A 222,921-nucleotide genomic window follows, 5' to 3' on the forward strand; every position below is an offset into this window, starting at 1 on the left:
TCTTCCACGGCAGCAGCGCGGGCTTCTGGAACACGACACCCACGTCGGAGCGCGGGCCCGTGACTGTCTCACCGCCCACCGAGAGCGCCCCGCCCGAGGGCTTGAGCAGGCCCGCCGCGACCCGCAGCAGGGTGGACTTGCCGCAGCCGGACGGGCCGAGGATCGAGACGAATTCGCCATCGCCCACGTTGAGCGAGAGGCCCTTCACGGCCTCGATGCGGCCCTTCTTGGTCTGAAATGTCACATCGAGATCTCTGGACACCACCAGCGGCGTCCCCAGAGGGTCCTGACGCCCGGAAACCTCCGCTACCGAGTCGATACGCGCCCTGTTCAGCTGTGCCACGGCAGTACTCCTGTCAGCTTTTGGCAATCGATCCAGACACCTAACCCGTCGATCAGCTCTGGCGACCAGAAAGTGACCGGCAGCGACGCCTGAGTGGATCGCCTATTGATTTGTCTAAATTCGTATGTTGACATTTTAGACCGGTCAACATGATGCTCCTAGAAAACCGACTTAAATCGAACAAGGGATGTAAAACGATGGATTCTGTGGCCAAGGCCCCCGTCCGCACCGCTGAAGACGTGGCCGCGCTGCGCAATCTGGGCGCCCTGCTCGCCCCGGCCGGACAGGATCCCTGCCTGATCGAGGTCGATCCCGATTCGACCGGCCCGGCGACCGAGATCACCCGCGCCCGCCTTGGCGCGGCAGTCAATGCCGTCGCCGCGCAGCTGCAGGCACGGGGCCTCGCCCCCGGCGCACGGGTCGGGCTGATCTCCGGCAACCGCTGGGAGTACATCGCCGCCTACCTCGGCATCATGGCCGCGGGCTTCGTCGCCGTGCCGGTGAACTTCAAGCTGCCGCGCGACACGGTCACCTGGCTCTGCGGCGATGCGGAGATGCAGCTCGTCTTCACCGATGACGCGCGCCGCGACCTCTGCCCGGTCGGGCTGGCACAGATCAACTTCGACCACGACTGGGCGGCGCTGGAAGCCGCGGGCGGCAGCACCGCCGCCACCCTGCCCGCCCCCGGGGCCGATGCGATGATCCTCTACACCTCGGGCTCCACCAGCCTGCCGAAGGGCGTGCCGCTGTCCCATGACGGGCAGCTCTGGGCCCTGCGCAACCGGCTGCACAACAGCCCCGCCTACGGCAGCAACCGGGTGATCGCGGCGGCGCCGCTCTACCACATGAACGCGCTCTTCACGGCCAAGGTCGCCCTCGCCTCCGGCGCGCGGCTGGTGCTGATGCGCCGCTTCGATGCGGCGGGCTTCGTGACCGCGATCTCGGACCATGACGTGACCATGGTCACCTCCGTCCCCACGATGATCGCCCTCGCCCTGCGCGAAGCGGAGGCCCTGGCCGCGGCGGACCTGTCGGGCGTGCGCTTCGTCGGCATGGGCTCCGCCCCGGTGACGGAGCAACTGGTGAAGGCGACCAAGGCGGCCTTCCCGAACGCGATCGTCTCGCTCGGCTACGGCACGACGGAAAGCGGCCCCTGTGCCTTCGGCGCCCACCCCGAGGGCCTGCCGAAACCGGCCCTGTCGCTGGGCTATCCCCTGCCGGACGTGGACCTGCAGCTGCGCGGCGGCGAGACCCGGGGCGAACTGCTGATCCGCACCCCCGCCGTCATGCGCGGCTACCTGAACAACCCCGAGAAGACCGCCAGCGTGCTGGATGCCGAAGGCTGGTACGCCACCGGCGACCTGATGCGTCGCGATGCGGAGGGCTTCTTCTACTTCGTGGGCCGCGCCGACAACATGTTCACCTGCGGCGGCGAGAACATCTATCCCGAGAACGTCGAGGACATGCTGAACCGCCATCCCGGCGTGGCGCAGGCCTGTGTCGTGCCGGTCCCGGACGAGGTGAAGGGCCAGAAGCCGGTTGCCTTCGTCGTTCCGCAGGGCACCCCGACCGAGGCCGAGATCCGCAGCTTCGCGCTGGAGAACGGCCCCTCCTACCAGCACCCGCGGCGGGTGATCTTCCTCGAAGAGATGCCGCTGGCCGGCACCAACAAGGTCGACCGTGCCGCCCTGACCCGGCGCGCCGCCGACGAGGCCGCCGCCTGCCCCCCTATTGCCATCGCGCCCCCTGCGGCGCCCCTGACATGACATGACGAAGGACGACCCGAACATGAGAGCAGCTGTAATCCACGAACATGGCGCCCCCGAGGTCCTGAAACTGGAAGAGGACTTCCCCAAGCCAACCGCCGGCCCCGGCGAGGTGATCCTGCGCGTCGGCGCCTCCTCGCTGAACTACCACGATGTCTTCACCCGCCGCGGCATGCCCGGCATCAAGGTGCCGATGCCCATGATCATGGGCATCGACGTGGCCGGCACCGTGGCCGAACTGGGCGAAGGCGTGGAAGGCTGGAAGATCGGCGACCGCGTGCTGGTCGATCCCGTCGACCGCGAAGGCAAGCGCGGCCTGATGGGTGAGATGGTCCACGGCGGTCTGGCCGAATACTGCCGCGCCGAGGCCCATTCGCTGGTGCCCGTGCCCGACGAGGTGACGCTGGAACAGGCGGCGGCGCTGCCCGTGGCCTATGGCACCGCCTACCGGATGATGATGGTGCAGGGCCACATCAAGAAGGGCGAACGCGTCCTGATCCTCGGCGCCTCGGGCGGCGTGGGCACCTGCTGCGTGCAGCTGGCGAAATCCGTGGGCGCCGAAGTCGTCGCCTGCGCGTCCTCGCAAGAGAAGATGGACCGCCTCAAGGACCTCGGTGCGGACGATTGCATCAACTACGTCGAGGAAGACATCGCCAAGGCCGTCTACAGCCGCTACGGCAAGCCGCACCGCCACAAGCCCGGCAACGGCGTGGACGTGGTGATCAACTTCACCGGTGGCGAGACCTGGGCCCGCTGCATGCGCACCCTGCGTCCCGGCGGCCGCATCCTGACCTGCGGCGCGACGGCGGGCTACGATCCCAAGACCGACCTGCGCTTCATCTGGACCTACGAGCTGACGATCCAGGGCTCGAATGGCTGGAAGCGTGAAGACCTGCACAAGCTGCTGGAGATGGTCGCCGCCGGCGAACTGACCCCGATGATCGACACGGTCTTCCCGCTGGAAGCCTCCAACGAGGCGCTCGCGCTGATCGAAGACCGCAAGGTCTTTGGCAAGGTCGTGGTGACGCCGTGAGCGACGCACCCGAGAAACTCGACGTTCCCGCGATCCAGGCGATCTTTGATCGCTCGGCCATGATCTCCTTCATGGGGCTCAAGGCCGAGACGGTGGACTACGACGCCATGGTCTTCACCGCGCGGATGCCGCTGCGCGACGAGCTGGCGCGCGGGGTCGGCACCGGCCAGTTCCACGGCGGTGCCATCGCGGCCTTCATCGACACGGTGGGCGATTTCGCCGTGGGGATGATGGTTGGCGGCGGCGTGCCCACCACCAACATGCGCGTGGATTACATGCGTCCGGCCATCAACACCGACCTGATCGGCATCGCCACCGTGCGGCGCATGGGGCGGTCGATCGCGGTGGTCGATATCGACGTGACCAACGAGGACGGCAAGCTGCTGGCCATCGGTCGCGCCAACTACGTGCCCAAGACCGGCTAACCGGCAGGCACCCCTCCGGCCGGCGCAATCCTGCGGCGGCCGCATCCCCCCAGTCCGACAACGGAGCTACCCATGACCACTGCACAGACCAAGCTACGTGGCGCGATCAGCGCGCTCGCCCTCAGCCTCTCGCTCGGCGCAGCCCTGCCCGCCGCGGCACAGGACCTGACCCCTGTCACCTTCGGCAACCCGACCTCGATCAGCATCTCGCTGGCGCCGCTGATCTTTGCCCGCGACGCAGGCTATTTCGAGGACGAGGGCCTCGACGTCGAAGTGCTCGAGTTCAAGGGCACCGGCGTGCTGCTGCCCCAGATCGTCGCCAAGCGCGTCGACATCGGCTACCCTAACCCGGATGCGCTGATCATCTCGCGCCAGCCGGGCAAGGAACACCTGCCGCTGAAGTTCTTCTATGACGTCACCCGGGTCTCGGGCTGGGAATTCGTCGTGCCCGCCGACAGTGACATCCAGACCATCGCCGACCTGAAGGGCAAGACCCTCGGCGTGGGCGCCATGACCTGGGGCAACATCCCGATCACCACCGCCCTGCTGAGCGAAAATGGCGTCGGCGAGGATATCAAGATGGTGCCCGTGGGCGTCGGCGGCCCGGCCTTCCTCGCGCTGGAAAACGGCACCGTGGATGCGCTGAACCTCTTCGACACCCAGCACGCCACCATGGAAGCCGCCGGCACCGAGATCCGCCGCCTCGACATGGGCGCCAAGTACACCGGCCTCTTCTCCAACAGCTTCATCGCCCACGAGGACACGCTGGCCGAGAAGCCCGAGGTGCTGGCCGCCTTCGGCCGCGCCTTCGCCAAGGCAACCGTGGTCTGCGACGAGAACCCCGAGGTCTGCGTGAAGACCTTCTGGGAGGCCTACCCGAACCAGAAGCCCTCGGAGGGCACCGAGGAAGAGAAACTGGCCTCCAACGTGACGGTCATGACCTCGCGCACCGCCAAGTTCTCGGACTTCCAGGGCGGCGAGGAGCTGTACGGCGCCTTCCCGCGTGAAGGCTGGGAGAACTTCATCGAGGTGCTGCACACCGGCGGCCAGCTGGACAGCACCGAGATCGACGTCGACAGCCTCTACACCAACGACCTCGTCGAGCAGATCAACGACTTCGACAAGGCCGCGCTGCGCAGCGAAGCCGACGCGATGTGATCCCGTCTCCGGGCGGCCCTGAGCGGGCCGCCCGGGGCATCGCCGCAACGTTGCGGCACAGTGAAATGTCAGTTTCTTGCCCGGGGCGCAGCGCTGCGCTAGGCTTTCGGGGCATCTCCCGGGGGACCCGCCTTACATGACCGATCTCGCCACGGACCCGCAGCGCGCCGAGAAGGTCAGCGACCGGGCCTTCGACCTGCTCCATGACGCGATCGTCACCTGCGACCTGCTGCCCGGCGAAGTGCTCTCCGAACCCCAGTTGCAACAGCGCTTCGGCCTCGCCCGGGGGTCGTTGCGGCTGGCCCTCGACCGGCTGATCCAGCTGCGCCTCGTGGCGCCGATCCACCGCCGCGGCTACGAGGTGGCCCCGATCACCGTGGCCGATGTGCATCAGGTCTTCGGCCTGCGCCGCCTGATCGAACCGCCCGCGACCGGGATGGCCGTGGGCCGCGTGGACATCGCCTACCTCGAGGACCTGCGCGACACCGCCCCGCCCCTGACGGGCATCGGGGAGAAGGAACTGACGCGCCGCATTCTCGACCACAACCGCTGCTTCCACATGCATATCGTCGAGGCCGCCGGGAACCCCCGGATCAGCGCCATCGCCAAGCAGGTGATCGACGATATCGACCGGCTCTATTTCGTCGGCCTCGTGAAGAACCCGAATTTTCAGGCCATGCGCCGGGATCACGCCAGCATCGTCGAGGCGCTGAAGGCGGGCGATGCGGCCCGCGCCGAGGCGGTGGCCCGCGCCCACGTGGACAAGGGCCTGGAGATGGCGATGGATTCGATCCTCGAAACCGCCAGCCTCAGCCGGCTCAGCCTCGCCCGGCTGTGAGCCCGACTTGCGTCAGGCCGCGAGAGGCGTCTCGTCCGACAGGCGGCCCGAGATCAGCGCCGCAAGCGCCAGCATCACCGTTGCGGTCCCCAGCACGAGAGGCAGGCCGCCCAACTGGTAAGTCAGCCCCGAAAGCAGCGTGCCCAGAAGCCGCCCGCCCGCATTGGCCATGTAGTAGAAGCCCACGTCCATCGTGACCCGCTCGCTCCGGCTGAAGGCGAGGATCAGGTAGGAATGGAGCGAGGAGTTGATCGCGAAGATCGCCCCGAAGACCAGCAGCCCGACCACCAGCGTCACGGTCAGCCAGGGCGCCGGCCCGGGCGCCGCCAGCACCGCCACCGTCAGCACCGCAGGCACCGCGCAGAGCAGCGCGGCCCAGCCCCGCGCGGCACGGATCAGCGCGCCCTCCGGCCGGCTTGCCGCGCGCAGGACCTTGGGCGCACTGGCCTGCACCGCGCCGTAGAGGATGATCCAGAGCGCCATGAAGGTGCCGATCATGAAGAAGGCCGCGCGGTTGCCCGCCTCGGTCCCGTCCGAAAGGACAGCGTAGAAGTAGATCGGGATGCCCACCACGAACCAGACGTCCCGCGCCCCGAAAAGGAAGACCCGCGCGGCGGAGAGCCAGTTCACGTTGGCGGATTTCGAGAAGACCTCGGAGAATTTCGCGCCCTTGCGGCCGCGCGGCAGGCCCGCGGGCATGAAGAGCATGACCGCCACGAGGATGAACGCCAGCACGACGGCCATGCCCAGCACCGCCCAGACGAAGCCGAATGAGGCCAGCAGCACCGCGCCCAGCAGGAAGCCCACGCCCTTCACCGCGTTCTTGGAGCCGGTCAGCACCGCCACCCAGCGAAAGAGACCGCCCCCCTCGGAGGGCGCTAGCAGCTTGACCGCCGACTTGGAGGACATCTTGGCCAGGTCCTTGGCCACGCCGCTCGCCCCCTGCACGCACATGACGAAGGCCACGGAGGCCGCCACGCTCCACGCCGGGTCGAGCTGCGTCAGCGCCAGCAGGGCTGCGACCTGCAACGCAAGCCCGGCATAGAGCGTCGAGGTCAGCCCGAACCGGGCAGCGATCCACCCGGCGGCGAGGTTCGTCACCATCCCCGCCACTTCGTAGAGCACGAAGAGATAGGCCAGCTGCACCGGCGAGAAGCCCAGCGTGTGGAAGTGCAGCAGCACCAGCATCCGCAGCGCCCCGTCGGTGAGCATGAAGGCCCAGTAGGCCGCCGTGACAGCGACATAGGCCGAAAGGCCCTCCTGGGGTTTGGTCTGGGCGGTCATGGCAAGGTCTCGCGCGGGGTTGGAGAGGGGGAGTGCGGACGGCGGGCGCTCAGAGCGCGGCGCCGACCATCAACGCCACGTCGACCAGCCGGTTGGCATAGCCGAACTCGTTGTCGTACCAGGCGTAGATCTTCACCTGCGTGCCGTTGATCACCATGGTCGAGGGCGCGTCGATTATGCTGGAGCGGGCGTCGTTGGTGTAATCCGTCGAGACGAGGGGCCGCGTCTCGTAGCCGAGAATGCCCTTGAGCTCGCCCTCGGCGGCGGCGGCGAAGGCAGCGTTCACCTCCTCGGCGGTGGTCTCGCGCGCGACCTCGAAAACGCAGTCCGTGAGCGAGGCATTGAGCAGCGGCACCCGCACGGCATGGCCGTTCAGCCGTCCCTTGAGCTCCGGGTAGATCAGCGTGATCGCCGTGGCCGAGCCGGTCGTGGTCGGGATCAGCGAGTTCAGCGCCGAGCGCGCCCGGCGCAGGTCCTTGGCGGGGCGGTCCACGATGGTCTGCGTGTTGGTGACGTCATGGATCGTGGTGATCGAGCCGTGCCGGATCCCGAAGGTCTCGTGGATCACCTTCACCACCGGGGCGAGGCAGTTCGTCGTGCAGGAGGCCGCGGTAACGATCTGGTGCAGGGCCGGATCGTAGGTCGCCTCGTTCACGCCGTAGACGATGTTCGCCGTCGCCCCGTCCTTCACCGGGGCGGACACCACGACCTTCTTCACGCCGGCGGCGAAGTAGGGCGCCAGCTTGGCCTCGGTCTTGAAGACGCCGGTGCAGTCGATGACCACGTCCACGCCCTCCAGCGGCAGCGCGGAGAGGTCCCCGGTCCCGATGAAGGGCAGCCGGGTGCCATCGATCGTGACGCTCTCCGCGTCGTGATCGAAACGCGCATCCCAGCGGCCATGCACCGTGTCGAATTCCAGCAGGTGCGCGTGCATCTCGGGGTCGCCGACCGCGTCGTTGATCCACGCGATCTTGGCGCCGCGCTCCAGCAGCGGTTTCAGGGCGAGCTTGCCGATCCGGCCAAGGCCGTTCAGGGCGTAGGTGGTCATGCTTGATCCTCGGGTTTGGTCCGGCCGATGTCATCGACGGCGTTCTGCAGGGCGATCCGGTCGAGGCTCTCGAAGGGCAGCGCCGCAAAGGCCTCGATCCGGCTCTTGAGCGCGCCATAGGCCTGCTGGAAGGCCAGCGCCTTCTCGGCCTCGGTGCCCTCGGCCTTCACCGGGTCGGGCATGCCCCAGTGGCCGCTGATCGGCTGGCCTTCCCAGGCCGGGCATTCCTCGTTCGCGGCCAGATCGCAGACCGTGAAGACGAAATCGAGGTCCGGTGCGCCCGGGCCCGAGAATTCCGAGACGTTCTTCGCCCGCAGGACCGAGATGTCGTGCCCCTTGTCCTGCAGCACCTGCAGCGCGAAGGGGTTCAGCTCCGAGTAGGGGCGCGTGCCGGCGGAGTAGACGGTGAACCTGTCGCCCGCGGTCGCCCGCAGGATCGACTCGGCAAAGATCGAGCGGGCGGAATTGCCCACGCAGATGAAGAGTACGTTGAACGTCCTGTCGGCCATCGGGGTCGCTCCGGTTGGGAAGGGGCTGCAGAGATCGGGGCGACCCCGGCAGCAATCGGTGAAGAGATGGGTAAAGAGTGCCTGTAACGCTGACATGTCGACCGTGTAGCGCAGCGAGGTACCCACCCGGGTCTGCTGGACCAGCCCGGCCCGCTGCAGCGCCGCGAGATAGGCGGAGAGCGTGCTGGCCTTGAGGTCGAGAACCGTGGCCAGTTCCCCCGCCGGCACCCGGTCGGGATACCGGCGCATGAGCAGTCGGAACACCGCGAGGCGCTGCGGGTGGCCGAGGGTGGCGAGTTGATCGGGAATCTCTTTTTCCATATTTCGCGAAATACCAAAATAAAGAGATCACGCAAGAGGTTTCCCGACCCGCGCCGCGATTTCCTGCCCGATGGAGCGTGACACACTCCTGACAAGGGACGCCACGTGGCGCGCGGCGCCCCGCCCCACCGGTCGGGTGCGCCATGCCTCCCCGGGCGGCACCCCCGTGGTTCCCTCGGGACAGAGGATCGCAGCATTGCCATTCGGCTTGGACCTGCCCGCGTGGGGCTGTAACCCTGTCCCGGACCAACCCGAAGAGGGAGCCGCCCCGCCATGGCCACCGAAATCGAACGCAAGTTCCTTGTCGCCCGCATGCCCGATCTGGCCCCCCCTGCGCGCCGTGGCGATCCGGCAGGGCTACATCACCCGTCCCGACGACAGTTGCGAAGTCCGGCTGCGCCAGAAGGACGGGGCCTATCTCATCACCATCAAGGGAGAGGCCGGGTTGGTGCGGGAGGAGCACGAGGCCCCGATCCCGAAAGCCACCTTCGACGTCCTCTGGCAGGGCGTCGCCGGCAGTGTCGAGAAGACCCGCCATATCGGCGCGCTGGAGAACGGCCTGATCTTCGAACTCGATGTTTTCGAGGGCCCGCTCGCGCCCCTGACCATGGTCGAGGTCGAGTTCGACAGCGAGGAAGCCGCCCATGCCTTCGTCCCGCCGGAGTGGTTCGGGCAGGAAGTCACGGCGCAGCGGGCCTACAGCAACCGGGTGATGGCCTTCCGCACCCGGGGCGTGACCTGAGCCTCCGGCCCCTCGCGCCCTGCGAGCGGTGGCGCGCCGATGTCAGGTCATCGACGGCAAGGGACCGGCGCGTGGCAGGCCCGCCTGTGATACAGAGGGCGAAACCCTGTCAACGCCGCCCCTCGCAGCCCTGCCCCCTCAGCTTCGCCCCCTAGAGCTTTGCCTGTCACAGCCATGCACCGCCGCAGCCTCCTGATCGCTCCCTTGCTCACCCCGTTCCTGTCCCTGCCCGGCCACGCCGGACCGTCCCCCGCCTGGACCCTGTGGCGCGACCGCTTCGTGGCGGCTGATGGACGGGTGCAGGACGACCTGCAGGGCATCAGCCACTCCGAGGGCCAGGGCTATGGCCTCCTGCTGGCCCAGGCCTACGGCGACCGGGACGCCTTTGACCGGATCGAGGACTGGGCGCAGCGCCACCTGGCGATCCGGCAGGACCGGCTGATGGGCTGGAAATGGGAGCCGGGACAGGGCGTGACCGACTGGCACAATGCCACCGACGGCGACCTGTTCCGGGCCTGGGCGCATCTGCGGGCGGCGCGCGATTCCGGCTGGGCGGGCTCGGAGGGCCGGGGAGATGCGATCGCGCGGGACATTGCCGCGCTCTGCCTCGCGGCCGATCCGCGCGCGCCGGACGAACGGCTGCTCTCTCCCGGGGCCGAGTTGCAGGATACCCCCGGACGGGTGCTGGTGAATCCGTCCTACATCCTGCCGCGCGCCCTGCGGGAGTTGGGCGAGGCGGCCGCCATCGATGCGTTGATCCGCACGGCGGACCACGGCACGACGCTGCTGGCAGAGTTGGCGCAGGCCGGCCCGATGCCCGACTGGGTTCGCGTCACCGAGGCGGGCTTCGAGGCACCAGAAGCCTATCCGACGGGCAGCAGCTATGACGCGATCCGCGTGCCGCTCTACCTGTGCTGGTCGGGCCTGCCCGCGCATCCGGCGGTGCAACAGGCCCTGCGCAGCCTCACGGCGGACACCGCCCCGGGCGAGATCGCCATCGACCGGGCGCGCGACGGAAGCCTGCGCGGGACCAGTACGGACCCCGGCTATCGCGCCATCGCCGAGCTGGCCGCGGGTCGCAGGATCAACGCGGATGCACAGGCCATCGCCGCGCAACCCTACTACCCCGCAACCCTGCTTCTGCTGGCGCAGGTGGCGCAGGCGGAAGCGGGCGCCTGACGCGCCGTTGCGGCCCGGACATCGGTGCTTGAAAGCGTGGCCGGACGGCGTGACCGGTACACAGCAGGAAACAGCCAATAGCGCACCGCAAAACAGTGTTTCCCTCGACAGAAGACCGCGCGCGACTAGACTGTTGCAGCAGGAAGACCGGGACGAAAATCATGAAAATATTCCGCATTATTATCGGCTTGGCCGCGATCGTATTCGCCCTCTGGGTGATCGTCGGGGAACAGATGTCCGGCGCGAGCGCGGACGCTGTGGTGAACGCCCCCGTGGTGACGATCCGCGCCGGCACCGCCGGTGACCTGACCCTGCCCGACCGCGAATTCGGCGCCCGCGTGGAGGCCGGCGAAACCATCGCGCAGGTGATCGACCCGCGCGTGGACCGCATCCGCCTCGACGACCTCGCCATGGAGCTGGACTTCACCCGGGCCGAGACCACCCGGACCGAGGCCGACCTCGCCGCGACCCGCGCCCTGCGCGAGGCGCTGCTGGACCGGACCGAGACCTTCCGCAGCGCCCGCATCGAGGAGTTGGAGACCCGGCTCGACCACGCGCGCAGCCGGCTCGACCTGCTGGAGAACGGCGCAGGCACCGATGCAACGCGCCAGCGGCTGCGCGACGCGGTCGATGACACCCCGGACCGCCTGCCCGCGGAGCCGATCCTCGACGCGCTCGCGCTGGATCACGCGCGCGAACGGGTCGCCGTACTGGAGATCGCCCTGCGCGCCGCGCAGGATGGCGTCTTCCTCGGGGATGGCTACAACGACAGCCCCAACGCGGAACAGCGCGCCACCGAGCTGGACTCCCAGATCGCGCAGCTGGAAAACAGCCTGACCGAGGCACAGGCCCGCCAGACCGCCTATGCCAGCCGGCTGTCCCGGGCGCAGGTGCAGGTGAACCAGCAGGGCGGCGGCGACATCACCGCCCCGGTCAACGGGCGCTACTGGGAGGTCCTGCAAGCCGATGGCGTCAACGTGCAGCGCGGCGACCCGATCCTGCGGCTGCTGGACTGCGACCATGTCATCGTCACGCTTTCGGTCACGGAGCGGATCTACAACACGCTCACCGTCGGCGACACGGCCGAGTTCCGCCTCGCCGGCAGCGCGCAGGTCTTCGACGCGACGGTGGCCCGGCTGGCCGGCAGCGGGGCGGCGACGATCTATGAACACCTCGCCGTGGCCCCCAGCCAGCGCCACCTCGAACGCTACGACGTGACGCTGTTGGTGCCCGGCCTCGCCACGGACCCGGATCTCGCCTGTGCCATCGGACGCACCGGCCGCGCCTTCTTCGACCGCCGCCCGCTGGACTGGCTGCGCGGCTGATGCTGCCCTTCCCGCACCTCGGAGAGCTGGGCTCCAGCGTCACGCAGGTCTCGCTGGTGGCCGGTCTCGCCCTGTTGCTGCCCTACGTGATCAACCGCGAGAGCAACCTGCACCGCAGCCTGCTCTTCGGCCTCGCCTACCTGCTGATCCTGCGCTACGCGTGGTGGCGCGGGACCGAGACGCTGGCCCCGCTGGAGCTGAGCATCGACGCCATCGCCAGCCGCCTGCTCTTCGGGCTCGAACTCTTCTCGCTGATCGGGTCGCTCTCGGCCTTCGTGATCCTGTCCCGGGTCACGCAGCGCAGCAAGGAAGCCGATGAACACGCCCATTGGTGGGGCGAGCAGGAGCCGCGCGTCGCGATCCTGATCGCCACCTACAACGAGGACCGCGACGTGCTGGAGCGGACCATCGTCGGGGCGAAATCCCTGCGCCACCAGAACAAGGAGGTCATCGTCTGCGACGACAGCCGCCGCGACTGGCTGCGCGACTTCTGCGCCGAGCAGCAGGTGCGCTACATGCGCCGGCCCGACAACAAGGGCCAGAAGGCGGGCAACATCAACCACGCCCTCGACCGGCTGGCCGAGGATCCGGTGGTGCCCGACTACGTCGCGGTGCTGGACGCGGACTTCGTGCCGCACCGGGGCTTCCTGTCGCGCACGCTAGCCCTGTTCCACGACCCCGAGGTGGGCCTCGTGCAGACGCCGCAGCACTTCTTCAACCCGGACCCGATCCAGCACAACCTCGGCCTGACCCGCTCCTACCCGGACGAGCAGCGCTTCTTCTTCGACCACATGCAGCCCTCGCGCGATGGCTGGGGGATCGCCTTCTGCTGCGGCACCTCCTCGATCTGCCGGTGGGAGGCGCTGCGCGACGTGGGCGGCTTCAACACCGAAAGCGTCACCGAGGACTTCATGCTGACGCTGGTGCTGCAGAACGGCGGCTGGAAGACGGTCTACCTGTCCGAACCCCTGACCGAGGGCCTCGCCCCCGAAGGGCTGAAGGAATACGTCACCCAGCGGGCCCGCTGGTGCCTCGGCCTGATGCAGATCGCCCGGTCCAGCCTCGGCCCGCTGGCCAAGCACAACCTGCGCCTGCGCGACCGGTGGAGCGTGATCGACTCGATCTTCTACTGGACGACGCCCTTTCCGTTCCGCATCGCGGCCATCGTCTTTCCCCTGCTCTACTGGTACTTCAACATCACCGTGGTGGATGCGCGCCTGCCCGACGTGATCAGCTATTTCGGCTGCTACTACATCTGGATCATCGCCGTGCTGAACATCCTCAGCCGCGGCATGGTCGTCCCGATCCTCAACGACGTGAGCCAGCTGCTCGGCGCGATCCCGATCTCACGCGCGGCCTTCACCGGGCTCTTCAAGCCCTACGGCCACCCCTTCTCGGTCACGGCGAAGGGGGGCGACCGATCCAAGGTGCAGGTGCAATGGCGCCTGATGGCCCCCTTCGCGATCGGCTTCGTCCTGACCCTCGTCGGCCTGTGCCTCGGCATCGTGTCGGACAGCTTTGCCTTCTACGACGCGGGCGACGGCAAATGGGTGATCCTGTTCTGGACGCTCTACAACCTGCTGGTGCTGGCGGTGACCACCATGGCGTGCATCGAACTGCCCCGGCAGGAGATCCACGTCAGCGACAAGCCCGAGCGCGTGACCTTCGAGGCCGAGGGCGTGTCTTGGTTCCTGTGGATTTCCTCGCTGACTTCGGACACCGTCAAGTTGCGCGGCGTCTCGCTGCCGATCGAGACACGGGGCACGCTGCAGATCGCGGATGTGCCCGGGGACCTCGCCGCCTATGTCATCGGCACGACGCAGGACGGCGTGCGCCTGCAACTGCTGCCCGACGCAGCGCAGCGCGAGGCCCTCTTCGTGCGGTTCTACGCCGAGGGCGAGGCCCCCGGCGTGATCAGCGTCCGCGGCTCGGCCCTGATCCGTGACGTCGTCCAGCGGCTGTCGCGGGCACAGCGCTCCGACTGAAGCGGACCGGAGCCGCCGGAGGCCCGCCGAACGGGCTCAGGCGTCCGGAGACTTCGGCCGCCCGGATTGCAGCCGCGCAAGCGCCCAGGCGATCCGGGCCGCCTCGCGGGTGACACCCCCTTCGGGCAGATAGGGATCGCGGCCCTCTGCCAGCCCGCGGGCCGCGGTGGCCAGCACCCGGAACGGTTGCAGCACGATCAGTGAGAAGAGCACGGTCATCACGGCAAAGATCACCACCACCACGGCGGCGGCTATCAGCACGGTCGAGCGCAGGCTGGACAGGCCGGGCCGGAAGCTGTCGCTCTCGATCCGCCCGGCCAGGCGCCAGCCGAAGGAGGGCAGATCGCCATAGGTGACACTGGGCACGAGGGAGGTGAAGTAATCCTGCCCGTCCGGCCATGTCGCCCGCGTGGCGCTGCTGCTCCCGATCCGCGCCGCGCGCAGCAGCGAGAGCTCCTCGGCCCCGGGCGCGGTGCCTTCGGGTGCGACGATGACATCGCCGGCCGCGTTGATCAGGAAGAGGTCGATCGCCATGACGCGGCCCGTCTCGCGCACCGTCTCGACCAGCCAGTTCACGTTGATATGCATCGCCACCACGCCGACGACGGTGCCGTCGGCATCGCGCACCGGCTGTGCGAGGTCGATGAAGCGCAGGGGCTCCTCGCCCTCCTTCTGCAACGCGTTGGCCAGCAGCACCGCCTCGTGCACGTCTCCGGCAAAGCCGTTCTGCAGCCCGTTGCGGAACCACGGCCGCTGGCTCACGTCCGCGCCCACCAGAAGCCCGTCGGAGGCCGCGCGCACGATCCCGTCCGTTCCGGCGTAGCCGACCCAGGACAGACGGGCGCCCTCGCCCTGCAGCCCCTCGATGATCCCGGTGATCCGCTCCTCGTCCGCCGTCGCCAGCATGTTCGACAGGAACACGAGGTCATGCCAATCGTCCTGGATCGCGCGGGCCACGACCTCGCCGGCGGCGGAGGTGCGCAGGGTCACCGCACGGTCCAGCGCCTGATCGACGAGGTCATCGCTGCGGTTGCCGAAGATCAGCGTGATCGCGAGACCGGCCAGCAGCACGGTCACCAGCACGAAAAGCGCCGCCGCCCGCCGGAGCGAGAGGCGTGGCAGGGCGGAGGTGTGGGAGGTGTCGGTCATCGCTCTGTTCCGTTGGTCTGTGGCCAGTGTCCCGACCGGCTCTCTGCGCCCGGGAACGGGTCCCTAAGGCAGCTCAGAAGGTGTTGATCGAGACGCCGATGAAGGCTTCTTCCGCCAGCAGCTTGTAGCCGGCGCGCAGGGTCACCGGCCCCTCGCCGATCCGGCGGGTCAGGGCCACCGTGCGCGCGTCATAGGCGTCACTGCCCCCGGCCGAGACCTCGATGCCCCAGCCCGAGGGCACGCCAGCCTGGGCGCCGACGTACCAGTCGTTGTCGATCGTGTTGTATTCCCCCAGCAGGTAGACATAGCCGAAGCCCGTGGTCTGGTAGCGGTCCACCGCCAGCTTCGCCCCCAGCCGCCAGTCCTCGTCAGCCCCGTCGCCATAGGCGCGCCCCAGGCTGGGACCGACCCGCAAGGTCGCGACATCCCCCAGCGGGAGCGCATAGGTCGCCGTCAGGCTCACCGAGTGGCCGCCCACGTAATCGGAGTAGTTGACGCCGAAGGTCAGCGGACCGCGGGCCATGACGCCGACGGTGTCAACGCTGTTCTCCGAGACGTCGGTCTTGAAGAACAGCCCGTCCGCCCGCAGGGTCCCTGCGGGCAGCAGGGCCAGCCCCGCGCCCAGACATACCGCCATGGCGGCGCGATCCCATGCCGCTACAGCGGCCCGATCCATTGTCTTGCGGCCTGTCATGTCACGTCCTCGCCTCACCTGGCCCCTTCAGGGCTCTGCGGGGCCGGGTGTCGGCCCGTCGCCTTCGAATACCTGCATCCCCAACACGTTAACAGATACCGGGCCGGGGCACCCGGCGAAAACCCTCCTGATCGGGCAAAGGCAGCCTTGCCTATACCGAGGCATGCGGACCACCGCACGCCTTGCCCAGGCCCCATGTCAGCGGCGCACTGCCCGATCAACCCAACGCGCGATTAAAACAACCAAGGGTTGATCTAGCCCGACCTAGCAGGGCGGACAAGAGTCACCGCCCCGAGAGGGTCCCGCCAGCGGAGCCCCGCCTGTCCTCCAGCCGGACGCGCGCCACGTCGCCCGTCCCGTGCCTCAGCCCTGCGCCAGCACCTCTGCCAACACGCGGGCCGCGGCATCCAGTTCCTCCGGCTCGAAGGCCGCGTAGCCCAGCATCAGGCCCTGCGGCGCCTCCGGCAGCAGCGCGTGGGAGCTCAGCGCCCGGGGCCCGATCCCCCGCGCTTCCGCCGCGGCGGCGATGGCGGCATCGCTCTTCCCGTCGCACAGGGACAGCACCAGGTGCATCCCGGAGGGGTCCGGCTTCAACGCCAGTGCCGCGCCCGCACCTGCCGCCTCCAGCGCGGCCAGCAGATGACCCTGCCGCCGGGCATAGACCCGCCGCATCCGGCGCAGGTGAGTGGCGAAGTCTCCGCTTGCCATGAACTCCGCCAGGGCGGGCTGTGGCAGCAGCGACGCCCGCACCCCGGTCACGGCAAGGTCCTCCCGCACCGCCCCCACCAGCGTTTCGGGCAGGACGAGGTAGCCGATCCGCAGCGCCGGGCTCAGCAGCTTGGAAAAGCTGCCCATGTAGATCGTGCGACGCAGACCATCGAGACCCGCGAGCGAGGGCAGCGGCTGGCCCTGGTAGCGGAACTCGCTGTCGTAGTCGTCCTCCACCACCAGCGCGCCTTCGGCCTCGGCCCAGTGCAGCACCTGCAGCCGCCGGGACAACGGCATCGCCCGCCCGGTCGGATAGTGGCGCGAGGGCGTGACCACGGCCGCCGCCGTCCCCGCCGGACAGGCCGCCGGATCGAAACCGCTCTCGTCGATGCGCACCGGATGCGGCGTCACCCCGCGCCGCGTCAGCAGCCGGTGCAGCGTGGGCCAGCCCGGGTCCTCCACCGCGATCGCGCCTCCGCGCAGGGTGACCTGCTGACTGATCAGGTCGAAGGCATCCCATGCGCCGCCGGTGATGACGATCTGGTCCGGCGCCGCCTCCAGCCCGCGCCACGCGGCGAGGTGCTCGCTGATCGCCACCCGCAGCGGGCCCCAGCCGAAGGGATCGGCGCGTGCCAGCAGCGCGGGCGGCGGACGCCGCCAGGCCCGTTCGAGGTGCCGCGCCCAGAGGCGATGGGGAAAGAGCCGCTGGTCCGGCACGCCCGGCTGGAACGGCAGGTAGGGCGCCGGCGCGGCCAGTGGCGGGGCCCGGCGCGGGGTCGGCGGCGCCAGATGCGGCAGGTCCGCCGCGACGTAGGTCCCGGCCCCGCGCCGCGCCACCAGGTATCCCTCGGCGGTGAGCTGATCGTAGGCCGTGGTCACCGTCATCCGCGAGACCGACAGCTCCGCCGCCAGCGTCCGGCTCGCCGGCAGCCGCGCGCCCGCGTGGCGCCCGGTGCGGATCAGCCCGCGCAACTCTTCCGCCAGCTGCTGTTGCAGCGGTTGCGCCCCCTGCCGGTCCAGCGTCAGGCGGAACAGGGCGGCGTCCAGATTGGACTGGTGAGAAATCGCAGATGTGGACATGTCGAACACGCCAATACCTCGATATCCCCCATCGGGCAATCGAAGAGAAAGGAACATCCCATGGCCGACAGCCTTCCCGTCACGGACCGGAGCCGCCTGCGCCGTTCGCACCAGCGGGGGCATTTCGACCGCGAGACCATCGACGCGATCCTCGACGCGCAGCCGCTGTGCAGCGTCGGATACGTCATGGACGGCAAGCCCTATGTCACGCCGACCCTGCAATGGCGCGAGGGCGATCACGTCTACTGGCACGGCTCTTCGGCCAGCCGCGCGCTGCGCACGGGCAAGGACGCCGAGGTCTGCCTCTCGGTCTCGATCCTCGACGGCTTCGTCATGGCGCGGTCGGGCTTCCACCATTCGGTCAACTCGCGCTCGGTCACGCTCTTCGGGACCGCCTTCAAGGTGGAGGACCCGGTGGAGAAACTGGCCAAGCTGACGCGCTTCGTGAACGGCCTCTTCCCGGGCCGCTACGAAGGGCTGCGCCCGGATCACGAACAGGACCTGAAGGGCACGATGGTGCTGGGCCTGAAGATCGAGGAGGGCGCCGCCAAGGTCCGCACCGGCCAGCCGTCGGACGAGGACGAGGACTACGCCCTGCCGATCTGGGCCGGGGTGATTCCCGTGCAGACCGTCGTGGGCGAGCCGATTCCCGATCCGCGCAATCTGGACGGCGTCGAGATGCCCGCGCATATCCGCGACTTCCGCATGGGCTGAGGCCCCGGGGCGCCTCCGGGCGCCCCGTTTCCCCGCGCCGTCTCAGGAGTGAGAAGAACGGGGTCACCGCGCCCGGCCAGAGCCAAAATGCCCGAAAACCCGGCAGCCTCCCTCGGACGTCCAGAATTCGAGGCAGGCCCACAGGCGGCGCGCAGCCCTGACAACACGGGCATATTCTCTGATTCTGCCCGCGCCCGCCGTTGGGTCCCCCCGTTGCAGACCGGCTCGACACATGATTGGATCATTTTCGAGACGCGGCAGAACGAGCCGCAAGGCGGATCGAACGGCGGAAACAAGGTGACCCAGTCCAGCAAGGTGAACTTCCTCGAAGTCGGGGCGCGGTTGCGCGCCCACCGGCTGGGCCGCGGCCTCTCCCCCGAGGACCTGGCGCAGAGGCTGGGAATTTCCCGCGCCGCGCTCTACCGCGCCGAGAAGGGCGAGATCGCCAAGATCGAGATGCTGACCGCCATCGCGGACGAGCTTCACGTCTCGCTGCCCACCTTGCTGGGCGTCGGTATCGAATATGTCGCCAATGCCGTCGGCTTCTTCGAACGCATGCGCCAGATCGAGGACGACAGCGAGCAGATCATCGGCCTCTTCAGCCCGATCTCCTACCTCGTCACCACGGAAAACTACGACCGGGTTCTGGCCGATGTACTGCGTGAGTCCGTGGGCGGGGGTGCCGCGCCGGACGTGGATACGATCCTGTCGATCCTGTCACAGAGAAAGCAGCGTTTTCAACAACGTCGTCCGCTTCTGGCCTCGATCATCTCGGACCAGGACCTTGAGAAATTCCTGCGTGACGGGCTGGAAGGCCGCTTCGATCTCGCCCCGGAGGAACGACAGGCCCGCCGCCGCATGGCCCTGGCCGAGGTGGAGCATATCGTGCGGATGCTGCGCGAGCCCGATATCGGCATCCAGATCGGTGTCGCACGCGAACCGATCCCCTCGACCTCGTTCCAGATCGCCCGCAAGGGCGGCGCCTCGACCCTGACGATCAGCCCCTTCCGGCTGGGCCACAATCCCAACATCCGGGTGGGCGTCGGCCTGATCACCCAGGCCCCCGAGGCGCTGGAGTTGCACGAGGAGATTGCGCAGCGGCTCTGGGCCACCTCGCTCAAGGGAATGGAAGCCGCGGCGCACGTCGAATCGCTGATCGCGAAGCACGGGATCACCTGAGCCGAAGCGCCCAAATTCACGGCAGGTGACCCAACGTGCACGTCAGGGCTTGCGCTGCCGTCTCATTTTTGAGATTTTCCCCATTGACGAAGGACACGCTAGAGTGAACGCTCAGGCATCCATCGCAACAAGGGACCCTTGGGGAGCGTATAATGAAAACCACCTCCATCCTCTTCGCCGCCGTCGCGGCAACTGGCCTCGGCTTCGCCGCACCTGCCATGGCGCAGGACTACGTCGCGAAGATCGGCCATCTCGAATCCACCCAGCAGAGCCGCCACATCCACCTCGAGAAGGTCGCGGAACTGGTGAAGGAGCGCACCGAAGGCGCCGTCGAATTCCAGATCTTCCCGCAGGGCCAGCTGGGCAACCAGCGCCAGATGAACGAAGGCGTGCAGCTCGGCACGATGGAGGCCACCGTCGCCCCAGCCGCCTTCCTCGGCGGCTTCAACCCGCTGGTGTCGATCCTCGACGTGCCCTACCTGATCCCCGAGGACGCCGAGGCCGCCGCCGCCCTGCGCGACGGTCCCTTCGGTCAGGCGCTGCTCGACAGCTTCTCGGACAAGGGCCTCGTCGCGATCGAGCTCTGGCCGAACGGCAAGAAGCAGTTCACCTCGAACAAGCCGCTCGACTCGATCTCCGATTTCTCGGGCCAGAAGTTCCGCGTCATGGACAGCTCGATCCTGATCGAACAGTTCAACGCGCTTGGCGCCTCCGCCATCGCCCTGCCCTTCGGCGAGCTCTACACCTCGCTTCAGACCGGCGTCGTGGACGGCGAGGAAAACCCGCTCGACACCATCCGCGCGATGAAGTTCTACGAAGTGCAGAAATACCTCGTCGTCTCCGATCACGGCGCGATGGAGGATGTCGTCCTCTTCAACCCGATGTTCTGGGAAAGCCTGCCGGACGACTACAAGACCATCATCACCGATGCCTTCGCCGAAGTGATCCCCGAGATGACCGCCCACAAGGCCGCGGCCGTCGAAGCCTCGCTGGACGCCATCAAGGACGCCGGCACCAACGTCCGCGTCGCGGATGAGGCAGAGCGCGCCGCCTTCCGCGAACAGATGTTCGGCCCGGCCTCCGAGGCCTATGTCGCCAAGACCGGCGAAGCCGGCCAGAAGCTGCTCGACATCTACATGGAAGAAACCGCCAAGTAAGCGGCCCCCGAAAATCTCCCCGTCCCGCCTTCGGGCGGGCCGACTTGCCCGGGCCGGCATTGCCCCGCGCCCGGGTCCTTTGTTTCAGAGGAGTTCTCATGCAAGCCCTCCGCCTTCTCCGGGTGATCGAACGCAGCGTGCTGGTCACGCTCTTCCTCACCATGGTGCTGCTCTACACCGGTTCCGTGATCACGCGGGAAATCGGCGGCACCTTCGCAAGCCGCTTCGCCTGGATCGAAGAGGCCGTACGCTTGATGAACCTCTTCCTCGTCTTCCTTGCCCTCGGCCTCGCGCTGGAGCGCGGCAAGCACGTCGGCATCACCAACCTGCGCGAGAAGCTGCCCGACCACCTGCACAAGCTGGTGCAGCGCAGCATCGACGTGGTTGGGGTCGTCTTCAGCCTCTACGTCGCATGGCTGGGCTGGGGCCTCGTGCAGTTCGTGCTGAAAACCGGCCAGAGCTCGCCCACGCTGGGCGTGCCCATGGGCTACATCTACATCGCGCCGGTGGTGGGCTTCGTCCTGCTGGCGCTGCGTTACGGCCTCAGCCTCTTCGGCGTGATCGACCGCTTTGCGCCGCAGGAGTCCGACGCATGATCCTCACCCTGATTATCCTCCTCGCGGTGGTCCTGCTGGCCTCCGGTTTCGAGATGCTGCTGGTGCTGGGTGTGCCTGCGCTCGCCTACAAGGAAGCCTTCTACGGCAAGCTGCCCGATGCGGCGGTGGTGCAGAAGATCGTGGGCGGCATCGACCATTCCACCCTGCTGGCGATCCCCTTCTTCATCTTCGCCGCGAACCTCATGGGCTCGGGTCAGATCGCACGCCAGCTGGTCGGCGTGGTGAAGGCCCTACTGGGCCACACCCGCGGCGGCATCGGTCACGTGGTCGTCGGCGGCTCGATGGCCTTCGGCTCGGTCTCGGGCTCGGCACCTGCCACCGTCGCCGCCATGGGCCGCATGGTCTATCCCGAGATGCGCGCGGCAGGCTATTCCGACAAGTTCTCCCTCGGCCTGCTGGTCGCCAGCGCCGAGACCGCCCTGCTGATCCCGCCCTCGATCACGCTGATCGTCTATGGCTGGATCACCGGCACCTCGATCTCGCAACTCTTCGCGGGCGGCCTCGCCGTGGGCGTCGTCCTCGGCATCGCCTTCTCGGTCTTCGTGCACCTGCAGGCCATCAAGGACGGCGTGGAGCCGGGCCCGAAACTGCCGTGGTCCGCGCGCTTCCGCGCCATGTGGGATGCGAAATGGGCGCTCGGCATGCCGGTGATCATCCTCGGCGGCATCTACTCGGGCGTCATCACGCCCACCGAGGCGGCCGCCGTCAGCGTGGTCTACGCGATCCTCGTGGAAATGATCGTCTTCCGCAGCCTCGACCTGAAGGGCCTCTTCAAGATCACCGAGGACAGCGCGATCAACACCGCGATCATCTTCGTGCTGCTGGCCATGGGCGGGCTGATCTCCTTCTTCGTCACGCTGGCGCAGGTGCCCAACTCGATCATCTCCTTCCTCGACGCGGCGGACGCCGGGCGGATCACCTTCCTGATCGCGGTCAACGTCTGCTTCTTCATCGCGGGGATGTTCGTCGATCCGAACTCCACCATGCTGGTGCTGGTGCCGCCGCTCTACCCGGTCGCGCTCAGCTTCGGGATCGACCCGGTGCACTTCGGCATGATCGTCACCCTGAACGTCTGCCTCGGCATGATCACACCGCCCTTCGGGCTCGACATCTTCGTCGCTTCCTCGACGCTAGGGCGCCCGGTGGCGCAGATCATCGCCGGTGTCTGGCCCTTCGTTCTGGTGAACCTGATCGTCCTGCTGCTGATCACCTACATCCCGCAAATCTCGCTCTTCGTGCCGCGCCTCTTCTTCGGCTGAGAAAGGTCCAAAATGTCCCTGTCTCCCACGATCCTCTCGGTGCCTGCGCCCGAGGGCCTGAGCGCCCGTTGCCTCGAGGCAAGCGCCGTCGTCGTCTCCAACACCCCTGTGAACGGCGAATATCGCCTGCTGGTGCTGGACGCGCCGCGCGAGGCGCTGAATTGCCAGCCGGGCCAGTTCTTCCAGCTGCTCTGCCCCGCGCCGGAGGGGGAGCATCCCTTCCTGCGCCGCCCGATGAGCATCTATGGCTATGACGCCGAGGCGGGCCGGCTCCAGTTCCTCTACAAGGTCGCAGGCGCCGGCACCCGGGGCCTTGCCACCCTGCGCGCGGGCGACAGCCTGAACGTGCTGGGGCCGCTGGGTCAGGGCTTCTCGATGCCCGAGGACTGGCAGAACCTGATGCTGGTGGCGCGCGGCGTGGGCCTTGCCACGCTGGCCCCGCTGGCGCGCGAGGCACAGGCCAGGGGACGCCGCCTCACCGCCATCTGCTCCGCCCGTCGGCCCGAACTGGCCATGTCGGTCGAGCTGTTCCGCGACTACGGCGCCGAGGTGATCGTGGTCCATGACGAGGATGGCTCCTCCACCCCCGAGGCACTGCGCCCGCTGATCGAGGCCCGGATCGCGGCAGGTCAGGTCGATGCCTTCTACACCTGCGGCTCCTCGCGCCTGTTACGTCTGTTGCAGGACCTTGGCCGCACCCACGGCATCCCCGGCGAGATCGCCATGGAACAGCAGATGGCCTGCGGTCTCGGCATGTGTCAGGCCTGCGTGCGCCCCTTCCGGGTGGGCGAGCGCGTGATCCAGCGCCGGGTCTGCCGCGAAGGCCCGGTCTTCCCCATTGCGGAGGCGATGTGATGAAGGACCTGATGACCCCCGACCTCTCGGCGCAGGTGGGCGCGCTGCGCCTTGCCAACCCGATCATGCCGGCCTCGGGCACCTTTTCCGAGGACCTCTCGGATGTCTTCGACCTCGATATCCTCGGCGCGCATGTCCTGAAAACGATCATGCACGGCAAGCGTGACGGCAATCCGACGCCCCGGGTCTGCGACCTTCAGGGCGGGATGCTGAACGCCATCGGCATTCCCTCCAAGGGGATCGAGGATTTCCGCGAGCGGATGCTGCCCTACTGGGCGCGCTACGGCGCACCGCTGGTGGTCTCGATCTCGGCCCATTCGATGGATGAATTCGCCCAACTCTGCGCCGAGGTCTCGCTGCCCGGCGTGGCGGCGATCGAGGCGAATATCTCCCGCCCCAACATCGAGGCCAACGGTCAGGCCTTCGCCATGCGCCCCGAGACGACCCAGGATGTCGTCACCCGGCTGCGCGCGGAAACCGACCTGCCCCTCTGGGCCAAGCTGACCCCCAACACCGGCGAGCCGGTCGAGGTCGCACTGGCCGCCGAGGCCGCGGGGGCCAATGCCCTCGTGGTGGCGAACACGGCGCTTGGCATGTCCATCGACATCAACACCCGACGGCCCAAGCTGGGCAATGTCATGGGCGGCATGTCCGGCCCGGCGATCAAACCCATCGCCCTGCGGATGACCTACCAGACCGCGCAGGCCTGCCGGATTCCCGTGATCGGCTGCGGCGGCATCGCCACGCTCGACGATGTGCTGGAGTTCCTAATCGCAGGGGCGGCCGCCGTTCAGGTGGGCACCGCGACCTTCCAGTCGCCCACCGTCATGGCGCGTCTCGTGGCAGAGCTTTCGGACTGGATGCAGGCACAGGGCGTCACCTCGCTGCCGCAGATCATCGGCACGGTCGAGGCCCCGGCAGAGGGGCTGCACGAATGAAGGACCTACAGGCCGATACCGCCCTCGCCTCGCTGGCGGAAGAGATCTTCGACGGCATCCGCGCGCTCTCGCCCGACGCCGCGGGCGTCAGCCGCCCGGCCTTTTCGGAGGTGGAGACAGCGACGCTCGACTGGCTGGCAGACTTCGCCCGCCGCAACGGGCTGGCGGTGGAGGAGGACGCGGGCCGCAACCTGCTCTTTTCCCTGCCCGAGGATGCAGAGGCCGAAAGCTGGGTGCTCATCGGCTCCCACGTGGACAGCGTGCCCATGGGCGGCAACTTCGACGGGCTCGCCGGGGTCGCGGCCGGGCTAATCGTGCTGATCCGCGCCGCCCGCACTGGCAGCCGCTTCCGCCGTCCGGTCAAATGCCTCGCCATGCGCGGCGAGGAAAGCGCGTGGTTCGGGGCCTGTTACCTCGGCTCCAAGATGCTGACCGGGTCGCTGCCTGCCGATGAACTCGCCGCCACCCACAAGGCCGACGCGCGCCCCCTGCGGGCGCATCTCGACGCGCTTGGCATCGACACCGCGCCGATCGCGGCCAACCAGCCGATCTGCGACCTGTCGAAGATCGAGGCCTATCTTGAGCTGCACATCGAACAGGGTCCATTGCTGGTCGAACGCAACATTCCCGCCGCGGTCGTCTCGGGCATCCGGGGCAACTTCCGCCACCGGCAGATCCGCTGCATCGGTCAGGCCGGTCACTCCGGCGCCGTGCCCCGCGCCTACCGGCACGACCCGGTGCTGGCCTTTGCCGAACTCATGCACCGGCTCGACGACACCTGGCGGCACCTGTCGCAGACCGGCCGCGACCTCGTGCTGACCTCGGGCATCGTGGGCACCGATCCCGCGCGCCACGCGATCTCGCGCATTCCCGATGAGCTGGCCTTCTCGCTCGACATCCGCTCGCAGGAGGTCGAGGTGCTGGACCAGATGCGCGCCTACCTGCGCGAGCAGATGGACGACATCGCCCGGTCGCGCGGCGTCAGCTTCGACACCGGCGCAGAGGTCGCCGTCGCCCCGGCGCTGATGAACCCGCAGATCATCGCAGGGCTGGAGGCGGCGATGACCCGCGCCACGGGCGATCATTTCACCATGGCCTCGGGCGGCGGACACGACGCGGCGATCTTTGCGCAGGCCGGGATTCCCGCGGGCATGGTCTTCGTGCGCAACCGCAACGGCAGCCACAACCCCGACGAGGCGATGGAGATCAGCGATTTCATGGTGGGCACGGCGGTGCTTTCCGCCTATCTGGAGGGCGAAGAATGACCGGACCCCTGCCCATGCCCCTCGCCCCCGAAACCCGACAGGATTTCGCCCGCCGCACCGCCCGCGCGCTGCTGGAGATCGGCGCCGTGGAACTGGCCGGCGAGCGGCCCTTTATCCTGTCCTCCGGCGTGGCGAGCCCGGTCTACATCAACGTGCGCAAGGTGATCTCGCACCCCGCGATCCGCGAGATGCTGATGCGCTTTGCCGTGGAGGTGCTGGACGCCGACATCGGCCGCGACCAGATCGACAGCATCGCGGGCGCGGAAACCGCCGGCATTCCCTTTGCCGCATGGATCGCCGCGATGACCGGCAAACCCATGCTCTACGTCCGCAAGCGCGCGCAGGGCTTCGGCCCCTCCGCGATGATCGAAGGCGAGGCCCGGCCCGGACAGCGCGTGCTGCTGGTGGAGGACCTGACCACGGACGGCGCCTCCAAGATCCGCTTCTGCGAGGCACTGCGGCAGGCCGACGTGCGGGTGCGCGACGTGATCATGCTGTTCCAGTATGACATCTTCCCCGAAACCCGCGCCGCCCTTGCCGACCACGGGCTGCGGCTGCATGCCCTTGCCACCTGGCGTGACATCCTTGCCGTCGCCAAGGAAGGCACATGGTTCACCCCCGAGGAACTGGACCGTATCGCCAGCTTCCTCGACGCGCCGCTGGACTGGTCCGCGGCCCACGGCGGCTCCCGCCGCTTGATCTTCTGACCAAAGGAATAGACAATGTTCACCTTCATTCTCGACACGCTCAAGGAGCAGGGCCGCAGCATTCTCGCCTACGAGGCGGTGGCCAAGAAGTCCTTCACCAAGGCCGTGGCCGAACCCCAGCACGCCGCTGCCTTCTACCTGATCGCCACCAGCGCCGAGAACTTTGCCGACCTGCACGAGCGGATGCCGATGTCGAAGCAGGATCTGGAACAGAGCTTCGAGGCCTTCCAGAAGGACATCGAGGCGCTGCAGGCGGCCTATGAGGCGGGTGAGCCCGAGACAATCCTCGCCGCGCTGAACCGCGTCGCCGCAGCCCGCGCCAGCACCCGCGTCTGATCCTGCTCGCCAGCCCCTTGCGGGCCCGACTGCCAGCCTGAGCCCGGCACCCCGGTCGCAGGCGAGAGGCAGGCGATCGGGCGGCCGCCCCCGACGGTGGCCCGGCCTCGGGGGCCCACTTCAGGCGCGCCCCTTGTGCCTGCGCCCCGCACAACTCTGCCGATGGATCGGCGGAGGGCATCCCCTGTCCTCCGCCGCCGTGCCACGCGGGACCGGCTGGAACGTCCTGTCCCGGGCACATCTCTTGCGGCGCCCTGCCCCTCGGGGCGGCGCCGAAGTCACGCAAGCCCGCACGGCACCACCGGTCCGGTTCGCGGCCCCCTCGCGCCCCTCCCCGTCCGGGCGGCGTCCGGGCGGCGTCCGGGCGACCTCACTCGTAGAGCGCGCCCGCCGCTTCCAGCCGGCGCTCCAGTCCGGCAAGTGCCACGTCGGGATCGACACCGGTCTGGTTCGCCACGTTCCTGCGCCAGCCCGCCATCAGCGGCGCAGTCGCCGCCTTCCACGCGTCGATCTCCTTCGGCGAGGGCCTGTAGGTCACGTGGCCCGGGCGTCCCTCCAGCACGGCGCGACCCTTGTGCTCTTCCGCCACCCAGCCTGCGGCCATGCGCTCCGACGCCTCCGGCGTGCAATGCCGGTCGATGACGGCGCGGTCCTCGGGGGCGAGCGCCTCGATCCGCGCGGCGTTCATCAGGATCGCAAAGGTCGAGCTGTAGAACGGCATATCCAGGTGATGGGTCAGCGTCCGGTCCAGCCCGAAGGTGACGAGACTGTCCCACGGTGCCGCGATCACCTCGACTGCGCCCTGCTCCAGCATCGCCTTCATCTCGGGCGCGGGAGCGAGGACAGCCTCGCCGCCGAGGTCGCGGATCAGTTCCACCATCGTGCCGTTGGCCGGACGCACGCTGCGACCCTTCAGGTCCTCCGGCGCACTCAGCGGGCCGGACATCGCGTGCAGCGTGCCGGGATCATGCTGGAAGACGAGGCAGGGATAGACGCCCGCCATCTCCTGCGGCGCGTAATCCGCGTACCATTGCTGGATGGCTTTCGAACCCGTCACCGCGTCCGAGACCAGCATCGGCATCTCGGTCAGGGACAGCAGCGGGAAGCGGCCCGGCGAATAGCCCTGGTTGATGAAGACGATGTCGGCACTGCCCTCGCGGGCCATGTCGTAATGCTCCGCCGCGCGGCCCAGTTGCTGCGCGGGATAGAGCGCCACCTCCAGGCGCCCGCCGCTCGCGCGTTCGATCGCCCGGGCCCAGGGGGTGAACCCATGGGTGACGAGCGGGTGGTCGGCGGGCAGCCAGTGCGACAGCGCCAGTTCGACGCGCGGCTTGGCGATATTGATCGGCTGTGGCAGCCCCTGCGCCCCGGCCCGGTCCGGGGCTGCGGCGGTTGCGGTAACGGCGAAAGCGAGGGCGGCAAGGCCCCCGGCCAGATCGCGGATCATCCGACGTCTCCTCCCTGTCGTGCGGGGCGCCCGCTCCACCGGGCTGCCCTGCGCCTGCTTCGGGCCCGTGGCCCCGGCGCCTCGCCCCGGGCCTCCCCGCCCGCGTCGTTTTGCCGTCTTCTCCTCCGGGGAAATACCCGTCTCCGCCCCCAGCCTAGACCGAAGCGCAGGGGAGCGGAACGGGTATTTTCGCAAGCCCTGCGCTGACGGACCTCTCCGCAGCCCGCCACGCGGCAGGCGCGTCGCTCGCGGGACAGATCGCGGGAACAGCGGTACGCTGGCCGGGCAGGTCCGGCCGGTGCCGCGCCGGTCTCTTTGTGATCGCAAACGCCGGTCTCTGGCCAATTTTTGTGATCACAAGCATCGAGAATTGTGTGCATCAGTACACAGTCATCCCGCACAGAGGGCCAACTTTGCCCTTGTGTGAGGGTAAATCCGTCAGCCATTCTGAAGGAAATCCTTCAGAATGACGCATTTTCTTCAGCATTTTGAGATGTCTTCACGATGCACGGGCGGCGACTCAGCCGTTATTCGCTGAAATCATAGCGGAAATGCACCTCTCCCCCCCGCCTTGCGCGTCATCTTGTCGCCGACTACGCGACAGATAGTCACTGCGCATCTCCGCGCAGACGCTCCCACCCAGATCGGCAGGACTACATTATGACCGACATTCCCGGACTCCCCAGCCGCCGGAGCTTCCTCAAAGCTTCCGCCGCCGGCATGGCACTGAGCGGGCTCGCACTGCCCGCCTCGGCGCAGAATGCGCCCTCTCCCGTGCCGCTTGACCAATACCAGCCCGAATATCTGACCGCAGATGAATGGGCCTTCGTGATGGCCGCGACCGCGCGGCTGATCCCCTCCGAGGGCGATGGCCCCGGCGCCCTCGAAGCCCGCGTTCCGGTCTTCATCGACCTCCAGCTGGCCGGTGACTACGGCACCGCCGACGACTGGTACATGGAAGGCCCCCACGACGCGAGCGCCGAACCGGCCCGCGGCTGGCAGACCCCGCTGAACCCGGCCGAGGTCTATCGTCAGGCGATCCCCGCCTTCAACGCTTGGTGCGAAGAGACCTATCAGGCCGAGTTCGCCGCGCTGGAACCCGCGCAGCAGGATGAAGCCCTGACCGCGCTCCAGAAGGGCGAGGTCGGCCTGCCCGCAGAGGTGCGTGATTTCTTCACCATCCTGCTCGCCAACACCAAGGAAGGCTACTTCGCGGACCCGCAATACGGCGGGAACTTCGAAATGCAGTCCTGGGTCTACATCGGCTTCCCGGGCGCGCGCGCCGCGTTCCGCGAATGGCCGACCCGGCACAACGTGAAATACCCGCTTGGTCCCGTCTCGATCAGCGGTGAAAGGGCATAAGAATGGCACGTCAGGAAAAGAAAAAGGACGTGGTCATCGTCGGCCTCGGCTGGACCGGCTCGATCGCAGGGATCGAACTGTGCCGCGAGGGCCTCGAAATCGTCGCGCTGGAGCGCGGCCATGACCAGAGCACCGTCCCCAACTTCGAGTACCCGCAACAGATCGACGAGCTGAAGTACGGCGTCCGTCTGAAGATGATGCAGAAGCCGTCGCAGCAGACGGTGACCGTGCGCCGCAACGACGGCGAAACGGCCCTGCCCTACCGCTCGCTCGGCTCCTTCCTGCCCGGCAACGGCGTCGGCGGCGCCGGCACGCACTGGAATGGCCTGAACTGGCGCCCCCAGCCCGAGGAACTGCGCCTGCGGTCCTACGTGGCCGAGAACTGGGGCGAAGAGATCATCCCCGAGGGCATGAACCTCGGCGATTATCCCGTCAGCTATGACGAGATGGAGCCCTTCTTCACCCACTTCGAGAAGGTGGCAGGGATTTCCGGCAAGGCCGGCAACCTGAACGGCGAGATCCAGGAGGGCGGCAACCCGTTCGAGGGCTGGCGGTCGGAAGACTACCCGATGCCCCCCACGGCGACGACCTACGACAGCTCGAAGTTCCAGGAGGCCTGCCTGGCCGCGGGCTACCATCCGTTCCCCGCCCCTGCCGGTATCGCCTCCACGGCCTATACCAACCCCTACGGGATGCAGATGGGCCCCTGCAACTTCTGCGGCTTCTGCGAGCGCTACGGCTGCTACCAGTACTCCAAGTCCTCGCCCCAGACGGCGATCCTGGACGCGCTGAAGATGCAGCCCAACTTCTCCTACCGGACCGAGTCCGAGGTGCTGCGCGTGGAACTGGCCGAAGACGGCAAGACCGCGACCGGCGTCACCTACTGGGACCACAAGGCCGGCGAAGAGGTCTTCCAGCCCGCCGACATCGTGATCCTGTCCAGCTACCAGCTGAACAACGTGCACCTGATGCTGCTCTCGGGTCTGGGCGAAGCCTACAACCCGCTGACCGGCATGGGCACGCTCGGCAAGAACTACGCCTACCAGATGAACGGTGGCGTCTCGATGTTCTTCAAGGACGAGAACTTCAACCCCTTCGTCGGCCACGGCGCGAACGGGATGTGCATCGACGACTTCTCGATCAACCAGAACGACTTCGGTGCGCTCGGCTTCATCGGGGGCTCCTACTGGCGTTCGGGCACCTTCAACGGTCAGCCGATCCGCAACATGCCGCTGCCCAAGGGCACGCCGTCGTGGGGCGCAGGCTGGAAGGAAGGCATCGGCGAGTGGTACGGCCACGCCATGTCGATCGGGTCGCACGGCTCGCACATGTCCTATGCCAACAACCACCTCGACCTCGATCCGACCTACAAGGACAAGCATGGCCGTCCGCTGATGCGGATGACGTTCAACTGGCAGGACAATGACCTGAAGATGAACCAGTACATGAAGTCCCAGATGGAGCCGCTCGCGGCCTCCCTGAACCCGGACGTCATGCAGTCGGGCTTCAAGGGCATCGGCGCGCAATATGACGTGCGCCCGTACCAGACCACGCACAACACCGGCGGCCACATCATGTCGGCGAACCCGACCGAAGGCGCGGTGAACAAGTTCAGCCAGACCTGGAAGGCGCACAACGTCTTCGCCATGGGCGCCGGCAACTTCGTGCAGAACACCCAGTACAACCCCACCGGCCTCGTCGGCGGCTTGGCCTACCACACGGTCAACGCCATCCGGACGCAGTACCTGTCCAACCCGCGTCCGCTGGTCTGAGGAGAGCGTAGATGAAAACTTTTCTCCGTATCATTGCCGGGCTGGTGGTTCTGGGCGTCGTCGCCCTGCTGGCCTTCATCTTCGTGCCGGTGCAGCGTAGCGCACCGGCGACCGATCTGGCCGCCGACTGGCAGCCGGAACCCGGTCAGGGCGAATACGTGATGCATGCCTCGGACTGCGTGGCCTGCCACACCTCCGGCGAGGGCGAGAGCATGGCCGGTGGCCGCGCCATCGCCAGCCCCATGGGCACGATCTGGTCGACCAACATCACCCCCGACAAGGACACCGGCATCGGCAACTGGTCCTATGCCGATTTCCGTGGCGCGATGGTGGACGGCGTGACCCCGAACGGCACGCACCTCTACCCCGCGATGCCCTACGAGAACTATCGCCTGATGAAGGAAGAGGACCTGCGCGCCCTCTACGACTACATCATGACCGAGGTTCCCGCGGTGTCGAACAAGGTGGAAGAGACCAAGCTCTCCTTCCCGTTCAACCTGCGCTTCGGCATCCGGGCGTGGAACTGGCTGGCGCTCACCCATGAGCCGGGCTTCACCCCCACCAGTTCGACCGAAGCCGAGACCCGTGGCCAGTACCTCGTCGAAGGGCCGGGCCACTGCGCGGCCTGCCACAGCCCGCGCACGGCCTTCATGTCACAGGACGGCATCACCGCTTCGGACGAGAGCTTCCTCACCGGCGGCGTGATCGACGGCTGGAACGCGCCCGCCCTGCGCGGTGCCGAGTCCGCGCCCCAGCAGTGGAGCACGGAAGAGCTGGCGCTCTACCTCGCCACCGGCCGCAACGCGCATTCCGCCGCCAACGGCGAAATGGGTCTCGTGGTCGAGCATTCGCTCCAGTACCTGACGGACGAGGACAACATCGCCATGGCGGCGTTCCTCAAGGGGATCGACGGCGCTGACGTGGACCTGCCGGACACCATCGCAGCGGCCGACCACCGCTCTATGGAGCCGGCCCCGGCAGATGCCGCAGGCGAGGCAACGGCCACGATGCTGACCGAAGCCAACCCCGACATCTCGCTCGGTGCGCGTCTCTACCTCGACAACTGCTCGGCCTGCCACTTCGTGACCGGCAAGGGCGCGCCCGAGATCTTCCCGGAACTGGCGCACAACGCGCTTGTCACCGGGTCGGAGACCAAGCCGCTGATCTCGGTCATCCTGAACGGCGCCGAAGTGCCCGGCACCGCCAAGCGCCCGATGACGCTGCGGATGCAGGGTTACGCCGACCGCCTGTCCGATGACGAGGTCGCGGAACTGGCCAGCTTCGTCCGCTCCGCATGGGGCAACGATGCCGGGGCCGTCACCGCAGCCGACGTGGCCGCCGTGCGCGCCGCAGGCGCCGGCCACTGAGCCAGCACCCCAGACCCTGAAACACGAAAAGGGGCCGCAAGAGCGGCCCCTTTTTCATATCCTCGTCCGTCTCTTCGACAGGCTCCGCCGCGACCCGCGCGGCTTCCGCCCTCAGCGGACGAAGCCCGTCCGCCCCGACGCCCGACACCCGCCTCAGGCTGGGGCACCGCCCGCACGCGCCCGCGCATCGAGCCAGGCCATCTGGCCCTCCGTCTCGATCGAATCCGGGAACTGCTCGCGCAGGGCAAGGATCGCCTCTCCCAGCGACAGGCCCCGGTCAATCAGCAGGCTGGCCGCGATCGTCCCGGACCGCCCCGCACCGTAGTGGCACGACAGCCCCAGGGTCCGCCCTTCGGCCAGCAGCGCCTCCACCTGCGGTGCAACCACCTGCCACTGCTCGGCGAACTCCTGCCCCGGGACGCCGTAGTCCCGGATCGGCAGATGGGCGAGAGGCAGGTCCCGCGCCGCCGCCGCCATGCGCAGCCCGTCAAAGGCGCCCTCAGGCAGTTCCGCCTCTTCCACCAGCACCACCAGCAGCCCGCAGTCAGCAAGTGCCGGGTGATCCAGCGTCGCCGCCAGCCGCTCCGGGTCCGCACCGGGGTGCCCCCCCGCCCCGATGGTCAGGCCGGGAAAGCCCATGGTCACGACACAGCCCCCGCCCGGCACCTCGATGCAGGTGCGGAGACTGGTGCTGGCGCGACGCTCGGCCGCTCGCTGGCTGTCGGTGAAGCGTTTCATCTGGGGACTTTCGCTGCAGGACTGGTAAACGGACACGGTGCCCCCGGGAGAGTTCGGGATGCGGAAAGATGCTGTATACAAGCATTTTCACCAATTCACAGGCATGATTTCGGCACGCCCGCCTATGCCGGCAGGCTTTTGCCGAATCTCCATGTTTTACTGGCTTGGGTGAGCGAAATCCTCGGAACGGCAACGAGACGTGCAAGAATGCCTCGGACACGGCCCCCGATCAGGGCGGCTGCGCCCGGTGAAAACGGACACAGCCGGCACCTCGCGATCACTTTCGCGGGTTCAGCCCCGCTTCAGCAGCGCCTTCCTGAGCCGCCCATGCACGCCCTTCTCCTGGTTGACGGACTGGGTCACCGCGAAATCCGCCGCGAGGGAACAGAGCTGGTAGGCTTCCGTCTCGGTGATATCGACATGCTCGCGGATCATGGCGATCATCTGGCGCAGGGCGATCTGGAGCGCGGTGTCTAGGCTCGCGTGGAAGCCCATCGAGATGATCTCCTCCGCCGTTTCCGCACGGGGGAAGTCGATCGGCGTCTCGCCCTTCTTCAGCACGTCGAAGGTGAAAGTCCCGGTCAGCGCCGTCTCAAGCGCGGTGATGCAGACCTCGCCATCGCCTTGGCAGCCGTGACCATCCCCGCAGGAGAAGAGACCGCCCTCGACATGGACCGGCAGGTAGAGCACCGAGCCCTCGGTCAGCAGCTTCAGGTCCATGTTGCCGCCATGCAGCCGCGGCTGGGTCGAGGCCAGCTCCCCCCACTCGGGCGGCGGGGCCACACCCATGACGCCGAAGAAGGGCTCCAGCGGCAGGGTCGCGCCCCAGGGCAGCTTGCCGGTCTTCGCCGCCCGGTCGATCGGGATCACCGTGGTCGCCTTGCCCGAGACGGGGAATTCTCCCGGCAGGGTGCCCGCGGTCGGCCGCACGATGTTGAAGCCCCAATCGGCGCCGAGGTCGATCTTCTCGATGGTGATCTTCAGCACGTCACCGGGCATTGCGCCCTTGATGGCCACAGGTCCCGTCAGCAGATGCGCGACCCGTGGCAGGTCGGCGGCGAGGATCGCCCGGTGGGTGTCGGTCACGGTCAGGCCGCTCTCCGGGGAGGGCAGGACCTCCTCCTTGCCGGACAGCGTCTCGATCACGATCCGGTCGCCCGCGTCGATCTCCTTCACCGGCGGCAGGTCGGACCAGAAGCGGCCCCAGTGGACAGTGTCGGGCGTGGCGGAAAGGCTGTGGTCGGTCATCGGGGGTCCTCTCGTTTGGTCGGGCAGAGCCTCCCCCCCAGCCCGGCGAAGGTAAAGCCCTAACCGTGGCCCGCGCCTGCGCCCTCACGCACTGCCTCAAATCCACGCGCCGCACCGCGACAGTTCGGGTTTCCATGGGCAAGACATTGAGAAATCGTTAGCATTACGGGAAGGTTATCGCAGGAATTGAACGGAGTGATCCCAATGGCTGCAGGTCAGCGCCGCATCGTCTCGTCCCAGCACCTCTCCGAGGGGCCCGCTGGCGAGGCCTCGGAATTCGAATTCGGGCTCACCATCGCCTACAACAGCTTTTCGCGCTGGATGCAGCGGTGCATGGCGGCGGCCGGCGGGGGCGAAATGTCACCGCTGGAGATCCTCGTGCTGCACAACACGAACCACCGCAACCGCGACAAGCGCCTCAACGACATCTGTTTCCTGCTGAACATCGAGGACAGCCACACCGTCACCTATGCCCTGCGCAAGCTGGTGAAGCTGGAGTTCCTGGAGGCGGAAAAGCGCGGCAAGGAGGTCTTCTACCGCACCTCCGAGAAGGGCCGCGCGCTGTGCGAAAGCTACCGCGCCGTGCGCGAGGACTGCCTGCTCGAACCGCTGCTGGACGGCAATATGGCGGGGGAAAAGCTCAGCGAGCTGGCTGCCGCGCTCCGGGTCCTGTCCGGCTACTACGATCAGGCCAGCCGCGCGGCCTCGTCGCTCTGAGGGCGACAGGTCTTGCCCCCTGGCCCGTCGGGGGATGCGACGCCCCCGGACTTTTCAAAAATTCCGGACCGGAAAATTCGAATTTTCCGGGGGGGGGGCGCGGGCCCTCTCCGCAGAGCCTCTCCCTCACCGCGGCCAAGAATTTTCCTTAAAATTCTTGGCCGCGGGCGGCGCGCTCAGTTCCCCATGGCCGAGGGCAGGAAGGTGACGATCCCGGGCACCAGCGTGATCAGCAGCACCGCAAGCAACAGCAGCCCGAAGAACGGCAGCGCCGCCTTGGCGATCTTCATGATGTTGGAGCCGGTCAGCCCCTGGATCACGAAGAGGTTGAACCCCACAGGCGGGGTGATCTGGCTCATCTCCACCACGAGAACGAGGTAGACGCCGAACCACAGCGGGTCGATCCCAGCGGCCTCGACCATGGGCAGGATGATCGACGTGGTCAGCACCACGACCGAGATCCCGTCGAGGAAGCAGCCCAGCACGATGAAGAACACCGTCAGCACCGCCAGCAGCGCATAGGAGGACAGGCCGAAGGTCCCGATCCAGGCGGCGAGGTTGCGCGGAATGCCGGTGAAGCCCATGGCAACCGAGAGCACCGCCGCACCCAGCAGGATGAAGGCGATCATCGCGCTTGTCCGCATGGCCGACATCAGCGCCTCGACGAAGTCGCTGCGGCTGAAGCTGCCGGTGCAGACCGCGAGGATCAGCGAGAAGAGCACGCCGACCGCCGCCGCATCCGTGGGCGAGGCCACGCCCGTGTAGATCGTCCCGATCACCCCGCCGATGAGCAGCACCACGGGCACGAGGCTGCGCGACGCGCGCAGTTTCTCCCGCAGGGAATACTGCGCCTCCTCCACCGGGATCAGACCCGGCGACATCCACGCGCGCAGCGCCACGTAGCCGCCGAAGAGCGCGACCAGCATGATCCCCGGCAGGATGCCCGCGATGAAGAGCCGGGCGATGGATTGCTCGGTCGCCACGCCGTAGACGATCAGGATCACCGATGGCGGGATCAGGAAGCCCAGCGTGGCCGAGCCCGCCAGCGTGCCGAGGATCAGGCTTTCGGGATAGCCGCGGCGGGTCAGTTCCGGCACGGACATCCGCCCGATGGTGGCCGCCGTGGCGGCGGAAGAGCCCGAGACGGCGGCGAAGATCGCGCAGCCCAGCACGTTGACATGCAGCAGCCGCCCCGGCGCGCGGGTCAGCCAGGGCGCCAGCCCGCTGAACATGTCCTTCGACAGGGACGATCGCAGCAGGATCTCCCCCATCAGGATGAAGAGCGGCAGCGCGGCCAGCGGCCAGCTGTGGCTGTGCCCCCAGAGCGTGGTGGCCAGCACCAGCCCCGTGGGCGCGTTGGTGAAGAAGGTCAGCCCCGCCAGCGCCACGACCAGCAGCGAGACGGCGACCCAGACACCGCTGGCCAGCAGCACCAGCAGAAGGCCGAGGAGGATCGAAAAGACAACGGGATCGGACATGTCAGGCGCGCCTCATTCGGTCGTGTCGTCGATCAGGACGGGACGGCGGGCCAGAAGGCTCTCCACCAGCCGGTCGAAGATCGAGAGGGTCAGAAGGATCAGCCCGACCACCATGACGATCTGGGGAATCCAGATCGGGATGGCGATCATCCCGGTGGACTTGTCGCCGTAGTGGTGGCTCTCCAGCAGCAGGGCGAGCGCGTACCACGCCGCGTAGGCCATGGCGCAGCCGGCAACCGCAAGCGCGAAGAGCTCCAGCATCCAGCGCCCGCCCGCCCCCATCCGCGACAGGAAGAGGTTCACCCGGATGTGCCCGCCGTGGCGGAAGGTCGGCGCGAGGGCGAGAAAGCTGGCCGCGGCCAGCATGTAGCCCGCGAAATCGGCATAGGAAGGGATCGTGTAGGACAGCGACGGCCCGCCGAGACGAGCCAGGATATTGAGCCCGACCTGCGCACTGACAAGCAGGCAGATCGCGAGGATCGACAGCGCGGCAAGCGCACCGGAGATCAGGTAGAGCGTATCGAGCAGGCGGCGCATGGCGGGGCCTCCCTGATGGGCTGGGGGAAAGGGGATACCGCCGCATCGGCCCGCATCACGCGGACGCTCTGACGCGCGGCGGCAGGGGACCTGTCGGAAGAGCCCTAGACCCGAGGCTCAGGGCCATCGGCGCAGGGTGACCCGACAGGGACGCACGAAGCAACGGCCCGGACCCTGCGGCGCAGATGGCCCGCGTATGGCCCGGCGATGGAGAACGGCCCGCCCCCGGAGGGACGGGCCGGACCCGGATCACTGTGCTTCGTAGGCCTCGAGGATCGCCAGCGCCTCGGGGCTGGCCTTCTCTTTCCACGATGCCAGCATCTGCGCACCGATCGCCTGAAGCCCCTCGGTCAATGCGGCGCTCGGGGCGGCGATGGTCATGCCGTTCTCCTGCATCTCGGCGGTCTTGGCCTCTGCCTCGGCCTTGGACATCTCCCAGCCGCGGGTCTCGGCCTCGGCGGCGGCGGCCAGCACGGCCTCCTGCACGTCGGCGCCCAGGCGGTCGAAGGCCCGCTGGTTCACCACGACGATGTTCTTGGGCACCCAGGCGTCGATCGGGGTGTAGGTGTCGACGAAGTCCCAGGCCTTGGAGTTGGCGCCGGTGGAGGGCGAGGTGATCATCGCCTCGACCTGGCCGGTGGTGAAGGCCTGCGGGATATCCGCGGCCTCGACCTGCACGGGCGCGGCCTTGGCGAGCGAGGCGAATTGCTCCAGCGCCGGGTTGTAGGCCCGGAACCGCAGACCGGCGAGATCATCGACGGTGGCGATTTCGCCGTTGGTGTAAAGCCCCTGCGCCGGCCACGCGACGGAGAAGAGCGGCTTGAGGCCCTGCTTGGCCAGCAGCTCCTCGATCACCGGCTTCTGGGCGGCCCAGAGGGTCTCGGCCTCGGCGTAGCTGGTGGCGAGGAAGGGCTGGCTGTCCATCCCGAAGGCGAGGTCCTCGTTCGCCAGCGTGGAGAGGAAGAACTCGCCCACCGGGACCTGGCCCGAGCGGACGGCGTTCTTGATCTCGCCGTGGGGGAAGAGCGAGCCCGCGGAATGCACCTCGATGGTGAGGCCGCCGTCTGTCGCCTCCGAGACGTCCTCGGCGAATTCGCGGATGTTCTGGGTGTGGAAGGTTGCATCGCCATAGGGGGTCGGCATGTCCCAGGTCTGGGCCTGGGCCGCAGTGGCGATCCCCATCGCGGCGGCGACGGTGAGCACGAACTTGTTCATCTTCATTCTCCTGTCGAAAGGGTGAAGTTGTCTTCACCTCGCTGTCATAACGTTGACAATTTGTCGGCATTTTGCATCATGTGTCAACGAAAACTTGGAAACCCGCGCCCAAGGCCCCTTCCACGATCAATCCGGAAGCCAATAAGAACAGGGCCGGGACCGACCGACAGGGTACAACAGATCATGTTCGACGACGTCTCCGCCATGACGGGCCGTGCAGAGCAGCAACCGGCCGAGATCCTGCCCCTCGGGCGGGATGGCTGGCTGGTGCGATTCGCGCTGACCGCCGCCCCCTGGGCGACCGCCGCGGCGCAGGTCCTCAACGACCGCGCACAGGCCGATCCGCCCGAAGGCGTGCTGCGGGTCATGCCCAGCCTGACCTCCGTCCTCTTTCGCTATGACCCCGAAACCACCGACCGGATCGCGCTGCGCGCCCGGATCGAGCGGTTGCTGGAGGGACGCGACTGGCGCGAGGCCACGCCCGAGCCGGCGGCCCGGGTCTGGCACATTCCCGTGGCCTTCGGTGGGGACCATGGCCCCGACCTCGACGCGGTCTCCGAGCTGTCGGGCCTCGCGGCGGAGGAGGTGATCCGCACCATCGTCGAGACGCCCCTGCGGGTCCTGGCCATCGGTTTTGCCCCCGGCCAGCCCTACCTCGGCCTGCTGCCCGAGGCGCTGGACCTGCCCCGCATGTCCAGCATCAACCCGCAGGTGCCCCGCGGGGCCATCGCCCTTGCCGTGCGTCAGCTCGTGCTTTTCCCCAATGCCTCGCCCACCGGCTGGCGGCAGGTCGGGCGCTGCGCCTTCCGCGCCTTCCGGCCCGAGGCAGAGGCCCCCGTGCCGCTGCGTGCCGGTGACGAGCTGCGGCTTGCCACCGTATCGGGCGGCGAGATGGACGGCCTTCTTGCGGCGGATGATCCGGAGGGCGGCGCCCGCTGCGAGATCCGCCGATGACCGCCACGCTCCTCATCCGCTCTGCCGGTCCGGGGGTCAGCGTTCAGGACACCGGGCGCCCGAACATGGCGCATATCGGCCTCTCGCGCGGTGGCGCGGCCGATCCCCTCGCCCTCCACGAGGCGGCGGCCCTGCTGGGCCTGCGCGCGCCCGCGGCGGCCATCGAGATGGCGGGCATGGGCGGCACCTTCGAGGTCGACGTGCCCATGCGCATCGCCCTGACCGGCGCCCCGATGAGGGCCCGCATCGATCAGCGCGACATACGCTGGAACGCCAGCCACCTGCTGGAACCCGGCCAGCGCCTGACCGTCGGCGCGGCAGAGGTCGGCACCTATGGCTATCTCACCCCCGCGGGCGGCATCGCGACCACGCCGCTTCTCGGCAGCCGCAGCACGCATCTGACCGCGGGCCTCGGCGCGCTGCTCAAAGACGGCGACCGCCTGCCCCTCGGAGCCGATCCCGCGCCCGAAACGCCCGCCATGGGCCTCATCCCCGAGGCACGGTTCACCGGCGGCACGGTGCGCTTCATCGAGGGGCCGCAGACCGGCCTCTTCGCCCCCGAGACGCTGGCGCGTTTCGAGGAAACGACCTTCACCCGCTCCGCCACCGCCAACCGGCAGGGCGTGCGGCTGGAGACCGAGGCCAAGCCCTTCGCGGCCGAGGTCACCTCGGGCCTGTCGTCGGATTTCATCCTAGAAGGCGATCTCCAGATGACCGGCGACGGGCAGCCCTACGTGCTGCTGGCGGAATGCCAGACCATCGGCGGCTACCCCCGCATCGGCACCGTCATCGGCCCCGACCTCGCCCGCGTGGCGCAGGCGCCGCTTGGCGCTCAGCTCCGCTTCCAGCGTATCGGGATCGACGAGGCGGACCGCCTCGCCGCCACCCATGCCGCGCGGCTCAAGACCCTGCGCCGATCGGCCAAGCCATTGGTGCGCGACCCGGCCAGCATTCCCGACCTGCTGGCCTATACATTGATCAGCGGCGTCACGGCCGGAAGAGAGCTGGAGGAGTGAACATGCTCAAGGTGGACCTGAATTCCGACATCGGCGAAGGCTTCGGCGACTGGACCAAGGGCGACGATGCCGCGCTGATGGAGGTGATTTCCTCGGCCAATATCGCCTGCGGCTTCCATGCCGGCGACCCGGACGTGATGGCCCGCACGATGCGGCTGGCGCTGGAGAACGGCGTGGGCATCGGGGCGCATCCCGGGTTCAACGACCTCAAGGGCTTCGGCCGGCGGCGCATCCCCATGAGCCACGCGGAACTGGCCAACATGGTGACCTACCAGCTGGGCGCGGCGCAGGCGATGGCCCGCGCCGCCGGGGGCGAGGTGCGCCACCTAAAGCTGCACGGGGCGCTGTCCAACATGTGCTCGGAAGACGCGGACATGGCCCGGGCCTGCTACGAGGCCGCGCTGAAGGTGCAGCCCGACGTCGTGATCATGGTGCTGGCCGCCACGGCGATGGAAGACGTGGTGCGCGACCTAGGCTGCAACTGGGCGGGCGAGATCTTTGCCGACCGCGCCTACAACGACGATAGCACGCTGGTGGCGCGCGGCCAGCCCGGCGCGGTGCTGCACGATCCGGAGGCGATCACGGCCCGCATCCTCGAGATGCTGAAGGCCGGCGCGATCATCACCGAAAGCGGCAAGCACATCCCGTGCCGGATCGACACGATCTGCCTGCATGGCGACACGCAGGGTGCTGTCGACATGGCCCGCGCCCTGCGCCGCGGGCTGGAGGCCGAGGGTGTCGAGATCGCCGGGCTCTGAGCCCCGCTGCACCGCCAGACAGGCCGTGCCGGGCCCGTGATCGGGTCCGGCACGCTGCGTTCCGGTCCCTGCGACATGCGCCGGAATTGATCCCTCCCGCCCCCGCCCCTATCACGGGAAGCAGGCGCCGCCCCCGCGCGGCAAGGGAGGACGAGACACATGCAACTTGAAGACAGGGTGATCCTGATCACCGGCGGGGCTTCGGGCCTCGGGGCCGCCGTGGCACAGATGGCAGTGGACGCCGGCGCGCGCGTGGTGCTGGCGGACATGAACGCCGAGGCGGGCGCCGCGCAACAGGCCGCGCTTGGCCCGCAGGCGCATTTCCAGCGCTGCGATGTCACCAGCGAGGCCGACGGTCAGGCCGCGGTCGCCGCCGCCCTCGACCGCTTCGGCCAACTCGACGCGCTGGTGAATTGCGCGGGCGTCGCCCCGGGCGAGAAGATCGTGGGCCGCGAGGGGCCGCACCGGCTGGAGAGCTTTGCCCGCGCGGTGCAGATCAACCTCGTCGGCACGTTCAACATGCTGCGGCTGGCCGCCGATGCCATGGCGAAGAACGCGCCCGGTGCCGATGGCGAACGGGGCGTGATCGTCAACACCGCCTCGATCGCGGCGCAGGACGGGCAGATCGGACAGGCAGCCTACGCGGCCTCCAAGGGGGGCGTCGCGGCGCTGACCCTGCCCGCCGCCCGCGAACTGGCACGCCATGGCATCCGCGTGGTGACCATCGCGCCGGGCATCTTCGGCACGCCGATGATGGCCGGTCTGCCGCAGGAGGTGCAGGACTCCCTCGGCGCCAGCGTGCCCTTCCCGGCCCGTCTCGGCGATCCGGCGGAATACGCGGCGCTGGCAAAACATATCCTCGAGAACCGGATGCTCAACGGCGAGGTGATCCGCCTCGACGGCGCCCTGCGCATGGCGCCGAAGTAACGCACCGGGAGGACGACCAACACGGCAGGCGCCCCGCCGGGCGCCGCGCGCGCCTCAGTGATGCGGCATCTCCGCCGAGGAGGGTTTCAGCGGCAGGTCCTCGTGCAGCGGCACGGCCTGCCGTTCGATCATCCGGTGGACCTGCGGACGCTCGGGCCCGCGGTGCAGCGCCTGCAACGCCTCGTAGCCTTCGAGGTCGGACTTGGTCCGCCGCGCGTTGTGGCGCAGGTAGTCGTTCCACGTCGCGACGTGGAAACGCTCGCGCCAGAGGTCCGGGTTCTCGAGGTCCCGCAGAAGCGACCAGTTCCGCGCCCCGTCCCGGATCCGCACCCGGCGACGGCGGTGGATCGCGGCGAGGAAATCATCCACGTCCTTCTCGTCGATGATATAGTCGATCATGATCACGATCGGGCCGGACCGCGCCCGCAGATCAAGCCGCAACTCCGGCTCGTGGAAGGTGTTGAGCGGATCGAGATCGACACCGCCGAACTCCCCCAGCCCGATCCAGCGCCCCACCAGCGCACCCAGCAGCAAAAGCGCACTGGCCAGCAGCAGGGCGACTGTGACGGAATGCGCCTCGGCGAAGAGGCCCCAGGTCCAGGCCCCCAGCGCCATGCCGCCGAAGGTGGCGGTCTGGTAGAAGGACAGCGCCCGCCCCACGACCCACCGCGGGGTCGAGAGCTGCACCGTCACGTTGAAGAGCGACAGCGCCAGCACCCAGCAGGCGCCCGAGATCAGCAGCCCTACCGCGGAGATCGCGATATGCGTCCCGGCAGAGAGGATCGCCATGCCCGCGGAGAACCCGAGGAAGGCCGCCACCACGATCTGCTCGTTGCGGTAGCGCGACCGGACCCGTCCGTTGATCATCACGCCGCCGATGGCCCCCAGCCCGAAGAAGCCGAGCAGCAGGCCATAGGTCAGCGCGGTGCCCTGCAGCATGTCCCGCGCCACCAGCGGCAGCAGCGCCATGGCCGAGGAGGCCGCGAAGCCGAAAAGGCAGCTGCGCGCCATCACCTTGACCAAGTGCGGCGACATCGACATGTAGCGCAGCCCGGCGCCAAGGGCCTGCGGCAGGGGTTCCCGCGGCAGGCGCTCGGCCTTCTTCTCGGGCTTCCAGAGCCAGAGCGCGAGGATGTTCGGCAGGTAGGTGACCGCGTTGAAGGCAAAGGCTGCCGCCGCCCCCGCCAGCGCCACCAGCAGGCCGCCGAGCGCGGGCCCGACCGACCGCATCAGGTTGAACCCCATCGAGTTGAGCGAGACCGCGGCCGAGAGGTTCTCGCGCCGGACGATGTCGCCCATGCTGGCCTGCCACGACGGGTTGTAGAGCGCCATGCCGCAGCCGATCGCGAAGGTGAAGGCCAGCAGGCCCCATGGCCCCAGCAGGTCCATGTAGGAACAGACCGCCAGCGCGATCGAGACCGCCAGCATGAAGAGCTGCGCGCTCATCAGGATGGTGCGGCGGTCGAAACTGTCGGCCAGAGCCCCCGACACCAGCGAGAAGACCATGATCGGCAGCGTGTTGGAGGCCTGTACCAGCGCCACCATGTCGGAGGTTCCGGCCAGCGAGGTCATCAGCCAGCCTGCGCCCACCATCTGCACCAGCCCGCCAAGGTTGGAGACCTGCGAGGCGAGCCAGAGCGACCGGAAGGTCGGATTCGCGAAGGGCGCGAAGGTGTTGCTCCTGGGTTCCATCGCGGGGCTCCGCTCGGCTGGCGCCCTGTGGGCGGCGTCGGAGGCATGGCATTGGCCCGGCGCAGGCCTGCCTCCCCCTCCCGCGCGAACAGATGCATAACGCACGTTTCTCGCGGACAACGCAATGGGGATGCAGGGTTTTTGCCGTGCGCTGCGCAGGGCATCGCGCAGGCAGGCGGAGGAGCGCCCTCCCTCGTATCGGCGGGGTGGCGTGAGATGGCGCCCGCGACACGGGCGGCCGCCCGGACAGAGCGGGCGCGGTCCGCCAACGTACGCAAGGGACCGGCGCGGGCCGACACAGGTCACCGGCACCGGGCACCCTGCGTGTCAGGCGAGCCGCACGCCCCGGTGGCCTCATCTCGGGACGTCGCCCCGCCCCTCGGGCCCATTGCCGCGACAGGGCCGATATCCGATAAGGCGCCATGCACCTGCCCATCGACGCCGCCCTGCCCGACCTGATCGCCGCGCTCCGCGCCCGCGGCCGTGCCGTGCTGCAGGCCCCGCCCGGCGCCGGCAAGACGACGCGCGTTCCGCTGGCGATCCTCGATGCCGGCCTCACCCCGGGCCGCATCCTGATGCTGGAGCCGCGCCGTCTCGCGGCCCGCGCCGCCGCCGAACGCATGGCCGAAACGCTGGGGGAAAGCGCCGGACAGACCGTCGGGTACCGGGTGCGGGGCGAGGCCAAGTCCTCGAAGGCCACGCGGATCGAGGTGGTGACCGAGGGCATCCTCACCCGGATGATCCAGTCCGATCCGGAGCTTTCGGGCGTGGGCGCCGTGCTCTTCGACGAATTCCACGAACGCAGCCTGAACGCCGACCTCGGCCTCGCGCTCTGCCTCGAGATCGCGGGCGCCCTGCGCGAGGACCTGATCCTCGTTGCCATGTCGGCCACGCTGGACGCGGGCCCGGTCGCCGCCCTGATGGAGGACCCGCCGCTGGTCACCTCCGAGGGCCGCGCCTTCCCGGTCGGGACCTGCTGGCTCGACCGGCCGCTGCCGCCCCGCACGCGGCTGCCCGAGGCCACCGCCGACCTCGTGGCGCAGGCCGTCTCCGAGACCGAGGGCGGCGTGCTGGTCTTCCTGCCCGGCGAGGGCGAGATCCGGCGCACCGAGGCGCTGCTCTCCTCCCGCCTGCCCGGGGACTGCCAGCTGCGCCAGCTCTTCGGTGCCATGGACTTCGCCGCCCAGCGCGCGGCCATCGCGCCGGTGCAACAGGGCCGCAAGGTGGTGCTGGCGACCTCCATCGCCGAAACCTCTCTCACCATCGAGGATATCCGCGTCGTGGTGGATGCAGGCCGGGCCCGCCGGTCGCGCTTCGATCCCGGCTCGGGCATGGCGCGGCTGGTGACAGAGCGCGTGACCCGCGCCGAGGCGACCCAGCGGGCCGGCCGCGCGGGCCGGGTGGCGGAAGGCACCTGCTATCGCCTCTGGACCCGGGGCGAGGAGGGCGCGCTGGCCCCCTACCCCCCAGCCGAGATCGAGGCCGCGGACCTCGCGGGCCTCGCGCTGGAACTGGCGCTCTGGGGTGCCGCGCCGGGCGATCTGCCCTTCCTCACGCCCCCGCCGGAGGGCGCCTTTGCCGAGGCACAGGCCCTGCTGCGGATGCTCGGCGCGCTCGATGCCCAGAACCTGATCACCGCCCATGGCCGCGAGGTGGCCGCGCTGCCGCTGCATCCGCGCCTCGCCCATATGCTGATCCGCGCGGGCCGCGATGCCGCCCGCATGGCCGCCCTCATCGCGGACCGCGACCCGCTGCCGCGTGGCGCCTCCGTCGACCTGACCCTGCGGGCCGAGGCCCTCGCCGATCCGCGTCGTTTCTCGCGGGAGCGCGGGATAGACCCCAACGCAGGCGCCCTGCACCGCATCCGGGACGAGGGCAAACGTCTGGCCCGGGCCGCGCCCGCCCCCAAGGGCCTCTCCCTCGCGGAACAGGTGGCCCTGGCCTACCCCGACCGGATCGGGCTGCGCCGTCCGGGCGATGCGCCCCGCTGGCAGCTCTCGGGCGGCAAGGGCGTGAAGCTGGAGCCCGGCGATGCGCTCGCCGGGGCCCGGCTGATCGTCGTCACCGACACCGACGGCGACCCGCGCGAGGCGGCAATCCGGCAGGCGGCCCAGATCGGCGAGAGCGAGGTGCGCGGGCTTTTCGCGGAGCAGATCGCATGGGTCGACCACGTGGTCTGGTCCAGACGTCACCGGAGGGTCGAAGCCCGCCAGCGCGAGATGTTCGGCGCCATCGCCCTGCAGGACCGGCTCTGGCGCGATGCGCCCGAGGCGGCCGTGGCCCGCGCCATGCTGGAGGGCGTGCGCGACCTCGGCCTGTCATGGTCGGAACCGGCCCGGCTCTTTGCCGGGCGGGTGACGCTGGCACGTGCCGAGGACCCGGACCTGCCGGAGATGACCGATGCCGCCCTGCTGGAGAGCGCCGAAGACTGGCTGCTGCCCTATCTCTCCGGCCTCCGGGACGCGGAAGGCTGGAAACGGTTTGACATGCTCGACGCGCTGCGCGCCCGGCTGACGTGGGAGCAGATGCAGGCCATCGACCGGGCGGTGCCGGCGAAGTTCACCACGCCGCTCGGACGCCAGATCGCCATCGATTATTCCGGTGAGGCCCCGGGCATCACCCTGCGCCTGCAGGAGATGTTCGGCCAGACCACCCACCCGAAGGTCGCGGGCACGCCTCTGCGGGTCACGCTGCTCTCCCCGGCCGGACGTCCAGTTCAGGTGACGATGGACATTCCCGGCTTCTGGGCCTCGTCCTATGCCGACGTGCGCAAGGACATGCGCGGGCGCTACCCCCGGCACCCCTGGCCCGAAGACCCGACCCAGGCCGACCCGACGCTGCGCGCCAAGCCCCGCGGCTGAGACGGTGGCGAGACGGAGCCGGGAGTGAAACGGACCTGAGACGGGCGCGGACGGCGCGGACACCGGGCTGAGACGCTGCGCCGCGGCACGCCCCGCCCGGGCGGGGCTGGCGGCGGGTGACATCACCCTGCCCGCGCCTTATAAGGCAGCCCCAACAGACATCTCCAACCGACGGATCTTTGCATGACGATCAAGGTTTTTGGCCACAAGTCCCCCGACACCGATTCCACCGGCTCGCCGCTGATCTGGGCGTGGTACCTCTCCGAGGTGAAAGGCACCCCCGCGGAGGCCAAGCTGCTGGGTGAACCCAACACCGAGGCCGCCTTCGTCCTCGAGAAGTGGAACTGCGACAAGCCCGAGATCATCTCGGAGATCAGCGCGGACGACAAGGTCGTCATCGTCGACACCAACAACCCGGCCGAACTGCCCGACGCGATCAACGAGGCCGAGATCATCCAGATCATCGACCACCACAAGCTCTCCGGCGGGATCGAGACCAAGGCACCGATCGACATCACGATCAAGCCGCTCGCCTGCACCGCGACCATCATGTACAACCTGATGGGCGAAAACCGCGCCAAGATGACCGATCAGGTCAAGGGCCTGATGCTCTCCTGCATCCTGTCCGACACGCTGGAATTCCGCTCCCCCACCACGACCGACCAGGACAAGGACCTGGCCGTGAAACTGGCGGCCGAGCTGAACCTCGACCTCTCGGCCTATGCCTCCGAGATGTTCGAAGCCAAGTCCGACGTCTCCGCCTTCTCCGATGCGGAACTGCTGCGGATGGACAGCAAGGAATATGCCGTCGACGGCACCAAGTTCCGCGTTTCCGTTCTGGAAACCACCGCGCCCAAGATCGTGCTGGACCGCAAGGACAGCCTGATGGAAACCATGCTGACCGTCGCCTCCGAGGATGGCGTCGATCAGGTGCTGCTCTTCGTCGTGGACATCCTGAACGAGGAAGCGACCCTGATGGTCCCCAATGACCTCGTGAAGACCGTGGCCGAGAAGAGCTTCGGCGCCACCGTCGAGGGCGACACCGTGGTGCTGCCCGGTATCATGAGCCGCAAGAAGCAGATCATCCCGTCGCTGAAAGTCTGAGCGGCGCGGGAACCGGGGATGTGAAGCCAAGCGGCAGAGGCCTCCCCCGCACCAAGTGGTGGGGGGCCATGTGATGGAGACAGCGCTGCCTTGGCTTTACCCACCCGTGGCGATCACAGCCCGGCCACTTTCAGATCAGACAAGAGGGCATCCCACGGGGTGCCCTCTTCGCATTCAGAACGCGTGCGCTCCCCGCCCAGACGAGCGGTCAACGCCCAAACTCGCGAGCGAGCGAACCGGATGCCCCTTGGTCGCGCAAGAACCGGTATCAGGGACCAGCTTCTGAGCTGACCATGCAGCGAGGCAGCGGCCTTGACGCGCTCCCCTGACGACACGCCATCCCGGCAGCCCGACAGGCAGGGCGCGGAGGGATCCCAGCCAGCGCCCTCGCACGAAGACCTCGGCCAGGATCGCCCCTGGCCGCTCAATGCGCCCTGTAGGCCGCCCGGGTTTCGCGCAGGTGGCCAAGGGGAACCCAGCCGCTCGTGCCATCCTCTTTCTCGCACCATGCCCAGCCGTGGCCCTCGCGCAGCGCCCGCACGCGCTCGCCCGCGCGGCAGGAGAGCTCCCGCGCTGTATAGTCGACCGCGGCCACGTAGCCTCCGGCGCGCGGCATCGGCAGCGCCTCGGGCACCCAGCCCGCGCCGCCCGTCCGTGACCGGACGCGCAGCCAGCGATGCCCGTCCCGTTCATCCGCAGGGCCCTCCAGTTCGATGGGGTCCCCCGCGCGCAGGCGCAGCGGATCGGCCTCGGTCGCAGTCCAGGTCTGTGTCACTTCGTACTGCATCCTTTTCTCCTGCTCAGGTCGTTTTGCAGGAACAACCGGTCCGACGAGGCATCGGTTCCCTGCCGTTCTGTCGCACCCCCGGGGTGACGTCCGCCCGCCACAGGCTCGCGGTCGGGCAGACGTCCGCACCGGCGTCACGAGAATCCGCGGGCGCGTCGAGCGACATGACAGTCCGGTGACAATTCCCTTCACCGCTTCACCGCAGGCAGCCGGCTCTGGCCCCTGCCGCATGGATACGCCATACCAAGGCCGAACCCTTTCGATATCGCCCCCTTCAACCCCGCGAGGACCCCATGACCCGCATCGTCTCCTCCTTTGCCGAGATCTCCACGAACTATGACGCCGCCTTCGTCGACCTCTGGGGCTGCGTCCACGACGGCGTGAAGGCCTTGCCCGAGGCGGTCGCCGCATTGCAGGCCTACCGCGCCGCCGGCGGCACGGTCGTGCTCGTCACCAACTCGCCCCGCCCGCGCGCCAGCGTGGAGGTCCAGCTCGACCAGTTCGGTGTCGCCAGCGACGCCTGGGACACGATCACCACCTCCGGCGACAGTGCCCGTGCGGCGATGTTCGAAGGCGCCGTGGGCTCCAAGGTGTTCCACATCGGCGTGCCGGAAGAGACCGCCTTCTTCGAGCCCCTGCACATCATCGAGAACCCGGTCGAGGTCACCAAGGTCGCGCTGGACGACGCCGAGGGCATCGTCTGCACCGGCCCCTTCGACCCCCACGCCGATCCCTCCGAACTGCGCCCGCAGCTTCTGCTGGCCAAGCAGAAGGGGCTCAAACTGCTCTGCGCCAACCCCGACATCGTGGTCGACCGCGGCGAGACCCGGGAATGGTGTGCCGGCGCCATTGCCGAACTCTACACCGAAATGGGTGGAGAAAGCCTTTACTTCGGCAAACCCCATCCGCCGATCTATGACCTCGCCCGCCGCCGCCTCGCGGCCACCGGCAAGGACATCCCGGACAGCAGCATCATCGCGATCGGCGACGGCATCCGCACCGACATTCTCGGGGCCATGGGCGAAGGGATCGATTCCCTCTTCATCACCGGCGGCCTTGCGGCAAAAGAGACCAGGACCGAGGTCCAGCCCGACGAAACCGCGCTAAATGACTACCTGGACAAGGAAAAATCCACCCCGACCTTCGCGATCGGGAAGTTGCGCTGATCACATCTCCCCTTGACTTTCTGCGGCTGCGAGGTAATTAAATTGCCGAAACAACGATTTGCTACAGCACAAAATTACCCGACCAACCCAACGGAGGGTCCCATGTTCGATCAAGCCCCGCGCGGAACGATCTACCTCGAAGACCTCGAAGTCGGCATGACGCGCCACCTCGAGAAGCAGGTGACCGACCGCGACATCGAGATGTTTGCCGAGGTCTCAAGCGACCACAACCCGGTGCACCTCGACGACGAATATGCGAAGCAGTCGATCTTCCACGGCCGCATCGCCCACGGCATGCTGACGGCGGGGCTGATCTCCGCCGTCATCGGCGAACAGCTGCCCGGTCATGGCACGATCTACATGAACCAGTCGCTCACCTTCCTCGCCCCGGTGCGCCCGGGCGACATCGTCCGCGCCGAGGTCGAGGTGCTCGAGATCAACCATGCCAAGCGCCGAGTGAAACTCGACTGCCGCTGCCTCGTGGACGGCAAGAAGGTTCTGATCGGCGAGGGCATGGTGCTGGCCCCCTCCCGCGCCGCCTGACCTTCATCTTTCCCGAAATACTCATCTGCAGAACGGGGCCTCCACTGGGCCCCGTTTTCGCATCTGCGCCCCGGGGCCCTCAAACCCGGAATTTTCAAGAATTCCGGACCGGAAAAATCGAATTTTCCGGGTCCAGCCGCACCCCAGCCACGCCACCCGCGGGCCGCCCGAGCGGAACGATCCATGTGAGGCCCTGCACGCAAAATTCTCCGAAGAATTTTGCCAAGAATTTTCGAAAATTCTTGGGCGCCCCCCGCCGGGGATCGAGAGACAGCCCGGTTCTGCACCACCGCCCCCTGCCCTGTGGCCCCGCGCACAGTCCGCCGCCGGCCGGAAGGCGCTTGTCCCCTTGCGCCCCCTGCACGCCGGGGCTAACCCTCGGCCCATGAGGATCGTGCGTGATTACCACTTCGTGGCCCCGGAAAACCGCGGCGCCTGTGTCGCCATCGGCAATTTCGATGGCGTGCATCTCGGCCACCAGTCGGTGATCGACCTTGCCCGCACGGCCGCGACCGAGATCGGCGCCCCCCTCGGCGTGCTGACCTTCGAACCGCACCCGCGCGAATTCTTCGCCCCCGATGCCCCCGCCTTCCGCCTGACCAGTGCCGCCGCCCGGGCGCACCGCCTGCAGAAGCTGGGCGTCGACGTGCTCTATGAACTCAATTTCAACACCGGCCTTGCCGCCCTCAGCCCGCGCGAGTTTGCCGAGAAGGTGATCCTGGGCCTCGGCCTGCGCCACGTCGTGGTGGGGGGCGATTTCCACTTCGGCAAGGGCCGCGCCGGCTCCGTCGCTGACCTTCAGGCCTTCGGCGCCGAGATGGGCTTCGGCGTCACCGTGGCGCCGCTGCTGCGCGGCGAGGCGGGCAATGTCTCCTCCACCGCGATCCGCGAGGCCCTGACCGAAGGCCGCCCGCGCGACGCCGCCGCGATGCTGGGCCACTGGCACCGGATCGAGGGCACCGTGGTGACCGGCGACCAGCGCGGTCGCGACCTCGGCTTCCCCACGGCGAACATGTGGATCCGCGGCCTGCAACAACCCAGGTTCGGCGTCTACGCCGTGCTGGTCGATGTGCTCGATGGTCCCCACAAGGGCCAGTACAAGGGCGCGGCCTCCCTCGGGATGCGACCCATGTTCAACGGGCAGGAGCCGAACCTCGAAACCTACTTCTTCGACTTTCACGGCGATCTCTACGGCGCAACGCTCTCCGTCGCGCTGATCGACTACCTGCGCCCCGAACTCAAGTTCGATGGCCTCGATGCGCTGATCGCCCAGATGGACCGTGACTGCGACCAGGCCCGCGCCATTCTGGATGCCCTATGACCGACCCGATCGAGCGCAAGAAGGGCCTGCGCGCCAAGTTCTGGGAGAAATACAGCCTCAAGCAGCTGACCCGGAAGGAATGGGAAGCGCTCTGCGATGGCTGCGGCAAGTGCTGCCTGAACAAGCTGGAGGACGAGGAGACCGGCGAGGTCGCCCTGACCCGCGTCGCCTGCCGCCTGCTGGACGACGACACCTGCCTGTGCAGCCAATACGAGATCCGGCACCAGTTCGTGCCGGAATGCATCACGCTCCGCCCCTCGAACATCGAGAAGAACCTCTACTGGATGCCCCAGACCTGCGCCTACCGGCTGCTGCACCTGGGCCTGCCGCTCCATGACTGGCACCCGCTGATCTCGGGCGATCCCGCCACGGTGCATCGCGCGGGCGTCTCGGTGCAGGGCATGACCGTGTCCGAGTTCGAGATCGATGAGGACGAGTGGGAGGACTACATCATAGAGGAACCTCTCTGACATGTTCTTTGCCTCCGACAACGCCGGCACCGTGCACCCCGCGATCCTCGACGGGCTGGCCAAGGCGAACACCGGCTATGTCGCCAGCTACGGCGCCGACGACCTGACCGCAGCCGCGCAGGCGCGCGTGCGCGAGGTCTTCGAGGCGCCCGAGGCGATGGTCCACTTCGTTGCCACCGGGACCGCCGCGAACTCGCTGGCGCTCGCCACGCTGACCCAGCCGTGGGAGACCGCCTTCTGCTCGCCCGTGGCCCATATCCACGAGGACGAGTGTAACGCGCCCGAGTTCTACATGGGCGCGGCCAAGCTGACCCTCGTGCCCGGTTCCGACAAGATCGCCCCGGAGGCACTGCGCACCGCCATCGCGGCGGAGGAAAGCCGCGGCGTGCACGGGCCGCAGCGCGGGCCGGTCTCGATCACCAACCTGACCGAGAAGGGCCGCGCCTATTCGCTGGACGAGACCCGCGCGCTCTGCGACGTCGCACGGGACTTCGGCCTCAAGGTGCATCTCGACGGCTCGCGGTTTGCCAATGCGATGATTGCGCTCGGCTGTACCCCGGCCGAGATGACGTGGAAGGCGGGCGTGGACGCCGTGTCCTTCGGCGGTACCAAGAACGGCTGCATGGGCGTCGAGGCGGTGGTGATCTTCGATCCCGCGAAATCCTGGGAATTCGAGCTGCGCCGCAAGCGCGGGGCGCATCTCTTCTCCAAGCACCGCTACCTCTCGGCCCAGATGATGGCCTACCTCGAGGACGACCTCTGGCTCGACCTCGCGCGCCGGTCGAACGCCGCCATGGCCCGGCTGGCGACGGGCCTTCGCGACATCCCCGGCGCCCGCTTCCTGCATGAGCCCGAAGCCAACATGCTCTTTGCCTGGCTGCCGCGTGGCCTGCACCGCAAGCTTCAGGCCGAAGGCGCGCGCTATGCCTTCTATGACGGCGACCTCGACAGCGGCCCGGACGAGGAGCCGCTGATGGCGCGCTACGTCGCCGACTGGGCACTGACGGACGCGGATATCGACCGCTACCTCGACCTCGCCCGGCAGGGCTGAGACACGGAAACGCGACAGGCCGGCCCCGCGGGACCGGCCTTTTTCATGCGCGCACCGTCAGAGGAAATCGCGGATCGCCTCTGCCACCTGCGTGGGATGGGTGATCGGCACCATGTGCCGCGCGCCGGGTACGGTCATCACCCGCGCATCCGGCAACCGCCGCGCCAGGGCCCGGTTGATCGCGTTCATGTAGATCGGGCTGTCGCCGCCGTCGATCAGCAGCACCGGCACCGAGACATCCGCCAGCGTATTGCGCGAGATCATGCCCGCGGGATCGCCGTAGTTGGTGGCGCGGAAGGCCTCGACCATGGGGATCTGCGCGACGAACTGTTTGCGCATCTCCTCCGGCAGCAGCTCCCAGCTGACGCCACCGCCCCAGACCGACATGAAGGCCTTGGCCGCGGCCTCGTCATCGCCCGACGCGATGGCATCGGCATAGGGGGTCTGTTCCCGGTCGTGACGTGTCTTGAGCGCCGGGTCATCCGCGAAGGCGGGGGTGAAGAACACCGGCTCTGCCAGAACGAGGCTGCGCACGAGGTCAGGCCGGTCCACAGCGAGGCGCAGGGCAGTGGTCGCGCCGAAGGAATGCCCGATCAGGTCGATGGGGGCGCCCTGCCCCATCTCCTCGGCCATGGGGATGGCGATGTCGCGGGCGGCCTCCTGATAGGTCCCGGTGCCGTCCCAGGGATCGGTACCGCCATGGCCCGGCAGGTCGAAGCCCCGCATCCAGAGCCTGTCGGTCAGCATCTCTGCCACCGGGCCCCATGCGCCGGAATGGGCGAGCGCGCAGTGGATCATCAGCGCGGGACGGTCGCCGGGCGTGCCCCATTCGCGCCAGCCGACAGTGCGGCCGGCGATCATGTCCTTGGGCATCAGAGCTTGCCTGCGAGGAAGAGATCGAGGTCCTCCAGCCGGTCCTGCCCCCAGAAGCATTCGCTGCCGTCCACCACGTAGAAGGGCGAGCCGAAGACCCCGGCCTGCACCGCTTCCTCGGTGTTGCGGGCGAAGGTCTCGGCCCCCATGAGCAACCCGCTGTCGGCAAGCGCCGGATCGAAGCCCGCGGCGGTAAGGCCCGCACGGATCACGTCGTCTTCGGCGATGTTCTTCTCCTCGGCCCAGCAGGCGCGCAGGTAGCCGTGCACCAGCCCGGCAAGGTCGCCGCCGGCGCCCTTCTCGTTCGCCGCCTGCGCCGCGATGATCGCATAGCAGGAGGGCGCGGGATTGGTCGGGAAATGCGCAGGCTGCAGGGTCAGCGGCAGGCCGGTCTTGGCCCCGCCCCGACGCAGTTCCTGCATCCGGTAATTGCGCCGTGCGACGGGCCGTTCGGCCAGCGGCAGCCCTCCGGTCTGCGAGAAGACCTTGGGCAGGTCGACGGGCTTGTAGGTGATCGTGGCCCCATGTTTCGCGGCGATGTCCTCGAGCCGGAGCCCGGCGAGGTAGGTCCACGGCGAAATCGTCGTAAAGTAATAGTCGATATGTGCCATCTGCTCCTCCTAGGGCCCTGTCGCGGTTTGGCAAGACCGTATCCGGGTGGTAAGCGGTGTCAACGTCACGAATCTGTCACCCGTTCCTCCCGGAGTCGAAGATGCCCATGCTGAACGAACCTAAACTCATTGCTGGCAACGCCAACAAACCCCTGGCCAATGCCATCTGCCGTCGCATGTCGATGCATCGCGGAATGAACGTCGGCCTCGTCGATGCGCGGGTCGAGCGGTTCAACGATCAGGAGATCTTCGTCGAGGTCTACGAGAACGTCCGCGGCGAGGACATGTTCATCATCCAGTCGACGTCGAACCCGGCGAACGACAACCTGATGGAACTGCTGATCATGACCGACGCGCTGCGGCGCTCCTCGGCCAGCCGGATCACCGCCGTGGTGCCCTACTTCGGCTATGCCCGTCAGGACCGCCGCACCAAGGCCCGCACGCCGATCAGCGCCAAGCTGGTCGCCAACATGATGGTCGAGGCCGGGATCGAGCGCGTCCTGACCATGGACCTGCACGCGGCGCAGATTCAGGGCTTCTTCGACATCCCCGTCGACAACCTCTATGCCTCGCCGATCTTCGCGCTGGATATCCGCGACAAGTTCGCCGGCCAGATGGAAGACATCATGGTCGTCTCGCCCGACGTGGGCGGCGTGGCGCGCGCCCGGGAACTGGCGAAGCGGATCAACGCGCCGCTCTCGATCGTGGACAAGCGCCGCGAGAAGCCGGGCGAAATCGCCGAGATGACCGTCATCGGGAACGTGCAGGACAAGGTCTGCATCATCGTCGATGACATGTGCGACACCGCCGGCACGCTCTGCAAGGCGGCGCAGCTGCTGGTCGATCACGGCGCGAAGGAAGTGCACGCCTACATCTCGCACGGCGTTCTGTCCGGCCCCGCGGTGGAGCGCGTGACCAATTCGGTCATGAAGAGCCTCGTGATCACCGACTCGATCGCGGCCCCCCAGCCGGTGCTGGATGCGCCGAACATCCGCATCGTGCCGACGGCCCCGATGTTCGCCCAGGCGATCCTGAACATCTGGAACGGCACCTCCGTGTCCTCGCTCTTCGAGGCGAACACGCTGGAGCCGATCTACGAAGGCTTCTTCAAGTAAGAACGTTTCGGGTGGGGCGACTCAGACGTCCCACTCGTCCTCGTCCGACAGCTCGCCGATGGCCATCCAGCGGGCCCGCGCCCGGGCGATCTTGGTATCGCCCCAGGTCCGGAACACGAGGTCAAAGCCGGTCGGCGTGATCTCCTCGGCCGTCACATCGGCCCTCAGGTTGGCCCCCTGCCCGACATCCCAGAGTGACAGCGCGCAATGCACCACCGGCGGCGTGCGGAAGTTTTCCGAGAAGGTGATCGCGAGGCGGCGTTCGCGCGGACCGTCACCGGTCCACATGTCGCCGCCCTCTTCGAAGTCCGAGAAGATCAGGTCTTCGCCCTGATCCACGCCGATCATGCTCTTGCGAAGGCGCTTCATGCCGACGCGCCGCCGCAGGTTGGGGTGCGCGTCGCGCGATACGGGTCAAGGGGCGTGGTCAAGTCGTCGTCTTCTGTCTGGATCAGCGCAGCTACAATGCGCAAAATTTTGCCGACTGGTCAATAATCGTCTGCGCCGTCGGGATCGGTCTCCAGCAGTTCGATGCGGTTCCCGAAGGGGTCATCCACGTAGACCCGGCGCAGGCCCGGCAGGTCGATGTCCATGCGCCACTTCACGTCGCGATCATCCAGCCGTTCGACCATGGCGGGCAGCGATGCGACGCGGAACGCGGGATGGGCCTTGCGGGCCGGCTTGAAGGGGGTTTCGACACCAAGGTGCAGACGCAGGGCGCCCTGTTCGAACCAGACGCCCCCGCGGGCCCGGAGGGGGTCGGGCTTCACCACCTCGGCCAGGCCGAGGACATCTCCGTAGAACGCACGCGCCGCCGGTTCCTGCCCCTGCGGCATGGCGAGCTGAACATGGTGCATGTCGAGGATCATAGCGTCTTCCCACTACTGTATACTGCCGTATACCGTAGATAGGTCGGCCGTTTCCACTGCCAAGATCCTAGAACGGAAAAAGGCCCCGCAAAGGGGGCCTTTACCGAAATTTCACAAAGCGTCAGATCCGCGTGGATCAGATGCTGGGCTGGTTGGGGTCCAGACCGATGTGGGTGCCAAGGGCAACCATGTCCGCCAGCAGCTTGGTGGCTGCTTCGGTCAGGTGCTCCGGTGCGTCCTGCTTGGCAGCATGCGCCTGAGCGACCCAGTCATCGATGTGACCCTGGGTGACTTCCCCCTTGGGCAGCGCCGTCTCTGCCAGCACCGAGATGCTGTCGCCAGAGATCTCGGCGAAGCCGCCGGTGACCACGTATTCCTGCTCCCCGTCCGGGCCGCTGACTTTCAGCACGCCGGGACGCAGGGTGGTGATCAGCGGCGAATGGCCCTGCATCGCCGTGAGATCGCCCGCAGCCGCGGGGATCTCGACGGCGGTGACCGGACCCGACACGAGCTTGCGCTCGGGCGAGACCAGGTCGAACTGCGTCGTATTCGCCATCAGGATACCCCTCAGGCCGCTTCAGCGGCGAGTTTCTCGGCCTTGGCTTTCACCTCTTCGATGCCGCCGACCATGTAGAAGGCTGCTTCGGGCAGGTGATCGTATTCGCCGGCGACAACCGCCTTGAAGGACGAGATGGTGTCTTCCAGCGGAACCTGAACACCGTCGGAGCCGGTGAAGACCTTTGCCACGTCGAACGGCTGCGAGAGGAAACGCTGGATTTTCCGGGCGCGGGCCACGGTCAGCTTGTCCTCTTCCGACAGTTCGTCCATGCCGAGGATCGCGATGATGTCCTGCAGCGACTTGTAGCGCTGGAGGATACCCTGAACCTCACGGGCGACGTTGTAGTGCTCTTCGCCAACGATCTGCGGGTCGAGGATCCGCGAGTTGGAGTCGAGCGGGTCAACCGCCGGGTAGATGCCGAGTTCCGAGATGGCACGGTTGAGAACCGTCGTCGCGTCGAGGTGCGCGAAGGTCGTGGCCGGTGCGGGGTCGGTAAGGTCATCCGCGGGAACGTAGACGGCCTGGATCGAGGTGATCGAGCCGGCTTTCGTCGAGGTGATCCGTTCCTGCATGGCGCCCATGTCGGTGGCCAGCGTCGGCTGGTAGCCCACTGCGGAGGGGATACGGCCCAGAAGTGCGGACACCTCGGAACCTGCCTGCGTGAAGCGGAAGATGTTGTCGACGAAGAACAGAACGTCGGTCCCGGACTGGTCGCGGAACTGCTCGGCCAGGGTCAGACCGGTCAGTGCAACGCGGGCACGGGCCCCCGGAGGCTCGTTCATCTGACCGTAAACCAGGGCCACCTGCGATTCCGACAGGTTGTCGGGCTTGATGACGTTGGATTCGATCATCTCGTGGTAGAGGTCGTTCCCTTCACGGGTCCGCTCGCCAACACCGGCGAACACGGAGTAGCCCGAGTGCACCTTTGCGATGTTGTTGATCAGTTCCATGATCAGAACGGTCTTGCCCACACCGGCGCCGCCGAAGAGGCCGATCTTACCACCCTTGGAGTAGGGTGCGAGAAGGTCGATCACCTTGATGCCGGTCACGAGGATCTCGGTCTCGGTCGCCTGCTCGGAGAACTCCGGAGCAGGCTGGTGGATCGCGCGGGTCTCTTCCGCAACAACGGGGCCCTGTTCGTCGACCGGTTCGCCGACGACGTTCAGGATGCGGCCCAGGGTGGCGTTGCCGACGGGGATCGAGATCGGGCCGTCGGTGTCGACGACTTCCTGACCGCGAACCAGACCTTCGGTTGCGTCCATTGCGATGGTGCGAACGGTGTTTTCGCCGAGGTGCTGAGCAACTTCCAGAACCAGCTTCTTACCGTTGTTTTCGGTGGTCAGAGCGTTCAGGATCTCCGGCAGGTGATCCGAGAACTGCACGTCCACAACGGCGCCAATGACCTGAGTCACCTTGCCTTTTGCGTTTGCCATGTCGTTTCTCCGGTTCCTTAGAGCGCCTCGGCGCCCGAAATGATTTCAATCAGCTCGTTGGTGATCACGGCTTGACGCGAGCGGTTGTACTCGATGGTCAGCTTGTCGATCATTTCGCCAGCGTTGCGGGTCGCGTTGTCCATGGCGGACATCCGCGCCCCCTGTTCCGAGGCTGCGTTTTCGAGCAGCGCCGCAAAGATCTGCGTCGCCACGCCACGGGGCAGCAGGTCGGCAAGGACCTCCTCCTCCGAGGGCTCGTATTCATAAAGGGCCGAGGCCGCGCCCGTCTCTTCGGGGGCGTCGAACTTGGCCGGGATGACCTGCAGGGCGGTCGGGGTCTGCGTCACGACGTTGACGAACTTCGAGTAGAAGATCGTCGCCACGTCGAACTCGCCCGCGTCGAACTTGCCCAGAACGTCCTTGGCGATATCGGTGGCGGTGCCGTAACCGATACGCTTGACGTCGGACAGGTCGACGTGGCCGATGAACAGCTCACCCAGGTCGCGCTTCATTGCTTCGCGACCCTTCTTGCCGACGGTGATGATCTTCACCGTCTTGCCCTTCTGGGTCAGGTCACGGGCGTGCTGACGGGCCAGCTTGGCGATGTTCGCGTTGAACCCGCCGCACAGACCGCGCTCCGACGTCATGACGACGAGCAGGTGCACGTCGTCCTTGCCGGTGCCTTTCAGCAGCAGCGGCGCCGTATCCGACCCGCCGACCGAGGCCGCCAGCTGACCCATCACCGCGTTGAAACGCTCGGCGTAGGGGCGTGCGGCTTCGGCAGCGTCCTGCGCGCGGCGAAGTTTCGCCGCGGCAACCATCTGCATGGCCTTGGTGATCTTGCGGGTCGATTTGACCGACGAGATCCTGTTTTTTAGGTCCTTGAGAGAAGGCATTAAGTCTCTCCCTTACGCGAAGTCTGCCGCGAACTCGTCCAGCACAGCCTTCAGTTTGTCAGCGGGCTCGCCCTTGATCTTGGGATCTTCGTTGGTGATCCAGTCAAGAACGTCCTTCTTCTTGGTGCGCATGAACTTGAGCAGCTCTGCCTCGTAGCGGCCGACGTCCTTGACGTCGATCTTGTCGAGATAGCCGTTGGTGCCGGCGAAGATCACGGTGACGATCTCTGCGTTGGTCAGCGGCTGGTACTGCGGCTGCTTCATCAGCTCGGTCAGGCGGGCACCACGGTTCAGCAGGCGCTGCGTGGAGGCGTCGAGGTCCGAACCGAACTGGGCGAAGGCGGCCATCTCGCGGTACTGGGCGAGCGACAGTTTCACCGGGCCAGCCACCGAGGACATCGCCTTGGTCTGGGCCGAGGAGCCCACGCGGGAGACCGACAGACCGGTGTTCACGGCCGGGCGGATACCTTGGTAGAACAGTTCGGTTTCCAGGAAGATCTGACCGTCGGTGATCGAGATCACGTTGGTCGGAATGAACGCCGACACGTCGCCGCCCTGGGTTTCGATGATCGGCAGTGCGGTCAGCGAGCCGTTGCCAGCTGCGTCACCCATCTTTGCCGAACGTTCCAGCAGCCGGGAGTGGAGGTAGAACACGTCGCCCGGGTAGGCTTCACGCCCCGGCGGACGGCGGAGCAGCAGGGACATCTGGCGGTAGGCCACGGCCTGCTTGGACAGGTCATCGTAGATGATCAGCGCGTGACGGCCGTTGTCGCGGAAGAATTCCGCCATCGCGGTCGCGGTGTAGGGCGCGAGGTACTGCATCGGCGCGGGGTCCGAGGCGGTTGCGGCCACGACGATCGAGTATTCGATCGCGCCGGTCTCTTCGAGACGCTTCACCAGCTGCGCAACGGTCGAGCGCTTCTGGCCGATGGCGACGTAGACGCAGTAGAGCTTCTTGCTCTCGTCGTCGCCGGCGGCTTCGTTGTAGGACTTCTGGTTCAGGATCGCGTCGAGAGCAACGGCGGTCTTGCCGGTCTGACGGTCGCCGATGATCAGCTCACGCTGGCCACGGCCGATCGGGATCATTGCGTCGACCGATTTCAGGCCGGTCGCCATCGGCTCGTGCACCGATTTACGGGGAATGATGCCCGGCGCCTTCACGTCGGCCACACGACGCTCGGAAGCCTCGATCGGGCCCTTGCCGTCCAGCGGGTTGCCGAGGCCGTCGACAACGCGACCCAGCAGGGCGTCGCCTGCCGGAACGTCCACGATCGAGTTCGTCCGCTTGACGGTGTCGCCTTCCTTGATGTCACGGTCCGAACCGAAGATCACGACACCGACGTTGTCGCTCTCAAGGTTCAGGGCCATGCCCATGATGCCGCCGGGGAATTCGACCATCTCACCGGCCTGGACGTTGTCCAGACCGTAGACGCGGGCAATCCCGTCGCCGACGGAGAGCACGCGGCCAACTTCGGCCACTTCTGCTTCCTGGCCAAAGTTTGCGATCTGCTCCTTGAGGATCGCAGAGATTTCGGCTGCTTGGATACCCATCTTATCCGACCTCTTTCATTGCATTCTGGAGGGAGTTGAGCTTCGAGCTGATCGAGGTGTCGATCATCTTCGAGCCCACCTTAACAACGAGGCCACCGATGAGCGCTTCATCGACGGCCGCCACAATCTTCACATCCTTGCCCACGGAAGCCGACAGCACTTTGGCCAGCTTCTCGGACTGGGTCTTGGTCAGCGCCTTGGCGCTGGTGACCTCTGCGGTCACTTCACCCTTGTGCTCCGCCAGCAGGGCGCGCAGCGCCTCGACGAGCTGGGGAAGGGCGAACAGACGGCGCTTCTGCGCCATCAGTTGCAGGGCATTGCCAAGCACATCGGCCAGACCCATCTTTTTTGCCACGGCGGCAATCGCCTTGGCCTGTTCCTCGCGCGTGTAGACCGGCGACGAGATCAGCGCCTTGAGGTCGTCACTTTCCGCCAGAGCCGCGGACAGATCCTCAACGCCGGTCTCAAGCTGAGACAGGCTGTTGTTGTCACGGGCAATCTCGAAGATGGCGGTGGCATAGCGGTGCGCAATGCCGGAGGAGATCGAAGCTGGTTCGGACACGTCCACCCTTCCGATGTCAGGCCCCGATCCGCCGTGAGGGTGCGGGCCCGGGGGGTTGGCAGCAAGACAGCGCAGCCGAAGCCGCGCCGAAGCATCAAAATCGCCGTGGGTCTAGCAGAGCCCACCCCGCCTATCAACCTGCTTGCAATGATTAGGGGAGCATTCGGACGGCCTTGTTTTTCAGGCGGTTCTCTGCCGCACGTCAGTCTCTCACGACTGATACGGGGGCGCATCCGGGTGGAAACACTCACGATTCCTTTACCTTTTGCGAATCCGTCAGGCGCTAACATAGACCCATGCGCCTGTTGCAAGGGCACCGGATATCGCTAACGCCTGACAATATTTTTTTTACCTGCGGCATTTCGCGCCCCCTGCAAGGCACCGAACGCTGCCCGCGGGCCAGCATGACGCGATGGCAGGATTCGCGAAAGCCCGCGTTTCCCCCTCAGAAACGCCCCTCTCCGCGGGAAAGCGCACCCTCCGGCTTCGCGGCCCCGAGCCCCTCGAGCACCCGCAGGCCGGAGGGCTTGCGGATCCGCTCGCCCGGGCCGGCGGGCGCCTGCACCCGCTTCGTCGCCTCGACCATCAGCACCCCGCCCGAGATCACCATCGAGAGCGAGGCACCGACCTTTTCCCAGAACCCCGCCGTCTTGCGCCAGAACCGGCGACTGGAGGGCGGCTGGTAGAGTGTGTGGATCGCCGTCTCGGGCAGGAAGGAGTGCCGCTTGAGCTGGGCCTCAAGCTGGCCCTGGCTGTAGGGCCGCCCGTAGCCGAAGGGTGTGCGATCCGACCGGGACCAGAGCCCGGCCCGGTGCGGCACGACGAAGAGCGCCTTGCCCCCGGGTCCAAGGACGCGGAAACATTCCTCAAGCAGGTCGGTCGGGTTCTCCGAGGTTTCGAGCCCGTGCATCAGCACCAGCTTGTCCACCTGGCCCGTGTCCAACGGCCAGTTCGTCTCCTCGCAGAGGACCGAGACGTTGGGCATCCCGGCCGGCCACGGCATCACGCCCTGCGGCGCCGGCATCAGCCCGATCACCCGGCGCGCCTCTGGCAGGTAGGGGCGCAGCAGCGGCACGGCGAAACCGAAGCCCGCGACGGTCTGCCCCTGCGCCTCGGGCCAGAGCTTGAGCATCTGCGTGCGCACCTGGTGCTGCGCCGCCCGACCAAGGGTGGAGCGGTAGTAGAAGTTCCGCAGATCCTGAACATCGAGATGCATTTGCCTTCGGCCCGCTTAGCTGCAAGTCTGAGAGGACAATAGCAACCGACCGGTGAAAATCCATGCCCCTCGACCTCGTGACCGTGCCCTGCCTTTCGGACAACTATGCCTACCTGCTTCACGACCCCGAAAGCGGCGAGACGGCCCTGATCGACATCCCCGAGGCCGCGCCCATCCTCGAAGAGCTCGCGACCCGCGGCTGGACGCTGGACCAGATTTGGATCACGCACCACCACGACGACCATGTGCAGGGGCTGGCCGAGGTTCTCATGGCCCATCCCGCCAAGGTCTACGGCGGACGCGGCGACGCCTACCGCCTGCCCGATCTCGACGTCGACCTTGCCGAGGGCGACAAGCTGGTGCTGGGGGGCGAGAGCGGCGAGGTTCTGGACGTGTCAGGGCATACCGTGGGCCACCTCGCCTTCTACTTCCCCGACAGCGGCATCGCCTTCACCGCCGACAGCCTCATGGCGCTCGGCTGCGGGCGGATGTTTGAAGGCAACCCCGAGATGTTCCATGCCAGCCTCCAGAAGCTGGCCGCCCTGCCCGGCGAGACGGTGATCTGCTCCGGTCACGAATATACGACGTCGAATGGCAAGTTCGCCCTGACCATTGAACCCGGCAACGCAGCGCTTATATCGCGTATCGAACAGGTCGCCGCTGCCCGCGCCGACAATCTCCCAACCGTGCCGAGCCTCCTCAGCGAGGAGCTGGCCACCAACCCCTTCCTCCGAGTCGATCAACCCGAGGTCCAGGCCGCCGTGGGTCTGCCCGGCGGAGATCCCGTCGCCGTCTTCGCCGCCGTGCGCAAGGCCAAGGACAATTTCTGACCCTTATCCCGCTGCCGCAAACTCACGCGGCGTTGCAGCAAAATCTTAAATGTGAACGGGAGATCACAGAAAACCCTTGAAGCGTGGCGAAACTCGACCAAACTTTAACACTATGAGGCCATGGTGGGACCGGGGCCCGCACCCCGCTCCAGAACGCAGTTGAAAGGAGCATCAGAGTGCCTTCATTCTCGACGACGCTTGAACAGGCAATTCACGCGGCATTGGCGCTTGCCAATGCACGCCGACACGAATTCGCAACGCTCGAACATCTGCTTCTGGCGCTGATCGATGAACCCGACGCCGTAAAGGTGATGAAAGCCTGCTCGGTCGACACAGAGGATCTCCGCAAGACGCTTGTGGAGTTCATCGAGGATGATCTCTCGAACCTCGTGACCGATGTTGACGGCTCGGAAGCGGTTCCCACCGCAGCCTTCCAGCGCGTGATCCAGCGCGCGGCCATCCACGTGCAAAGCTCCGGCCGGACCGAAGTGACGGGGGCCAACGTGCTCGTCGCGATCTTCGCCGAACGGGAATCCAACGCCGCCTACTTCCTGCAGGAGCAGGACATGACGCGCTATGACGCGGTGAACTTCATCGCCCATGGTGTGGCCAAGGATCCGGCCTACGGCGAAAGCCGCCCGGTCACCGGCTCGACCGACGAGGACAGCGAGAGCACTAGTTCCTCCAGCTCCTCCACCGCCGAGCAATCTGACGGGAAGGAGAGCGCCCTGTCGAAGTATTGCGTGGACCTGAACGCCAAGGCCCGGATCGGCGATGTCGACCCGCTCATCGGACGCGAGTCCGAGGTGGAACGCTGCATCCAGGTCCTCTGCCGCCGGCGCAAGAACAACCCGCTCCTCGTGGGCGATCCCGGTGTCGGCAAGACCGCCATTGCCGAGGGCCTCGCACGCAAGATCGTGGCCGGCGAAACCCCGGACGTGCTGGAAAACACCACCATCTTCTCGCTCGACATGGGCGCGCTGCTGGCCGGCACCCGCTACCGCGGCGACTTCGAGGAACGGCTGAAGGCCGTGGTGACCGAGCTTGAGGAACACCCCGATGCGGTGCTCTTCATCGACGAGATCCACACGGTCATCGGCGCCGGCGCCACCTCCGGCGGGGCCATGGATGCCTCGAACCTGCTGAAGCCCGCACTTCAGGGCGGCAAACTGCGCTGCATGGGCTCCACCACCTACAAGGAGTTCCGCCAGCACTTCGAGAAGGACCGCGCCCTGTCGCGCCGGTTCCAGAAGATCGACGTGAGCGAACCCTCGGTCGAGGACACGGTGAAGATCCTTCAGGGCCTCAAGCCATACTTCGAGGATCACCACCACATCCGCTACACCGCCGAGGCGATCAAGACGGCTGTGGAACTGTCCGCGCGCTACATCAATGACCGCAAGCTGCCCGACAAGGCCATCGACGTGATCGACGAGGCCGGCGCGGCGCAGCATCTGGTCACCGAGAGCAAGCGGCGCAAGACCATCGGCCCCAAGGAGATCGAGGCCGTCGTGGCCAAGATCGCCCGCATCCCGCCGAAGAACGTCTCCAAGGACGATGCAGAGGTGCTGAAGGATCTGGAGGGCACGCTGAAGCGCGTGGTCTTCGGTCAGGACAACGCGATCGAGGCCCTCTCCTCGGCGATCAAGCTGGCCCGTGCCGGCCTGCGCGAACCCGAGAAGCCCATCGGCAACTACCTCTTCGCCGGCCCGACCGGTGTCGGCAAGACCGAGGTGGCGAAGCAGCTGGCGGATACGCTGGGTGTGGAACTGCTGCGCTTCGACATGTCCGAGTACATGGAGAAACACGCGGTCTCGCGCCTGATCGGTGCGCCTCCAGGCTACGTGGGCTTCGACCAGGGCGGTCTGCTGACCGACGGCGTCGACCAGCACCCGCATTGCGTGCTCCTGCTCGACGAGATCGAGAAGGCGCACCCGGATGTCTACAACATCCTGCTGCAGGTGATGGACCACGGCCGCCTGACCGACCACAACGGTCGCACGGTGGACTTCCGCAACGTGATCCTGATCATGACCTCGAACGCGGGTGCCGCGGAACAGGCCAAATCGGCCATCGGCTTCGGCCGCGACCGTCGCGAGGGTGAAGACACCGCCGCGATCGAGCGAACCTTCACGCCGGAATTCCGCAACCGTCTGGACGCGGTCATCAGCTTCGCGCCGCTGCCGAAGGAAACCATCCTGCAGGTGGTCGAGAAGTTCGTGCTGCAACTGGAAGCCCAGCTTCTGGACCGCGGCGTGACCATCGAACTGACCCGCCCGGCGGCCGAATGGCTGGCCGACAAGGGGTACGACGACAAGATGGGCGCCCGCCCGCTGGGTCGCGTCATCCAGGAGTACATCAAGAAGCCGCTGGCCGAGGAACTGCTCTTCGGCAAGCTGGCCAAGGGTGGCCTGGTCCGTGTCGCTGTGAAGAATGGCGAGATCGACCTGCAGATCCAGGGGCCGGGCAATCCGCGCCTCTCGGGCAACAAGCCGCCGCTCCTGACGGCCGAATGAGACCAGTCGGGGCCCTCGCGGCCCTGACCCTCGCAGGCGTTTCCCTCGCAGGCGTTTCCCTCGCAAGCCTTTCCGCCGCCGGTCCCTCGGCGGCGGAACCGTCTCTGACCCTCTTTGCCGACTGCACCCTGGGCGAGACCTGTTATTTCCAGCAATATGTCGATCACGACGCCGGGCCGGGCGCGCAGGATTTCACCTGCGGCGCCCTCAGTTATGACGGCCACAAGGGCACCGACCTCGCCCTGCCCTCGATCGCCGCGATGCTCGCGGGCGTCGACGTCATCGCCGCGGCGCCGGGCCGCGTGATCGGCACCCGCGACGGGGTCGAGGACCGGATCATGCCGGCCGGCGGCGACGACCGCCCCGCCTGCGGCAATGGCGTGGCCATCGACCACGGCGACGGCTGGGTGACCCAGTACTGCCACATGCGCCGGGGCTCGATCCGGGTGAAGACCGGCGACCGGATGGCGCGCGGCGACGTGCTGGGCCAGGTCGGACTCTCCGGGCGCACGCAGTTTCCCCATGTCCACATGTCCGTGCGCCAGGGCGACACGGTCGTCGACCCCTTCGCGGCCGGCGGCGGATGCGGCGCGCCGGGGCGCTCCCTCTGGGCCGAGACGCCGGCCTACCAGCCCACCGGCCTCATCGCGCTCGGCTTTTCCGACGGCTTGCCGGACTACGACACCATCAAGTCAGGCATCGCGTCGGAGGTCCGCCCGGGGCGCGATGCGGCAGCGCTGGTGCTGTGGGCCTATGGCTACGGTGCGCAGCCGGGCGACAGCCTTCAGTTCCGGATCGACGGGCCCGACGGGCCCCTGCTGGACAGCGCCGTCGACCTGAAGAAGCAGCAGATCCTCTACTATCAGGCCGCGGGCAAACGCCTGCACGCGCCGCTGAAGGCCGGGGCATACCGGGGCGAGGTCACGCTCACGCGCGACGGGCTGGCCCCGGTGACGCGCGAGATGACCCTGACGATCCCGGACTGAGCGCAGGCGCGGATACATCCCCGGACGGCACGGCTGGGCCGCTCCGCGCGGGCGCGCCGCCCCCTGCCCCTTACTTCTCGGTAAACTTCAGCTCGATCCGGCGGTTCAGCGCGCGGGCTTCCTCGCTGTCGCCCGCGGCGATCGGCTGGTACTCCCCGAAGCCGTTCGCCGAGAGCCGCCCGGGCGGGAAGCCGAGGTTCTGCGACATGAAGCGCACCACCGACAGGGCGCGCGCCTGGCTGAGCTCCCAGTTGTCGCGGAACTGGCCAAAGCCCGAGAGCGGCACGTTGTCAGTGTGGCCGTCGACCTGCAGCACCCAGTCGATGCCCGCAGGGATGTCGCCGGAAATATCGCTCAGCACCCGGGTGATCCGGGCGATCTGCTCCTCGCCATCGGGCGACAGCGTCGCCTCGCCGGGGGCAAAGAGCACCTCGGAGGAGAAGACGAACCGATCCCCCACGATGCGCACGCCGTCGAGGCCGGACAGCACCTCGCGCATCCGCCCGAAGAACTCGGACCGGTAGTTCTCAAGCTGCTGCTTCTCGGCCTCAAGGCGCTTGCGTTCGGCCTCCTCGAGGGCGAGGCGCTTCTTGGTTTCGGCCGCGGCCCGCGCCAGCGCCGCGTTCAACTCGTTGCCGAGCGAGGTCATCTCGACCTGCGCGGCCTCGTCGCGGTCCTTGGCATCGTCCAGCAGCGCCTGCAGGCTCGACAGCTGCGAGCGCAGCGCGTTGACCTGCTGGTTCAGCAGCGCCGCCCGCCGCGCGGATTCGGCAGAACGGGCCTCTTCCTGCGACAGCGCCGCGTTGGCCTGTTGCAGCAGGACGTCACGCTGTTCGGCGGCGCTCAGCTGCTCCTGCGCCGCCTGCTCGGCCTTCAGCTTGGCGGCAAGGGCCGCGGCAAGCTGCTGCTCCACCTGCTCCATGTCCACCGCATCGGCCTGCGCGGCGTTGCGTGCGGCGATCATGGCGGCGAGCTGCTGTTCGAGGTCGGCCTGTTTCGCCGCGCTGTCCGATTGCGCCTGCTCGGCATCGGAGAGCTGCACCTGAAGCGCGGCGACCCGGGCCTCCAGCGCCGAAACGCGGCCCTGCCCGTCTTCGAGCGCGCCGCGCGCGGTGGCCAGTTCCTGCTCCAGCGCCTGCTTGTCGGCCTCCAGCGCGGCGTTGGCATCCTGCGTGTCGAGCGCGGCAGTGAGGCGCTCCTGCAGGCCGTCGCGCTCCTCGCGCGCGCCCGAGAGCGAGGCTTCGAGCGCGGCCACCCGGGCCTCCAGCTCGGCCAGCGAGGCCTCGGCCTGACTGCGGGCGTCCCGTGCGGTGGCCAACTCCGTCTCGCGGGCCGCAAGGTCGGCGCGCAGTTGCGGCAGGCTGTCCTGATCCACCAGCGCGGCGGCCAGCTTGACGGCGAGATCCTCGCGCGCCTCGCGGGCGGCGGCCAGAAGGGTCAGCGTGTCCTCGGCCTTCTTGCGCTGTTCTTCCAGCGCCAGCGTCATCGCCGTCAGCTCATCCTCCGAGTTCGCCAGTCGCGCGCGCAGGGCCTGCGCGGCGGCGGCCTCGGCCAGCTTGGCCTTTTCCTCGTCGCTGAGCTGCTGTTGCAGGCTGTCGACCTGCGTCGAGAGCGCGGCCTGCTGCTCCTCGCCTTCGGCCTTCTGACGGCGCAGGTCGGCCACAAGCGCGTCGAGCGCATCGCTGCGGGCAGCGGCGAGGCGCGCGGCCTCGGCCTGCGCATCGGTCTCGCTGCGGGCCTGTGCGAGGGCGAGGTTCAGCGCCTCCTGCTCCGAAAGCAGCTGATCGCGGGCCGTCTCCAGGTCTTCCTGCGTGGCGCGCAGGTCGGCGATGGTGGTCTCGTTGCGGCTCTGCTGGTTCAGGAGCGCGGCAACCTGCGCCTCGAAGGCGGTGATCTGCGTCTGCGCCGCATCCAGTGCCGTGGCCTGCGCATCGCGTTCCTGTGTCAGCGAGGCGATCAGCGCCTGCTGCGAGGCGACCTGATCCTGCGCGGTGGACAGCGTTGCGTTCAGCTGCCCCAGCTCCCCCTGAAGCCGGTCGCTGCGATCGCGCTCCAGCCCGAGGGCACGGGAGAGTTCGGCCACCTGCGACGACAGCTCATCGAGTTCGCTTTCCTGCCCCGAGATCGTCTCGCGCAGGGTGAACTGCACCACCATGAAGATGGTCAGCACGAACATCAGCACCAGCAGCAGCCCGGTCATGGCGTCGACGAAGCCGGGCCAGATCGAGGACTGGAAGCGGTTGCCGGTGCGGCGCGACAGCGCCATGGGTCAGCCCTCCTGCCCGCTGGGTTTCTTCACCTGCCCGCCAAGGCGGCGCGCGCCCGGCTGGCCGCTGGCGCTCTGCGCCACGACGCGGGACAGGGCGGCGATATCGGTGCGCAGCTCGGACATGGTTTCCTGACGCCCGGCGGAGATCTCTTCGAGGATGCGCAGCATCTGCACGTCGATCGAGCGCAGGCGCATCCGGCTTTCGGCATCGATGCCCTCGCCGGCCTCGCTGCGGTTGAAGCGGTCGATCAGTTTCTCCTGCCCCTCGGCCACACGCAGCAGGGCGGCCTGTGTCGGGTTCTGATCGCCGAGACGATAGGCCAGCCGCTCCACCGCATCCGCGAGGTTGGCCAGTTTCTCGTCCAGCATGGCGCGGTTCGCGTCCGTGGCGGCATTCATCTCCACCAGCGTCTGCATGTTCTCGACCATCTGGTCCATGGCGGTGGCGAGGATGGACTGATCGCTCTGCCCGTCACTTTCGCCCCCGGCAAAGCCGACGCGGGTGATCGAGGACAGCCATTCCTCCAGCTCGCGGTAGAAACGGTTCTGGCCGTGCCCGGCGAAAAGCTCCAGCAGGCCCACGACCAGCGAGAAAGCCAGACCCAGCAGCGAGGAGGAGAAGGCCGTGCCCATGCCGCCCAGCTGGGCTTCGAGCCCGGTCATGAGGCGGTTGAACACCTCGACCCCGCTGTCGCCTTCCTGCGGCGCGAGGCTGCGGATGGTGTCGACCACGGCGGGGACGGTGGTGGCAAGGCCATAGAACGTCCCCAGCAGGCCGAGGAAGATCAGCACGTTCACCACGTAGCGGGTGATCTCGCGCTGTTCCTCGATCCGGGTCACGACGGATTCGAGGATCGACGTCGAGGAGGAGGAGGAGATCTGCATCCGCTTGCTGCGCGAGCGCAGCAGTGTGGCCAGCGGCGCCAGCAGGCGTGGCGCCTGCACGCCCTCGGCCTCCAGCCGGTCCGAGGCGAAGGCCTCGATCCAGCGGACGGAGGAGACGAGCTGTGCCACCTGCCAGAAGCAGGACACGACGCCCACCACGAAGACGAAGCCGATCAGCCCGTTCAGGTAGGGGTTCGACAGGAACACCGGCAGGACCCGCGGCGCGATGAAGAAGGCGACGACACCCGTCAGCCCCAGAACGATCAGCATCAGCAGGATCTGGCGGACGGGTTGGGAAAACTGCGGCTCTGCCTCGCGGGCGGGCTGGTCCATGCGGACAGCTCCTGACTTTGATTTCGCGCCTGATTCTAGAGATTTCGCCGGATCAAGCCAAGGAGTTATCCCGTAAACTCCGGACACGTCTCGCAAGATAGGTCAGGTCTGTGTCCTCAATGCCCAGTTCGGCCAGATGATCGGCCGTATTGGTGAGGTACTCGTGGTTCGGGCCGCGTCCGCCATGGGCAGAGGCGATGATCTCGGCCTGCTCCTCCAGCGCAAGCGCGCAGTATTGCACATGGGCCGGATCGATCACGTAGGTCACCGCCTGCACGGTGCGGCCATCGGCCAGACGCACCTGCTGCCATGTCTCCAGATAGGCGGAGGAGACCAGCTCCCGCTCGCGGAGGTACTCCAGCACGCGGATGCGCTCCGGTTCGGCCACGCAGAAGGCGACGCCGTGGCACTCCGCCCCCTCCATCTCGTCCAGCGCCAGCACGAGGCCCGGGTCCTCCGGCGTGCCGCGGTGGTGGATGGAGCGCATGCAGAAGCTGCGGGCCCAGCCCGGAAGGGTGGCGATGGCGGTTTCGACGGGTGTGAAGCCGGGGTTCCAGATGAGCGATCCGTAACCGAAGACCCACATCGGGCCGTCTGTCTCTGGCGTGTCGTGCATGGGGCCCTATAAACACCTCAATGGGCCCGATTTGAAGGGGTCGCGGAGAGGGAACGCCATGAAACGCGCATTGAGCCTGCTGATTATCCTGATCTTCGCGGCCGCCGCCGCATGGGGCGGCTACTGGTACTGGGGCGCCAGCAAGCTGCGCACCGGGTTCAAGGAGTGGTTCACCGCCCGGCAGACCGACGGCTGGCAGGCGCAATATGCCGACTTCACGTTGCAGGGCTTCCCGAACCGGTTCGATTCGACGTGGACCGGGCTGAAGCTGGGCGATCCCGACACCGGCTGGGCGGTCGAGATGCCGCTGTTCCAGATCCTCATGCTCTCCTACCAGCCGCAGCATGTCATCGCGGTGGCGGACCATTCCTTCCTGATGGACACGCCGGTGGACAGCTACGTCGTCACCAACGAGGACCTGCGCGCCAGCCTGATCACCGATGCCAGCCCCACGCTGGAGCTGCAGCGCGCCACCGTCATCGGCAAGGGCATGGACATCGCCCGCGGCTCGCGCAGCGATCCGCTGCACGCGGACGAGCTGCGCCTCGGCGTCGAGCGGGTGGCAGAGCCCGCGACCTACCACCTCGGCCTCGCGGCCACGGCGCTGACCCCGCCCGAGGGCTGGCGCAACCGGATTTCCGAGGGGCTGGCCCTGCCCGATGCACTCTCCGACGTGCGGATGGACATGACGGCGACCTTCAACCGACCGTGGAATATCCACGCCCTCGACGACAGCCGCCCGCAGCCGCGCCGGCTGGAGCTGAAGACCGCCCGCGCGCAATGGGGCGAGATGGCAATCGAGGCCACCGGCACGCTGGACGTGGATGACGAGGGCACGCCCGAGGGCGAGGTTTCGGTCAAGGCCGAGCACTGGCGCGAGATGCTGCAGATGGCCGTCAGCTCGGACGCGCTGAACGCGGATGTGGCCAAGGCCATCGAACAGGGGCTGACCCTGCTGGCGGGTTTCTCGGGCAACCGGAATTCGCTGAACGTCACGCTGACCTTCACCGGGGGGATGATGCGACTGGGGCCGATCCCCATCGGACCGGCCCCCCGTCTTATCCTGCGCTGATCGCCGCGTTCATCCGTCCTGACGGATGCGGGCGTTGGTGGGATCGTAGGGGCTGTCCTCCACGATCTCGGCGTCCCAGAGCTGGTCGAACATCTTGACCTTCAGCTTCTGGCCGACCACGGCCAGATCGGGGCTGACGTAGCCCATGCCGATGGACTTGCCGAAGGCCACCGAGTAGCCGCCCGAGGTCAGACGACCGACCTTGGTGCCCTCGACATAGAGCGCCTCGCGGCCCCAGGGGTCCGCATCTTCCGGCCCGTCGATCAGGACGGTGACGCATTTCGCGCGGATGCCGGTCTTCTCCATGGCTTCCTTGCCGTGGAACTCCTTGCTCAGGTCGATGAAGCGCGGCAGGTCGGCCTCGGCCGGGGTCGCGTCGCGACCCAGTTCGGTGCCGAAGGCGCGGTAGCTCTTCTCCTGACGCAGCCAGTTCTGGGCGCGGGCGCCCACCAGCTTCATCCCCAGCGGCTTGCCCGCCTCTTCGAGCAGGTCGAAGAGGTAGTTCTGCATCTCGATCGGGTGGTGCAGTTCCCAGCCCAGCTCGCCGGTATAGGCCACGCGGATCGCGTTGACCGGGCACATGCCCAGTTCGATCGGACGCGCCGACAGCCAGGGGAAGCGCTTGTTGGAGAGGGCAGTTTCCGGATCGGCATCCTTGATCACGGCCTTCAGCAGGTCACGCGATTTCGGCCCCGCGACGGCAAAGACGCCCCACTGCGTGGTGACATCCTGGATCTCGATGTAGCCGAACTCCTCCGCCTTGTCCTCGGCGGCCTTGCGCAGGAAGTCGGCGTCATACGCCGTCCATGCGCCGGCGGAGACGAGGTAGTATTCGTGCTCCTTCATGCGGACGATGGTGTATTCCGTGCGGGTCGTGCCGGCGGCGGTCAGGGCGTAGGTCAGGTTGATCCGGCCGACCTTGGGCAGCTTGTTGCAGGTGAACCAGTCGAGGAAGGCCGTCGCACCGGGGCCCTTGACCACGTGCTTGGTAAAGGCCGTCGCATCGACAAGGCCGACGCCCTCGCGGATCGCCTTGGCCTCTTCCACGGCATATTGCCACCAGCCGCCACGGCGGAAGGAGCGCGCGGCGTGATCGTCGAAGCCTTCGGGGGCGAAGTAGTTGGGACGATCCCAGCCGTTCACCTGACCGAATTGCGCACCACGGGCCTTCTGGCGGTCGTAGGCGGGCGCGGTGCGCAGGCCACGGGCCGCTTCGCGCTCTTCGTCCGGGTGGTGCAGGATGAAGACGTGCTCGTAGGCTTCCTCGTTCTTCTTCACCGCATATTCGGTGGTCATCCAGCTGCCATAGCGCTTGGGGTCGAGGCTGGCCATGTCGATCTCGGCCTCGCCCTCCACCATCATCTGCGCAAGGTAGTGGCCGGTGCCGCCCGCGGCGGTGATCCCGAAGGAGAAGCCCTCGGCCAGCCACATGTTGCGCAGGCCCGGCGCCGGGCCGACCAGCGGGTTGCCGTCGGGCGTGTAGCAGATCGGGCCGTTGAAATCGTCCTTCAGGCCCACCGTTTCCGACGAGGGCAGACGATGGATCATCGACATGTATTCTTCCTCGATCCGCTCAAGGTCGAGCGGGAAGAGGTCGGCACGGAAGCTGTCGGGCACACCGTACTGGAAGCGGGCGGGCGCGCCACGCTCGTAGGGGCCGAGGATCCAGCCGCCACGCTCCTCGCGGACGTACCACTTGGCGTCGGCATCGCGCAGCACCGGGTGCTCTGCCCCGCCGTTCGCGCGGAATTCGACCAGCGCGGGATCGGGTTCGGTCACGATGAACTGGTGCTCGACCGGGATCGCGGGGATCTTGATGCCCAGCATCTTGGCGGTGCGCTGCGCATGGTTGCCCGTCGCGGTGACGACATGTTCGGCATAGACCACCGTGGTCTCTTCGGTCGGCACGAGGTTGCCGCCCTTCTCACCCATCTTGGTGCAGGTGACCTTCCACTCGGACCCGGTCCATTCGTAGGCGTCGACCTGCCACTTGCGCTCGATGGTGACGCCGCGCTGCCGGGCGCCCTTGGCCATCGCCATGGTGACGTCGGCAGGGTTGATGTAGCCATCGGTCGGGTGGAAAATCGCGCCCTTCAGGCCGTCGATGTTCACCAGCGGCCAGCGCTCCTTGATCTGCGCCGGGCTCATCCACTCGTAGGGCACGCCCGCGGTTTCGGCGGTCGAGGCATAGAGCATGTATTCGTCCATCCGGTCCTGCGTCTGCGCCATGCGCAGGTTGCCGACGATGGAGAAGCCGGCGTTCAGGCCCGTCTCGGCCTCCAGCGACTTGTAGAACTCGACCGAGTACTTGTGGATGTGGGTCGTGGCATAGCTCATGTTGAAGAGCGGCAGCAGGCCCGCGGCATGCCAGGTCGAGCCGGAGGTCAGCTCGTCCCGCTCCAGCAGGACCACGTCGGACCAGCCGGCCTTGGCAAGGTGATAAGCGATCGCCGTCCCGACGGCACCACCGCCGACGACAAGGGCTTTGACATGGGTTTTCATGGCGCGAGGGACTCCCTGAACTGGACGCGGATCCAGCGATAGCAGGCCAGCGGATTCCCGCAGTGCCCAGCCGACGCAAATCGTCTCATTTGCGACGTAGGGGCAAAAATCCGACCTCGCGAATTTCCGCACTGCGGCAACGAATCCGTGAGAAAGGCGAAAACGCGGCGTTCCCGGCTGCCAAGCGTCGGTTTTTGTACTGTTGTCCCCGGCCCCAAGCCGATATCAACACGCGGGAGAAGTATGCGCCGCGCACGAATCTTGCGCGGCATCACTATGGGAGACCACACTTATGAAGGTACTCGTACCTGTGAAACGTGTGATCGACTACAACGTGAAAGTCCGCGTGAAAGCGGATGGCAGCGGTGTCGATCTGGCCAACGTGAAGATGTCGATGAACCCCTTCGATGAAATCGCCGTGGAAGAGGCGATCCGTCTGAAGGAAGCCGGCAAGGCCGAGGAAGTCGTCGTCGTCTCGATCGGCGTCAAGCAGGCGCAGGAAACCCTGCGCACCGCACTCGCCATGGGCGCCGACCGTGCGATCCTCGTCGTGGCCGCCGATGACGTGCACACCGACATCGAGCCCCTCGCCGTCGCCAAGATCCTCGCCAAGGTTGCAGAAGAAGAGCAGCCCGGCCTGATCATCGCGGGCAAGCAGTCGATCGACAACGACATGAACGCCACCGGCCAGATGCTGGCGGCCCTGCTCGGCTGGTCGCAGGCGACCTTCGCCAACACGCTCGACGTGGACGGCGACAGCGCCACCGTGGCCCGTGAAGTCGACGGCGGCCTGCAGACCGTGAAGGTCAAGCTGCCCGCCATCGTCACCGCCGACCTGCGCCTGAACGAGCCGCGCTACGCCTCGCTGCCGAACATCATGAAGGCGAAGAAGAAGCCGCTGGACGAGAAGACCGCCGCCGACCTCGGCGTCGATGTCGCCCCGCGCCTCGAGATCGTGAAGACCTCCGAGCCGGAATCCCGCCAGGCCGGTGAAATCGTGCCCGACGTGGACACGCTGGTGGCGAAACTCAAAGAGAAGGGGATCGTGTAATGGCTGTTCTTCTGCTTGCCGAGATCCAGGACGGCACCCTGTCCATGGACGCCACCGCCAAGGCCGTTTCCGCGGCGAAAGCGCTCGGTGACGTGACCGTTCTGGCCGTTGGCGCCACCGCCAAGGCCGCCGCCGACGAGGCCGCCACCATCGATGGCGTCGCCAAGGTGCTGGTCGCCGAGGACGCGCTTTACGGTCACCGCCTCGCGGAACCGACCGCGGCGCTGATCGTGTCGCTGGCCGGCGACTACAGCCACATCGTGGCCCCCGCGACCACCGACGCGAAGAACATCTTCCCCCGCGTGGCCGCGCTGCTGGACGTGATGATCCTGACCGACGTGACCGCCGTGGTCGACGCCGACACCTTCGAGCGCCCGGTCTACGCCGGCAACGCGATCCAGACGGTGAAATCGGCCGACGCCACCAAGGTCATCACCTTCCGGACCTCAACCTTCGACGCGGCCGCCACCGGCGGCTCCGCCTCGGTCGATGCCATCGGCGCCGCCGAAGATCCCGCGATCTCCGAGTGGGTCGAGGACAAGGTGGCCGAGAGCGACCGTCCCGAGCTGACATCGGCCGGTGTCGTCGTCTCCGGCGGCCGCGGCGTGGGCTCTCAGGAAGACTTCGCGCTGATCGAGAAGCTGGCCGACAAGCTGGGCGCCGCCGTCGGTGCCTCGCGCGCAGCCGTCGACTCGGGCTTTGCTCCCAACGACTGGCAGGTGGGTCAGACCGGCAAGGTCGTCGCGCCTGAGCTCTACGTCGCCGTGGGCATCTCCGGCGCGATCCAGCACCTCGCCGGCATGAAGGACTCCAAAGTCATCGTTGCGATCAACAAGGACGAAGAAGCGCCGATCTTCCAGGTCGCCGACTACGGCCTCGTGGCCGACCTCTTCGAGGCCGTCCCCGCGCTGATCGAAAAGCTCTGATCCTGCGGGCTCCGGCCCGATCCGATTTTCGAAAGGCCCGCGCCCCGCGCGGGCCTTTTTCGTGGCGGAGGGTCCGCTGGCCCGTCGAGTGCCGGCAACGTGTCCCTTCTGGGGGCGCCGTCGTGTCCCACCTTCAACGCTTACCTTCCATCCTTGCCGTCCGCGCGTGCCATCAGCGCGCGCCCTCTGCACATGTCGCGCGCGCTCAGCCTCAACACATGCCATCAGCGCACGTCTTCCACACATGCCATCCGCACGCAGCCGTCCCCTCTGGGCCCTGAGCCCCGCCCCAGCCCGCGATGCGGCCACCGGCCCTCCGCAACCTGCCCCGTTAACCCACCGCGACCGCCGCATCCCGTCACATTGCTCCGCGCTCCCGGCCTCCGCGGCTCTCGATCAATCCCGGCAACACCTCTCGCAGCGCCTCCGCGGCCTCCATCTGCGCGCCTGTGCCCAGCATCTCTGCCGCCGCCGGCGCCTCTAACTGGCCAAAGACCATCCCCTCGCCGCGTCGCTCCTGCGCCTCGGCGCTTACCACGACCTCGACAACCTGCTGCACCCGGGGCCGCAGGGCCTCGATCATGGCGCGATCCACGAAGAGCGGGTCCGACCGCATCTCCGCCTCCAGCGCCGCATCGCCCGGCGCATGATTCGACAGCCAGAGCAGCACCACCGGCGCGGAAATCCGCGACAGCAGCCGCTCCATCCGGGCCGACCAGGCCGCCTTCAGCTCGCTCCGCACCATGTCGAACCGCTCCTCAGACTGGGTGCGCAGATGCTGCAGCATGTGCCGGGTGAAGTGGAACTCGGTGAAATCCACGTCCCGGAACACGGTGCGCAGTAGGTCCGAGGCCTGCAGGAAGCGATCGTTGCGCCGCGGATGCACCCCGTAGAACCGGTTCGACATGTTCTGCGCCCCCATCACCTGGATCACCACCGCCTTCGCCCCCGAGGCGAGCTGCAGGATCGCCGGGTCATGCAGGAAGGCATCGACGCCCGCGTTCATCCAGCCGAGGTTCACGCAGGTCGTGCCCAGGGCATCTTCCACCAGCCCCGGAAAGGGCCGCGGGATGAACTTGCCATAGGTCTCCGACCCGCCGAGGAAGGCGACGTAGCCCCCTTCCAGCGCGCGCTTGGGCCCCCGGAACAGGATCTTCGACCGGCCATACCGGCACGGGTAATATTCCAGGGCTTCTTGCCCCAGTTTCTCGTAAGTCATGGTTCCCACCACTTCAGTCCACCGGGCCAGATTCCCCCAAAACACTTTCCATCCGCCTAAGTCTCTCATTTTCCGATAAATTTAACTTCCCTCCGGACCCGCCCCCTCCCTTGCGGTTCCCCCCGTCCGGGGCCTATTCTGCGGCCAGTTTTCAAGCCACCGCAGCGAGGGATAAATGGAGATCGAAAAGGTCGGCGTGATCGGCGCGGGGCAGATGGGCAACGGGATTGCCCATGTGATGGCCCTTGCAGGCTACGACGTGATGATGACGGACATCAGCCAGGATGCCCTGGACAAGGCCGTCGCCCTCATCGGCAAGAACCTCGACCGGCAGGTCAGCCGCGAGAAGATCGCGCAGGCGGATCGCGATGCCGCGATGGGCCGTATCTCAACCACGCTGACGCTGACCGACCTCGGCCAGACCGACCTCGTGATCGAGGCCGCAACCGAGCGGGAGACGGTGAAGGACCAGATCTTCCGGGAGCTTCTGCCCGCGCTGAAGCCAGACACGATCCTGACCTCGAACACCTCCTCGATCTCGATCACCCGGCTGGCCAGCCGCACCGACCGCCCCGAGAAGTTCATGGGCTTCCACTTCATGAACCCGGTGCCGGTGATGAAGCTGGTGGAGCTGATCCGCGGCATCGCCACCGACGAGCCGACCTACAAGGCCTGCCTCAACGTGGTGGAACGCCTTGGCAAGACCGCGGCCTCGGCCGAGGATTTCCCGGCCTTCATCGTGAACCGCATCCTTGTCCCGATGATCAACGAGGCAGTCTACACGCTCTACGAAGGCGTCGGCAACGTGCGCTCGATTGACGAGGCGATGAAGCTGGGTGCGAACCACCCCATGGGCCCGCTGGAGCTGGCCGATTTCATCGGCCTCGACACCTGCCTCGCCATCATGAACGTGCTGCACGACGGGCTCGCCGATACCAAGTACCGCCCCTGCCCGCTGCTGACGAAATACGTCGAAGCCGGCTGGCTAGGCCGCAAGACCGGCCGCGGCTTCTACGATTACCGTGGTGAAACGCCGGTTCCCACCCGCTGATCGGGCGGGCTGTCCTGGCCCATCTCTTGCTCGAAAATATCCCCGCCGGAGGCCTCAAATCTCTTCTGTCGGAACAGAAGATTTAAAGCCTCCGGCGGGGATATTTGTAAGCGAAAGATGAGGGCTACTCCCCCTCCGGCTCCTGCATTTCGAGCTGAAGGGCCGCGGGCGCGGCGGCCTTGAGATCGTCGAGGCGCAGCTCGTGGCTGGGCCGGGCGAGGCGGTTGCGCACGACCCAGTGCAGGCGCTCCTCGGCGCGGGTGATCGCCACGTAGGCGAGGCGTTTCCAGAGCGGCTGACCGGCCTCGTTGCGGCCTGCGCGGGCGGCGGCGTAGAGGTCGGGCGCGAAGACCTGCACGTCGGACCATTGCGAGCCCTGCGCCTTGTGGATCGTCACCGCCGCGCCATGCAGGAAGGTCGCGCCCATGTGAGCGGCATAAGGGATGAAGGGTTCTTCCTCATCCGGTTTCTCGATCTTCACGATCGAGGCGGCGGAGAGCTGCGGATCCTCCGCCCCCATCAGGTGCAGCCGGGAAAAGCCGGCGCGGCGCCCGGGGCCGAGGTAGATCGCCTGCGCGCCCTTGATCAGCCCGCGCGCCTCCAGATCGAGGCGCTTCTTGCGGTGTTTCAGGGGCAGTTCGATCCCGTCGCAGATCAGCGGCTCCCCGGGCAGGAGGGCGTCGTCGGGAGCATTGTAGACCGCGCGGAAGGCGTTGATCAGCTTGATCCGGGTCACGTTGCGCCAGACCAGCACCGGGGACCGTGCCATGAGGTCGACCTCGACCCGTTGGGCCCAGCGGACACGGTCGTCCTTGTGCGAGGCCTCCTCGATCATGCGCTCGAAGGTCTCGAAGGTCAGGTCGGGATCCGCAAGCGCATGGGCAAGGTCGAGGATCGGGTTGTCGGCGTCCTGCCGGTGGATGCGGTTCAGCGAGAGCACCGCCGGTTCCGGGAGCCGGTCGAAGACCATCTGCCCGGACTGGCCCACGGGGGCCAGCTGGGCCGGATCGCCGAAGAGGATCAGCGTCGGGAAGATCTCCTTGAGGTCCTCGAACTGCTTCTCGTCCAGCATCGAGGCCTCGTCCACGAAGCCCACGTCGAGCGGGTCCTCGCGCCGTTTCCAGCCGGTGATGAAGTCCGAGCCGCGCAGCCCGGCGGCGGCCAGCGCCCCGGGGATCGACTTGTTGGTCTGGTAGAAGGCCAGCGCCCGGTCGAGCGCCACATCGCTGAGCCCCTCGATCACCGGGCGTTCGCCATCCTCGGCCAGCCATTCGGCGATCTTCTCGTACTCGGGATCATAGACCGGGGTGTAGAGGATGCGGTGGATCGTCGTTGCGGGCACGCCGCGCAGACGCAGGACCGAGGCCGCCTTGTTGGTGGGCGCGAGGATCGAGAGCGTGCGCCGCTCCCTCGATTTCTTCGGCTCGTAGTCGCCGGAGACCACGGCCAGCCCGGCCTCGGCACAGGTGCGCGACAGTTCGGCCAGCAGCAGCGTCTTGCCGGAGCCGGCCTTGCCGGTGACGGCCAGGACGCGGGACCTCGTGCCGCTGTCGGGACGTGTCGTGCCATCCTCGACGTCGACGCCCGCCTCGCGGAGCATCTCGGCGATACGGTCCCAGGCCTCCGCCTGATCGTGGGAAAAGGTGAGCGAAGTCCCGGCCATGGGGGCAATCTATCCGGGCCGGCGGGCGGGCGCCAGTGCCTGCGCCACAGGTTTCCGCAGCGCCGGCGTCAGACGACGACGATCAGCCCGTAGGCCTGTGCAAGCGCCACCGCCTGCACGGTATTGCCCGCCTTCAGCTTGTTGCGCACCGAGTTGATGTGATCCCGCAGCGTATGCTCGGAAATCGACAGCTCCTGCGCCACCTGCGCGCGGCTCTTGCCCTGGGCCAGCAGGGTCATCGTCTCGCATTCCCGGGGCGACAGCAGGGCTGTCGTCTCGGGCCCGCTGTGATCGCAGAGCGCCAGCACCTTGCGGTGGATGGTGTGGCCCAGAAGCAGCAGCGCGTTGCTCTGCTGGCGCACGAACAGCGCCCAGTCCTCGTCGGAGACATCGCTGGTCGCGGTGAGCAGGGCGAACTGCCCGCGCGGGCCACGCACCGGCACGCTGAGCCCCTGCCAGCCGACCCCATGGGCGTTGGCCTCGGCGCGCATGTCGCGGGCGATCCGGCTGGACCAGTCCAGATCGGCCCAGTTCACCACGCCGAAATGCCGCGACGCCCCGAGGATCACCGGATCCATCATCGCGTAGTTGCGCTGCTTGTAATAGTCGAGCCAGGCCTCCGGCAGGGTGCCGAACCTGCACGGGCGGACCGGCGCGGTCACCCAGTTGTAGGACAGGTGCTGCAGCCCGAAGTCGTCCCGGAACCGCACGAGGAGTTCCTGCAGTTCATCGCTCCCGCCGACGGCTTCTACCGTCTGACAGTTCGCCTCCATCCTGTCGGCGCTCGAATATCGCATCCCAAAAGGCCTTTTCCGTCACGCCGGCACTACCCCGACGCGAACACAGCACTGCGACGTTCCAGATCCGCGCCTCCCGCCCGACCTCTCGGACTGGTCGCACAAAGGGGCCCCCCTGCCCCCGCAGGGAGACCGCACCGGGTCGGACCGCTTGCCCGATCAGTCCGTGAGCTGGACCGGCACAAGGGGAAGGCAACGGATCATCGCGTCGCGAGACAACTAGATATTGTCAGTGGCAAGCAATCAATCCCCCTATTTCGGAGGATTGGCGCGGAAATACATTAAATCATTGGGAAAATCGAAAACGCGCATGTCATAAGAATGTGTCTTGCACACCCCGGGGAATGGAGACCACGCGTCAATAAGAGCGCCGGCCCCGTGAGGGACCGGCGCGCAGGCGTCAGGCGCGGGCGGCGAGGACGTCCTCGACCGTGCGCAACCCGGTGCGCGGGGCCTGGACCAGCACCGCCATGTTGCCGGGTTTGTGCTGGTTTCTCAGCATCTTGATATGGGCATCCGGGATCTGCTCCCAGGGGAAGACCTCGGACATGCACGGGTCGATCCGGCGCTCCACCATCAATTTATTCGCGGCCGCGGCCTGTTTCAGATGGGCGAAATGCGAACCCTGAATGCGTTTCTGGTGCATCCAGACATAGCGCGCGTCCATCGTCAGGTTATAGCCGGTGGTCCCCGCGCAGATCACGACCATGCCACCCTTCTTGCAGACAAAGGTGGAGACCGGGAAGGTCGCCTCGCCGGGATGTTCGAAGACCATGTCGACGTTCACGCCCTTGCCGGTGATGTCCCAGATCGCCTTGCCGAACTTGCGGACCTCGCCGAACCACTCCTTGTACTCGGGCGTGTTCACCTTGGGCAATTGCCCCCAGCAGTTGAACTCCTTCCGGTTGATCACCCCCTTGGCGCCGAGGCTCATGACGAAGTCGCGCTTGTCCTCTTCCGAGATCACGCCGATCGCATTCGCGCCCGCCGTATTGATCAGCTGGATCGCGAAGGAGCCGAGCCCCCCCGATGCGCCCCAGACCAGAACGTTGTCACCCGGCTTCAGGTCATGCGGCTCGTGGCCGAAGAGCATCCGGTAGGCGGTGGCCAGCGTCAGCGTGTAGCAGGCGCTCTCCTCCCAGGTCAGGTGCTTGGGCCGCGGCATGAGCTGCTGCGCCTGCACGTTGGTGAACTGCGCGAAGGAGCCGTCCGGCGTCTCGTAGCCCCAGATCCGCTGGCTGTCGGAGAACATCGGATCGCCACCGTTGCATTCCTCATCGTCGCCATCGTCCTGGTTGCAGTGAATCACGACCTCGTCGCCCACCTTCCAGCGCTTGACCTTGTCACCCACCGCCCAGACGACGCCCGCGGCATCGGAGCCGGCAATGTGATACTCGGCCTTGTGCACGTCGAAGGGGCTGATCGGAACGCCCAGACCGGCCCAGACGCCGTTGTAGTTCACGCCGGCCGCCATCACGAGCACGAGAACCTCGTGGCTGTCGAGGACCGGGGTATCCACCACCTCGACCTGGAAACTCTTGTCGGGCTCGCCGTGCCGTTCGCGCCGGATCGCCCACGCGTACATCTTCTTGGGCACGTAACCCAGCGGCGGCAGCTCGCCGATCTCGTAAAGGTCCTTCTCGGGCGCGTCGTAAGCCGCGATGCCCGTTTCCGTATCAAGCGCCATGACAGCCTCCTCATGCGATTGCCGCGATGCAGAATCGCGGTGGGTGCTCATCGGATATAATCCGCCACGCAACTTTGCAATGCCAGAAACGTAACTTTTGTAATTTTGTGTCGCACTGAAACCGACGTTTCGGCCGGTCCGGCGCGGCGATCCGCTGCCGGTTGTGGCCCATAGCCCTTAAAATACGCGAGAATCGGTAAAACCGTCAGGAAAGTTTCCCCAACGTCGTCCTGCAGGCCTGTCTTTGCGCGGCAACCGCCTGCGCGACGGGCGCAACAGGTGTAGGATGGGCCGTGACGCCGCGTTGCGGCGAATTGACAAAGCCATATTCTGTCCGCTAAGACCCGCTCGACGTAAGATTGTTGCTCACCCGGGATCTCCCGCCCTGCCGCACGAGGGTGCCATGACCGATAAGATGACCGAGACCAAGAAAGACCGCCCCTGGCTCTTCCGGACCTATTCGGGCCACTCCACGGCTGCGAAGTCGAACGCGCTCTATCGTTCGAACCTCGCCAAGGGGCAGACCGGCCTTTCCGTGGCCTTCGACCTGCCGACCCAGACCGGCTATGACAGCGATCACGTGCTGGCGCGCGGCGAGGTGGGCAAGGTCGGCGTGCCGGTCTGCCACCTCGGTGACATGCGCACCCTCTTCGACCAGATTCCGCTGGCCGAGATGAACACCTCCATGACGATCAACGCGACCGCGCCCTGGCTGCTGTCGCTCTATATCGCCGTGGCCGAGGAACAGGGCGTCGACACCACCACCTTGCAGGGCACCGTGCAGAACGACCTGATCAAGGAATACCTGTCGCGCGGCACCTACATCTGCCCGCCCAAGCCCTCGCTCAAGATGATCGCCGACGTGGCCGAGTACTGCTACACGCACGTGCCCAAGTGGAACCCGATGAACGTCTGCTCCTACCACCTGCAGGAGGCAGGCGCGACGCCGCAGCAGGAGCTGGCCTATGCCCTCGCCACCGGCATCGCGGTGCTGGACGAGTTGCGCCCGCGGGTGGCGGCAGAGGATTTCCCGGCGCTCTGCGGGCGGATCTCCTTCTTCGTGAACGCGGGCATCCGCTTCGTCACCGAGATGTGCAAGATGCGCGCCTTCGTCGATCTCTGGGACGAGATCCTCGAAGAGCGGTATGGCGTCGAGGACCCCAAGTACCGCCGCTTCCGCTATGGCGTGCAGGTGAACTCCCTCGGCCTGACCGAGCAGCAACCCGAGAACAACGTCTACCGCATCCTGATCGAGATGCTGGCCGTCACGCTCTCCAAGAAGGCCCGTGCCCGCGCAGTTCAGCTGCCGGCTTGGAACGAGGCGCTTGGCCTGCCGCGGCCCTGGGACCAGCAGTGGTCGCTCCGGATGCAGCAGATCCTCGCCTACGAGACGGACCTGCTGGAGTTCGGCGACCTCTTCGACGGCAACCCCGCGGTCGACGCGAAGGTGGAGGAGCTGAAGGACGGCGCGCGCGCCGAGCTTGCCAACCTCGGCTCCATGGGCGGGGCGATCGGCGCGATCGACTACATGAAGTCCCGCCTCGTGGACAGCAACGCCGACCGGGTGAACCGGATCGAGCGCGAGGAGACCGTCGTCGTCGGCGTGAACCGCTGGAAGGAGGCCGAGCCGTCGCCGCTGATGGGCGAGGATGGCGGCATCATGACCGTGGACCCGGCGGTCGAGGCCGACCAGATCGCCCGGCTGACGGAGTGGCGCGACCAGCGGGACGAGGCTGCCGTGCAGGCCGCCCTCTCCGCCCTGCGGGAGGCCGCCCAAAAGGGCCAGAACATCATGCCCGCCTCGATCGCGGCGGCGAAGGCCGGGGCCACCACCGGCGAGTGGGCCGCCCAGATGCGCGTCGTCCACGGCGAGTACCGCGGCCCCACCGGCGTCTCCGGCGCGCCCTCGAACAAGACCGAGGGGCTGGAGGACATCCGAGACGCGGTGGACACCGTCTCCTCCCGTCTCGGGCGGCGACTCAAGTTCATCATCGGCAAGCCCGGCCTCGACGGTCATTCCAACGGTGCCGAGCAGATCGCCTTCCGCGCCCGCGACTGCGGCATGGACATCAGCTACGAGGGCATCCGCCTGACGCCGGAGGAGATCGTCTCCCGCGCGCAGGAAGAGGGCGCCCATGTGGTCGGGCTCTCGATCCTCTCGGGCTCGCACATGCCGCTGGTGGAAGACACGCTCGCGCGCCTGCGGGCGGCGGGGCTCGACCACCTGCCGGTCATCGTGGGCGGCATCATCCCCGACGAGGACGCCCGGCGCCTGCTCGAGATGGGAGTGGCCAAGGTCTACACCCCCAAGGACTTCGAGCTGAACGCGATCATGAAGGACATCGTCACCCTCGCCGATCGGCAGAAGGTCGCGGCGGAGTAAGCCGCTTCATCTTTCCTGAAGTACTCTCGGGGGTCCGGGGGCAGACAGCCCCCGGGTCTCACCCCACGCGGTACCGCGCCCGGATACCCACCGGGAAGGAGACCGACCGCGCGATGAAACAGACCTCGTGGATGCGCCTGTGGATCGCATCGGCCACATGGATGTCGGTCCCTGCCGCAACGGTGATCCGCGGCCGCAGCTCGGCCCGCAGGAAGCGCCCTGCCCCGCTTGCACCATGTTCCCCGACCCCGTGCGGGCTGTCCTCGTAGCCCAGCACGACGATCCCCGCATCCGAGGCATAATGCAGGAACCACAGCATGTGGCACCCGGCGAGGGCTGAGAGCAGCAGGTCCTCCGGGTTCATCTTCGCAGGATCGCCGCCCAGCATGGGGTCGTTCGAACAGGGGATCGGCGCCTTGCCCGGCGCGGCCACGTCCCATGTGCGGTCATAGGCGCGGTAATGGGCCGTGCCGTCGCCCCGGTTCCCGGTCCAGCGGATGTGAGAGGTAAAGACCTGATCGTCCATGGGGGCCTCCTGCGCCGATGGGGCCATCTGGCGCAGGCCGGGCCCGGCGATCAAGCGGTGGGGCTGTGCGCCCCTGCACGGGCCGGGAAGCGCTCTGCCAGATCGCGCGCGATGCGACGGTCCTCGGCGCTGACGGGGCCACGGCCATGGGGCCGGAAGCGGGCCCGGAAGGCCTCCAGCAGGTCCGCCTCCGCCACCGTCTCCACCGCCGGGTAGCCGAAGCGGGCCAGATCGGCGTGGAAATCGCCCTCCCCCGCCGCCCCGGGCCAGACGGAGAGGCCCTGCCGCGCCAGCCTGCGCCAGTCGAAGCGCGGGCCCGGGTCGATCTTGCGGCCCGGTGCCATGTCGGAATGGCCGATCACCCGCGCGGGCGCGATGGCCCACCGCGCGAGTATACCCGGCAGCAGCGCCTCCAGCGCCGCCATCTGCGGCTCGGGGAAGGGATGCAGGCCGGTGTTGGCCAGTTCGATCCCGATGGAATGGGAATTCACGTCCTCGCGCCCGCCCCAGGCCCCCACCCCGGCGTGCCAGGCGCGGTCGCGCTCGCGCACCATCTGCCAGATGCGGCCGGTTTCGGAGATCAGGTAGTGGCAGGAGACGGGGCCCAGCCCCTCGGGCGGGCAAGCGTCGCAGAGGCGGCGCAGGGCATCCTCGGCGCTGGCCATGGCGGTGTAATGCACAACCACCATGTCCGGGTCACCGCCGTGGCGGCGGGCATTCACGTTGGGCGAGGCCTGCCAGTCAGCCAGCCCCTCGGCGGCAGCCCCGTCCGGTACGCCGGACGGGACGCTTGCGTCCTCAGCCACCCTGCCGGGCCGCGGCGCCGGCGCGGCGGAACGGCCGCGGATCCCAGCTGCAGGCGTAGCCGTCGCCATCGGGGTCGAGGCTCATGCGGTCCCGCTGCGGGCCGCCATTGCTCAGGAAATCCTCCTGCGCGAGGTCGGGCGAGGCGTATTTCGCGCAGTTGCGCGCGTTGCGTGCGGCCACGTTGAAGCCACCGCGGCTGAAGACCTGCTGGCCCACCGGGTTCGAGGTCTGCAGCGCGTAGGCCACGATGTTCGGCCCGGTCGAGGTCCGCTCGGGCAGGGCCTCGGGCTGGATGACCTGATAGTTGGCCCGGTTCTCGGCCATGCGTTCCTTGTCGCCCTCGATCGAGCGCAGGTCACCGACGGCGCTGAAGTCATTCTCGCGCGACAGGCCCATCGGGCCCACGGCCTCGGGCGGTGGGTTGTTCGGGCTCGCCTGCAGCGGCTGCTGGCCGGAGTTCCGCTGCGCCGCGTTCAGGGCTGCGCGGGTCTCGGCGGCGATGTCATCCGCCCCGCCCGCGGCAGTGGCGGCGGACCCGGTGGCGACCGGTTGCGACAGGCCCGAGGGCACGTTGACGGTGCCCCCGTCCAGCGGTTGCGCGGTGATCTGGGCCGGGGCCGGCATGGCGTTGACCGGGCTGTCGCTGGTCATCGCGGACATCGGGGCGCCGCCTGCGGCCCCGTTGCGCTGCGGCGGCAGGGAGTAGGTCCGCCCGCCGCCGGTGGCGAGGGCAGCTTCCCGCTGCTGCTGGTAGCTGTCGTAGTCGCCAAAGCCCACACCCGCGGCGCTGTCGGGCACCGTCGGGGCACATGCGGAGAGCGCCACCAGGGCCACAACTCCGCAGGAAATCATCCGCTTGGACATGTCTGTCCTCTCTATCGCCTGCTCCTGACGGGCAGGTTTACCACCATTTGGCCGGCTTATCCACGAAGCCCGCGGCCGTCTCCAGCGCGAGGGCGGTATTCAGCAGATCTGCCTCTTCCCAGGGCCGGCCGATGAGTTGCAGCCCGAGGGGCAGGCCCTGCTTGTCCAGCCCCGCTGGTACCGAAACGCCGGGCAGGCCCGCAAGGTTCACCGTCACGGTAAACACGTCGTTCAAGTACATTTGAACCGGATCGGCGTCCTTCATCTCGCCCAGGCCGAAGGCGGCGGAGGGGGTGGCGGGCGTCAGGATGGCATCCACGCCCTGCGCGAAGGCCTCTTCGAAGTCGCGCTTGATCAGGGTGCGGACCTTGCGCGCGCGGTTGTAGTAGGCGTCGTAGAACCCGGCGGAGAGCACGTAGGTGCCGACCATGATCCGGCGCTGCACCTCATGGCCGAAGCCTTCGGCGCGGGTCTTCTCGTACATCTCGGTGATGCCGTCGCCCTGCGCCAGCTTGGCGCGGTGGCCATAGCGCACGCCGTCATAGCGCGCGAGGTTCGAGGAGGCCTCGGCCGGCGCGATCACGTAGTAGGCGGGCAGCGCGTACTTGGTGTGGGGCAGCGAGATGTCCACCACCTTGGCGCCCGCGTCCTTCAGCATCTCGGTGCCGCGTTTCCAGATCGCGTCGATCTCGTCGGGGATGCCGTCGATCCGGTACTCGCGCGGGATGCCGATGGTCTTGCCCCGGATGTCACCGGTCAGCGCGGCCTCGAAATCGGGCACGGGCAGGTCGGTCGAGGTGCTGTCCTTGGCATCGTGCGAGCACATGGACTGCAGCATGATCGCGCTGTCGCGCACGGTCTTGGTCATCGGCCCGGCCTGATCCAGCGAGGAGGCGAAGGCGATGATGCCCCAGCGGGAGCAGCGGCCATAGGTCGGCTTGATCCCCACGGTGCCGGTAAGAGCACAGGGCTGGCGGATCGACCCGCCGGTGTCCGTGCCCGTCGCGCCGAGGCAGAGGTCCGCCGCCACGGCCGCGGCCGAGCCGCCGGAGGAGCCGCCGGGCGTCAGCGCGGTGTCATCGTTGCCGCGCCGCCAGGGGTTCACGGCATTGCCATAGGCCGAGGTCTCGTTCGAGGAGCCCATGGCGAATTCGTCCATGTTGAGCTTGCCCAGCATGACCGCGCCATCGTCGAAGAGGTTCTGCGTGACGGTCGACTCGTACTCGGGCTTGAAGCCTTCGAGGATGTTGCTCGCCGCCTGGCTGGGCACGCCCTTGGTGCAGTAGAGGTCCTTGATCCCCAGCGGAATGCCGCAGAGCGCGGGCGCGTAGCCGGCCTTGAGGCGGGCATCGGCGGCCTCTGCCTGTTGCAGCGCGATCTCGGGGGTCTTGTGGACGAAGGCGTTCAGCGCACCGGCACCTTCGACGGCGCTCAGGCAGGCCTCGGTCAGGGCCTTCGAGGTCACGTCACCGTTGCGCAGCAGGTCGCGGGCCTCGGCAATGGTCAGCTTGTTCAGTTCGGTCATCGGGTCTCGCCTCTCTCGGCAGGCACATCGTCAGCTGTGGGGGCACAGCGCGGCAGGGGGCGGCAGGGGGTCGGGCGCGCAGGCAGGCGCGGCCCCGGGCCAGCGTGGCTTATTCGACCACCTTGGGCACGGCGAAGAACCCTTCGCGGGCATCGGGGGCATTGGCGAGGATCTTGTCCTGCTGGTCGCCCTCGGTCACCACGTCCTCGCGCCGCTTCAGGCGCTGCGGGGTGACCGAGGTCATGGGCTCCACGCCCTCCACGTCCACCTCGTTCAGCTGTTCGATGAAGCCGAGGATGTTGTTGAACTCCTCCGCAAGCGCGGGAAGCTGGTCGGGTTCAACCTTGATCCGGGCCAGCTTGGCCACGCGGGCGGCGGTATCGGTGTCGATCGACATGGCGCGTCTCTCCTTTGGTCCCGAAAGCCTTTACCGCCCGCGCCCCGCGCCCGCAAGGCGGTGGCGCCGCCATGTCTCGATCATCCAGCCCAGCATGAGCGCATTCATCAGGTGCCAGAGGAAATGCGTGCCCCCCGGCAGCGCGATGCAGAGCGGCCCGTCCAGCGCCCGGAAGGTGATCGAGAGCACCAGCAGACCCGCCCCGAGGGCGAGGTTGCGCGCCAGCACCGGCGCCCGCCCCCGCAGCCCGATGGCATAGAGCGCGATCAGAAGCGGCACCGGCGCATAGCCCGCCGAGGAGCCGATGCCCGGGATCAGCCGGAAGAGCGGCAGCGTCAGCGCCACGAAGGGAAAGAAGGCCAGCACCGCGAGGGCCGCATGAAGCGGGCGCATGCCCCAGAAGTCCCGGTTGGCCACGAAGATATAGGCGAGGATGAAGACGAGGATCGGCAGCGTATCGGCCATCCCCGCCCAGGCCTGAGCATGGGTGTGGAACAGCCACGAGCCGATCCCGATCACGAAGAGAATGGCGCAGAGCACACGGCCCGTCATCTGGCCCGTCGCCAGCCCTGCACAGCGTCGCCACATCACCGCCGCCGAGAGCAGGAAAGCGAGGTTCGTCAGGGCGTTCACCGGTTCCGACCAGTACTCCGGCCCGGTCCGTTCGCAATAGGCGTCCACCGCCCGGGTCCAGTCCATCGGCTCTTTCCTTCCTCACGGCACGCGCTAGGCTCTGCCCCGTGTTTCCGGGCCGCCCGCCCCAAGGGTGGCCGTTTCCGTTGGAGGTTCAACATGAAAATCATCTGGCTGGGCCACGGCTCCTTCCGTCTCGAGATCGAGGACAAGGTGCTGCTGATCGACCCCTTCCTGACCGGCAACCCCGTCTTCCCGGACGACAAGCGCGACGCGGCCATCAAGGGCGCGACCCATATCTTCTGCACCCACGGCCACGGCGACCACGTCGCCGACGTGCCCGCCATCGCCGAGGAGCTGGACATCCCAGTCTTCGGCATGGTCGAGCTGATGGGCTGGCTGTCTGGCAAGAAGGGCGTGAAGAATGCCACCGGGTTCAACAAGGGCGGCACCATCGACCTTGGCAACGTGCAGGTCACCATGGTGAACGCGACCCACTCCTCCTCGACCGAGGGGCCGGACGGGCCGATCTACCTCGGCAGCGAATCGGGCTTCATGATCTCGGGCGAGGGTCACACGATCTATTTCTCCGGCGACACGGACGTGATGGCGGACATGGGCGTCTTCAACGCGCTGCATGAACCCGACATCGGCATCCTCTGCGCCGGTGGCCACTACACGATGGACATGAAGCGCGCGGCCTATGCGGCCAAGACCTTCTTCGACTTCAAGACCGTCATCCCGATGCACTACAAGACCTTCCCCGCGCTGGAGCAATCGGCCGAGAAACTGGCCGCCGCCCTGCCCGGCGTCGCTGTCATCGAGCCCGAGGTGATGACCGCGATCGAGATCTGATCGCCCCGGCCCATGCCTGCGAGGGGCCGCCCGCGGCCCCTCGAAATTCTTTGAAGAATTTTGCCACGATTATTCGAAAAATCCTGGATGCACGCCACAGATGGCCCTGCCCGTTTTCTTCGAAGAAAACGGACCGGAAAATTCGAATTTTCCGGGGAGCGCCTCACCGCCGCGCGGCGAAGAAGTCCTTCAGCAGCACCTCGGCCGGCTCCGCACCGATCCCGTCATAGACCTCGGGCACGTGGTGGCACTGGGGGTGGGTGAAGATCCGCGGCCCCTGCGCCACCCCGCCCGACTTGGGATCGGCCGCGCCGTAATAGACCCGCGCAATCCGCGCATTGGAGATCGCCGCCGCGCACATCGGGCAGGGCTCCAGCGTCACGTAGAGATCGCAGCCCGGCAGCCGCTCCTGCCCCAGGGTCTCGCAGGCGGCGCGGATCACCAGTATCTCCGCATGGGCGGTGGGATCTTTCAATTCCCGCGTGCGGTTGCCGTCGCGCGCCAGCACCGCGCCGTCGGGCGAGAGGAGCACCGCGCCCACCGGCACCTCGCCCCGGCGGCCTGCGGCCTGCGCCTCGTCCAGCGCGATCTGCATGTGGCTGCGGAATGTCATGGCCCTTCCTGCCCCGCTGTCCTGTCTTCCGCAAGCGCCCGAATCCGGCTATCGCGGGAAGATGGAGCAGAAATCCCCCCCCGGCGACCGGATCGCCAAAGTGCTGGCCCGCGCCGGCGTCGCCTCGCGCCGTGAAGCGGAGCGGATGGTCGAGGCCGGCCGCGTCACCGTGAACGGCAAGAAGATCGACAGCCCCGCGCTGAACGTGACCGAGCGTGACAAGATCACCGTGGACGGCAAGCCGCTGGCCGCCGCCGAGCCGCCGCGCCTCTGGCTCTATCACAAGCCTACCGGTCTCGTGACCACGGCGAAGGACGAACAGGGCCGCGCCACGATCTTCGACGCACTGCCCGAGGACATGCCGCGCGTGATGTCCGTGGGCCGGCTCGACCTCAACTCCGAGGGGCTGCTGCTGCTGACCAACGATGGCGAGCTGAAGCGCCGGCTGGAGCTGCCGTCGACCGGCTGGCTGCGCAAGTACCGGGTGCGGGTGAACGGCAAGCCGCAGGACGCCGACCTCGAGCCGCTGCGCAAGGGCGTCGTCATCGAGGGCGAAAAGTTCCAGCCGATGACGGTGAACATCGACCGCCAGCAGGGCGCGAACGCCTGGCTGACGGTGGGCCTGCGCGAGGGCAAGAACCGCGAGATCCGCCGCGCCATGACCGAGATCGGCCTGACCGTGAACCGGCTGATCCGCGTCAGCTACGGTCCGTTCCAGCTGGGTCAGCTGAAGCCCGGCGCGGTCGAGGAACTGCGCCGCCGCGTGCTGCGCGACCAGCTGGGTCTGGAACTGGGCGACGATATTGGCACCGCGCGGGCCGCCAAGGGCAAGCCCGGGCTGCGCCCGAGAAAACCCGCCAAGCCGCTACCCGAGGCGCCCGTCTGGGAAGGCAAGGTCTTCACCGGCAAGGGCATCACCGCGGGCCGGGCCGCCAAGGCCGACGGCCCGGCGGGCAAGGCGCCGCGGTCGGGTGGGGCGTCCACCGGCAAGGGGCCGCGCGCCGAGGGCGGCGCCCCCGGCAAGGGCTCCCGCACAGGTGGCAAGCCCGGCGGCTTCAGCCGTGGCCGGGCGCAGGAGGGCGAAGGCTTCAATGCCAAGCCCGGCGCCAAGCCCGGCGCGCGTACTCGGGATGGCGGCAAGCCCGGTCCGACATCCGGCCCCCGGTCCGGCGGCAAGCCCGGCACGGGCACGGGCACGGGCACGGGCACGGGGCCAAAGTCAGGCCCCAAGCCGAGCTTCAAGTCTGGTTCCCGCTCCGGCGCCCCTTCGGGCCGTGACGGCGCCCCGTCCGGTCCGCGCCGCAAGCCGCGCGGCTGATCATGCAGCCAGTCCGCCTTGGACCGCAGGACGACATGGCCCCTGTCCATGCCCTGCTCCACGCGGCCTTTGCCTACATGGAGGCGCGGATCGATCCGCCCTCCTCCCTCCACCGCATGACGCCCGAGAGCCTCGCCCGCGAGGCGGCGACGAAGGAGCTCTGGGTGATCCGGCCCGGCCCCGCGCCGCTGGCCTGCGTGCTGCTGACGCCCGAGACGGATCACCTCTACCTCGGCAAGCTCGCCGTGGCGGAGGCCGCCAGGGGCACGGGGCTTTCGCGGCAGCTGATGGACCATGCGGTGACGCGTGCCGAGGCCCTCGGCCTGCCCCGGATCGTGCTGCAATCCCGGATCGAGCTGACCGAGAACCACGCGATCTTCGCCCGCATGGGCTTTGCCGAGACCGGGCGCATGGCGCACGCGGGCTACGACCGGCCCACCAGCCTCACCTTCACCCGCGACCTGACCGGGGCGGCCTGACGGCCCCGCGCCCTTCCCGCAGCGCCTGCCAATGCAGCAGGGCGCCCGGTTTTTCATCCCCGGCCCCGAAACGCCCCGCTTGCCGTCCGCGCCAAGACCCGCCACGCTGCCCGAAAAATTCGAATTCTCCGGCCCGTTTTCTTCGAAGAAAACGGACAGCCCCGCCGCCGGGTGCCCGGTTTCGGAAAGGCGGCCCTGCAGCGGACGGGGGTTTTCAGACGTTACGTCACAAAGTAGATCGCCCCGCATTCCCGCGCCCACGCGCCGCGACGCATCCTTGAAGGGACCCGGACCATGATCCTGAATATCGTCATCATTCTCGGCTTCCAGCTGGCGGGCGAGACGCTCGTGCGCGGGCTTGGCCTGTCGCTGCCCGGGCCCGTGCTGGGCCTTGCCGGGCTCTTTGTCACCTTCCTGCTGTTCCCGGCCGTGGCGCGGATGGTCTCCTCCACCGCGCAGGGGCTGCTGGCGCATCTCTCGATGCTCTTCGTGCCCGCGGGCGTCGGCGTCGTACAGCACCTCTCCATCATGGAGAGCGAGGGCCTCGGCCTGCTGCTTGCGGTGCTGGCCTCGACCACGCTGGCGCTGATCGTGGGTGCCTTCACCTTCGTCGGCGTGGCGCGCCTGACCGAGGGCCCGAAGGAGGCCAAGCAATGACCGCGCTGCCCGATATCTGGACCTACCTCGCCAAGGGACCGCTGCTCTGGCTGACCATGACGCTGCTGGCCTACGTGATCGGCGATGCGATCTTCAAGCGGTTCAACCGCGCGCCCTATGCCAACCCGGTGATGATCGCGACGATCCTCGTTTCGGCGCTGCTGCTGATCACCGGCACGCCCTATCACACCTATTTCGAGGGCGCGCAGTTCGTCCACTTCATGCTTGGCCCGGCAACCGTGTCGCTGGCGGTGCCGCTCTATGCCAACCGGGTGCACATCCGCCGGGCACTGATCCCGATGCTGGCGGCGCTGGTGGCAGGCTCGCTCACCGCCGTGCTGGTGGCGATCGCAGTGGGGATGATGATGGGGCTCGATCACACCACGCTGGTCTCGCTGGCGCCCAAGAGCACCACGGCCCCGGTCGCCATCGGCATTTCCGAGAAGGTCGGCGGCCTGCCCACGCTGACCGCCGTTCTGGTGCTGATCACCGGCATCCTCGGCGCCATCGTGGTGACGCCAACGTTCAACGCCCTCGGCCTGACCGACTGGCGCGCCCGGGGCTTTGCCACCGGCGTGGCGGCCCATGGCGTGGGCACCGCACGGGCGTTGCAGATCAACGAGACGGCGGGCGCCTTCGCGGGCATCGGCATGGGGCTGAACGCCCTGCTCACCGCCGTGATCGTGCCCTACATCGTGACCTGGCTGCTCTGACGTCGCTGCGGCGCGCGGGCGCTCAGCCCGCGAGCCGCGCCACGATCCCCGGCAGCGCCGCGAACTCGTCGAAGGCGGCGGCGTGGGTCATCTCCTCCACCGCGCAATGGCGATAGCCCTCGGTGTAGAGCGCGAAGGGCAGGCCCGCGCGCTCGGCGGTCTCGGCGTCGATCTCGCTGTCGCCCACGTAGATGGCGCGCGCGGCGTCAAGCTCGCCCAGCGAGAGGCGCAGCATCTCCGGGTCGGGCTTGCGCGTGGGCAGGCTGTCGCCGCAGACCACGCTGGCGAAGGTCCCGGCAAGCCCCAGATGCGTCAGCACCTCCAGCGTCGCGGCTTTCGGCTTGTTGGTGCACAGACCCAGCGGATGGCCCGCCGCCGCCAGCGCCTCCAGTACCTCGGCCACACCGGGGAAGAGTGACGTCTGGCCGCCGCTGAGCGCCTTGTAATGCACCATCGTCCGCTCGGTCAGCGCGGGCAGCCCGGCCCGGTCGAGGCCAAGGTGATCGGAAGCCTGTTCCACCAGCCGGGGCAGCCCCCAGCCGATGAAGGAAACCACCGTCGGCAGGTCGAGCGGCGCGGCGGAGACCTCGGCAAGCGCCGCGTTGAGACCCGCGCGGATGTCCGGCGCCGAGGCGATCAGCGTACCGTCGAGGTCGAAGATCACGGGAATGGGGGCGCTCATGCCTGCACCTTGGCACGCAGGTCGGAGAGAGGGGCACAGGTCAGTGCCGGGCCGAAAGACCCGCAGGGGATGACAGCGATTTGCATGATGTCCTTTCCGATGAAAGCCCGCCGACAAGGGGACGGGGCCTTTGCGCGGGCAGCTTTGCGCGCCCCGGCGGCGATGTCCAGAACCCGGTTCGGCCCGGCCCTCGCACCGCTTGCCCCGGACGCTGTTTTCGCCCATATTCCAGCCCGTGCCCACAGGACGGGCGCCGCAAGCCCGGCCCGTCGAGGCCCCAGTCGGAAGGAACGCCAGCATGTCGATTGAAGCGCCCGAAACCAAGATCGTGGATACTGCCAAGGTGGCGTGCGACGGCGGCGAAGGCGCGCTCGGACATCCCCGCGTCTGGCTGGCGATCCCGGAAGAGACCGGCTTCGTCGAATGCGGCTACTGCGATGCGAAATACGTGCTGCGCGGCTCCAAGGCCGAGGCCGAGCTGACCGCCGCGGCGAAGTAACCCGCCGCCGCGAGGCGACCAAAACTTTTCGAAAAGTTTTGGGAAAATTCTTCGAAGAATTTTCCGCGCGCGCGGCGCCCCTGTCGCCCTGCCGCTGACGGCGCGCGCCCCGCAAGGGCCGCGATCCGCGCAGGGTCCGCAGCGGCGCCATTGCCCGCTGGATGCCCGGGGCGGATCGTGGCATTACCGTCTCCGACCAACGGAGGCGCGACATGAGCAACGAGACCCCCAAGGACCAGCCCGCGACGCAGTTCGGCAAAGGCTGTCACCTGCACCTGATCGACGGCTCTGCCTTCATCTTCCGCGCCTACCACGCCCTGCCGCCCCTGACGCGCAAGTCCGACGGCCTGCCGATCGGCGCCGTCTCGGGCTTCTGCAACATGCTGCAGAAATACGTCGAGGACGCCTCCGGCTCCGATGCGCCAACCCATGTGGCGGTGATCTTCGACAAGGGCTCGCACACCTTCCGCAACGATCTTTACGACCTCTACAAGGCCAACCGCGAGGCGATGCCCGAGGACCTGCGCCCACAGATGCCACTGACCCGGCAGGCGACCGAGGCCTTCAACATCGCCTGCAAGGAACTGGAGGGCTACGAGGCCGACGACATCATCGCCACGCTCGCCTGCCAGGCCCGCGAGGCCGGCGGGCGCGTGACGATCATCTCCTCCGACAAGGACCTGATGCAGCTGGTGGGCGACGGGGTCGAGATGCTCGACGCCATGAAGAACCGCCGCATCGACCGCGACGGCGTGCACGAGAAGTTCGGCGTCTATCCCGAACGGGTGGTCGACGTTCAGGCGCTGGCAGGTGACTCGGTCGACAACGTGCCCGGCGCGCCGGGCATCGGGATCAAGACCGCGGCCCTCCTGATCAACGAATACGGCGACCTCGAGTCGCTGCTGGACCGCGCCGAGGAGATCAAGCAGCCCAAGCGCCGCCAGACCCTGATCGAGAAACGCGACCAGATCGAACTGTCCAAGAAGCTGGTGCAGCTCGACTGCAACACGCCGCTCGACTTCACCCTCGAAGACCTCGAGGTGAAGGACCCGGACCCCGAGGTGCTGATGCAGTTCCTTACCGAGATGGAGTTCCGCACCCTCACGTCCCGCGTCGCCAAGACCCTGAACGTCGAGGCCCCCGCGATCCCCGAGCCCGAGGTGACGCAGGCCAGCCCCGCCGCCACGCCCGAGGCCCCCAGGATCGACCCCGAGGCCTATGAATGCGTCTCGACCATGGAGGCGCTTCAGGTCTGGATCGACCGGATCAACGACCGCGGCTATGTCGCCGTGGACACCGAGACGAATTCGCTGAACGAGATGGTGGCCGAACTGGTGGGCATCTGCCTCAGCGTCGAGGCCGGTCAGGCCTGCTACATCCCGCTGGGCCACAAGGCCGGGGGCAGCGACGAGGGCCTGTTCCAGGATGACAGCCTCGCCGAGGGCCAGCTGCCGCTGAACGCCGTGCTGGACGCGCTGAAGCCGGTGCTGGAGGACGAGGCCGTCCTCAAGATCGGCCAGAACATGAAGTATGACGCAAAGGTCCTCGCCCGCTACGGCGTCCGGATCGCGCCCTACGACGACACGATGCTGCTGTCCTACGCGCTGCACGCGGGCGAACACGGGCACGGGATGGACACGCTCTCCGAGCGGTACCTCGACCACACGCCGATCCCGATCAAGTCGCTGCTCGGCACCGGCAAGAGCGCGATCACCTTCGACAAGGTCCCCGTGGCCGAGGCGGTGAAATACGCCGCCGAAGATGCCGACATCACCCTGCGCCTGTGGCAGCTGTTCAAGCCGCAGCTGCACCGCGACCGCGTGACCACCGTCTACGAGACGCTGGAGCGTCCCCTCTCGCCCGTGCTGGCGCAGATGGAGATGCACGGCGTGAAGGTGGACCGCGACACGCTCTCGCGCATGTCGAACGCCTTTGCCCAGAAGATGGCCGCGCTGGAGGCCGAGATCCACGAGCTCGCCGGCGAGACCTTCAACGTCGGCAGCCCGAAACAGCTGGGCGAGATCCTCTTTGACAAGATGGGGCTGGACGGCGGCAAGAAGGGCAAGACCGGCGCCTATGCCACCGGGGCCGACGTGCTGGAGGATCTGGCGACGGAGCATGAGCTGCCGGGCCGCGTGCTGGACTGGCGCGCGCTCTCCAAGCTGAAATCCACCTACACCGACGCCCTGCAGACCCACATCAACCCCGAAACGGGCCGGGTCCACACCTCCTACGTCCAGACCGGGGCCAACACCGGGCGGCTCGCCTCGACCGATCCGAACCTGCAGAACATCCCCGTCCGCTCCGAGGAGGGCCGCCGCATCCGCGAGGCCTTCGTGGCGGAGGAGGGCAAGGTGCTGCTCTCGCTCGACTACAGCCAGATCGAGTTGCGCATCCTCGCCCATGTGGCCGGGATCGACGCGCTGAAACAGGCCTTCCACGAGGGGCAGGACATCCACGCGATGACCGCTGCGGAGGTTTTCGGCGTGCCGGTCGAGGGGATGGACCCGATGGTGCGCCGTCAGGCCAAGGCGATCAACTTCGGCGTGATCTACGGCATTTCCGGCTTCGGGCTGGCGCGCAATCTGCGCATCCCCCGGGCCGAGGCGCAGGGATTCATCGACCGCTACTTCGAACGCTTCCCCGGCATCCGCGACTACATGGACGCCACGGTGGAATTCGGCAAGGCACATGGCTACGTCCAGACGCTCTTCGGCCGCAAGATCCACACGCCCGAGATCGCCGCCAAGGGCCCGCGCGCGGGCTTTGCCAAGCGTGCGGCGATCAACGCCCCGATCCAGGGCGCGGCGGCGGACATCATCCGGCGCGCCATGATCCGCATGCCCGAGGCCATCGCCCACCTGCCCGCCAAGATGCTGCTGCAGGTGCACGATGAACTGCTCTTCGAGGTCGAGGAAGCCGCCGCGGACGAGGTCATCGCCGCCGCCCGCGCGGTGATGGAGAACGCCGCCGATCCGGCGGTGAAGCTCGACGTGCCGCTGGTGGTGGACGCGGGCCGCGGGGCCAACTGGGCGCAGGCGCACTGAGCCCTGCCCGCCACCCCAGCGAGATGAGGCGCGGCGAGGCCGTACGCCGGTCCGGTATGCTGCGCGGCCGCAGGTCCGCCACGGTCGCGCCTCCGATCCGAGCTGCGCGCCTCTCTCTGCGCAGCGTCAGGTCAGGTCAGGTCAGGTCAGGTCAGGTCAGGGAACCAATCCGGGGCCTTCCGGGGCGTCAAGGACATCGGACGATATTTCCCCTTGAACCTACAGTCGCTGTAGACCCTAGATAGTCAGGCATCGACAGTTTCAGACCGAAGGTTCCCGATGCCCCACGATCACGGCCACGCCCATGGACATGCCCATGGCCACCATCACCACCACGCCTTGCCGGAGGGCGGCGGCGATGCGCGTCTCTGGGCCGCCATCGGGGTCAACTTCGCCCTCACCCTTGTGCAGATCGTGGCCGGCATCCTGTCGGGGTCGCTGGCGCTGATTGCCGATGCGATCCACAACCTCTCCGATGCGCTCTCCCTCGTCATCGCCTTTGCCGCGCGCCGGATCGCCCGGAGACCCGCCGATGCGGCGATGACCTTCGGCTATGGCCGGGCCGAGGTGGTGGCCGCGCTGGTGAACTACGTCACCCTCATCGTGGTCGCGCTCTACCTTGCCGCCGAGGGCGTGCAGCGGCTCTTCAACCCCGTGGAAGTCGAGGGCTGGACCGTGGTGATCGTGGCCGGCGTCGCGCTGGTGATCGACACGGTGACGGCGCTGCTGGTCTTCTCCATGTCCAAGGACAGCGTGAACATCCGCGCGGCCTTCCTGCACAATGTGGCCGATGCGCTCGGCTCCGTCGCGGTGATCGTCGCGGGGGTGGCGATCCTTGTCTACGACTGGCGGCTGGTGGATCCGATCGTGACGCTGGGCATCTCGGCCTACATCCTGTGGCACGCAGGCGTCGAGATCGGACCGGTGATCCGCATCCTCATGCTGGGCGCCCCGGACGAACCCGGCGCGCAGACCGTGCTCGACGCCATGCGCGCCGAGGAGGGCGTGGCCGATGTCCATCACCTGCACCTCTGGCGGATGCAGGAACGCGAAACCTCGCTGGAGGCCCATGTGGTCCTGACCGCGGGGGCCGACGGGGCTGTGGTGCGCCAGCGGCTCAAGACGCTGCTGCACGAGACCTTCGAACTGCACCATTCGGTGCTGGAACTGGAGGATGCGGGGTCGGCCTGCCAGAACGCCAAGGCCATCGGCCACTGAAAAGCGGCAACTGAGAGGCGGTACCCGGAATTTTCAAAAATTCCGGACCGTTTTCTTCGAAGAAAACGGGGAGACACGCCGGCGGCCAGACACGCCGGCGGCCAGACGGCCACCGGCCCGCCTAGTCCCGGCGGCGCTCCGGGTGGGTGGCGTAGAAGGCGGCCAGCGTCTTGTCGCGCTCGTCCCGGAACGGCGCGCCAGGTTCCAGCGCCGCGATCCGGTCGAGGCGGAACATCCGGAAGTCCGCCCGCAACTCGCACCATGCGACCAGCGTCCAGACCTTGCCCCAGAAATACAGCCCCAGCGGCCGCAGCACACGCCGGGTCTCGGCCCCTGCTGCATCGCGATAGGTGATCTCCAGCCGGTGGCGACTGTCGCAGGCGGCCTCGATCCGATCCAGCAGGGCGCGCTGCGCCGCGCTCATCTCGTCGTTCAGCGTCAGGGCGTGGATCTTCACCTGCGCCGCGCGGGCCTTGAGGGGATCGGGCAGCACCGCCTCGATCCGCACCAGCGCCTCCTCCGCCGCGGCGGCCATCTGCAACCCGCCCCAGGCGCGCAGCAACCGCGCCCCGGCCACCAGCGCCACGATCTCCTCCTCCGGGAACATCAGCGGTGGCATGTCGTAGCCCGCCCGCATCACGTAGCCCACACCCGCCTCGCCCTCGATCGGCACGCCGGAGCCGATGAGATCGGCCACGTCGCGGTAGATCGTCCGGGGCGAGACCTCCAGCCTCAAGGCAAGGGCCTTCGCGGTGAGCAGCCGACCGCCGCGCAGATGCTGCACGATCTGGAAGAGGCGGTCGGCGCGGCGCATCAGGCGGGCTCGAAGAGGCCGATCCGGTTGCCGTCCGGGTCGTGCATCACGAGGTAGCGCCCCGGCGGGATCGCGGTGATCCCGCCCTCGAAGCTGGCACCCGCCGCCGCCGCGCGGTCCCGGGCGGCCTCGACGCCATCTTTGACGGCAATGTGGAGCACCGGGCCCTTTCCGGCCGCCACCGGCCCCTCGACGAGGTTGCCGCCGACGCCGCCGCGACCGAAGGCGGACACCGTCTCGGTTCCCATCGTCATGGGGGTCATCTCCCAGCCGAAGACGGTGTTGTAGAAGGCGGTCGCGGCCGCCAGATCCCGCACCGGGATCTCGGCCCAGACGACGGTGACAGGCGGGAGGGAAGCAGGGGAGGTCATGATTTTCATCCTTTCAGGAGTTGCGATGGAGGCACCATCGCACAGCCCTGCTGACAGCATTCTGTCAGCATCCTGTCAGGGGGTCGCGAAAACCGCCAGCCCTCAGCCGCGGGGGCTGCCTGCGCGACTGGCGGATGCACCGGTCGCCGCCATCGCGGCCTGCGCCTCCCTCAACCAGCCCAGCCCGGAGAGCGTATCGGTCGCGGGCGCATATTCCGCCGAGACATAGCCGTCATAGCCCTCCGCATCGAGCCGCGCGAAGAAGGCGGGATAGTCGATGTCGCCCTTCAGCGGCTCATGTCGGCCGGGCACCCCGGCAATCTGCACGTGCACCGCCCGGCCCCCGTGTTTCGCCCATGTGCCGGGCAGGTCCCCGGTGATCTTCTGGGCGTGGTAGGCATCGAACTGGAGCCCGAGGTTGGGGGCCCCCACCGCATCCAGCACCTCCGCGGCGAGGTCGAAGTCGCTCAGGAAGTAGCCCGGCATGTCGTCACGGTTGATCGGCTCGATGGTCAGAGGTTGCGCGGGGGCCTCCGCCGCGGCCCAGCGGAGGTTCGCGATCAGCGTCTCCCGCGCCGCCGGGTCATCGGTCTGGCCCGACATGATATGCACCCGGCCTGCCTTCAGGCTCTCCACGTAGCGCAGGGCGCGCCGGAAGTCCGAGCGGAACCGCTCCTCGCTGCCCGGCACGGCGGCAAAGCCCCGCGGTCCGCCGGTGTAATTCGGCGGCGGCGCGTTGATCAGCGCCAGCGCCAGGCCCGTCCGGGTCAGCGCGCTGCGCAGGTCCTGCACCGGTTCGTCGTAGGGGAACAGCACCTCCACCGCCTCGAAGCCGGCATCGGCCGCGGCAAAGACACGTTGCGCGAGTGGCATCTCGCGGAAGAGAAGCGAAATATTGGCCGCAAAGCGGGGCATATGATGATGTCCACCCTAGGGAAAGCTGGGGAGCGAGCGGGCGGTCCTATTCTTGGGTCAGAAATTCAGACTCTATGATGGGGAAAAAAGTGCCGTCAGACCAGAGGCCGAACCAGTCCTTGCCGTCGCAGGGGTGATCCACCCCGATTTCGACCAGCCGATAGAAGCTCTTGCGGTCAATCAGCGCCTCCAGACCGGCCCGGACATGCACGTAGGGCGCGGGCTCGCCGGTCTCGGGGTCACGGGTGACGCGAATCCGGTGCTCGGGCCCGGCGGTGACACGGTCGCCCACGTTGGTGGTGAAGGTCAGCTGCTGCGCCGCGCCGGTGCCCGCCGCCTCGAAATCCACCGCCACGAAGGGGGCGTCGTCCACGGTGATGCCGACCTTCTCCACCGGGGTGACAAGAAAATACCTGTCGTCGTCCTTGCGCAGGATGGTCGAGAACAGACGCACCAGTTCGGGCCGCCCGATCGGCGTGCCGAGGTAGAACCACGTCCCGTCCCGCGCGATCCGCATGTCGAGGTCCCCGCAAAACGGGGGGTTCCACTTGTGGACCGGCGGCAGCCCCTTGCCACCCGCCGCCTTGGCGGAGGCAGCCAGCGACTCTGCCGAGGGTTTCACGGAGTTTTGTGCGGACATTGCTTTTGCCTAAATCATTTCGCGCGATACACTCGAAACCATAGATATAGATCTGACCGGAGTATTGCCATGACCGAGGCCGCCGCCCAGTCCGAAGACCTTGTCGCCGAGATCGAGGCACTGGAGGAGAAGCTGGCCGAGGCCAGGAATTCCATCACCGCCCGGTTCATCGGGCAGGAGCGCGTGGTGGAGCTGACGCTCTCGGCCCTGCTCTGTGGCGGTCATGCCCTGCTGATCGGCCTGCCCGGCCTCGGCAAGACCCGGCTGGTGGAAACGCTCTCGACCGTGATGGGGCTGCATGGCAACCGGATCCAGTTCACCCCCGACCTGATGCCCGCCGATATCCTCGGTTCCGAGGTCCTCGAGACCGCGGCAGATGGCAGCCGGTCGTTCCGCTTTCTGCAAGGCCCGATCTTCTGCCAGCTGCTGATGGCGGACGAGATCAACCGCGCCTCGCCCCGGACCCAGTCGGCGCTGCTGCAGGCGATGCAGGAAAAGGTCGTGACCGTGGCCGGCGAGAACCGCTCGCTGGGCCAGCCGTTCCACGTGCTCGCCACCCAGAACCCGATCGAGCAGGAGGGCACCTATCCCCTGCCCGAGGCCCAACTGGACCGGTTCCTCGTCCAGATCGACGTGGCCTATCCCGACCGCGACACCGAACGCGCGATCCTCATGGCCACCACCGGCACCGTCGAGGAGGAGGCCCATGCCGTCTTCACCCCGGAAGAGCTGATCGCCGCGCAGAAGCTGCTGCGCCGGATGCCCGTGGGCGAGACGGTGGTGGAGCAGATCCTCGACCTCGTGCGGGCCTGCCGTCCGGGCGATCCCTCGGCCCCGCAGAAGGTGCGCGACACGGTCAACTGGGGCCCCGGCCCCCGTGCGGCGCAGGCTCTGATGCTGACCGTGCGCGCCCGCGCCATGCTGCAGGGCCGCCTTGCGCCCTCGACCGAGGACGTGATCGCCATGGCGCGCCCGGTGCTGGTGCACCGCATGGGGCTGAACTTTGCCGCCCGCGCCCGCGGCGACAGCCTGCCCGCGCTGATCGAAGATGTCGCCGCCTCCGTCACCCGGGCCGAGGCCGCGGCGTGAGCGAACCCCGCCACCTCCGCAGCCGGGCCGAGGAAGAGGCGGCCCGCCTCCCGCCCCTGCTGGCCCGCGCGGAACATCTGGCGGGGACCGTCCTGCTGGGCGACCACGGGCGGCGGCGCTCGGGCCTCGGCGACGACTTCTGGCAATACCGCCCCGTACAGCCCGGCGACCCCCGGCGCTGGATCGACTGGCGCCGCTCCGCCCGGGGTGACGACCGTTTCGTGCGGGAAAAGGAATGGCAGATCGCGCAGAGCGTCATGCTCTGGGTCGATCAGGCCGCCTCGATGCGGTTCTCCTCCACCGACAAGCTGCCGCAGAAAGGCGACCGCGCCCGCCTGCTGGCGCTCGCCACCGCGATCCTTCTGGTGCGCGGCGGAGAGCGGGTGGGCCTCACCGGCACGCTGCTGCCGCCCCGGCGCGGCCAGAACCAGATCCTGCGGCTGGCAGAGTTCTTCTCGGTCGAGGACAGCGCCGATTACGGCGTGCCCGAACACCGCGCCATGATCCCCAACGCGCGGGCGCTTTTCGTCTCGGACTTCCTCGCGGACCCGGCAGAGGTTAAGCTGGCCCTGACCAAGGCTGCGGACCGCGGCGTTCGCGGCGTGCTGATGCAGGTGCTCGACCCCAGCGAAGAGGCCTTCCCATTCCAGGGCCGGACGATCTTCGAATCCGTGGGGGGCAGCCTCCTGCACGAGACGCTGAAGGCCGGCGACCTGAAGACCCGCTACCAGCAGCGGCTGGCAGAGCGGAAGGACGAGCTGCAGGCGCTCTGCCATGCCACCGGCTGGCAGTTCACCACCCATCACACCAGTGACTCGGCGCAATCGGCGCTGCTCTGGATTTACCGCGCCATGGACAGGGGGACGTCCTGATATGATGCTGGGCCCGATCGGATTTGCCGCACCCTGGCTGCTGCTGGCATTGGCCGCGCTGCCGCTGCTGTGGATCCTGCTGCGTGCCGTGCCGCCCGCGCCGATCCGGCGCCGTTTCCCCGGCGTGGCGCTGCTTCTGGGCCTCAAGGATGACGAGGCGGTATCGGACCGGACGCCGTGGTGGCTGCTGCTGCTGCGGATGCTGGCCGTGGCGGCCGTGATCGTGGGCCTCGCCGGTCCGGTGCTGAACCCGCAGCAGCAGGGGCGCACCGGCTCCGGCCCGCTGCTGATCCTGCTCGACGGGTCCTGGGCCTCGTCCCGCGACTGGTCCGAGAGGGCCGACCTCGTCGATGGCCTGCTGGCCGAGGCGGGCCGCGAGGGGCGCACCGCCGCCGTCGTGCGCCTGACCACGCCGGAGGCCCCGGTGTTCCAGTCCGCCGATGTCTGGCGGACCCGCCTGCCCGGCCTCGCCCCGCAGGCCTGGGAGCCGCGCGAGGAGGCGGTACAGGGCTTCATCGAGAGCCTCGGCACCGAGGGATTCGAAACCTACTGGATGTCCGACGGGCTGGACCGCGCCAGCCGCGACCCGCTGCTGGCGGCGCTGGAGGATCACGGCGCGGTCACCGTCCACGAGGGCAGCCGGCCGGTCTTTGCCCTGCGCCCCGCCACCTTCGAGGACGGCGCCGTCCGCCTGACCGCCCTGCGCGCCCTTCCCGGCCCCGAACGCGAGGTGATGGTCGAGGCCCATGGCCGCGATCCCTCCGGCCAGATGCGCCTGCTGTCGATCGAACCGGCCACCTTCGCCCCCGGCGAAACCACGGCCAGCGTCGAGATGGACCTGCCGGCAGAGCTGCGCGGCCGCCTCAGCCACTTCGAGATCGCCGGCGCCCGGACCGCCGGGGCCGTGGCCGCCACCGATGACAGCCTGCGCCGCCGCGAGGTTGCGCTGATCGCCGGCCGGGAGGACCGCGAGGGCCTCGAACTGCTGTCGCCGCTGCACTACCTGCACCAGGCGCTGGAGCCCAACGCCGACCTGCTGGAAGGCGCGCTGATGGACATCCTGCCCGCCAATCCCGACGTGGTGGCGCTGGCCGATGTGGCCACCCTCTCGGACGCCGAGACGGAGGCGCTGGAAACCTGGGTCGAGGGCGGCGGCATCCTGCTGCGCTTCGCCGGGCCGCGCCTCGCCGCCTCCGAGGTGAGCCGCGCCGAGGAAGACCCCCTGATGCCCGTGCGGCTGCGTTCGGGCGGGCGCAACGTGGGCGGCGCGATGAGCTGGGGCGAACCCAAGACGCTTGCCCCCTTCGACGAGGACAGCCCCTTCTGGGGTCTCGACGTGCCCGGGGACGTGACGATTTCCTCGCAGGTCATGGCCCAGCCCGATCCGACGCTGGCCTCCCGCGTGATCGCGCGGCTCTCCGACGGCACCCCGCTGGTGACCCGCAAGGACCTCGGCGACGGGCAGGTCGTGCTGTTCCACATCTCCGCCAACGCCGAATGGTCGAGCCTGCCGCTCTCCGGTCTCTTCGTGCAGATGCTGGAACGGCTCTCGATCTCCTCCTCCGCCACGGCCCCCGCGCCCGAGGACCTCGAAGGCACCACCTGGCAGCCGGTCCGGCTGGTCGAGGCCAACGGCACGCTCTCCAACGCGGGCACGCTGCCCGGCGTGGATGGCGCCGTCCTGCTCTCCGACCCGCTCGGCGCCGACCTGCGCCCCGGCGTCTACGAGGGCGAGGACCGCCGCATCGCCCGCAACGTCATGGGCGCCGAGAGCACGATTGCACCCGCCGCATGGCCTGCGTCCGTCCCGGTCGAAGGTCTGGCCCGGCCCGAGGAAACCCCGCTCGGCGGCTACCTCCTTGCCCTCGCACTGGCGCTGCTGATGGCCGATATCCTCGCCTCGCTCGCGCTCTCCGGCCGGCTGACCGGCGCACGGCCCCGGGCCACGGGGGCCGCCGTTGTCCTGCTGGCGCTCGCCCTTGCCCTGCCCGCCGCGCCGATCCGCGCGCAGGAGGCCGAGGACACCACCGAGGACACGGCGCCCGCCTCCGATCCTGCCGCCGATGCCCGCGCAATCGAAGCCACGCGGGAACTGGTGCTGGCCCATGTCATGACCGGCAACCGCCAGATCGACGACACGGCGCAGGCCGGCCTCCGCGGCCTCTCGGACACGCTCTTCTTCCGCACCTCCGTGGAACCGTCCGAGCCGATGGGCGTGAACCTGGAAACCGACGAACTGGCCTTCTTCCCCTTCCTCTACTGGCCGATCACGCCGGACCAGCCGGCGCCCTCCGCCGCGGCCTATGCCAAGCTGAACCGCTACCTGCGCTCGGGCGGGATGATCCTCTTCGACACCCGCGACGCGGATGTGGCCCGCTACGGCGCCGCCAGCCCCGAGGGGCGCAAGCTGCAACAGCTGGCCGCCCCCCTCGACGTGCCGCCGCTGGAGCCGGTGCCCTCGGACCACGTGCTGACGCGCACCTTCTACCTGTTGCAGGACTTCCCCGGCCGCTACGCCGGCGGGCAGGTCTGGGTCGAGGCCGCCCCCGCCGATGCCGAGCTGATCGACGGGATGCCCTTCCGCAATCTCAACGACGGCGTAAGCCCGGTGGTGATCGGCGGCAACGACTGGGCCTCGGCCTGGGCGGTGGATACCTCCGGCGCGCCGCTCTACCCCGTGGGCCGCGGCTATGCCGGCGAGCGGCAACGCGAGATCGCCTACCGCTTCGGCGTCAACCTCATCATGCATGTGCTGACCGGGAACTATAAGTCCGACCAGGTGCATGTCCCTGCCCTGCTGGACCGTCTGGGACAATAATGACCTCGACCGTGATCTTCGACCCGCTCCTGCCCTGGCCGCTTCTGGCGGGCCTCGGCGCCGTGATGCTGGCCTTCATCGGCCTCGCGCTCTGGCGTGGCCTGCGCGGCTGGCCATTGCGCGGGCTCGCCGCCGTGGTGGTGCTGGGGGCGCTGACCGGCCCCTCGCTCCGGCAGGAGGACCGCGCGCCGCTCTCCGACATCGTGCTGCTGGTGGAGGACCGCTCCGCCTCGCAGCAACTCTCGGACCGGGCGCAGCAGACCGAGGCCGCCGCCGAACGCCTGGCCGCCGAGATCGCCGCCGAGCCCAACACCGAGGTGCGCCGCGTGACCCTTGGCGACGGGGCCGGCGACAGCGGCACCCAGCTGATGACCGCCCTGTCCGAGGCCATGGCCGAGGAACCCCGCGGCCGGATCGCGGGGGCGATCCTGCTCTCCGACGGGCGGCTGCATGACCTCGACCGGGCGCCCGACATGCCCGCGCCGCTGCACCTGCTGCTGACCGGCCAGCCCGAGGACTGGGACCGCCGCCTGATCGTCCGCAACGCCCCCGCCTTTGCCATCCTCGGCGAGCCGGTGACCCTGACCCTGCGGATCGAGGACAGCGGCGCCGCCCCCGAGGGCAACGGCGAGGCCCCCCTCGACATTTCCGTCGACGGGGCCGAGCCGGAACGCTTCATGGTCCAGACCGGCCGCGACATCGAGCTGCCGATCACCCTGCCCCACGGCGGGCGCAACGTGATCCAGTTCTCCGTTCCCGCCGAGGATGGCGAGCTGACCGACCGCAACAACACCGCCCTCGTCCAGATGAACGGCGTGCGCGACCGGCTGCGCGTGCTGCTGGTCTCGGGCGAGCCGCACGCGGGCGGGCGGACGTGGCGCAACCTGCTGAAGTCCGACAGCTCCGTCGACCTCGTGCATTTCACCATCCTGCGCCCGCCGGCGAAACAGGATGGCGTGCCGGTCTCCGAGCTGTCGCTGATCGCCTTCCCCACGCGGGAGCTCTTCCTCGAGAAGATCGAGGATTTCGACCTGATCATCTTCGACCGCTACAAGCGGCGCGGCATCCTGCCCGCGCTCTACCTCGACAACGTGCGCCAGTACGTCGAGGACGGCGGCGCGCTGCTGATCAACGCGGGCCCCGATTTCGCCTCTGCCGATTCGCTCTATCGCTCGCCGCTTTCCGAAGTGCTGCCGGGCCGCCCCACCGCCCGGGTGATCGAGGAGGGCTATCGCCCCCATGTCACCGATCTGGGCGAACGCCACCCGGTGACCGCCGGGCTGACGCGTGGCTGGCAGGGCGACTGGGGCCGCTGGCTGCGCCAGATCGAGCTGGAGCCGGAACGCGGTTCGACCGTCATGGCCGGGGCGGAGGAGAAGCCGCTGCTGATCCTCGACCGCGTCGGCGAGGGCCGCGTGGCGCTTCTGGCCTCCGACCAGGCGTGGCTGTGGAACCGTGGCTTCGAGGGCGGCGGCCCGCAGCTGGAGCTGCTGCGCCGCCTCGCCCACTGGATGATGAAGGAGCCCGAGCTGGAGGAGGAGGCCCTGACCGCCGAGGCCACCGGCCAGCAGATGCGCATCATCCGCCGGACGCTGGGCGAAGAGGTCGGCCCGCTGACCATCACCACGCCGTCGGGCGAGGAGGTGGAGCTCCCGATGCAGGAGGTCGCCCCGGGCCAGTTCACCGCCGAGTACACCGGCCCCGAGATCGGGCTCTACCGCCTTGCCAACGACGACCAGAGCGCGGTCATCGGCCTCGGCCCCGCCGCCCCGCGGGAGTTCGAGCAGACCATCGCGGACGGCGCCGCGCTGGAGCCGCTGGTGGATGGCACCCGCGGAGGCATCATGGCGCTCTCCGACGGCGTGCCCGCGGTGCGCGACGTGCGCGCCGGGCGGCCCGCGGCCGGGCGCGGCTGGATCGGCTTCACCCCCCGCAACGCCTACGAGACGCAGGATGTGCGGCTGATCCCGCTGCTGCCCGCCTGGCTGGTGCTGCTGCTGGCCGCCGGCCTGATCCTCGCCGCATGGCTGCGCGAGGGTCGCCGCTGAGCTGACGGGCCCCACGCTGCGCTCCCCCGGCGCCTGACCTGCGCCGAGGGGTGGAGGTGAGGCAGCCGGGAGCCGAGCCATCGCCCCACGCCCGCGATCCCGCTTGCCGCGGCCCGGCCTGCGCGGCAAGGATGCGGCCATGCATCCGAATCCGATCTTCCACACCCGCTCCGACGCCGCCAACCTCGCCTTCGCGCGGGAGGTGAGCTTCGGTATCCTCGCGCTCTCGGCCGAGGGGCTGCCGCTGATCAGCCACCTGCCCTTCCTGCTGAACGAGGCAGGCACCGAGGTGGAGGTGCATATCGTGCGCTCGAACCCGGTCGCGCGGGCGCTGCGCGACGGGCCGCTGCCCGCCAAGCTGATCGTCTCGGGCCCCGATGGCTATGTCTCGCCCGACTGGTACGGTCTGGAGGACCAGGTGCCGACGTGGAACTACGTCGCCGTCCATCTGAGCGGCACGATCGAACTGCTCGATCCGGAGGAGATGCCCGGCGTCCTGACCCGCCTGTCCGACCAGTTCGAAACCCGGCTGCGGCCCAAGACGCCCTGGGTCATGGACAAGATGACCAAGGGCGTGGCCGAGCGGATGATGCGCCAGATCCTGCCCGCCCGGATGCAGGTGACCGGCGTCGACGGCACGTGGAAACTCTCCCAGAACAAGCCCGAAAGCGCCCGGCTGGGCGCGGCCGAAGGCGTTTCGGACCCCGCGCTGGCGGCCCTGATGCGCAGCCCCCCCGAGGGCTGAACGCCCCCCGGCGGGCGCCGACACCCCTGCGGAAGCCTATTCCGCAAAGTGCCGGAGCGGGCGTCAACAACCAATGGACAGGTCTGCGCCCCCCTCCTAGGGTGGCCCCACTCACAATGGGGACAGACATGGGTCACGCAATGAAACTCTATGCCTCTCCGGCCTCGCCCTTCGTGCGCAAGGTCCGGGTGCTGCTGCGCGAGGCGGGGCTGGACGGCAAGGTCGACGAGAAGGTCGTCGCCACCACGGCAGTGAAGTCGGACATGGGCCTGGCCGGGGTGAACCCGCTGGCCAAGATCCCGACGCTGGTCACGACCGACGGCAAGACGCTCTATGACAGCCGGGTGATCTGCCGCTACCTCGACACGCTGGTGGAGGCGGAGTTCTACCCCGAGGGGCGGCTCTGGGACACGCTGGTGCTGGAGGCGACGGCGGACGGGCTGCTCGATGCCGCGGTTCTCATGGTCTACGAGCGCCGGGTGCGCCCGGAGGAGAAGGTCTTCGACGGCTGGATCGAGGCCCAGTGGGACAAGGCGATCCGCGCCGTGGGCGCGATCGAGGAACGCTGGATGGAGCATCTGAACGGCCCCGTCGACATGGGCCATATCGCCGTGGGCTGTGCGCTCGGCTACCTCGACTTCCGGCACGGGACGCGGAACTGGCGGCTGGGGCATGGCCGTCTGGACGACTGGTACGCCAGCTTCAGCGAGCGCGCCGCGATGAAGGACACGATGCCAGAGTGATCCTGCGCCCGAGTGATCCTGTGCCCGAGTGATCTCCCGCGGCCCCTTGGCCACCACGGGCCGGGCCGACCACTTGCGGACACATCGAGACGAAAAAGGGCCGCGCGATCCGCGCGGCCCTTTCGCAATTCCGACCCGATGCAATCGGGGGGTCTGAGACGTCAGAACCTGTAGCCGACACCGATGTTGATGGCGTTGTTGTAGACGGTCGTCTTGAGCGACCCGCCCCCGTCCAGATCGGCGTCGATGTCGGTCCAGATGAACTGGTACTCCCCGAAGACCGACCAGCGGTCGGTGAAGGCGTAGGAGACACCGGCAGTGGCACGCGCCGCGGGGCCGGTCACCTGGTAGTCGAAGGTCTCGGGGCCGCCGGCGGTGGCGGTCGTCTCGACGTGGGGGATCGCCATGCCGATACCGGCCGAGAGGTAGGGCGTCACCGCCCCGTCCATCCACATGCCCGGCCAGCGGCGGGCGACGTTCAGCGTCAGGATGTTCAGGCCATCGGTCATTTCGAGCGTGTCGAAGCCCGCGGCGGCCATGTCACCGTGATCGGCATAGATCTTGTTGTGCGAGAACTCGATGCCGAAGCCCAGGGTCTCGGTCCGCCACCAGGTGGCGCGCACACCGTAGTAGGGCGGCATGGACCAGGACTTGCCGTCCCAGCCGATGAGGGCAGAGTAGCTGCCGCCGACCGCATCGGGGTAATCCCCCTTGATCCGGCTGTGGGGGGCGGTCTGATACCCGGTGTAGGCGTTGATCTCGATCTCGGCTGCGGCGGGGGCCGCCGTCAGCACGAGGGCCGCGAGAGCGTATTTGAAACGTTTGAGCATGGGGCTTCCGTTCGACGGGTCCAGTCGCAAGACACGGCCGGAAAGGTGGCGCATATATCGTGAGACCCGAATACACCCGGTAAAAGAATGTCACAAGCGCGACACTTAGGCGCCTTCCCCGACTGTCGATCACGGAATAGTGGACGCAAGTACATTGGGCCGCTAAACCTCCGGGAGGAGGAGTTGAGAAATTAGACGGCCTCCGTATGTCTGACCGTTCTCGGTCGAAGAATGGAGCAAACCTCGTGTCCCACGCAGACGACCACGAAGGCACCCGCAGAGATTTCCTCTACTACGCCACGGCAGGCGCGGGTGCTGTGACCGCCGGCGCCGCGATCTGGCCGCTGGTGAACCAGATGAACCCCTCCGCAGACGTGCAGGCGCTTTCGTCGATTCGCGTCGATGTTTCGGGCGTCTCGCCCGGCACCCAGCTGACCGTCAAATGGCGCGGCAAGCCGGTGTTCATCCGTCGCCGTACCCCTGACGAGATCGAAGCGGCCCGCGCCGTGGACGTCAACTCGCTGCCTGACCCGGAAGCCCGGAACGAAAACGTCGCCGCGGGGGCCCCTGCGACCGACGCGAACCGCTCGCTGGCCCCGGAAGGCGCCGAGGGCGACGCGGCCGAGGAATGGCTGGTCATGATGGGCGTCTGCACCCACCTGGGCTGTGTGCCGCTCGGCAATGCCTCGGGCGACTTCGGCGGCTGGTTCTGCCCCTGCCACGGCTCCCACTACGACACCGCCGGCCGCATCCGCAAAGGCCCGGCCCCGCGGAACCTGCCGGTTCCGGTTGCCCGCTTCGAGGGCGAAACAGAAATCGTCCTGGGCTGAGGAGAGCGACGAATGGCTGGAATTCCGCACGATCATTACGAGCCCAAGACCGGGATCGAGAAATGGGTTCACACCCGTCTCCCGATTGTCGCGCTCGTCTATGACACGATCATGATCCCGACCCCCAAGAACCTCAACTGGATGTGGATCTGGGGCATCATCCTGACCTTCTGCCTCGCACTGCAGATCGCCACCGGTATCGTCCTGGTGATGCACTACACGCCGCATGTGGACATGGCCTTCGCCAGTGTCGAACACATCATGCGCGACGTGAACGGCGGCCATATGCTGCGCTACCTGCACATGAATGGCGCCTCGCTGTTCTTCTTTGCCGTCTACCTGCATATCTTCCGCGGTCTCTACTACGGCTCCTACAAGGCCCCGCGCGAAATCACGTGGATCATCGGCATGCTGATCTACCTGCTGATGATGGGCACGGGCTTCATGGGCTACGTTCTGCCCTGGGGTCAGATGTCCTTCTGGGGTGCAACGGTGATCACCGGGCTCTTCGGCGCGATCCCCTTCATCGGGGAACCGATCCAGACCTGGCTCCTTGGCGGGCCGGCCGTGGACAACGCGACGCTGAACCGCTTCTTCTCGCTGCATTACCTGCTGCCCTTCGTAATCGCGGGCCTGGTGCTGGTCCATATCTGGGCGTTTCACAATACCGGGAACAACAACCCCACCGGCGTCGACGTGCGCCGCGGCTCGAAGGAAGAAGCCAAGAAGGACACCGTGCCCTTCTGGCCCTACTTCGTGATCAAGGACCTCTTTGCCCTTGCCGTGATCCTGGCCGTGTTCTTCGCCATCGTCGGCTTCATGCCGAACTACCTGGGCCACCCCGACAACTACATCGAGGCCAACCCGCTGGCGACGCCCGCGCACATCGTGCCGGAATGGTACTTCCTGCCGTTCTACGCGATCCTGCGTGCCTTCACCGCTGACGTCTGGGTCGTGATGTTCGCCAACTGGATCACCGGTGGCATCGTGGACGCCAAGTTCTTCGGCGTGCTGGCCATGTTCGGCGCGATCATCGCCATGGCCCTGACGCCCTGGCTCGACACCTCCTCGGTGCGCTCGGGCCGGTATCGTCCGATGTTCAAGTGGTGGTTCGCCCTGCTCTGCATCGACTTCATCGTACTGATGTGGGCCGGTGCGATGCCGGCAGAGCCGCCCTACTCGACGATCTCGCTGATCGGTGCGGCCTACTGGTTCGGCTACTTCTTCGTGATCCTGCCGCTGCTCGGCGTGATCGAGAAACCGACGACGCCGCCGGCGACCATCGAGGAAGACTTCGATGCGCATTACGGCAAATCGACCGCAGCCGAATAAGAAAGGTCTGAGACAGATGATGAAGAAACTCACCCTTTCTGCCCTGACGGCCCTCGGCCTTTCGGCCGGGGCGGCCATGGCGGCCGAAGGTGGCCACACCCACGACGTGGACTTCTCCTTCGAGGGCCCGTTCGGCAGCTTCGACCAGATGCAGCTGCAACGCGGTCTGCAGGTCTATACCGAGGTCTGCTCGGCCTGCCACGGCCTGCGATACGTGCCGATCCGCACCCTCTCGGACGAGGGCGGGCCGGAACTCCCCGAGGACCAGGTCCGCGCCTATGCCGCGAACCTGTCGGAGATCATGGACCCCGAGCTGGATGACTTCCGCGCCCGGACGCCCAATGACCACTTCCCGATGTCGAGCCTCGAGAACGCGCCTGACCTCAGCCTGATGGCCAAGGCCCGCGCGGGCTACCATGGCCCCTACGGCACTGGTCTGAGCCAGCTCTTCAACGGCATCGGCGGGCCCGAGCACATCGTCTCGATCCTCACCGGCTACACCGGCGAGGAGAAAGAGGAAGCAGGCACGATCTACTACGAGAACACCGCCTTTGCCGGCGGCTGGATCGCCATGGCCCCGCCCCTGATGGGCGAGGACGTGGAGTTCGCAGACGGTCACTCGACCGAACTGCACCACGAGGCCGAGGACGTGGCTGCCTTCCTGACCTGGGCGGCAGAACCCAAGATGATGGCGCGCAAGCAGGTGGGCTTCACGGCCGTTCTGTTCCTCGTGATCCTCTCGGTCCTGCTCTACCTGACCAACAAGGCGATCTGGGCCCCGATCAAGAAACGGGCCAAGGAAGCCTGATCGGGCCCCTCGGACTTGCGAAAGCCCCGCCCCACCGGCGGGGCTTTTTCGTTTGCGGGAGGCCCTGCCCTCCACGTGGCGCAAGAACACTCTTCGAAGAATTTTTGAAAATTCTTGGATGCCCGACAGGGAGGGAGAGGCAGGACGGCGGACGCAGAGACAGCGCAGACGCCACGCGTTCCCGCCGATGACGGCCTATTGTTTGCGGCAACAGAAAAGGGGGCCCAAGGCCCCCTTGCCGTTTTCTTCGAAGAAAACGGACCGGAAAATTCGAATTTTCCGGCCAGATCGTCGGCCTCGCGTTACGCCGCCAGCCCCTTCGAGCCCATGCCGAGGAACTTCTTCCGGCGCTGGTCCACCAGCTTGGCGGGATCGGATTCGTCGAGATCGCCCAGCATCGCCTCCAGCGCCTTGCCGACGGCGGCGATCGTCGCCTTCTTATCCCGGTGCGCCCCGCCGAGCGGCTCCTTGATGATCCGGTCAATCACGCCCAGCTGGTTCAGCTCCTGCGCGGTCAGACGCATCTGCTCGGCCGCCTCGCGCATCTTCTCGGCATCCTTCCACAGGATCGAGGCGCAGCCCTCGGGGGTGATGACCGAGTAGATCGAATGCTCCAGCATCGCCACCTTGTTGGCGGTCGCAAAGGCCACGGCCCCGCCGGAGCCGCCCTCGCCGATGATGATCGAGACCAGCGGCACCTTGATCTGGAGGCATTTCTCGGTCGAGCGTGCGATGGCCTCGGACTGGCCGCGCTCTTCGGCGCCCTTGCCCGGGTAGGCGCCGGGGGTATCCACCAGCGTCACCACCGGCAGGCCGAAGCGATCGGCCATGTCCATCAGGCGGATCGCCTTGCGGTAGCCCTCGGGACGGGCCATGCCGAAGTTGCGCTCGATCCGGGACTTGGTGTCATTGCCCTTCTCGTGACCGATCACGATGACGGGACGGTCGTTGAAGCGCGCCAGCCCGCCCATGACCGCATGGTCGTCGGCGAAGTTCCGGTCGCCGGCCAGCGGCGTGTACTCGGTGAAGAGCGCATCGATGTAATCCTGGCAATGCGGACGGTCGCCGTGACGTGCCACCTGGCACTTCCGCCAGGGCGTCAATGTCTTGTAGAGGTCGACCAGCATGTCCGCGGCCTTCTTGTCCAGCGCGGCGGCCTCTTCCTCGACCTTCATCTCGGGATTCTGCCGGGCCATGGCCCGCAGCTCCTCGGCCTTGCCTTCAATCTCGGCCAGCGGCCGCTCGAAATCGAGGTAATTGGTCATTTCACACTCCTTGCCGGACTGTTGCTATATGGCTTTCTCCGCGCCCGGATGCAACTCGGCAGGCAGGGCCCCGGGTCGCATCGGCGGCAGCGGGTCCCGCGACCGCAGCAGAGCGCGACGATCACAGGCCCAGACCGGCCCGAAGCGCGGTTTCCGGCGCGCTCAGCACCGGCACACCGCGGCCTGCCAGCAGGGGCGCGGCATCGCTCATCGAGACCTGCGCCAGCACCACGACGACCGCCGGCTGCCGCGTCAGCTCGGCCCGGACGCCCTCTGCGATGGCGGCGGCGAAGTCAGCCCCCCGGCCCGCCTCGAAGAGCGGCCAGAGCGGGGAGAGGTCGAGGGTGCGGATGTCAGGGGCATACTCCCCCAGCAGGGTCGCACTGGCCTCCGCGGTGCTGGCCAGCGTGTAGACCAGAAGCACGGGACCGCCGAGGCGCGCCGCCCGCTGCATCATGGGCCGGTCCACCCGTGACGCGCCCGCGGCTTCGGCGACCGGACCCAGCGTCGTGCAGGTGCAGATCACCGGACCTTTCGCGGCGCGGATGACGGCGGTGACCTCGTCGGCAACAGCCTCCACCCCCTCGGCCCGGGCCCGCGCCAACCAGTCGGCGCGGACCACCTGCGCCAACTCGGCGCCCGGGGCGAGACGATCACGCAGCGCGGCGAAGCGCGCCACGTGCACCTCGGCGGTGTGCAGCAGGGTCAGCACGGCCCTGCCCGGTTACTTGCAGTAGTCTTCCTGCCCCTGCAGCGCGAGGGAAGAGCCCTTGAGCTCCACCGGCAGGGACTGGCCGCTGATCTTCATGTGGCTGCCGGTGCGCAGCCCGTCGATGAAGCCATCGCGTGCGGCGACCGAGGGGAAGATCACCTCGTAGCCATAGATCGAGTCGCGACCGAAGGCCTGATCGGCGGTGGTGCCGGTGTACTTGATGTCGAGCGGCTGCACCCGTCCATCCACGGAGATCTCGACCCGGGCGAACTTCGCACCCTCGCGGACGAAGGAGGGCTGCTCCTCCGGGAAGCCGAGGCGCAGGCCACGCAGGACATGGCTGCCCTCGCGCCGGCAGGTGACCGAGAAATACTCGCCCGCCTTGCCGCGCTGCACGGTCAGATAGCTCATCAGGCCGTTCTGCGACGGGTCCTTGGACACCAGCCAGCGCTGGCTGTAGATGACGACCTGTTCATTCTCGATCCGCTCCTGCGCGGACAGACTGGCGGAGCTAGCTCCGATCATCAGGCTGGTCATGAGGCAGGCGGTGGTGAGACGGCGCAGTGCGCGCATTGCGAATCCTCCGATTGGGTCCGTTCAGGTCGGTCCGCACAATTCCATTGCGGGGCGTATCGCGCAAGTTACCTAGTGCCGAAGCCGCTGCGGGCCAGCGGGCCCCTTGCCCGGGCGCGCGGCCGTGGCCCGCAGGTCACAGGCAGATCACCAGCCCGCGCCGGCTCACGACAACCCCCTGAAAAGCAAGGGCGGAGAACCTGCGCCCCCCGCCCGACCCGTGCGCTGCGATCTCCTCACCGCGGCACGGCAGGATCCCCTCGGGGACCCCTCACATCTGTGCGATCAGCTCCGACTGGCGGACGATCACCTCGGCCTGCTTGATCGACGCGATGTCGACCAGACGGCCCTTGTAGACAGTGGCCCCCGCGCCGGTGCGCTTGGCCTCTTCCATGGCGGCGAGGATCTCGCGTGCCTCTGCGACCTTCGTCTCGGAGGGGGTGAAGACCTCGTTCGCCAGGGCGATCTGCTTGGGGTGGATCGCCCATTTGCCGACCATGCCCAGCGTGGCCGAGCGCAGCGCCTGCGCACGGTAGCCGTCATCGTCCGAGAAATCGCCGAAGGGCCCGTCCACCGGCAGCACGCCATGGGTGCGGCAGGCCGCGACGATGGCGGTCTGGGCCCAGTGCCACGGATCGGACCAGTACTTCTGGCCCTCGCGCAGCATGTAGTAGTCCTCCTGCGTGCCGCCGATGCCAGTGGTCTGCATCCCCATGGAGGCCGCGAAATCCGCGGCGCCAAGGCTCATCGCCTCCAGCCGGGGCGAGGCGGCGGCGATCTCTTCCACGTGGGCGATGCCCGCGGCGCTCTCGATGATGACTTCCAGTTTCAGCGGCTTGGTGCGGCCCTTCGACCGTTCCAGCGCAGTGACCATGGCATCCACGGTATAGACGTCCGCCGCGCATCCCACCTTGGGGATCATGATCATGTCGAGCCGGTCACCGGCCTGTTCCATCAGGTCCACCACGTCCCGCACCCAGAACGGCGTGTCGAGGCTGTTGATCCGCACCGAGATCGTCTTCTGGCCCCAGTCGACGTCGCCGATGGCCTGGATGATGTTCTTGCGCGCCTGTTCCTTGTCGTCGGGCGCGACCGAATCCTCGAGGTCGAGGTTGATCACGTCCGCGGCGCTGGCGGCCATCTTCTCGAACAGCTTGGTGTTCGACCCGGGACCGAACAGTTGGCAGCGGTTCGGACGGGCGGGGGCCGGGGGCTGAAGGCGGAAGCTCATCTCTCGATCTCCATCACATGCGGAACGGCCCGAAAAGCGGGTCAAAGGGCAAGGATATTTCTTCAATTCGCCCGAGAGCGATATTAAATTACAAGCCGGGCCGCAAGCACAATTTGCAAACGCAGCGCGATCCACCGCTGCGTCGCGGAATCGTCGGCGCTGCACCTGCGTGAAAGCCTGCGACGGCGATGCGAAAATCTTCGACAGAATTCCCAATCCTGCGAAGAAACTTGCAACCACCGCCCAGAGTTCCGCGGATTTGCAAAGCAATCCCACCGCGAATCCGCCAAAATCGGGCGCAACAACTCTCCCCAACAGGTGCCCGAATGATCGAGACCCCATATCTGCTGTTCCTTGGTGATGCCCCCGATGCGCTGGCTGCGAAAGTGGCCCAGGGCATCCGCGACTGGCGTCCGGACAACGCCATCGGCCAGTTCCGCATGGAAGGCTGCAAAGCCGACATGAAACTGGCCGACATGACGCTGACCGAAGCCAAGGAAGCCGGCGCCAAGACGCTGGTGATCGGCGTTGCCAACCGTGGCGGCGTGATCTCCAAGGCCTGGAAAAAGGTGCTGATCGAAGCGCTCGAAGAAGGCTTCGACATCGCCTCCGGCCTGCACAACCTGCTGCGCAACGAGCCCGACCTCGTCGCCGTGGCCGAAGCCAACGGCCGCACCCTGCACGACGTGCGCATCCCCACCGTCCAGTACCCGATCGCCAACGGCGAGAAGCGGACCGGCAAGCGCTGCCTCGCCGTGGGCACCGACTGCTCGGTCGGCAAGATGTACACCGCGCTGGCGATGGACAAGGAAATGAAGGAACGCGGCCTCAAGTCGTCGTTCCGCGCCACCGGCCAGACCGGCATCCTGATCACCGGCGAAGGCGTGCCCCTCGACGCCGTCATCGCGGACTTCATGGCCGGCTCGGTGGAATACCTGACCCCGGACAACGATGCTGACCACTGGGACATGATCGAAGGCCAGGGCTCGCTGTTCCACGCCTCCTACTCGGGCGTGACCATGGCCCTCGTGCACGGCGGCCAGCCCGACGCGCTGATCCTCTGCCATGAACCCACCCGCGAGCACATGCGCGGCCTGCCCTCCTACAAGCTGCCGACCCTGACGGCGCTGCAGGACGTGGCGCTGACGCTGGCCAAGGTCGTGAACCCCGACGTCCAAGTCGTGGGCATCTCGGTCAACACCCAGCACCTGAGCGAGGAAGACGCCAAGGCGTACCTGGCCAAGGTCGAAGAAGAAATGGGCCTTCCCACGGTGGATCCGTTCCGCCATGGCGCCGGTCGTCTCGTCGACGCGCTGGTCGCGCTCGGCTGAGGCCAGTCGCCCCCGCGGGTCCGGCGCGTCCCCCTTCCGCGCCGTTGACCTGCCGGGGGCGACCTCCCCTTTCTTCCGGGGCCCCCAGCGGGCCCCCTCTCTCTCAGGAGGTCCCCCATGCAGATCGAGGTCATCCGCGACGTTTTCCCGCTCGCGCAGGTCTTCACCATTTCCCGCGGCTCGCGCACCGAGACCAAGGTCATCACCGTGCGCATCACCGACGGTGGCGTCACCGGCTGGGGCGAATGCGTCCCCTACGCCCGCTACAATGAAACCCTCGACAGCGTCGCGGACGAGATCAACGGCCTGCCCGCCGCCTTCTCGCGCATGGATCTCTATGACCTGCTGCCCGCCGGCGCCGCCCGCAACGCGGTCGACTGCGCCCTGTGGGATCTGGAAGCCAAGAAGGCCGGCAAGCCCGCGTGGCAGCTGGCCGGCCTGAAACAGGCCCCCGGCCCGGAAATCACCGCCTACACCCTCTCGCTGGCCAGCCCGGAAGAGATGGAGGCGCAGGCCGCCAAGAACGCCTTCCGCCCGCTGCTCAAGATCAAGCTGGGCACCCCGGACGACATGCCCCGCCTCGAGGCCGTGCGCCGCGGCGCACCCAAGTCCAAGATCATCATCGACGCCAACGAAGGCTGGTCGGTCGACGTCTACAAGGACCTCGCGCCGCACCTCGTGAAGCTGGGCGTGTCGCTGGTCGAACAGCCGCTGCCGCAGGCCGAGGACGAGGCCCTGATCGGCATCGACCGTCCCGTGCCCGTCTGCGCCGACGAAAGCTGCCATGACCGCGCCGACCTGCCCAAGCTGACCGGCAAGTACGATGTCATCAACATCAAGTGCGACAAGACTGGCGGCCTGACCGAGGCGCTCGCGCTGAAGGAAGAGGGCCTGAAGGCCGGCTTCGACGTGATGGTCGGCTGCATGGTCGGCTCCTCCCTCGCCATGGCGCCCGCGGTGCTCGTGGCACAGGGCGCCCTCGTGACGGATCTTGACGGCCCGCTCCTGTTGGCCAAAGACCGCGATGCGGCCCTCGTCTATGACGAAGCCGGCGTGCACCCTGCCACGTCCGCGCTCTGGGGCTGAGACTTTCCGCCCCTTCGGGGGCACATAATCGTGCCCCCGGCGCCTGACCGCGTCTCCCCCGGGGGCCTCCAACAAGGAGTTCTCCTGATGACCCGTACCGTCTATGTGAACGGCGAGTTTGTCCCGGAAACCGAAGCCAAGGTCTCGATCTTCGACCGCGGCTTCCTGATGGCCGACGCCGTCTACGAGGTGACCAGCGTCCTCGACGGCAAGCTGGTGGATTACCCCGGCCATGCCAAACGCCTCGAGCGCTCGCTCAAGGAACTGGACATGACCCTGCCCGTCTCCTTCGACGAGCTGCTGGAAATCCACCGCGAGCTGGTCAAGCTGAACGACCTCGAAGAGGGCGGCATCTACCTTCAGGTCACCCGCGGCTCCGCCGGCGACCGTGACTTCATCTGGCCGGACCCCGAGACCACCAAGGCCTCGCTGGTGCTCTTCACCCAGTCGAAGCCCGGCAACGCGATGAGCGAGAAGGCCCGCGCCGGCTACAAGATCATCACCGTTCCGGACATCCGCTGGCATCGCCGCGACATCAAGACCGTCCAGCTGCTCTACCCCTCCATGGCCAAGATGATGGCCAAGAAGGCGGGCGTCGATGATGCATGGCTGGTCGAGGACGGCTTCGTGACCGAGGGCACCTCGAACAACGCCTACATCGTCAAGGACGGCAAGATCATCACCCGCGCGCTGTCGAACGACATCCTGCACGGCATCACCCGCGCCTCGGTGCTGAAGTTCGCCAAGGAAGCGCAGATGGAAGTCGAAGAGCGCTCCTTCACCGTGGACGAGGCCAAGGCCGCGGACGAGGCCTTCATCACCTCCGCCGGTGCCTATGTGACGCCGATCATCGAGATCGATGGCGAAGCCGTGGGCAAGGGCGCATCCGGCCCCGTCTCGCTGCGCCTGCGCGAGATCTACATCGACGAGATGCGCAAGGCCGCGCTCTGATCTCCGATCTTTCGAACGACGAAGGGCGCCCCTCGGGGCGCCCTTTTCGTTTGGGCGCTCTCCGCGCCGGTTGTCCGTCGCCCCCTCCCCTAGGCCTCGCCAAGTCCCGCGTTCCGGCGCGCGGAGGCTCTACGAGAGCTCAGGCCGCCGCAGCCAGCACCCGCGAGGCCAGACACGAAGCCGCGCATTGCTGGCGCGCGCGGGGGCGATCCGGACCTGTCTGGCGAGCAGTTTATGGCAGCCAAGCATATCGTGTCCCGTCGAGGGACCGCCTAGCCTCACCAAATCGCCGCCGCGTGGGGGCGCGCCGGCGATGCGCGGCGGCCTGCGGCCTTGTCCCGCGCGGGGATGAACACAAGCGGTGATGAGTAAGAGCGACATCACTGTCGACGACCGTTGCCGGGCAGACAGTCGCCCACAACCCCGTCACACCTCAGCGCACTTCACCTCAACTCGGGCGTCACATCCGGCAGGATCAGCTCGCGCTCCTCCACGTCCTTCTGGTTCTCCTCCACCTGCCGGCGGCTGTCTTCCTGCAGCTGGGTGCCCAGTGTCTTCGGCGCCGTGTCCAGCGTGCGGCGCTGCGCGTCGATACCGGACTTCACCCCGTCCAGCCGGCGCTGCACCTCCTGCTGCGGCGTCCGCCGGTCCTGCGGCGACGGCATCACCAGCTGCGCGGCCGCCGGTCCCGCAAGGACCAGCGCCATCCCCAGCCAGAGCGCCCGCCTCATCCCAGCCGCCGCAGAAGATCGGGCGAAGGCGCGCCCGTGGCCGGCAGCCCGATGCTGCGCTGATAATCGGAGATCGCCGCGCGGCTCTTGGGTCCCAGCACGCCATCGGCCCCGCCGGTGTCAAAGCCCCGGGCCGTCAGCCGCTGCTGCAGCGCAACGCGGTCATCCTTGGTCAGCCCGTATTGATCCGGCGGGAAGGACCCGCGCAGGGGCCCGCCGCCCGCGATCCGGTCCGACAGATGCCCGATGCCGATCGCGTAGAGGTCGGAGTTGTTGTAGCGCTTGATCGCGTTGAAATTCCCCGTGACCCAGAAGCTGGGACCGCCCGGCTGCGGTGTCAGGACCCGCCCGCCGGGGTTGGCGCCGGTCAGCTCTCCGCCCCATTTCACGCCCGGCGTCCAGCCCGAGCGCTGCAGGTAGGCGGCGGTGGAGGCGAGCGCATCGGAGGGGTCCTCCGACCAGATGTCGCGCCGCCCGTCGCCAGTGAAGTCGACCGCGTAGGCGAGGTAGGAGGTCGGGATGAACTGGGTATGCCCCATGGCCCCGGCCCAGCTGCCGGTCATCCGGTCGGCGCTGACGTCGCCGGACTGGATGATCTTCAGCGCCGCGATCAGCTGCTTCTCGAAGAACGCCCCGCGCCGCCCCTCGTAGGCGAGCGTCGAGGTGGCCGCGATCACCGGCACATCGCCGCGCCGCTCGCCGTAGTAGCTCTCCAGCCCCCAGACCGCGCAGACCACGTTGGCGGGCACGCCATAGCGCGCCTCGATGGCGTTCAGCGTGGCGCGGTTGCGGGCATAGGCGGCCCGCCCCTTGGAGACACGCTCGTCCGAGGTCGCGATGGAGAGGTAATCCTCCAGCGTGCGGGAGCTTTCGGGCTGGCTGCGGTCCCGGGTGATGACGCCGGGCAGGAAGCCCGCGTGCCGGAAGGCGGCATTCAGCGTGGAGGGCGAGATGCCCTGCCCCTGCGCGCGCGCCCGGAAGGAGGCGACCCAGGCGTCATAGCCCGCGTCGCGCACCGGGCGCAGGTCATCCGGCAGCCCGGCGGGCCGCGTGACCCCGGTGGACACCGCCCCCGGCCCGCCACAGGCGGCCAGCGTCATGGCGCCGAAGCCGGCGAGGCCTGCGCAGATTCCGCGCCGTGTCATGGTTGCGTTCATGTCTCTCTCCCTCATGCCAGTCGCCTGATAGCGGGTCTATTTCTGCCGCCGCACGGACAGCCAGGCCCGCCAGCTGACCGGATCCCCGGCGAAGGCGTTGATGTCCACGATCCCGTCGATCCCCGGCACCACGCCGGTGCCGGTGTATTGCCAGAAGGTCCAGCGCTCCTGCGGGTAACGCTCGGACGGATGGCCCGCGACCGAGCGCAGCCAGAACTCCGTCCCGCGCAGCAGGCCCAGCTGGTTGTGCTCGTAGAAATCGGGCGTCGTGTAGACCACCGGTGCCGTGCCGTAGTGCTGCGCCACGATGCTGGAGAAGGTGCGGATATCGTCCCGCACGGTCGCCGCGTCTGGCCGCCGCTTGCAGGTCCGCGACTGGTGGTTCCACTCCATGTCCAGCACCGGCGGCAGGTCACCCGGTACGCGCGGCACGTTCTCGATGAACCAGCGGGCCTGCTCGCGCGCGGTGCGGCAGAAGTAGTAGAAGTGATAGGCACCGACGGCCACGCCCGCGGCCCGTGCGCGCGGCGCGTTGCGCGGGAACCCGGGGTCGAGGTAATCGCCGCCCTCGGTCGCCTTCAGCCAGGCGAAATTGATGCCCGCATTGCGTGCCGCGAAGAAGTTGATGTCACCCTGGTAGCGGGCCGCATCAATGCCGTGGATCGGGTAGCGATCCGGACGGATGCTGTCCCATTCATGGGGCTTGGTGTCGCCGAAGCTGCGGGGAATGCCCGCGGCGCGGTAATCCGCGGCGTTCAGCGTCCGGGGCTTTTCCAGCCGCCCGACGGTGGGGCCGCTGCCCCCGCCGCAGGAGGCCAGGAACATCACCGCCGCAAGGGCGGCCGTCAGGACGGCGCGGGGGCCGGTCAGCACTGTCATCGAACTTCCCTCGTTCCCCGCCTCTTGCGGGCGGTTGGCACGGCAACAATGGCCGCATCGGTTGATCTAAATGGGTTCAGTCAATACGTCGCCGCCCCGCCCTCAGGAGGTCGAGCCGACATTCTTCTCGAAGGCTTCGGTAAAGGCGGCCTGCTTGTCCGGGCTGGCCTCGGTCTGGTTCTGCGCCTTCCACTGGTCATAGGGCATGCCGTAGAAGTATTCCCGCGCCTCTTCCTTGCCGATCTCGATGCCACGGGCATCGGCGGCTTCCTGGTACCAGCGGGACAGGCAATTGCGGCAGAAGCCGGCAAGGTTCATCAGGTCGATGTTCTGGACGTCGGGACGGTCCTGCATCAGGTGCTGGCGCAGACGGCGGAAGGCCGCGGCTTCGAGTTCCAGCTGGGTCTGCTCGTCTAGGTCGGGCATGGGGGCTCCTCTCACGGGCGCTTCACCGGCGCGCGATCAGCCTATCCGCGCATCCGTCACACGCCAAGGGGCGTGCCCCTCACAAGAAAGTTCACAAACCCGTTTCGGCAAGAACATTCTCAAGAATCGGCGCCAGACGTGCCGCCCAGTGGGCCTGCTGGCTCTCGGTCGCGATCAGGTCGTTACGAATCTCGATCAGCACGTTCGGCCGCCCCTTGTCGATCGCGTGGCGGTCGATCGTGTCGCCGGGCAGGTGGCCGCCGTAGGGCTCGTTCTCGCCCACGCAGAGGTCGGGCTCCTCTTGCAGCCGATGCAGAAGCGGCAGGGCAAAGCGCTTGTCCGCCGCATAGAGGATGCCCACGTGCCACGGCCGGGGCGGACGGCCGCGCAGCTGCGGCGTGTAGGAATGGATCGAGACCAGCACCGTGTCGTCGCGGCGCGCCGCCAGCCGCTCCAGCGCATCGTGGTAGGGCCGGTGGCAGGCGTCGAGCCGGGCCTCGCGCTCGGCCGCGTCCGCGTGGCGGTTGGCCGGGATGATCGACCCGTCGTAGAGCTTCATCAGCAGGGTCGGATCGTCCTCGCCCCGGTTCGGGTCGATCACGAGGCGCGAGAAGTTCGACAGGATCACCGGCGCGTCCAGATGCGCCGCCAGCGCCCGGCTGACGCCCGCCGCACCGGGGTCGAAGGCGATGTGCCGCGCCATGTCCGCCTCCGGCAGGCCGAGACTGCCGCCGCCCACGAACGCCGGCACGGTATTGGCCGCGTGATCGCAGCACACCAGCCAGCGGGAGGCCCGCTCCGCGCCGCTGATTTCGTAGGGCTGATATCCTGCCCGTTCTGCCGCCTGCCCCGCTGCCTGCTCTGTCATGGCCCTGTCACCTCCGGCGCCGAAAATCGGTAATGGTTGTTGACGTTAGCGAAAAGCGCAATACTGCTCCTCGTACGTCCGAACAAGACCGGGATCGGCCCGGCAGAGGCCGCACAGCTGAGGAGACAGCACCATGAGACGCCATCGTAACACCAAGATCGTCGCGACTCTGGGTCCGGCCTCCAACGACTATGACATGATCCGCGCGCTCTTCGAGGCCGGGGCCGACGTGTTCCGCCTGAACATGTCCCACGGCACCCACGAAGAGATCGCCGAGCGGCACCGCATCATCCGCCAGATCGAGCGCGACCTCGACACCACCATCGCCATCCTCGCGGACCTTCAGGGGCCGAAGCTGCGCGTCGGCGCCTTTGCCAATGACAGCGAGGATCTGGTGGACGGCGCGACCTTCCGCCTCGACCTCGACGAGACGCCGGGCACCAAGGACCGCGTCCAGCTGCCCCACCCCGAGATCTTCGCCGCGCTGAAATCCGGCGCGACGCTGCTGGTGAACGACGGCAAGATCCGCCTCAAGGTCGAGGACTGCGGCCCCGATTACGCCCGCTGCACCGTCATAGCGGGCGGCACCATCTCCAACCGCAAGGGCGTGAACGTGCCCGACGTGGTGCTGCCGCTGGCCGCGCTCTCCAAGAAGGACCGTGCCGACCTGGAATTCGCCTGTTCGCTGGGGATCGACTGGCTGGCGCTCTCCTTCGTGCAGCGCGTGGCCGACGTCGAAGAGGCCCGCACGCTGGCCGATGGCCGAGCCGCGATCCTCGCCAAGATCGAGAAACCCGCCGCGGTCGAGGCCTTCGATTCGATCCTCGCCGCCTCGGACGGGATCATGGTGGCGCGCGGCGACCTCGGCGTCGAACTGCCGGTGCAGAACGTGCCCGCGATCCAGAAACGCCTGACCCGCAAGTGCCGCGCCGCCGCCAAGCCCGTGATCGTCGCCACGCAGATGCTCGAAAGCATGATCGAGAGCCCGATGCCCACCCGGGCCGAGGTCTCGGACGTGGCCGCCGCGATCTACGAGGGCACCGACGCCGTCATGCTCTCGGCCGAATCCGCCGCGGGCCAGTATCCGGTGCAGGCGGTGCGCACGATGAATGCCGTCGCGGTCGAGGTCGAAAGCGATCCGAACTACCGCGAGATCATCGAGGCCAGCCGCAAGATCAGCCGCAGCTCCGTGGCCGACGGCATCGTCTCCGCCGCGCGCGAGATCGCCGAGACCACGAACATCAAGGCGATCTGCTGCTTCACCCAGACCGGCACCACCGCGCTGCTGACCGCCCGCGAACGGCCCCGGGTGCCGATCATCGCGCTGACCTCTGAACGCGGCACCGCCCGGCGGCTGGCGCTGTCCTGGGGCACCAACTGCGTCATGTGCGGCGAGCTGGAGCGCTTCAAGGAAGCGGTCGTGAACGCGGCCCGCGCCGCCCGCTCCGGTGGCTTCGCAACGCCCGACGATCAGATCCTCGTCGTGGCCGGCGTGCCGTTCAACACCTCTGGCACGACGAACATCCTGCGCGTCGCCCCCTGCGAAGAGCGCCTGATCTTCGCCACCGATCCGGGCTGATCCGGCTTGGAGGCGTTGCAGGACCTCTGGGCGCAGGCCCGCGCGCTGCGCCCGGACACCGACCTCGTCGTCGTGACGGGGGTCATCCTGCTGATGCTCTCGATCCCCTCGCTGGTGGCGGCCTATGCCGACAGGCGCCCGCCGCGGGCGGCCGTTTTCGTGCTTCTGATCGGCGCGGCGCTTCTCGGCTGGGCCTTTGCGACCGCACCCGCGGGCTATGGCCTTGCCGAAATCCCCGATGCCTTCATCCGGGTGACGGGCCGGATTCTGGCCGCGCTGCGGCGGGGCTGAGGCCCCTGCCCCTGCGGGCCGGCCAGAAAACCGCGCGAAACCTGCCCTTTCCCCTTGCCTATTGGCCGATCACCGCGTATCAGGCCGCTCTGTTGCGCGGCCGGCCGGTAGTGGCATGCCGAGTCGCGCGTTGACCGCACTCAAAAGACAGGAGACGGAAATGCCCAAGATGAAGACAAAGTCGAGCTGCAAAAAGCGGTTCAAGGTCTCTGCCTCTGGCAAGATCATCGCAGGTCAGGCCGGCAAACGCCACGGCATGATCAAGCGCACCACCAAGTTCATCCGCGACGCACGCGGCACCACCACGCTGTCGAAGGCTGATGAGAAGATCATCAAGCCGATGATGCCCTACGCGAAATAAGGAGATCACCAGATGTCCCGTGTTAAAGGTGGTACCACGACCCACGCCCGCCACAAGAAAGTCCTCAAGGCAGCAAAAGGCTACTACGGCCGCCGCAAGAGCACTTTCAAGGTTGCCCGTCAGGCCGTCGACAAGGCGAACCAGTACGCGACCCGTGACCGGCACACCCGCAAGCGCAACTTCCGCGCGCTGTGGATCCAGCGGATCAACGCCGCTGTCCGCGCACACGACGAAGCGCTGACCTACTCCCGCTTCATCAACGGCCTGTCGCTGGCCGGCATCGAAGTGGACCGTAAGGTTCTGGCCGACCTGGCCGTGCACGAGCCCGAAGCTTTCGGCGCCATCGTGGACCAGGCAAAGGCCGCCCTGCCCGCGTAAGCGACAGCAGGACCGACCGACAGAAACGCCGTGGAGCCCCGCTCCGCGGCGTTTTTCTTTGGGCGTATGAGCGGAGGCGAGCACGAGCGCCGCGGAAGGCACTGCGTCCCTGCCGCCCCGACAGCCTCCCGGACCTCCGCCCACGCCTTGTCCCACGCCTCGCCTCAAATCTCAGCTTGGCTGTCAGCCCCAGATGCCCCGCACCGCCCGGGCCGTAAGGCCCATCATTCGGGTGCCGTCGCCTCTATGCCTCGGGGCGCCGGGGCTGAACGACCCGAAATCCCAAGCCCGCCCGGCGATAGGAGGCCAGCATGACGACGGGGCGACGTCCGGGGCGGCGGCGCCCCTCAGCGCAGGATTGCCGCACATCCTCTACCGGAGGGCGGCTGCCCCACGTGGTTCGGATTGAGGACGAGGTGCCATGTGGGCGCACGTCCCGGGGCCTGCGCCCGCGAGTAGGTACAGCCCTGCGCCGTGACCATCCACTGCCCACCGCCAGAGGCCCCGTCCATCTGCAGCACCTGCCCGCCTGATGGCCCAACGCCCGGCGCAGGCACGGGGACCGCTGCAGGCGCCCCCTGCGTCGAAATCCTGGGGGCCGCGTGACGTGGGGCGCGCAGTGGGCCTGCGCCGCGAGGTCCGTCCGCGGGCAGCAACGTGCTGCGGGGCCGGGCCAGATTTGGCGGCACATCCGGTGGCAGGGCCGCGGCGGACCGCCCGGGCTCGACGGGGCGGCTGCCCTCTGCCAACGGCGGCAAGGCGTTGCGGGTGACGATCAGCGGCAGGGGCATCGCAGTGGGGTTCTGCACCGGCCCGAGGGGAACACGCTGCGGGGAATAGGCCATGGTGCCGCGCTCCCGGTCCGCGAGATAGATCACGCCCCGCCCCTCCTGCGCCCCCACAGGGGGTGCGACGGGGACCGCGAGTGCGAGGAGCAGTGCCGGAATGCCCGGAAGGCGTCTCTTGGCGATCGCGGGCCCGGCATCCACACAGGCCGCATTTACAGGGTGCGCGCCTGCAACAAGCCCCGTCGCTGCGCGCCCGAGTGCAACGCGACCGCGTGCCGTGCGCCGGCGTCCAAGGGCACCATTCGCGAAAGCACCCATTGCGCGGGCAACTCGGGAGAAGACGGTCATCGCGGGCCTCCTTGGCAGTACCGCCCGGGAGCCCGGGCGGTGCTCCCGGCATAGGGCCGACAGATGAAGGGCCCCTGAGCGAGGCCTTAACGCCGGGTGAGCACGACCGCCCCCTGCGCGGGACTCGGCACAGGCACGCCGGGCGACCCGCACCCCTGCGACGGACCGCGCGGCCGATCCTCTGATCGCGCCGCCGATTCGGGGGAAAACCGCAGATTTCCCCAGTGCGGACAGCGCTTCCGCCCCCCTGCTCCCCTTGCCCTTCGCGGCCCTGCCGGGTAGCAGGAAGGCCAGACAGTTTCAGGAGGATCGGATGGACGATCTGAAGCAGAAGTACCTCTCGGCCATCGCTGACGCCTCGGACGAGGGCGCGCTGGAAGAGCTGCGGCTGCAGGCCGTCGGCAAGAAGGGCGAGGTCAGCCTGAAGATGCGCGAACTGGGCAAGATGACGCCTGAGGAACGCCAGACGGCCGGCCCTGCGCTCAACGCGCTGAAGGACGAGATCAACTCGGCGCTTGCCGCCAAGAAGGTGGCGCTGGAAGACGCGGCGCTGGACGCCCGCCTGCGCGAGGAATGGCTCGACGTGACGCTGCCGGTGCGCCCGCAGCGACAGGGCTCGATCCACCCCGTCAGCCAGGTCTGGGAAGAATGCACCACGATCTTCGGCGACATGGGCTTTGCCGTGGCCGAGGGCCCGCAGGTCGAGACCACGTGGTACAACTTCGACGCGCTGAACATCCCCGACCATCACCCGGCCCGCGCCGAGATGGACACCTTCTACATGCACCGCGCCGAGGGCGACGACCGTCCCCAGAACGTGCTGCGCACCCACACCTCGCCGGTGCAGATCCGCTCGATGCAGGCGCAGGGCGCGCCGATCCGCACGATCTCACCGGGCCGCGTCTATCGCGCGGACTATGACCAGACCCACACGCCGATGTTCCATCAGGTCGAGGGCCTCGCCATCGACCGCGACATCTCGATGGCGAACCTGAAATGGGTGCTGGAGGAATTCTTCTCGGCCTATTTCGGCACCAAGGTGAAGACCCGCTTCCGCGCCTCGCACTTCCCGTTCACGGAACCCTCGGCCGAGGTCGACATCCAGTGTTCGTGGGAAAACGGCACCGTGAAGGTCGGCGAAGGCGACGGCTGGCTGGAAGTCCTCGGCTCGGGCATGGTGCACCCGCATGTGCTGAAGGCCGGTGGCGTCGATCCGGCGGAATGGCAGGGCTTTGCCTTCGGCATGGGGATCGACCGGATCGCGATGCTGAAATACGGCATCCCCGACCTGCGCGCCTTCTTCGACAGCGACCTGCGGTGGCTGCGGCACTACGGCTTTGCCTCGCTGCAGGTGCCGACGCTGCGCGGCGGGATCTGACAGGCAGGATCGGCGGCATGGCATCCCTTTCGGCACGCGTGACGGTACGACCGGCACCCGCCAGCGGGGGGATGACCTGCACCCTGCTGACCGCACCGGCCCGCGCAAACGCAAGGCCGGAGCCCGGACGCGGGGGGGCGCGAAGCGCCCGCCCATGGGGGCGGTCGGGCGCTGGCCATGCCGCGGGCACGGCCGTCGTGGGGCACTGCCGCCGTGCGACTGATCTGGTGCAGCGCGTGACGGGATTGCGCCTGGCACCCACCACAGGGAGGACCGCCGCATGAAACTCTTCCGCCACGAGACCCGGCAGCAGAACGAGGAATCCAAGGACCTCTGGGCGCGCTTCGAGATCCTCTATACCCTGGTCGACTTCGGCGCGGCCTTTACCTTCGTCCTCGGCTCGATCTTCTTCTTTTCCGAGAAGCTCCAGACCGCGGGCACATGGCTTTTCCTGATCGGCTCGCTGCTCTTTGCCGCCAAGCCGACCATCCGCCTCGTGCGGGAAATCAAACTCTACCGCATGGGCGACAAGGACGACCTGGCCCAACGGCTCAACCACTAGGATGATGACATGAAATTCACGCTCTCCTGGCTGAAAGATCATCTCGAGACCGAGGCCACCCTCGACGAGATCCTCGACACGCTGACCGACCTCGGGCTCGAGGTGGAAGGCGTCGAAGACCCGGCCGCCAAGCTGAAATCCTTCACGCTGGCCAAGGTCACCGCGGCCAGCCAGCACCCCGATGCCGACCGCCTGCGCGTCTGCACGGTGCAGACCGACGAGGGCGAGAAGCAGATCGTCTGTGGCGCGCCGAACGCGCGCGAGGGCATCACCGTGGTGCTGTGCAAGCCGGGCGATTATGTGCCGGGCATCGACGTGACCCTCTCGGTGGGCAACATCCGGGGCGTGGAAAGCCACGGCATGATGGCCTCCGAGCGCGAGCTGGAGTTGTCGGACGAGCACAACGGCATCATCGAGCTTCCCTCGGGCGAGGTGGGTCAGAAGTTCACCGACTGGCTGGCCCAGAACGACCCGGCCAAGGTCGACCCCGTGATCGAGATCGCGATCACGCCGAACCGTCCCGATGCGCTCGGCGTGCGCGGCGTGGCCCGCGACCTCGCGGCCCGTGGCCTCGGCACGCTGAAGCCCGCGCCGACCGCGGATGTGACCGGCAGCTTCCCCTGCCCCGTCACCGTCACCATCGACGAAGACGCCAAGGACGGCTGCTATGTCTTCGGCGGTCGCCTGATCAAGGGCGTCAAGAACGGCCCCTCGCCCGCGTGGCTGCAAGACAAGCTGCGCGCCATCGGCCTGCGCCCGGTCAACGCGCTGGTGGATGTGACGAACTTCTTCACCTACGACCAAAACCGCCCGCTGCACGTCTTCGACGCCGCCAAGGTGTCGGGCGATGTGCGGGTGCACCGCGCCAAGGGCGGCGAGGAGCTGCTGGCGCTGGACGGCAAGACCTACGCGATCCCGGCCGGCGTGCTGGTGATCTCGGACGACAATGGCGTCGAGTCGATCGGCGGCATCATGGGCGGTGAAGTGTCGGGCTGCACCGAGGAGACGGTCGATGTCTTCCTCGAAGCCGCCGTCTGGAACCATGTCCAGATCGCCACCGGGGGCCGTGCACTCAAGATCAACTCGGACGCGCGCTACCGCAACGAACGCGGGATCGACCCGGGCTTCAACATGGACGCGCTCGACCTCGCCACGCAGATGATCATGGACCTCTGCGGCGGTGAGCCCTCCGAGGTTGTGGTCGCAGGCGAGGTGCCCGACGTGTCGCGCGCCTACAAGCTGGACACCGCGCGCTGCGCCTCGCTGGTGGGTATGGACATCCCGGCGGAGGACCAGCGGGCCACGCTGGAGCGCCTCGGCTTCGTGATGGACGGCGACATGGCCCATGTGCCGTCGTGGCGCCCCGACGTGCTGGGTGAGGCGGACCTCGTGGAAGAGGTGGCGCGGATGGCCTCGCTTTCGAACCTCGAGCCGAAGCCCATGGCCCGCACCCAGCCCGGCGTGCCGAAGCCGATCCTGACGCCGATCCAGAAGCGCGAGCAGATGGCCCGGCGCACCGCGGCGGCGCTCGGCTACAACGAATGCGTGACCTACAGCTTCATCGACAAGGCCTCGGCCACGCTCTTCGGCGGCGGCGATGACGCGACCATGCTGGAAAACCCGATCTCCTCGGAGATGAGCCACCTGCGCCCGCAGCTCCTGCCGGGTCTGTTGCAGGCGGCGGCCCGCAACCAGTCGCGCGGCTTCAACGATCTGGCCCTGTTCGAGGTCGGCGCCACGTGGTTCGGCGGCGAGCCGGGCGAGCAGAAGACTCAGGTGAGCGGCCTCCTGGTCGGACGCACCGGGCCCAAGGACGTCCATGGCGCGGCCCGTGCCGTCGACCTCTACGACGCCAAGGCCGATGCCGAGGCCGTGCTGGCCGCCATCGGCGCCCCCGCCAAGGTCCAGATCCTGCGCGGCGCCGAGGGCTGGTGGCACCCGGGCCGTCACGGCAAGATCTGCCTCGGCCCCAAGAAGGTGCTGGGCATCTTCGGCGAGGTGCACCCCAAGGTGCTGCGCGAGATGGGCGTGAAGGGTCCTGCCGTGGCCTTCACCCTCTGGCCCGAAGAGGTGCCGCTGCCGCGCACGACCTCGGCCTCGCGGGGCGCGATGACGCTGAGCGATCTGCAGGCGGTGGAGCGCGACTTCGCCTTCGTGGTGGACGCCGAGGTGGAGGCGCTGACGCTGGTCAATGCCGCCGCGGGGGCCGACAAGGCGCTGATCGAGGACGTGCGCGTCTTCGACGAGTTCATCGGCGGCACCCTCGGGGAGGGCAAGAAATCCCTCGCCGTCACCGTGCGCATCCAGCCCAAGGACGCCACGCTGAAGGAAAAGGAAATCGAGGCGCTCTCGGCCAAGATCGTCGAGAAGGTGGTGAAGGCCACCGGCGGCGTGCTGCGCGGCTGAGCCTGCGCGGGACGGCGGCTTGCGCCGCGAATACCTACGGCAAGAAAATGAGGGGGCCGCGTGGCCCCCTTTCCCTATCAGGAGGATGCGAGATGAAGGTTTACCTGTCGGGCGAGATCCACACCGACTGGCGCAAGGAGATCATGGACGGCTGTGCCGGTCTCGACGTCAGCTTCGACGGGCCGGTGACGGACCATGACGCCAGCGATGATTGCGGCGTGGCGATCCTGGGCGCGGAGGACAGCAAGTTCTGGCACGACCACAAGGGCGCCAAGCTGAACGCGATCCGCACCCGGCGCGGCATCGAACAGGCCGACGTCGTCGTGGTGCGCTTTGGCGAGAAGTACAAGCAGTGGAACGCGGCCTTCGACGCCGGGCAGGCAGCGGCGCTCGGCAAGGCGCTGATCGTGCTGCATGGCCCGGACCATCAGCATGCGCTGAAGGAAGTGGACGCGGCGGCGCTTGCCGTGGCGGAGACGCCGCTGCAGGTGGTGCAGATGCTGCGCTACGTGCTCACCGGCCAGCTGCCGGCCTGAGGCCCTGACGGCCAAGACGAAGAAAGCCGCACCCTCGGGTGCGGCTTTCGTGTTTTCCGGGTCAGGCGCGCGCGCTCACTCGGGACGCGCCGGGATGTTGCGGCCGGTCTGGAAGGCCGGGCGGGCGTTGAAACGCTCGGAATAGGCCGCGACGTTCTTGAAGCCGTCGAAGCCCAGCATCTCCTTCGCGCCGTAGAACTCCAGCGTGTTGAGCCAGGGGCAGATCGCGATGTCGGCGATGGAATAGTCGCCTGCGATCCACTCCTTGCCCTCGAGCGCGGTGTCGAGCACCGTCAGCAGGCGCTTGGCCTCATTGATGTAGCGCTCACGCGGGCGCGGGTCCTCGATCTCGGCGCCGGCGAACTTCACGAAGAAGCCGAGCTGGCCGAACATCGGGCCGAGACCGGCCATCTGCCACATCAGCCACTGGATCACCTCGGCCCGCTTGGCGCCGGATTTCGGCAGGCCGAAGCCGGTCTTGTCCCCGAGGTAGATCAGGATCGCGCCGCTTTCGAAGAGCGCCACGGTCTCGCCATCGGGGCCGTCGGGGTCGACGATCGCTGGGATCTTGTTGTTCGGGCTGACCGAGAGGAACTCGGGGCTGCGCACGTCCGCATCGGCCAGTGTCACGAGGTGGGCCTCGTAGGGGATCCCGACCTCCTCGAGCATGATCGAGACCTTCTGGCCGTTGGGTGTCGGGAAGGAGTAGAGCTGCAGGACATCGGGGGTTTCCGCGGTCCAGCGGTTGTTGATGAGATAGTCTGAGACAGGCATGAGGGTTCTCCTGTTGGATGACGCCAACATATATTCTGCGCGGCAGCGTAAAACCCCCATGCGGTCCCGAATTTCGATGGTATGCTCTGTGCATATACGCGCGTAACGGCGCGACCAGAGATAGAGGGACAGAGTATGCTGAAGGAATTCAAGGCCTTCATCGCCAAGGGCAATGTCATGGACATGGCCGTCGGCATCATCATCGGTGCGGCCTTCACCGCGATCGTGAAATCCATGGTGGATGACCTGCTGAACCCGATCATCGGGCTGTTCACCGGCGGGCTCGACTTCACCAACAACTTCCTGGCCCTCGATGGCGGCGACTACGCCAGCCTCGAGGCGGCGCGGGAGGCGGGCGCGGGCGTCTTTGCCTATGGCTCCTTCCTGATGGCGGTGATCAACTTCCTGATCGTGGCCTTCGTGGTCTTCATGCTGGTCAAGGCGGTGAACCGCGCCAAGGACTCCGTGATCAAGGAAGAAGAGGCCGTTCCGGCGGAGGAGAAACCCGCGGGCCCCACCGAGCTGGATGTCCTGCTCGAGATCCGCGACTCGCTGAAAGCCGCCAGGTGACGCAGAAAGAGCCCTCGCCAAAGGGGGCTCTTTTCGAATAATCTCCCGCGGATGACGAATTTCGCAGGAGAATCCGGCCCCGATGTCCCTCGACACGATTGATGAGAACATTCTGCGCGTGTTGCAGCGCAAGGGGCGCATGTCCAACGCAGACCTGAGTGAGAAGGTCGGGCTCTCGGCCTCGGCCTGTCACCGCCGCGTGCAGCGGCTGGAGGCGGAGGGCTACATCAAGGACTACGTCGCGCTGCTGGACGCGCGCAAGATCGGCATGGCCACCACGGTCTTCGTCGAGATCACCCTGCAGGGGCAGGCCGACGACACGCTCGATGCCTTCGAGACCGCCGTCTCGCGCATTCCGGACGTGCTGGAATGCCACCTGATGGCGGGCACGGCCGATTACATCCTCAAGATCGTGGCCGAGAACACCGAGGATTTCGCCCGCATCCACCGCCAGCACCTCTCGCGGCTGCCGGGCGTGGCCCAGATGCAAAGCTCCTTCGCCCTGCGCACGGTCTTCAAGACCACCGCCCTGCCGATCTGAGGACCCGCCCCCCGCGGGACCACGCGGCACCGGGCTTCATCTTTCCCCAAATACTCAAACCGCACCCACGACCCGGCGACAGGTGGCCGCAGCGCCACCAGACCGCTTCCCGTGCGCCCTCCCGCCCGCTACCCTCGCGGCGGGAGGAGCCTTCATGGACTGGGATTACATCATCGTGGGCGCCGGCAGTGCCGGCTGCGTGCTGGCCAAGCGGCTGTCGGAGGCCGGTCATGCCGTGCTGCTGCTGGAGGCCGGGGGGCGTGACAACTACCATTGGGTGCATATCCCCATGGGCTACCTCTACTGTATCGGCAACCCGCGCACCGACTGGATGTACCGGACCGAGGAAGACCCGGGGCTCAACGGCCGGTCGCTGCTCTACCCGCGCGGCAAGCTGCTGGGGGGCTGCTCCTCGATCAACGGGATGCTCTACCTGCGCGGACAGGCGGCGGATTACGACGGCTGGCGGCAGATGGGCCTGCCCGGCTGGGGCTGGGACGACGTGCTGCCCTATTTCAAGCGCTCCGAGGATTACGTCGATGGCCCGTCCGAGATGCATGGCGCGGGCGGCGAGTGGCGGGTCGAGAACCAGCGCCTGCACTGGGACCTGCTGGACGACTGGATCGCGGCGGCGGAGGCGACGGGCATTCCCCGGACGCAGGATTTCAACACCGGCGACAACGGTGGCGTCGGCTACTTCCGGGTGAACCAGCGGGGGGGCTGGCGGATGAACACCGCCAAGGCCTTCCTGCGCACCACCCGCGCGGAGAAGCTGAAGGTCGAAACCGGGGCCCAGACGACGAAGCTGCTGATGGAAGGCACGCGGGTCACCGGCGTCGCCTACCGCCACGACGGGGTGGACAAGACGGCCAAGGCGCGGGGCGAGGTGATCCTCTCGGCCGGGGCCGTGAACTCGCCGCAGTTGCTGCAACTCAGCGGGTTGGGGCCCGCGGCCCTGTTGCAAGAGCATGGCATCGCCGTGACGCGCGACATGGCGCAGGTCGGCGCGAACCTGCAGGACCACCTGCAACTGCGCTGCGCGTGGCGGCTGACCGGGGCCAAGACGCTGAACACGCTGGCGGCGACGCTCTGGGGCAAGGCGATGATCGGGATGGATTATACCTTCCGCCGCCGGGGGCCGATGTCGATGGCGCCTTCGCAGCTGGGGGCCTTCACCCGGTCCCGGCCCGACCTGGCGACGCCGGACCTCGAATACCACGTGCAGCCGCTCTCGCTGGAGGCCTTCGGCCAGCCGCTGCATGATTATCCCGCGATCACCGCCTCGGTTTGCAACCTGAGGCCCGAAAGCCGGGGCAGCATCACCATCGGCTCCCCCGATCCGCTGCAGGCGCCGAAGATCACGCCGAACTACCTGTCCACGGAAGGCGACCGACAGGTGGCCATCGCCGCGATCCGGCAGGTGCGGGAGATCATGGCGCAGGCGCCGATGATGGCCTACCGCCCGGAAGAGATGAAACCCGGCCTCGCGGCCCAAAGCGACGCGGAGCTGGCGCAGGCGGCAGGCGACATCGGCACGACGATCTTCCATCCCGTGGGCACCGTGGCCATGGGCGCGGAGGAGAGCGCGCCGCTGGACGCGCGGCTGCGGATGCGGGGCGTGGGCGGCCTCAGGGTGGTGGATGCCAGCGTGATGCCGCGGATCACCAGCGGGAACACGAACTCGCCCACCATCATGATCGCCGAGAAGGCGAGCGAGATGATCCTCGAGGACGCGCGGGTGGAGGCGTAACGCAAAAGGGGGGCTGTCTGCCCCCCTGCGCCCCATGGGGGCGCACCCCCCGAGGATATTTCGGAACAGTGGATGTCAGGTGGCCCGGGCCGCCTGCCCGCTGCACCCGCGCTCAAGCCCGTACATGGCCGCGTTCCACGGGCTGAGGAAGATCATCAGCGAGATGATCGAGAAGGCGAATTCGTAGAGTTCGAAGTTGCGGTAGACGAAGTTCAGCGACATCACGATCACCGAGGCTGCCACGGCGAGGACAGCCTCGCGCGGGGCCGGGACCGGCACGGCGAGAAGGCGGACGAAGCCCTGCACCCATTTTGCGCGCGGCCAGAGCAGCGGCAGCACGAGGAGATAGAGCAGCAGGATCGGCGTCAGCCAGTTGCCGAAGAGCGTGGAGGCGAGGTGGACATCGCCCACCACGAGGTTGTGGAAATTCGTCTCGGCCTGGAAGTTGTTCTCGGCGAAGTACTCGCCCGAGGCCCAGCCGAAGATCCGCTGACCCCAGGAGATCTCCTCGCCGGCCACGAAGACATAGGCGAGGCCGTAAAGCGCCGTCAGCGCGACCGTGTAGGCCGGCAGTTGCCCGCGGAGCTGGCCCGCCCGGCGAAAAAGCACGAGCCCCGCGAGGAAGAGGAAGACCGCGGTGAGGTATTCCAGCGGGCCGTCCTCCTGGCCGATGGCCACGGGATAGAGCGCGGGATCATAGAGCGCGACACCGATGGAGATCACATGGCCGATGACGAAAAGCGCCAGCAGCGTCAGGAGAAGGGGATGATTGCGGGGCATGGGTCTCTCGCGCGGAAGAGGCCGGGACGCTGGCTGCGAAAGGGGCTTGCGACCGGGGATTGCAATATAAAATTCAAGAATTTGTCATAATTGAACCCCTTGGTTCAGGTCAAGGCGCGGGGGCCGGGCAGCAGTGTGATCTAAGAGTGCGGGAATGCGCAGAAACACGCGGCTCAAGGGCGGAAGCGGTCTCGTCGCCCGGAAACGACGTGCCTGTGGGCCTTCGGTCTGTGGGCCATGGCTTTTGGACTTTTGGACCTGAGCTTTCAGGCCTGCGCCCCGGGAGCCCGCCTCATCCGGCGGACCTGACGATCCCGCCCCCTATTCGGCCCCCGTGCAGCGGAGCGGCCGGACAGAGGCCCCCCAGAAATGACAAACCCCCGAGGCCGGGCCGCGGGGGTCGTCGAATAGCTTGGTGTTCGTCTGAGGAAAACTCAGAGGAGACCTTCGCGTTGCGCTTTTTTGCGTGCCAGCTTGCGGGCACGGCGAACTGCTTCAGCCTTCTCGCGCGCTTTTTTCTCGGACGGCTTCTCGAAATGCTGCTTGAGCTTCATTTCACGGAAAACGCCTTCGCGCTGGAGCTTTTTCTTCAGGGCGCGGAGCGCCTGATCGACATTGTTGTCGCGAACAGAGACCTGCATGTGGTTGTCACCACCTTCCTAAGTTAGAGTTGCATGAAATTGCAGGAGGTGGCCGTATAGCAGCGGTCGCCCTATTTATCAAGACAGAACAGCCCTAGCCCCACCGGAGGCCCCCATGTCCACCACCGAGACCAAAGCCGAGAGCCAGACCGCCACCCCCTCGCCCAGCGAGGCGCTGCTGGATGCCGCCCTGATGCACGTCCCCTTCGACGGCTGGTCCGAGACCACCTTCCGCGCCGCGGCAGAGGATGCGGGCGTCGGGCCGGAGCTGGCGCGCGCGCTCTACCCGCGCGGCGCCGTGGACCTGGCCCTGGCCTACCACGCCAGGGGCGACGCCGAGATGATGACGGCCATGGCCGCCAAGGACCTGTCGGACATGCGATATTCCGACCGGGTCGCCCTGGCGATCCGGCTGCGTCTGGAAGATGCGGACAAGGAGTTGGTGCGCCGGGGCTCGACGCTCTTTTCCCTGCCGCAGCATGCCGCCGACGGGGCCCGGGCGATCTGGCAGACGGCCGACCGGATCTGGACCGCGCTTGGCGACACCTCGCAGGACGTGAACTGGTACACCAAGCGGGCCACGCTCTCGGGCGTGTACGGGGCCACGGTGCTCTACTGGCTGGGCGATGACAGCGAGGGCCACCAGGCGACCTGGGAGTTCCTCGACCGCCGGATCGAGGGCGTGATGCGAATCGAGAAGACCAAGGCCAGCCTGCGCGAGAACAAGCTGGCGCAGACCGTGCTGGCCGGGCCGCTGGCGCTGATCGGCAAGATCCGCGCGCCGGGCAATGGCACCGGCCTGCCGGGCCGCTGGTCGCACTGAGCCACCACGCGCCTGCCTGCGGGGTCCGCGCGCCGGGCCCCTCCCCCATTTGCAGAAGACGACGAGAGGAGGAGAGCCATGTCCGTGCTTCCCGAAACCATGCGCGCGGTCGAGATCTCGGCCCCCGGCGGGCCCGAGGTGCTGATCCCGGTCACCCGGCCCGTCCCTGCCCCCGGTCCGGGGCAGGTTGTGATCCGCGTGGCCTATGCGGGCGTGAACCGCCCCGATGCGCTGCAGCGCGCGGGCAGCTATGCCCCGCCCCCCGGCGCCAGCGACCTGCCCGGCCTGGAAGCCGCGGGCGAAGTGGTGGCCGTGGGCGAGGGCGTCGGCTGGCCCGAGGTCGGCACGCAGGTCTGCGCCCTCCTGCCCGGCGGCGGCTATGCGGAATACGTGGCAACGCCCGCCGCCCATTGCCTGCCGGTGCCGGCGGGCATGGGCCTGAACGAGGCCGCCTGCCTGCCCGAGACCTTCTTCACCGTCTGGTCCAACGTCTTCATGCGCGGCGGCCTGAAGGCGGGAGAGCGGTTCCTCGTCCACGGCGGCTCCTCCGGGATCGGGACGACGGCGATCCAGCTGGCGCGGGCCTTCGGCGCACGGGTCTTCGTCACTGCCGGGTCGGAGGAGAAATGCGCAGCCTGTCTGGAGCTTGGGGCCGAGCGCGCGATCAACTACCGCGAGGAGGATTTCGTCGAGGTCATGGGCAAGGCCGGTGGGGCCGACCTGATCCTCGACATGGTCGGCGGCGAGTATATCCCGCGCAACGTCAAGGCCATGGCCGAGGACGGGCGGCTGGTGCAGATCGCCTTCCTGCAGGGGCCCAAGGCGGCGCTGAACTTCGCCCTCGTCATGGTGAAACGGCTGACGATCACCGGCTCCACCCTCCGCCCGCAGAGCGACCTTGCCAAGGCGCGGATCGCGGCGGAGCTGCGCGCGCAGGTCTGGCCCCTGCTGGATGCGGGCCGCATCGGCCCGGTGATGGACAGCGAGTACCCGCTCGATGCGGCCGCCGAGGCCCATGCACGGATGGAAAGCTCGGGCCATATCGGCAAGATCGTCCTGAAGGTCGGCTGAGGCCGGGTCACGGTCCGGGGGCAGCCCCGGACCGACGCCTTACGGGGCATGATTCGCCCTAGTTCACCGCTTCCAGCAGCGCATCGCTCTGGGTGCAGTCGCGGATCACGTCGGCGCCGCAGCGGCGCGGCTCCAGATCGCGGGTCAGGCAGACACGGGCCTCCTGTATCCGGCGCGACCGGCAGGTGATCGTGATCATGTCGGGCTCCAGCTGCGGATTGGCCTCGAGGAAGGCCTGCTCCACCACCTTGGCCGGCAGGGTCACGTCGCGGCCCAGATCGCGCAGCACCTGCGGCCGGGTCACGCTGGCATAGGCCCGGCGCGCGAGGTCGAAATAGGCCTCCGGCTCCAGCCCGGCGCAGCGGCCGTGTTTCTTCCACTGGTACCAGGCGACGCCCGGCGCGCCCATGATATCCTCCATCGCCGATGTCTGCGTCTTCGACGGGTTGCGGACGGTGGTATTGCAGTAGGAGGGATAGCCGCGTTCGTTCTGCGGCCACAGACCGTGCAGCACCCAGCCGAACTGCTTTCCCGGATCGCACTGCGGCGAGCCGCGCTGCGCGCCCTCCAGCGCACACCATGTCGGCGACCAGCTGAGCGACAGGAGGTAGTAATCGAAGTCGCCCGCGCGCTCTCCCTCGGCCCGGGCGGAGGGGGCGGTGGCCCCGGCAAGACAGAGCGCAAAGACCAGCAAAATCAGCGTTTGGCGCATTCTCTCTTCCCAATCGGCCTTTGCCCGACTATATAGGCGCCAAGTTCCCCTACAACGGAAACCTGCACCAGACGGTGCCGCCTGCAAGTCAGGCAACGGGAAAGTTTTGGTTCGGGGACATTTTGGATTAAGGAGACGCGACATGGCAAAACCGCTTATGGCAAAAGCCACGGCCGTGTGGCTGGTGGACAATACGACCCTGACCTTCAAGCAGATCGCCGATTTCACCGGCATGCACGAGCTTGAGATCCAGGGCATTGCAGACGGCGACGTTGCGACCGGCGTGAAGGGCTTCGACCCGATCGGCCACAACCAGCTGACGCAGGAAGAGATCGACCGCGCCGAGAAGGATCCGCTGCACAAGCTGCGGCTGAAGTTCAACGCCGCAGCCCAGGGCGAGGAAAAGCGCCGAGGCCCGCGCTACACCCCGCTGTCCAAGCGGCAGGACCGTCCGAACTCGATCCTCTGGCTGGTGAAGTTCCACCCCGAGCTGACCGATGGCCAGATCTCGAAGCTGGTGGGCACCACCAAGCCGACGATCCAGTCGATCCGCGAGCGGACGCACTGGAACATCGCCAACATGCAGCCGATCGACCCGGTTGCGCTTGGCCTGTGCAAGCAGTCGGAACTGGACGCCGCCGTGCAGAAGGCCGCCGCCGCCAAGGCCGCCGAGGGCGCAGCCATGACCGACGACGAGCGTCGCAAGCTGCTCTCGACCGAGCAGAGCCTCGACATGCCGGCAGAGCCCCGCATCCCCACGGCCATCGAAGGGCTCGAGACTTTCTCGCTCTCCGATGATGACGACGAGGATGAGGACAACAAGAACTACGCCGACGCGGACAGCTTCTTCTCGCTGCCCGGCGGCAAGCACGACGACGAGGACGAACAGCCCTGATCGTCGGCGGATTGCTGAATATGGAGACCCCGGTTCGAAAGGACCGGGGTTTTTCTTTGGGCGGTGAGGCGGGCCGGTTTGCAGCTGACCGGTGCTGGCTCCAGCACCGCCAGATGCCGCCTCCACGCCGTTCGCCAGCCAACGCGATATCGGTATGCCCTGCTCCATACATTAGCCCAGAAAGCCACCCGCGCGGGACAAGGCCGCAGGCCGCCGCGCATCGACGGCGCGCGCCGTCGATGCGCGGCTTCCTGGCTGGCCTCAGCGGGACAGCAAAAGGCCCGGCTCACCGAGCCGGGCCTTTGCCATTCTCAAACCGTGCGTTTCGCGATCACGCGGCGCTGCGTTGACCCGAGGGCTTGCGCCGGCGGTTGCGGGCGCCGTTGCTCTTGGCCTGACCGCCCGGCTTGCCCTGCGCCGAGGGCTTGCCCTGACCGCCGCCGCCGCGCCGACCGCGACCGCCGCCATTGCCGCCGCTCTTGCCGCGGCCGCCACGCGGGGCCTCGGGACGGTGGCCTTCCAGCGTCTCGATCTCCTGGCCGATCAGCCGCTCGATGCCGACCAGATCGCCCATCTCCTCGATCCCGACGAAGCTGACGGCCCGGCCATCACGCCCGGCGCGCGCGGTGCGGCCGATGCGGTGGACGTAGTTGTCGGCCACGTTGGGCAGGTCGAAGTTGTAGACATGGCGCACGTCGGGAATGTCGATGCCACGGGCGGCCACATCGGTCGCCACCAGCACGCGGACCTCGCCCGAGCGGAAGTTCTCCAGCGCGCGGTTGCGCTGACCCTGCGACTTGTTGCCGTGGATCGCGGCGACGGCGAAACCGGACTGCTCCAGCTTGCGGCTCAGACGCTCGGCGCCATGCTTGGTGCGGGTGAAGACCAGCGCCAGTTCCTCGCGGTGATCGTCCAGCAGGCCGGTCAGCTTGCCGACGCGGGCGGCCTGTTCGACGAAGACCACCGATTGCGTGACCTTGTCGGCGGTGCGGCCCGGAGGCGAGACCTCGATCTTCACCGGATCGGTCAGGTAGGCGCCTGCGATCTCTTCCATCTGCTTGGGCATGGTGGCCGAGAAGAGCAGCGTCTGGCGTTCCGAGGGCAGTTCCTTCGCGATGCGGCGCAGCGCGTGGATGAAGCCGAGGTCGAGCATCTGGTCCGCCTCGTCGAGGACGAGGTGCCGGGTGCCCGACAGGTCGATCGCGCGGCGGTCCATCAGGTCGATCAGGCGGCCCGGGGTGGCGATCAGCAGGTGGGCGCCGCGTTCCAGACGCTGCGCCTGCGCGTTGACCGAGGCACCGCCGACGACGAGCTGGCTGCGCAGGTGGGCGCCTTTCAGCACCTCGCGCAGGTTGTCGTGGATCTGCTTGGCCAGTTCGCGGGTCGGCGCCAGCACGAGGGCGCGGGCCTGACGCGGTGCGCAGCGGCCACCGTCGCGCAGCAGCTTGTCGGCGATCGGCAGGCCGAAGGCCAGCGTCTTGCCGGTGCCGGTCTGGGCAAGGCCCATCACGTCACGGCCGTCCATCGCTTCGGGGATGGCGCGGGTCTGAATCGGCGTGGGAGTCGTCAGCTCCAGCTCCGCAAGACGCGCGAGCAGGGAGGGGGCGAGCCCCAGCGTTTCAAAAGTCATGTAATAGGTCCTTTCGGGCCCGCGGTGCGGGACCCTTCTGCGCCGCGCATCCGGGCGCGGCAGGGGATCGGGCGGCGATGAGACCGGCGGCCGGATTGCCAACGGTCGTAATCGCGAAAGCCCCTTCGCGAGACAGGAACACTGCTTGCGGGAAACAAGTATCGCAGGATCGGGCGCGGCCCGAACCGGTAAAGTGCCGGCGATTACCCCGCCCACATGAGGCCGGGCCCGCAATAAGTCAAGGGGCGGCCCGGAAGCCGCCGCCTGAGAACTGCGTCACGTTGCACGGAAAGCGCGGCCCCGGGCCGCCTCTCGCGCGTCAGTCCCGGGCCAGCATCCGGCCAAGGGGCCGTCCGCCGAGGATGTGGATATGCAGGTGCGGCACTTCCTGAACGCCATGATCGCCTGCGTTGGAGATGAAGCGGCAACCCTCTGCCTCGGCGGCCGAGACCCCCATCTTGGCGCAGACCGCGCCCACGGTGCGGGTGAAATCCACGATCTCGGCGTCGGAGGCCTCCTGCGCGAAGTGGTCGTAGGTGACATAGGGCCCCTTGGGGATCACCAGCACATGCACCGGCGCCTGCGGGCGGATGTCCTCGAAGGCCAGCGTATGCTCGGTCTCCATCACGGTCTTGTTGGGGATCTCGCCCCGCAGGATTTTGGCAAAGATGTTCTGATCGTCGTAGGTATAGGGCATTGCTGCGTCCTCAGTCGCTGAAGAGGTGATCCAGTGCGGCGATATCCTCGGCCGTCTGTCGGGGTACCGCGAGGAAATGCATCAGCGCCTCGGCGTGCTGCTCGGGGCCGTCGATTTCCCGCAGGCGGTAATGGTGGTCGAAGCCGGCCTCGCGGATGGTGTCGGCCTCGAAGGCGATGTCGTTGCGCAGCGTCGGCAGCAGCCGGCGCAGGGCCTCCTGCGGGGTCTGCTCGCTGGCCAGCCCCACGCGCTTGGCATGGCCGATCAGGAACTCGTCCGTGAACTGGCATTCCATCTCAAGCAGGCGCGTCTCGGCCCGGTCCGAGCAGAAGTCGTTCATCAGGTCGATCGCCGAGGGGTCCATGCAGATCACCAGCCGGTCGCTGTCGTAGTAGTCGAAGAGCATCCGCATCAGCGCCCGCCGGTGCCGGGTGCGCTTGGCGACATTGGCCTCGATCCCGCCGAGGTCCGGCAGGTCGGCTTGGTCCTCGTTGAAGAGATAGGCCACCGCCGGCAGGTTGGAGCCCTGACGGATACGCTCGATCAGCCGCTTGGCCACGTGCCACTTCTTGCAGATCACGATCATCAGCTCGCGGTCGCGCCCCAGCGTGCTCTCCGTCTCCCAGAACCGCGGCGCAAAGCGCTGCCCGATCCGGCCCCGCCCGGTGAGGAACTTGTAGAGGTTCCGACCCTCGTTCGAGACCTGGAAACGCACGCCCTCGGCGGCATAGAGCTGCCCCAGACGCCGTTTCAGGGCATGGGCCTCGGGGCTGATCTTGCGGGCGAAGAGGAAGTCCTGGCTCAGCAGCAGGTCGTAGTGATCGTTGTAGAAATTCACCGGCATCCCGTATTCGGTGAACATCAGGAAGGTCAGCGTGCGCGAGCGGATCTCGCGCTCCGGGATCAGGTGGCGCACGATGGTCTGGAAGAAGGTCTCGTCCGGGATCCACGTGGTGCGGAAGAACCGCATCACGTCACGCCGTTCGCGGGTGAAGTCGAGGATCGCCTCGATCGTGCGCCGCCGCAGACACCACCACTGCGAGCCGATGCACATCTGCAGATCCTCGGGGATCCTGCGCGCCAGACCCAGCCTGCGCTGCCATTCGAGCGACTTGTAGAACCACCACTTGTGGGTCCGCTCGTTCAGGTAGTGGCGGTAGATCAGACGCTCTTCCTTGATGCCGGTCTTGATCCAGCCATCGTCGAAGAAATCCGCGCTCTCGATGTAGTCCACGTCCTCGGCATCGAGGAAGTCATGGGCGTATTCGGCAGACTTGATCGCCATGCAGTCGCCCGAGACCATGTAGAAATGCGTGGCCCGCGGGAAGGCCTCCGCCGCGGCCTCGACCGCCTGCAGCGTGGCTGCCACCAGAGACCATTCCCCCCACCCGCATTTCAGCCGCTTGCGGGCAAAGGTCACCCGGGGGTTGTCGGCCAGTGCCGCGCGGATTTTCTGATAATCTTCGATCCTTGCCCGGGCGTCGAAGTGAATCGCCATGTAGTCGCCCGCCGCCGTCAGCCGCGTCGCCTGATCGATGATCGCCGCCGGATCCTTGTGGCACAGGAGGATGAAGGCAATGGTGGCCATGTGGCGACAACGGCTCTCCGCTTGGGGCTTCGTCTCTTGATACGCAGGTTCGCCCCTCAGGGAAACCCGCATCGGAGATTGAATATACACGAGAAGTTTGGTTTTTTCTGTGCATCAACAAACGGCGGGCACAACCGCCGCGATCTGGAGGTACGGCAGTCATGGGTTTTCCCGGCACTTGGATGACCGAGAGCGAGAGCGTCGTCTATCGCGTGGTGCCGAAATGCGCCTGCTCCACCATCGGCCAGATCCTCTATTACTCCGATCACGGCACCTTCTATGACGGGGATATCCACGATGCGAAGGAGGGGCTGCACAAGTGGGCGCTCGACGGCTCCCAGCCGCTGATCGAGGCGAATGTGACCGGTCACAAGTCCTACGCTTTCACCTGCGTACGCAATCCCTACACCCGGATCCTGTCCTCCTACTTCGACAAGATCTGCGGCATCCAGCGCAACGGGCGGCGCTATCGCGGCAACCTCGTGCCGCTGCTGACGCAGAAGTACGGCGTCGACGTCGGCGGCGCGGACGGGTCGGAAGACTTCGATCAGATCAAGAGCTTCCGGCGTTTCCTGCTCTTCGCCCGCGACAGCATCCGCTGGCGCCGCCCGATGGACCCGGACATTCACTGGTCCGCCACCTCGGGCCATGTCTCGACCTTCATCCTGAACGGCGGGCGCTACGATCAGATCTTCTGGACCGAGAAGTTCAATGAGGGGATGCAGCAGGTGCTCGACAATATCGAGACGCCCCATGCGGTAAACCTGTCCGAGATCCCGCGCTTCAACGAGAGCGAGGGCCATGGCCCCAAGCGCGCGCATCCGGTGGAGGACTACTTCGACGACCTGTCGATGCATCTGGTCTACGAGATCTACAAGCGCGACTTCCGGCTGTTCAAATACGATTTCGAGAACCCGGCGAACAAGCTGCCGGTCGGAGAGATCGACCTCGACGAGGTCCATGCGAAACTGGGGGAGTGAGGGCAGCGCGCCCCCACTCTCGCTGTCAGCGATCCCCCTGCGCGCCTCTTTCCAAAGCCTTCCCGCGCCACGGAGAAACGGCGACAGGCGGCGGGCCTCTCAGTCCCCGAACACCGCCGAGAACTGACGCTTGATCGCCTCCATGTCGCCGCCCACGCAAACCCGCGCGATGCCGGCGGCCTCGGAGGGGGCCACCTCCTGCGTGCGGCCCTGCTCTTCGCCGGTCTCCACCACGCGCAGCGGCAGTTCCTCGGTCACGAAGAGCTCGGGATGCGCCGCCGCGATGATCGTCATCGGATCATGCAGCCCCACGCCATCCCGGCCCCGGCTGTAATAGAACTCGAGGTAGAAGAGCCCCGCCTCGCGCAGGAAGGCGCCCAGATGCGGATCGCGCCGGGCGAGATCCTCGAAATCGGCAGCGGTGAAGGCCGTCGCCATGGTCACGTCGAGCCCGACCATCGTCACCTTCGCCCCGGACCCCAGCACCACGTTCAGCGCATGGGGATCGTGGTAGGTGTTGGCCTCGGCATGGGGTGTGATGTTGCCCGGCACCCGCGCCGCGCCGCCCATGAAGATGATTTCCTTAACGTTGGTGGCGAACGCGGGGTCCAGCTGGATCGCGCGGGCGATATTGGTGATCGGCCCGATGGGGCAGAGCACCAGCTCGCCTTTCAGCTCCCGTGCCATGCGGCAGAGGAACTCCGGCGCGCTTTCGTCCAGCGCGGCGGCGGCGGGGATCACCGGGGCGATATCCCCGAAGCCCTCGACCCCGTGGATATGCGAGGAGGGCGGCGTCGGCGCGATCTCCAGCGCCTGGTGCGCACCTTCGGCCACGGGAATGTCGAGGCCCGCCATCTCGGCCAGCCGCAGGGCATTGCGGGTGGCGATCGGCGTCAGCACATTGCCGAAGACCGAGGTCAGCCCGACCAGTTCGATCCGTGGATCCCGCGCGGCGTAGAAGACCGCCATGGCGTCGTCGATGCCCGGATCGGTGTCGATGATGAGTTTCATGGGGGCTCTCCCGCTGGTCTGGAACCCGCGCGGCATAATCGCGCGCAGGGCCCCGTGCAAGCCCGTGCAAGCGGTTCCACGATTGCCACGCAGGCTGGCGCCCCCCATATTTCAAGGCAGGAGGGCCTGCCCATGTCCTGGCTGTCGCGACTGACCGAAAGACGCATCCTCAAGACTCTCGCCGAGGGCGGCCTCTCGGGGCTGGACGGCGAGGGCCAGCCGCTTCCCGACCGGAGTGGCGAGGCGCATCTCGATGCGGGCGAGGCGATGGGCTATCGCATCATGGCCGAGGCCGGCGCCCTGCCGGATGAGATCCGCTGGAAGAAACTGGCTGAGGCGAAGCGGGCCGAGTTGGCCGGGCTGAGCGATCCCGTGGCCCGCCGCGCCGCCATGGCCGAGCTGTCCCATATCCAGATGCAGCAGGCCATGGCCGAGGAAGCCCGCCGCAAATTCATGCGGGACTGACGCGCGCCGCCGGGCCTCCCGTGGGCGGGTCCCCCGGGCCGTCTCTCTGCGACCAACCGCCAGCGGGCTGGCCACAGGCGCCCGAGAGCTGCCCCGGCCACCCCGGCCATGTCCGGGAAAACCGCCGCCCGGCGCGGGGCCCCAGCATTTGCTCACCGGTCCCTGTCCCGCTCCATCAGGTCCGGGCCGTTATCCCCGCCCCTCGGCAGGGGCCACGCCGATGGAAGCCTCGATTTCGTCGCGACGGCGGCGCAGCGCCTCGTGGATCTGCGGCCCGCGGGTCTCGGCCCGGCAGGCCGGCAGGATCGCGGCGAGGGAATAGAGCCCCATGTGGGTGCGCAGCGGCACCGCGAAGGCCTCCAGCCCCTCGTTGATCTGGTACTTGTCGAGCGTCGCATCGCGCTGCGCCGCGAGGGAGGAGAGCTCTGCCTCGACCTCGGTCGCGCTCATCTGCGGGGCAAGCAGCGCCCGGACCCGGGCAGCGGGCCATTCGGCCAGGATCGCCCGCCCCGGCGCGAGCGCCCAGACCGGATGCGGGATCGTGCCGAGGGGGAAGACCACGCGCAGCGGCTGTTCGGCGATCACCCGGTCCATGGTGTTCAGCTTGTCGCCCGACACCCCGCAGAGCGAGACCGATTCGCCCAGATCGGCGCAGAGCGCCTCCAGATGCGGGCGCACCTCGCCGACGATATCCATCTGCCGCCGGTAGACGAGCTGCGACAGCGACGGGCCGAGGCGGAAGCCCCCCTGCGGTCCGGCGGGTTCGGCCAGCCCCTCGACCTCGAGCGCATGGATGATCCGCTGCACGGTGGACCGCGCGAGGTCGACCTCCGCCGCGATGGCGCTGAGGCTGAGCCCCTGCGGATGATCCCCCATCAGGCGCAGGATCGCCGCGGCCCGCGCGATCACCTGGATCCCGCCCGTCTTCTCGCTGTCAGGCATGGAGCCTCCACCGGTTGCGCGGCGCCGGGTTGACACCGCCTGCGGGAAGGCGGATACCATAGTGATACACTGAACCGCAATACGATACACTCGGTGTCCCACTATTGATCTCCCCCGCCCGGCCCGGTCCTCCCCCGCGTCGGGTCCTCACGCCTCCGACCAAACGGACCGACAGATGACACAGCCCTCTCCCCGCGCAGCCGGTACCCCCGCGCCTGCGCCGCTCCCGCTGATCGCGATCCTCGTCCTTGCCCTGCTCTCCGCCGTGGCGCCCCTCGCGACCGACATGTACCTGCCCGGCTTCCCGGTGATGACCGAAGACCTCGCCACCGGGGCCAGCACGGTGCAGCTGACCCTCACCGGCTTCATGGTGGGCCTCGCCCTCGGGCAGCTGTTCATCGGCCCGCTCTCCGACAGCTTCGGCCGCCGTCGCCCGCTTCTGCTGGGCACGGCCCTGGCCGTGGTGGCGGGCCTTGCCTGCGCCCTGGCCCCGAACGTCGAGACGCTGATCGCGCTGCGGCTGCTGCAGGGCTTTGGCGGCGCGGCGGGTGTCGTGATCGCGCGGGCGATCATCTCTGACCGGACGACGGATGCGGGCGCCTCGGCGCGGCTGATGCAGATCATGATGATGATCGGCGGCCTGGCCCCGGTGCTGGCCCCGATCATCGGGACCGGCATCGTCAGCCTTGCAGGCTGGCGCGCAGTCTTCGTGGTGACGGCGATCCTCTCGGCAGTGTCCTTCTTCGGTGTCTTCACCAAGGTGACGGAATCGCTGCCCGTCGAAAACCGGACCCCGGGCGGCGCCAAGGCCCTGTGGAAGGGGATCGGCACCGTAATCACGAACCGGGCCTACCTCGGCTATACGCTGACCGTCGGCTTCGCCTTCGCGGTGATGTTCGCCTATATCTCCGCCTCGCCCTTCGTCTTCCAGGGCATCCTCGGCCTGTCGCCGGTGCAGTACTCGCTGGCCTTCGGCTCCAACGCCATCGGGCTCGTGGTGGTCAGCGCGGTCTCGGCCAAGGTCGTGGGACGCGTGCCACCGCAGCGGCTGGCGGCCATCGGCCTGACGACCATGTCCTGCGGGGCGCTTGCGGTCATGGCCTGTGTCCTGAGCGGGGCCGGGGCGGGGCTGATGCTGCCGTCGATCTTCTGCACGGTGGCCTCGCTGGGCCTGATCCTCGGCAACGTCAGTGCGCTCGCAATCTCCCAGACGCCGCGCACGGCGGGCACCGCCTCGGCCCTGCTCGGCGCGTTGCAGTTCTGCCTCGGCGCGGTCGCATCGCCGCTGGTGGGGCTTGCGGGCGAGGGCACGGCCCTGCCGATGGCCTGCGTCATGATCGCCGCCGCCGTCCTTGCCGTGGGCAGCTTCCTTCTGCTGACCCCGCGCGGCCCGGCGGCAGAGGCCGTGGCCGAGGCCGCCTGACGGCGCCCCGGCGTGCGCGGTGGCTCGACTTCCCGCCTGCGCCGGATATAGCAGGAAGGGGCGGCCACCCGGCGCCGCCCCGGCAGGCCACAGGGCCTGCGGACAGAGCACAGGAGCATACCATGTCCATCACCCGTCTCGACCCCGGCCCCCGCATGAGCAAGGCCGTCATCCACGGCGACACCGTCTACCTGGCCGGCCAGGTCGGCGAGCCGGGTTCGGACCTCGCCGGTCAGACCCGCGAGGCGCTTGCCAGCGTCGACGCCATCCTGGCCGAGGCCGGCTCCGACAAGTCGAAGATCCTGCAGGTCATCGTCTGGCTGGCCGACATGGCCGACTTCGCCGAGATGAACGCGATCTACGACGCATGGATCGACCCGGCCAACCCGCCCGCCCGCGCCTGCGGCGAGGCCAAGCTGGCCACCCCGGACTACAAGGTCGAATTCATCGTGACCGCGGCCAAGTAAGGCCTTCACCGGGGGCTGCGCCTTGCAGGCCCCCGGTCCCCTCCGCCCGAGGCCGGCCATCCCTGCCGTGTCTCAGGCGCGTGCGCCCGGCCGCCCCGCTGCCTCACAGCGGCCTCTGCCGCCGGCCAGCCCCCATCACCGGGCCCCATCCCCGGGCCCCAACCTCCCGACACGTCTCCGCCTCAGCACTGCACCCGCCGGGAGGCAGCCATGCCGGTCACGTGACTGGCCGCCCCCGGGCCGTGGGCTATCTGCTGTCGCGACCTCGCGGCCGTCATCAGGGCGCGGACGCAAGGCCCCGTCACGGCTGTACCGCGACACTCTGCGCCCCTCTCCGACGGAAATGGCCCCGACCCGCGTAATACTCTCGGCGGCTCCCCTCACCGCCCGCGATTGCTGATGAAGGTACGAACTTGAAACACGCGCTTTTCCCTCCCCGCCCGTCCCGCGCCGGCCTCTCCCCGCGCCGCGCGCTGCTCGCCCTCCCTCTCATCGCCCTTGCCGCCGGTCCGCTGGCCGCGCAGGCCCCCGCAGGGGGGCAGGCGCAACAGACCGAGGTCGGCATCGTCACGATCGCGGAAACCGATGTCCCCTACACACAGACCCTGCCGGGGCGGGCCGCGGCCTTCGAGAGCGCCTCGATCCGGCCCCGCGTCGGCGGCGTGATCGAGGAGATCCCCTATAACGCGGGCCGCCCGGTGAAGCAGGGCGAAGTGCTGTTCCGGATCGAGAAGGACACATATCAGGCCGCGCTGACCGCCGCCGAGGCGGCCCGGGCCTCTGCCGAGGTCGCGGTGGAGACGGCGCAGAGCCAGGTCGACCGCTATTCGCGCATCGAGGGCGTCGGCGTCACCCAGTCCGACGTGGAGAGCGCCCGCGCGACGCTGCTGCAGGCACAGGCGGACCTGAAGAGCGCCGAGGCAAGCCTTCAGACGGCGCAGCTCGACCTTGACCGCACCGACATCCGCAGCCCGATCGAGGGCTGGGCCGAGGTGCCGGAGGTCTCGGTCGGGGCGCTCGTGACAGCCAACCAGACCGACGCGCTGACCACGGTGACGCGGTCCAACCCGATCTACGTGGACGCGCAGGAATCCTCGGTCCGCATGATGCGCAACCGGGCGATGCGCGAGTCCGGCAAGCTGACCTTCGGCGATGCGCTGGAGGTGAAACTGACGCTGGAAAACGGGCAGGTCTACGAACGTGACGGCGAGATGGTCAGCCCCTCGGCGCAGGTCTCCTCGACCACCGGGACGGTCGACCTGCGGTTCCAGTTCGACAATCCCGACTACCTGATCCTGCCGGGCCAGTTCCTGCGGCTGGAGGTGACACTGGGCACGACCCGCGCCATGCTGGTGCCGCAGCGCGCCACGACGCGGAAGTCCGACGGGACGCTCACGGCCTTCGTGGCGCAGGATGGCACCGCCAAGCAGGTCACGCTGACGACTGCGGGGACCTACGAAAGCAACTGGATCGCCACCGATGGCGTTGCGCCCGGTGACGCGCTGATCGTCGACGGGCTGCGCAGCCTCAAGGCCGGTGCCGCGGTCACGACGGTACCGGTCACCATCAACGCCGACGGCGTGGTCGAAGACGCCACCAAGGCCGCAGGCGAGTAAGCCCCGTGGTCAACTTCTTCATCCACCGCCCCGTCTTCGCATGGGTTCTGGCCATCATCACGATGCTGGCCGGCGCCTTCTCCATCACCCAGCTGCCGGTGTCGCAATATCCCGACATCGCCCCCACCACCGTCCGCATCTCGGCCTCCTACAGCGGGGCCACGGCGGAGGCGGTGCAGAACTCCGTCACCACGGTGATCGAGGACAGCCTGACCGGCATCGACGGGCTGCTCTACATGGTCTCCTCCTCGCGCGAGGGGTCGTCGTCGATCACGCTGACCTTCGACGAGAGCATCGAGCCGATCGACGCCCAGAACGACGTGCGGACACGGGTCAGCCAGATCGAGAGCCAGCTGCCCGACACGGTGATCGACGCCGGTGTCACGGTGCGGCGCTCCACCTCCTCGATCCTCATGGTGGGGGCACTTGTTTCCGAGGACGGCAGCTATTCCACGGTGGAGTTGGGCGACATGCTCGACAGCACCGTCTCCGGCCCGATCCAGCGCACCGACGGCGTGGGCAGCATCAATGTCTTCGGCTCGACCTATGCCATGCGCATCTGGCTCGACCCGCTGGAGCTGGCGAAATACCAGCTGACCCCCGCCGACGTGACCTCGGCCGTGCAGGCCCAGAACACCACCGTCTCGGTCGGCTCCCTCGGGGAACTGCCCACGGTGCAGGGCCAGCAGTTCACCGCCACGATCACCGCGCAGAGCCAGCTGACCTCCGTCGAGCAGTTCGAGACCATCATCCTGAAGACCGAGGAGGACGGCTCCTCCGTCTTCCTCGGCGATGTGGCCAAGGTCGAGATCGGGCAGGAGGACTATGGCTCCTCGGCGCGGTTCAGCGGCAAGAACGCCGCCGGTTTCGGCGTGAACCTCGCCACCGGGGCCAATGCCGTCGACACGGCCGCGGCCGTGCGGGAAACGCTGGACCGGATCGGCACCTCGCTGCCCGACGGGGTGACGGTGGAATATGCCTACGACACCTCGCCCTTTGTCGAGAAATCGATCGAGAAGGTCTATCACACGCTGGCCGAGGCGATCGCGCTGGTCTTCATCGTGATCCTCGTCTTCCTGCAGAAGTTCCGCGCCACGCTGATCCCGATCATCGCCGTGCCGGTGGTTCTGGCCGGTACCTTCGCGGTGCTGGCGGTCTTCGGCTACTCGGTGAACACGCTGACGATGTTCGCCATGGTACTGGCCATCGGCCTGCTGGTCGATGACGCTATCGTCGTGGTGGAGAACGTCGAACGGGTGATGGAGGAAGACGGGCTCGGTCCGGTGGAGGCCACCGAACGCTCCATGGGGCAGATCGTGGGGGCGCTGATCGGCATCGCGCTCGTGCTCTCCGCCGTGTTCCTGCCGATGGCCTTCTTCGGCGGCTCCACCGGGGTGATCTATCGCCAGTTCTCGGTCACGATCATCACGGCCATGGTGCTCTCGGCACTGGTGGCACTGGTGCTGACGCCCGCGCTCTGCGCGCAGATGCTCAAGCCCGCCAGCCACGGATCGGGCATCGCACCCGCCCGCTGGTTCAACCGCAACTTCGACCGGCTGACCAAGGGCTACACCGCCACCGTCAGCCGCTTCCTCCGCCGCCCGGCGGTGATGCTGCTGGTGCTGGCCGCCATCGGGGTGGGCGCGTGGGGGATCATGACCCGGCTGCCCTCCTCCTTCCTGCCGGAAGAGGATCAGGGCGTGCTCATGTCCATGGTCACCCTGACCGAGGGCTCCACGACGGCACAGACACAGGCGGTGGTCGAGGAGATCGAGGACTACCTGCTGACCGAGGAGAGCGACACGGTCGAGGCGGTCTTTGCCTCCCTCGGCTTCAGCTTCGGCTCCAGCGGGCAGAACACTGCCATGGTCTTCATCAAGCTGAAGGACTTCGAGAACCGGGAGGCCGCCGATACCGCCGCCAGCCAGCTGGCGCTGCGGGCGAACATGCGCTTCGGCCAGCACCGTGCGGGGCAGATCATCTTCATGCAGCCCCCCGCCATTCCCGGCCTCGGCAACTCCTCGGGCTTCACCATGTACCTCGTGGATCAGGGCAACACCGGGATCGACGCCCTGCGCGCCGCCGCGGACGAACTGGTGGCAGCCGCCGGGCAGGACAGCCGGCTGCAGAACGTGCGCCTCTCCGACAACGAGGAGGAAGCCGCGCTGCGCATCACCATCGACCAGCAGAAGGCCGAAAGCTTCGGCGTGACGGTGAGCGACGTGAACACCATGCTCTCGGTCATCTTCTCGGGGCGGGACGTGAACGACTTCTCGCTCGACAACAACCTGCGGCCGGTGATCGTGCAGGGCGCGGCCGAATACCGGATGCAGCCCAAGGATATCGAAAGCTGGTACGCCCGCAACGCCGACGGCGAGATGGTGCCCTTCTCCAGCTTCATGACCACCGACTGGGTCTCGGTCCTGCCCTCGCTGGCACGGTTCGACGGCACGGCGGCGCTGGAGGTCTCGGGCTCGCCCTCCGACAGCGCCTCGTCGGGCGAGGCGATGAACGCGATGGAGGAACTGACCGCGCAGATCGACGGCGGCTATGACGTCAGCTGGACCGGCCTGTCCTACCAGGAACGCCAGTCCGGCGATCAGGCGCCCTATCTCTACGCCCTGTCCGTGCTGGTGGTCTTCCTCTGCCTCGCGGCGCTTTACGAAAGCTGGTCGGTACCCTTCTCGGTCATGCTGGCGGTGCCCGTCGGCGTGCTGGGGGCATTGGCCGCGGCCTGGGCCTTCGGCCAATCGAACGACGTCTACTTCAAGGTGGGCATCCTCACGACCATCGGTCTGGCGGCGAAGAACGCGATCCTGATCGTGGAATTCGCCAAGGACCGGGAGGCCGAGGGCATGGGGCTGGTCGAGGCGACGCTGGAGGCCGCGCGCCTGCGGCTGCGCCCGATCCTGATGACCTCGCTGGCCTTCATGCTGGGGGTGGTACCGCTGGCCACGGCCTCGGGCGCGGGAGCGGCGGCGCAGAACGCCATCGGCATCGGCGTGCTGGGGGGCATGGCCACGGCCACCTTCCTCGGCGTCTTCATGGTGCCCAGCTTCTACGTGCTGATCCGGCGCCTCGCCGACCGCACCCGGACGCCCAAGGCAAGCTGACCCGGCGCGGCGGCCCCCCGGGGCCGCCCGCCATTCGCCCCTCGTGCCTGCCCCGCGTCCCTTTCTGGTATCTCCTCCGGCGTCCGCCGCGGGGCCTCGCGGGTCCCGGTCAGGCAGGGGGCAGGCCAAGGTCAGGCCGGGCGGCAAGTCCCGCGCCGCAGACCACAGCACATTAGGCCTCCCCTCGCGCGGGGCAGGCGCCTAGACTTCCCCTGTCCAACCAGTTGTCCCATGCCTGATCACCCTGCCCTCCCGGTTCTCGACCTCCGCCAGATCGTCGCCATCGACGCGCTTGCCCGCACGCGCAGCTTCAAGCTGGCCGCGGCGCAGCTGAACACGACGCAGCCCACGCTCTCGCGCCTGATCGCCGCCGCCGAGGCCGCCCTCGGGGTAACGCTCTTCCGGCGTGGCTGGTCCGGGACCGAGCCCACGCCCCGCGGCGATGTGGCGGCGCGGCTCTGTCATGCCGTGGTGCAGGCGGTGGAGGAGGCCGATGTCGCCCTCTCCGCAGCACGTCCCGCCGGGCCGCCACTGCGCAACACGCTGCGGTTCGTCCACCTTCTGACGATCGAGGCCGTCGCCCGCGAAGGCAGCGTGACCCGCGCGGCAGAGCGGCTTGGCCGCAGCCAGCCGGACCTCAGCCGCGCCCTGTCGGAGTTCCAGTCCCGCTACGGCCTGCCGCTCTTCACCCGAACCCCGGGCGGGATGCAGCCGCTGCCAGCGGCGCTGCGCCTCGCCGCGCTCTCCGCGCAGCTGCGCCATCAGCTGGACCGGCTGCCCGGCGCCCTGCGCCTGCTGGAGCGCGAGTTGACCGGTCGCGTCGCCATCGGGATGCTGCCCTTCTCGGGACAGGACCTCGTGCCCAAGGTCTTTGCCCGTCTCACCCTGCGCTATCCCAATATCCGGCTGATCTGCGTCCCCGGCTCCTACAACGGGCTGACCGAGGCGCTGCGGCGGCACGAGATCGACCGCATTGTCGGTATCCTGCGCGGCCCCGCCTGTCCCTCCGACCTGATCGAGACCCCGCTCTATGCCGAGCGCTTCACCGTCGTCGCCCGACAGGACCACCCGCTGGCGGACGGGGTCGAGCGGATCGCGGATCTGGCCGACGCGCACTGGATCGTCGCCCCGCTCGGCACGCCGGTGCGCAGCCACTTCGAGACCCTCTTCGCCGGGTCCGAGACCCTGCCGCCGACCCAGACCTGCGAGATGCTCTCCTTCGCCGCGGCGGAGCAGATGCTGGTGGAGACACGCTCGCTCGCCATGCTGACCTACTCCGACCGCTCCCTCGCCCGGCTGCGGCCGGACCTGTGCGAACTGCGCACGCCCTTCCCCGAAACGCCGGCCCCGATCGGCCTGACCCGCCTGCCGGGAGAGGAGGACGACCCCGCCCTCGCCGCCTTCGACAGCGGTCTGGCGGAGGTGGTGGCAGAACTGCACGGGGCGCAGGACGGGGCCATGACCCGCCGCCCCGACGCAGGACCCGGCGCGGGCCCCTGACACAGACCCCGGCGCGGACCCCGGCGCGGACCGATGACGGCAGGGAGAGATCGAAGAGGACAAGGCGATCGCGCTTATCGGCCTCACCGTCACACGCCGGGGTGCACAGCGACCACCAAGGCCCCTCTGTCACGGACAAAACACCCCTCCCGCAGGGCGGAAGGGGTGCGACCGGTGCAGGCGGCAGGCCGCCCGGATGGTCACCGGATGGTCAGCTCTGGCTGCGGTAGCTTTCTCGGGACGCCGCGTGGATCGGCCAGGGCTGGACCTCGGCGCCGATCTCCATCTGCACGTGCTCCTCCACATGGGGCTTGTCGGTGCCGCCGTCCTTCTCGCCCCAGAGGATCGAGAGCCGGGTGCCCGTCACGGCCAGATCGGCCCGCACCATGGCCAGCGTGATCCACGCCCGTTCGTTCGCGGAATAGACCGGATAGGTCGACAGCCCCACCGGCACGCCGTCCAGCAACACCTGATCGTAGGGATGGGCGGCATAGTGGCCCGCGGGCATCTCCAGCAGCTTGGGCCCCGGGAACGGCCCCATCAGCCCGTCGAAGACCTTCAGCACATCCTCGCGGTCGAAGACCAGCGTGACCTTCACCCGGTGCGGATCGTCCACCATCTTCTCCAGCGCCGCGCGGCCGATGAAGTCATGATCGAACTTCACCACCCGGCCATAATCGAGGTCCCAGGGCGTGAGGTAGAACGCCTCCACGTCGTCCGGCTGGAAGCTGCCGCCGACCGCGGTGGTGGCCTCGAACCCGTTCGCGGGCAGCCACTGGCGATAGCCCTGCATCTCGGCGCCGGTGTAGATCGCGGGCAGCGGCGAGGGGATCCAGCCCGATTCCATCGCGGCCGTGGAATAGGCCCGTGCCCCCGCGCGCAGCATGCCGTATCTGGCGCCCACCTCCATCAGCCGGTCATAGACCCTTTCGCCCTCGGCGTAGGGGCCCCAGATCTCCAGCCCCTGCGCGCCACCCATGCCGTGCGACAGCGTGCCCGCGGTGCACCCGGCAATGGTGATCTCGCCCATGTTGAAGAACCTGGTGACCAGCGGCCCGCCCTCGTTCACCTCGTTCAGGATGTCGAGCGCCTTGGGTCCCTGCACCTCGTAGCGGTAGAGCTTGCGCGGCGTGTCGGGGTTTTCGAGGCTGCGGATGTCGTATTCCGTGCTGACGTCGAAATCGCTCACCTCGGCGTTGTAGGCGATCCAGTTCGCCAGCGGCGGGCGGCCCACATAGAGGTATTCCTCGGGCCCCATGCCGAAGACGATGCCATCGCCGATGACGTAGCCATCGGGGTTAACACAGACCAGCTGCTTGGCCTTGCCGGGCCCGAAGGACGCAAAGCTGTTCACGCCGACGTGGGACAGCAGCTTCAGCGCATCCGGGCCGCGCACGTAGAGGTCGGTCATGTGGTAGGACTGGTTCAGCAGCACCGCCCCGTCGCGCCAGGCGCGGACCTCCTCCATCCAGTTGGTGTACTGCGGCGGAATCGGGAACTGGTAGGGCCCGGTCCGGGCATTCTGCAGCATGTGCGAGGGATTGCCGTATTCGGCGATCCGGTCTTCGAGGCTCTTGGATGCGAGCATGGGGTCCTCCGGTCGTGCAACGGGCGGCGGGGTGGCTCCTCCTGCCCCGCGTCCGGTCTGATCCAAAGGTAGGCGCGCCGCGCGATCCCCGCTTATTCCGATTTCGAATGCGGATTTCAAATCTGCCATATCCCTCGGCGCGCGTCCCGTGCTGGTCCGGGCCCGGGCGGCGCGGTATGAGGGACCACCCACCGCCGACCGGAGCCATGATGTCCGATCTCTTCCGCTGGTCCCCCGACACGGCCCTCTGCCTCGGGGCCGAGCCCGTCTCTGCCGAGCCCGTCTCTGCCGGGGACGCCTCTCCGCTGGCCCGTGCGCTCTGCTCCCTGCGCGACGCGATCCGCGCGGAGGGAGAGATCCTCTGCGGCCCCGAGGGGATCGCGCTGCTGGCGCAGGGCACGCCCGGCTTCCTGCGCCTGCGCTCTGCCGGGACCACCGGCCAGCCCAAGACGATCCGGCGCAGCCATCGCAGCTGGATCGCCAGTTTCGAGGTCAACCGCCGCACCCTCTCCCTGACCCCCGCCGACCGCACCGCCGTCATGGGCGACCTCGCCCATTCCCTTGCGCTCTACGGTGCGGTCGAGGCCGCCCATATCGGTGCCGACCTGCATCAACTGGCCGGGCTGCGGCCCCGGTCACAGGCGCAGGTGCTGGCCGAGTGCGCCATCACCGTCCTCTACGCCACGCCCACGCACCTTCTGCATCTCGCCGCCACCGGCGCCGCGCTGCCCGCAGTGCGCCATATCCTTTGCGGCGGCGGCCGGATGCCTGCGGGTCTGAGGGCCGCCGTGGCACGGATGGCCCCGAACGCCGTGCTGCGGGAGTTCTATGGCGCGGCCGAGACCAGCTTCATCGCCTGGGGCGACGGCACCGGGCCCGAGGGCTCGGTGGGCCGCGCCTACCCCGGTGTCGAGATCGAGATCCGTGGAGAGGGCGAGATCTGGGTCCGCAGCCCCTACCTCGCCGAGGGCTACGTCGAGGGCGACAGCGCCGAAACCCGCCGCGAGGGCGGCTTCGTCACCGTGGGCGAGATGGGGCAGATCGATACCGGTGGCTTCCTCACCGTCGCAGGCAGACGCAACCGTATGGTGACCATCGCGGGCCAGAACGTCTTTCCCGAGGACATCGAGGCGCTGCTGCTGGGAGAGCCCGATGTGACCGCCTGCGCCGTGGTTCCCCAGCCCGATGCCTTGCGCGGCGCGACCCTCGTCGCGGTGGTGAACGGCACGCCCGATCCGCTGCGCGAGGCCCGTCTGCTGGCGCTGTGCCGCACCTCGGTCGGGCCACTGGCCGCGCCGCGCCGAATCGTGACGCTCACGGACTTCCCGCAGACCGTCTCGGGCAAGCCCGACCTGCGCGCCATCGCGGCCCTGCTGGAGGCACCATGACCACCCACCTGATCGCCGCCCTGCGCAGCCCCGTAGCACCCCGTGGCGGGGCTCTCGCCCGTCTCGCGCCTCACGAGTTGGCCGCGCCGCTGCTGCGCGCGGTGCTCGCGCGGGCCGGCGTTGCGGCGGAGGCGGTGGAGGAGGTCATCCTCGGCAATGCGCTTGGCGCGGGCGGCAACCCGGCGCGGCTGGTGGCCCTCGCCGCCGGGCTGCCGGAGCGGGTGGCGGGCCTGACGCTCGACCGGCAGTGCTGCGGCGGGCTGGACGCGCTGCTGCTGGGGCGCGCGCTGATCGACAGCGGGCAGGCGCAGGTCGTGGTGGCTGGCGGGGTCGAGAGCTACTCCCGCCGGCCCCTGCGGCTGCGCACCGATCCCGAGGGCGGCGCGCCACAGCCCTACGACCGGCCGCCCTTCACCCCCTTCCCCGACCGCGATCCCGAGATGGACGCCGCCGCCGATACCCTCGCAAAGCGGTTCGGCCTGACCCGCGCCGCGCAGGACGACTGGGCCGTGGAGAGCCACGCCAAGGCCCGCGCCGCCGTGGAGCTTCTGCGGGCGGAGATCGCCCCGCTGGCCGGGCAGGACCACGACGCCTTCACCCGCCGCCTGACGCCCGCGCTCTGCGCCCGCGCACCCGTGTTGACAGGCACGATCACGGCGGCCAATGCGGCGGTGGCGGCGGATGGCGCGGCGCTCTGCCTCCTGGTGTCGGAGGAGGTCGCCCGCCGCCTGCCCGATCCGGGCGTGATCCTGCGGGCGGGCCGGACACTGGGCGACGCGCCGGACCTGCCCGGCCTCGCCCCCGTTGCGGCGATCGAAGCGGTGCTGGCGGAGGCTGGCTGCGCGGCCTCCGACCTCGCGGTGGCGGAGATCATGGAAGCCTATGCCGCGCAGGCCATGGCCTGTGTCATGGGCGCGAGCCTCGACCCGCAGGGGGTGAACCCCGGCGGCGGCGGGCTGGCACGGGGGCATCCGGTGGGGGCCTCCGGCGCGGTGAACGCGGTGCGTCTGTTCCACGAGCTGACCGCGAAGGCGCCCGGCGCGAAGGGCCTTGCCGCCATCGCCGCCGCGGGCGGGATCGGCACGGCGCTGCTGGTGGAGCGGGCCTAGAAGCCGCGGAAGCTGGCGTAGACCTCCTCCGCGTCGCGCTCCGTCCGGAAGCCGTTCACCGGCGCACTCACATCCGCCTCGCCCAGGGCCATGCCGCAGACGACCATCTCCTCCTCCGGCAGGTCCAGCACGTCATGCACGAGGTCGCCGTAGTTTGCCAGCGCCCCGATCCCGCAGGTCGCCAGCCCCTGCTCCTCCGCCGCCAGCATCAGCGCCATCAGCGCCATGCCGAGATCCATGAAACAGCCGCTGCCCATGTCGCGCCGGATCGTCACCACGATGCCGACGGGCGCGTCGAAGAAGCGGTAGTTGCGTTCGAACTGCACCCGGCGCCCGGGCAGGTCGCGTTTCGCGATGCCGAGGGCGGCATAGAGCGCGAAGCCTGCCGCCCGCTGCCGTGCCTTCAGCGCCGCCGGCATGGGCTGGGGGAAATAGGAATACTCCGACACCATCGGCCGCCCCTCGGCGATGGCCGCCAGCAGCGCACCGGAGAGATCGGCCAGCGGCGCGCCGGTCAGGGCGTGGAACCGCCCCGGCTGAAGGTTCGCCCCGCTGGGGGCCTGCCGGGCGGAGGCGAGGATCGCCGCCACCGCGTCCCGGGGCACCGGCCGGTCGGTGAAGGCCCGGACGGACCGGCGCCGGGCCAGAAGCGCCGCGGCGCCCGTCCCGCTCATGCCCGCGACAGCACGCTGGCGGGACGCGCCTTGGCAAGGCTGGCGGTGATCAGCCCGGCCAGCACGGCCTTGATCAGGTCGCCCGGAATGAAGGCGGTGACCAGCAGCAGCGACTCCACGTAGGTCTTGCCGAGAACAATCGAGAGCCCCACGGCGCCGATCAGGTTCATCACCACGATGCCGCCGATGACCGAGGCCACGGCCCCGACAACGGCAAGGTTGCCGCGCCAGTGCTCGACGATCCAGCCGGTGACGAAGGCCGCGATCGGGAAGGCCACGAGGTAGCCCGCCGTGGGCGAGGCAAAGACGCCGAGGCCGCCACGCCCGCCCGCCAGCAGCGGCAGGCCGAGCGCCACGAGCAGCAGGAAGAGGATCACCGCAAGCGCCCCGCGCCGCGCGCCCAGAACGGTGCCGCAGAGCATGATGCCGAGGCTCTGCGCCGTGATCGGCACGCCGAAGGCGAGGGTGAATTTCGGAATGAAGCCGAGGCCGGCGATCAGCGCGGCGAAAAGGGCCACGAGGGCGATGCTACGTTCCATGGTCAGCCTTTCTGGTCAGTGTCAGGGATGGGAAGCACGCCGCCGCGCGCCTTCAGCGCGTCGGCCACGTGGTCTGCGTCGTCGATGGCAAGCGCCGCCAGCGGCATGACGATCTGCCAGCCCGGACGGCGGCGCGACCGGGCGCGCCATGCCTCCGAGAGCAGGCCGCCCTTGCGGGCGATGGCGGGGGTGAAGCGGATCACGAGGGCGATGGAGATCTCCAGCGCCCGGGTCGAGAGGCCCAGCCTGCGGAAGGGCGCGAGGAGGACCGCCGCGACCTCGATCATGGCGGAGAGCCGGGTGGTCATGGTCACGAAATTCGCAAGCGCCACGGCGGCGAGCAGCCGCAGCGTCAGGGCCACGCCCGCCGCGACCTGCCCGGTCAGCCCGTGCCAGAGCGCGATCAGCACGAGGAAGGGCCAGAGCGGCCAGAGCTGCCGTGCGCCCGCGCGGGCGAACCGCGCCCCGGCGGAGGCATAGAGCAGGGCCACGCCAAGGGCCGAGGCGCCGAGGATCGCAGGGTCCTCGGTGGCGAAGAGCGCCACGGTGGCCAGCGACATGAGCCCCAGCTTCAGCCCGGCGGGCCAGCGGTGGGCCCATGTCTCAACCGGCGAGGTGAGAGAGATCATCCGCGTCCCCCCATTGCCGCATCTGCGCCGTGAACCGCGCCAGCACCGGCGCGGCTGGACCATCCTCGCGCAGGGCGCCGCCCTCCAGCCAGATCACCCGGTCGTAGCCCGCGAAACTCTCGGGATCGTGCGAGATCATGAGGATCCGCGCCTCGATCCGCGCCATGTGGCGCATCAGTTGCAGCCGCGTGGCGATGTCGAGGCCCGAGAAGGGCTCGTCCAGCACGATCCAGCGCGGCCCCATGACCAGCACCGCCATCAGGCAGACCAGCTGCTTCTGGCCCTGTGACAGGCTGTGGGTCGCGGCCGCGCGCCAGTGCAGCTTGTCGAACCGGGTCAGGATCGCGGTGACGGCCGCGGCGGCCTCGGCCTTGCTGCGCCCCTGCTGGCGCAGGCCGAAGGTGATCTCCTCCTCCACCGTGGGGAAGATGATCTGGTGATCGGGGTTCTGGAACAGGATGCCCACGCGGTCGAGCGCGCCGCGCCGGTCCTTGGCCGGGTCGATGCCCGAAAGGGTCACACGCCCCGCCGTCGGGGCCTGCAACCCCGCCACCACGCGCGCCAGCGTCGTCTTGCCGGAGCCGTTGCGCCCCACGATCCCCGTGCGCCGCGCCGTGATGTCGAGCGTCAGCGGGCCCAGCACGTCGCGCCCGTCATGGGCCACGCGCAGGTCCTCCAGCCGCAAAAGGTCATCCGGGCGATCAACGGGGGCCAAGACTGTCTCCTCTCCTCCCCCCCTCGCGGGGGCCGGGTGCCCCTATAGACCAAAGCGGGCGCGGGGAGCAAAGCCAAAGCGCCGCAGCCCCTCCGCGCAGGCGATTGCCAAGCGGGCCGGAACTTGCTTCTCTGCCGCGCAGGACGGGCCGCCCCTCGGGCCCGAAACCAGCAAGGATATTCGGATGCACTACGGTAAAGACCGCCCCTCGATCCTGCCGCACGACCCGTTCAAGGCGATCATCGCGCCCCGGCCCATCGGCTGGATCGGCACGCTGAACGGCGATGGCGTGCCCAACCTCGGGCCCTATTCCTTCTTCTCGGCGCTCGGCAACAACCCGCACCTGATCGGCTTCACCTCGGAAGGGCAGAAGCATTCCTACGTGAACGCCCGCGACCGGGGGGAGTTCACCTTCTCGCTGGCGACCGAAGCGCTGACCGACGCCATGAACATCTCCTCCGCCGCCGTGCCGGACGGGGCGAACGAATTCGAGATGGCGGGCCTTGAACTGGGCCGGAGCATCGAGATCGCCACCCCCTTCGTGGCCGCCAGCCCCGCCGCGCTGGAATGCGTCACCGTCTCGGCCACGCAGCTGACCGACCGGCACGGCACCCCGATGGAGCGGTACTTCGTCATCGGCGAGGTGGTTCAGACCCACATCCGCGACGAATACATCCGCGACGGGCGCTTCGACACGGCGGCAGCGCGGCCCATCGCCCGGATGGGCTACCGCGACTATGCCACCGTGACCGAGGCCTGGGAGCTGACGCGCCCCGACGACTGAACGCGCCACCGGCAGGGCCTACTGGCCCTCTCTTGGGTCCTATCCTCGCCCCATGCCCGCCCGCGCGTCTATCCGCGCCGTTTCAAGGGAGCGCGCGCGGACCTCTCCTGACGGCTGATGTTGCCCGGGCCGCCTTCCGTTCCGTCTTCTGGCGCGCCACCCGATCGGTCTTCCGTTCCGTCGATGAAGACCCGGCCGCGGGCTCTTCCCTTGACCGGTCGGCGGATTGCCCGCAGGCTTGCCATGCAGCCGCAGCAACCGCGCAGGGCCATGAAAAACACTCCACTTCTCAACCTCGTGCTGTCGCTTCTGCTGACAATCTCGATCACCTGGATCCTCGTCGTCGGGCGCGCGATCCTGCTGCCCATCGTCACCGCGGTGATCGCCGTCTACGTGGTGACGGCCATTGCCAACCTGCTGGCCTCCCTGCCCGGTCTGCGGCGCCTGCCCCACGTGCTGATCCGGGTGCTCGTGCTGCTGGTCTGCGTGCTCTGCGTCTTCGCGATCACCATGGTCATCGACGGCACCGTGCGCGACATCGCCGCCGCCGCCCCCACCTACCAGACCAACCTGATCAAGCTGCTGGACGACGTGGCGCGGCTCTTCGACGTGGAGGCCCAGAGGATCTGGGACGAGATCGAGGCCTTCACCCTCGCCCGGATCGACCTGCAGTCCCTCGTGCTGGGGGTTCTGGGCGGTTTCACCTCGCTGGGGGCCACGATCTTCGTGGTGACGATCTACGCCATCTTCCTGATTTCCGAGAAGGACACGCTGGAGCGCAAGATCCGCGTCGCCCTCGGGGATGAGCGCGTGTCTGACAAGACCATGCACCTGCTGCACGACATCAACCGGCGCATCAGCGAGTACCTCAGCATCAAGACCCTGATCAACATCGTGCTCGGCGTCATGTCCTACGCGATCCTCAGGCTGATGGGGGTGGATTTCGCCCTATTCTGGGCGCTGACCATCGCGACGCTGAACTACATCCCCTACGTCGGCTCCTACATCGCCGTGGCAATGCCGGTGCTGCTGTCGCTGGCGCAGTTCGCCTCGATCTCCTACACGATCACGCTGCTGGCGCTGCTGGTCACCGCGCAGACCTTCGTGGGCAACTACCTCGAACCGCGCTGGATCGGGCGGCAGGTGAACCTCTCGCCCTTCGTGGTGCTGGTCGCCCTCGCCGTCTGGGCGGCGATCTGGGGCGTGCCGGGGGCGATCCTCTCGGTGCCGCTGACCTCGGTCATCACGATCGTCCTTGGCGGCTTCGACCAGACACGGTTCCTCGCCGTCCTGCTGTCGAATGACGTGGGCGAGAACGACGTGGAAGAGGACGTCTGAGCCGCCCGCAGACCGGGTGCCCCAGCCCGGGTCAGGACCGGATCAGGGCGCGCTCATCGCCCGATCCACGCCAGATCAGCGCAGGTAATTCAGCGCCTCGAAATCCGTGCCGGCAGGCCCGGACAGCGATTCCGCGGAATCGTAGAGCAGCTCCAGCGCGTAATGCGGATTGTGCACGTGGATGCCGTGATCGGAACTCACGAATTTCCAGTTGTAGGCCGCCTTGAGCAGCCGCGGGGTCCAGCTCTTGTAGGCCACGCCGCGGCCATCGGCCTGATCGGCCAGCCCGTCGCCATTCGCATCGGCGAAGAAATAGGGATAATGGCCACCGTCATAGACGATCGCCACGCCCGCGACCTGCGCCGCATAGGCCTTGATCTCGACCATCAGCTGATCCGAGAGGCTGCCGATATCGGCGGCGATCCCCTTGGTGACATCGCCGCTGCCGTCATAGCTCTGCCGCGAGATGCGGATCGCCTTCGGATCGCCGGTCTGGTGGCAGGTCAGGCAGGTGTCCTGCGCCACCTCGAGGCTGTGGGGATCGTGGCACGACAGGCAGGTCGACACCGGCTTGGCGTGCAGGAAACGGCCCGTGTAGGTCTTGCCCGGGTACTGGTAGCCGCCCGCCCCATAGCCGCCCAGCATCGAGACGGCGGCAAGCGCGTAGTGCGGATTGACGAAACCCAGCTCCGGATCAGGGGTGTCCTCGGCCTTGTCGCCGACCGCCTTGGTCACCGAGGCCCCGGCCGCGCGGCCCTGATGGCAGGTGGTGCAGGCGGCATCCGAGGTGCTCACCGGGTGCACCACGCCGGAGGGCAGGGTGATCTCGGTGATGTCGGAGAGGTTCGGATCGTGACAGGTGGCACAATCCACCACCGATCCGGTCGGCACCGGCTCGGCCGGCAGGCCCGGTTCGGAGCCGTCGAGCCCGTGGAAGCTGCGGAAGCCGGGGCCGGAATGGCAGGTGGAGCAGACCGGCGGGATGCTGCCCTCCCCGTCCCAGTGGCTGAAGGCCTCGCCCGAGGCATCCGCGTGGCCCGAGCGGATCCACGAGGAAATCGCCCGCATGTTGGGGATCTGCACCTTGTCCGGCGAGAAGGGCCCGCTCGGCGGCAGCACGTAGGTCCCGACCGGGGGATCCGACGGCCCCGTGTCCTGCGCCGCCGCGAGGCTCGCCAGCGCGATCCCTCCGGCGGCAAGGGACAGGGCAAGCAACTTGGAAACCGGGAGACGACGGAACATGGCAGCTGTCTTTCTTTGAAATCAGCGGGGCGAATTCGGCGGAATACCGCAATGCTTGCATTCGATATTGCGCAATTCAACTTGCATCTCAGATACTTCTTTTAACTCAGGCAAAGCCCCGCCAATGTTGCTCCAATCACGGAGGCGAATGGAATGTCGCGTATCTGGCGAAAAGGATTGAGCATTTCCGTCCCCGGGCCGCAGCCCGGCGGAACAATCGACCGCCAGATCACCGAGGAGGCCAGCCTCGTCATTCCCGCCACCGGCGACCTGCGGGTCGAGGCGCTCGCGCTCGAAGGCGAAACCGTCGCGCAGGGCCAGCCGCTGTTCCGCGACCTGCGCCACGACGGGCTGATCACCTGCGCGCCGATGGCCGGGCGGGTGGCGCGGCTCGACATCGACAGCGCGCGCCGGCTGCGGCAGGTGACACTGTTTCACGAACCCGGCGCGGGCCGGTACGAGCGCAGCCCCCTGCCCCTCGATCAGCGCGATCCGCAGACCCTGACGGAACACCTGCGCGCGACCGGCCTGTGGCATCTGCTGCGGGCGCGCCCCTTCGGCGGGCTGGCCGATCCGGCGCGGCCGCCCGCGGCGATCTTCGTCATGGCCCTCGACACCCGCCCCGGCGCGCCCGATCCGCGGCGCGCGCTCGACGGGCAGGAGGCCCATTTCGCCTCCGGCCTCGCCGCATTGACGACGCTGACGGCCCAGACGGAGGGGCCTGTCTTCCTCTGCCACCGCGAGGGCGCCGCGCCCGTGCTGGGCCCCGGCCCGCGCATCCGCCTGCTGCCCGCCGCGCCGCTGCATCCCTGGGGGCTGGCCGGGCTCCACATCCACGCCCAGCGCCCCGCAACGCCCGACAGCCCGGTCTGGGACATCGCCGCCGAGGACGTGGCCGCCATCGGGGCCCTGCTCGACACCGGGCTGCTGCCCGAGACGCGGCTCGTCTCGCTCACCGGCACCGGGCTGCGCGAGACACGGCTGGTCCGATGCCAGCCCTGGGCCGACCTGCGCGGCCTCTGCCAGGGACATGTCCGGCCCGGGCAGAACACCATCCTCTCCGGCTCCCTGCTGGAGAGCCGCCCCGCCCGCTGGCTGCTTGGCACCGACCGGCAGGCGACGATCACGGCGTACCATCCGTCGCATGGGCGCGGGCACTGGTTCCTCTCGGCCCTGAGCCATGCGGCCCGGCCCCCGCCCCTGATCCCCACCGCCGCACTGGAGCAGAGCATGGGCGGCGCCCTGCCCGCCGTGGCGTTGCTGCGGGCCATCGCCAGCGGGGACGCGGAGACGGCCCAGAAGTTGGGTGTGCTCTCGCTCCTGCCCGAGGACCTTGCGCTTGCCGATTACGTCACCGGGGCCGAGCCGCGGCTCTCGGCGCTTCTCTCTGCCCTGCTGGCGCGGATGGCCGAGGAGGAGGCCGCATGAACAGGGGGCTCTGGGACCGCGAGACCGTGGCCGCGCTGCTGCTGATCACCGCCCTGCCACTGGCGCTGACGTGGCTGGTGCTCGACGGGCCCTTCGGGCTGCTGCGGCTGACGGTCTTCCTCGTGACGGCGGGGATCTGGCACCTGATCTGGATGCTGGCCCGGGCCCAGCCTCCCTCGCTCGCGGGCGCGCTGACCGCATTGGCCCTTGCGGTTCTCGCACCCGGGGAGCTGGGGCCGGTGGCGCTGCTGCTGTCCACCTCCTTCGGGGTGATCGTGGCGGAACTGGCCTTCGGCGGCTGGGGGCGCAACGTGCTGAACCCCGCGACGGTGACGCTGGCATTCATGGGCTTCGGCTTCCCCGCCGCCCCCTGGCCCGACCTGGCCGTGCAACTTGGCTGGGCGTCCTGGGCGATGCTGGCCATCGGCCTCGCCTTCGGGGTGTTGCCGGGGCCGGTGGTTCTGGGCGCGCTCGGCACCCTCGGGATCGCCGCTCTCGCGGGCCTGCCCTTCGAGGGGGCGCTGCCCGCGCTCTGCGTCGGGCTGGCGCTGCTGGTGGCGGACCCGGTGGCCAGCGCAACCACGCCGCTTGGCCGCTGGTTGAACGGGGCCCTCTACGGCGGGCTCTGCGTGCTCTTCCTCGCCTTCTGGCAAGACGCCGCGCCGGTGCAGATCGCGGTCTCGGCGGCGCTGCTCGCCTCCCTCGCGGCGCCGCTTTTCGACGAGATATCCATCGCCCTCTGGCTGCGGAGACGGAACAGACGACATGGCTGACCAGACCCCGACGAACCCGTGGAAACGCCTGCTGGCCCTGCCGAACGAGAGCCGGGGCAAGACGCTCTTCGTGGCCTTCGCCACGGCGCTTGTCTGCACCCTGCTGGTCAGCGGTGCCACCGTGCTGCTGCGCCCGATCCAGACCGCCAACCGCGCGGCGGAAACGCAGCTTCGGCTGGAGGCGCTGCTCTCGGCCATTCCCGGCATGACCGCCCTGCTGAGCAGCAGCGAAAGCGCGCAGATCTCCACCGTGGTGATCGACCTGCCCGAAGGTCGCGCCGCGCAGGAGATCACGCCCGAGACGCTGGAGACGGCGCTGCTCGACACCGGGAACTGGACCGCGCTGAGCCCGGAACAGGATCTCGCCGGGATCGGCACGCGGCCCGACTACGCGCAGGTCTACCTGCTGCGCGACGGCGCGGCGGTGAAGCTGATGGTGCTGCCGATCGCGGGCGCGGGCTACAACGGGCCGATCGAGGCGATGATCGCGATCAACGGCGACATGGAGACCATCGCGGGCCTCACCGTAACCGGCCAGTCCGAGACCCCCGGCCTCGGCGCCCGGATCGAGGAGGCCGCGTGGCAGCAGGGCTTTGCCGGCACGAGGTTCCGAGACGACCGTGGCGAGATGCGCTTTGCCGTCGCCCGCGGCCCGGCCACCACCGACTACGAGGTTGACGGCATCACCGGCGCCACGCGCACCAGCACCGCCGTCACGCGGATGGTGCGGTTCTGGCTGGGGCCGGAGGGCTATGGCCCGCTGATCGACGCGGTGAAGCGGGGAGAGTTCTGATGCCCCCGCGCACGGCTCTCCTGCGCACGCTCAAGGGCCCGCTGGTCGAGGGCAACCCGGTGACGGTGCAGATCCTAGGCATCTGCTCGGCGCTAGCGGTGACCACGTCGCTCGACACGGCCGTGACCATGGCGGTGTCCCTGACCGTGGTGCTGGTCCTCTCGGCGGCGGTGGTCAGCCTGATCCGACGCCACATTCCCAACGCGATTCGCCTGATTGTGCAGATCGTCATCGTCGCCTCGATGGTCATCGTCATCGACCAGATCCTGCAGGCGTGGTTCTTCGAGATCTCGCTGCGGCTGTCGGTCTTCGTCGGGCTGATCACCACGAACTGCATCGTGCTGGGCCGGACCGAGAGTTTTGCCCGCCAGAACCCGCCGCTGCCGGCGATGGTCGATGCGCTCGGCAACGGGCTGGGCTATTCCGCCGTGCTGATCGTCATCGGGGCGATCCGTGAACTCTTCGGCGCGGGCACGCTCTTCGGCCTGACGGTGCTGCCGCTGGCAGAGGATGGCGGCTGGTTCACACCGCTCAACCTGATGCGGCTGGCGCCCTCGGCCTTCTTCCTGCTGGGCGGCCTCGTCTGGGCGCTACGCAGCGCCCTGCCCGACCAGGCCGAACCGCCCGAGACGATCCCCCCCGACGTGCCGGAGGGCCGCTGATGCAGGACCTCGCCACGCTCTTCGTCCGCGCGATCTTCGTCGAGAACATGCCGCTGACCTTCTTCCTCGGGCTCTGCACCTTCCTCGCCCTGTCGCGGCGGCTGGAGAGCGCCATCGGCCTCGGCCTTGCCATGATCGCCGTCATGGGGATCACGGTGCCGCTGAATCAGTTGATCTATACCGCCGTCCTTGCGCCGGGCGCGTGGAGCTGGGCCGGGATGCCCGAGATCGACCTCTCCTACCTCAACCTGATCACCTTCATCGGGCTGATCGCGGGCACCGTGCAGATGCTGGAGATGCTGCTGGAACGCTTCGCCCCCTCCGTTCATGCCAGCCTCGGGGTGTTCCTGCCGCTGCTGACGGTGCAATGCGCGATCCTCGGCGGGTCGCTGTTCATGGTGGAACGCCGCTATGACACGGCCGAGGCGCTGGTCTTCGGCCTCGGCAGCGGCGTGGGCTTCGCGCTTGCCGTGGCGATGCTGGCGGCGGTGCGCACGCGGCTCGCTTATGCCGATCTGCCCGCCGGTCTGCGCGGCCTCGGGATCACCTTCCTGCTGGCCGGGATGATGTCGCTGGGCTTTGCCTCCTTCTCGCAGATGGGGGCCCCATGATCGAGATCGCCCTCGGCACGCTGATCATCCTCGCCCTCGTGCTGGCGCTGACCGCGGCGCTGCTCTTTGCCCGCGCGCGGCTTCTGCCGCAGGGCGCCGCCACGATCACCCTGAACGGCACGCAGGAGATCGAGGTGCGGAGCGGCGAGACGCTGCTCTCCTGCCTGCAGGGCGCGGGCTTTGCCATCCCGGCGGGCTGTGGCGGCAAGGGCACCTGCGGGCTCTGCCGGGTCACCGCCACCGGCCCCGGCGCGGGCGAGGCGCTGACCGCGGAACGCGGGCTGCTCTCGGCCCGGGACCGCAAGGCGGGGATGCGGCTGGCCTGCCAGGTGACGCTGAAGGGTCCGGTCAATGTCGAGGTGGCGCCCGACCTGCTGTCGGCCGAGACGATGCAGGCCACGGTCCGCTCCAACCGGATGCTGGCCCCGCTGATCCGCGAGCTGGTCCTCGACCTGCCGGAAGGACAGAAGATGGACTTCCACGCGGGCTACTTCATGCAGCTGACCGCCCCGGCCTATCGGCTGTCATTCCGCGATATCGAGGTGTCCGAACGCTTTGCGGAAACATGGGAGGACGCGGGCTGGCGCGATCTCTCCGCCCGCTCCGCCGCGCCGGTGACGCGCGCCTATTCCATCGCCTCGCGCCCCGAGGACGTGGGCCGTGCGGTGTTCAACATCCGCCTCGCCGTGCCGCCCGCCGGGGCGGAGGGCGAGATCCCGCCCGGCCTCGTCTCCTCCTACCTCTTCGCGCTCAAACCGGGCGATCCGCTGGCGATCTCCGGCCCCTTCGGCGAATTCCGGGTGCAGGACACGCAGGCAGAGATGATCCTGATCGGCGGCGGTGTCGGCATGGCCCCGCTGCGGGCGATGATCCACGAACAGGTGGGCCGGGAACAGGAGAGCAAGGGCGCCCCGCGCAAGATGCGCTATTTCTACGGCGCACGCTCGGCGATCGACCTCTTCTACACCGAGGAGTTCGACGCCATCGCGGCGGCGCATCCGAACTTCCGCTGGACGCCCGCCCTCTCGGACCCCGCGCCGGGCGACCGATGGACCGGGGCCACCGGTTTCATCCACGAGCGGGTGGCCGATGCCCTGCGCGACCACCCCGCGCCCAATGCCTGCGAATACTACCTCTGTGGCCCGCCGATGATGATCTCGGCGGTGATCGCGACGCTGATGCGCTTCGGGGTCGAACGCCACCGGATCTACAATGACGATTTCGGAGCCTGAAATGACGCACCGCCGGATCGACCGCCGCCGTTTCCTTGCCCTCACAGGGGCGACCCTCGCCGCCCCCGGGCTGCTCCATGCGGCCAGCCCCACGCAGGCGCTTCAGGGTGCCGCCTACGGCACGACGTGGCGCGTGGTGCTGCCGGACACCCATGTGGACCGCACGGCGCTCCACGGGCGCCTCGCGGCGGCGCTGGAGGCCATCGACCGACAGATGTCGCCCTGGAAGCCCGACACCGTCCTCAGCCGCCTGAACCGGGCCCCGGCGGGCGTGACGCCGCTTCCGGCCGAGATGGCCCGCGTCACCCGCGCCGCCCTCTCGCTCGCGCGGGAGAGCGACGGCCATTTCGACCCCACCGTGGGGCCGCTGGTGGCCCGCTGGGGCTTCGGCCCGATCCGGGGCGGCGAAAGCCGGTGGCAGGACCTGACGCTGGACGGGGACGCCCTGCGCCGCCCGGACGCGGGGCTGACGCTGGATCTCTGCGGGATCGCCAAGGGGCGGGCGCTGGACGTCCTCGCCGGACAGCTGCGCGCGGCGGGCCTTGACGACCACCTGATCGAGATCGGCGGCGAGCTTCTCGCCGGCGGGCGGCACCCCACGGGACGCGACTGGACCGCCGGGGTGGAGCATCCTGTGCCCGGCCATGGCGGCCTCGCCGGGCATTTGCCCCTGCGCGAGGGCGCGATCGCCACATCGGGCACCGCGCGGCAGAGCCTGCGGCTCGCCGGTCATGTCTACAGCCACATCATCGACCCGGCCCGCCACGCGCCGGTGGAGGCCGGGCCGCTGGCCTCGGTCTCGGTGCGCGCCCCCACGGCGATGGAGGCCGACGGCTGGGCCACCGCCCTCATGGCCGCGGGCCCCGCCGCGGGCCCCGCCCTCGCCCGCCGGCGCGGGCGCGATGCGCTCTTCCTCTTCACCACCTCCAAGGGCCTGCGGGCCGAGATCACCGGCGATGTGCCCTTCACGCAGGTGACGACATGATCGAGGTGCTGCTCGCCGTGGCGATCATCGCGCTCGCCTGCCTCGGGCTCGGGCTGGGATACCTCGTGAAGGGCCGTCCGTTGCAGACCTCCTGCGAGGCGACGGCCTGCCTCGGCAAGGGGATGTGTCCGACCTGCCCGCGCCGCCTGAACCGGGAGGCAGACAATGGCTGAGATCACGATCCGACGTTTCCTGCGCGAGGGTATCCTGACCCTCACCCCGGAGCTGCCGATGCGAGACGCCGTGGCACAGCTGGTCGAGACCGGTTGCTCTGCCGCGCCAGTGCTGGACCGCGACGGGGCGCTGCTGGGGATTCTGTCGCAGAAGGACTGCTTCAAGGCCGCGCTCAGTTCCGCCTACTACCAGCGCTGGTCCGACACCGTGGCGGATCACATGACGCGGGAGGTCGAATCGCTGGATGCCGATACCGATATCGTCGCCGCGGCCGAGCGATTCCTCGCAGAGCCCTACCGAAGTTATCCCGTCACCAGCGACGGCGCCCTCGTGGGGATGCTGAGCCGCGCCGACCTGCTGGCGGCGTTTCTCGCGCAGGGCTGAGTTCGGGGCTGAGCCCGTGACCGAGACTGGGGCTAAGACTGGGGCCGGGACTGGGGGCTGATCTGGACGGCAGAAACAAAAAGCGCCGGAACCCGAAGGTTCCGGCGTGCTTTTTACCCAAGTACATCAGGGTGGTAGTGGTGAGCCGTGAAGGATTCGAACCTTCGACCCACTGATTAAAAGTCAGTTGCTCTACCAACTGAGCTAACGGCCCACTGGAGGCGTCCTCTAAGGGTACCAGCGGGTGGGGTCAACCCGATTCAGAGAAATTCTTCCGGAAAATCTCCGCGACCCTACGGAACCCTCCGTCCGCCATCCCAAGCGACGCTTTGCAACAGCACCATGAAGGACTATATCGCGCCCATGACAGACAGCGCCCCCTCCAGCCAGACCTTCATGAAAATGCACGGTCTCGGAAATGACTTCGTGATCATCGACTCACGGGGGCGGTCTGCCGTGACCACCCCAGGTCTGGCCCGCGCCCTTGGCGATCGTCACCGCGGCGTCGGATTCGACCAGCTGGCCGAGATCCGCGATGGCGAGGGCACGGACATCTCGCTCGACTTCTGGAACTCGGACGGCAGCCGCGCCGGGGCCTGCGGCAATGCCACCCGCTGCGTCGCCGCCCATGTCATGGGCGAGGCCGGCAGCACCTCGCTGACCATCCGCACCGCCCGGGGCGAACTTGCGGCCCGGATCGACGAGGGCATGGTCTCGATCAACATGGGCCACCCGCAGTTCGCCTGGGACGAGATCCCGCTGTCGCGCGACGTGGACCACCGCCACCTGCCGCTGGAGGGCGATCCCGTCGCCGTCGGCATGGGCAATCCGCATTGCGTCTTCTTCGTCCCCGATGCCGAGGCGGTGCCGCTGACCGACTGGGGCCCGAAGGTGGAGCATGATCCGCTCTTCCCCGAAGCCACAAATGTCGAATTCGCCGAGGTCCGTGCGCGTGACGAGATCCGGATGCGGGTCTGGGAACGCGGCACCGGCGTGACCCTGGCCTGCGGCTCGGGCGCCTGTGCCACCGCCGTGGCCGCGCATCTGCGCGGGCTGACCGACCGCCGCGTGCGGATGGAACTCGACGGCGGCTGGCTGGTGCTCGACTGGCGCGAGGATGGCGTCTGGATGACCGGCGCCACCGCCCATGTCTTTACCGCCGCCCTGACGCCCGCTTTCCTGGACGCAATCTGATGACCGCGCAGCCCCCCATCTTCGCGACGCTCGGCTGTCGCCTCAACGCCTATGAGACCGAGGCGATGAAGGAGCTTGCCGCGCAGGCGGGCGTGGGCAATGCCGTGGTCGTCAACACCTGCGCCGTCACCGCCGAGGCCGTCCGCAAGGCCCGGCAGGAGATCCGCAAGCTGCGCCGCGAGAACCCGGACGCCAAGCTGATCGTCACCGGCTGCGCCGCCCAGACCGAGCCCGAGACCTTCGCCTCGATGGAGGAGGTGGACGTGGTGATGGGCAACACCGAGAAGATGCAGCCCGACAGCTGGAAGCAGATGGTCCCCGACCTGATCGGCCAGACCGAGCGGGTGCAGGTCGACGACATCATGTCGGTGACCGAGACCGCGGGCCACCTGATCGATGGCTTCGGCACCCGGTCGCGGGCCTATGTGCAGGTCCAGAACGGCTGTGACCACCGCTGCACCTTCTGTATCATCCCCTTCGGCCGCGGCAACTCCCGCTCGGTCCCGGCGGGCGTCGTGGTGGACCAGATCAAACGGCTGGTGCAGGCGGGCTACAACGAGGTCGTGCTGACCGGGGTCGACCTGACCTCCTGGGGGGCCGACCTGCCGGCGGCGCCGCGTCTCGGCGACCTGGTGATGCGCATCCTGCGCCTGACCGATGTGCCCCGGCTGCGGATCTCCTCGATCGACTCGATCGAGGCCGATGACGCGCTGATGCAGGCCATCGCGACCGAGCCGCGCCTGATGCCCCACCTGCATCTCAGCCTTCAGGCGGGCGATGACATGATCCTCAAGCGGATGAAGCGCCGCCACCTGCGCGACGACGCGATCCGCTTCTGCGAGGACGCCCGGCGGCTGCGCCCGGACATGACCTTCGGCGCCGACATCATCGCAGGCTTCCCGACCGAGACCGAGGAGATGTTCGTCAACTCGCTGAAGCTGGTGGAGGACTGCGACCTGACCTGGCTGCACGTCTTCCCCTATTCCAAGCGCGAGGGCACGCCCGCGGCGAAGATCCCCCGGCAGGTGAACGGCAAGGTGATCAAGGAGCGCGCCGCCCGTCTGCGCGCCGCCGGAGACGCCGCCGTTGCGCGCCACCTGGCCGCACAGGTGGGCCGGTCGCACGCGGTGCTGATGGAGAGCCCGCATATGGGCCGCACGGCGCAGTTCACCGAGGTGAGCTTTGCCGCGCCGCAGGTCGAGGGCGCGATCGTGCCCGCGGTGATCACGGGCGTGGCGGGTGTTCAGCTGACGGCGTGAGCGGGTCGGCCAGCGTCCGGGCAAGGACGGCCTCACTCCGCCACGCGATGGCCCTTGCTTGAACCTGAGATACCACACCAACCTGTTGTGAAAGCCGATTGGGACAGCCCAAAGGCTTGAGACGTCTTTGCGCAGAGTCCTCCAACGCTCGCTACGTGACGCACCTCGCGCGAACTGTACCCGGTCCGCTTGCCCCCTCCGGCTATCGCTTAGGGCAGCGCCGCCCCGCGGGGTGGCGCAATAGCGCCGCCCCATGGGGGCGGGTCGGCGCTGCCCGGCCTCACGGCCGGGCGGGGCATTCCGAGGGGACAGCGCCGCTTCAGAGAGACCTTGCCCTGACCTCGCTGCAAGCTTCCCTCAAACCGAACACGCGACACAGCGAGTCGCGCTCCCCTCACTCCAGCCGCACCGACACCCGCGCCGCACGCCCCTCCGCATCGATCACCGCGAGGTCGGCAAATCCCGCTTCCAGCCCGTCGAGGATCACCTCCCGCCCCCGTGCGCCGGTCAGCAGGGGCCGCCCGTTGGCAAGCCATGTGAAGGGCGGACGCCCCTCGCGCACCTTGGCCACCAGCCCCTGCGGCCCCAGAGACACCCGTGCGCCTTCCGGTGGAAAGGCCACCACGGGCGCATCTGCGGGCGCGGCAAAGACGGCGCCGCGCGGGCGGAAGCGCTGCAGGGGCGCCGGCAGCGCGGCGGCGGAAAGCATCAGCGTCTCGGGCGGGGGCGGCGGCAGCGGGTCCAGCGCCGGTTTCAGCCGCTGGAACACCTCGAAGAGGATCGGGGCGGCAGCCTCGGCCCCGAAGGCGCCGGGCACCGGGGTCCCGTCGGGCCGCCCGATCCAGACCGCCGCCACGTGCCGCCCGTCAAACCCCACGGCCCAGGCATCGCGGTGCCCGTAGCTGGTGCCGGTCTTGTAGGCCAGCCGGTTGCGCGGCGCCCCCGGCGGCGGCGCGAGACCGGCGATAATATGGCCCACCTGCCAGGCCGCCGCCCGCGACAGGAACCGGCGCGAGGGTGCCTCAACGCTCTCCATACGCCAGTGAAGGGCACGCGCCTCTCCGCCCTCGGCCAGCCCGGCATAGAGCCGCAGGAGGTCCTCCAGCGTCATCCCCAGCCCGCCCAGCGTGATCGCCAGCCCGGGCCGCCCGCCGGGCACCTCGGCTGCCACGCCCGCCCGGCGCAGCCGCGCCATGATCGTCTCGGGGCCGAGCGCATCGGCCAGCTGCACCACGGGCGTGTTGAGCGACAGCTGCAACGCCTCGGTCACCCGGATCTCGCCCCGGAAGCTGCCGTCGAAATTCTGCGGCGCATAGCCGTCGAAGCTGACCGGGCGGTCGTCGATCATCGTCTCGGGATGGGCCAGCCCCTCGTCGAAGGCCATGCCGTAGACCAGCGGTTTCAGGGTCGAGCCGGGCGAGCGCAGGGCGCGCGTCATGTCGACGAAGCCCTGCCCGGTCTCGGAATAGGACCCGCCGACAGAGGCCAGCACATCGCCGCTGCGATGATCCGCCACCAGCACCGCAAGGGACACACCGCCCGGCTGACCCCGCAGGCTCTGCTGCGCGAGCCGCTCCAGCGCGGCCTGAAGTGCACCGTCCAGTGTCAGGTCGTGGACCGGGGCCAGCGGGGCCTCGGCCCGGGCGCGATCCGCCATGTGGGGCGCAAGCGCGGGAAAGGCACGACGCCGCGCGGGTGCCGGATCGCGAAGGGCGGCCTGCACCGCGTCGGGGGGCAGCAGCCCGTCGCGCGCCATCCGCGCCAGCACCCGATCCCGGGCGGCACGCGCCGCCTCGGGGTGGCGGTCGGGGCGGCGGGCTTCGGGGGCCTGCGGCAGGGCCACCAGCAGCGCGCGTTCCGCGGGCGTCAGCCGGGTGGGCTCCTTGCCGAAGTAGCTCAGCGTCGCGGCCCGCAGCCCCTCCAGATTGCCACCGTAGGGCGCATGGAGCAGGTAGAGGCGCAGGATCTCCTCCTTGCTGAGATGCCGCTCCAGCGCCCAGGCCACGCGCATCTGGCGCAGCTTGCCGGACCAGCGCCCGGTGCCGCTTTCCTCCAGCAGGCGCGCCACCTGCATCGTCAGGGTCGACCCGCCCGAAACCACGCGCCCGTGCCACGCTGCCTGCGCCACGGCCCGCAGCAGGGCACGGGCGTCGACGCCGGAGTGGTGCAGGAAGCGCCGGTCCTCGTAGGCCAGCAGCATCTCGGTGAACCGTGGGTCCACCGCGCCGGGCGCCAGCCGCCAGCGGCCATCCGCGACCGTATAGACCCGCAGCAGATCGCCCGCCCGGTCGCGGACCTCGACCGAGGTCTCGCTCACCAGCGGGGGCAGTTCCGTCGCCGTGATCCAGGCCTCCCAGCCGTCACGTGCCGCCACACCGGCCCCGAGGGCCAGCACGAGCGACACAAGCGCGGCGGAGAGGCGGTTACTGCGCAACGGTCACCCGGCCCGTATCGGTCCATGCGCGGTAGCGCGGCCGGTACATGTCCTCGACCGAGGCCGCCGGATGGTGGTAGCTGCCGGGCGAGATCGCACGGACCACGTAGGCCAGCGTGAAGGGGTCATCCCCGCTCCAGTCCAGCGCGGCAAGGAAGCGGTCGGCGCGGAACTCCGCGTGATCGGCCACCGCCGGGTCGAGCCAGCCCAGCCCCCGGATATCGCCCGAGCGCAGCAGCGAGGGGTTGTCGATCTCGAACCCGCCGGGCAGCGGATCGTCCACCATCAGCCGCGCGCCGGTCTTCTCGAAGGGCGTGACCTTGAGGACCACGACCATGCGGTCGCCCTGCGCGATCCGCGCCGGTTCCACCGGGGCGCCCTCCATCGTGTAGTAGCTGCGCCCGATGGCATAGCCATAGCCGCCCGCCGCCGGCGCCACCTCGGGCACGCCCACGGTGGTCAGGGTCAGCTGCGTCGCGGCCCCCGCGGCATTGGCGATCTCCAGCGGGGCCAGCATGGCCGCCCCGTCGAGGGTCCGCACGAAGGGCCCCTCGACCGGTGCGCCGTTCAGCGTCAGCCCCGACACCGCGGGATCGTCGACCATCGCCTTGGCGGCCATCAGGGTCCAGACGCTCTCCTGCGTGGACATCGGGCCCGAGACATCGCCCACCACGGCCGCCAGCGCCGCGGTATCCACGGCCTGCGAGCCCGCCTCGACCGCCAGCGTCAGCAGGCCAGCCGCATCGCGCAGGTGGGTGCCGTAATCGGCGCGGTAGAGCCGCGCATCGCCCCGAACCGGCAGGTTGTCTAGCATCCGCTGCGCCTGCGCGAACATCCGGTCGGCCCGCGTCTGATCGCCGTAGAGCGCCAGCGCCGCGCCCAGCTGGGCCGCCGCCAGCGGCGTGGCCAGCGCCGGGGCCTTCACGTCGGCGTAATAGCGCAGGTCGCCCATGTTGGCCGCCCCCTCGCGCGCCAGAACGAGCAGCGCATAGGCCAGCGCCTCGCCGCCCTTGCGCTCCTCGTCGAAACTGTCCGCGTAGTTCACGCGGTTGCGCAGGTTGTCCATCGCCATGCGGAAGGCGGTGTCGGGCACGGTATAGCCCTCCTGCCGCGCGCGGCTGAGCAAATCGGTGACATAGGCGTCGAGCCAGTCATCCCCCGAGGAAGCGGACCAGAGCCCGAAGCCCCCGTTCGAGGCCTGCCGCGCGAGGATGCGGTCGATGGCCTGATCCACCCGCTCCTGCACCCGGTCGCGCGAAGCCAGCCCCATCGCCTCGGCCACGGAGGAGAGGTAGAGCAGCGGCAGCGCCTGCGAGGTCACCTGTTCCGTGCAGCCATAGGGGTAGCGGTCCAGCGCGGCCAGCAGCGCGGGCGCGTCGAGCCGCGCGAGCGGCCCGGCAGAGACGATGGCCTGCCCGGTGTCCCGGCGCAGCCCGGCAAAGACATTGCCATCCAGCGTGAAGGTCCCGCCTTCGGCGAGGTCGAACCGCTGCGTCGTGGAAACCGACGGATCGTTCTGTCGCACCCCCAGCTTCAGCGGCTTGGTCAGGACCTTGCCGCCGGGCGTGGTGAGCGCGACGGTCAGGGACTGATCCCCAACGCCATCGGCGGTCACGGGAATAGAGAGCGTGACGGTATCCTTCTCCCCAAGGCTGACGGAGGCCGGGATCGCGCCCGCATCCAGCGTCAGCCCCTCGGCGGTGACGGAGAGCGCGGCCCGCCCTATGGGGCCGGTGGCATGGATGATTTCCAGCAGCAGGCGCGAGGTATCGCCGGGCGCAAGCAGCCGGGGCAGCGTGGCGCTGACCACGACGGGATCGCGCACAAGCACATCGGCCTCCGCGTAACCGACGCCGGTGTCAGACCAGGCCACCGCCATGAAGCGCACGGTGCCGTTGAACTCCGGCAGGTCGAAGGTGACATCGGCGGTGCCATCGGCCCCCACGGTCACGGGGCCCGAGAAATAGGCCACCAGCTCCTCGGTCGGGGGCGGCGATTGCAGCCGGGACGACCCGGCATCCCCGCCCGAGCGGACCTGTCCCATGGCGCCGTTCACGCTGTCGATGAGGCGGCCATAGAGATCGCGGATCTCCATCCCCAGCCGCCGCTGGCCGAAGTAATGGCCCTGCGGATCGGGGCTCTCGAAGCCGGTGAGGTTGAGGATGCCGAGGTCGACCGCCGCCAGCGTCACATGGGCGGTCTCGCCCGCGGCAATGCCATCCACAGCAACCCTCGCCGTCACCGGCCCGCGCGGATCGGCCTCCGTGGGGACATCGACGCGGACGCTCAAGGCTTTCTCGCCCGGATCGACCTTGGCATAGGCAAGGCCGAGGGCGCGGGCCGGGGTCTGTCCGGCGGCCACGTCCATCGGGCGCAGCAGGGCGGCGGTGACATAGGCCCCGGCGCCCCAGTCCTCGGTCACCTCCAGCGGGATCACGCTCTCGCCCTCGGGCACCTCCACGGCGCGGCGTTCGATCAGCCGGTTGGAGATCACCGTCACCAGCGCCGTCCCGGCAGAGCGCGGCACGATGCGCAGCTGCGCCGTGTCGCCCACGGCATAGCCCGCCGCGTCGAGGGACAGCTCCAGCATGTCGGGCGTGGTGGAGCTGTCGGCGGGTGCGTACCATCCGGCGTAGAAATCGACTGAGGAGCGGGCGGGCGCGGCCCCGCCGACCTGCTCCACCACGATCTCGTATGCGCCCCATTCCACGGGGGCTGAGACCTGCACCGGCGTCGCCCCAAGCGTCGCCTCGCCCGAGGCGACCTGCGTGCGGGTGGTGTAGGGCTCCCAGTTCCAGTCGCCGTATTGCTGGTACCACTGGTACCGGGTGCGCACGCGGTTCACGGTCCAGCGCACCGGCAGGGCCGCGCCATCGCCCACGGCGATCAGGGTGAAGGCAGCCTCCGCATTCTCGGGCACGACGCCCTCGGCGGCGGGGCGGATGCCGATGATGGCGTGATCCGGCGTCAGCAGCCGGTCAGCGCGCCGCTCCACCGGGCGGCCGGAGCCTTCCAGCACGCGGGTCACCACCTCGGCCATGACGGGCCGGTCGGAAGGATCGGAGAAGCTGGGCAGGGTCACCTCGACAAGCGCGGCGCCATCGGCCTCGGTCCGGGTGCCGCCAAAGCTCTGATACTCGGGATAGGTGGCGCGCTCATGGGCGCCGAAGAGGTAGCCGGGATGGTCCGGCAGGCTGCGCACCGGGCGCAGGACGACCTGCCCCTCGACCTCCAGCCCCGCGGCGGGGGCGCCGAAGAGATAGCGCGCCGACACGGACAGAGGGGCGCGGTCCCCGGGGCGCAGCGGGCCGTCCGGCAGGGTGGCGGTGAAGTCGATCCGCTCAGGCAGGAAATCCTCGACCAGCAGCTTGGCACTGGCCAGCGCCTCGGCCTCGGGGTCCGCCTTTATCTCCAGCGTCCACGTCCCGCGCGGCGCGGCGGGCCCGACGGGGAAGTCGAAGACATGCCCGCCCGCGACGCCCGCCGTCGAGGTCTGGCGCGCGTATTCCACCCCGTCGGGGCGCGACAGGATCGCCGTCACCGGCAGCCCCTCGATCGCCCCGGCCAACGCATCCCGCGCCAGTGCCGTGGCGTGGATCACCTCGCCCGCGCGGTAGGCGCCCCGGTCGGTCGCAAGGAAGACGTCGATCGGCGGCGCGGCGGGGCGGCCCTCCACCCCCCGGTCGGACAGGTCGAAGGCCGGATCGGTGAGCGAGAGGAATGCGAGGTCGGCCTCGCCCTCCCGCGCCATGACCATGGCCGGGGCCGCGCCGCCGCTGCCACGGGTCAGGCCGGGGGCAAAACGGGCATATCCGGTCTCATCCGTCGTGGCGGTGCCCAGCACACGGTTGCTGCGCGAGAGCAGCGAGACCTCGACCCCCGCCTTGGCCTGCGCATCGCCGAGGCCGCGCAGGAAGACATGCAGCCCGTCGGTGCCGGACATCGAGGTCAGGCCCAGATCGGTCAGCACGAACCACTGGGTCGCGACGGCGCCGTCGTCCTCGGCCCCCGGCACCCGCGCAGTCAGCGCATAGGCCCCGGCGGGCTGGCCCTCCAGCGCGTCCGCCATGGGCAGGCGGGTGGTCATGTCGCGGTTGAGCTCCGAGGCGACCGCGCCGGTGCCGTCCCAGACCAGCTCGGCCAGATCGTTTTCCAGCTGCCGCTCTTCATAGAAATAGAGCCGCTGGCCGAAGAAGCTGTCCTGCACCAGCCGCAGCAGGTTGCGGTCGGTCACATGGTAGAGCTTCAGCTCCAGCGCATCGGTGTTCACCGTCTCCACCGGCAGGGCGATATCGCCCGCGTTGGCCAGCACGTAGGCCCGGCCCGGGAAGGTCACCCGCGGCGCGCGGTCCCGGATGTAGACGCGCAGCTCCACGTCGCGGGCCAGCGTCTCGCCACTGGCGGCGGGCAGCCCCTCGCGGAAGGTCACCGTGTAGCGCGCGCCATGCTGGCCACCGCTGAGGCAGAGCTGCGACCCGCTCGCCTCCACCGCCATGCCCGCATCGGGCAGGCGCAGGTAATCGGCGTAGTTCACCTGCGTCTCGTCCAGCGCCTCCGAAAACTCGGCGCAGATGCGCGGCTCGGCCAACTCGTTCTCGACCCGGTTGTCGGTGATGCGGAAGCCATAGCGTTCGATCGCCACGTCCAGCAGCGCGGTGACATCGTCGCGCAGCTGGATACGTTCCGCCAGCCGCAGCGCGGGCAGCATGTCGCGGGCGCGGTCATTGGCCTCCAGCGCGCGGGCCAGCACCACCAGCGCGGTCACCCGCGCCGGATCGGAGGGCGCGCGGAGATAGGCGTTGATCGCCCCGCCCAGCGCCCGCTGGCGCAGCTTCCGGGTCTCGCCGTAGTTCCCGCCCTCGGCGATCAGCCCCAGCCGGGCATATTCCGCCCATTGGTCCGAGGCATCGGACCCGGCCACGGCCCCGCCCATGAACCGCATCGCCGCCAGCGGATCGCCCGCCGCCTCGCGGTCCCGCGCGGCCTGTAGCAGCGCCTCGCCGGTGAATTGCCCCGCCGGGTGAATCCAGCTGATGTCGGAGGCCAGATCCACCGCCCCGGCGATGGCAGCGTCCTGAAGGAAGCCGAGATCGCCGCGCAGCGCCTCGGCCCGCTGCCGCAGGGTGTCGCTGATTGGCAGGATGCGCGCCGAATAGGCCCCGTCATAGGGCACCGGCGCGGCGGCCGCGGATTTCGGGAAACAGGCGTTGGAGCGGGTGTTGTAGGTGAAGGCGGTGCAGCCCGTCGTGGCCGCGCAGACATTGCGGCAGGCCTCGAAGGTCGTATCGAAGAGCGCCTGCAGGTCGTTGCCGGGGAAGTCCACGTCCCGCGTCAGCAGCATACGGGTTTCGGGCAGAACCTCCTGCGCGGCGAGCGGCGCGGCAGTGGGCAGGGCCAGCACGAGGGCGGCAAGAAAACGACGGACCATGAAAACCTCCTCCCGGAGTGGGTCCTGATCGGAAATGATCCCCGCCCCGGTTGATGAATAGCATATCTCGAAATGACCGCTCTACCGTGACACGAGGTTTCGCAGGCTGGCAAGCGGCGGCATGACGCGGCCATCGGCGTCCCGGCCCCGCCCCGCCGTTGGCGCGCCCGGCAATCTCAATGGTTTCTTTACCGCTGCGCCGCACCTTGGCGCGAGGGGGGCGTCAGGGAGCGGAGGCTTACGTGAGTCTTGCAAACAAGCTGTCCGAGGAACGGCGGGCACGATTGGCGGCAGAACGGCTGCTGGAGCAGAAACAGGCGGAGCTCCACACCGCGAACCGCAAGCTCGGCCGCCATGCCCGCGCCCTCAGCGAGGAGATTTACGAGACCCGTGCCGCGGTCCAGACCGTGCGGGACGAGAACCGGCGCGTGAAGCTGGACCTGAGCGCCGCCAACCAGAAGGTGGAGATCGCGGAGCGCCGGCTCTGGCAGTCGATCGAAACGATCGAGGGGGGATTCGCCTTCTTCGACGGCGACAACCGCATGATCGCCGCCAACGGGGCCTGGCTCTCGGTCTTTGACGGGCTGGAGGAGGTGGCCCCGGGCGTCACCTACATCCGGTTGCTGCAACTCATAACGGAAGAAGGCATCGTCGACATCGGGGAGATGAGCCCGAGGGACTGGCGGCGCATGATGATGACCCGCTGGCAGTCCCCGGTGCCGGAGCAGATCGTGCTGCGGCTCTGGAATGGCCAGTACATCAAGATGATCGACCAGCGCGGACACGAGGGCGACGTGGTCTGCCTTGCGCTCAACATCACCGAATCGGTCCGCTACGAGGAACAGCTGCGCGAGGCCCGCACCCGGGCCGAGGCCGCCAACCGCGCCAAGAGCGCCTTCCTCGCCAACATGAGCCACGAGATCCGCACCCCGATGAACGGTGTCGTGGGCATGGCCGAACTGCTGGGCGATACCGAGCTGACCCGTGATCAGCAGCTCTACGTCGACACGATCCGCTCCTCCGGCGAGGCGCTTCTGGTGATCATCAACGACGTGCTCGACTATTCCAAGATCGAGGCGGAGAAACTGGCCCTGCACCCGGAACCCTTCGACCTGGAACGCTGCATCCACGAGGTCGTCACCCTGCTCCAGCCCCGTGCGCGGCAGAAGGGGCTGGAGGTGCTGGTGGACTACGACCTCTTCCTGCCCACGCGCTACATCGGCGATCCCGGTAGGCTGCGGCAGGTGATCACCAACCTCGTGGGCAATGCGATCAAGTTCACCACGCGGGGCCACGTGCTGATCCGCGTGGTCGGCCTGCCCCGCGGCGACGGCGAGGAGGTGCACATCCACCTGACGGTGGAAGACACCGGCATCGGCATCCCCGCGGACAAGATCGCCGGCATCTTCACCGAGTTCAGCCAGGTCGAGGACACCTCGAACCGGATGTTCGAGGGCACCGGCCTGGGGCTGGCAATCAGCAAGCGGCTGATCGGGCTGATGAAGGGGCGGATCTGGGTCGACAGCGAAAGCGGGCGCGGCTCGGCCTTCGGGTTCCAGATAACCCTGCCCGTCGCCGAACCCGAGGAGGAAACCAACGGTCCGCCCCGCCTGCCCGAGGGGCTGCGCCGGGTGCTGGTGGTGGACGACCTGGCCGTGAACCGCACCATCCTCGAGCGCCAGCTGGAGGCCATGGGCGCCCAGCCGATCCCCTGCGCCAGCGGGGCCGAGGCGCTGGAGCGTCTCGACGAGGGCGTCGACCTGATCGTCACCGACCATAACATGCCCGCCATGGACGGGTTGGAACTGGCCGAAGCGGTGCGCGCCCGCGGCAGCCGCGTGCCGGTGATCCTGCTGTCCTCCGCGCTGGATGACGCGGTGCTGGACCCGGCCAGCCGGACGCTGGCGGCGATTTTCCAGCGCCCGATGCCCCGGCGCGACCTCTACCGCGCGATCGACAACCTGATCCACGGGCGTCCCCTGCACCGCCGCCCGGCCCCTCTGCCCGCACCGGCCCCGACCGCGCCCGCGGACGACCGCCGCGCCATGGTCGTACTGGCGGCTGAGGACAACCGCACCAACCAGCTGGTCCTGCGCAAGATGCTGGGCGAGGCGGATATCGCCCTGCATTTCGCCGCCAACGGGCAGGAGGCGCTGGAGCGCTACGCCGAACTGACGCCCGACCTGATCTTCATGGACATCTCGATGCCCGGCATGGATGGCAAGGAGGCCACGGCACGGATCCGCGCGCAGGAACAGGGCCGCCGCGTGCCGATCGTCGCCCTGACGGCCCATGCCCTCGAAGGGGATGAAAAGGCGATCCTCGCCGCCGGCCTCGACCACTACCTGACGAAGCCCCTGCGCAAGACGCTGCTCTGCGACCAGATCAGGCGCTACCAGCCTGCCGAGTGCCGCCCGCCCTTTGCCACTGAACCCCGCCAGGCCGAAAGCGCCTGACCCCGGCGGGACCTCCCCGGCGCTGCCCGGAAAATTCGAATTTTCCGGTCCGTTTTCTTCGAAGAAAACGGGCATGGCAGAGGGCGCGGCGCACCCGCCCGACCGTCCGCGGGACAGCAAGGCCTGCGCCGAAGAATCTTGAGGAAAATTCTTCGCAAAATTCTTATTTCAAGAAATTCGGGCGCGATCCGTGCGGTCCGCGCCCTACCGGAAGCCAGGCTTGGGTTACTCGGCGTTGCGCACGAAGACCGGCTTCGTCTCGGTCGACTGCTTTGCATCGAAGCTGTAGCCGCCGGTATCGAAATCCTTCAGCGCCGCCGGATCGGTCAGCCGGTGGGTGATGACATAGCGCGCCATCGCGCCGCGGGCGCGCTTGGCATAGAAGCTGATCACCTTCTCCTGTCCGGCCTTGCGTTCGAGGAAGGTGGGCGTGACCACCGTCAGGCCAAGCGCGTCGAGGTCGACCGCGCCGAAGTATTCCTGGCTGGCGCAGTTCACCAGCACCCCGGTGCCGATCTCCGCCGCCTGCGCCTTCAGCGCCTCCGCCGGCCGCGTCCCCCAGTAGTCGTAGAGCGACTTGCCCTGCGCGGTCTTCAGCCGCGTGCCCATTTCCAGCCGGTAGGGCTGAATGCCGTCCAGCGGGCGCAGCACGCCGTAGAGCCCCGAGAGGATGCGCAGGTGATCCTGCGCCCAGTCCAGTTCCTCCGGATCGAGGGATGCCGCTTCGAGCCCCTGGTAGGTGTCGCCCGCGAAGGCCAGCGCCGCGGGACGCAGGGCCTCGGGCGCGGGCGCCTCTTCGTAGCTCTGGAACCGGTCGCGGTTCAGCTTCGAGAGGTCGGCCGAGAGCTTCATCAGCTTGGCGATGTCGTCGGCGGATTTCTCCCGCATGACGCCCGCCAGATCATTGGCGGCGTCCAGCATGTCGGGCGTGGTCAGCGCGACGTCACGCTCGGACCAGTCCAGCTTCTTCGCGGGGGAGACGACGATCAGCATCTAGATACCTCTTGCAGCAACGCCGCGATATCTAGCTTGCCTCGCGCAGGAGGTCCAGAAAGGCCGCGCCGAAACGTTCCGTCCGTCTGTCCCCGAGGATGCGGGTGAGCGCCGCTTCATCCTGCGGCCGGGATTCCGCCACCTTGGCCAGCAGCGAGGCCGAGCAGGACAGCGGCTTGTCGATCCCGTCGGGCCCGCGCGCCAGATCGGCCTGCGCCTGCATCAGCCGGTCGTAGAGATCACCCGAGGCGCGGCCCGCCAGCTTCATCCGCTTGGGATGCATCTCGGCCACCTCGCCGGCGATCACGGCGAGGAACTCGGCTCCGTAGCGGTCCAGCTTCTTGCCGCCGACGCCATTCACCCGGGCGATCTCGTCCAGCGTGGTGGGACGGTTCTCGGCCATCTCGATCAGGGTGCGGTCGTTGAAGATCATGTAGGCGGGCAGCTTGGCCGCCTCCGCCAGCGCGCGCCGCTTGGCCTTGAGGGCGGAGAGCAGCGGCTCGTCCTCCTCCGACACCAGCGTGCGCACCACCGGGCGACGATCCTTGGCGGCGGTGATCACGTCCTTGCGCAGCTCGATGCTCTCCTCCCCGCGCAGGATCGGCAGGGCGGTGTCGGTCATGCGCAGCGCGCCGTGGCGTTCGGGATCGGGGCGGATCAGGTCGTGGCCCATCATCTGGCGGAAGATCGCGCCCCACTGGCGCTTGGAGTATTCCTTGCCGACCCCGTAGGTGGGCAGCTGGTCGTGCCGTTTCTGGCGGATACGGTCGGTGTCGGCGCCCATGAGGATATCGGTCAGATGCCCCGCGCCGAACCATTCCTCGGTCCGCAGGATGGCCGACAGCGCCTTGCGCACCGCGGTGGTGCCGTCGAAGACCTCGGGCGGGCGGTCGCAGAGATCGCAGTTGCCGCAGGGCTCCGCCGCCTCGCCGAAGTAGCGCAGCAGGGCCACGCGGCGGCACGACAGGCTCTCGGCCAGACCCAGCAGCGCGTTGAGACGCCCGTGATCGGCAGCCCGGCGTTCGGGCGGGGCCAGCCCCTCGTCGATCTGGGCGCGGCGCAGGCGGATGTCGTCGGGGCCGTAGAGCGTGAGCGTCTCGGCAGGCGCCCCGTCGCGACCCGCGCGGCCGATCTCCTGGTAATAGGCCTCGATGCTTTTCGGCAGGTCGGCGTGGGCGACCCAGCGGATGTCGGGCTTGTCCACCCCCATGCCGAAGGCCACCGTGGCGGCGACGATCAGCCCGTCCTCGGCCTGAAACCGGGTTTCGGCGATGCGCCGGTCCTCGGCCTCCATCCCGCCGTGGTAGTGGATCGCACTGTGCCCGGCCTCGCGCAGGGCCTGCGCCAGGCTCTCGGTCTTGGCGCGGGTGCCGCAGTAGACGATGCCGGACTGTCCCTTCCGGGCGGCGGCGAAGTCGAGGATCTGGCGCCGCGGGCTGTCCTTGGCCCCGAAGGCGAGATGGATGTTCGGCCGGTCGAAGCCGCGCAGGAAGGTCTGCGGCGCGGCCTGCGGGAAGAGGCGGCGGGCGATCTCCTCCTGCGTTTCGGCATCCGCCGTGGCGGTGAAGGCCGCCACGGGCACGTCAAGCGCGTGGCGCAATTCACCGATGCGCAGGTAATCGGGGCGGAAGTCATGACCCCACTGGCTGACGCAATGGGCCTCGTCCACGGCGATGCGCGAAACACCGATCCGGCGCAGCATCCGCATCGCCCCTTCGGAGGCAAGACGTTCGGGCGCAAGGTAGAGCAGCTTCAACCGCCCCTGCTCGATCGTATCCCAGACGTAGTCCGTCTCCTCCGGCGTGTTGCCAGAGGTCAGCGCCCCCGCTTCGACCCCTGCTTCGCGCAGGGCCCGGACCTGGTCGCGCATCAGCGCGATCAGCGGAGAGATGACGACGGTGATCCCCTCGCCCATGAGCGCAGGCAGCTGGTAGCAGAGCGACTTGCCACCGCCGGTGGGCATGATGGCCAGCACATCGGCCCCGCCCGCGACCGCCTGCACGATCTCTTCCTGTCCCGGACGGAAGGAGGAGAATCCGAAAATCTCGCGCAGAAGGGGGGCAGCGTCCTGCATCGGGCCTGTCTTTTGTGGTTAATCCGCTCTCAGGAGGGACTGTCCCACATTAAGAATCGGTGAACAAGGCCACGGCCGCCGGGGAAGCGGCGGTCATGGGCCGGTCGCGTGTTGAACGCACGGGGCGGACGGGGCCGCTCAGTAGCCCATGAAGAAGCCGCGGTTCGTGTCCAGCACGATGCGGATCAGCATGATGCCGATGAAGACCATCAGCGGCGCGAGGTCCAGCCCGCCGGTCGGGGGCAGGATGTTGCGGATCGGGCGGTAGATCGGCTCGAGGATGCGGTTCAGCCCGTCCCAGATCTGGGACACGATGGCCTGCCGGCGATTCAGCACGTCGAAGCCGATCAGCCAGCTCATGATCACGTGCGCCAGCACGAAGAACCACAACACGCTGAGCAGGAATTGCAGGATGTTGTAGATCGTCATCATGGGCCGGGGTCCTCTCTCTCGGGTTCCGGTCAGACCTAGGGGCAGCGGGGCGAAAGCACAAGTCCGACGCGCGGTTTAGGTTGACGCAGGCAGGCCGCGGGCCACGCGCGGGCGCAGGAAGGCAGCAGGGCAGCGGCAGACCTGCGGGCCAAGTGCCTTGTCATGACGCGCCCTTCCCGGTCATATCGCCGTGAACGGCAGGCCAGTCAGGGGAAAACGATGTCGCTGCGCAAACGCATCTGGGGCTGGTTCTTCTTCGACTGGGCCAGCCAGCCCTACAACACGCTTCTGATCACCTTCATCTTCGCGCCCTACGTGAAGGAACTCATGGGCGACGGCACCGCCGCGCAATCGGTCTGGGGCTTCGGCATCGGGGCGGCGGGCTTCTGCATCGCGGTGCTGGCCCCGATCCTCGGCGCGATATCGGATGTCTCGGGGCACCGGATGCGCTGGATCTGGGCCTTCTCGGCGATGTACGTCGTAGGGGCCTATGCGCTCTGGTGGGCCGCACCGGGCGATTTCAACCTCGTCTCCACGCTGATCTTCTTTGCCATCGGCATGATCGGCATGGAATTCGCCACGATCTTCACCAACTCCATGCTGCCCGACCTCGGCCCGCGGGAGGAGGTCGGACGGATCTCGGGCAATGGCTGGGCCTTCGGCTACGTCGGCGGTCTGGTGGCGTTGGTGCTGATGCTGGCGCTGCTGCAGGAGAATCCGGCAACCGGGCGCACCATGATCGGCATTCCCCCGATCCTCGGCCTCGATCCCGCGCTGCGCGAAGGCACGCGGGCCGTGGGGCCGCTGACCGCGATCTGGTACGCGGTCTTCATGGTGCCCTTCTTCCTCTACGTGCGCGATCCGAAACCCGCGAAAGCCCCGCGCGGCGCGGTCATGGCGGCGCTGAAGGGCCTCGGCGGCACCATCCGCGGGCTGCCGCGGCGGCCCTCGCTCTTTGCCTACCTCGCCTCGTCGATGTTCTACCGCGATGCGCTGAACGGGATGTATGTCTTCGGCGGCATCTATGCCTCCGGTGTACTAGGCTGGTCGATCATGCAGATCGGCATCTTCGGCATCATCGCCATCGTCTCTGGCGCGCTCTTCGCGTGGCTCGGCGGCATGGCGGACAGGCGCTTCGGGCCCAAGCCGGTGATCCGCGCCTGCATCCTCGTGCTCAGCTTCGTGGCGGTGTCGATCGTGGTGATCTCGCCCACCAGCGTCTACTTCATCCCGGTGGCCGAGGGCTCGGCCCTGCCCGATATCCTCTTCTTCGTGATGGGCGCGCTGATCGGGGCGGCGGGCGGCGTGATCCAGTCCGCGAGCCGCACCATGATGGTGCGACAGGCCGATCCCGACCGCATGACCGAGGCCTTCGGCCTCTACGCGCTTGCCGGCAAGGCGACCTCCTTCCTCGCCCCCACGCTCATCGGTGTGACAACCGCCATCAGCCAGAGCCAGCCGATCGGCGTGACCCCGCTGATCGCCCTTTTCCTTATCGGCCTTGCCCTGCTACGCTGGGTCGACCCGGAGGGAGACCGCCCATGTTCCGACGCACCGCCCGCCTGATCCGCAGCGCGGGAACCACGATCCCCACCCGCCGCACGACCGCGCGGCTTGCCTCGCTCATCCTTGCCCCGCTGATCCTCCTGTCCGGCCCCGCCGCCGCGCAGACCAGCGTGCCCGCCGAATGGCGCGGAAAAGAGGCGCGCCAGCTCTTCGGCGCCAAGGCCGAGCCCTCGTGGCAGGACAGCGCGCCCTTCGGCTCCTATGCCAAGGGCTGCCAGTCCGGGGCCTACATGATGCCCGACACCGGTCCGACATGGCAGGCGATGCGCCTGTCCCGGAACCGGAACTGGGGCCAGCCCCAGATGATCGACTTCCTCAAGGACCTCTCGGCCTTCGCGGCGAAGCAGCCGGGCTGGGCCGGGCTCTACATCGGGGACATCTCGCAACCCCGTGGCGGGCCGATGACCTCGGGCCATGCCTCGCACCAGATGGGGCTGGATGCCGATGTCTGGATGCTGCCGCCGCAGCGCCTGAACCTGACCCGGACCGAGCGCGAGAATCTCTCCTCGATCTCGACCCGCCGGGCCTCGGGCGCCTTCGTGAACGACAACTGGACGCCCCAGCACCACCAGATCCTCAAGGCCGCCGCCAGCGACCCGCGGGTGGCGCGGATCTTCGTCTTCCCCGGCGCCAAGGTGCAGATGTGCAAGGACGAGACCGGCAACCGTGCCTGGCTGCGCAAGATCCGGCCCTGGTACGGGCACCACTACCATTTCCACGTGCGGCTGAACTGCCCCGCCGGGGCCCGCGGCTGCGTCGAACAGGATGCGCCCCCGCCCGGTGACGGCTGCGCCGATGCACAGGCCTGGGTGAACAACATCCTGAACCCGCCGCCGCCCGATCCCAATGCCCCCAAGCCCAAGCCGCGCCGTCAACTGACGCTGGCCGACCTGCCCCAGCAATGCGTCTCGGTCCTGCAGTCGCGCTGACGCTCCTGCTGCTGACCACCTGCGCCCCAACAACACCGCCGGACGGACCGGCGGTGTTGTCGTCGGAGGTGGTCATGCGCGGCAATGTCCCCAATCTGGGCGGGCTCTCCGGCCTAGAGGTGACGGCGGGCGGCACACGGTTCATCGCGATCTCGGACCGCGGTTACATGTTCACCGGCCGGCTGGAACGGGACGACGACGGGCGCCTGACGGCGGCCCGGGCCCTCACCATGGACCCGCTGCTGGACCCGGACGGCGCACCGCTCACCCGCACGACCTTCGACGCGGAAGGGCTGTCGCTCACACCGGACGGCCGGATCGTCGTCTCCTTCGAGCAGCTGCCCCGGGTCTGGGTCTACGACGCGCCCGGCCGCACGCCCGACGGCCTGACACAGCGCGGCGACTTCCCGCCCCTGCCCTACAACGGCGCGCTGGAATCCGTCGCGGTCGATGCCGCGGGGCGCATCTTCACCCTGCCCGAGGATCACCTGACCGAGGCCGGCCGCATTCCGGTATGGAGCCAGCGCGACGGCCGCTGGGACGAGGTCACCACCCTGCCCGCGCCCGATGACGGCTTCCTGCCCGCCGAGGCCGCCTTTGGCCCGGACGGCAAGCTCTACCTGCTGGAACGCGCCTTCACCCGGCTCAGCTTCCGGACGCGTGTGCGGCGCTTCGACGTCTCGGCGCCCGGCGATCATGACGCCGAGGTCCTCCTCACCACCGCCCCCGGCCAGCATGACAACCTCGAGGGTCTCTCGGTCTGGCGCGATGCGGAGGGCACGACCCGCCTGACCATGGTGGCAGACGACAACTACCTCTGGATTCAGCGCTCGGAGGTGGTGGAGTACACCCTCCCCAGTGCCGCACCCCTTGCCAGCAAGGCAAAAACCCCTTAGACGCCGCCCGTTCCCCCTTCCGGGGAACGGAACCGCGCCCCATCGGGGCACAAGTCGCCGCTACCTTGTCTAAAAAACGGGCTCAAAACATGGACCGCAAATACCTGCCTGGCATTCTTGCCATGGCCGCCATCGTGGTGGCCTCGAACATCCTGGTGCAATTCCTCTTTGGTCAGTGGCTGACCTGGGGGGCCTTCACCTATCCCTTCGCCTTCCTCGTCACCGACGTGATGAACCGCGTCTATGGCGTGAAACCCGCCCGCAAGGTCGTGGTCGCCGGGTTCGTGGTGGGCGTGATCTGCTCGCTGATCGGCACCCAGATCCAGGGCGACTTCGGCCCGCTGGTGACGCTGCGCGTGGCGCTTGCCTCGGGCACCGCCTTCCTCGTGGCACAGCTGACCGATATCGCGATCTTCAACCGCCTGCGCGATGGCGCCTGGTGGCAGGCCCCGCTGGCCTCGACGCTGGTCGGCTCGGCGCTCGACACCGCGCTTTTCTCCGTCATCGCCTTTTCGACGCAGCTGATCTTCCTCGATCCATCCAACGACGTCAGCTGGGCCAACGAGGCGCTGCCGCTTCTGGGCGTGGGCCCGGTGGTGCCGCTCTGGGTCTCGCTCGGGGTCGCGGACTGGATGGTCAAGCTCGCGCTCGCCGTGATCGCTCTTGCACCGTTCAAGGCAATTGTGAACGGTTTGACCACAAGACCTGCGTAAAAACGTTTTGCGATACACGAAATATGTGAGACCCTTTGTGTATCGGAAACATTCAGAAAGGAGGTGCTCTAGTGTCTATTGAGGTATTGGAGAGAGGTGTTGGAACAGTTCGGAAGGACGTTTGCTGAGGCAGCCCTTGGCAGCCGACCGACCGGATTGGTGGGATACCTAACCAGCCCCACCTCCTAATCTCGAGAGAGGGTCGCTCCGTTCCGGGAGCGGCCCTTTTCCGTGTCCGACATCCGCGTCCGCGCGATGCAGTCCCCGCCCGCCGGCGGCACCCGGACCTCTCCGCCTGCCCCCACGGCCGCGTTCCCTGTGGATTTTCTTTGCCGATCCGGGCCCGCGGCCCTAGATCTGCCGCGAAAGGAGGCGGCCATGCTGCGCATCACCGACGACATTGCGATCCAGGACTGGGAGATCACCGAGATCTTCGTCCGCGCCAGCGGGCCGGGCGGGCAGAACGTGAACAAGGTCTCCAGTGCGGTGGAGCTGCGATTCGAGGCCGACCGCTCGCCAGCGCTCTCCCCTGCGGTGAAATCCCGCCTGCGCCGCATCGCCGGACGGCGCTGGACCAAGGAGGGCGCCCTGGTCCTTCAGGTCTCGGAAGAGCGCAGCCAGGCCCGCAACCGCGACATCGCCCGCGAACGGCTAGCCGACCTGATCCGCCAGGCCCTCGTCGCCCCCAAGAAGCGCGTGCGCACCCGGGTGCCACTTGGCCAGAAACGCCGCCGGCTCGACGACAAGAAGGCCCGCGGCGAGGTGAAGGAAAAACGCGGCTGGGACCGCTGAGGCTCAGCCGCAGCGCAGGTCCACGAGGGCACCGCCCTCGTCGAGCATGACGTTCATCCGCTGCGGATTGTGGTCCATCGTCATCACGTCCCCGGGAGAGAGCACCCGCATCGGGCCCCCGTGCGCGGCAAAGGTTTCTGCCTGATAAGCGGTCCCCACAAGCGTCGCCGGATAGGCATCCGCCCCACAACTCGCCTGGTCGGCCGTGGCCGTGGGCCAACCGCCGGTGGTGTCGCCCCCGGTCGCCTCGCAGGCCGCCAGGCCCACCACCATCGCCGCTGCACAAATCACGCGTTTCATCTCGACCTCCCTCGCGGTGTGTCTCCTGATATCAGCACTCCCCCCGCCCCGCGCAAGCGCCGCCCCGTGACACGCCCCAACACCGGCGATCCACCGCCCAGTCCCGGCCGAGTCCCGGCCCCTCATCCACTGTTCCGAAATATCCACGGGGGGTGCGGGGGGCCGTCAGCCCCCCGCCCTCTCCACCAGATCCCCGCCCGGCGCTGATCCCCGAACCTTTCAAAACTCCGCCGTGTTCTCTTCGAGGAAAACGGGCAGGCTCCCCCCCCGATTACTCCGCCGGAAGCGCGCAACCGCCCGCCTCGAACGCCAAAGAATTTTCGAAAATTCTTTGCAAAATTCTTCGAAGAGTTTTGCCAGCCACCGAAGGTCGATCAGCGCTCCAGCAGCGTGATCATCGTGTCGCCGTACTTCCGGCTCTCCAGCAGGGTCAGCCCCTCGGGCGGCACGACGGCGCCGCTTTCCTCCCAGACCACCAGCGCACCCTCGGCGATCCACCCCTGCGCGAGGGCGGCCGAGAGCGCCTTGGCGCCGAGGTCCTTGCCATAGGGCGGATCGAGGAAGACGAGACCCGCGCCCTCTCCCTCGCAGGGCGGCAGGCGCAGGGCGCTGCAGCGCATCAGCCGCGTCGCCCCCTCGACGCCCAGAACCGCGATGTTCTTGCGGATCAGCCCCTGCGCCACGCGCCCGTCATCAACGAAGGTTACCTGTGTCGCCCCGCGTGAGAGCGCCTCCAGTCCCAGCGCCCCGGTCCCCGCGAAGAGGTCGAGCACCCGGGCCCCCTCCACCGGATCGCCGAAGCGCCCGCCGAGAATCAGGTTGAACAGGCTTTCGCGCACCCGGTCGGTGGTAGGACGCAGGTGCGCCCCCGCGTCGCCCTTGCCCACGGCGGCCAGCGCCCGGCCGCGATGCTCTCCGCCGATGATCCGCATCAGCGCAGCAGCGTCTTGAGCTCGACCGCGGGGTCTGCAACGGCCTCTGCCGGCGCGCTTTTGCCCGCGTCAATCAGGCGCTTGCCCACCATGTAGGCGCGCGGATCATTCATCGCGTCCACGGCCAGCAGGGTCTCGCCCCCATAGTACCAATGCGACCGCACCAGCCCCTCGCCCGCCCGGACGACCACCCTGTCATAGCCGAGGTTCAGCCCGGCGATCTGCAGTTTCACGTCGTATTGGTCGGACCAGAACCAAGGCTTCGGCGCATAGTCGGTACCGGCCCCCATGAGGTTGTCCGCAACGGCTTCCGACTGGTCGATCGCGTTCTGAACGCTCTCCAGCCGCAGCCGCTGGCCGCGCAACGGGAAGGAGGCGCAATCGCCCGCCGCCCAGATGCCGGCCTCGGAGGTCCGCCCCTGAAGGTCGACCGAAATGCCGTTCTCGCAGCTGACGCCTGCGGCCTCCGCCAGCGACATGCCCGGCGCGATCCCGATGCCGGTGATCACGGCATCCGCCGCGATCTCGCGCCCGTCGCTCAGCCGCGCACCTGTGACACGGTCCTCGCCCGTCAGCCGCTCCAGCCCGATGCCTTCGAGGATCGTGACCCCGTGGCTTTCGTGCAGGGCGCGGAAGTAGTCCGAGGTCTCGGCACAGGCAACGCGTTGCAGGATGCGCGGCGCAGCTTCGATCAGCGTGACCTCCAGCCCCAGCTTGGCCGCCACCGCGGCGGCCTCCAGCCCGATGTAGCCGCCGCCCACGATGACCAGCCGGCGGCCCGGCTGCATCTCGGGTGCAAGCGCATCGGCATCGGCCAGATCGCGCATCACGTAGACCCCGGGCAGATCGCCCCCGATCGCCGCCGGCAGCCGCCGCGCGTGCGACCCGGTGGTCAGCACCAGCTCGTCCCAGCCCAGCACCTCGCCCCCGGCCAGCAGCAGCGTCTTCGCCCCGGTGTCGATGCCCTCGACAGTGGTGCCAAGGCGCAGGGTGATATCATGCTCCTCGTAGAAGACCTCGGGCCGCAGGAAGAGCCGCTCCAGCGCGAACTCGCCCAGCAGGTATTTCTTCGACAGCGGCGGCCGTTGGTAGGGCGGCACCCTCTCCGTTCCGATCAGCGTGATCGGCCCGGCATAGCCCTTGCCCCGCAGCCGGGCGACCAATGCAGCCCCGGCCTGTCCTGCCCCGACAACGACAATATGGCGATTTTCCTGTTCCATCCGGACGCATCCTCCTGTTCTGTCGTCGTCGTACGGCGCCGGCACTCTACATCCGTCGTCAGGCAAAACACAATTCATCCCGATGGAGGACAGATGACCATTTCCCAAGGCGATACGCTCCCCGGCGCAACCCTCATTGCGCCCACCGCCGAAGGCCCCGCACCCGTGGCCCTCGCCGACAAGCTGGCCGGTCGCAAGGTCGTGATCTTCGGCCTGCCCGGTGCCTATACCGGCGTCTGCAGCACCGCGCATGTGCCCAGCTTCATCGCGGCCATGGACGACCTGAAGGCCAAGGGCGTGGACGAAGTCATCTGCGTCAGCGTCAACGATCCCTTCGTCATGGGCGCCTGGAGCAAGGACACCGGCGCGGGCGAGGCCGGCATCACCATGCTCTGCGACCCCGAGAGCGCCTTCACCACGGCCATCGGCCTCGACTTCAGCGCCCCCCCGGCGGGCCTGATCAACCGCTCCAAGCGCTACGCCATGGCGGTCGAGGACGGCATGGTCACCGTGCTGCACCTCGAGGAGAGCCCGGGCACCTGCGACATCTCAGGCGGCAAGTCGATGGTTGCCGCTCTCTGAGCGCCCCGCGGCGGCAGGCGTTCCACGCCGGGCCGCCGCATCCGCAGACCGCGGCTGGCGCCCGCTGCGGGCGCAAGCGCCGGGCCCTGCGTTTCAGGGGCCGCCCTGTCCGCGCCCCGGCGACGGCAAACGCCCCGAGGCCGCAGACCGATCCTGTCGGCCACAAAAGGGATCGTACGGAAGCAGGGAGGACCCTTGAAGGTTGAGCCCGAGACGGCAGTGTCGAAACGGCAGGACCCCGAAACGGCTGCGCCCCGAAAAGGCGAAGGCCGGACGTCTCCGTCCGGCCTGCTTCTACCCTTCCTTCGGGGCATCGATGCGGTATCCGCTACATGGCCAATTGGATGCGGGACCATGCGACGCCTCGTCGACCTAGATGCCTGTATACAGGGGTTAAGTCAACGATTCTCGGGCAAAATTTATCCTTTTGATAAATTCTTGCCAAGAGTGTTGCCCGAAACCTGTGCAAGCAGCCAGTTTTCCTGAACCTCGCTCTCCACCGCTTCGTGGAAGTGGCGCCGCACCGTTGCGATGGCCGCCGCGGGCGTCTGCCCCTCCTCGATCAGCACCAGCGCGGTCAGCAACCCGCTGCGTCCGGCGCCATACTGGCAGGCCATGGCGATGGTCCCGCCCGCCGCAAAGCGCGCGGCGAGGGCCGGGCGCAGGCTGTTCCAGCGGGCCGTGAAGGTCGCATCGGGGACCTCGAAGTCCCGGCACGGCAGGAAATGCAGCTCCAGCCCGTCGGGGCAGAGCCGGCGCAGCATGTCGTGGTTGCCCTCGGGCAGCTCGGGCGCCTCCGCCAGAACGATCAGCGTATCGGCCCCCTGCGCCAGCATCGCCTCCAGCGCTTCGCGCGCGGCCTGCGGGTCGAGATAGGCCTCACCGTCGAGCCCGACCTCAAGCCCCGGATAGCCGGACATCAGGCAGAAACCGCCACCGGGCACGGGAACCATTGCGCGTAGCGGGTGTTCAAGCACAGGGCGAATGCGGTCGCTCATTGTTCAACTCCAGAGAATGATAAATAACATTCCATTTTTCGGCGAGTTTCCCCCTGTGACGGGGGGTCCCGGGCCAGCGGGCCTTGACATTCCCCCGTCCTCGCGGCCAATCGGAGCGCATCTTAATCGGCCTTTAATGCCCTAATGACGGAATAAGACATGCGCAAGGAGACATCCGAGATCACGGATATTGTCCGATCACGGATCTGCCAGCGCGCCGATCAGGAGGACATGATCCTGCACGAAGGCATGCTGGCCACCGAGTTCGGCGTTTCGCGCACGCCGATCCGTCAGGTGCTGCAGAAGCTCGCCTACGAGCATCTTGTCGAGACCCGCTCGGGCATCGGGACGATCGTCTCGCCGCTGCTGCCCGAACACCGCCCTATGGATTTCGCCGTCTTCCGCTCGCTGCTGCGCGCCGCGGCGGACTGCACCTGCGACGCAACCCTGCCGGACCTCGCGGCTACGCGGCTCGCCACCGTGCAGCGGCAGGCCGCCGCGCCGGAGGACCGGATCGCGCCGGTCTATTTCTCGCAGCGCAGCGAGCTGCTGGAAATCCTCTCGGATCTCGTGAAGGACCGCATCCTCGCGGACGCCCTGCGTGCCGCGCACTGGCGCCACCTGCGGTGGCGGATGCGCGACCTCTCGGACGAGCCGGAGCCGGTGGTGGCGGACTGGCGCGCGACCATGGCCGCTGTCCCTGAGGCCCCGACCCTGCGCCAGCTGATGCTGACGCTGGCCGACGCCCCCTTCTGATCCCCCGCCTTCTGATCCCCCGTCAGCCTTGCGGCGCGGGATCGTCGCTGACGTGGTGTACCGTGCGCGTGGGGAAGGGGATCTCGATCCCGCCGGCGTCCAGCGCCTCCTTGACCTTGCGGGTCATGTCGGCCCTGTAGCCGAAATATTCCGAGGCATCGCACCAGAAACGCACCGTGAAATCCACCGAGGAGTCGCCGAGGTTCGTGACCTGGATGAAGGGCGCGGGCTCCGAATGCGACCGGGGATCGGCCTTGATGGTCTCGAGGATGATCTCCTCCGCCTGCTTCAGGTTCGCGCCGTATCCCACGCCGAAGGTCCATTGCGCGCGCCGCGTCGGATAGACCGAGTAGTTGGTGATCGTGTTGCCCCAGACCTCGGAGTTCGGGATGATGATCTGCACGTTGTCGAGACTGGCCAGTTCGGTGAAGTTCAGCGAGATGTCCTTGACCGTGCCGCTCTCTCCGCCGACCTCGACGAAATCACCGTTCTTGATCGGGCGGAAGAGGATGATCATCACCCCCGCCGCCACGTTCGACAGCGTGCCCTGCAGGGCAAGACCCACCGCCAGACCGGCCGCACCGATCACTGCCACCAGCGAGGTGGTGCGGATGCCGAAGGTGTTGAGGATGAAGATCACCGCGAAGGCGAGGATCGCGTAGCGCGCAATCGAGCCGAGGAAGTTGAACAGCGTGTCGTCGAGCCGCGCATAGCGCCGGGAGAGGCCGGTGATCCGCCGGTTCGCCCAGCCTGCCAGCAGCATCCCCAGGAAGAGGATCAGCAGCGCCGTCACCACCGAGCCCACCAGCGAGGCCATGGTGTCGAGTGTCAGGAGATCGCCAAGGGAGCGGTCGCCCCAGATCGGTGTCGTCAGCAGTGCGTCAAGGTTCATGCGGTCAGTTGATCCATCTTGCGGGCCAGTTTCGCGTCGAGCGCGCTGAGCCCGCCGACGTCATGTGTTGTCAGACGTACAATGACGGTCTTGTAGCTGTTCGACCAGTCCGGATGGTGGCCCCACTTCTCGGCCCAGAGGGCGGCGCGCGTCATCCAGGCAAAGGCCTCGGTGAAATCCCCGAAGGTGAAGGTCTTGGTCAGCACCTCTTCGCCCTCTTCCAGCGTCCAGCCGCTGTCCAGCAGCGGGTCGATCAGGCTCTTGCGGGCGGTTTCGCTCAGGTATTCGGTCATCAGTCCTGTTCCTCCTGTTGCTCCCTGCGGAAGGGTCCATAGGCGGTCAGGATTTCGATGTCCTCCTCCACCGCGCGGCGCTCCTCGGTCAGGAACTGCTGCACGGCGCGGGCAAAGCCCTGATCCGCCACCCAGTGCAGGGAATGGGTCGGCGCGGGCAGGTAGCCGCGCGCCAGCTTGTGTTCGCCCTGCGCCCCGGCCTCGACCCGCGCGAGTCCCTCCTCGATCGCGTAGTCGATGGCACGATAATAGCACGCTTCGAAGTGCATGAACTCGTGATGTTCCAATGCGCCCCAGTAACGGCCATAGAGCACCTCGCGGCCGATCATGTTCAGCGCACCCGCAATCGGGCGGCCGTCACGCTCGGCCAGCACCAGCAGCATGTCGTCGCGCAGGCTCTCGTGGGCGCAATCGAAGAAGGCGCGGGTCAGGTAGGGGCTGCCCCACTTGCGGGCGCCGGTGTCCTGGTAGAACTGCCAGAAGGCGTCCCAATGGTGCGGTTCGATCTGATCCCCGGTCAGCATCCGGATCTCGCCGCCGAAGGCATTGGCCCGCTGGCGTTCCTTGCGCAGGGTCTTGCGCTTGCGCGAGGACAGCGAGGCCAGGAAATCGTCGAAGCTGCCATAGCCCTCGTTGATCCAGTGGAACTGCTGGCCGATGCGGGTCATCAGCCCCATGGCCCGGCCCGCCTCGACCTCCTCCTCAGTGCAGAAGGTGACATGGAGCGACGACAGGTTGTTGTTCGCGGCCAGCTGCACCGCGCCCTGGATCAGCGCGGCCTGCCCCGTTTCCTCGAAGCCCGGCCTTACCAGCAGGCGGCGGCCGGTCGCCGGTGTGAAGGGCACGGCCATCTGCAATTTCGGATAATACTGCCCGCCCGCGTTCTCGAAGGCATGGGCCCAGCTGTGGTCGAAGACATATTCACCCTGGCTGTGGCGCTTGGCATAGAGCGGGGCCGCCGCGATCAGCTCATCCCCGATATGGGCCGTGAGGTAGAGCGGCTCCCACCCGGTGCCGGGCCCGACGGAGCCGCTGTCTTCCAGCGCCTTCAGGAAACGGTGGGTGGTGAAGGGGTCATGGGGCCGCCCGCCGTCGGCGACCTCCGGGCAGGCGCAGGCATCCCACGCCTCGGGCGCGATCTGCGCCAGCGAGGGGTGCGCCTGAATCTCGACCTCGGCCTGTGTCATGTCCTGCTGCATCCCCGATCTATCTGTGGTGCCCGCCCCCCGGATCAAGACCGCATGGGGCGGGCACCTGCGATGTGTCAGGCCGCGTAGTCCTCGAAGGTCACGTTCTGGGCAATCCGCCGCGCACGGTCCTCCTCCTCGGCCGAACGGATCGTCCAGCACAGGATCGCAAGGCCGCGGTCCTTCAGCTCCTGCACGCGGGGCCGGTCGAGGTCCCTGTGCTCGTGGCTGAGGAAGCTTGCGCCCACCGGATCGGCATCCGGGATGCGCGCCAACCGGTCGAGCCGCTGTTTCGGCACGCCGCGCCAGTCGGCGGGACGGAAGGAACAGGTGGTCAGCCCGCGCGGGATCTCCGGCGCCAGCCCGGCGCAGGTCCGCACCGAGTTGGGATTGAACGACATCAGCGCGACCGGCCCCTTGTAGCCCTTGAGGTCCGCGACGGCGGCGGCCTCCAGCGCGCCGACACCCGGGCCCAGCAGCCCGTCCTGGTCCTTGATCTCGACCAGCAGGGGCACCTGCCCCGCGACGATCTCCAGCACCTCGGCAAAGCTCGGGATGCCTTCGTCACCCCCGATCAGCGGCAGTTCCGCCAGGTCGGCGGCCTTGCGCATCCGGATCATGCCCTCCGCGCCTGTGAGCCGCGCGAGGTCATAGTCGTGGAAAACCATCGCCTTGCCATCGGCAGAGGGCTGGAGGTCGATCTCGATCCCGTAGCCCGCGGCGATGGCCGCGCGGATCGCCGCGCGGCCGTTCTCCGGGCGGCCCTGCGCCCGGTCGTGGTAGGCCCGATGCGCGATCGGCGTCGTCAGGAACGCCTCCGGCAGGGCCGTGCGGGTGGCTGGCATGGGTCAGGCGAGCTCGAAGATGCCTTCGATCTCGACGGCGACCCCCAGCGGCAGCGCGGCGGCCGAGACGGCCGAGCGCGAGTGCCGGCCCGCATCGCCCAGCAGTTCCACCATGAGGTCGGAGCAGCCGTTGATGACCTTGGGCTGGTCGGTGAAATCGGCGGTGGAGTTCACGAAGCCGGTCAGCTTCACCACGCGCTTGAGCTTGGAGAGGTCGCCGCCGCAGGCTGCCTTGACCTGTGCCAGCAGCGAGAGGCCGCAGCGCCGTGCCGCCTTGGCGCCGTCGGTCACCTCCAGCGTGTCGCCCAGCTTGCCCTTGATCGGGCCCTCCGCATCGGCCGAAATCTGGCCCGAAACGAAGAGCATGTTGCCCGAGATCACGAAGGGCACGTAGTTCGCCGCCGGTGCCGGGGCGTCGGGCAGGCTCTCGCCCATCTCTGCGAGTTTGGTTTCGATATCGGTCATGAGGGTCTCCTGCGGAATGTGCCGTGACGCTACTCCGGGAGGCGGGGAATGCAACCGCAAAGGCCCCGGGCCGGGCTGTTGCTCCGCGCGCCGGGACCGGGCCTCCCACGGATGCAGCGCGCGGGGCCAATACCGTCAGGGATCTCGCAGCGAAGGGGCGGGGCACACCGTGCGCATTTCAGGGGCCGTGCCTCCTCATGCATTGCGTGACGCACCGCGCGATGCATCCTCGCTCACAACCAGCACAACCGCGACGCAGGCTCCCCCACCGCGATACAACGAAGGCGCATCTCCACGCAGTGCGCGCCGTCGATGCCCGCTCCCTCGCAACGGCACAACGGCACAACGGCACAACGGCACAACGGCACAACGGCACAACGGCACAACGGCACAACGGCACAACGGCAACAAACGCTCATCCCGTCCGGAACGCAATAGCGGTGCCTCCGCACGCCTCGCGCCCCGCTCCAGCGGCGCGGCCCCACAGGGCTCAGGAGCGTAGAAGCCTCGCCGCAGACACCACACCGGTACAGCGCCCTCACCCCTCGCGCAACGCGCGCGCGAAGTAGTCGGTGAAGGGCTTCATCAGGTAGGCCAGCGGCGTGCGCTCGCCGGTGCGCAGGAAGGCCTCCACCGGCATGCCCGGGATCAGGGCCGTGCCCTCCGGCAGCCGCTCCCGCTCGCCCTCGTTCAGGACGATCTCGGCGCGGTAGTAGCGCCCTTGGGCGCGGTCATCGGTGAAGACATCGGCCGAGATCTGGGTCACGCGCCCGATCAGCCGGGGCGTGCTGCGTTGGTCCAGCGCCGAGAAGTTCAGGTAGACATCCTGCGCCGGGTGCACGGCATCGATGTCGCGCGGATCGACCTGCGCGGCGATCACCAGCGGGCGGTCCTGAGGCACGATGTACATCACCGGCTCTGCCGCGCGCAGCACCGCCTCTTCGCCGTGGACCCTGAGCCCGTGGACGATGCCGCTGACCGGCGCCGTGATATCGAGACGCGCCAGTTTCAGCTCCAGCGCGCGGCGCTCCTCGGCCAGTTCGCGCGCCTCGCTCTGCTGATCGCGCAGGGCAGCGAGCGCCTCCTCCCGGCGGGCGGTGCGCAGCGCGAGGATCTGCAGCGCGATCTCCGTCATCCGCTCCTCCGCCTGCGCGGCCTGCGCCAACAGCGCACCCCGCTCCCCGTCGAGCCCGGCGGCGTCCCGCTCCAGTGCGAGCACCCGGCTTGCCTCGGCAAGGCCCCGCGACCGCAACTCCCGTAGAAGGACAAGCTGCGCCCCCACGAGATCGCTTTGCCGATCGAAAGACGCCTGCAGCGCGGCGATCCCCTCCAGCTGCCGGCTGATCTGCGCGCTGCGCTTTTCCAGCTGGGCGATCTCCCGGGCCGAGGCCTCGTTGCGCGCGGCGAGCAGGCGGCGCTGCCCCTCCATCAGCTCCGCCACCTCGGGCCGGTCCTTGGCCGCGGCCTCCAGCACGGGGCCGAAGTCGATCTGATCGGCGGCGTTGTGCTCTGGCTCGCTGCGGGCGGCGCGGGCCAGCACCTCGTAGAGCCGCGCCTCGGTCACCGCGAGGGCGGAGGCGAGGTCCGACGGGTCGAGCCGCAGCAGCACCTGCCCGCGGGTGACGTGATCGCCCTCGTAGACCAGCAGCGCACGCACGACGCCACCATCGGGGTGCTGGATGGCCTGCCGGTTGCGCTCCACCTCGATCAGGGCGGGGACGATGATCGCACCGGTGATCCGCGTGCCCAGCCCCCAGCCCAGGACCCCGGCGACCAGCAGCAGAACGGCGGCAATTCCGGCCAGCACGGGAAGACGTGCACTGATCGCAGGACCGTTTGCGGCACCAGGGTCGAGGTCAGCAACAGCACCCGGTTCGGGGCCAGATCGGGGGCCGGCGCCGGCTGCGGTCTCAGGGCCAGCCTCGGGGTCAATATCTGGGCCAGCCTCGGCGCGCGTCCCGGGGCCGGCCTTGCCCGCCGACACAGTGCCCGTCTGAACCGTGCGCCCGGTCATCGCAGGCCCCCGCCGGCCGCGCTCACACGGCTGATATCCTCGTGGTTCTGCACCATGTCGCGCAGCACCTGCTCCTTCGGACCGAAGGCCGCGCGGGTGCCGTTCATCAGCACGAGCAGCGTATCGCAATGCTGGATCGCCGCGGGGCGGTGCGCCATGATCAGCACGCTGCGCCCGGCCGCCTTGGTGGCGGCCACGGCCCGGTTCAGCGCTGCCGTGCCATCGGTGTCGAGGTTCGAATTCGGCTCGTCCAGAACGAGGATCACCGGGTCGCCGTAGAGCGCGCGGGCAAGGCCGATCCGCTGGACCTGACCGCCGGAGAGGCGGCTGCTGGCCATGGTCACCGGCGTGTCATAGCCCGCCGGCAACTTCAGGATCATCTCGTGGGCATCCGCCATCTGCGCGGCGGCGACGACCTTTGCGGCGTCCGGGGCGAGGGAGAGGCGGGCGATATTCTCGGCGATGGTGCCGTCGAAAAGCTGAACCCGCTGCGGCAGGTAGCCGATATGCGAGGCGAGGTCTTCGGGCGCGTATTGATCGAGCGCGGCGCCCGCCAGCCGGATGCTGCCGCCAGCCACGGGCCAGAGCCCGGTGATCGCCCGGGCGAGGGTGGACTTGCCCGCCCCGGAGGGCCCGATCACCCCCAGCGCCTCGCCGGGGCCAAGCGCGAAGGACACCATGCGCAGGGTCGCGACGGCCTCGCCCGGGACGGCGACCGTGGCCTGTTGCGCCTCCAGCCGGGCCTCGGGGCGGGGCAACGGGGTCCGCTGCGGCGGCGGGGGCACCGCGGTCAGCAGCCGCGCCAGCGCCAGCCAGCTGCGCCGGCCGCGCTGCACCACAGGCCATTGCGCCAGCAGCACCTCCACCGGGGCCAGCGCCCGGCCCATCATCACGGAACTGGCCAGCATCGCCCCGGGGGTGACCTGCTGGCGCAGCACCAGCAACGCGCCCAGCGCCAGCATGGCCGATTGCAGCAGCATCCGCAGCGCCCGGCTGGCCGCGCCAAAGCCGCCGCCCACGTCGCTGCTGCGCAGTTCCGCCCCGAGCGCCGCGCGTCGCAGGCGGATCCAGCGGCGGAAGGCATTTTCGCCCAAGCCCATGGCCTGCACGATCTCGGCGTCGCTGCGCAGCCGTTCGGCCATGACGAAGGCATCGCCCGACGCCTGCACCGCGCGCGCCTGCGCGGGGGCCGTGACCGTCTGGTTCAGGGCGGTCACGAGGATCAGCACCGCCCCGCCACCGAAGGCCAGCAGCCCCATCCAGGGATGGAACACCGAGATCCCGAGCAGGAAGAGCGGCGTCCAGGGCAGATCGTTAAGCGCGCCGAGCACCGGCGAGGCCATCAGCGCCCGCACCGCCTCGAGGTCCTGAAGCCCGGTCGCCGCGGCCTCGTCCCGCGCGCTGCGACGCAGCACCGCCGAGAAGACGCGATGCGCCAGGGCGTCGTGGAACCGCAGCCCGATCCGGGTGAGCACCTGCCCGCGCAGCCCGTCGAGAAGCCCCAGCATCATGTAGAGAAACCCGATAAGCAGGGTCAGCGCCACCAACGTCTCGACCGAATGGGAGCCCAGCACCCGGTCATAGACCTGCATCATGTAGAGCGGCCCGCTCAGCATCAGGAGATTGATAAACAGGGAGAAAAGCGCCACCGCCCAGAACAGCCCGCGCGAGGCGCGCCGGGCGCGGCGCAGCTCTGCCTGGCCGGGGGCCGGGCTGGGATCGAGGGAGGGACGCGCAGGTTTCATCGCGACACGATATCGCCGGCAGTTGCTAAAATACCTTTACCAGCGGCCTTGCCGACTTATGTCTGAACTGCGGGGTTCAATTTGGAGGGGATCGCCCTTATGTCTCTGCGCAGCAGAAATGTGACGCCAGCGGGGATTCGCCAGCCTTCCACATCGGACCCGAGACCAGTGCCGCGTTTCCCTGTATGTCTGAACCATCCCATTCGTCCGCACAGATCAGAGCCTGCCACCTTGTACCGTATCCTTGCCCTTACTTCGTTGCTGGCAATTGCCGCCTGCGCCGCGCCTCCGGAAGAGGTCTCCAGAGGCGGGGTCTATGACCCCTACGAGGAGAACAACCGGCAGACACACGAGTTCAACAAGTCCGTCGACCGCGCTTTCCTGCGCCCGGTCGGCACAACCTATTCCAAGGTGATGCCGGACGGTCTGGAACTGGCCGTCAACAACGCGGCCGAAAACCTGCGCCTGCCCGGCTATGTCGTGAACAGCCTGCTGCAGTTCGATATCGCGGATGCGGCGCGCAATACCTTCCGCTTCGTGGTCAACTCGACGCTGGGTGTCGGCGGCGTGGGCGATGCGGCGCAGGACCTCTTCGGCGTCGATCCGAAACAGACCGACTTCGGCGAGACGCTCTATGTCTGGGGCTTCAACGAGGGCGCCTACGTGGAGTTGCCGCTGTTCGGGCCGTCGACGAGCCGCGATGCCTGGGGCCGCGCGGTGGACTTCTTCACCGATCCCCTCGGCTTTGCGCTCAGCCCGCCCGAATCCTACGTCTCGACCGTGGGCTGGGGCCTGACCCAGCTCAGCAACCGCGGGCGCTATGCCTCGTCCTATGACGACCTGCTCTACGAAAGCGCCGACAGCTACGCGCAGGCGCGCATTCTCTACCTCCAGAACCGCCGTTACGAACTCGGGTATTCCGTCGGCGGCGGCGCCGGGGGCGAGTCGGATCCCTATGATGACCCCTATGGCGATCCCTACGATGAAACGGCTGCGGGGGCTGCTCCCGCCCCGGTGGCCTCAGCGGACCCTTACTACGAGGACCCCTACGATGATCCATCGCTTTAACTCCCGCCCCTCGCGCCGCGCCGTTCTGGCGGGCCTTGCGGGCTCGGCCTTTGCCCTGGCCGCCGCGCCCGCCTTCGCGCTGACCGATGCGCAGGCGAAATCCCTCGTCGACGGCCTCGTCGGCGAGATCAACAAGGTCATCGGCTCCGGTGCCTCCGAAGCGCAGATGATCTCGCAGTTCGAGCGCATCTTCGCGCGCTATGCCGACGTGAACGTGATCGCGCGCTCGACGCTCGGCGCGGATGCCCGCAGCTTCTCCAACGCGCAGCTGGCGGCCTTCACGGATGCCTTCAGCGGCTACATCTCGCGCAAGTACGGCAAGCGCTTCCGCGAGTTCATCGGCGGCCGGATCGAGGTGAACGAGGCCAAGCAGGTGAAGACCTGGACCGAGGTCAGCGCCACTGCCTACCTGCGCGGCGAGGCGCCCTTCGAGGTGAAGTTCTTCGTCTCCGACCGCTCGGGCAGCAACCGCTTCTTCGACATGGTCATCGAGGGGGTTTCGATGCGCCTCTCGGAACGGACCGAGATCGGCTCCATGCTGGATGCCAACGGCGGCGATATCGGCAAGCTTACGGCGCAGTTGCAGCGCGCGGGCTGACGCCGCCGATACGTGTTACGAAAAAGGCCCCTGCCGGCGACGGCAGGGGCCTTTTTCATGTGCGGTGGCACCGGAAAGGCACCGGGTCCCGTGTCAGGCGCCGCTCCGCGCAACGGGCACGCGCAGGTTGGCCAGCACATCCTCGACCGAGGGCGTGGGCCAGTCGAAATAGTCCAGCGTCCCGGCATAGCCGTTGCCGCCCATCCGCCCGATGGCGTCCAGCTTCTCGTGATCGGAGTAGCAGGTGGCCGGGTCGATGATGTCCTCGCGGATATGCGCCATGACGATCCGGCCGAGGATGATCTCCCGCGCCGAGCTCACCTGGATACCGAGGTAACGTTCGCATTCGAAGGCCACCGGGGCCTCGGCGATGCGCGGGCAGATCACCTTCTCCCCCGGGGCGGTGGTCAGACCGGCCATTTCCACCTCGTCCACATCCGCCGCGAAACCCGCCGCGGTGACGGCCATCGCCTCGACATTGGCGCGGTCGACGATGTTGACGGTGAAACACTCGGTCATGCGGATATTCTGGGCGGTGTCCTTGAAGCTGCGGTCCGGCTTGTTCTCGACCCCGAGGGCGAGGATCGGCGGATCGGCGGAGAGGCAGTTGAAGAACGAATAGGGCGCCGCGTTCACGACCCCCTCCGGCGAGACGGTGGTGACCCAGGCAATCGGGCGCGGCACGATGGTGCCTATCATCACCTTGTAGGCCTCGCGCGGGGTCAGCGCCGAGAAATCGAAGGCGTGGTAGCCATCCTTCTTCGCCGCGGCACCCCGGGTTTTCGGGGCCTCTGCGGTCTGCTTCAGGGGATCTTGGGTCACTGGGCCAGCTCCTTGCCGTAGCGGGACAGAATGGATTGGATACTATCCGCCCGGGGCGACAGCTCTGCCCGCCCGGCCACGGCACCCAAATGATGGTCCATGATCCCGATCGCGCGCGCGGCATCCCCGGCGCGGATCGCCTCGATGATCTGGGAATGCTCGTCGACGGCGCAATCGGAGGAATGGGTCCGGGCGTAGAGCGACATGATCAGCGAACAGCGCAGCACGACCTCGGTGACGTAGCGGGCCAGCACCTCGTTGCCGGTCAGCTCGGCCAGCAGGATGTGGAATTCCCCGGCCAGCCGGATCGACACCGGGCCATCCTTGCCCTTCACCGTCTCCTCGCTGCGCACATGGGCCTCCAGCCGGTCGCAGGCATTGGAGGGCAAGCGCTCGCAGAGGATACGGATCACTTCGTTTTCAAGGCATCTGCGCACCTCGAAGATCTGCTGCGCCTCCTCGCGGGAGGGTTCGGCCACGAAGGCCCCCCGGTTGCGCCGCGTGATCACGAGTCCCTCGTTCTCGAGCCGCACGAGCGCATGGCGCACGATGGTGCGACTCACCCCGAACTGCTCGCCCACGGTGTCCTCCGGCAGGCGCATCCCGGGCTTCAGGGCCTGCTCGATGATCGCCCGGCGGAGCAGGTCATGCACCGCGTTGGTCAGGGTGTTCTTGCTGTCACTCATGGTCGGTTCGCTCGTCATCTTTGCACCCCGTCATATCGCATACAAATTTTTCCGTCAATTGGATACAATTTGCTTGCCAGATTGAATACGGACTGCCATCGATAGCAAATCGTATCCAATCCAGACGAGTCATAAGTACAATTTTCCAGACAGGGATCCCGACATGCACATGAGACACCTACTGCTCGCGACTGCCGCCGTGGCCGGCCTCGCAGGGGCCGCACAGGCCGAGAATGTCCTGAAGTGGGGCGCCAACCGCGACATCGGTTCGCTCGACCCCTATTCCTATGGCGACAGCTTCACCATCAACGTGCTGAACCACGTCTACGAAGGGCTGGTGCGCTACAACAAGGACCTCAAGATCGAGCCCGCGCTGGCCGAAAGCTGGGAGATCCTCGACGATCAGGTGACCTGGCGCTTCAAGCTGCGGCAGGGCGTGACCTTCCACAACGGCAACCCCTTCACCGCCGACGACGTGGTCGCCTCGCTGACCCGGGTGAGCGATGAGGCCTCGCCGCTGAAGGGCAACCTGCCCGCCTATGTCTCCTCCGAGGCCGTGGACGACTATACCGTCGACATCACCCTGAACGGCACCTACCCACTGCTGCTCAACGACCTGACCAACATCCACATCTTCGACAAGGAGTGGATGACGGAGCATGACGCGCTCAAGCCCACCGACATCGGTGCGGGCGTCGAGGGCTATGCCACCTACAATGCCAACGGCACCGGGCCCTTCATCGTGGAGAGCCGCCAGCCCGACGCCAAGACCGTCTTCGTCAAGAACGCCGACTGGTGGGACACGCCCCAGCACAACCTCGACGGCTTCGAACTGCTGCCGGTGAACTCGGCCGCGACCCGCGTGGCGGCGCTGCTCTCCGGCGAGATCAGCTTCACCAACGATGCGCCGGTGCAGGACCTTCCGCGGCTCGAGGCCGCGCCGAATGTCTCGGTCCTCGAAGGGGTCGACCTGCGCACCGTGATGATCGGCTTCCCCTTCCGGGACAAGCTGACCACCGGCGCGGACAATCCCTTCTCCGACGTGAAGGTGCGCGAGGCGCTCTACAAGGCGATCGACCTCGACCTGATCCACAAGAAGGTGATGCGCGGCAAGAGCCGGATCGCCGGTGCCACCGTCGCCCCGCCGATCCCCGGCTACGCACCGGAACTGGACGAGCTGCCGGGCTTCGACCCCGAAGCCGCCAAGGCGCTGCTGGCCGAGGCCGGTGTGCCCGAGGACCTGGCCTTCGAATTCAGCTGCATCTCGGACGGCCTCGTGAACGAAGAGCAGTTCTGCCAGGCGATCGCCTCGATGTGGAGCCGGGTCGGCCTCGCGCCGAAACTCGACGTGGCGCCCCGCGCCGTGCAATCGCCCAAGCGCACCAACGGCAAGACCGATGTCTATGTCCTCGGCTGGGCCACGCTGCCGATGCTCGACGCCTATTCGCCGCTGCTGCAGATCTTCCACACCAAGGAAGGCAACGCGGGCGTGTTCAACTGGGGCGGCTGGTCCTTCCCGGAGCTGGACAAGCTGATCGACGCGGCGGGCAGCGAGCTGGACCTCGACAAGCGCCTCGCGCTGGAGACCGAGGCCCTGGGCATCGTGAAGAAGGAACACATCATGCTGCCGCTGCACCAGCAGCCGATGGCCTGGGCCGTCACCGACGCGGTGACCGACATGCCGCTCTTCCCGGACAACAAGCCGCGCCTCTGGTTCGCCAAGGTCAATCCCGGCTCGTGACCCGCAGGGTCTGAGCCAACGGGGCCGCACCCCCTTCCGCGGCCCCCTCCCCGGTGTCCGTCCCCGAGAGGCGACGGGCCGGGGCTGCCCGCCCCACGCCAAGATCGGAGACACCGATGATCGCATTCCTTCTGAAACGCGCCGCCAACGCGGCCTTCGTCATGCTGGCGGTGGCGCTGCTGGCCTTCGTCATCTTCCGGTTCTTCGGTGACCCGGTGGAGATGATGGTGAACGAGCAGGCGACGCAATCCGACCGGGCCGAACTGCGCGAGCGGCTGGGGCTCAACGACGGCCTCGTCACGCAGTACACACGGTTCGTCACCAATGCGGTTCAGGGTGATTTCGGCATCTCCTACCGCAACCAGCAGGACGTGATGGTCCTGATCAAGGAGCGCTTCCCGGCCACCTTCGAGCTGGTGCTGGTGGCCACGGTGCTGTCGCTGGTCGTGGGCATCCCGCTGGGGGTGATCACGGCGGTGCACCGAAACTCGCGCCTCGCCAATGCCTTGCAGCTGGGTTCGATCGTCGGGGTCTCGCTGCCGAGCTTCGTGGTCGGCATCCTGCTGATCCTCGGCTTCTCGGTGTCGCTCGGCTGGCTGCCGGGCTTCGGCCGGGGCGAGACGGTCGACATCGGCTGGTGGTCCACCGGCCTGCTGACACCCTCGGGCCGCGCCGCGCTGATCCTGCCCGCGATCTCGCTCTCGACCTTCCAGGTCACGCTGGTGATGCGCCTCGTGCGGGCCGAGATGCTGGAGACCCTGCGCGCCGACTACATCAAGTTCGCCCGTGCCCGCGGCGTGCCCACCGCGCGGGTCCAGTGGCGCCACGCGCTGCGCAACTGCCTGATGCCCGTCATCACCCTGACGGGCATGCAGATCGGCAACCTGATCGCCTTCGCCCTCGTCACCGAGACCGTGTTCCAATGGCCCGGCATGGGGATGCTCTTCATCCAGGCGGTGACCTTCGTCGACATCCCGGTGATGGCCGCCTACCTGATGATCGTCTCCTTCATCTTCGTGGCGCTGAACACCCTCGTCGACATCACCTACGCCTGGGTCGATCCGCGCCTGCGCGACGACACCGCCCGCGCCGGTGGCGCAAATGGCTGAACCGGAGACCACGATGGACAAGACCGCCCCTTCCCCCGGCCCCGCGGCGAGCGCCGCCTCCGCCACGCCGATGACACCGCCCCGGCCCGCGGCCCTGCTGAGCCGGATGCGCGACAGCGACCTGTGGCATTCCTTCCGCACCCACCCGTCGGCGATCTTCGCCGCCGCCCTGCTGGCCCTGATCGCGGCCACGGCCTTCCTTGCGCCGCTGATCACCCCGCAGAACCCCTATGACCTTGCCGCGCTGGAGCTCTGGAATGCCGAGATCCCGCCGATCTGGAACCCGGAGGGCCAGTGGCCCTACCTGCTGGGCACCGATACGCAGGGTCGCGACATCCTCTCGGCGATCCTCTACGGGTCGCGGATCTCGCTGGTGATCGGCTTTGCCTCGGTGCTGCTGGCGCTTGCCGTGGGCCTCGCCCTCGGGCTCGTCGCGGGCTACCTCGGCGGCTGGATCGACAACGTGATCATGCGGGTGGGCGACGTGCTGTTGTCGATGCCCTTCATCCTGATCGCGATCCTGATCACGGCCATCGCCTCCGCCTCGCTGCCCACGGCGCTGAAGGACGTGCTGGCCGCACCGATCCTGATCTTCGCCATCGCCGTGCCGTCCTGGGTGCAATACGCCCGCACGGTCCGGGCCTCGGCCATGGTGGAGGCGCGCAAGGAATACGTGCAGGCCGCACGGTTGATCCGGGTCCGGGCGTGGCGCATCATGCTGCATCACATCCTGCCCAACTGCATGACCCCGATCATGGTGGCGGCGACGCTGAACTTCGGGCTCGCCATCCTGTCGGAGGCCACGCTCTCCTTCCTCGGTGTCGGCATGCCGCCGGACCAGCCCAGCCTCGGCACGCTGATCCGCATCGGGAACCAATACCTCTTCTCGGGCCTGTGGTGGATCGTGGTCTTCCCCTCGATCCAGCTCTGCCTGATCGTCCTGTCGGTCAACATGATCGGCGACTGGCTGCGCGACGCGCTCAACCCCAAACTTCGGTGACTTACATGACTGCCAAGACCCTCAAGAACGTCCGCCCGATGGCCGGCCCCGCGACCGACCTGCACATCGTGGAGGGCCGCTTCGCCGCCGCCGCGCCCGAGGGCGCCGAGGTGATCGACTGCGGCGGACGGATCCTGATCCCGGGGCTCGTGGAATGCCACACCCACCTCGACAAATCGCTGATCGGCCTGCCGTGGTACCGCAACGAGGTCGGCCCGCGGCTGATCGACAAGATCGACAACGAGCGCGCGGTGAAAGTGTCTCTCGGCCTGCATCCGCAGGTCCAGTCGGAGCGCCACGCCATCGAGCTGATCGCCACCGGCACCACCCAGATCCGCAGCCACGTGGACGTGGACACCCATCACGGGCTCGCCGGCATCGAAGGCGTGATGGAAACCCGCGAGAAGCTGGCCGGGCTGGTCGATATCGAGATCGTGGCCTTCCCGCAGTCCTCGATGATGCCGCGCCCCGGCACGGCGGAGCTGATGGACGAGGCGATGGCCATGGGGGCCGACGTGGTGGGCGGGATCGACCCCTGCGGGATCGAGCGTGACCCCAAGGGGCACCTCGACGCGGTCTTTGCCATGGCCGAGAAACACGGCAAGCCGATCGACATCCACCTGCACGAACCCGGCGCGCTCGGCACCTTCTCGATGGAGGAGATCATCGCGCGGACCAAGGCGCACGGGATGCAGGGCAAGGTCTCGATCAGCCACGCCTTCTGCCTCGGCCAGCCGGACCGCGCCGTGGTGGATGCGCTCTATGACGCGCTCGTGGAGAACCAGATCCACATCATCACCACTGGCTCCCCCTCCGCCGACGTGCCGCGCATCCTCGAACTGAAGCAGCGCGGCATCCTGACCGGCGGCGGCTGCGACGGCATCCGCGACACCTGGGGCCCCTACGGCCGCGCCGACATGCTGGAACGCGCCATGCTGATCGGCATGAAGAACAACCTGCGCCGGGACGACGGCGTGGAACTGGCGCTGGAGGTCTGCACCTCCGGCGGGGCCGCGATCATGGAGACCGAGGGCTATGGCCTCGACATCGGCTGCAACGCGGACTGTGTGCTGGTTGAAGGCGAGACGCTGGCCGAGGCCGTGGTGATCCGCGCGCCCCGCAAGCTGGTGCTGAAGGGCGGCAAGATCACCGCGCAGGACGGCACCGCCGTCGTGACCGCCCCATGAGCGCGCGCCGCCTCCTCTCGGCCCGCTGGGTCATCGGCCATGTCGCGGGCGCCCACGTGGTGTACGAGAACGGTGTCGTGGTGATCGAGGGGGACAGCCTCCTCCACGTCGGGCAGGGTTTCGACGGGGAGGTGGCAGAGCGGATCGACTACGGCGAGGCGGTGATCGCACCGGGGTTCATCGACCTCGACGCGCTCTCCGACCTCGACACGACGATCCTCGGCTACGACAACGGTCCCGCGTGGCAGAAGGGCCGGGTCTGGCCCGAGAGCTACATCGCGCGGGGGCCCTACGAGATGTACGACGCGGAAGAGCTGGCGTTCCAGAAGCGCCACGCCTTCGCCCAGCTGATCCGCAACGGGATCACCACGGCGCTGCCGATCGCCTCTCTCTTCTACCGGGAATGGGGCGAGACCGTCGCCGAGTTCGAGGCCGCCGCTGCCGCCGCCGAGGACCTTGGCCTGCGGGTCTACCTTGGCCCCGCCTACCGCACCGGCGGGCAGGTCACGGACGAGGCCGGCACGATCCGCGCGGTCTACGACGAGGCGCGCGGACTGGCCGGGCTGGAGGAGGCGGCCGCCTTCGCGCGCAGCATCGACGGCATAGCGGGCGGGCGCATCCGCGCCATGTTCGCCCCCGACCGGATCGAGACCTGCACCGAGACGCTGCTGCGCCGCACCCACGCCATCGCCGCCGAGATGGGCGCCCCTGTGCGCCAGCACTCCTGCCAGTCCCCGATCGAGACGCGGCTGGTCCGCGAACAGCACGGCACCACGCCGATCGACTGGCTCGACCGGATCGGGGCCCTCGGGGCGAACTGGCTGCTGCCCCACGGCACCAATGCCACGGCGCGGGATTTCGAGCTGATGGCCGAGCATGGCGCAACGCTGGTGCATTGCCCGCTGGTCACGGCCCGCCACGGGATGATGCTGCGCAGCTTTGCCAGCTGCCGCGCCATGGGCATCAACATCGGGCTGGGGACGGACACCCACCCGGCGGACATGATCCAGAACATGCAGATCGGCATGATGGTGGGACGTCTCGCGGACGGTCCGCTGGCCCTGCGGTCGGAGGACATGTTCGACGCGGCCACCCTCGGCGGGGCGCGGGCGCTTGGCCGTGCGGACCTCGGGCAGCTTGCACCCGGGGCCAAGGCCGACATCGCCGTGATCGACCTGCGCCACACACTGCAGACGCCGGACCCGGTGCAGACGCTGATGACCGGCGCCTCGGGCCGTGACGTGCGCGATGTCTGGATCGACGGGCGGCGCGTGATGGCCGATGGCGTGATCCCCGGGGTCGATGCAGCGGCCGAGGCCGCCCGCGCTCAGGCCCAGTTCGACCGCCTGATCGCCAAGTATCCCGACCGCACCGCGGGCCACCCGCCCGTGGCGGAGATTTTCACCCCCAGCTACGAGAGGATCGCCCCATGACCGACATCGTTCTGGACGTGCGCAACCTGCGCGTCGAGTTTCCCACCCGCAAGGGCGTCCTGACCGCCGTGGACGATATCTCGCTGCAGATCCGGCGCGGCGAGATCCTCGGCATGGTCGGGGAATCCGGTGCCGGCAAGTCCATGACCGGCATGGCGATCCTCGGCCTGCTGGAGCCGCCGGGCCGGATCGCCGCCGGGTCGATCCACCTTTCAGGGGACCGGATCGACACGCTGGACGACCGCGAGATGCAGCAGGTCCGGGGCCGCCGGATCGGCGCGATCTTCCAAGACCCGCTGACCTCGCTCAACCCGCTGTTCCGCGTCGGCGACCAGCTGGTCGAGACGATCCGCCTGCACACCGCGCTCGACAAGGCACAGGCCCGCGCCCGCGCCATGGACCTGATGCGGGAGGTCGGCATTCCTGCTGTTGAAGAGCGGATCGACAACTACCCGCACCAGTTCTCGGGCGGGATGCGGCAGCGGATCGTCATCGCGCTTGCGCTCTGCGCCGAGCCGGAGCTGATCGTGGCGGACGAACCGACCACCGCGCTCGACGTCTCTATCCAGGCCCAGATCACGGCACTGCTGAAGCGGCTCTGCCGCGAGCGCGGCACGGCGGTGATGCTGGTGACCCACGACATGGGCGTGATCGCGGAAACCGCCCACCGGGTCGCCGTGATGTACGCCGGGCGGCTGGCCGAGGTCGGCCCGGTGGAAGACGTGGTGCGCCGTCCGCGCCATCCCTACACCGACGGGCTGATGGGCTCGATCCCCTCGCTGCGCAGCGAGGTCGAGGAACTGCGCATGATCCCCGGCGCCATGCCCCGGCTGGACGCGATCCCGCCCGGCTGCGCCTTCAACCCGCGCTGCGCCCACGCCGGGCCGCGCTGCCGCCGCGAAGTACCGCGCCTGGCCGCAACGGCCGAGGCCGGCGCCGCCTGCTGGCTTGCAACGGAAGGAGCCGTGGCATGACGATCCGATCCAACGCCATCCTGGAGGTCGACGGGCTGGAACGCCGCTTCGATGTCTCCGCGCCCTGGCTCAACCGCCTGATCGAACGCAAGCCGCGCCGCACCCTGCGCGCGGTGGACGGCGTCGACTTCGTGATCCAACGCGGCCAGACCCTCGCGCTGGTGGGCGAATCCGGCTGCGGCAAGAGCACGATCGCCAAGCTGGTGACAGGGCTGCACCCCCCCTCGGACGGGGCGATCCGCTTCCACGGCGACCGCGACCGCCTGCAGATGATCTTTCAGGATCCCTTCGCCAGCCTGAACCCCCGCTGGCGTGTCGGACGCATCATCGCCGAACCGCTGCGCACCCTGCGCCCCGAGATGCCCGCCGAGGCCGTTTCGGCCCGGGTGGACGAACTGCTGCGCACCGTCGGCCTTGCCCCGGCGGACGGGCTGAAGTTCCCGCATGAGTTCTCCGGCGGCCAGCGGCAGCGCATCTCCATTGCCCGCGCGCTTGCCGGCGAGCCCGAGTTCCTCGTCTGCGACGAGCCGACCTCGGCGCTCGATGTCTCGGTGCAGGCGCAGGTTCTGAACCTGATGAAACGGCTGCAGAAGGAAATGGGGCTGACCTATCTCTTCATCAGCCACGACCTTTCGGTCGTGCGACACATGGCCGATGTGATCGCGGTGATGTACCTCGGCCGGATCGTCGAGATCCAGCCGACGAAGGATCTCTTCGCCAACCCTCTGCATCCCTACACGCGGCTCCTGCTGGAGACGATCCCGGACCTCGAGGCGCCACAGCGGGACCGCGCGCCGATGGGGGGCGAAGTGCCGTCGCCGGTCTCTCCGCCGTCCGGGTGCAGCTTCCATCCGCGCTGTCCGCTGGCCTTCGACCGGTGCCGTCGGGAACGGCCGGAACGCCGGGCCGAGGTGCTCGACCGTCGCGTGGCCTGCTTTGCCGCCGAGGCGGAGGCCGGAGCGGCCGTCTGACGCGCGGGGCTGACACCCGGGCCTGAAACGAAACCGGCCCGTCGCGAAGGACGGGCCGGGGATCGGTTCAGAAGTCGAGGTTCTCGACGTTGAGCGCGTTCTGCTGGATAAACTCGCGGCGCGGCTCCACCACGTCGCCCATCAGCTTGGTGAAGAGGTCATCGGCCTCGGCCATGTCCTCGACCCGGACCTGAAGCAGGGTGCGCGCCTCCGGGTCCAGCGTGGTTTCCCACAGCTGTTCCGGGTTCATCTCGCCCAGACCCTTGTAGCGCTGCAGTTGCAGGCCCTTCTCGCCCTCCGACAGGATCGCCGTCAGCAGGTCGAGCGGACCGTAGATGTCCTGCACCCGCTCCTTGCGCACCAGCTTGGCGGGCCGGGTGTAGGTGTCGCGGAGCGTCAGGGTCATCTGCCCCAGACGCCGCGCCTCGCCGGAGCGCAGCGCGTTGCCGTCAAGCGTGCGGACCTCTTCCACACCGCGCACGGTGCGGTTCATCCGGATGCCCTTGTCCTGCGTCTGACGGCCCTGCCAGCCGCGCTCGTATTCCAGCGCGATCAGGTCCAGCCGCTCTGCCACGCGGTTCGCGGTGCCCTGGATGTCATTGTCCAGCACCCCCTGCTCGAAGGCGCCCGCGATGGCCGCCTGTTCGAGGATGTGGCGCGGGTAATGGGTCGGGAAGGCCTCGAGGATGCGCTTCACCGAACGCGCCTCTTCCACCACGCGGATGAGGTCCTGCCCCACGATCTCCTCGCCGGTGCCGAGCCGCAGGACCGCGCCGTCGGTGCCCTGCTGGATCAGGTAATCCTCCAGCGAGGCCTGGTCCTTGAGGTAGACCTCGGACTTGCCGCGCGCGACCTTGTAGAGCGGCGGCTGCGCGATGTAGAGGAAGCCCCCCTCGATCAGCTCGGGCATCTGGCGATAGAAGAAGGTCAGCAGCAGGGTCCGGATGTGGGCGCCGTCGACGTCCGCATCGGTCATGATGACGATCTTGTGGTAACGCAGCTTCTTGATGTCGAACTCGTCCCGGCCGATGCCGGTGCCGAAGGCCATCACGAGGTTGCCGATCTCCTGCGACGACAGCATCCGGTCGAAGCGCGCGCGCTCGACGTTGAGGATCTTGCCGCGCAGCGGCAGAACCGCCTGCGTCCGCCGGTCCCGGCCGGTCTGGGCCGACCCGCCTGCGGAGTCACCCTCGACGAGGAAAATCTCGGTCTTGGATGGGTCCTTCTCGGAGCAGTCCTTCAGCTTGCCGGCGAGGTAGTTCACGTCCATCGCCGTCTTGCGCCGGGTCAGTTCGCGCGCCTTGCGGGCCGCCTCGCGGGCCAGTGCCGCCTCGACGATCTTCGAGACGATCATCTTGCCCTCGTTCGGGTGCTCCTCGAACCATTCGGTCAGCTTCTCGTTCACGAGGTTCTCGACCGCGGGCCGCACCTCGGAGGAGACCAGCTTGTCCTTGGTCTGGGAGGAGAACTTGGGATCCGGCACCTTGACGGAGAGGACGCAGGTCAGGCCCTCGCGCGCGTCGTCGCCGGTGAAGCTCACCTTCTCCTTCTTGGCGATGCCGCTTTCCTGCGCGTATTTCGTCAGCGTCCGGGTCAGCGCGCCACGGAAGCCCGCCATGTGGGTGCCGCCGTCCCGCTGGGGAATGTTGTTGGTGAAGGGCAGGACGTTCTCGTGGTAGCTGTCGTTCCACCACATCGCCACCTCGACGCCGATGCCGTCCCGCTCGCCGGTCATGAAGATCGGCTCGGGGATCATCGG

General features: G+C 68.2%; 205 protein-coding genes and 1 tRNA gene (2 of these 206 running past the window's edge). 116 read left to right on the forward strand and 90 right to left on the reverse strand.

Going from position 1 to position 222,921, the window contains the following annotated elements:
* A protein-coding gene (locus ACX9MO_RS06480) for an ABC transporter ATP-binding protein (protein WP_462213957.1) crosses the window boundary here: on the reverse strand, positions 1 to 244 show its beginning. 488 nt of this gene lie to the left of the window's left edge; the window shows 244 of its 732 coding nt (coding positions 1-244); the start codon lies at positions 242 to 244; its stop codon lies beyond the left edge, outside the window.
* Positions 245 to 540: 296 nt separating this feature from the next.
* Here ACX9MO_RS06480 and ACX9MO_RS06485 point away from each other — a divergent pair, with 296 nt between their 5' ends.
* The 5 genes from ACX9MO_RS06485 to ACX9MO_RS06505 all read left to right on the forward strand — a co-directional run bounded on the left by ACX9MO_RS06485 (position 541) and on the right by ACX9MO_RS06505 (position 5,563).
* On the forward strand, positions 541 to 2,109 hold the full coding sequence (locus ACX9MO_RS06485) for a class I adenylate-forming enzyme family protein (protein WP_462213958.1): 1,569 nt from the start codon (positions 541 to 543) through the stop codon (positions 2,107 to 2,109).
* Between the two features lies 1 nt (position 2,110).
* On the forward strand, positions 2,111 to 3,142 hold the full coding sequence (locus ACX9MO_RS06490) for a quinone oxidoreductase family protein (protein ID WP_462213959.1): 1,032 nt from the start codon (positions 2,111 to 2,113) through the stop codon (positions 3,140 to 3,142).
* Positions 3,139 to 3,567: a PaaI family thioesterase gene (locus ACX9MO_RS06495; RefSeq protein ID WP_222491123.1), complete on the forward strand. Its 429-nt coding sequence runs from the start codon at positions 3,139 to 3,141 to the stop codon at positions 3,565 to 3,567. The genes ACX9MO_RS06490 and ACX9MO_RS06495 overlap by 4 nt, the downstream gene beginning before the upstream one ends.
* A 72-nt stretch (positions 3,568 to 3,639) precedes the next feature.
* A complete protein-coding gene (locus tag ACX9MO_RS06500; protein WP_462213960.1) occupies positions 3,640 to 4,725 on the forward strand; it encodes an ABC transporter substrate-binding protein in 1,086 nt (361 codons plus the stop codon).
* Positions 4,726 to 4,861: 136 nt separating this feature from the next.
* Positions 4,862 to 5,563: a GntR family transcriptional regulator gene (locus ACX9MO_RS06505; RefSeq protein WP_222491121.1), complete on the forward strand. Its 702-nt coding sequence runs from the start codon at positions 4,862 to 4,864 to the stop codon at positions 5,561 to 5,563.
* 12 nt (positions 5,564 to 5,575) lie between these two features.
* Here ACX9MO_RS06505 and arsJ read toward each other — a convergent pair whose 3' ends face one another.
* Genes arsJ through ACX9MO_RS06520 form a run of 3 tightly spaced genes read right to left on the reverse strand, consistent with a single transcriptional unit; the run spans position 5,576 to position 8,725 of the window.
* A complete protein-coding gene (arsJ, locus tag ACX9MO_RS06510; RefSeq protein ID WP_462213961.1) occupies positions 5,576 to 6,847 on the reverse strand; it encodes an organoarsenical effux MFS transporter ArsJ in 1,272 nt (423 codons plus the stop codon).
* 49 nt (positions 6,848 to 6,896) lie between these two features.
* Positions 6,897 to 7,895 (reverse strand): ArsJ-associated glyceraldehyde-3-phosphate dehydrogenase, encoded by a 999-nt coding sequence (locus ACX9MO_RS06515; protein WP_222491119.1) that lies wholly within the window; start codon positions 7,893 to 7,895, stop codon positions 6,897 to 6,899.
* Positions 7,892 to 8,725: an arsenate reductase/protein-tyrosine-phosphatase family protein gene (locus tag ACX9MO_RS06520; RefSeq protein ID WP_462213962.1), complete on the reverse strand. Its 834-nt coding sequence runs from the start codon at positions 8,723 to 8,725 to the stop codon at positions 7,892 to 7,894. The genes ACX9MO_RS06515 and ACX9MO_RS06520 overlap by 4 nt, the downstream gene beginning before the upstream one ends.
* Before the next feature lie 301 nt (positions 8,726 to 9,026).
* On the opposite strand from ACX9MO_RS06520, the gene ACX9MO_RS06525 reads away from it, so the two are divergent.
* The 4 genes from ACX9MO_RS06525 to ACX9MO_RS06540 all read left to right on the forward strand — a co-directional run bounded on the left by ACX9MO_RS06525 (position 9,027) and on the right by ACX9MO_RS06540 (position 13,956).
* The gene (locus ACX9MO_RS06525) at positions 9,027 to 9,467 is read left to right on the forward strand and encodes a CYTH domain-containing protein (protein ID WP_462213963.1); all 441 of its coding nucleotides are present in this window, start codon (positions 9,027 to 9,029) and stop codon (positions 9,465 to 9,467) included.
* Positions 9,468 to 9,671: 204 nt separating this feature from the next.
* Positions 9,672 to 10,646, forward strand: a complete 975-nt coding sequence (locus ACX9MO_RS06530) for a glycosyl hydrolase family 8 (RefSeq protein ID WP_462213964.1) — start codon at positions 9,672 to 9,674, stop codon at positions 10,644 to 10,646.
* Positions 10,647 to 10,834: 188 nt separating this feature from the next.
* On the forward strand, positions 10,835 to 11,971 hold the full coding sequence (locus tag ACX9MO_RS06535) for an HlyD family secretion protein (protein ID WP_462213965.1): 1,137 nt from the start codon (positions 10,835 to 10,837) through the stop codon (positions 11,969 to 11,971).
* On the forward strand, positions 11,971 to 13,956 hold the full coding sequence (locus ACX9MO_RS06540; protein ID WP_462213966.1) for a glycosyltransferase family 2 protein: 1,986 nt from the start codon (positions 11,971 to 11,973) through the stop codon (positions 13,954 to 13,956). The genes ACX9MO_RS06535 and ACX9MO_RS06540 overlap by 1 nt, the downstream gene beginning before the upstream one ends.
* Before the next feature lie 36 nt (positions 13,957 to 13,992).
* Here the strand turns inward: ACX9MO_RS06540 and ACX9MO_RS06545 are convergent, their stop codons facing one another.
* From ACX9MO_RS06545 to pdxR, 3 genes are all read right to left on the reverse strand, one after another.
* A complete protein-coding gene (locus ACX9MO_RS06545) occupies positions 13,993 to 15,105 on the reverse strand; it encodes a cache domain-containing protein (protein WP_462213967.1) in 1,113 nt (370 codons plus the stop codon).
* Positions 15,106 to 15,178: 73 nt separating this feature from the next.
* Complete coding sequence (locus ACX9MO_RS06550; protein ID WP_462213968.1) at positions 15,179 to 15,799, reverse strand: hypothetical protein; 621 nt, start codon at positions 15,797 to 15,799, stop codon at positions 15,179 to 15,181.
* Between the two features lie 363 nt (positions 15,800 to 16,162).
* Positions 16,163 to 17,587 (reverse strand): MocR-like pyridoxine biosynthesis transcription factor PdxR, encoded by a 1,425-nt coding sequence (pdxR, locus tag ACX9MO_RS06555; RefSeq protein ID WP_462213969.1) that lies wholly within the window; start codon positions 17,585 to 17,587, stop codon positions 16,163 to 16,165.
* Between the two features lie 60 nt (positions 17,588 to 17,647).
* Here pdxR and ACX9MO_RS06560 point away from each other — a divergent pair, with 60 nt between their 5' ends.
* From ACX9MO_RS06560 to ACX9MO_RS06605, 10 genes are all read left to right on the forward strand, one after another.
* On the forward strand, positions 17,648 to 18,301 hold the full coding sequence (locus ACX9MO_RS06560) for a pyridoxamine 5'-phosphate oxidase family protein (protein WP_462213970.1): 654 nt from the start codon (positions 17,648 to 17,650) through the stop codon (positions 18,299 to 18,301).
* Between the two features lie 297 nt (positions 18,302 to 18,598).
* Positions 18,599 to 19,480, forward strand: a complete 882-nt coding sequence (locus tag ACX9MO_RS06565) for a helix-turn-helix domain-containing protein (RefSeq protein WP_462213971.1) — start codon at positions 18,599 to 18,601, stop codon at positions 19,478 to 19,480.
* Positions 19,481 to 19,632: 152 nt separating this feature from the next.
* Positions 19,633 to 20,637 carry a TRAP transporter substrate-binding protein gene (locus tag ACX9MO_RS06570; RefSeq protein ID WP_222491108.1) on the forward strand — a complete coding sequence of 335 codons (1,005 nt, stop codon included), beginning with the start codon at positions 19,633 to 19,635 and terminating at the stop codon, positions 20,635 to 20,637.
* A 98-nt stretch (positions 20,638 to 20,735) separates the two neighbouring features.
* Entirely contained in the window at positions 20,736 to 21,233 is a 498-nt protein-coding gene (locus ACX9MO_RS06575; protein ID WP_462213972.1) for a TRAP transporter small permease, read from the forward strand.
* Entirely contained in the window at positions 21,230 to 22,513 is a 1,284-nt protein-coding gene (locus ACX9MO_RS06580; RefSeq protein WP_462213973.1) for a TRAP transporter large permease, read from the forward strand. The genes ACX9MO_RS06575 and ACX9MO_RS06580 overlap by 4 nt, the downstream gene beginning before the upstream one ends.
* Positions 22,514 to 22,525: 12 nt before the next feature.
* A complete protein-coding gene (locus ACX9MO_RS06585) occupies positions 22,526 to 23,368 on the forward strand; it encodes a dihydroorotate dehydrogenase electron transfer subunit (protein ID WP_462213974.1) in 843 nt (280 codons plus the stop codon).
* The gene (locus ACX9MO_RS06590; RefSeq protein WP_462213975.1) at positions 23,368 to 24,306 is read left to right on the forward strand and encodes a dihydroorotate dehydrogenase; all 939 of its coding nucleotides are present in this window, start codon (positions 23,368 to 23,370) and stop codon (positions 24,304 to 24,306) included. Before ACX9MO_RS06585 ends, ACX9MO_RS06590 begins: the two co-directional genes overlap by 1 nt.
* Complete coding sequence (locus ACX9MO_RS06595; RefSeq protein WP_462213976.1) at positions 24,303 to 25,571, forward strand: hydantoinase/carbamoylase family amidase; 1,269 nt, start codon at positions 24,303 to 24,305, stop codon at positions 25,569 to 25,571. The genes ACX9MO_RS06590 and ACX9MO_RS06595 overlap by 4 nt, the downstream gene beginning before the upstream one ends.
* Positions 25,568 to 26,278: an orotate phosphoribosyltransferase gene (locus tag ACX9MO_RS06600; protein WP_261398023.1), complete on the forward strand. Its 711-nt coding sequence runs from the start codon at positions 25,568 to 25,570 to the stop codon at positions 26,276 to 26,278. Before ACX9MO_RS06595 ends, ACX9MO_RS06600 begins: the two co-directional genes overlap by 4 nt.
* Before the next feature lie 15 nt (positions 26,279 to 26,293).
* A complete protein-coding gene (locus ACX9MO_RS06605; protein ID WP_222491102.1) occupies positions 26,294 to 26,614 on the forward strand; it encodes a hypothetical protein in 321 nt (106 codons plus the stop codon).
* Positions 26,615 to 26,984: 370 nt separating this feature from the next.
* Here ACX9MO_RS06605 and ACX9MO_RS06610 read toward each other — a convergent pair whose 3' ends face one another.
* Positions 26,985 to 28,061 (reverse strand): TRAP transporter substrate-binding protein, encoded by a 1,077-nt coding sequence (locus ACX9MO_RS06610; RefSeq protein ID WP_462213977.1) that lies wholly within the window; start codon positions 28,059 to 28,061, stop codon positions 26,985 to 26,987.
* A gap of 660 nt (positions 28,062 to 28,721) precedes the next feature.
* Between ACX9MO_RS06610 and ACX9MO_RS06615 the strand changes: the two genes are divergently transcribed.
* Genes ACX9MO_RS06615 through ACX9MO_RS06625 form a run of 3 tightly spaced genes read left to right on the forward strand, consistent with a single transcriptional unit; the run spans position 28,722 to position 32,562 of the window.
* Positions 28,722 to 29,423: a gluconate 2-dehydrogenase subunit 3 family protein gene (locus ACX9MO_RS06615; RefSeq protein WP_462213978.1), complete on the forward strand. Its 702-nt coding sequence runs from the start codon at positions 28,722 to 28,724 to the stop codon at positions 29,421 to 29,423.
* A 2-nt stretch (positions 29,424 to 29,425) separates the two neighbouring features.
* Positions 29,426 to 31,195, forward strand: a complete 1,770-nt coding sequence (locus ACX9MO_RS06620; protein WP_462213979.1) for a GMC family oxidoreductase — start codon at positions 29,426 to 29,428, stop codon at positions 31,193 to 31,195.
* An 11-nt stretch (positions 31,196 to 31,206) separates the two neighbouring features.
* Positions 31,207 to 32,562 (forward strand): c-type cytochrome, encoded by a 1,356-nt coding sequence (locus ACX9MO_RS06625; RefSeq protein ID WP_462213980.1) that lies wholly within the window; start codon positions 31,207 to 31,209, stop codon positions 32,560 to 32,562.
* Positions 32,563 to 32,715: 153 nt separating this feature from the next.
* On the opposite strand, the gene ACX9MO_RS06630 is transcribed toward ACX9MO_RS06625, so the two are convergent.
* Both ACX9MO_RS06630 and ACX9MO_RS06635 read right to left on the reverse strand, forming a co-directional pair.
* Entirely contained in the window at positions 32,716 to 33,300 is a 585-nt protein-coding gene (locus tag ACX9MO_RS06630; protein WP_462213981.1) for a protein-tyrosine phosphatase family protein, read from the reverse strand.
* A 291-nt stretch (positions 33,301 to 33,591) separates the two neighbouring features.
* Positions 33,592 to 34,548, reverse strand: a complete 957-nt coding sequence (locus ACX9MO_RS06635) for an acetamidase/formamidase family protein (RefSeq protein ID WP_222491096.1) — start codon at positions 34,546 to 34,548, stop codon at positions 33,592 to 33,594.
* A 204-nt stretch (positions 34,549 to 34,752) separates the two neighbouring features.
* Here ACX9MO_RS06635 and ACX9MO_RS06640 point away from each other — a divergent pair, with 204 nt between their 5' ends.
* Positions 34,753 to 35,265: a winged helix DNA-binding protein gene (locus ACX9MO_RS06640; RefSeq protein ID WP_222491095.1), complete on the forward strand. Its 513-nt coding sequence runs from the start codon at positions 34,753 to 34,755 to the stop codon at positions 35,263 to 35,265.
* 176 nt (positions 35,266 to 35,441) lie between these two features.
* Here the strand turns inward: ACX9MO_RS06640 and ACX9MO_RS06645 are convergent, their stop codons facing one another.
* The 3 genes from ACX9MO_RS06645 to ACX9MO_RS06655 all read right to left on the reverse strand — a co-directional run bounded on the left by ACX9MO_RS06645 (position 35,442) and on the right by ACX9MO_RS06655 (position 38,495).
* Positions 35,442 to 36,743, reverse strand: coding sequence for a TRAP transporter large permease (locus ACX9MO_RS06645; RefSeq protein ID WP_462213982.1), 1,302 nt, complete (start codon positions 36,741 to 36,743; stop codon positions 35,442 to 35,444).
* A gap of 12 nt (positions 36,744 to 36,755) precedes the next feature.
* The gene (locus ACX9MO_RS06650) at positions 36,756 to 37,280 is read right to left on the reverse strand and encodes a TRAP transporter small permease (RefSeq protein ID WP_222491093.1); all 525 of its coding nucleotides are present in this window, start codon (positions 37,278 to 37,280) and stop codon (positions 36,756 to 36,758) included.
* A 249-nt stretch (positions 37,281 to 37,529) separates the two neighbouring features.
* Positions 37,530 to 38,495, reverse strand: a complete 966-nt coding sequence (locus ACX9MO_RS06655) for a TRAP transporter substrate-binding protein (protein ID WP_462213983.1) — start codon at positions 38,493 to 38,495, stop codon at positions 37,530 to 37,532.
* A 183-nt stretch (positions 38,496 to 38,678) separates the two neighbouring features.
* Between ACX9MO_RS06655 and ACX9MO_RS06660 the strand changes: the two genes are divergently transcribed.
* The 4 genes from ACX9MO_RS06660 to ACX9MO_RS06675 all read left to right on the forward strand — a co-directional run bounded on the left by ACX9MO_RS06660 (position 38,679) and on the right by ACX9MO_RS06675 (position 42,150).
* A complete protein-coding gene (locus tag ACX9MO_RS06660) occupies positions 38,679 to 39,449 on the forward strand; it encodes a 5-oxoprolinase subunit B family protein (protein ID WP_462213984.1) in 771 nt (256 codons plus the stop codon).
* Entirely contained in the window at positions 39,446 to 40,465 is a 1,020-nt protein-coding gene (locus ACX9MO_RS06665; RefSeq protein WP_462213985.1) for a 5-oxoprolinase subunit C family protein, read from the forward strand. Before ACX9MO_RS06660 ends, ACX9MO_RS06665 begins: the two co-directional genes overlap by 4 nt.
* A gap of 2 nt (positions 40,466 to 40,467) precedes the next feature.
* Entirely contained in the window at positions 40,468 to 41,223 is a 756-nt protein-coding gene (locus tag ACX9MO_RS06670; protein ID WP_462213986.1) for a LamB/YcsF family protein, read from the forward strand.
* A 159-nt stretch (positions 41,224 to 41,382) separates the two neighbouring features.
* On the forward strand, positions 41,383 to 42,150 hold the full coding sequence (locus ACX9MO_RS06675) for a 3-hydroxyacyl-CoA dehydrogenase (protein WP_222491088.1): 768 nt from the start codon (positions 41,383 to 41,385) through the stop codon (positions 42,148 to 42,150).
* A 54-nt stretch (positions 42,151 to 42,204) separates the two neighbouring features.
* Here ACX9MO_RS06675 and ACX9MO_RS06680 read toward each other — a convergent pair whose 3' ends face one another.
* The gene (locus ACX9MO_RS06680; protein WP_462213987.1) at positions 42,205 to 43,842 is read right to left on the reverse strand and encodes an MFS transporter; all 1,638 of its coding nucleotides are present in this window, start codon (positions 43,840 to 43,842) and stop codon (positions 42,205 to 42,207) included.
* A gap of 422 nt (positions 43,843 to 44,264) precedes the next feature.
* Here ACX9MO_RS06680 and hrpB point away from each other — a divergent pair, with 422 nt between their 5' ends.
* Both hrpB and ACX9MO_RS06690 read left to right on the forward strand, forming a co-directional pair.
* Positions 44,265 to 46,703, forward strand: a complete 2,439-nt coding sequence (gene hrpB / locus ACX9MO_RS06685) for an ATP-dependent helicase HrpB (protein ID WP_462213988.1) — start codon at positions 44,265 to 44,267, stop codon at positions 46,701 to 46,703.
* A 183-nt stretch (positions 46,704 to 46,886) separates the two neighbouring features.
* Positions 46,887 to 47,807, forward strand: a complete 921-nt coding sequence (locus ACX9MO_RS06690; RefSeq protein WP_462213989.1) for a manganese-dependent inorganic pyrophosphatase — start codon at positions 46,887 to 46,889, stop codon at positions 47,805 to 47,807.
* Between the two features lie 424 nt (positions 47,808 to 48,231).
* On the opposite strand, the gene ACX9MO_RS06695 is transcribed toward ACX9MO_RS06690, so the two are convergent.
* Complete coding sequence (locus tag ACX9MO_RS06695; RefSeq protein WP_462213990.1) at positions 48,232 to 48,594, reverse strand: SH3 domain-containing protein; 363 nt, start codon at positions 48,592 to 48,594, stop codon at positions 48,232 to 48,234.
* 293 nt (positions 48,595 to 48,887) lie between these two features.
* On the opposite strand from ACX9MO_RS06695, the gene ACX9MO_RS06700 reads away from it, so the two are divergent.
* From ACX9MO_RS06700 to ACX9MO_RS06720, 5 genes are all read left to right on the forward strand, one after another.
* Positions 48,888 to 49,760 carry a TIGR01459 family HAD-type hydrolase gene (locus tag ACX9MO_RS06700; protein WP_462213991.1) on the forward strand — a complete coding sequence of 291 codons (873 nt, stop codon included), beginning with the start codon at positions 48,888 to 48,890 and terminating at the stop codon, positions 49,758 to 49,760.
* Between the two features lie 102 nt (positions 49,761 to 49,862).
* A complete protein-coding gene (locus ACX9MO_RS06705) occupies positions 49,863 to 50,303 on the forward strand; it encodes a MaoC family dehydratase (protein ID WP_222491082.1) in 441 nt (146 codons plus the stop codon).
* A 385-nt stretch (positions 50,304 to 50,688) separates the two neighbouring features.
* Complete coding sequence (locus tag ACX9MO_RS06710) at positions 50,689 to 51,624, forward strand: bifunctional riboflavin kinase/FAD synthetase (RefSeq protein WP_462213992.1); 936 nt, start codon at positions 50,689 to 50,691, stop codon at positions 51,622 to 51,624.
* The gene (locus ACX9MO_RS06715) at positions 51,621 to 52,094 is read left to right on the forward strand and encodes a YcgN family cysteine cluster protein (protein ID WP_462213993.1); all 474 of its coding nucleotides are present in this window, start codon (positions 51,621 to 51,623) and stop codon (positions 52,092 to 52,094) included. Before ACX9MO_RS06710 ends, ACX9MO_RS06715 begins: the two co-directional genes overlap by 4 nt.
* Before the next feature lies 1 nt (position 52,095).
* On the forward strand, positions 52,096 to 53,145 hold the full coding sequence (locus ACX9MO_RS06720; protein WP_462213994.1) for a threonine aldolase family protein: 1,050 nt from the start codon (positions 52,096 to 52,098) through the stop codon (positions 53,143 to 53,145).
* A 57-nt stretch (positions 53,146 to 53,202) separates the two neighbouring features.
* Here the strand turns inward: ACX9MO_RS06720 and ACX9MO_RS06725 are convergent, their stop codons facing one another.
* Entirely contained in the window at positions 53,203 to 54,018 is an 816-nt protein-coding gene (locus ACX9MO_RS06725) for an alpha/beta fold hydrolase (RefSeq protein ID WP_462213995.1), read from the reverse strand.
* Positions 54,018 to 54,629, reverse strand: a complete 612-nt coding sequence (locus tag ACX9MO_RS06730) for a DsbA family protein (protein ID WP_462213996.1) — start codon at positions 54,627 to 54,629, stop codon at positions 54,018 to 54,020. The genes ACX9MO_RS06725 and ACX9MO_RS06730 overlap by 1 nt, the downstream gene beginning before the upstream one ends.
* Positions 54,630 to 54,730: 101 nt before the next feature.
* Here ACX9MO_RS06730 and ACX9MO_RS06735 point away from each other — a divergent pair, with 101 nt between their 5' ends.
* Positions 54,731 to 55,744 carry a ribose-phosphate pyrophosphokinase gene (locus ACX9MO_RS06735; RefSeq protein ID WP_222491076.1) on the forward strand — a complete coding sequence of 338 codons (1,014 nt, stop codon included), beginning with the start codon at positions 54,731 to 54,733 and terminating at the stop codon, positions 55,742 to 55,744.
* Positions 55,745 to 55,765: 21 nt separating this feature from the next.
* Here ACX9MO_RS06735 and ACX9MO_RS06740 read toward each other — a convergent pair whose 3' ends face one another.
* The 8 genes from ACX9MO_RS06740 to ACX9MO_RS06775 form a co-directional block, all read right to left on the reverse strand.
* Positions 55,766 to 56,113: an H-type lectin domain-containing protein gene (locus ACX9MO_RS06740; protein WP_222491075.1), complete on the reverse strand. Its 348-nt coding sequence runs from the start codon at positions 56,111 to 56,113 to the stop codon at positions 55,766 to 55,768.
* 119 nt (positions 56,114 to 56,232) lie between these two features.
* Entirely contained in the window at positions 56,233 to 56,613 is a 381-nt protein-coding gene (locus tag ACX9MO_RS06745) for a VOC family protein (RefSeq protein WP_222491074.1), read from the reverse strand.
* A 136-nt stretch (positions 56,614 to 56,749) separates the two neighbouring features.
* A complete protein-coding gene (locus ACX9MO_RS06750; protein ID WP_222491073.1) occupies positions 56,750 to 57,169 on the reverse strand; it encodes a F0F1 ATP synthase subunit epsilon in 420 nt (139 codons plus the stop codon).
* Between the two features lie 11 nt (positions 57,170 to 57,180).
* Positions 57,181 to 58,605 (reverse strand): F0F1 ATP synthase subunit beta, encoded by a 1,425-nt coding sequence (atpD, locus tag ACX9MO_RS06755; protein ID WP_222491072.1) that lies wholly within the window; start codon positions 58,603 to 58,605, stop codon positions 57,181 to 57,183.
* 17 nt (positions 58,606 to 58,622) lie between these two features.
* Positions 58,623 to 59,501 (reverse strand): F0F1 ATP synthase subunit gamma, encoded by an 879-nt coding sequence (locus ACX9MO_RS06760; RefSeq protein WP_222491071.1) that lies wholly within the window; start codon positions 59,499 to 59,501, stop codon positions 58,623 to 58,625.
* 12 nt (positions 59,502 to 59,513) lie between these two features.
* Positions 59,514 to 61,052, reverse strand: a complete 1,539-nt coding sequence (gene atpA, locus ACX9MO_RS06765; protein ID WP_222491070.1) for a F0F1 ATP synthase subunit alpha — start codon at positions 61,050 to 61,052, stop codon at positions 59,514 to 59,516.
* Position 61,053: 1 nt separating this feature from the next.
* Positions 61,054 to 61,614, reverse strand: coding sequence for a F0F1 ATP synthase subunit delta (locus ACX9MO_RS06770; RefSeq protein ID WP_222491069.1), 561 nt, complete (start codon positions 61,612 to 61,614; stop codon positions 61,054 to 61,056).
* Positions 61,615 to 62,059: 445 nt separating this feature from the next.
* Positions 62,060 to 62,830, reverse strand: coding sequence for a class I SAM-dependent methyltransferase (locus ACX9MO_RS06775; RefSeq protein ID WP_462213997.1), 771 nt, complete (start codon positions 62,828 to 62,830; stop codon positions 62,060 to 62,062).
* Positions 62,831 to 62,892: 62 nt separating this feature from the next.
* Between ACX9MO_RS06775 and gloB the strand changes: the two genes are divergently transcribed.
* The 3 genes from gloB (at position 62,893) to ACX9MO_RS06790 (ending at position 67,162) form a co-directional block, all read left to right on the forward strand.
* Complete coding sequence (gene gloB, locus ACX9MO_RS06780; protein ID WP_222491067.1) at positions 62,893 to 63,660, forward strand: hydroxyacylglutathione hydrolase; 768 nt, start codon at positions 62,893 to 62,895, stop codon at positions 63,658 to 63,660.
* 176 nt (positions 63,661 to 63,836) lie between these two features.
* On the forward strand, positions 63,837 to 66,176 hold the full coding sequence (gene clpA / locus ACX9MO_RS06785; protein ID WP_462213998.1) for an ATP-dependent Clp protease ATP-binding subunit ClpA: 2,340 nt from the start codon (positions 63,837 to 63,839) through the stop codon (positions 66,174 to 66,176).
* Positions 66,173 to 67,162 carry a M23 family metallopeptidase gene (locus ACX9MO_RS06790; RefSeq protein ID WP_462213999.1) on the forward strand — a complete coding sequence of 330 codons (990 nt, stop codon included), beginning with the start codon at positions 66,173 to 66,175 and terminating at the stop codon, positions 67,160 to 67,162. The genes clpA and ACX9MO_RS06790 overlap by 4 nt, the downstream gene beginning before the upstream one ends.
* Positions 67,163 to 67,232: 70 nt before the next feature.
* Here ACX9MO_RS06790 and ACX9MO_RS06795 read toward each other — a convergent pair whose 3' ends face one another.
* The 3 genes from ACX9MO_RS06795 to ACX9MO_RS06805 are packed head-to-tail and all read right to left on the reverse strand — an operon-like array spanning position 67,233 to position 71,235.
* Positions 67,233 to 69,428: a peptidoglycan -binding protein gene (locus ACX9MO_RS06795; RefSeq protein ID WP_462214000.1), complete on the reverse strand. Its 2,196-nt coding sequence runs from the start codon at positions 69,426 to 69,428 to the stop codon at positions 67,233 to 67,235.
* Positions 69,429 to 69,431: 3 nt separating this feature from the next.
* A complete protein-coding gene (locus ACX9MO_RS06800) occupies positions 69,432 to 70,649 on the reverse strand; it encodes a biopolymer transporter ExbB (protein ID WP_261398020.1) in 1,218 nt (405 codons plus the stop codon).
* Between the two features lie 52 nt (positions 70,650 to 70,701).
* On the reverse strand, positions 70,702 to 71,235 hold the full coding sequence (locus tag ACX9MO_RS06805; protein ID WP_462214430.1) for a gamma-glutamylcyclotransferase: 534 nt from the start codon (positions 71,233 to 71,235) through the stop codon (positions 70,702 to 70,704).
* Positions 71,236 to 71,323: 88 nt separating this feature from the next.
* Between ACX9MO_RS06805 and ACX9MO_RS06810 the strand changes: the two genes are divergently transcribed.
* Positions 71,324 to 72,337, forward strand: coding sequence for a DUF2125 domain-containing protein (locus ACX9MO_RS06810; protein ID WP_462214001.1), 1,014 nt, complete (start codon positions 71,324 to 71,326; stop codon positions 72,335 to 72,337).
* A 9-nt stretch (positions 72,338 to 72,346) separates the two neighbouring features.
* Here ACX9MO_RS06810 and ACX9MO_RS06815 read toward each other — a convergent pair whose 3' ends face one another.
* Positions 72,347 to 74,839: a GcvT family protein gene (locus tag ACX9MO_RS06815; protein ID WP_462214002.1), complete on the reverse strand. Its 2,493-nt coding sequence runs from the start codon at positions 74,837 to 74,839 to the stop codon at positions 72,347 to 72,349.
* Between the two features lie 292 nt (positions 74,840 to 75,131).
* Between ACX9MO_RS06815 and ACX9MO_RS06820 the strand changes: the two genes are divergently transcribed.
* The gene (locus ACX9MO_RS06820) at positions 75,132 to 75,890 is read left to right on the forward strand and encodes an electron transfer flavoprotein subunit beta/FixA family protein (protein WP_222491061.1); all 759 of its coding nucleotides are present in this window, start codon (positions 75,132 to 75,134) and stop codon (positions 75,888 to 75,890) included.
* On the forward strand, positions 75,890 to 76,816 hold the full coding sequence (locus ACX9MO_RS06825) for an electron transfer flavoprotein subunit alpha/FixB family protein (RefSeq protein ID WP_462214003.1): 927 nt from the start codon (positions 75,890 to 75,892) through the stop codon (positions 76,814 to 76,816). The genes ACX9MO_RS06820 and ACX9MO_RS06825 overlap by 1 nt, the downstream gene beginning before the upstream one ends.
* A 358-nt stretch (positions 76,817 to 77,174) precedes the next feature.
* On the opposite strand, the gene ACX9MO_RS06830 is transcribed toward ACX9MO_RS06825, so the two are convergent.
* Positions 77,175 to 78,035 (reverse strand): DUF6473 family protein, encoded by an 861-nt coding sequence (locus ACX9MO_RS06830; RefSeq protein ID WP_222491059.1) that lies wholly within the window; start codon positions 78,033 to 78,035, stop codon positions 77,175 to 77,177.
* Between the two features lie 175 nt (positions 78,036 to 78,210).
* Here ACX9MO_RS06830 and ACX9MO_RS06835 point away from each other — a divergent pair, with 175 nt between their 5' ends.
* Complete coding sequence (locus tag ACX9MO_RS06835) at positions 78,211 to 79,086, forward strand: 3-hydroxybutyryl-CoA dehydrogenase (RefSeq protein ID WP_462214004.1); 876 nt, start codon at positions 78,211 to 78,213, stop codon at positions 79,084 to 79,086.
* Between the two features lie 124 nt (positions 79,087 to 79,210).
* Here ACX9MO_RS06835 and ACX9MO_RS06840 read toward each other — a convergent pair whose 3' ends face one another.
* From ACX9MO_RS06840 to ccrA, 3 genes are all read right to left on the reverse strand, one after another.
* On the reverse strand, positions 79,211 to 80,749 hold the full coding sequence (locus ACX9MO_RS06840) for an ATP-dependent DNA helicase (protein ID WP_462214005.1): 1,539 nt from the start codon (positions 80,747 to 80,749) through the stop codon (positions 79,211 to 79,213).
* Positions 80,750 to 80,817: 68 nt separating this feature from the next.
* Complete coding sequence (locus ACX9MO_RS06845) at positions 80,818 to 81,546, reverse strand: helix-turn-helix transcriptional regulator (RefSeq protein WP_222491056.1); 729 nt, start codon at positions 81,544 to 81,546, stop codon at positions 80,818 to 80,820.
* Between the two features lie 400 nt (positions 81,547 to 81,946).
* A complete protein-coding gene (gene ccrA / locus ACX9MO_RS06850; RefSeq protein ID WP_222491055.1) occupies positions 81,947 to 83,233 on the reverse strand; it encodes a crotonyl-CoA carboxylase/reductase in 1,287 nt (428 codons plus the stop codon).
* Between the two features lie 415 nt (positions 83,234 to 83,648).
* Here ccrA and ACX9MO_RS06855 point away from each other — a divergent pair, with 415 nt between their 5' ends.
* Positions 83,649 to 85,616, forward strand: a complete 1,968-nt coding sequence (locus tag ACX9MO_RS06855) for a methylmalonyl-CoA mutase family protein (RefSeq protein WP_462214431.1) — start codon at positions 83,649 to 83,651, stop codon at positions 85,614 to 85,616.
* Positions 85,617 to 85,674: 58 nt separating this feature from the next.
* Here ACX9MO_RS06855 and ACX9MO_RS06860 read toward each other — a convergent pair whose 3' ends face one another.
* The 6 genes from ACX9MO_RS06860 to ACX9MO_RS06885 form a co-directional block, all read right to left on the reverse strand.
* Positions 85,675 to 86,142, reverse strand: coding sequence for an OsmC family protein (locus ACX9MO_RS06860; RefSeq protein WP_462214006.1), 468 nt, complete (start codon positions 86,140 to 86,142; stop codon positions 85,675 to 85,677).
* Positions 86,143 to 86,192: 50 nt separating this feature from the next.
* The gene (locus ACX9MO_RS06865; RefSeq protein ID WP_462214432.1) at positions 86,193 to 86,831 is read right to left on the reverse strand and encodes an N-acetylmuramoyl-L-alanine amidase; all 639 of its coding nucleotides are present in this window, start codon (positions 86,829 to 86,831) and stop codon (positions 86,193 to 86,195) included.
* A 109-nt stretch (positions 86,832 to 86,940) separates the two neighbouring features.
* Positions 86,941 to 87,813: a hypothetical protein gene (locus tag ACX9MO_RS06870; protein WP_462214007.1), complete on the reverse strand. Its 873-nt coding sequence runs from the start codon at positions 87,811 to 87,813 to the stop codon at positions 86,941 to 86,943.
* A 37-nt stretch (positions 87,814 to 87,850) separates the two neighbouring features.
* A complete protein-coding gene (gatA, locus tag ACX9MO_RS06875; protein ID WP_462214008.1) occupies positions 87,851 to 89,338 on the reverse strand; it encodes an Asp-tRNA(Asn)/Glu-tRNA(Gln) amidotransferase subunit GatA in 1,488 nt (495 codons plus the stop codon).
* 109 nt (positions 89,339 to 89,447) lie between these two features.
* Positions 89,448 to 89,735, reverse strand: coding sequence for an Asp-tRNA(Asn)/Glu-tRNA(Gln) amidotransferase subunit GatC (gatC, locus tag ACX9MO_RS06880; protein ID WP_222491051.1), 288 nt, complete (start codon positions 89,733 to 89,735; stop codon positions 89,448 to 89,450).
* A 30-nt stretch (positions 89,736 to 89,765) separates the two neighbouring features.
* Positions 89,766 to 90,434: a ceramidase domain-containing protein gene (locus ACX9MO_RS06885; protein ID WP_462214009.1), complete on the reverse strand. Its 669-nt coding sequence runs from the start codon at positions 90,432 to 90,434 to the stop codon at positions 89,766 to 89,768.
* 93 nt (positions 90,435 to 90,527) lie between these two features.
* On the opposite strand from ACX9MO_RS06885, the gene ACX9MO_RS06890 reads away from it, so the two are divergent.
* Positions 90,528 to 91,223 (forward strand): metal-dependent hydrolase, encoded by a 696-nt coding sequence (locus ACX9MO_RS06890; RefSeq protein WP_462214010.1) that lies wholly within the window; start codon positions 90,528 to 90,530, stop codon positions 91,221 to 91,223.
* Positions 91,224 to 91,386: 163 nt separating this feature from the next.
* Here the strand turns inward: ACX9MO_RS06890 and ACX9MO_RS06895 are convergent, their stop codons facing one another.
* Entirely contained in the window at positions 91,387 to 91,836 is a 450-nt protein-coding gene (locus ACX9MO_RS06895; RefSeq protein ID WP_462214011.1) for a nucleoside deaminase, read from the reverse strand.
* 61 nt (positions 91,837 to 91,897) lie between these two features.
* Here ACX9MO_RS06895 and ACX9MO_RS06900 point away from each other — a divergent pair, with 61 nt between their 5' ends.
* From ACX9MO_RS06900 to ACX9MO_RS06915, 4 genes are all read left to right on the forward strand, one after another.
* Positions 91,898 to 93,154, forward strand: coding sequence for a pseudouridine synthase (locus ACX9MO_RS06900; RefSeq protein WP_462214012.1), 1,257 nt, complete (start codon positions 91,898 to 91,900; stop codon positions 93,152 to 93,154).
* Between the two features lie 35 nt (positions 93,155 to 93,189).
* A complete protein-coding gene (locus ACX9MO_RS06905; protein WP_462214013.1) occupies positions 93,190 to 93,633 on the forward strand; it encodes a GNAT family N-acetyltransferase in 444 nt (147 codons plus the stop codon).
* Positions 93,634 to 93,927: 294 nt separating this feature from the next.
* A complete protein-coding gene (locus ACX9MO_RS06910; RefSeq protein WP_222491045.1) occupies positions 93,928 to 94,290 on the forward strand; it encodes a CidA/LrgA family protein in 363 nt (120 codons plus the stop codon).
* Entirely contained in the window at positions 94,287 to 95,003 is a 717-nt protein-coding gene (locus ACX9MO_RS06915) for an LrgB family protein (protein WP_222491044.1), read from the forward strand. Before ACX9MO_RS06910 ends, ACX9MO_RS06915 begins: the two co-directional genes overlap by 4 nt.
* Before the next feature lie 22 nt (positions 95,004 to 95,025).
* Here ACX9MO_RS06915 and gph read toward each other — a convergent pair whose 3' ends face one another.
* Positions 95,026 to 95,685 (reverse strand): phosphoglycolate phosphatase, encoded by a 660-nt coding sequence (gph, locus tag ACX9MO_RS06920; RefSeq protein ID WP_462214014.1) that lies wholly within the window; start codon positions 95,683 to 95,685, stop codon positions 95,026 to 95,028.
* A gap of 298 nt (positions 95,686 to 95,983) precedes the next feature.
* Here gph and ACX9MO_RS06925 point away from each other — a divergent pair, with 298 nt between their 5' ends.
* The 3 genes from ACX9MO_RS06925 (at position 95,984) to ACX9MO_RS06935 (ending at position 100,449) form a co-directional block, all read left to right on the forward strand.
* Entirely contained in the window at positions 95,984 to 96,184 is a 201-nt protein-coding gene (locus ACX9MO_RS06925) for a zinc-finger domain-containing protein (protein WP_222491042.1), read from the forward strand.
* Between the two features lie 212 nt (positions 96,185 to 96,396).
* Complete coding sequence (gene polA / locus ACX9MO_RS06930) at positions 96,397 to 99,231, forward strand: DNA polymerase I (RefSeq protein WP_462214015.1); 2,835 nt, start codon at positions 96,397 to 96,399, stop codon at positions 99,229 to 99,231.
* Between the two features lie 279 nt (positions 99,232 to 99,510).
* Positions 99,511 to 100,449, forward strand: coding sequence for a cation diffusion facilitator family transporter (locus ACX9MO_RS06935; protein WP_222491040.1), 939 nt, complete (start codon positions 99,511 to 99,513; stop codon positions 100,447 to 100,449).
* A 121-nt stretch (positions 100,450 to 100,570) separates the two neighbouring features.
* Here ACX9MO_RS06935 and ACX9MO_RS06940 read toward each other — a convergent pair whose 3' ends face one another.
* The 4 genes from ACX9MO_RS06940 to ACX9MO_RS06955 all read right to left on the reverse strand — a co-directional run bounded on the left by ACX9MO_RS06940 (position 100,571) and on the right by ACX9MO_RS06955 (position 103,189).
* Positions 100,571 to 101,263: a helix-turn-helix transcriptional regulator gene (locus ACX9MO_RS06940; protein ID WP_462214016.1), complete on the reverse strand. Its 693-nt coding sequence runs from the start codon at positions 101,261 to 101,263 to the stop codon at positions 100,571 to 100,573.
* Positions 101,263 to 101,634, reverse strand: coding sequence for a VOC family protein (locus ACX9MO_RS06945; RefSeq protein WP_462214017.1), 372 nt, complete (start codon positions 101,632 to 101,634; stop codon positions 101,263 to 101,265). Before ACX9MO_RS06945 ends, ACX9MO_RS06940 begins: the two co-directional genes overlap by 1 nt.
* 102 nt (positions 101,635 to 101,736) lie before the next feature.
* Positions 101,737 to 102,549 (reverse strand): hydroxypyruvate isomerase family protein, encoded by an 813-nt coding sequence (locus ACX9MO_RS06950; RefSeq protein ID WP_462214018.1) that lies wholly within the window; start codon positions 102,547 to 102,549, stop codon positions 101,737 to 101,739.
* Positions 102,550 to 102,595: 46 nt separating this feature from the next.
* Positions 102,596 to 103,189, reverse strand: coding sequence for a DUF1285 domain-containing protein (locus ACX9MO_RS06955; RefSeq protein ID WP_462214019.1), 594 nt, complete (start codon positions 103,187 to 103,189; stop codon positions 102,596 to 102,598).
* A gap of 69 nt (positions 103,190 to 103,258) precedes the next feature.
* Here ACX9MO_RS06955 and ACX9MO_RS06960 point away from each other — a divergent pair, with 69 nt between their 5' ends.
* The 6 genes from ACX9MO_RS06960 to ACX9MO_RS06985 all read left to right on the forward strand — a co-directional run bounded on the left by ACX9MO_RS06960 (position 103,259) and on the right by ACX9MO_RS06985 (position 111,504).
* Positions 103,259 to 104,278: an AAA family ATPase gene (locus ACX9MO_RS06960; protein ID WP_462214020.1), complete on the forward strand. Its 1,020-nt coding sequence runs from the start codon at positions 103,259 to 103,261 to the stop codon at positions 104,276 to 104,278.
* A complete protein-coding gene (locus tag ACX9MO_RS06965) occupies positions 104,275 to 105,150 on the forward strand; it encodes a DUF58 domain-containing protein (protein ID WP_222491034.1) in 876 nt (291 codons plus the stop codon). Before ACX9MO_RS06960 ends, ACX9MO_RS06965 begins: the two co-directional genes overlap by 4 nt.
* A gap of 1 nt (position 105,151) precedes the next feature.
* Positions 105,152 to 107,968 carry a DUF4159 domain-containing protein gene (locus ACX9MO_RS06970; RefSeq protein ID WP_462214021.1) on the forward strand — a complete coding sequence of 939 codons (2,817 nt, stop codon included), beginning with the start codon at positions 105,152 to 105,154 and terminating at the stop codon, positions 107,966 to 107,968.
* Positions 107,968 to 110,016, forward strand: a complete 2,049-nt coding sequence (locus ACX9MO_RS06975) for a glutamine amidotransferase (RefSeq protein ID WP_462214022.1) — start codon at positions 107,968 to 107,970, stop codon at positions 110,014 to 110,016. The genes ACX9MO_RS06970 and ACX9MO_RS06975 overlap by 1 nt, the downstream gene beginning before the upstream one ends.
* A 139-nt stretch (positions 110,017 to 110,155) precedes the next feature.
* Positions 110,156 to 110,761 (forward strand): FMN-binding negative transcriptional regulator, encoded by a 606-nt coding sequence (locus tag ACX9MO_RS06980; protein WP_462214023.1) that lies wholly within the window; start codon positions 110,156 to 110,158, stop codon positions 110,759 to 110,761.
* Between the two features lie 140 nt (positions 110,762 to 110,901).
* Positions 110,902 to 111,504, forward strand: coding sequence for a glutathione S-transferase (locus tag ACX9MO_RS06985; RefSeq protein WP_462214024.1), 603 nt, complete (start codon positions 110,902 to 110,904; stop codon positions 111,502 to 111,504).
* Between the two features lie 161 nt (positions 111,505 to 111,665).
* On the opposite strand, the gene ACX9MO_RS06990 is transcribed toward ACX9MO_RS06985, so the two are convergent.
* Positions 111,666 to 112,334 (reverse strand): outer membrane beta-barrel protein, encoded by a 669-nt coding sequence (locus ACX9MO_RS06990; RefSeq protein WP_222491029.1) that lies wholly within the window; start codon positions 112,332 to 112,334, stop codon positions 111,666 to 111,668.
* Positions 112,335 to 112,579: 245 nt separating this feature from the next.
* Between ACX9MO_RS06990 and petA the strand changes: the two genes are divergently transcribed.
* The 3 genes from petA to ACX9MO_RS07005 are packed head-to-tail and all read left to right on the forward strand — an operon-like array spanning position 112,580 to position 115,304.
* Complete coding sequence (petA, locus tag ACX9MO_RS06995) at positions 112,580 to 113,164, forward strand: ubiquinol-cytochrome c reductase iron-sulfur subunit (RefSeq protein ID WP_222491028.1); 585 nt, start codon at positions 112,580 to 112,582, stop codon at positions 113,162 to 113,164.
* Between the two features lie 12 nt (positions 113,165 to 113,176).
* Positions 113,177 to 114,496, forward strand: coding sequence for a cytochrome b (gene petB, locus ACX9MO_RS07000; RefSeq protein WP_222491027.1), 1,320 nt, complete (start codon positions 113,177 to 113,179; stop codon positions 114,494 to 114,496).
* A gap of 16 nt (positions 114,497 to 114,512) precedes the next feature.
* Positions 114,513 to 115,304: a cytochrome c1 gene (locus ACX9MO_RS07005; protein ID WP_462214025.1), complete on the forward strand. Its 792-nt coding sequence runs from the start codon at positions 114,513 to 114,515 to the stop codon at positions 115,302 to 115,304.
* A gap of 302 nt (positions 115,305 to 115,606) precedes the next feature.
* Here the strand turns inward: ACX9MO_RS07005 and ACX9MO_RS07010 are convergent, their stop codons facing one another.
* The 4 genes from ACX9MO_RS07010 to ACX9MO_RS07025 all read right to left on the reverse strand — a co-directional run bounded on the left by ACX9MO_RS07010 (position 115,607) and on the right by ACX9MO_RS07025 (position 119,085).
* A complete protein-coding gene (locus tag ACX9MO_RS07010; protein ID WP_222491025.1) occupies positions 115,607 to 116,569 on the reverse strand; it encodes an acetyl-CoA carboxylase carboxyltransferase subunit alpha in 963 nt (320 codons plus the stop codon).
* Between the two features lie 121 nt (positions 116,570 to 116,690).
* Complete coding sequence (locus ACX9MO_RS07015) at positions 116,691 to 117,281, reverse strand: hypothetical protein (protein ID WP_462214026.1); 591 nt, start codon at positions 117,279 to 117,281, stop codon at positions 116,691 to 116,693.
* A 12-nt stretch (positions 117,282 to 117,293) separates the two neighbouring features.
* Entirely contained in the window at positions 117,294 to 117,854 is a 561-nt protein-coding gene (locus tag ACX9MO_RS07020) for a hypothetical protein (protein ID WP_222491023.1), read from the reverse strand.
* Positions 117,855 to 118,125: 271 nt separating this feature from the next.
* Positions 118,126 to 119,085 (reverse strand): L-malyl-CoA/beta-methylmalyl-CoA lyase, encoded by a 960-nt coding sequence (locus ACX9MO_RS07025; protein ID WP_222491022.1) that lies wholly within the window; start codon positions 119,083 to 119,085, stop codon positions 118,126 to 118,128.
* A 326-nt stretch (positions 119,086 to 119,411) separates the two neighbouring features.
* Between ACX9MO_RS07025 and dgcN the strand changes: the two genes are divergently transcribed.
* From dgcN to ACX9MO_RS07040, 3 genes are all read left to right on the forward strand, one after another.
* Positions 119,412 to 120,416 (forward strand): N-acetyltransferase DgcN, encoded by a 1,005-nt coding sequence (gene dgcN / locus ACX9MO_RS07030; protein ID WP_462214027.1) that lies wholly within the window; start codon positions 119,412 to 119,414, stop codon positions 120,414 to 120,416.
* A 117-nt stretch (positions 120,417 to 120,533) separates the two neighbouring features.
* Complete coding sequence (gene dgcA / locus ACX9MO_RS07035; protein ID WP_222491020.1) at positions 120,534 to 121,502, forward strand: N-acetyl-D-Glu racemase DgcA; 969 nt, start codon at positions 120,534 to 120,536, stop codon at positions 121,500 to 121,502.
* A gap of 87 nt (positions 121,503 to 121,589) precedes the next feature.
* On the forward strand, positions 121,590 to 122,453 hold the full coding sequence (locus ACX9MO_RS07040; protein WP_222491019.1) for a D-amino-acid transaminase: 864 nt from the start codon (positions 121,590 to 121,592) through the stop codon (positions 122,451 to 122,453).
* A 443-nt stretch (positions 122,454 to 122,896) separates the two neighbouring features.
* Here ACX9MO_RS07040 and ACX9MO_RS07045 read toward each other — a convergent pair whose 3' ends face one another.
* From ACX9MO_RS07045 to ACX9MO_RS07065, 5 genes are all read right to left on the reverse strand, one after another.
* Positions 122,897 to 123,184 carry a hypothetical protein gene (locus ACX9MO_RS07045; RefSeq protein WP_462214028.1) on the reverse strand — a complete coding sequence of 96 codons (288 nt, stop codon included), beginning with the start codon at positions 123,182 to 123,184 and terminating at the stop codon, positions 122,897 to 122,899.
* A complete protein-coding gene (locus tag ACX9MO_RS07050) occupies positions 123,181 to 124,329 on the reverse strand; it encodes a lytic murein transglycosylase (protein WP_462214029.1) in 1,149 nt (382 codons plus the stop codon). The genes ACX9MO_RS07045 and ACX9MO_RS07050 overlap by 4 nt, the downstream gene beginning before the upstream one ends.
* A gap of 48 nt (positions 124,330 to 124,377) precedes the next feature.
* The gene (locus tag ACX9MO_RS07055; RefSeq protein WP_462214030.1) at positions 124,378 to 125,220 is read right to left on the reverse strand and encodes a GH25 family lysozyme; all 843 of its coding nucleotides are present in this window, start codon (positions 125,218 to 125,220) and stop codon (positions 124,378 to 124,380) included.
* Positions 125,221 to 125,322: 102 nt separating this feature from the next.
* On the reverse strand, positions 125,323 to 125,646 hold the full coding sequence (locus ACX9MO_RS07060) for a DUF1244 domain-containing protein (protein ID WP_222491017.1): 324 nt from the start codon (positions 125,644 to 125,646) through the stop codon (positions 125,323 to 125,325).
* 91 nt (positions 125,647 to 125,737) lie between these two features.
* Positions 125,738 to 126,514, reverse strand: a complete 777-nt coding sequence (locus tag ACX9MO_RS07065; RefSeq protein WP_462214031.1) for an N-formylglutamate amidohydrolase — start codon at positions 126,512 to 126,514, stop codon at positions 125,738 to 125,740.
* Positions 126,515 to 126,647: 133 nt separating this feature from the next.
* Here ACX9MO_RS07065 and pyk point away from each other — a divergent pair, with 133 nt between their 5' ends.
* The 8 genes from pyk to ACX9MO_RS07105 all read left to right on the forward strand — a co-directional run bounded on the left by pyk (position 126,648) and on the right by ACX9MO_RS07105 (position 135,141).
* Entirely contained in the window at positions 126,648 to 128,093 is a 1,446-nt protein-coding gene (gene pyk / locus ACX9MO_RS07070; RefSeq protein ID WP_222491015.1) for a pyruvate kinase, read from the forward strand.
* A gap of 6 nt (positions 128,094 to 128,099) precedes the next feature.
* On the forward strand, positions 128,100 to 128,384 hold the full coding sequence (locus ACX9MO_RS07075; protein WP_462214032.1) for a hypothetical protein: 285 nt from the start codon (positions 128,100 to 128,102) through the stop codon (positions 128,382 to 128,384).
* 160 nt (positions 128,385 to 128,544) lie between these two features.
* Positions 128,545 to 128,745, forward strand: a complete 201-nt coding sequence (gene rpmI / locus ACX9MO_RS07080) for a 50S ribosomal protein L35 (protein ID WP_222491014.1) — start codon at positions 128,545 to 128,547, stop codon at positions 128,743 to 128,745.
* 12 nt (positions 128,746 to 128,757) lie between these two features.
* Positions 128,758 to 129,123: a 50S ribosomal protein L20 gene (gene rplT / locus ACX9MO_RS07085; RefSeq protein ID WP_222491013.1), complete on the forward strand. Its 366-nt coding sequence runs from the start codon at positions 128,758 to 128,760 to the stop codon at positions 129,121 to 129,123.
* A gap of 1,449 nt (positions 129,124 to 130,572) precedes the next feature.
* Positions 130,573 to 131,637 (forward strand): phenylalanine--tRNA ligase subunit alpha, encoded by a 1,065-nt coding sequence (gene pheS / locus ACX9MO_RS07090; RefSeq protein WP_462214033.1) that lies wholly within the window; start codon positions 130,573 to 130,575, stop codon positions 131,635 to 131,637.
* A gap of 280 nt (positions 131,638 to 131,917) precedes the next feature.
* The gene (locus tag ACX9MO_RS07095; protein WP_222491009.1) at positions 131,918 to 132,199 is read left to right on the forward strand and encodes a YrhK family protein; all 282 of its coding nucleotides are present in this window, start codon (positions 131,918 to 131,920) and stop codon (positions 132,197 to 132,199) included.
* Positions 132,200 to 132,208: 9 nt separating this feature from the next.
* On the forward strand, positions 132,209 to 134,605 hold the full coding sequence (gene pheT / locus ACX9MO_RS07100) for a phenylalanine--tRNA ligase subunit beta (RefSeq protein WP_462214034.1): 2,397 nt from the start codon (positions 132,209 to 132,211) through the stop codon (positions 134,603 to 134,605).
* 92 nt (positions 134,606 to 134,697) lie between these two features.
* Positions 134,698 to 135,141, forward strand: a complete 444-nt coding sequence (locus tag ACX9MO_RS07105) for a YtoQ family protein (RefSeq protein ID WP_224821555.1) — start codon at positions 134,698 to 134,700, stop codon at positions 135,139 to 135,141.
* Positions 135,142 to 135,216: 75 nt separating this feature from the next.
* Here the strand turns inward: ACX9MO_RS07105 and ACX9MO_RS07110 are convergent, their stop codons facing one another.
* Positions 135,217 to 135,915: a glutathione S-transferase N-terminal domain-containing protein gene (locus tag ACX9MO_RS07110; RefSeq protein ID WP_462214035.1), complete on the reverse strand. Its 699-nt coding sequence runs from the start codon at positions 135,913 to 135,915 to the stop codon at positions 135,217 to 135,219.
* A gap of 135 nt (positions 135,916 to 136,050) precedes the next feature.
* On the opposite strand from ACX9MO_RS07110, the gene mscL reads away from it, so the two are divergent.
* From mscL to ACX9MO_RS07125, 3 genes are all read left to right on the forward strand, one after another.
* Positions 136,051 to 136,485 carry a large conductance mechanosensitive channel protein MscL gene (mscL, locus tag ACX9MO_RS07115; RefSeq protein ID WP_222491005.1) on the forward strand — a complete coding sequence of 145 codons (435 nt, stop codon included), beginning with the start codon at positions 136,051 to 136,053 and terminating at the stop codon, positions 136,483 to 136,485.
* An 82-nt stretch (positions 136,486 to 136,567) separates the two neighbouring features.
* On the forward strand, positions 136,568 to 137,026 hold the full coding sequence (locus ACX9MO_RS07120) for an Lrp/AsnC family transcriptional regulator (protein WP_222491004.1): 459 nt from the start codon (positions 136,568 to 136,570) through the stop codon (positions 137,024 to 137,026).
* Positions 137,027 to 137,180: 154 nt separating this feature from the next.
* Positions 137,181 to 138,776, forward strand: coding sequence for a GMC family oxidoreductase (locus ACX9MO_RS07125; RefSeq protein ID WP_462214036.1), 1,596 nt, complete (start codon positions 137,181 to 137,183; stop codon positions 138,774 to 138,776).
* A 75-nt stretch (positions 138,777 to 138,851) separates the two neighbouring features.
* On the opposite strand, the gene ACX9MO_RS07130 is transcribed toward ACX9MO_RS07125, so the two are convergent.
* Positions 138,852 to 139,556, reverse strand: a complete 705-nt coding sequence (locus ACX9MO_RS07130; RefSeq protein ID WP_462214037.1) for a hypothetical protein — start codon at positions 139,554 to 139,556, stop codon at positions 138,852 to 138,854.
* A gap of 434 nt (positions 139,557 to 139,990) precedes the next feature.
* On the reverse strand, positions 139,991 to 140,197 hold the full coding sequence (rpsU, locus tag ACX9MO_RS07135) for a 30S ribosomal protein S21 (RefSeq protein WP_042458983.1): 207 nt from the start codon (positions 140,195 to 140,197) through the stop codon (positions 139,991 to 139,993).
* A gap of 115 nt (positions 140,198 to 140,312) precedes the next feature.
* Between rpsU and ACX9MO_RS07140 the strand changes: the two genes are divergently transcribed.
* The gene (locus ACX9MO_RS07140) at positions 140,313 to 141,020 is read left to right on the forward strand and encodes a COQ9 family protein (protein WP_462214038.1); all 708 of its coding nucleotides are present in this window, start codon (positions 140,313 to 140,315) and stop codon (positions 141,018 to 141,020) included.
* Positions 141,021 to 141,098: 78 nt separating this feature from the next.
* The gene (locus ACX9MO_RS07145) at positions 141,099 to 142,091 is read left to right on the forward strand and encodes an NAD(P)H-quinone oxidoreductase (RefSeq protein ID WP_462214039.1); all 993 of its coding nucleotides are present in this window, start codon (positions 141,099 to 141,101) and stop codon (positions 142,089 to 142,091) included.
* Positions 142,092 to 142,149: 58 nt separating this feature from the next.
* On the opposite strand, the gene ACX9MO_RS07150 is transcribed toward ACX9MO_RS07145, so the two are convergent.
* Complete coding sequence (locus ACX9MO_RS07150) at positions 142,150 to 142,803, reverse strand: ribonuclease T2 (RefSeq protein WP_222491000.1); 654 nt, start codon at positions 142,801 to 142,803, stop codon at positions 142,150 to 142,152.
* A 142-nt stretch (positions 142,804 to 142,945) separates the two neighbouring features.
* Here ACX9MO_RS07150 and ACX9MO_RS07155 point away from each other — a divergent pair, with 142 nt between their 5' ends.
* Positions 142,946 to 143,698: a DUF1013 domain-containing protein gene (locus ACX9MO_RS07155; RefSeq protein WP_222490999.1), complete on the forward strand. Its 753-nt coding sequence runs from the start codon at positions 142,946 to 142,948 to the stop codon at positions 143,696 to 143,698.
* Positions 143,699 to 144,029: 331 nt separating this feature from the next.
* Here the strand turns inward: ACX9MO_RS07155 and ACX9MO_RS07160 are convergent, their stop codons facing one another.
* The 3 genes from ACX9MO_RS07160 to ACX9MO_RS07170 form a co-directional block, all read right to left on the reverse strand.
* A complete protein-coding gene (locus tag ACX9MO_RS07160; protein WP_462214040.1) occupies positions 144,030 to 145,328 on the reverse strand; it encodes a DEAD/DEAH box helicase in 1,299 nt (432 codons plus the stop codon).
* A 319-nt stretch (positions 145,329 to 145,647) separates the two neighbouring features.
* Complete coding sequence (locus tag ACX9MO_RS07165; protein WP_222490997.1) at positions 145,648 to 146,025, reverse strand: HIT domain-containing protein; 378 nt, start codon at positions 146,023 to 146,025, stop codon at positions 145,648 to 145,650.
* A gap of 10 nt (positions 146,026 to 146,035) precedes the next feature.
* Positions 146,036 to 147,613, reverse strand: a complete 1,578-nt coding sequence (locus tag ACX9MO_RS07170; protein ID WP_462214041.1) for a DUF5928 domain-containing protein — start codon at positions 147,611 to 147,613, stop codon at positions 146,036 to 146,038.
* Positions 147,614 to 147,774: 161 nt separating this feature from the next.
* Here ACX9MO_RS07170 and ACX9MO_RS07175 point away from each other — a divergent pair, with 161 nt between their 5' ends.
* Entirely contained in the window at positions 147,775 to 148,593 is an 819-nt protein-coding gene (locus tag ACX9MO_RS07175; protein WP_462214042.1) for a sulfotransferase family protein, read from the forward strand.
* 99 nt (positions 148,594 to 148,692) lie between these two features.
* Here ACX9MO_RS07175 and ACX9MO_RS07180 read toward each other — a convergent pair whose 3' ends face one another.
* Complete coding sequence (locus tag ACX9MO_RS07180) at positions 148,693 to 149,604, reverse strand: nucleoside hydrolase (RefSeq protein WP_222490994.1); 912 nt, start codon at positions 149,602 to 149,604, stop codon at positions 148,693 to 148,695.
* Between the two features lie 132 nt (positions 149,605 to 149,736).
* On the opposite strand from ACX9MO_RS07180, the gene ACX9MO_RS07185 reads away from it, so the two are divergent.
* Positions 149,737 to 150,069 carry a DnaJ family domain-containing protein gene (locus ACX9MO_RS07185; protein WP_462214043.1) on the forward strand — a complete coding sequence of 111 codons (333 nt, stop codon included), beginning with the start codon at positions 149,737 to 149,739 and terminating at the stop codon, positions 150,067 to 150,069.
* Positions 150,070 to 150,258: 189 nt separating this feature from the next.
* Here the strand turns inward: ACX9MO_RS07185 and ACX9MO_RS07190 are convergent, their stop codons facing one another.
* A complete protein-coding gene (locus tag ACX9MO_RS07190; RefSeq protein WP_462214044.1) occupies positions 150,259 to 151,011 on the reverse strand; it encodes an IclR family transcriptional regulator in 753 nt (250 codons plus the stop codon).
* A 175-nt stretch (positions 151,012 to 151,186) separates the two neighbouring features.
* Between ACX9MO_RS07190 and ACX9MO_RS07195 the strand changes: the two genes are divergently transcribed.
* From ACX9MO_RS07195 to ACX9MO_RS07215, 5 genes are all read left to right on the forward strand, one after another.
* Positions 151,187 to 152,434 (forward strand): multidrug effflux MFS transporter, encoded by a 1,248-nt coding sequence (locus tag ACX9MO_RS07195; RefSeq protein WP_462214045.1) that lies wholly within the window; start codon positions 151,187 to 151,189, stop codon positions 152,432 to 152,434.
* A gap of 122 nt (positions 152,435 to 152,556) precedes the next feature.
* The gene (locus ACX9MO_RS07200; RefSeq protein ID WP_222490990.1) at positions 152,557 to 152,901 is read left to right on the forward strand and encodes a RidA family protein; all 345 of its coding nucleotides are present in this window, start codon (positions 152,557 to 152,559) and stop codon (positions 152,899 to 152,901) included.
* 413 nt (positions 152,902 to 153,314) lie between these two features.
* Complete coding sequence (locus ACX9MO_RS07205; protein WP_462214046.1) at positions 153,315 to 154,517, forward strand: efflux RND transporter periplasmic adaptor subunit; 1,203 nt, start codon at positions 153,315 to 153,317, stop codon at positions 154,515 to 154,517.
* Positions 154,518 to 154,522: 5 nt separating this feature from the next.
* A complete protein-coding gene (locus ACX9MO_RS07210; protein ID WP_462214047.1) occupies positions 154,523 to 157,630 on the forward strand; it encodes an efflux RND transporter permease subunit in 3,108 nt (1,035 codons plus the stop codon).
* Between the two features lie 231 nt (positions 157,631 to 157,861).
* Positions 157,862 to 159,130, forward strand: coding sequence for a LysR family transcriptional regulator (locus ACX9MO_RS07215; protein WP_462214048.1), 1,269 nt, complete (start codon positions 157,862 to 157,864; stop codon positions 159,128 to 159,130).
* A 211-nt stretch (positions 159,131 to 159,341) separates the two neighbouring features.
* Here the strand turns inward: ACX9MO_RS07215 and ACX9MO_RS07220 are convergent, their stop codons facing one another.
* Positions 159,342 to 160,718, reverse strand: coding sequence for an aminomethyl transferase family protein (locus ACX9MO_RS07220; RefSeq protein ID WP_462214049.1), 1,377 nt, complete (start codon positions 160,716 to 160,718; stop codon positions 159,342 to 159,344).
* Between the two features lie 209 nt (positions 160,719 to 160,927).
* Between ACX9MO_RS07220 and ACX9MO_RS07225 the strand changes: the two genes are divergently transcribed.
* The gene (locus ACX9MO_RS07225; RefSeq protein WP_462214050.1) at positions 160,928 to 162,106 is read left to right on the forward strand and encodes an AMP-binding protein; all 1,179 of its coding nucleotides are present in this window, start codon (positions 160,928 to 160,930) and stop codon (positions 162,104 to 162,106) included.
* Positions 162,103 to 163,215, forward strand: a complete 1,113-nt coding sequence (locus ACX9MO_RS07230) for a thiolase family protein (RefSeq protein ID WP_462214051.1) — start codon at positions 162,103 to 162,105, stop codon at positions 163,213 to 163,215. The genes ACX9MO_RS07225 and ACX9MO_RS07230 overlap by 4 nt, the downstream gene beginning before the upstream one ends.
* Here ACX9MO_RS07230 and ACX9MO_RS07235 read toward each other — a convergent pair.
* From ACX9MO_RS07235 to ACX9MO_RS07250, 4 genes are read right to left on the reverse strand one after another with little or no spacing between them, the layout of a single operon-like run.
* Positions 163,212 to 163,889 (reverse strand): nitroreductase, encoded by a 678-nt coding sequence (locus tag ACX9MO_RS07235; RefSeq protein WP_462214052.1) that lies wholly within the window; start codon positions 163,887 to 163,889, stop codon positions 163,212 to 163,214. The genes ACX9MO_RS07230 and ACX9MO_RS07235 overlap by 4 nt on opposite strands.
* Positions 163,886 to 164,428, reverse strand: coding sequence for a biotin transporter BioY (locus tag ACX9MO_RS07240; protein WP_222490984.1), 543 nt, complete (start codon positions 164,426 to 164,428; stop codon positions 163,886 to 163,888). The genes ACX9MO_RS07235 and ACX9MO_RS07240 overlap by 4 nt, the downstream gene beginning before the upstream one ends.
* 2 nt (positions 164,429 to 164,430) lie before the next feature.
* Positions 164,431 to 165,057, reverse strand: a complete 627-nt coding sequence (locus ACX9MO_RS07245) for an energy-coupling factor transporter transmembrane component T family protein (protein ID WP_462214053.1) — start codon at positions 165,055 to 165,057, stop codon at positions 164,431 to 164,433.
* Positions 165,032 to 165,772 (reverse strand): energy-coupling factor ABC transporter ATP-binding protein, encoded by a 741-nt coding sequence (locus ACX9MO_RS07250; RefSeq protein ID WP_462214054.1) that lies wholly within the window; start codon positions 165,770 to 165,772, stop codon positions 165,032 to 165,034. Before ACX9MO_RS07250 ends, ACX9MO_RS07245 begins: the two co-directional genes overlap by 26 nt.
* Before the next feature lie 184 nt (positions 165,773 to 165,956).
* Here ACX9MO_RS07250 and ACX9MO_RS07255 point away from each other — a divergent pair, with 184 nt between their 5' ends.
* Positions 165,957 to 166,556 (forward strand): flavin reductase family protein, encoded by a 600-nt coding sequence (locus ACX9MO_RS07255; protein ID WP_462214055.1) that lies wholly within the window; start codon positions 165,957 to 165,959, stop codon positions 166,554 to 166,556.
* A gap of 270 nt (positions 166,557 to 166,826) precedes the next feature.
* Positions 166,827 to 167,894: an AI-2E family transporter gene (locus ACX9MO_RS07260; RefSeq protein WP_462214056.1), complete on the forward strand. Its 1,068-nt coding sequence runs from the start codon at positions 166,827 to 166,829 to the stop codon at positions 167,892 to 167,894.
* A 75-nt stretch (positions 167,895 to 167,969) separates the two neighbouring features.
* Here the strand turns inward: ACX9MO_RS07260 and ACX9MO_RS07265 are convergent, their stop codons facing one another.
* Positions 167,970 to 169,136 carry a cytochrome C gene (locus ACX9MO_RS07265; protein WP_462214057.1) on the reverse strand — a complete coding sequence of 389 codons (1,167 nt, stop codon included), beginning with the start codon at positions 169,134 to 169,136 and terminating at the stop codon, positions 167,970 to 167,972.
* Positions 169,137 to 169,313: 177 nt separating this feature from the next.
* Here ACX9MO_RS07265 and ACX9MO_RS07270 point away from each other — a divergent pair, with 177 nt between their 5' ends.
* The 9 genes from ACX9MO_RS07270 to ACX9MO_RS07310 are packed head-to-tail and all read left to right on the forward strand — an operon-like array spanning position 169,314 to position 176,178.
* Positions 169,314 to 170,564, forward strand: coding sequence for a Na(+)-translocating NADH-quinone reductase subunit A (locus ACX9MO_RS07270; RefSeq protein WP_462214058.1), 1,251 nt, complete (start codon positions 169,314 to 169,316; stop codon positions 170,562 to 170,564).
* On the forward strand, positions 170,561 to 171,337 hold the full coding sequence (locus ACX9MO_RS07275) for an RnfABCDGE type electron transport complex subunit D (RefSeq protein WP_462214059.1): 777 nt from the start codon (positions 170,561 to 170,563) through the stop codon (positions 171,335 to 171,337). Before ACX9MO_RS07270 ends, ACX9MO_RS07275 begins: the two co-directional genes overlap by 4 nt.
* Positions 171,330 to 172,130: an FMN-binding protein gene (locus tag ACX9MO_RS07280; protein ID WP_462214060.1), complete on the forward strand. Its 801-nt coding sequence runs from the start codon at positions 171,330 to 171,332 to the stop codon at positions 172,128 to 172,130. Before ACX9MO_RS07275 ends, ACX9MO_RS07280 begins: the two co-directional genes overlap by 8 nt.
* A complete protein-coding gene (locus tag ACX9MO_RS07285; RefSeq protein WP_462214061.1) occupies positions 172,130 to 172,792 on the forward strand; it encodes an NADH:ubiquinone reductase (Na(+)-transporting) subunit D in 663 nt (220 codons plus the stop codon). Before ACX9MO_RS07280 ends, ACX9MO_RS07285 begins: the two co-directional genes overlap by 1 nt.
* On the forward strand, positions 172,792 to 173,403 hold the full coding sequence (gene nqrE / locus ACX9MO_RS07290; RefSeq protein WP_462214062.1) for an NADH:ubiquinone reductase (Na(+)-transporting) subunit E: 612 nt from the start codon (positions 172,792 to 172,794) through the stop codon (positions 173,401 to 173,403). Before ACX9MO_RS07285 ends, nqrE begins: the two co-directional genes overlap by 1 nt.
* Complete coding sequence (nqrF, locus tag ACX9MO_RS07295; protein WP_462214063.1) at positions 173,400 to 174,635, forward strand: NADH:ubiquinone reductase (Na(+)-transporting) subunit F; 1,236 nt, start codon at positions 173,400 to 173,402, stop codon at positions 174,633 to 174,635. Before nqrE ends, nqrF begins: the two co-directional genes overlap by 4 nt.
* 1 nt (position 174,636) lies before the next feature.
* Positions 174,637 to 175,620: an FAD:protein FMN transferase gene (locus tag ACX9MO_RS07300; RefSeq protein ID WP_462214064.1), complete on the forward strand. Its 984-nt coding sequence runs from the start codon at positions 174,637 to 174,639 to the stop codon at positions 175,618 to 175,620.
* A complete protein-coding gene (locus tag ACX9MO_RS07305; protein ID WP_462214065.1) occupies positions 175,617 to 175,793 on the forward strand; it encodes a hypothetical protein in 177 nt (58 codons plus the stop codon). Before ACX9MO_RS07300 ends, ACX9MO_RS07305 begins: the two co-directional genes overlap by 4 nt.
* A complete protein-coding gene (locus tag ACX9MO_RS07310) occupies positions 175,786 to 176,178 on the forward strand; it encodes a CBS domain-containing protein (protein WP_462214066.1) in 393 nt (130 codons plus the stop codon). The genes ACX9MO_RS07305 and ACX9MO_RS07310 overlap by 8 nt, the downstream gene beginning before the upstream one ends.
* A gap of 138 nt (positions 176,179 to 176,316) precedes the next feature.
* Here the strand turns inward: ACX9MO_RS07310 and ACX9MO_RS07315 are convergent.
* Positions 176,317 to 176,392 (reverse strand) — tRNA-Lys (locus tag ACX9MO_RS07315).
* A gap of 149 nt (positions 176,393 to 176,541) precedes the next feature.
* Here ACX9MO_RS07315 and dapF point away from each other — a divergent pair.
* Both dapF and mtaB read left to right on the forward strand, forming a co-directional pair.
* The gene (gene dapF, locus ACX9MO_RS07320) at positions 176,542 to 177,372 is read left to right on the forward strand and encodes a diaminopimelate epimerase (RefSeq protein WP_462214067.1); all 831 of its coding nucleotides are present in this window, start codon (positions 176,542 to 176,544) and stop codon (positions 177,370 to 177,372) included.
* Positions 177,372 to 178,631 (forward strand): tRNA (N(6)-L-threonylcarbamoyladenosine(37)-C(2))-methylthiotransferase MtaB, encoded by a 1,260-nt coding sequence (gene mtaB / locus ACX9MO_RS07325; RefSeq protein WP_222490969.1) that lies wholly within the window; start codon positions 177,372 to 177,374, stop codon positions 178,629 to 178,631. The genes dapF and mtaB overlap by 1 nt, the downstream gene beginning before the upstream one ends.
* A 394-nt stretch (positions 178,632 to 179,025) precedes the next feature.
* Here mtaB and pbpC read toward each other — a convergent pair whose 3' ends face one another.
* Positions 179,026 to 181,065 (reverse strand): penicillin-binding protein 1C, encoded by a 2,040-nt coding sequence (gene pbpC, locus ACX9MO_RS07330; RefSeq protein ID WP_462214068.1) that lies wholly within the window; start codon positions 181,063 to 181,065, stop codon positions 179,026 to 179,028.
* Complete coding sequence (locus tag ACX9MO_RS07335) at positions 181,055 to 186,493, reverse strand: alpha-2-macroglobulin family protein (RefSeq protein WP_462214069.1); 5,439 nt, start codon at positions 186,491 to 186,493, stop codon at positions 181,055 to 181,057. The genes pbpC and ACX9MO_RS07335 overlap by 11 nt, the downstream gene beginning before the upstream one ends.
* Positions 186,494 to 186,735: 242 nt before the next feature.
* On the opposite strand from ACX9MO_RS07335, the gene ACX9MO_RS07340 reads away from it, so the two are divergent.
* Positions 186,736 to 188,949: a response regulator gene (locus tag ACX9MO_RS07340; RefSeq protein WP_462214070.1), complete on the forward strand. Its 2,214-nt coding sequence runs from the start codon at positions 186,736 to 186,738 to the stop codon at positions 188,947 to 188,949.
* 225 nt (positions 188,950 to 189,174) lie between these two features.
* On the opposite strand, the gene yaaA is transcribed toward ACX9MO_RS07340, so the two are convergent.
* The 3 genes from yaaA to ACX9MO_RS07355 all read right to left on the reverse strand — a co-directional run bounded on the left by yaaA (position 189,175) and on the right by ACX9MO_RS07355 (position 192,448).
* Positions 189,175 to 189,942, reverse strand: a complete 768-nt coding sequence (yaaA, locus tag ACX9MO_RS07345) for a peroxide stress protein YaaA (RefSeq protein WP_222490966.1) — start codon at positions 189,940 to 189,942, stop codon at positions 189,175 to 189,177.
* Between the two features lie 31 nt (positions 189,943 to 189,973).
* Entirely contained in the window at positions 189,974 to 192,016 is a 2,043-nt protein-coding gene (recQ, locus tag ACX9MO_RS07350) for a DNA helicase RecQ (protein WP_462214071.1), read from the reverse strand.
* Between the two features lie 138 nt (positions 192,017 to 192,154).
* Positions 192,155 to 192,448, reverse strand: a complete 294-nt coding sequence (locus ACX9MO_RS07355; protein WP_222490964.1) for a YggT family protein — start codon at positions 192,446 to 192,448, stop codon at positions 192,155 to 192,157.
* Between the two features lie 219 nt (positions 192,449 to 192,667).
* Here ACX9MO_RS07355 and ACX9MO_RS07360 point away from each other — a divergent pair, with 219 nt between their 5' ends.
* The 5 genes from ACX9MO_RS07360 (at position 192,668) to arfB (ending at position 197,344) form a co-directional block, all read left to right on the forward strand.
* Positions 192,668 to 194,014: an MFS transporter gene (locus ACX9MO_RS07360; protein WP_462214072.1), complete on the forward strand. Its 1,347-nt coding sequence runs from the start codon at positions 192,668 to 192,670 to the stop codon at positions 194,012 to 194,014.
* Positions 193,990 to 194,943, forward strand: coding sequence for a penicillin-insensitive murein endopeptidase (gene mepA / locus ACX9MO_RS07365; RefSeq protein WP_462214073.1), 954 nt, complete (start codon positions 193,990 to 193,992; stop codon positions 194,941 to 194,943). Before ACX9MO_RS07360 ends, mepA begins: the two co-directional genes overlap by 25 nt.
* 74 nt (positions 194,944 to 195,017) lie before the next feature.
* Positions 195,018 to 195,839, forward strand: a complete 822-nt coding sequence (locus tag ACX9MO_RS07370; RefSeq protein WP_462214074.1) for an esterase-like activity of phytase family protein — start codon at positions 195,018 to 195,020, stop codon at positions 195,837 to 195,839.
* An 89-nt stretch (positions 195,840 to 195,928) separates the two neighbouring features.
* Positions 195,929 to 196,552, forward strand: a complete 624-nt coding sequence (locus ACX9MO_RS07375) for a queuosine precursor transporter (protein ID WP_222490960.1) — start codon at positions 195,929 to 195,931, stop codon at positions 196,550 to 196,552.
* A 378-nt stretch (positions 196,553 to 196,930) separates the two neighbouring features.
* Positions 196,931 to 197,344 carry an alternative ribosome rescue aminoacyl-tRNA hydrolase ArfB gene (gene arfB, locus ACX9MO_RS07380; protein WP_222490959.1) on the forward strand — a complete coding sequence of 138 codons (414 nt, stop codon included), beginning with the start codon at positions 196,931 to 196,933 and terminating at the stop codon, positions 197,342 to 197,344.
* 3 nt (positions 197,345 to 197,347) lie between these two features.
* Here arfB and ACX9MO_RS07385 read toward each other — a convergent pair whose 3' ends face one another.
* The 3 genes from ACX9MO_RS07385 to ACX9MO_RS07395 all read right to left on the reverse strand — a co-directional run bounded on the left by ACX9MO_RS07385 (position 197,348) and on the right by ACX9MO_RS07395 (position 199,796).
* Positions 197,348 to 197,644 carry an I78 family peptidase inhibitor gene (locus ACX9MO_RS07385; RefSeq protein ID WP_462214075.1) on the reverse strand — a complete coding sequence of 99 codons (297 nt, stop codon included), beginning with the start codon at positions 197,642 to 197,644 and terminating at the stop codon, positions 197,348 to 197,350.
* 374 nt (positions 197,645 to 198,018) lie between these two features.
* Positions 198,019 to 198,576, reverse strand: coding sequence for a 16S rRNA (guanine(966)-N(2))-methyltransferase RsmD (rsmD, locus tag ACX9MO_RS07390; RefSeq protein ID WP_462214076.1), 558 nt, complete (start codon positions 198,574 to 198,576; stop codon positions 198,019 to 198,021).
* Entirely contained in the window at positions 198,576 to 199,796 is a 1,221-nt protein-coding gene (locus ACX9MO_RS07395; RefSeq protein WP_462214077.1) for an NAD(P)/FAD-dependent oxidoreductase, read from the reverse strand. Before ACX9MO_RS07395 ends, rsmD begins: the two co-directional genes overlap by 1 nt.
* 93 nt (positions 199,797 to 199,889) lie before the next feature.
* Between ACX9MO_RS07395 and ACX9MO_RS07400 the strand changes: the two genes are divergently transcribed.
* Positions 199,890 to 200,378, forward strand: coding sequence for a redoxin family protein (locus ACX9MO_RS07400; protein ID WP_462214078.1), 489 nt, complete (start codon positions 199,890 to 199,892; stop codon positions 200,376 to 200,378).
* Positions 200,379 to 200,797: 419 nt separating this feature from the next.
* Here the strand turns inward: ACX9MO_RS07400 and ACX9MO_RS07405 are convergent, their stop codons facing one another.
* Positions 200,798 to 201,376 carry a protein-tyrosine phosphatase family protein gene (locus tag ACX9MO_RS07405; RefSeq protein ID WP_462214079.1) on the reverse strand — a complete coding sequence of 193 codons (579 nt, stop codon included), beginning with the start codon at positions 201,374 to 201,376 and terminating at the stop codon, positions 200,798 to 200,800.
* Positions 201,377 to 201,535: 159 nt separating this feature from the next.
* Here ACX9MO_RS07405 and ACX9MO_RS07410 point away from each other — a divergent pair, with 159 nt between their 5' ends.
* Positions 201,536 to 202,132 carry a GntR family transcriptional regulator gene (locus ACX9MO_RS07410; RefSeq protein ID WP_462214080.1) on the forward strand — a complete coding sequence of 199 codons (597 nt, stop codon included), beginning with the start codon at positions 201,536 to 201,538 and terminating at the stop codon, positions 202,130 to 202,132.
* Positions 202,133 to 202,154: 22 nt separating this feature from the next.
* Here the strand turns inward: ACX9MO_RS07410 and ACX9MO_RS07415 are convergent, their stop codons facing one another.
* The 7 genes from ACX9MO_RS07415 to ACX9MO_RS07445 all read right to left on the reverse strand — a co-directional run bounded on the left by ACX9MO_RS07415 (position 202,155) and on the right by ACX9MO_RS07445 (position 209,573).
* Positions 202,155 to 203,024 (reverse strand): mechanosensitive ion channel family protein, encoded by an 870-nt coding sequence (locus ACX9MO_RS07415; protein WP_462214081.1) that lies wholly within the window; start codon positions 203,022 to 203,024, stop codon positions 202,155 to 202,157.
* Complete coding sequence (locus tag ACX9MO_RS07420; protein WP_462214082.1) at positions 203,021 to 203,317, reverse strand: 4a-hydroxytetrahydrobiopterin dehydratase; 297 nt, start codon at positions 203,315 to 203,317, stop codon at positions 203,021 to 203,023. Before ACX9MO_RS07420 ends, ACX9MO_RS07415 begins: the two co-directional genes overlap by 4 nt.
* Positions 203,317 to 204,504, reverse strand: coding sequence for a GNAT family N-acetyltransferase (locus ACX9MO_RS07425; protein WP_462214433.1), 1,188 nt, complete (start codon positions 204,502 to 204,504; stop codon positions 203,317 to 203,319). Before ACX9MO_RS07425 ends, ACX9MO_RS07420 begins: the two co-directional genes overlap by 1 nt.
* Before the next feature lie 77 nt (positions 204,505 to 204,581).
* Positions 204,582 to 205,349, reverse strand: a complete 768-nt coding sequence (locus ACX9MO_RS07430) for a glycerophosphodiester phosphodiesterase family protein (protein WP_462214083.1) — start codon at positions 205,347 to 205,349, stop codon at positions 204,582 to 204,584.
* Positions 205,350 to 205,352: 3 nt separating this feature from the next.
* Positions 205,353 to 205,814: a RidA family protein gene (locus ACX9MO_RS07435; RefSeq protein WP_462214084.1), complete on the reverse strand. Its 462-nt coding sequence runs from the start codon at positions 205,812 to 205,814 to the stop codon at positions 205,353 to 205,355.
* 538 nt (positions 205,815 to 206,352) lie between these two features.
* Positions 206,353 to 207,621 (reverse strand): HlyD family type I secretion periplasmic adaptor subunit, encoded by a 1,269-nt coding sequence (locus tag ACX9MO_RS07440; RefSeq protein ID WP_462214085.1) that lies wholly within the window; start codon positions 207,619 to 207,621, stop codon positions 206,353 to 206,355.
* A gap of 203 nt (positions 207,622 to 207,824) precedes the next feature.
* The gene (locus ACX9MO_RS07445) at positions 207,825 to 209,573 is read right to left on the reverse strand and encodes a type I secretion system permease/ATPase (protein ID WP_462214086.1); all 1,749 of its coding nucleotides are present in this window, start codon (positions 209,571 to 209,573) and stop codon (positions 207,825 to 207,827) included.
* A gap of 231 nt (positions 209,574 to 209,804) precedes the next feature.
* Here ACX9MO_RS07445 and ACX9MO_RS07450 point away from each other — a divergent pair, with 231 nt between their 5' ends.
* A complete protein-coding gene (locus ACX9MO_RS07450; RefSeq protein WP_261397987.1) occupies positions 209,805 to 210,641 on the forward strand; it encodes an MlaA family lipoprotein in 837 nt (278 codons plus the stop codon).
* A complete protein-coding gene (locus ACX9MO_RS07455) occupies positions 210,625 to 211,239 on the forward strand; it encodes an MlaC/ttg2D family ABC transporter substrate-binding protein (protein ID WP_222490945.1) in 615 nt (204 codons plus the stop codon). The genes ACX9MO_RS07450 and ACX9MO_RS07455 overlap by 17 nt, the downstream gene beginning before the upstream one ends.
* Before the next feature lie 93 nt (positions 211,240 to 211,332).
* Here ACX9MO_RS07455 and ACX9MO_RS07460 read toward each other — a convergent pair whose 3' ends face one another.
* Together ACX9MO_RS07460 and ACX9MO_RS07465 are read right to left on the reverse strand one after the other, a co-directional pair.
* Positions 211,333 to 212,061, reverse strand: coding sequence for a flavin reductase family protein (locus tag ACX9MO_RS07460; RefSeq protein ID WP_462214087.1), 729 nt, complete (start codon positions 212,059 to 212,061; stop codon positions 211,333 to 211,335).
* Entirely contained in the window at positions 212,058 to 212,747 is a 690-nt protein-coding gene (locus ACX9MO_RS07465) for a GntR family transcriptional regulator (RefSeq protein WP_222492934.1), read from the reverse strand. The genes ACX9MO_RS07460 and ACX9MO_RS07465 overlap by 4 nt, the downstream gene beginning before the upstream one ends.
* Positions 212,748 to 212,916: 169 nt before the next feature.
* Here ACX9MO_RS07465 and ACX9MO_RS07470 point away from each other — a divergent pair, with 169 nt between their 5' ends.
* The 7 genes from ACX9MO_RS07470 to ACX9MO_RS07500 all read left to right on the forward strand — a co-directional run bounded on the left by ACX9MO_RS07470 (position 212,917) and on the right by ACX9MO_RS07500 (position 221,162).
* The gene (locus ACX9MO_RS07470) at positions 212,917 to 214,488 is read left to right on the forward strand and encodes an ABC transporter substrate-binding protein (protein WP_462214088.1); all 1,572 of its coding nucleotides are present in this window, start codon (positions 212,917 to 212,919) and stop codon (positions 214,486 to 214,488) included.
* Positions 214,489 to 214,604: 116 nt separating this feature from the next.
* Positions 214,605 to 215,597, forward strand: a complete 993-nt coding sequence (locus tag ACX9MO_RS07475) for an ABC transporter permease (protein ID WP_222490943.1) — start codon at positions 214,605 to 214,607, stop codon at positions 215,595 to 215,597.
* Positions 215,598 to 215,610: 13 nt separating this feature from the next.
* A complete protein-coding gene (locus tag ACX9MO_RS07480; RefSeq protein WP_462214089.1) occupies positions 215,611 to 216,597 on the forward strand; it encodes an ABC transporter permease in 987 nt (328 codons plus the stop codon).
* Between the two features lie 5 nt (positions 216,598 to 216,602).
* The gene (locus ACX9MO_RS07485) at positions 216,603 to 217,784 is read left to right on the forward strand and encodes an amidohydrolase family protein (protein ID WP_462214090.1); all 1,182 of its coding nucleotides are present in this window, start codon (positions 216,603 to 216,605) and stop codon (positions 217,782 to 217,784) included.
* Positions 217,781 to 219,217 (forward strand): chlorohydrolase family protein, encoded by a 1,437-nt coding sequence (locus ACX9MO_RS07490; RefSeq protein WP_462214091.1) that lies wholly within the window; start codon positions 217,781 to 217,783, stop codon positions 219,215 to 219,217. The genes ACX9MO_RS07485 and ACX9MO_RS07490 overlap by 4 nt, the downstream gene beginning before the upstream one ends.
* Positions 219,214 to 220,191 carry an ABC transporter ATP-binding protein gene (locus ACX9MO_RS07495; protein ID WP_462214092.1) on the forward strand — a complete coding sequence of 326 codons (978 nt, stop codon included), beginning with the start codon at positions 219,214 to 219,216 and terminating at the stop codon, positions 220,189 to 220,191. Before ACX9MO_RS07490 ends, ACX9MO_RS07495 begins: the two co-directional genes overlap by 4 nt.
* Positions 220,188 to 221,162 (forward strand): ABC transporter ATP-binding protein, encoded by a 975-nt coding sequence (locus ACX9MO_RS07500; RefSeq protein WP_462214093.1) that lies wholly within the window; start codon positions 220,188 to 220,190, stop codon positions 221,160 to 221,162. The genes ACX9MO_RS07495 and ACX9MO_RS07500 overlap by 4 nt, the downstream gene beginning before the upstream one ends.
* Before the next feature lie 67 nt (positions 221,163 to 221,229).
* Here ACX9MO_RS07500 and gyrB read toward each other — a convergent pair whose 3' ends face one another.
* Positions 221,230 to 222,921, reverse strand: partial view of a DNA topoisomerase (ATP-hydrolyzing) subunit B gene (gene gyrB, locus ACX9MO_RS07505; RefSeq protein WP_222490938.1) — the 3' portion only. 726 nt of this gene lie beyond the right edge of the window; only the last 1,692 of its 2,418 coding nucleotides appear in the window; its start codon lies beyond the right edge, outside the window; its stop codon occupies positions 221,230 to 221,232.

The sequence above is a fragment of the Pseudooceanicola profundus genome, from assembly GCF_054919315.1.

Excerpts from the sequence above, each read along its gene's own strand:
- ACX9MO_RS06485 (WP_462213958.1), top strand. The coding sequence starts at position 541 with ATGGATTCTGTGGCCAAGGCCCCCGTCCGCACCGCTGAAGACGTGGCC.
- ACX9MO_RS06490 (WP_462213959.1), top strand. The coding sequence starts at position 2,111 with ATGACGAAGGACGACCCGAACATGAGAGCAGCTGTAATCCACGAACAT.
- ACX9MO_RS06500 (WP_462213960.1), top strand. The coding sequence starts at position 3,640 with ATGACCACTGCACAGACCAAGCTACGTGGCGCGATCAGCGCGCTCGCC.
- ACX9MO_RS06505 (WP_222491121.1), top strand. The coding sequence starts at position 4,862 with ATGACCGATCTCGCCACGGACCCGCAGCGCGCCGAGAAGGTCAGCGAC.
- arsJ (WP_462213961.1), bottom strand. The coding sequence starts at position 6,847 with ATGACCGCCCAGACCAAACCCCAGGAGGGCCTTTCGGCCTATGTCGCT.
- ACX9MO_RS06515 (WP_222491119.1), bottom strand. The coding sequence starts at position 7,895 with ATGACCACCTACGCCCTGAACGGCCTTGGCCGGATCGGCAAGCTCGCC.
- ACX9MO_RS06520 (WP_462213962.1), bottom strand. The coding sequence starts at position 8,725 with ATGGAAAAAGAGATTCCCGATCAACTCGCCACCCTCGGCCACCCGCAG.
- ACX9MO_RS06540 (WP_462213966.1), top strand. The coding sequence starts at position 11,971 with ATGCTGCCCTTCCCGCACCTCGGAGAGCTGGGCTCCAGCGTCACGCAG.
- ACX9MO_RS06545 (WP_462213967.1), bottom strand. The coding sequence starts at position 15,105 with ATGACCGACACCTCCCACACCTCCGCCCTGCCACGCCTCTCGCTCCGG.
- ACX9MO_RS06550 (WP_462213968.1), bottom strand. The coding sequence starts at position 15,799 with ATGACAGGCCGCAAGACAATGGATCGGGCCGCTGTAGCGGCATGGGAT.
- pdxR (WP_462213969.1), bottom strand. The coding sequence starts at position 17,587 with ATGTCCACATCTGCGATTTCTCACCAGTCCAATCTGGACGCCGCCCTG.
- ACX9MO_RS06560 (WP_462213970.1), top strand. The coding sequence starts at position 17,648 with ATGGCCGACAGCCTTCCCGTCACGGACCGGAGCCGCCTGCGCCGTTCG.
- ACX9MO_RS06570 (WP_222491108.1), top strand. The coding sequence starts at position 19,633 with ATGAAAACCACCTCCATCCTCTTCGCCGCCGTCGCGGCAACTGGCCTC.
- ACX9MO_RS06575 (WP_462213972.1), top strand. The coding sequence starts at position 20,736 with ATGCAAGCCCTCCGCCTTCTCCGGGTGATCGAACGCAGCGTGCTGGTC.
- ACX9MO_RS06580 (WP_462213973.1), top strand. The coding sequence starts at position 21,230 with ATGATCCTCACCCTGATTATCCTCCTCGCGGTGGTCCTGCTGGCCTCC.
- ACX9MO_RS06585 (WP_462213974.1), top strand. The coding sequence starts at position 22,526 with ATGTCCCTGTCTCCCACGATCCTCTCGGTGCCTGCGCCCGAGGGCCTG.
- ACX9MO_RS06590 (WP_462213975.1), top strand. The coding sequence starts at position 23,368 with ATGAAGGACCTGATGACCCCCGACCTCTCGGCGCAGGTGGGCGCGCTG.
- ACX9MO_RS06595 (WP_462213976.1), top strand. The coding sequence starts at position 24,303 with ATGAAGGACCTACAGGCCGATACCGCCCTCGCCTCGCTGGCGGAAGAG.
- ACX9MO_RS06600 (WP_261398023.1), top strand. The coding sequence starts at position 25,568 with ATGACCGGACCCCTGCCCATGCCCCTCGCCCCCGAAACCCGACAGGAT.
- ACX9MO_RS06605 (WP_222491102.1), top strand. The coding sequence starts at position 26,294 with ATGTTCACCTTCATTCTCGACACGCTCAAGGAGCAGGGCCGCAGCATT.
- ACX9MO_RS06610 (WP_462213977.1), bottom strand. The coding sequence starts at position 28,061 with ATGATCCGCGATCTGGCCGGGGGCCTTGCCGCCCTCGCTTTCGCCGTT.
- ACX9MO_RS06615 (WP_462213978.1), top strand. The coding sequence starts at position 28,722 with ATGACCGACATTCCCGGACTCCCCAGCCGCCGGAGCTTCCTCAAAGCT.
- ACX9MO_RS06620 (WP_462213979.1), top strand. The coding sequence starts at position 29,426 with ATGGCACGTCAGGAAAAGAAAAAGGACGTGGTCATCGTCGGCCTCGGC.
- ACX9MO_RS06625 (WP_462213980.1), top strand. The coding sequence starts at position 31,207 with ATGAAAACTTTTCTCCGTATCATTGCCGGGCTGGTGGTTCTGGGCGTC.
- ACX9MO_RS06630 (WP_462213981.1), bottom strand. The coding sequence starts at position 33,300 with ATGAAACGCTTCACCGACAGCCAGCGAGCGGCCGAGCGTCGCGCCAGC.
- ACX9MO_RS06635 (WP_222491096.1), bottom strand. The coding sequence starts at position 34,548 with ATGACCGACCACAGCCTTTCCGCCACGCCCGACACTGTCCACTGGGGC.
- ACX9MO_RS06640 (WP_222491095.1), top strand. The coding sequence starts at position 34,753 with ATGGCTGCAGGTCAGCGCCGCATCGTCTCGTCCCAGCACCTCTCCGAG.
- ACX9MO_RS06645 (WP_462213982.1), bottom strand. The coding sequence starts at position 36,743 with ATGTCCGATCCCGTTGTCTTTTCGATCCTCCTCGGCCTTCTGCTGGTG.
- ACX9MO_RS06650 (WP_222491093.1), bottom strand. The coding sequence starts at position 37,280 with ATGCGCCGCCTGCTCGATACGCTCTACCTGATCTCCGGTGCGCTTGCC.
- ACX9MO_RS06655 (WP_462213983.1), bottom strand. The coding sequence starts at position 38,495 with ATGAACAAGTTCGTGCTCACCGTCGCCGCCGCGATGGGGATCGCCACT.
- ACX9MO_RS06660 (WP_462213984.1), top strand. The coding sequence starts at position 38,679 with ATGTTCGACGACGTCTCCGCCATGACGGGCCGTGCAGAGCAGCAACCG.
- ACX9MO_RS06665 (WP_462213985.1), top strand. The coding sequence starts at position 39,446 with ATGACCGCCACGCTCCTCATCCGCTCTGCCGGTCCGGGGGTCAGCGTT.
- ACX9MO_RS06670 (WP_462213986.1), top strand. The coding sequence starts at position 40,468 with ATGCTCAAGGTGGACCTGAATTCCGACATCGGCGAAGGCTTCGGCGAC.
- ACX9MO_RS06675 (WP_222491088.1), top strand. The coding sequence starts at position 41,383 with ATGCAACTTGAAGACAGGGTGATCCTGATCACCGGCGGGGCTTCGGGC.
- ACX9MO_RS06680 (WP_462213987.1), bottom strand. The coding sequence starts at position 43,842 with ATGGAACCCAGGAGCAACACCTTCGCGCCCTTCGCGAATCCGACCTTC.
- hrpB (WP_462213988.1), top strand. The coding sequence starts at position 44,265 with ATGCACCTGCCCATCGACGCCGCCCTGCCCGACCTGATCGCCGCGCTC.
- ACX9MO_RS06690 (WP_462213989.1), top strand. The coding sequence starts at position 46,887 with ATGACGATCAAGGTTTTTGGCCACAAGTCCCCCGACACCGATTCCACC.
- ACX9MO_RS06695 (WP_462213990.1), bottom strand. The coding sequence starts at position 48,594 with ATGCAGTACGAAGTGACACAGACCTGGACTGCGACCGAGGCCGATCCG.
- ACX9MO_RS06700 (WP_462213991.1), top strand. The coding sequence starts at position 48,888 with ATGACCCGCATCGTCTCCTCCTTTGCCGAGATCTCCACGAACTATGAC.
- ACX9MO_RS06705 (WP_222491082.1), top strand. The coding sequence starts at position 49,863 with ATGTTCGATCAAGCCCCGCGCGGAACGATCTACCTCGAAGACCTCGAA.
- ACX9MO_RS06710 (WP_462213992.1), top strand. The coding sequence starts at position 50,689 with ATGAGGATCGTGCGTGATTACCACTTCGTGGCCCCGGAAAACCGCGGC.
- ACX9MO_RS06715 (WP_462213993.1), top strand. The coding sequence starts at position 51,621 with ATGACCGACCCGATCGAGCGCAAGAAGGGCCTGCGCGCCAAGTTCTGG.
- ACX9MO_RS06720 (WP_462213994.1), top strand. The coding sequence starts at position 52,096 with ATGTTCTTTGCCTCCGACAACGCCGGCACCGTGCACCCCGCGATCCTC.
- ACX9MO_RS06725 (WP_462213995.1), bottom strand. The coding sequence starts at position 54,018 with ATGCCCAAGGACATGATCGCCGGCCGCACTGTCGGCTGGCGCGAATGG.
- ACX9MO_RS06730 (WP_462213996.1), bottom strand. The coding sequence starts at position 54,629 with ATGGCACATATCGACTATTACTTTACGACGATTTCGCCGTGGACCTAC.
- ACX9MO_RS06735 (WP_222491076.1), top strand. The coding sequence starts at position 54,731 with ATGCCCATGCTGAACGAACCTAAACTCATTGCTGGCAACGCCAACAAA.
- ACX9MO_RS06740 (WP_222491075.1), bottom strand. The coding sequence starts at position 56,113 with ATGAAGCGCCTTCGCAAGAGCATGATCGGCGTGGATCAGGGCGAAGAC.
- ACX9MO_RS06745 (WP_222491074.1), bottom strand. The coding sequence starts at position 56,613 with ATGATCCTCGACATGCACCATGTTCAGCTCGCCATGCCGCAGGGGCAG.
- ACX9MO_RS06750 (WP_222491073.1), bottom strand. The coding sequence starts at position 57,169 with ATGGCGAATACGACGCAGTTCGACCTGGTCTCGCCCGAGCGCAAGCTC.
- atpD (WP_222491072.1), bottom strand. The coding sequence starts at position 58,605 with ATGGCAAACGCAAAAGGCAAGGTGACTCAGGTCATTGGCGCCGTTGTG.
- ACX9MO_RS06760 (WP_222491071.1), bottom strand. The coding sequence starts at position 59,501 with ATGCCTTCTCTCAAGGACCTAAAAAACAGGATCTCGTCGGTCAAATCG.
- atpA (WP_222491070.1), bottom strand. The coding sequence starts at position 61,052 with ATGGGTATCCAAGCAGCCGAAATCTCTGCGATCCTCAAGGAGCAGATC.
- ACX9MO_RS06775 (WP_462213997.1), bottom strand. The coding sequence starts at position 62,830 with ATGCATCTCGATGTTCAGGATCTGCGGAACTTCTACTACCGCTCCACC.
- gloB (WP_222491067.1), top strand. The coding sequence starts at position 62,893 with ATGCCCCTCGACCTCGTGACCGTGCCCTGCCTTTCGGACAACTATGCC.
- ACX9MO_RS06790 (WP_462213999.1), top strand. The coding sequence starts at position 66,173 with ATGAGACCAGTCGGGGCCCTCGCGGCCCTGACCCTCGCAGGCGTTTCC.
- ACX9MO_RS06795 (WP_462214000.1), bottom strand. The coding sequence starts at position 69,428 with ATGGCGCTGTCGCGCCGCACCGGCAACCGCTTCCAGTCCTCGATCTGG.
- ACX9MO_RS06800 (WP_261398020.1), bottom strand. The coding sequence starts at position 70,649 with ATGGACCAGCCCGCCCGCGAGGCAGAGCCGCAGTTTTCCCAACCCGTC.
- ACX9MO_RS06805 (WP_462214430.1), bottom strand. The coding sequence starts at position 71,235 with ATGTGGGTCTTCGGTTACGGATCGCTCATCTGGAACCCCGGCTTCACA.
- ACX9MO_RS06810 (WP_462214001.1), top strand. The coding sequence starts at position 71,324 with ATGAAACGCGCATTGAGCCTGCTGATTATCCTGATCTTCGCGGCCGCC.
- ACX9MO_RS06815 (WP_462214002.1), bottom strand. The coding sequence starts at position 74,839 with ATGAAAACCCATGTCAAAGCCCTTGTCGTCGGCGGTGGTGCCGTCGGG.
- ACX9MO_RS06820 (WP_222491061.1), top strand. The coding sequence starts at position 75,132 with ATGAAGGTACTCGTACCTGTGAAACGTGTGATCGACTACAACGTGAAA.
- ACX9MO_RS06825 (WP_462214003.1), top strand. The coding sequence starts at position 75,890 with ATGGCTGTTCTTCTGCTTGCCGAGATCCAGGACGGCACCCTGTCCATG.
- ACX9MO_RS06830 (WP_222491059.1), bottom strand. The coding sequence starts at position 78,035 with ATGACTTACGAGAAACTGGGGCAAGAAGCCCTGGAATATTACCCGTGC.
- ACX9MO_RS06835 (WP_462214004.1), top strand. The coding sequence starts at position 78,211 with ATGGAGATCGAAAAGGTCGGCGTGATCGGCGCGGGGCAGATGGGCAAC.
- ACX9MO_RS06840 (WP_462214005.1), bottom strand. The coding sequence starts at position 80,749 with ATGGCCGGGACTTCGCTCACCTTTTCCCACGATCAGGCGGAGGCCTGG.
- ACX9MO_RS06845 (WP_222491056.1), bottom strand. The coding sequence starts at position 81,546 with ATGCGATATTCGAGCGCCGACAGGATGGAGGCGAACTGTCAGACGGTA.
- ccrA (WP_222491055.1), bottom strand. The coding sequence starts at position 83,233 with ATGGCGCTTGATACGGAAACGGGCATCGCGGCTTACGACGCGCCCGAG.
- ACX9MO_RS06855 (WP_462214431.1), top strand. The coding sequence starts at position 83,649 with ATGACCGAGACCAAGAAAGACCGCCCCTGGCTCTTCCGGACCTATTCG.
- ACX9MO_RS06860 (WP_462214006.1), bottom strand. The coding sequence starts at position 86,142 with ATGGACGATCAGGTCTTTACCTCTCACATCCGCTGGACCGGGAACCGG.
- ACX9MO_RS06865 (WP_462214432.1), bottom strand. The coding sequence starts at position 86,831 with ATGGTGGTTGTGCATTACACCGCCATGGCCAGCGCCGAGGATGCCCTG.
- ACX9MO_RS06870 (WP_462214007.1), bottom strand. The coding sequence starts at position 87,813 with ATGTCCAAGCGGATGATTTCCTGCGGAGTTGTGGCCCTGGTGGCGCTC.
- gatA (WP_462214008.1), bottom strand. The coding sequence starts at position 89,338 with ATGACCGAACTGAACAAGCTGACCATTGCCGAGGCCCGCGACCTGCTG.
- gatC (WP_222491051.1), bottom strand. The coding sequence starts at position 89,735 with ATGTCGATCGACACCGATACCGCCGCCCGCGTGGCCAAGCTGGCCCGG.
- ACX9MO_RS06885 (WP_462214009.1), bottom strand. The coding sequence starts at position 90,434 with ATGGACTGGACCCGGGCGGTGGACGCCTATTGCGAACGGACCGGGCCG.
- ACX9MO_RS06890 (WP_462214010.1), top strand. The coding sequence starts at position 90,528 with ATGAAAATCATCTGGCTGGGCCACGGCTCCTTCCGTCTCGAGATCGAG.
- ACX9MO_RS06895 (WP_462214011.1), bottom strand. The coding sequence starts at position 91,836 with ATGACATTCCGCAGCCACATGCAGATCGCGCTGGACGAGGCGCAGGCC.
- ACX9MO_RS06900 (WP_462214012.1), top strand. The coding sequence starts at position 91,898 with ATGGAGCAGAAATCCCCCCCCGGCGACCGGATCGCCAAAGTGCTGGCC.
- ACX9MO_RS06905 (WP_462214013.1), top strand. The coding sequence starts at position 93,190 with ATGGCCCCTGTCCATGCCCTGCTCCACGCGGCCTTTGCCTACATGGAG.
- ACX9MO_RS06910 (WP_222491045.1), top strand. The coding sequence starts at position 93,928 with ATGATCCTGAATATCGTCATCATTCTCGGCTTCCAGCTGGCGGGCGAG.
- ACX9MO_RS06915 (WP_222491044.1), top strand. The coding sequence starts at position 94,287 with ATGACCGCGCTGCCCGATATCTGGACCTACCTCGCCAAGGGACCGCTG.
- gph (WP_462214014.1), bottom strand. The coding sequence starts at position 95,685 with ATGAGCGCCCCCATTCCCGTGATCTTCGACCTCGACGGTACGCTGATC.
- ACX9MO_RS06925 (WP_222491042.1), top strand. The coding sequence starts at position 95,984 with ATGTCGATTGAAGCGCCCGAAACCAAGATCGTGGATACTGCCAAGGTG.
- polA (WP_462214015.1), top strand. The coding sequence starts at position 96,397 with ATGAGCAACGAGACCCCCAAGGACCAGCCCGCGACGCAGTTCGGCAAA.
- ACX9MO_RS06935 (WP_222491040.1), top strand. The coding sequence starts at position 99,511 with ATGCCCCACGATCACGGCCACGCCCATGGACATGCCCATGGCCACCAT.
- ACX9MO_RS06940 (WP_462214016.1), bottom strand. The coding sequence starts at position 101,263 with ATGCGCCGCGCCGACCGCCTCTTCCAGATCGTGCAGCATCTGCGCGGC.
- ACX9MO_RS06945 (WP_462214017.1), bottom strand. The coding sequence starts at position 101,634 with ATGACCTCCCCTGCTTCCCTCCCGCCTGTCACCGTCGTCTGGGCCGAG.
- ACX9MO_RS06950 (WP_462214018.1), bottom strand. The coding sequence starts at position 102,549 with ATGCCCCGCTTTGCGGCCAATATTTCGCTTCTCTTCCGCGAGATGCCA.
- ACX9MO_RS06955 (WP_462214019.1), bottom strand. The coding sequence starts at position 103,189 with ATGTCCGCACAAAACTCCGTGAAACCCTCGGCAGAGTCGCTGGCTGCC.
- ACX9MO_RS06960 (WP_462214020.1), top strand. The coding sequence starts at position 103,259 with ATGACCGAGGCCGCCGCCCAGTCCGAAGACCTTGTCGCCGAGATCGAG.
- ACX9MO_RS06970 (WP_462214021.1), top strand. The coding sequence starts at position 105,152 with ATGATGCTGGGCCCGATCGGATTTGCCGCACCCTGGCTGCTGCTGGCA.
- ACX9MO_RS06975 (WP_462214022.1), top strand. The coding sequence starts at position 107,968 with ATGACCTCGACCGTGATCTTCGACCCGCTCCTGCCCTGGCCGCTTCTG.
- ACX9MO_RS06980 (WP_462214023.1), top strand. The coding sequence starts at position 110,156 with ATGCATCCGAATCCGATCTTCCACACCCGCTCCGACGCCGCCAACCTC.
- ACX9MO_RS06985 (WP_462214024.1), top strand. The coding sequence starts at position 110,902 with ATGAAACTCTATGCCTCTCCGGCCTCGCCCTTCGTGCGCAAGGTCCGG.
- ACX9MO_RS06990 (WP_222491029.1), bottom strand. The coding sequence starts at position 112,334 with ATGCTCAAACGTTTCAAATACGCTCTCGCGGCCCTCGTGCTGACGGCG.
- petB (WP_222491027.1), top strand. The coding sequence starts at position 113,177 with ATGGCTGGAATTCCGCACGATCATTACGAGCCCAAGACCGGGATCGAG.
- ACX9MO_RS07005 (WP_462214025.1), top strand. The coding sequence starts at position 114,513 with ATGATGAAGAAACTCACCCTTTCTGCCCTGACGGCCCTCGGCCTTTCG.
- ACX9MO_RS07010 (WP_222491025.1), bottom strand. The coding sequence starts at position 116,569 with ATGACCAATTACCTCGATTTCGAGCGGCCGCTGGCCGAGATTGAAGGC.
- ACX9MO_RS07020 (WP_222491023.1), bottom strand. The coding sequence starts at position 117,854 with ATGCGCGCACTGCGCCGTCTCACCACCGCCTGCCTCATGACCAGCCTG.
- ACX9MO_RS07025 (WP_222491022.1), bottom strand. The coding sequence starts at position 119,085 with ATGAGCTTCCGCCTTCAGCCCCCGGCCCCCGCCCGTCCGAACCGCTGC.
- dgcN (WP_462214027.1), top strand. The coding sequence starts at position 119,412 with ATGATCGAGACCCCATATCTGCTGTTCCTTGGTGATGCCCCCGATGCG.
- dgcA (WP_222491020.1), top strand. The coding sequence starts at position 120,534 with ATGCAGATCGAGGTCATCCGCGACGTTTTCCCGCTCGCGCAGGTCTTC.
- ACX9MO_RS07040 (WP_222491019.1), top strand. The coding sequence starts at position 121,590 with ATGACCCGTACCGTCTATGTGAACGGCGAGTTTGTCCCGGAAACCGAA.
- ACX9MO_RS07045 (WP_462214028.1), bottom strand. The coding sequence starts at position 123,184 with ATGAGGCGGGCGCTCTGGCTGGGGATGGCGCTGGTCCTTGCGGGACCG.
- ACX9MO_RS07050 (WP_462214029.1), bottom strand. The coding sequence starts at position 124,329 with ATGACACGGCGCGGAATCTGCGCAGGCCTCGCCGGCTTCGGCGCCATG.
- ACX9MO_RS07055 (WP_462214030.1), bottom strand. The coding sequence starts at position 125,220 with ATGACAGTGCTGACCGGCCCCCGCGCCGTCCTGACGGCCGCCCTTGCG.
- ACX9MO_RS07060 (WP_222491017.1), bottom strand. The coding sequence starts at position 125,646 with ATGCCCGACCTAGACGAGCAGACCCAGCTGGAACTCGAAGCCGCGGCC.
- ACX9MO_RS07065 (WP_462214031.1), bottom strand. The coding sequence starts at position 126,514 with ATGACAGAGCAGGCAGCGGGGCAGGCGGCAGAACGGGCAGGATATCAG.
- pyk (WP_222491015.1), top strand. The coding sequence starts at position 126,648 with ATGAGACGCCATCGTAACACCAAGATCGTCGCGACTCTGGGTCCGGCC.
- rpmI (WP_222491014.1), top strand. The coding sequence starts at position 128,545 with ATGCCCAAGATGAAGACAAAGTCGAGCTGCAAAAAGCGGTTCAAGGTC.
- rplT (WP_222491013.1), top strand. The coding sequence starts at position 128,758 with ATGTCCCGTGTTAAAGGTGGTACCACGACCCACGCCCGCCACAAGAAA.
- pheS (WP_462214033.1), top strand. The coding sequence starts at position 130,573 with ATGGACGATCTGAAGCAGAAGTACCTCTCGGCCATCGCTGACGCCTCG.
- ACX9MO_RS07095 (WP_222491009.1), top strand. The coding sequence starts at position 131,918 with ATGAAACTCTTCCGCCACGAGACCCGGCAGCAGAACGAGGAATCCAAG.
- pheT (WP_462214034.1), top strand. The coding sequence starts at position 132,209 with ATGAAATTCACGCTCTCCTGGCTGAAAGATCATCTCGAGACCGAGGCC.
- ACX9MO_RS07105 (WP_224821555.1), top strand. The coding sequence starts at position 134,698 with ATGAAGGTTTACCTGTCGGGCGAGATCCACACCGACTGGCGCAAGGAG.
- ACX9MO_RS07110 (WP_462214035.1), bottom strand. The coding sequence starts at position 135,915 with ATGCCTGTCTCAGACTATCTCATCAACAACCGCTGGACCGCGGAAACC.
- mscL (WP_222491005.1), top strand. The coding sequence starts at position 136,051 with ATGCTGAAGGAATTCAAGGCCTTCATCGCCAAGGGCAATGTCATGGAC.
- ACX9MO_RS07120 (WP_222491004.1), top strand. The coding sequence starts at position 136,568 with ATGTCCCTCGACACGATTGATGAGAACATTCTGCGCGTGTTGCAGCGC.
- ACX9MO_RS07125 (WP_462214036.1), top strand. The coding sequence starts at position 137,181 with ATGGACTGGGATTACATCATCGTGGGCGCCGGCAGTGCCGGCTGCGTG.
- ACX9MO_RS07130 (WP_462214037.1), bottom strand. The coding sequence starts at position 139,556 with ATGCCCCGCAATCATCCCCTTCTCCTGACGCTGCTGGCGCTTTTCGTC.
- rpsU (WP_042458983.1), bottom strand. The coding sequence starts at position 140,197 with ATGCAGGTCTCTGTTCGCGACAACAATGTCGATCAGGCGCTCCGCGCC.
- ACX9MO_RS07140 (WP_462214038.1), top strand. The coding sequence starts at position 140,313 with ATGTCCACCACCGAGACCAAAGCCGAGAGCCAGACCGCCACCCCCTCG.
- ACX9MO_RS07145 (WP_462214039.1), top strand. The coding sequence starts at position 141,099 with ATGTCCGTGCTTCCCGAAACCATGCGCGCGGTCGAGATCTCGGCCCCC.
- ACX9MO_RS07150 (WP_222491000.1), bottom strand. The coding sequence starts at position 142,803 with ATGCGCCAAACGCTGATTTTGCTGGTCTTTGCGCTCTGTCTTGCCGGG.
- ACX9MO_RS07155 (WP_222490999.1), top strand. The coding sequence starts at position 142,946 with ATGGCAAAACCGCTTATGGCAAAAGCCACGGCCGTGTGGCTGGTGGAC.
- ACX9MO_RS07160 (WP_462214040.1), bottom strand. The coding sequence starts at position 145,328 with ATGACTTTTGAAACGCTGGGGCTCGCCCCCTCCCTGCTCGCGCGTCTT.
- ACX9MO_RS07165 (WP_222490997.1), bottom strand. The coding sequence starts at position 146,025 with ATGCCCTATACCTACGACGATCAGAACATCTTTGCCAAAATCCTGCGG.
- ACX9MO_RS07170 (WP_462214041.1), bottom strand. The coding sequence starts at position 147,613 with ATGGCCACCATTGCCTTCATCCTCCTGTGCCACAAGGATCCGGCGGCG.
- ACX9MO_RS07175 (WP_462214042.1), top strand. The coding sequence starts at position 147,775 with ATGGGTTTTCCCGGCACTTGGATGACCGAGAGCGAGAGCGTCGTCTAT.
- ACX9MO_RS07180 (WP_222490994.1), bottom strand. The coding sequence starts at position 149,604 with ATGAAACTCATCATCGACACCGATCCGGGCATCGACGACGCCATGGCG.
- ACX9MO_RS07185 (WP_462214043.1), top strand. The coding sequence starts at position 149,737 with ATGTCCTGGCTGTCGCGACTGACCGAAAGACGCATCCTCAAGACTCTC.
- ACX9MO_RS07190 (WP_462214044.1), bottom strand. The coding sequence starts at position 151,011 with ATGCCTGACAGCGAGAAGACGGGCGGGATCCAGGTGATCGCGCGGGCC.
- ACX9MO_RS07195 (WP_462214045.1), top strand. The coding sequence starts at position 151,187 with ATGACACAGCCCTCTCCCCGCGCAGCCGGTACCCCCGCGCCTGCGCCG.
- ACX9MO_RS07200 (WP_222490990.1), top strand. The coding sequence starts at position 152,557 with ATGTCCATCACCCGTCTCGACCCCGGCCCCCGCATGAGCAAGGCCGTC.
- ACX9MO_RS07215 (WP_462214048.1), top strand. The coding sequence starts at position 157,862 with ATGCCTGATCACCCTGCCCTCCCGGTTCTCGACCTCCGCCAGATCGTC.
- ACX9MO_RS07220 (WP_462214049.1), bottom strand. The coding sequence starts at position 160,718 with ATGCTCGCATCCAAGAGCCTCGAAGACCGGATCGCCGAATACGGCAAT.
- ACX9MO_RS07225 (WP_462214050.1), top strand. The coding sequence starts at position 160,928 with ATGTCCGATCTCTTCCGCTGGTCCCCCGACACGGCCCTCTGCCTCGGG.
- ACX9MO_RS07230 (WP_462214051.1), top strand. The coding sequence starts at position 162,103 with ATGACCACCCACCTGATCGCCGCCCTGCGCAGCCCCGTAGCACCCCGT.
- ACX9MO_RS07235 (WP_462214052.1), bottom strand. The coding sequence starts at position 163,889 with ATGAGCGGGACGGGCGCCGCGGCGCTTCTGGCCCGGCGCCGGTCCGTC.
- ACX9MO_RS07240 (WP_222490984.1), bottom strand. The coding sequence starts at position 164,428 with ATGGAACGTAGCATCGCCCTCGTGGCCCTTTTCGCCGCGCTGATCGCC.
- ACX9MO_RS07245 (WP_462214053.1), bottom strand. The coding sequence starts at position 165,057 with ATGATCTCTCTCACCTCGCCGGTTGAGACATGGGCCCACCGCTGGCCC.
- ACX9MO_RS07255 (WP_462214055.1), top strand. The coding sequence starts at position 165,957 with ATGCACTACGGTAAAGACCGCCCCTCGATCCTGCCGCACGACCCGTTC.
- ACX9MO_RS07260 (WP_462214056.1), top strand. The coding sequence starts at position 166,827 with ATGAAAAACACTCCACTTCTCAACCTCGTGCTGTCGCTTCTGCTGACA.
- ACX9MO_RS07265 (WP_462214057.1), bottom strand. The coding sequence starts at position 169,136 with ATGTTCCGTCGTCTCCCGGTTTCCAAGTTGCTTGCCCTGTCCCTTGCC.
- ACX9MO_RS07275 (WP_462214059.1), top strand. The coding sequence starts at position 170,561 with ATGAACAGGGGGCTCTGGGACCGCGAGACCGTGGCCGCGCTGCTGCTG.
- ACX9MO_RS07280 (WP_462214060.1), top strand. The coding sequence starts at position 171,330 with ATGGCTGACCAGACCCCGACGAACCCGTGGAAACGCCTGCTGGCCCTG.
- ACX9MO_RS07285 (WP_462214061.1), top strand. The coding sequence starts at position 172,130 with ATGCCCCCGCGCACGGCTCTCCTGCGCACGCTCAAGGGCCCGCTGGTC.
- nqrE (WP_462214062.1), top strand. The coding sequence starts at position 172,792 with ATGCAGGACCTCGCCACGCTCTTCGTCCGCGCGATCTTCGTCGAGAAC.
- nqrF (WP_462214063.1), top strand. The coding sequence starts at position 173,400 with ATGATCGAGATCGCCCTCGGCACGCTGATCATCCTCGCCCTCGTGCTG.
- ACX9MO_RS07300 (WP_462214064.1), top strand. The coding sequence starts at position 174,637 with ATGACGCACCGCCGGATCGACCGCCGCCGTTTCCTTGCCCTCACAGGG.
- ACX9MO_RS07305 (WP_462214065.1), top strand. The coding sequence starts at position 175,617 with ATGATCGAGGTGCTGCTCGCCGTGGCGATCATCGCGCTCGCCTGCCTC.
- ACX9MO_RS07310 (WP_462214066.1), top strand. The coding sequence starts at position 175,786 with ATGGCTGAGATCACGATCCGACGTTTCCTGCGCGAGGGTATCCTGACC.
- dapF (WP_462214067.1), top strand. The coding sequence starts at position 176,542 with ATGACAGACAGCGCCCCCTCCAGCCAGACCTTCATGAAAATGCACGGT.
- mtaB (WP_222490969.1), top strand. The coding sequence starts at position 177,372 with ATGACCGCGCAGCCCCCCATCTTCGCGACGCTCGGCTGTCGCCTCAAC.
- ACX9MO_RS07335 (WP_462214069.1), bottom strand. The coding sequence starts at position 186,493 with ATGGTCCGTCGTTTTCTTGCCGCCCTCGTGCTGGCCCTGCCCACTGCC.
- yaaA (WP_222490966.1), bottom strand. The coding sequence starts at position 189,942 with ATGCTGATCGTCGTCTCCCCCGCGAAGAAGCTGGACTGGTCCGAGCGT.
- recQ (WP_462214071.1), bottom strand. The coding sequence starts at position 192,016 with ATGCAGGACGCTGCCCCCCTTCTGCGCGAGATTTTCGGATTCTCCTCC.
- ACX9MO_RS07355 (WP_222490964.1), bottom strand. The coding sequence starts at position 192,448 with ATGATGACGATCTACAACATCCTGCAATTCCTGCTCAGCGTGTTGTGG.
- ACX9MO_RS07360 (WP_462214072.1), top strand. The coding sequence starts at position 192,668 with ATGTCGCTGCGCAAACGCATCTGGGGCTGGTTCTTCTTCGACTGGGCC.
- mepA (WP_462214073.1), top strand. The coding sequence starts at position 193,990 with ATGTTCCGACGCACCGCCCGCCTGATCCGCAGCGCGGGAACCACGATC.
- ACX9MO_RS07370 (WP_462214074.1), top strand. The coding sequence starts at position 195,018 with ATGCGCGGCAATGTCCCCAATCTGGGCGGGCTCTCCGGCCTAGAGGTG.
- ACX9MO_RS07375 (WP_222490960.1), top strand. The coding sequence starts at position 195,929 with ATGGACCGCAAATACCTGCCTGGCATTCTTGCCATGGCCGCCATCGTG.
- arfB (WP_222490959.1), top strand. The coding sequence starts at position 196,931 with ATGCTGCGCATCACCGACGACATTGCGATCCAGGACTGGGAGATCACC.
- ACX9MO_RS07385 (WP_462214075.1), bottom strand. The coding sequence starts at position 197,644 with ATGAAACGCGTGATTTGTGCAGCGGCGATGGTGGTGGGCCTGGCGGCC.
- rsmD (WP_462214076.1), bottom strand. The coding sequence starts at position 198,576 with ATGCGGATCATCGGCGGAGAGCATCGCGGCCGGGCGCTGGCCGCCGTG.
- ACX9MO_RS07395 (WP_462214077.1), bottom strand. The coding sequence starts at position 199,796 with ATGGAACAGGAAAATCGCCATATTGTCGTTGTCGGGGCAGGACAGGCC.
- ACX9MO_RS07400 (WP_462214078.1), top strand. The coding sequence starts at position 199,890 with ATGACCATTTCCCAAGGCGATACGCTCCCCGGCGCAACCCTCATTGCG.
- ACX9MO_RS07405 (WP_462214079.1), bottom strand. The coding sequence starts at position 201,376 with ATGAGCGACCGCATTCGCCCTGTGCTTGAACACCCGCTACGCGCAATG.
- ACX9MO_RS07410 (WP_462214080.1), top strand. The coding sequence starts at position 201,536 with ATGCGCAAGGAGACATCCGAGATCACGGATATTGTCCGATCACGGATC.
- ACX9MO_RS07415 (WP_462214081.1), bottom strand. The coding sequence starts at position 203,024 with ATGAACCTTGACGCACTGCTGACGACACCGATCTGGGGCGACCGCTCC.
- ACX9MO_RS07420 (WP_462214082.1), bottom strand. The coding sequence starts at position 203,317 with ATGACCGAATACCTGAGCGAAACCGCCCGCAAGAGCCTGATCGACCCG.
- ACX9MO_RS07425 (WP_462214433.1), bottom strand. The coding sequence starts at position 204,504 with ATGACACAGGCCGAGGTCGAGATTCAGGCGCACCCCTCGCTGGCGCAG.
- ACX9MO_RS07430 (WP_462214083.1), bottom strand. The coding sequence starts at position 205,349 with ATGCCAGCCACCCGCACGGCCCTGCCGGAGGCGTTCCTGACGACGCCG.
- ACX9MO_RS07435 (WP_462214084.1), bottom strand. The coding sequence starts at position 205,814 with ATGACCGATATCGAAACCAAACTCGCAGAGATGGGCGAGAGCCTGCCC.
- ACX9MO_RS07445 (WP_462214086.1), bottom strand. The coding sequence starts at position 209,573 with ATGAAACCTGCGCGTCCCTCCCTCGATCCCAGCCCGGCCCCCGGCCAG.
- ACX9MO_RS07455 (WP_222490945.1), top strand. The coding sequence starts at position 210,625 with ATGATCCATCGCTTTAACTCCCGCCCCTCGCGCCGCGCCGTTCTGGCG.
- ACX9MO_RS07465 (WP_222492934.1), bottom strand. The coding sequence starts at position 212,747 with ATGAGTGACAGCAAGAACACCCTGACCAACGCGGTGCATGACCTGCTC.
- ACX9MO_RS07470 (WP_462214088.1), top strand. The coding sequence starts at position 212,917 with ATGAGACACCTACTGCTCGCGACTGCCGCCGTGGCCGGCCTCGCAGGG.
- ACX9MO_RS07475 (WP_222490943.1), top strand. The coding sequence starts at position 214,605 with ATGATCGCATTCCTTCTGAAACGCGCCGCCAACGCGGCCTTCGTCATG.
- ACX9MO_RS07480 (WP_462214089.1), top strand. The coding sequence starts at position 215,611 with ATGGACAAGACCGCCCCTTCCCCCGGCCCCGCGGCGAGCGCCGCCTCC.
- ACX9MO_RS07485 (WP_462214090.1), top strand. The coding sequence starts at position 216,603 with ATGACTGCCAAGACCCTCAAGAACGTCCGCCCGATGGCCGGCCCCGCG.
- ACX9MO_RS07490 (WP_462214091.1), top strand. The coding sequence starts at position 217,781 with ATGAGCGCGCGCCGCCTCCTCTCGGCCCGCTGGGTCATCGGCCATGTC.
- ACX9MO_RS07495 (WP_462214092.1), top strand. The coding sequence starts at position 219,214 with ATGACCGACATCGTTCTGGACGTGCGCAACCTGCGCGTCGAGTTTCCC.
- ACX9MO_RS07500 (WP_462214093.1), top strand. The coding sequence starts at position 220,188 with ATGACGATCCGATCCAACGCCATCCTGGAGGTCGACGGGCTGGAACGC.